Annotated in this window: 210 protein-coding genes, 1 other RNA gene and 1 riboswitch (2 of these 212 running past the window's edge); of the genes, 54 read left to right on the forward strand and 157 right to left on the reverse strand. The window is 40.4% G+C overall.

The window, feature by feature from the left end; genetic code table 11:
* The 7 genes from G476_RS0108205 to G476_RS0108240 form a co-directional block, all read left to right on the forward strand.
* Positions 1–1,340: the 3' portion of an alpha/beta fold hydrolase gene (locus tag G476_RS0108205; protein WP_026689675.1), read on the forward strand. Its footprint begins 196 nt before the window's first position; the window shows 1,340 of its 1,536 coding nt (coding positions 197–1,536); its start codon lies off the left edge, out of view; its stop codon occupies positions 1,338–1,340.
* A gap of 488 nt (positions 1,341–1,828) precedes the next feature.
* Positions 1,829–2,821 (forward strand): hypothetical protein, encoded by a 993-nt coding sequence (locus G476_RS0108215; protein ID WP_051314714.1) that lies wholly within the window; start codon positions 1,829–1,831, stop codon positions 2,819–2,821.
* Between the two features lie 236 nt (positions 2,822–3,057).
* Positions 3,058–3,882, forward strand: coding sequence for an adenosylmethionine decarboxylase (gene speD, locus G476_RS0108220; protein ID WP_026689678.1), 825 nt, complete (start codon positions 3,058–3,060; stop codon positions 3,880–3,882).
* Between the two features lie 378 nt (positions 3,883–4,260).
* Entirely contained in the window at positions 4,261–5,622 is a 1,362-nt protein-coding gene (locus G476_RS0108225) for a sodium-dependent transporter (RefSeq protein ID WP_026689679.1), read from the forward strand.
* 190 nt (positions 5,623–5,812) lie between these two features.
* Positions 5,813–6,760: a TRM11 family SAM-dependent methyltransferase gene (locus G476_RS0108230; RefSeq protein ID WP_084405670.1), complete on the forward strand. Its 948-nt coding sequence runs from the start codon at positions 5,813–5,815 to the stop codon at positions 6,758–6,760.
* A gap of 33 nt (positions 6,761–6,793) precedes the next feature.
* A complete protein-coding gene (locus tag G476_RS0108235; RefSeq protein ID WP_026689681.1) occupies positions 6,794–7,366 on the forward strand; it encodes a suppressor of fused domain protein in 573 nt (190 codons plus the stop codon).
* A 21-nt stretch (positions 7,367–7,387) separates the two neighbouring features.
* Positions 7,388–7,873, forward strand: coding sequence for a metallophosphoesterase family protein (locus G476_RS0108240; RefSeq protein WP_026689682.1), 486 nt, complete (start codon positions 7,388–7,390; stop codon positions 7,871–7,873).
* Here the strand turns inward: G476_RS0108240 and G476_RS0108245 are convergent.
* Positions 7,866–8,555 carry a hypothetical protein gene (locus G476_RS0108245; RefSeq protein WP_026689683.1) on the reverse strand — a complete coding sequence of 230 codons (690 nt, stop codon included), beginning with the start codon at positions 8,553–8,555 and terminating at the stop codon, positions 7,866–7,868. The genes G476_RS0108240 and G476_RS0108245 overlap by 8 nt on opposite strands.
* A 120-nt stretch (positions 8,556–8,675) precedes the next feature.
* On the opposite strand from G476_RS0108245, the gene G476_RS0108250 reads away from it, so the two are divergent.
* Positions 8,676–9,626 carry a ribose-phosphate diphosphokinase gene (locus G476_RS0108250; protein WP_026689684.1) on the forward strand — a complete coding sequence of 317 codons (951 nt, stop codon included), beginning with the start codon at positions 8,676–8,678 and terminating at the stop codon, positions 9,624–9,626.
* 196 nt (positions 9,627–9,822) lie between these two features.
* Entirely contained in the window at positions 9,823–10,464 is a 642-nt protein-coding gene (locus tag G476_RS0108255) for a DUF1349 domain-containing protein (RefSeq protein WP_245579645.1), read from the forward strand.
* 174 nt (positions 10,465–10,638) lie between these two features.
* On the opposite strand, the gene G476_RS0108260 is transcribed toward G476_RS0108255, so the two are convergent.
* Together G476_RS0108260 and rnz are read right to left on the reverse strand one after the other, a co-directional pair.
* The gene (locus tag G476_RS0108260; protein ID WP_026689686.1) at positions 10,639–12,570 is read right to left on the reverse strand and encodes an ATP-dependent DNA helicase; all 1,932 of its coding nucleotides are present in this window, start codon (positions 12,568–12,570) and stop codon (positions 10,639–10,641) included.
* A gap of 71 nt (positions 12,571–12,641) precedes the next feature.
* A complete protein-coding gene (gene rnz / locus G476_RS0108265) occupies positions 12,642–13,553 on the reverse strand; it encodes a ribonuclease Z (protein ID WP_026689687.1) in 912 nt (303 codons plus the stop codon).
* A gap of 299 nt (positions 13,554–13,852) precedes the next feature.
* Here rnz and G476_RS21540 point away from each other — a divergent pair, with 299 nt between their 5' ends.
* Entirely contained in the window at positions 13,853–14,500 is a 648-nt protein-coding gene (locus tag G476_RS21540; RefSeq protein WP_051314715.1) for a S1C family serine protease, read from the forward strand.
* 107 nt (positions 14,501–14,607) lie between these two features.
* Here the strand turns inward: G476_RS21540 and G476_RS0108280 are convergent, their stop codons facing one another.
* Positions 14,608–15,468 (reverse strand): YihY/virulence factor BrkB family protein, encoded by an 861-nt coding sequence (locus G476_RS0108280; RefSeq protein WP_026689688.1) that lies wholly within the window; start codon positions 15,466–15,468, stop codon positions 14,608–14,610.
* Between the two features lie 187 nt (positions 15,469–15,655).
* Between G476_RS0108280 and rlmN the strand changes: the two genes are divergently transcribed.
* Positions 15,656–16,738, forward strand: a complete 1,083-nt coding sequence (gene rlmN / locus G476_RS0108285) for a dual-specificity RNA methyltransferase RlmN (protein WP_026689689.1) — start codon at positions 15,656–15,658, stop codon at positions 16,736–16,738.
* Positions 16,739–16,916: 178 nt separating this feature from the next.
* On the opposite strand, the gene G476_RS23520 is transcribed toward rlmN, so the two are convergent.
* Both G476_RS23520 and G476_RS23260 read right to left on the reverse strand, forming a co-directional pair.
* The gene (locus G476_RS23520; protein ID WP_156906536.1) at positions 16,917–17,018 is read right to left on the reverse strand and encodes a YfhD family protein; all 102 of its coding nucleotides are present in this window, start codon (positions 17,016–17,018) and stop codon (positions 16,917–16,919) included.
* 16 nt (positions 17,019–17,034) lie between these two features.
* Positions 17,035–17,175, reverse strand: coding sequence for a DUF4023 family protein (locus tag G476_RS23260; protein ID WP_084405672.1), 141 nt, complete (start codon positions 17,173–17,175; stop codon positions 17,035–17,037).
* A 230-nt stretch (positions 17,176–17,405) separates the two neighbouring features.
* On the opposite strand from G476_RS23260, the gene G476_RS0108300 reads away from it, so the two are divergent.
* The 7 genes from G476_RS0108300 (at position 17,406) to G476_RS0108330 (ending at position 28,235) form a co-directional block, all read left to right on the forward strand.
* The gene (locus G476_RS0108300) at positions 17,406–18,611 is read left to right on the forward strand and encodes a M24 family metallopeptidase (protein WP_026689690.1); all 1,206 of its coding nucleotides are present in this window, start codon (positions 17,406–17,408) and stop codon (positions 18,609–18,611) included.
* 15 nt (positions 18,612–18,626) lie between these two features.
* Positions 18,627–19,832, forward strand: coding sequence for a cystathionine gamma-synthase family protein (locus G476_RS0108305; protein WP_425387217.1), 1,206 nt, complete (start codon positions 18,627–18,629; stop codon positions 19,830–19,832).
* Positions 19,833–20,067: 235 nt separating this feature from the next.
* Positions 20,068–21,030 (forward strand): oxygen-dependent tRNA uridine(34) hydroxylase TrhO, encoded by a 963-nt coding sequence (gene trhO, locus G476_RS0108310; protein WP_205620291.1) that lies wholly within the window; start codon positions 20,068–20,070, stop codon positions 21,028–21,030.
* Between the two features lie 215 nt (positions 21,031–21,245).
* Positions 21,246–22,523 (forward strand): metallophosphoesterase family protein, encoded by a 1,278-nt coding sequence (locus G476_RS0108315; protein ID WP_026689693.1) that lies wholly within the window; start codon positions 21,246–21,248, stop codon positions 22,521–22,523.
* On the forward strand, positions 22,520–26,047 hold the full coding sequence (locus G476_RS21545) for a YhaN family protein (RefSeq protein WP_051314716.1): 3,528 nt from the start codon (positions 22,520–22,522) through the stop codon (positions 26,045–26,047). The genes G476_RS0108315 and G476_RS21545 overlap by 4 nt, the downstream gene beginning before the upstream one ends.
* 137 nt (positions 26,048–26,184) lie before the next feature.
* Complete coding sequence (locus tag G476_RS21550) at positions 26,185–26,748, forward strand: DUF4269 domain-containing protein (protein WP_035186289.1); 564 nt, start codon at positions 26,185–26,187, stop codon at positions 26,746–26,748.
* Positions 26,745–28,235 carry an amidase gene (locus G476_RS0108330; protein WP_026689694.1) on the forward strand — a complete coding sequence of 497 codons (1,491 nt, stop codon included), beginning with the start codon at positions 26,745–26,747 and terminating at the stop codon, positions 28,233–28,235. Before G476_RS21550 ends, G476_RS0108330 begins: the two co-directional genes overlap by 4 nt.
* A 61-nt stretch (positions 28,236–28,296) precedes the next feature.
* Here the strand turns inward: G476_RS0108330 and G476_RS0108335 are convergent, their stop codons facing one another.
* Positions 28,297–29,874, reverse strand: coding sequence for a glutathione ABC transporter substrate-binding protein (locus tag G476_RS0108335; protein WP_035186291.1), 1,578 nt, complete (start codon positions 29,872–29,874; stop codon positions 28,297–28,299).
* Positions 29,875–30,171: 297 nt separating this feature from the next.
* Here G476_RS0108335 and G476_RS0108340 point away from each other — a divergent pair, with 297 nt between their 5' ends.
* Complete coding sequence (locus tag G476_RS0108340; protein WP_026689696.1) at positions 30,172–31,170, forward strand: LLM class flavin-dependent oxidoreductase; 999 nt, start codon at positions 30,172–30,174, stop codon at positions 31,168–31,170.
* Between the two features lie 325 nt (positions 31,171–31,495).
* Here the strand turns inward: G476_RS0108340 and G476_RS0108345 are convergent, their stop codons facing one another.
* From G476_RS0108345 to G476_RS0108355, 3 genes are read right to left on the reverse strand one after another with little or no spacing between them, the layout of a single operon-like run.
* Complete coding sequence (locus G476_RS0108345) at positions 31,496–32,584, reverse strand: Ger(x)C family spore germination protein (RefSeq protein WP_026689697.1); 1,089 nt, start codon at positions 32,582–32,584, stop codon at positions 31,496–31,498.
* Positions 32,562–33,668: a GerAB/ArcD/ProY family transporter gene (locus G476_RS0108350; protein ID WP_026689698.1), complete on the reverse strand. Its 1,107-nt coding sequence runs from the start codon at positions 33,666–33,668 to the stop codon at positions 32,562–32,564. Before G476_RS0108350 ends, G476_RS0108345 begins: the two co-directional genes overlap by 23 nt.
* Before the next feature lie 20 nt (positions 33,669–33,688).
* Positions 33,689–35,164 (reverse strand): spore germination protein, encoded by a 1,476-nt coding sequence (locus G476_RS0108355; RefSeq protein WP_026689699.1) that lies wholly within the window; start codon positions 35,162–35,164, stop codon positions 33,689–33,691.
* 101 nt (positions 35,165–35,265) lie between these two features.
* Between G476_RS0108355 and G476_RS0108360 the strand changes: the two genes are divergently transcribed.
* Together G476_RS0108360 and G476_RS23265 are read left to right on the forward strand one after the other, a co-directional pair.
* Positions 35,266–35,589: a hypothetical protein gene (locus G476_RS0108360; RefSeq protein WP_026689700.1), complete on the forward strand. Its 324-nt coding sequence runs from the start codon at positions 35,266–35,268 to the stop codon at positions 35,587–35,589.
* A 271-nt stretch (positions 35,590–35,860) separates the two neighbouring features.
* Positions 35,861–36,883 (forward strand): peptidoglycan-binding protein, encoded by a 1,023-nt coding sequence (locus G476_RS23265; protein ID WP_084405676.1) that lies wholly within the window; start codon positions 35,861–35,863, stop codon positions 36,881–36,883.
* 795 nt (positions 36,884–37,678) lie between these two features.
* Here G476_RS23265 and G476_RS0108370 read toward each other — a convergent pair.
* Together G476_RS0108370 and kapB are read right to left on the reverse strand one after the other, a co-directional pair.
* Complete coding sequence (locus G476_RS0108370) at positions 37,679–39,064, reverse strand: hypothetical protein (RefSeq protein ID WP_245579646.1); 1,386 nt, start codon at positions 39,062–39,064, stop codon at positions 37,679–37,681.
* 84 nt (positions 39,065–39,148) lie between these two features.
* The gene (gene kapB / locus G476_RS0108375) at positions 39,149–39,532 is read right to left on the reverse strand and encodes a kinase-associated lipoprotein KapB (protein WP_026689702.1); all 384 of its coding nucleotides are present in this window, start codon (positions 39,530–39,532) and stop codon (positions 39,149–39,151) included.
* Between the two features lie 137 nt (positions 39,533–39,669).
* On the opposite strand from kapB, the gene G476_RS21560 reads away from it, so the two are divergent.
* The 3 genes from G476_RS21560 (at position 39,670) to G476_RS0108390 (ending at position 42,797) form a co-directional block, all read left to right on the forward strand.
* Positions 39,670–39,936: an HPr family phosphocarrier protein gene (locus G476_RS21560; RefSeq protein ID WP_035186294.1), complete on the forward strand. Its 267-nt coding sequence runs from the start codon at positions 39,670–39,672 to the stop codon at positions 39,934–39,936.
* A gap of 120 nt (positions 39,937–40,056) precedes the next feature.
* Positions 40,057–41,445, forward strand: coding sequence for a TldD/PmbA family protein (locus G476_RS0108385; RefSeq protein WP_026689703.1), 1,389 nt, complete (start codon positions 40,057–40,059; stop codon positions 41,443–41,445).
* Complete coding sequence (locus G476_RS0108390; RefSeq protein ID WP_026689704.1) at positions 41,445–42,797, forward strand: TldD/PmbA family protein; 1,353 nt, start codon at positions 41,445–41,447, stop codon at positions 42,795–42,797. The genes G476_RS0108385 and G476_RS0108390 overlap by 1 nt, the downstream gene beginning before the upstream one ends.
* 100 nt (positions 42,798–42,897) lie before the next feature.
* On the opposite strand, the gene G476_RS0108395 is transcribed toward G476_RS0108390, so the two are convergent.
* The 4 genes from G476_RS0108395 to G476_RS0108410 form a co-directional block, all read right to left on the reverse strand.
* Positions 42,898–43,152: a hypothetical protein gene (locus tag G476_RS0108395; RefSeq protein ID WP_026689705.1), complete on the reverse strand. Its 255-nt coding sequence runs from the start codon at positions 43,150–43,152 to the stop codon at positions 42,898–42,900.
* A 74-nt stretch (positions 43,153–43,226) separates the two neighbouring features.
* Entirely contained in the window at positions 43,227–43,973 is a 747-nt protein-coding gene (locus G476_RS0108400) for a protein-glutamine gamma-glutamyltransferase (protein ID WP_084405678.1), read from the reverse strand.
* Positions 43,974–44,076: 103 nt separating this feature from the next.
* A complete protein-coding gene (locus G476_RS0108405) occupies positions 44,077–44,955 on the reverse strand; it encodes a DMT family transporter (protein WP_026689707.1) in 879 nt (292 codons plus the stop codon).
* Positions 44,956–45,022: 67 nt separating this feature from the next.
* The gene (locus G476_RS0108410) at positions 45,023–45,820 is read right to left on the reverse strand and encodes an SDR family NAD(P)-dependent oxidoreductase (protein WP_026689708.1); all 798 of its coding nucleotides are present in this window, start codon (positions 45,818–45,820) and stop codon (positions 45,023–45,025) included.
* A 190-nt stretch (positions 45,821–46,010) separates the two neighbouring features.
* Here G476_RS0108410 and G476_RS21565 point away from each other — a divergent pair, with 190 nt between their 5' ends.
* The 10 genes from G476_RS21565 (at position 46,011) to G476_RS0108465 (ending at position 60,735) form a co-directional block, all read left to right on the forward strand.
* Positions 46,011–46,760 (forward strand): HAD family hydrolase, encoded by a 750-nt coding sequence (locus tag G476_RS21565; protein WP_205620292.1) that lies wholly within the window; start codon positions 46,011–46,013, stop codon positions 46,758–46,760.
* The gene (locus G476_RS0108420; RefSeq protein ID WP_026689709.1) at positions 46,747–47,367 is read left to right on the forward strand and encodes a fumarylacetoacetate hydrolase family protein; all 621 of its coding nucleotides are present in this window, start codon (positions 46,747–46,749) and stop codon (positions 47,365–47,367) included. Before G476_RS21565 ends, G476_RS0108420 begins: the two co-directional genes overlap by 14 nt.
* A gap of 95 nt (positions 47,368–47,462) precedes the next feature.
* Positions 47,463–47,566: riboswitch (SAM riboswitch) on the forward strand.
* An 80-nt stretch (positions 47,567–47,646) separates the two neighbouring features.
* The gene (locus G476_RS0108425) at positions 47,647–48,765 is read left to right on the forward strand and encodes a methionine biosynthesis PLP-dependent protein (protein WP_026689710.1); all 1,119 of its coding nucleotides are present in this window, start codon (positions 47,647–47,649) and stop codon (positions 48,763–48,765) included.
* On the forward strand, positions 48,765–49,916 hold the full coding sequence (gene metC, locus G476_RS0108430) for a cystathionine beta-lyase (protein WP_035186297.1): 1,152 nt from the start codon (positions 48,765–48,767) through the stop codon (positions 49,914–49,916). The genes G476_RS0108425 and metC overlap by 1 nt, the downstream gene beginning before the upstream one ends.
* A 14-nt stretch (positions 49,917–49,930) precedes the next feature.
* Positions 49,931–51,778 (forward strand): bifunctional homocysteine S-methyltransferase/methylenetetrahydrofolate reductase, encoded by a 1,848-nt coding sequence (locus G476_RS0108435; RefSeq protein ID WP_156906537.1) that lies wholly within the window; start codon positions 49,931–49,933, stop codon positions 51,776–51,778.
* A 25-nt stretch (positions 51,779–51,803) separates the two neighbouring features.
* Positions 51,804–55,247: a methionine synthase gene (gene metH / locus G476_RS0108440; protein ID WP_026689713.1), complete on the forward strand. Its 3,444-nt coding sequence runs from the start codon at positions 51,804–51,806 to the stop codon at positions 55,245–55,247.
* A 308-nt stretch (positions 55,248–55,555) separates the two neighbouring features.
* Complete coding sequence (locus G476_RS0108450) at positions 55,556–56,218, forward strand: DUF429 domain-containing protein (protein WP_035186793.1); 663 nt, start codon at positions 55,556–55,558, stop codon at positions 56,216–56,218.
* Positions 56,219–56,402: 184 nt separating this feature from the next.
* Positions 56,403–57,572, forward strand: a complete 1,170-nt coding sequence (locus G476_RS0108455; protein WP_026689715.1) for an acyl-CoA dehydrogenase family protein — start codon at positions 56,403–56,405, stop codon at positions 57,570–57,572.
* Between the two features lie 35 nt (positions 57,573–57,607).
* Entirely contained in the window at positions 57,608–59,227 is a 1,620-nt protein-coding gene (locus G476_RS0108460; protein ID WP_026689716.1) for a long-chain-fatty-acid--CoA ligase, read from the forward strand.
* A gap of 179 nt (positions 59,228–59,406) precedes the next feature.
* Positions 59,407–60,735: an MFS transporter gene (locus tag G476_RS0108465; protein ID WP_245579647.1), complete on the forward strand. Its 1,329-nt coding sequence runs from the start codon at positions 59,407–59,409 to the stop codon at positions 60,733–60,735.
* Between the two features lie 565 nt (positions 60,736–61,300).
* Here G476_RS0108465 and G476_RS21570 read toward each other — a convergent pair.
* From G476_RS21570 to G476_RS0108525, 10 genes are all read right to left on the reverse strand, one after another.
* Positions 61,301–61,834 (reverse strand): GNAT family N-acetyltransferase, encoded by a 534-nt coding sequence (locus tag G476_RS21570; RefSeq protein ID WP_035186299.1) that lies wholly within the window; start codon positions 61,832–61,834, stop codon positions 61,301–61,303.
* A gap of 356 nt (positions 61,835–62,190) precedes the next feature.
* The gene (locus G476_RS0108475; protein WP_026689718.1) at positions 62,191–63,474 is read right to left on the reverse strand and encodes an ABC transporter permease; all 1,284 of its coding nucleotides are present in this window, start codon (positions 63,472–63,474) and stop codon (positions 62,191–62,193) included.
* Complete coding sequence (locus G476_RS0108480) at positions 63,461–64,165, reverse strand: ABC transporter ATP-binding protein (protein ID WP_026689719.1); 705 nt, start codon at positions 64,163–64,165, stop codon at positions 63,461–63,463. Before G476_RS0108480 ends, G476_RS0108475 begins: the two co-directional genes overlap by 14 nt.
* 790 nt (positions 64,166–64,955) lie before the next feature.
* Positions 64,956–67,427 carry a DNA topoisomerase IV subunit A gene (gene parC, locus G476_RS21575; protein WP_051314719.1) on the reverse strand — a complete coding sequence of 824 codons (2,472 nt, stop codon included), beginning with the start codon at positions 67,425–67,427 and terminating at the stop codon, positions 64,956–64,958.
* Positions 67,428–67,431: 4 nt separating this feature from the next.
* Positions 67,432–69,402, reverse strand: a complete 1,971-nt coding sequence (parE, locus tag G476_RS0108500; protein WP_026689721.1) for a DNA topoisomerase IV subunit B — start codon at positions 69,400–69,402, stop codon at positions 67,432–67,434.
* Positions 69,403–69,844: 442 nt separating this feature from the next.
* A complete protein-coding gene (locus tag G476_RS0108505; RefSeq protein ID WP_035186304.1) occupies positions 69,845–70,252 on the reverse strand; it encodes a CoA-binding protein in 408 nt (135 codons plus the stop codon).
* Between the two features lie 164 nt (positions 70,253–70,416).
* Positions 70,417–71,946, reverse strand: a complete 1,530-nt coding sequence (locus G476_RS0108510; RefSeq protein WP_051314720.1) for an ABC transporter permease/substrate-binding protein — start codon at positions 71,944–71,946, stop codon at positions 70,417–70,419.
* Positions 71,943–73,007, reverse strand: coding sequence for an ABC transporter ATP-binding protein (locus G476_RS0108515; protein WP_026689724.1), 1,065 nt, complete (start codon positions 73,005–73,007; stop codon positions 71,943–71,945). Before G476_RS0108515 ends, G476_RS0108510 begins: the two co-directional genes overlap by 4 nt.
* Positions 73,008–73,180: 173 nt before the next feature.
* Entirely contained in the window at positions 73,181–74,353 is a 1,173-nt protein-coding gene (locus G476_RS21580) for a CapA family protein (protein ID WP_035186306.1), read from the reverse strand.
* A 245-nt stretch (positions 74,354–74,598) separates the two neighbouring features.
* Positions 74,599–76,125 (reverse strand): carboxypeptidase M32, encoded by a 1,527-nt coding sequence (locus G476_RS0108525; protein WP_026689725.1) that lies wholly within the window; start codon positions 76,123–76,125, stop codon positions 74,599–74,601.
* Positions 76,126–76,267: 142 nt separating this feature from the next.
* Between G476_RS0108525 and G476_RS0108530 the strand changes: the two genes are divergently transcribed.
* A complete protein-coding gene (locus G476_RS0108530) occupies positions 76,268–76,576 on the forward strand; it encodes a HesB/YadR/YfhF family protein (protein ID WP_035186308.1) in 309 nt (102 codons plus the stop codon).
* Between the two features lie 85 nt (positions 76,577–76,661).
* Here G476_RS0108530 and G476_RS0108535 read toward each other — a convergent pair whose 3' ends face one another.
* From G476_RS0108535 to G476_RS23275, 10 genes are all read right to left on the reverse strand, one after another.
* The gene (locus tag G476_RS0108535; protein ID WP_026689727.1) at positions 76,662–76,910 is read right to left on the reverse strand and encodes a DUF2564 family protein; all 249 of its coding nucleotides are present in this window, start codon (positions 76,908–76,910) and stop codon (positions 76,662–76,664) included.
* A gap of 15 nt (positions 76,911–76,925) precedes the next feature.
* A complete protein-coding gene (locus G476_RS0108540) occupies positions 76,926–77,834 on the reverse strand; it encodes a glycine betaine ABC transporter substrate-binding protein (protein WP_026689728.1) in 909 nt (302 codons plus the stop codon).
* Between the two features lie 27 nt (positions 77,835–77,861).
* Positions 77,862–78,692: an ABC transporter permease gene (locus tag G476_RS0108545; protein WP_026689729.1), complete on the reverse strand. Its 831-nt coding sequence runs from the start codon at positions 78,690–78,692 to the stop codon at positions 77,862–77,864.
* On the reverse strand, positions 78,689–79,942 hold the full coding sequence (locus G476_RS21585; protein ID WP_051314721.1) for a quaternary amine ABC transporter ATP-binding protein: 1,254 nt from the start codon (positions 79,940–79,942) through the stop codon (positions 78,689–78,691). Before G476_RS21585 ends, G476_RS0108545 begins: the two co-directional genes overlap by 4 nt.
* Before the next feature lie 214 nt (positions 79,943–80,156).
* On the reverse strand, positions 80,157–81,299 hold the full coding sequence (locus tag G476_RS0108555) for a THUMP domain-containing class I SAM-dependent RNA methyltransferase (RefSeq protein ID WP_035186311.1): 1,143 nt from the start codon (positions 81,297–81,299) through the stop codon (positions 80,157–80,159).
* Between the two features lie 176 nt (positions 81,300–81,475).
* Positions 81,476–81,867, reverse strand: an RNA gene (gene rnpB / locus G476_RS23270) — RNase P RNA component class B.
* Positions 81,868–81,957: 90 nt separating this feature from the next.
* A complete protein-coding gene (locus G476_RS0108560; RefSeq protein ID WP_026689731.1) occupies positions 81,958–82,350 on the reverse strand; it encodes a reverse transcriptase-like protein in 393 nt (130 codons plus the stop codon).
* A gap of 13 nt (positions 82,351–82,363) precedes the next feature.
* Positions 82,364–82,699: a cell division regulator GpsB gene (gene gpsB, locus G476_RS0108565; RefSeq protein WP_026689732.1), complete on the reverse strand. Its 336-nt coding sequence runs from the start codon at positions 82,697–82,699 to the stop codon at positions 82,364–82,366.
* A gap of 107 nt (positions 82,700–82,806) precedes the next feature.
* Positions 82,807–83,364, reverse strand: a complete 558-nt coding sequence (locus G476_RS0108570; protein WP_026689733.1) for an SLOG family protein — start codon at positions 83,362–83,364, stop codon at positions 82,807–82,809.
* A 340-nt stretch (positions 83,365–83,704) separates the two neighbouring features.
* Positions 83,705–84,172 (reverse strand): spore coat protein, encoded by a 468-nt coding sequence (locus G476_RS23275; protein WP_035186313.1) that lies wholly within the window; start codon positions 84,170–84,172, stop codon positions 83,705–83,707.
* A gap of 620 nt (positions 84,173–84,792) precedes the next feature.
* Between G476_RS23275 and G476_RS0108585 the strand changes: the two genes are divergently transcribed.
* Positions 84,793–85,101, forward strand: coding sequence for a 2Fe-2S iron-sulfur cluster-binding protein (locus G476_RS0108585; RefSeq protein WP_026689734.1), 309 nt, complete (start codon positions 84,793–84,795; stop codon positions 85,099–85,101).
* A 3-nt stretch (positions 85,102–85,104) separates the two neighbouring features.
* On the opposite strand, the gene G476_RS22845 is transcribed toward G476_RS0108585, so the two are convergent.
* The 3 genes from G476_RS22845 to G476_RS0108600 are packed head-to-tail and all read right to left on the reverse strand — an operon-like array spanning position 85,105 to position 88,868.
* A complete protein-coding gene (locus G476_RS22845) occupies positions 85,105–85,857 on the reverse strand; it encodes a 3'-5' exonuclease (protein WP_051314722.1) in 753 nt (250 codons plus the stop codon).
* Position 85,858: 1 nt separating this feature from the next.
* Positions 85,859–87,769, reverse strand: coding sequence for a DUF294 nucleotidyltransferase-like domain-containing protein (locus tag G476_RS0108595; RefSeq protein ID WP_026689735.1), 1,911 nt, complete (start codon positions 87,767–87,769; stop codon positions 85,859–85,861).
* Positions 87,762–88,868 carry a ribonuclease H-like domain-containing protein gene (locus G476_RS0108600; RefSeq protein ID WP_169720882.1) on the reverse strand — a complete coding sequence of 369 codons (1,107 nt, stop codon included), beginning with the start codon at positions 88,866–88,868 and terminating at the stop codon, positions 87,762–87,764. Before G476_RS0108600 ends, G476_RS0108595 begins: the two co-directional genes overlap by 8 nt.
* Positions 88,869–89,160: 292 nt before the next feature.
* On the opposite strand from G476_RS0108600, the gene G476_RS21600 reads away from it, so the two are divergent.
* Genes G476_RS21600 through G476_RS0108615 form a run of 3 tightly spaced genes read left to right on the forward strand, consistent with a single transcriptional unit; the run spans position 89,161 to position 92,863 of the window.
* The gene (locus G476_RS21600) at positions 89,161–90,645 is read left to right on the forward strand and encodes a spore germination protein (RefSeq protein ID WP_051314724.1); all 1,485 of its coding nucleotides are present in this window, start codon (positions 89,161–89,163) and stop codon (positions 90,643–90,645) included.
* Between the two features lie 21 nt (positions 90,646–90,666).
* Positions 90,667–91,794, forward strand: coding sequence for a GerAB/ArcD/ProY family transporter (locus G476_RS21605; protein WP_035186315.1), 1,128 nt, complete (start codon positions 90,667–90,669; stop codon positions 91,792–91,794).
* Positions 91,757–92,863, forward strand: a complete 1,107-nt coding sequence (locus tag G476_RS0108615; RefSeq protein WP_026689737.1) for a Ger(x)C family spore germination protein — start codon at positions 91,757–91,759, stop codon at positions 92,861–92,863. Before G476_RS21605 ends, G476_RS0108615 begins: the two co-directional genes overlap by 38 nt.
* Before the next feature lie 117 nt (positions 92,864–92,980).
* On the opposite strand, the gene G476_RS0108620 is transcribed toward G476_RS0108615, so the two are convergent.
* The 6 genes from G476_RS0108620 to queD form a co-directional block, all read right to left on the reverse strand.
* Positions 92,981–95,269 carry a DEAD/DEAH box helicase gene (locus G476_RS0108620; RefSeq protein ID WP_026689738.1) on the reverse strand — a complete coding sequence of 763 codons (2,289 nt, stop codon included), beginning with the start codon at positions 95,267–95,269 and terminating at the stop codon, positions 92,981–92,983.
* A 132-nt stretch (positions 95,270–95,401) separates the two neighbouring features.
* Positions 95,402–96,868: a protein adenylyltransferase SelO gene (locus G476_RS0108625; RefSeq protein ID WP_026689739.1), complete on the reverse strand. Its 1,467-nt coding sequence runs from the start codon at positions 96,866–96,868 to the stop codon at positions 95,402–95,404.
* 126 nt (positions 96,869–96,994) lie between these two features.
* A complete protein-coding gene (locus tag G476_RS0108630; protein ID WP_026689740.1) occupies positions 96,995–97,843 on the reverse strand; it encodes a polysaccharide deacetylase family protein in 849 nt (282 codons plus the stop codon).
* Positions 97,844–97,946: 103 nt separating this feature from the next.
* Positions 97,947–98,576, reverse strand: coding sequence for a hypothetical protein (locus G476_RS0108635; protein ID WP_026689741.1), 630 nt, complete (start codon positions 98,574–98,576; stop codon positions 97,947–97,949).
* Between the two features lie 166 nt (positions 98,577–98,742).
* The gene (locus G476_RS0108640) at positions 98,743–99,471 is read right to left on the reverse strand and encodes a 7-carboxy-7-deazaguanine synthase QueE (protein WP_026689742.1); all 729 of its coding nucleotides are present in this window, start codon (positions 99,469–99,471) and stop codon (positions 98,743–98,745) included.
* Positions 99,464–99,940, reverse strand: coding sequence for a 6-carboxytetrahydropterin synthase QueD (queD, locus tag G476_RS0108645; protein ID WP_026689743.1), 477 nt, complete (start codon positions 99,938–99,940; stop codon positions 99,464–99,466). Before queD ends, G476_RS0108640 begins: the two co-directional genes overlap by 8 nt.
* A 302-nt stretch (positions 99,941–100,242) precedes the next feature.
* Here queD and G476_RS21610 point away from each other — a divergent pair, with 302 nt between their 5' ends.
* The gene (locus tag G476_RS21610) at positions 100,243–101,751 is read left to right on the forward strand and encodes a BCCT family transporter (RefSeq protein WP_425387228.1); all 1,509 of its coding nucleotides are present in this window, start codon (positions 100,243–100,245) and stop codon (positions 101,749–101,751) included.
* Positions 101,752–102,180: 429 nt separating this feature from the next.
* On the opposite strand, the gene G476_RS21615 is transcribed toward G476_RS21610, so the two are convergent.
* The 9 genes from G476_RS21615 to yhfH form a co-directional block, all read right to left on the reverse strand.
* Positions 102,181–103,113: a glycerophosphodiester phosphodiesterase family protein gene (locus G476_RS21615; protein WP_035186318.1), complete on the reverse strand. Its 933-nt coding sequence runs from the start codon at positions 103,111–103,113 to the stop codon at positions 102,181–102,183.
* Positions 103,100–103,270 carry a hypothetical protein gene (locus tag G476_RS23525; protein WP_156906538.1) on the reverse strand — a complete coding sequence of 57 codons (171 nt, stop codon included), beginning with the start codon at positions 103,268–103,270 and terminating at the stop codon, positions 103,100–103,102. The genes G476_RS21615 and G476_RS23525 overlap by 14 nt, the downstream gene beginning before the upstream one ends.
* A 70-nt stretch (positions 103,271–103,340) precedes the next feature.
* Positions 103,341–104,093, reverse strand: coding sequence for an STAS domain-containing protein (locus tag G476_RS0108665; RefSeq protein ID WP_026689744.1), 753 nt, complete (start codon positions 104,091–104,093; stop codon positions 103,341–103,343).
* On the reverse strand, positions 104,062–104,745 hold the full coding sequence (locus G476_RS21620) for a cobalamin B12-binding domain-containing protein (RefSeq protein WP_051314726.1): 684 nt from the start codon (positions 104,743–104,745) through the stop codon (positions 104,062–104,064). The genes G476_RS0108665 and G476_RS21620 overlap by 32 nt, the downstream gene beginning before the upstream one ends.
* A gap of 153 nt (positions 104,746–104,898) precedes the next feature.
* On the reverse strand, positions 104,899–105,864 hold the full coding sequence (locus G476_RS0108675) for an alpha/beta hydrolase (RefSeq protein WP_026689745.1): 966 nt from the start codon (positions 105,862–105,864) through the stop codon (positions 104,899–104,901).
* Between the two features lie 139 nt (positions 105,865–106,003).
* Entirely contained in the window at positions 106,004–106,528 is a 525-nt protein-coding gene (locus G476_RS0108680) for a type 1 glutamine amidotransferase domain-containing protein (RefSeq protein WP_026689746.1), read from the reverse strand.
* Positions 106,529–106,637: 109 nt separating this feature from the next.
* Positions 106,638–107,273 carry an HD domain-containing protein gene (locus tag G476_RS0108685; RefSeq protein WP_026689747.1) on the reverse strand — a complete coding sequence of 212 codons (636 nt, stop codon included), beginning with the start codon at positions 107,271–107,273 and terminating at the stop codon, positions 106,638–106,640.
* 1 nt (position 107,274) lies between these two features.
* Positions 107,275–108,054, reverse strand: a complete 780-nt coding sequence (locus G476_RS0108690) for a DUF3891 family protein (protein ID WP_026689748.1) — start codon at positions 108,052–108,054, stop codon at positions 107,275–107,277.
* 108 nt (positions 108,055–108,162) lie between these two features.
* Positions 108,163–108,357: a protein YhfH gene (yhfH, locus tag G476_RS23280; RefSeq protein ID WP_342664051.1), complete on the reverse strand. Its 195-nt coding sequence runs from the start codon at positions 108,355–108,357 to the stop codon at positions 108,163–108,165.
* Between the two features lie 258 nt (positions 108,358–108,615).
* Here yhfH and G476_RS21625 point away from each other — a divergent pair, with 258 nt between their 5' ends.
* Positions 108,616–108,816 (forward strand): hypothetical protein, encoded by a 201-nt coding sequence (locus tag G476_RS21625; protein ID WP_035186320.1) that lies wholly within the window; start codon positions 108,616–108,618, stop codon positions 108,814–108,816.
* 116 nt (positions 108,817–108,932) lie between these two features.
* Here the strand turns inward: G476_RS21625 and G476_RS0108705 are convergent, their stop codons facing one another.
* The 5 genes from G476_RS0108705 to G476_RS0108725 are packed head-to-tail and all read right to left on the reverse strand — an operon-like array spanning position 108,933 to position 112,705.
* Positions 108,933–109,721 (reverse strand): LTA synthase family protein, encoded by a 789-nt coding sequence (locus G476_RS0108705; protein ID WP_026689749.1) that lies wholly within the window; start codon positions 109,719–109,721, stop codon positions 108,933–108,935.
* On the reverse strand, positions 109,718–110,419 hold the full coding sequence (locus G476_RS0108710; RefSeq protein WP_026689750.1) for an ABC transporter ATP-binding protein: 702 nt from the start codon (positions 110,417–110,419) through the stop codon (positions 109,718–109,720). The genes G476_RS0108705 and G476_RS0108710 overlap by 4 nt, the downstream gene beginning before the upstream one ends.
* Positions 110,394–110,792, reverse strand: coding sequence for a GntR family transcriptional regulator (locus G476_RS0108715; RefSeq protein WP_026689751.1), 399 nt, complete (start codon positions 110,790–110,792; stop codon positions 110,394–110,396). Before G476_RS0108715 ends, G476_RS0108710 begins: the two co-directional genes overlap by 26 nt.
* 53 nt (positions 110,793–110,845) lie before the next feature.
* The gene (locus tag G476_RS0108720) at positions 110,846–111,796 is read right to left on the reverse strand and encodes an ABC transporter permease (RefSeq protein WP_026689752.1); all 951 of its coding nucleotides are present in this window, start codon (positions 111,794–111,796) and stop codon (positions 110,846–110,848) included.
* Positions 111,797–112,705, reverse strand: a complete 909-nt coding sequence (locus G476_RS0108725) for an ABC transporter ATP-binding protein (protein ID WP_026689753.1) — start codon at positions 112,703–112,705, stop codon at positions 111,797–111,799.
* Positions 112,706–112,901: 196 nt separating this feature from the next.
* On the opposite strand from G476_RS0108725, the gene G476_RS0108730 reads away from it, so the two are divergent.
* Positions 112,902–114,479 (forward strand): alpha-amylase family glycosyl hydrolase, encoded by a 1,578-nt coding sequence (locus G476_RS0108730; protein WP_026689754.1) that lies wholly within the window; start codon positions 112,902–112,904, stop codon positions 114,477–114,479.
* Between the two features lie 90 nt (positions 114,480–114,569).
* Here G476_RS0108730 and G476_RS0108735 read toward each other — a convergent pair whose 3' ends face one another.
* Positions 114,570–115,349: a peptidylprolyl isomerase gene (locus G476_RS0108735; protein ID WP_026689755.1), complete on the reverse strand. Its 780-nt coding sequence runs from the start codon at positions 115,347–115,349 to the stop codon at positions 114,570–114,572.
* Positions 115,350–115,512: 163 nt separating this feature from the next.
* On the opposite strand from G476_RS0108735, the gene G476_RS0108740 reads away from it, so the two are divergent.
* Entirely contained in the window at positions 115,513–115,905 is a 393-nt protein-coding gene (locus G476_RS0108740; protein ID WP_026689756.1) for a YhjD family protein, read from the forward strand.
* Positions 115,906–115,918: 13 nt separating this feature from the next.
* Here G476_RS0108740 and G476_RS0108745 read toward each other — a convergent pair whose 3' ends face one another.
* The 6 genes from G476_RS0108745 to G476_RS0108770 form a co-directional block, all read right to left on the reverse strand.
* Entirely contained in the window at positions 115,919–116,776 is an 858-nt protein-coding gene (locus tag G476_RS0108745; RefSeq protein ID WP_026689757.1) for an amidohydrolase family protein, read from the reverse strand.
* A 3-nt stretch (positions 116,777–116,779) separates the two neighbouring features.
* The gene (locus G476_RS0108750; RefSeq protein ID WP_026689758.1) at positions 116,780–119,893 is read right to left on the reverse strand and encodes a GNAT family N-acetyltransferase; all 3,114 of its coding nucleotides are present in this window, start codon (positions 119,891–119,893) and stop codon (positions 116,780–116,782) included.
* A 293-nt stretch (positions 119,894–120,186) separates the two neighbouring features.
* Positions 120,187–120,693 carry a YwpF-like family protein gene (locus G476_RS0108755; RefSeq protein WP_026689759.1) on the reverse strand — a complete coding sequence of 169 codons (507 nt, stop codon included), beginning with the start codon at positions 120,691–120,693 and terminating at the stop codon, positions 120,187–120,189.
* Between the two features lie 246 nt (positions 120,694–120,939).
* Positions 120,940–122,892 carry an ABC transporter permease gene (locus G476_RS0108760; RefSeq protein WP_026689760.1) on the reverse strand — a complete coding sequence of 651 codons (1,953 nt, stop codon included), beginning with the start codon at positions 122,890–122,892 and terminating at the stop codon, positions 120,940–120,942.
* Entirely contained in the window at positions 122,882–123,646 is a 765-nt protein-coding gene (locus tag G476_RS0108765; RefSeq protein WP_026689761.1) for an ABC transporter ATP-binding protein, read from the reverse strand. The genes G476_RS0108760 and G476_RS0108765 overlap by 11 nt, the downstream gene beginning before the upstream one ends.
* 231 nt (positions 123,647–123,877) lie before the next feature.
* A complete protein-coding gene (locus tag G476_RS0108770) occupies positions 123,878–124,531 on the reverse strand; it encodes a YhcN/YlaJ family sporulation lipoprotein (RefSeq protein WP_026689762.1) in 654 nt (217 codons plus the stop codon).
* Between the two features lie 69 nt (positions 124,532–124,600).
* On the opposite strand from G476_RS0108770, the gene G476_RS0108775 reads away from it, so the two are divergent.
* A complete protein-coding gene (locus G476_RS0108775; RefSeq protein ID WP_026689763.1) occupies positions 124,601–125,371 on the forward strand; it encodes a hypothetical protein in 771 nt (256 codons plus the stop codon).
* Between the two features lie 26 nt (positions 125,372–125,397).
* On the opposite strand, the gene G476_RS0108780 is transcribed toward G476_RS0108775, so the two are convergent.
* From G476_RS0108780 to G476_RS21635, 13 genes are all read right to left on the reverse strand, one after another.
* Entirely contained in the window at positions 125,398–126,351 is a 954-nt protein-coding gene (locus G476_RS0108780; RefSeq protein WP_026689764.1) for a DUF2207 family protein, read from the reverse strand.
* Between the two features lie 27 nt (positions 126,352–126,378).
* Entirely contained in the window at positions 126,379–127,080 is a 702-nt protein-coding gene (locus G476_RS0108785; RefSeq protein ID WP_026689765.1) for a TVP38/TMEM64 family protein, read from the reverse strand.
* A 208-nt stretch (positions 127,081–127,288) separates the two neighbouring features.
* Positions 127,289–128,974 (reverse strand): methyl-accepting chemotaxis protein, encoded by a 1,686-nt coding sequence (locus G476_RS21630; protein ID WP_026689766.1) that lies wholly within the window; start codon positions 128,972–128,974, stop codon positions 127,289–127,291.
* Between the two features lie 154 nt (positions 128,975–129,128).
* Positions 129,129–130,310: an MFS transporter gene (locus G476_RS0108795; RefSeq protein ID WP_026689767.1), complete on the reverse strand. Its 1,182-nt coding sequence runs from the start codon at positions 130,308–130,310 to the stop codon at positions 129,129–129,131.
* A gap of 26 nt (positions 130,311–130,336) precedes the next feature.
* Positions 130,337–131,560 carry an EAL domain-containing protein gene (locus G476_RS0108800; protein WP_026689768.1) on the reverse strand — a complete coding sequence of 408 codons (1,224 nt, stop codon included), beginning with the start codon at positions 131,558–131,560 and terminating at the stop codon, positions 130,337–130,339.
* Positions 131,561–131,894: 334 nt separating this feature from the next.
* Positions 131,895–132,038 carry a hypothetical protein gene (locus tag G476_RS23530; RefSeq protein ID WP_156906539.1) on the reverse strand — a complete coding sequence of 48 codons (144 nt, stop codon included), beginning with the start codon at positions 132,036–132,038 and terminating at the stop codon, positions 131,895–131,897.
* Between the two features lie 58 nt (positions 132,039–132,096).
* A complete protein-coding gene (locus tag G476_RS0108810) occupies positions 132,097–133,149 on the reverse strand; it encodes a hypothetical protein (protein WP_156906540.1) in 1,053 nt (350 codons plus the stop codon).
* A 61-nt stretch (positions 133,150–133,210) separates the two neighbouring features.
* Positions 133,211–134,053 carry a PHP domain-containing protein gene (locus G476_RS0108815; protein WP_035186323.1) on the reverse strand — a complete coding sequence of 281 codons (843 nt, stop codon included), beginning with the start codon at positions 134,051–134,053 and terminating at the stop codon, positions 133,211–133,213.
* The gene (gene nadE, locus G476_RS0108820) at positions 134,053–134,880 is read right to left on the reverse strand and encodes an ammonia-dependent NAD(+) synthetase (RefSeq protein ID WP_026689771.1); all 828 of its coding nucleotides are present in this window, start codon (positions 134,878–134,880) and stop codon (positions 134,053–134,055) included. The genes G476_RS0108815 and nadE overlap by 1 nt, the downstream gene beginning before the upstream one ends.
* 16 nt (positions 134,881–134,896) lie before the next feature.
* On the reverse strand, positions 134,897–135,196 hold the full coding sequence (locus G476_RS0108825) for a hypothetical protein (protein WP_026689772.1): 300 nt from the start codon (positions 135,194–135,196) through the stop codon (positions 134,897–134,899).
* 133 nt (positions 135,197–135,329) lie between these two features.
* A complete protein-coding gene (tlp, locus tag G476_RS0108830) occupies positions 135,330–135,560 on the reverse strand; it encodes a small acid-soluble spore protein Tlp (RefSeq protein WP_035186324.1) in 231 nt (76 codons plus the stop codon).
* A 55-nt stretch (positions 135,561–135,615) separates the two neighbouring features.
* Positions 135,616–136,041 carry an acyl-CoA thioesterase gene (locus G476_RS0108835; protein WP_026689774.1) on the reverse strand — a complete coding sequence of 142 codons (426 nt, stop codon included), beginning with the start codon at positions 136,039–136,041 and terminating at the stop codon, positions 135,616–135,618.
* A gap of 286 nt (positions 136,042–136,327) precedes the next feature.
* Entirely contained in the window at positions 136,328–138,682 is a 2,355-nt protein-coding gene (locus G476_RS21635) for an AAA family ATPase (RefSeq protein WP_035186325.1), read from the reverse strand.
* Positions 138,683–138,810: 128 nt separating this feature from the next.
* Here G476_RS21635 and G476_RS0108845 point away from each other — a divergent pair, with 128 nt between their 5' ends.
* Positions 138,811–139,017, forward strand: coding sequence for a hypothetical protein (locus G476_RS0108845; protein ID WP_051314727.1), 207 nt, complete (start codon positions 138,811–138,813; stop codon positions 139,015–139,017).
* A gap of 59 nt (positions 139,018–139,076) precedes the next feature.
* Here the strand turns inward: G476_RS0108845 and G476_RS0108850 are convergent, their stop codons facing one another.
* The 3 genes from G476_RS0108850 to G476_RS0108860 all read right to left on the reverse strand — a co-directional run bounded on the left by G476_RS0108850 (position 139,077) and on the right by G476_RS0108860 (position 141,712).
* On the reverse strand, positions 139,077–139,292 hold the full coding sequence (locus G476_RS0108850) for a hypothetical protein (RefSeq protein WP_156906541.1): 216 nt from the start codon (positions 139,290–139,292) through the stop codon (positions 139,077–139,079).
* Positions 139,293–139,359: 67 nt separating this feature from the next.
* Positions 139,360–140,310: a DMT family transporter gene (locus tag G476_RS21640; RefSeq protein WP_245579648.1), complete on the reverse strand. Its 951-nt coding sequence runs from the start codon at positions 140,308–140,310 to the stop codon at positions 139,360–139,362.
* Between the two features lie 115 nt (positions 140,311–140,425).
* Positions 140,426–141,712: a LysM peptidoglycan-binding domain-containing protein gene (locus tag G476_RS0108860; protein ID WP_026689777.1), complete on the reverse strand. Its 1,287-nt coding sequence runs from the start codon at positions 141,710–141,712 to the stop codon at positions 140,426–140,428.
* Between the two features lie 162 nt (positions 141,713–141,874).
* Here G476_RS0108860 and G476_RS0108865 point away from each other — a divergent pair, with 162 nt between their 5' ends.
* Positions 141,875–142,528 (forward strand): TVP38/TMEM64 family protein, encoded by a 654-nt coding sequence (locus tag G476_RS0108865; protein ID WP_026689778.1) that lies wholly within the window; start codon positions 141,875–141,877, stop codon positions 142,526–142,528.
* A 79-nt stretch (positions 142,529–142,607) separates the two neighbouring features.
* On the opposite strand, the gene G476_RS0108870 is transcribed toward G476_RS0108865, so the two are convergent.
* The 6 genes from G476_RS0108870 to acnA form a co-directional block, all read right to left on the reverse strand.
* Complete coding sequence (locus G476_RS0108870; protein ID WP_245579649.1) at positions 142,608–143,138, reverse strand: VanZ family protein; 531 nt, start codon at positions 143,136–143,138, stop codon at positions 142,608–142,610.
* A gap of 169 nt (positions 143,139–143,307) precedes the next feature.
* Positions 143,308–143,442, reverse strand: coding sequence for an acid-soluble spore protein N (locus G476_RS0108875; protein WP_026689780.1), 135 nt, complete (start codon positions 143,440–143,442; stop codon positions 143,308–143,310).
* 59 nt (positions 143,443–143,501) lie between these two features.
* Positions 143,502–143,642, reverse strand: a complete 141-nt coding sequence (locus tag G476_RS23285; protein ID WP_084405687.1) for an FbpB family small basic protein — start codon at positions 143,640–143,642, stop codon at positions 143,502–143,504.
* 56 nt (positions 143,643–143,698) lie between these two features.
* Positions 143,699–144,439 carry a DUF421 domain-containing protein gene (locus tag G476_RS0108885; RefSeq protein WP_026689781.1) on the reverse strand — a complete coding sequence of 247 codons (741 nt, stop codon included), beginning with the start codon at positions 144,437–144,439 and terminating at the stop codon, positions 143,699–143,701.
* Between the two features lie 69 nt (positions 144,440–144,508).
* On the reverse strand, positions 144,509–144,658 hold the full coding sequence (locus tag G476_RS23810; RefSeq protein WP_169720883.1) for a hypothetical protein: 150 nt from the start codon (positions 144,656–144,658) through the stop codon (positions 144,509–144,511).
* A 256-nt stretch (positions 144,659–144,914) separates the two neighbouring features.
* Positions 144,915–147,650 (reverse strand): aconitate hydratase AcnA, encoded by a 2,736-nt coding sequence (acnA, locus tag G476_RS0108895; protein WP_026689782.1) that lies wholly within the window; start codon positions 147,648–147,650, stop codon positions 144,915–144,917.
* Positions 147,651–147,875: 225 nt separating this feature from the next.
* Here acnA and sspO point away from each other — a divergent pair, with 225 nt between their 5' ends.
* A complete protein-coding gene (sspO, locus tag G476_RS0108900; RefSeq protein WP_026689783.1) occupies positions 147,876–148,025 on the forward strand; it encodes a small acid-soluble spore protein O in 150 nt (49 codons plus the stop codon).
* A gap of 539 nt (positions 148,026–148,564) precedes the next feature.
* On the opposite strand, the gene G476_RS0108905 is transcribed toward sspO, so the two are convergent.
* Positions 148,565–148,819, reverse strand: coding sequence for a hypothetical protein (locus G476_RS0108905; protein ID WP_026689784.1), 255 nt, complete (start codon positions 148,817–148,819; stop codon positions 148,565–148,567).
* A 151-nt stretch (positions 148,820–148,970) separates the two neighbouring features.
* On the opposite strand from G476_RS0108905, the gene G476_RS0108910 reads away from it, so the two are divergent.
* The gene (locus tag G476_RS0108910; RefSeq protein WP_026689785.1) at positions 148,971–149,105 is read left to right on the forward strand and encodes a small acid-soluble spore protein P; all 135 of its coding nucleotides are present in this window, start codon (positions 148,971–148,973) and stop codon (positions 149,103–149,105) included.
* Between the two features lie 641 nt (positions 149,106–149,746).
* Here the strand turns inward: G476_RS0108910 and G476_RS24035 are convergent.
* The 4 genes from G476_RS24035 to G476_RS0108925 all read right to left on the reverse strand — a co-directional run bounded on the left by G476_RS24035 (position 149,747) and on the right by G476_RS0108925 (position 152,947).
* Complete coding sequence (locus G476_RS24035) at positions 149,747–149,872, reverse strand: hypothetical protein (RefSeq protein WP_281170446.1); 126 nt, start codon at positions 149,870–149,872, stop codon at positions 149,747–149,749.
* A gap of 237 nt (positions 149,873–150,109) precedes the next feature.
* On the reverse strand, positions 150,110–150,358 hold the full coding sequence (locus tag G476_RS22850; protein ID WP_051314728.1) for a hypothetical protein: 249 nt from the start codon (positions 150,356–150,358) through the stop codon (positions 150,110–150,112).
* Positions 150,359–150,450: 92 nt separating this feature from the next.
* The gene (locus G476_RS21645; RefSeq protein WP_051314729.1) at positions 150,451–151,746 is read right to left on the reverse strand and encodes a PQQ-binding-like beta-propeller repeat protein; all 1,296 of its coding nucleotides are present in this window, start codon (positions 151,744–151,746) and stop codon (positions 150,451–150,453) included.
* A gap of 133 nt (positions 151,747–151,879) precedes the next feature.
* Positions 151,880–152,947 (reverse strand): SDR family oxidoreductase, encoded by a 1,068-nt coding sequence (locus G476_RS0108925; RefSeq protein ID WP_026689786.1) that lies wholly within the window; start codon positions 152,945–152,947, stop codon positions 151,880–151,882.
* 190 nt (positions 152,948–153,137) lie between these two features.
* Here G476_RS0108925 and G476_RS0108930 point away from each other — a divergent pair, with 190 nt between their 5' ends.
* Entirely contained in the window at positions 153,138–153,947 is an 810-nt protein-coding gene (locus G476_RS0108930; RefSeq protein ID WP_026689787.1) for an alpha/beta fold hydrolase, read from the forward strand.
* Between the two features lie 160 nt (positions 153,948–154,107).
* Here G476_RS0108930 and G476_RS0108935 read toward each other — a convergent pair whose 3' ends face one another.
* Positions 154,108–154,896, reverse strand: coding sequence for an alpha/beta fold hydrolase (locus tag G476_RS0108935; protein ID WP_026689788.1), 789 nt, complete (start codon positions 154,894–154,896; stop codon positions 154,108–154,110).
* A gap of 659 nt (positions 154,897–155,555) precedes the next feature.
* Between G476_RS0108935 and G476_RS0108945 the strand changes: the two genes are divergently transcribed.
* Together G476_RS0108945 and G476_RS0108950 are read left to right on the forward strand one after the other, a co-directional pair.
* Entirely contained in the window at positions 155,556–155,792 is a 237-nt protein-coding gene (locus G476_RS0108945; RefSeq protein ID WP_026689790.1) for a hypothetical protein, read from the forward strand.
* Positions 155,793–155,884: 92 nt separating this feature from the next.
* Positions 155,885–156,316, forward strand: coding sequence for a DUF2621 domain-containing protein (locus G476_RS0108950; RefSeq protein WP_026689791.1), 432 nt, complete (start codon positions 155,885–155,887; stop codon positions 156,314–156,316).
* Positions 156,317–156,483: 167 nt separating this feature from the next.
* Here G476_RS0108950 and G476_RS0108955 read toward each other — a convergent pair whose 3' ends face one another.
* The 15 genes from G476_RS0108955 to yneA form a co-directional block, all read right to left on the reverse strand.
* Entirely contained in the window at positions 156,484–156,996 is a 513-nt protein-coding gene (locus tag G476_RS0108955; RefSeq protein ID WP_026689792.1) for a CcdC family protein, read from the reverse strand.
* A 451-nt stretch (positions 156,997–157,447) separates the two neighbouring features.
* The gene (gene copZ / locus G476_RS0108960; RefSeq protein ID WP_026689793.1) at positions 157,448–157,657 is read right to left on the reverse strand and encodes a copper chaperone CopZ; all 210 of its coding nucleotides are present in this window, start codon (positions 157,655–157,657) and stop codon (positions 157,448–157,450) included.
* A 20-nt stretch (positions 157,658–157,677) separates the two neighbouring features.
* Positions 157,678–157,980 carry a metal-sensitive transcriptional regulator gene (locus G476_RS0108965; RefSeq protein WP_035186822.1) on the reverse strand — a complete coding sequence of 101 codons (303 nt, stop codon included), beginning with the start codon at positions 157,978–157,980 and terminating at the stop codon, positions 157,678–157,680.
* 82 nt (positions 157,981–158,062) lie between these two features.
* A complete protein-coding gene (locus G476_RS0108970) occupies positions 158,063–158,503 on the reverse strand; it encodes an SRPBCC family protein (RefSeq protein WP_026689795.1) in 441 nt (146 codons plus the stop codon).
* A 156-nt stretch (positions 158,504–158,659) separates the two neighbouring features.
* Entirely contained in the window at positions 158,660–160,456 is a 1,797-nt protein-coding gene (locus tag G476_RS0108975; RefSeq protein WP_026689796.1) for an ABC transporter ATP-binding protein, read from the reverse strand.
* On the reverse strand, positions 160,453–162,204 hold the full coding sequence (locus G476_RS0108980) for an ABC transporter transmembrane domain-containing protein (protein ID WP_026689797.1): 1,752 nt from the start codon (positions 162,202–162,204) through the stop codon (positions 160,453–160,455). Before G476_RS0108980 ends, G476_RS0108975 begins: the two co-directional genes overlap by 4 nt.
* 149 nt (positions 162,205–162,353) lie before the next feature.
* Entirely contained in the window at positions 162,354–163,868 is a 1,515-nt protein-coding gene (gene dacB / locus G476_RS0108985; RefSeq protein ID WP_051314730.1) for a D-alanyl-D-alanine carboxypeptidase/D-alanyl-D-alanine endopeptidase, read from the reverse strand.
* A 279-nt stretch (positions 163,869–164,147) separates the two neighbouring features.
* Positions 164,148–164,357: a YneF family protein gene (locus G476_RS0108990; protein ID WP_026689799.1), complete on the reverse strand. Its 210-nt coding sequence runs from the start codon at positions 164,355–164,357 to the stop codon at positions 164,148–164,150.
* A 132-nt stretch (positions 164,358–164,489) separates the two neighbouring features.
* Positions 164,490–164,939 (reverse strand): sporulation inhibitor of replication protein SirA, encoded by a 450-nt coding sequence (gene sirA, locus G476_RS0108995; RefSeq protein WP_026689800.1) that lies wholly within the window; start codon positions 164,937–164,939, stop codon positions 164,490–164,492.
* A 141-nt stretch (positions 164,940–165,080) separates the two neighbouring features.
* The gene (gene tkt / locus G476_RS0109000) at positions 165,081–167,078 is read right to left on the reverse strand and encodes a transketolase (protein ID WP_026689801.1); all 1,998 of its coding nucleotides are present in this window, start codon (positions 167,076–167,078) and stop codon (positions 165,081–165,083) included.
* Between the two features lie 300 nt (positions 167,079–167,378).
* On the reverse strand, positions 167,379–168,848 hold the full coding sequence (locus tag G476_RS0109005; RefSeq protein WP_026689802.1) for a flotillin family protein: 1,470 nt from the start codon (positions 168,846–168,848) through the stop codon (positions 167,379–167,381).
* The gene (locus G476_RS21650) at positions 168,841–169,398 is read right to left on the reverse strand and encodes an NfeD family membrane protein (protein WP_156906543.1); all 558 of its coding nucleotides are present in this window, start codon (positions 169,396–169,398) and stop codon (positions 168,841–168,843) included. The genes G476_RS0109005 and G476_RS21650 overlap by 8 nt, the downstream gene beginning before the upstream one ends.
* 480 nt (positions 169,399–169,878) lie before the next feature.
* Positions 169,879–170,115, reverse strand: a complete 237-nt coding sequence (locus G476_RS0109020) for a DUF896 domain-containing protein (RefSeq protein ID WP_026689803.1) — start codon at positions 170,113–170,115, stop codon at positions 169,879–169,881.
* A gap of 60 nt (positions 170,116–170,175) precedes the next feature.
* Positions 170,176–170,847 carry a YneB family resolvase-like protein gene (locus G476_RS21655; protein WP_035186329.1) on the reverse strand — a complete coding sequence of 224 codons (672 nt, stop codon included), beginning with the start codon at positions 170,845–170,847 and terminating at the stop codon, positions 170,176–170,178.
* Positions 170,848–171,144: a cell division suppressor protein YneA gene (gene yneA / locus G476_RS0109030; protein ID WP_026689804.1), complete on the reverse strand. Its 297-nt coding sequence runs from the start codon at positions 171,142–171,144 to the stop codon at positions 170,848–170,850. It lies immediately after the preceding gene.
* A 362-nt stretch (positions 171,145–171,506) separates the two neighbouring features.
* Between yneA and lexA the strand changes: the two genes are divergently transcribed.
* Positions 171,507–172,136 carry a transcriptional repressor LexA gene (gene lexA / locus G476_RS0109035; RefSeq protein WP_026689805.1) on the forward strand — a complete coding sequence of 210 codons (630 nt, stop codon included), beginning with the start codon at positions 171,507–171,509 and terminating at the stop codon, positions 172,134–172,136.
* Positions 172,137–172,239: 103 nt separating this feature from the next.
* Here the strand turns inward: lexA and G476_RS0109040 are convergent, their stop codons facing one another.
* The 6 genes from G476_RS0109040 to spoVK all read right to left on the reverse strand — a co-directional run bounded on the left by G476_RS0109040 (position 172,240) and on the right by spoVK (position 178,178).
* Positions 172,240–172,422, reverse strand: coding sequence for a YqaE/Pmp3 family membrane protein (locus tag G476_RS0109040; RefSeq protein WP_026689806.1), 183 nt, complete (start codon positions 172,420–172,422; stop codon positions 172,240–172,242).
* Between the two features lie 80 nt (positions 172,423–172,502).
* Complete coding sequence (locus tag G476_RS0109045; RefSeq protein ID WP_026689807.1) at positions 172,503–172,751, reverse strand: hypothetical protein; 249 nt, start codon at positions 172,749–172,751, stop codon at positions 172,503–172,505.
* A 223-nt stretch (positions 172,752–172,974) separates the two neighbouring features.
* Positions 172,975–174,309, reverse strand: a complete 1,335-nt coding sequence (gene glnA, locus G476_RS0109050; RefSeq protein WP_026689808.1) for a type I glutamate--ammonia ligase — start codon at positions 174,307–174,309, stop codon at positions 172,975–172,977.
* A gap of 338 nt (positions 174,310–174,647) precedes the next feature.
* Positions 174,648–175,937, reverse strand: coding sequence for a methionine gamma-lyase family protein (locus G476_RS0109055; protein ID WP_084405689.1), 1,290 nt, complete (start codon positions 175,935–175,937; stop codon positions 174,648–174,650).
* 9 nt (positions 175,938–175,946) lie between these two features.
* Complete coding sequence (gene hflX, locus G476_RS0109060) at positions 175,947–177,218, reverse strand: GTPase HflX (RefSeq protein WP_026689810.1); 1,272 nt, start codon at positions 177,216–177,218, stop codon at positions 175,947–175,949.
* A gap of 15 nt (positions 177,219–177,233) precedes the next feature.
* Positions 177,234–178,178, reverse strand: coding sequence for a stage V sporulation protein K (gene spoVK / locus G476_RS0109065; RefSeq protein WP_026689811.1), 945 nt, complete (start codon positions 178,176–178,178; stop codon positions 177,234–177,236).
* A 253-nt stretch (positions 178,179–178,431) separates the two neighbouring features.
* On the opposite strand from spoVK, the gene G476_RS21660 reads away from it, so the two are divergent.
* Entirely contained in the window at positions 178,432–179,445 is a 1,014-nt protein-coding gene (locus tag G476_RS21660) for a tyrosine-type recombinase/integrase (RefSeq protein ID WP_051314732.1), read from the forward strand.
* 84 nt (positions 179,446–179,529) lie between these two features.
* Here G476_RS21660 and hfq read toward each other — a convergent pair whose 3' ends face one another.
* The 9 genes from hfq to miaB all read right to left on the reverse strand — a co-directional run bounded on the left by hfq (position 179,530) and on the right by miaB (position 190,805).
* Entirely contained in the window at positions 179,530–179,760 is a 231-nt protein-coding gene (gene hfq / locus G476_RS0109075) for an RNA chaperone Hfq (RefSeq protein WP_026689812.1), read from the reverse strand.
* A 45-nt stretch (positions 179,761–179,805) separates the two neighbouring features.
* Positions 179,806–180,741 (reverse strand): tRNA (adenosine(37)-N6)-dimethylallyltransferase MiaA, encoded by a 936-nt coding sequence (gene miaA / locus G476_RS0109080; protein ID WP_156906544.1) that lies wholly within the window; start codon positions 180,739–180,741, stop codon positions 179,806–179,808.
* Between the two features lie 25 nt (positions 180,742–180,766).
* Entirely contained in the window at positions 180,767–181,555 is a 789-nt protein-coding gene (locus G476_RS0109085; protein WP_084405691.1) for a class I SAM-dependent methyltransferase, read from the reverse strand.
* Positions 181,556–181,576: 21 nt separating this feature from the next.
* Complete coding sequence (gene mutL, locus G476_RS0109090; protein ID WP_026689815.1) at positions 181,577–183,469, reverse strand: DNA mismatch repair endonuclease MutL; 1,893 nt, start codon at positions 183,467–183,469, stop codon at positions 181,577–181,579.
* A gap of 134 nt (positions 183,470–183,603) precedes the next feature.
* Complete coding sequence (mutS, locus tag G476_RS0109095; protein ID WP_026689816.1) at positions 183,604–186,234, reverse strand: DNA mismatch repair protein MutS; 2,631 nt, start codon at positions 186,232–186,234, stop codon at positions 183,604–183,606.
* Between the two features lie 52 nt (positions 186,235–186,286).
* On the reverse strand, positions 186,287–187,312 hold the full coding sequence (locus G476_RS0109100) for a putative amidoligase domain-containing protein (RefSeq protein WP_026689817.1): 1,026 nt from the start codon (positions 187,310–187,312) through the stop codon (positions 186,287–186,289).
* 57 nt (positions 187,313–187,369) lie between these two features.
* Positions 187,370–187,942 (reverse strand): outer spore coat protein CotE, encoded by a 573-nt coding sequence (locus G476_RS0109105; RefSeq protein WP_026689818.1) that lies wholly within the window; start codon positions 187,940–187,942, stop codon positions 187,370–187,372.
* A gap of 906 nt (positions 187,943–188,848) precedes the next feature.
* On the reverse strand, positions 188,849–189,265 hold the full coding sequence (locus tag G476_RS0109110; protein WP_026689819.1) for a YlbF/YmcA family competence regulator: 417 nt from the start codon (positions 189,263–189,265) through the stop codon (positions 188,849–188,851).
* Between the two features lies 1 nt (position 189,266).
* On the reverse strand, positions 189,267–190,805 hold the full coding sequence (gene miaB, locus G476_RS0109115; protein ID WP_026689820.1) for a tRNA (N6-isopentenyl adenosine(37)-C2)-methylthiotransferase MiaB: 1,539 nt from the start codon (positions 190,803–190,805) through the stop codon (positions 189,267–189,269).
* A gap of 180 nt (positions 190,806–190,985) precedes the next feature.
* On the opposite strand from miaB, the gene G476_RS0109120 reads away from it, so the two are divergent.
* A complete protein-coding gene (locus tag G476_RS0109120) occupies positions 190,986–192,305 on the forward strand; it encodes a C40 family peptidase (protein ID WP_026689821.1) in 1,320 nt (439 codons plus the stop codon).
* A 227-nt stretch (positions 192,306–192,532) separates the two neighbouring features.
* Here the strand turns inward: G476_RS0109120 and G476_RS0109125 are convergent, their stop codons facing one another.
* The 33 genes from G476_RS0109125 to rpsO form a co-directional block, all read right to left on the reverse strand.
* Entirely contained in the window at positions 192,533–193,708 is a 1,176-nt protein-coding gene (locus G476_RS0109125) for a glycine C-acetyltransferase (RefSeq protein WP_026689822.1), read from the reverse strand.
* Between the two features lie 29 nt (positions 193,709–193,737).
* Positions 193,738–194,778, reverse strand: a complete 1,041-nt coding sequence (gene tdh, locus G476_RS0109130) for an L-threonine 3-dehydrogenase (RefSeq protein WP_026689823.1) — start codon at positions 194,776–194,778, stop codon at positions 193,738–193,740.
* 224 nt (positions 194,779–195,002) lie between these two features.
* Positions 195,003–195,869, reverse strand: a complete 867-nt coding sequence (locus G476_RS0109135) for a 2-oxoacid:ferredoxin oxidoreductase subunit beta (RefSeq protein WP_026689824.1) — start codon at positions 195,867–195,869, stop codon at positions 195,003–195,005.
* A 1-nt stretch (position 195,870) separates the two neighbouring features.
* Positions 195,871–197,613 (reverse strand): 2-oxoacid:acceptor oxidoreductase subunit alpha, encoded by a 1,743-nt coding sequence (locus G476_RS0109140; protein WP_026689825.1) that lies wholly within the window; start codon positions 197,611–197,613, stop codon positions 195,871–195,873.
* A 529-nt stretch (positions 197,614–198,142) separates the two neighbouring features.
* Entirely contained in the window at positions 198,143–198,403 is a 261-nt protein-coding gene (locus G476_RS0109150; protein ID WP_026689826.1) for a stage V sporulation protein S, read from the reverse strand.
* A 218-nt stretch (positions 198,404–198,621) separates the two neighbouring features.
* Complete coding sequence (locus tag G476_RS0109155) at positions 198,622–199,416, reverse strand: TIGR00282 family metallophosphoesterase (protein WP_026689827.1); 795 nt, start codon at positions 199,414–199,416, stop codon at positions 198,622–198,624.
* A gap of 127 nt (positions 199,417–199,543) precedes the next feature.
* On the reverse strand, positions 199,544–201,112 hold the full coding sequence (gene rny / locus G476_RS0109160) for a ribonuclease Y (protein ID WP_035186336.1): 1,569 nt from the start codon (positions 201,110–201,112) through the stop codon (positions 199,544–199,546).
* 576 nt (positions 201,113–201,688) lie between these two features.
* On the reverse strand, positions 201,689–202,747 hold the full coding sequence (gene recA / locus G476_RS0109165; RefSeq protein WP_026689829.1) for a recombinase RecA: 1,059 nt from the start codon (positions 202,745–202,747) through the stop codon (positions 201,689–201,691).
* 190 nt (positions 202,748–202,937) lie between these two features.
* Positions 202,938–203,273 (reverse strand): YfjL-like protein, encoded by a 336-nt coding sequence (locus tag G476_RS0109175; RefSeq protein ID WP_026689830.1) that lies wholly within the window; start codon positions 203,271–203,273, stop codon positions 202,938–202,940.
* A gap of 219 nt (positions 203,274–203,492) precedes the next feature.
* Positions 203,493–205,070, reverse strand: coding sequence for a DEAD/DEAH box helicase (locus G476_RS0109180; protein WP_035186340.1), 1,578 nt, complete (start codon positions 205,068–205,070; stop codon positions 203,493–203,495).
* A 29-nt stretch (positions 205,071–205,099) separates the two neighbouring features.
* Complete coding sequence (locus G476_RS0109185) at positions 205,100–206,323, reverse strand: competence/damage-inducible protein A (RefSeq protein ID WP_026689832.1); 1,224 nt, start codon at positions 206,321–206,323, stop codon at positions 205,100–205,102.
* Positions 206,324–206,339: 16 nt separating this feature from the next.
* Complete coding sequence (gene pgsA / locus G476_RS0109190; protein WP_026689833.1) at positions 206,340–206,918, reverse strand: CDP-diacylglycerol--glycerol-3-phosphate 3-phosphatidyltransferase; 579 nt, start codon at positions 206,916–206,918, stop codon at positions 206,340–206,342.
* Positions 206,919–207,085: 167 nt separating this feature from the next.
* Positions 207,086–207,985, reverse strand: a complete 900-nt coding sequence (locus tag G476_RS0109195; protein WP_026689834.1) for a helix-turn-helix domain-containing protein — start codon at positions 207,983–207,985, stop codon at positions 207,086–207,088.
* 17 nt (positions 207,986–208,002) lie between these two features.
* Positions 208,003–208,776 carry a DUF3388 domain-containing protein gene (locus tag G476_RS0109200; RefSeq protein WP_026689835.1) on the reverse strand — a complete coding sequence of 258 codons (774 nt, stop codon included), beginning with the start codon at positions 208,774–208,776 and terminating at the stop codon, positions 208,003–208,005.
* Between the two features lie 216 nt (positions 208,777–208,992).
* Positions 208,993–209,241, reverse strand: a complete 249-nt coding sequence (locus G476_RS0109205; RefSeq protein ID WP_026689836.1) for a DUF3243 domain-containing protein — start codon at positions 209,239–209,241, stop codon at positions 208,993–208,995.
* A 67-nt stretch (positions 209,242–209,308) separates the two neighbouring features.
* Positions 209,309–210,034: an elongation factor P 5-aminopentanone reductase gene (gene ymfI, locus G476_RS0109210; protein WP_026689837.1), complete on the reverse strand. Its 726-nt coding sequence runs from the start codon at positions 210,032–210,034 to the stop codon at positions 209,309–209,311.
* A 1-nt stretch (position 210,035) separates the two neighbouring features.
* Positions 210,036–211,331 carry an EF-P 5-aminopentanol modification-associated protein YfmH gene (gene yfmH / locus G476_RS0109215; RefSeq protein WP_026689838.1) on the reverse strand — a complete coding sequence of 432 codons (1,296 nt, stop codon included), beginning with the start codon at positions 211,329–211,331 and terminating at the stop codon, positions 210,036–210,038.
* Positions 211,324–212,622 (reverse strand): EF-P 5-aminopentanol modification-associated protein YfmF, encoded by a 1,299-nt coding sequence (gene yfmF, locus G476_RS0109220; protein WP_245579650.1) that lies wholly within the window; start codon positions 212,620–212,622, stop codon positions 211,324–211,326. Before yfmF ends, yfmH begins: the two co-directional genes overlap by 8 nt.
* Before the next feature lie 448 nt (positions 212,623–213,070).
* The gene (locus G476_RS0109230; protein ID WP_026689841.1) at positions 213,071–213,790 is read right to left on the reverse strand and encodes a GntR family transcriptional regulator; all 720 of its coding nucleotides are present in this window, start codon (positions 213,788–213,790) and stop codon (positions 213,071–213,073) included.
* A gap of 228 nt (positions 213,791–214,018) precedes the next feature.
* Positions 214,019–216,415 (reverse strand): DNA translocase FtsK, encoded by a 2,397-nt coding sequence (locus G476_RS0109235; protein WP_026689842.1) that lies wholly within the window; start codon positions 216,413–216,415, stop codon positions 214,019–214,021.
* 195 nt (positions 216,416–216,610) lie between these two features.
* On the reverse strand, positions 216,611–216,859 hold the full coding sequence (locus tag G476_RS0109240) for a YlzJ-like family protein (protein WP_026689843.1): 249 nt from the start codon (positions 216,857–216,859) through the stop codon (positions 216,611–216,613).
* The gene (locus G476_RS0109245; RefSeq protein ID WP_026689844.1) at positions 216,856–217,608 is read right to left on the reverse strand and encodes a ClpP family protease; all 753 of its coding nucleotides are present in this window, start codon (positions 217,606–217,608) and stop codon (positions 216,856–216,858) included. Before G476_RS0109245 ends, G476_RS0109240 begins: the two co-directional genes overlap by 4 nt.
* A gap of 421 nt (positions 217,609–218,029) precedes the next feature.
* On the reverse strand, positions 218,030–219,697 hold the full coding sequence (locus tag G476_RS0109250) for a ribonuclease J (RefSeq protein ID WP_035186342.1): 1,668 nt from the start codon (positions 219,695–219,697) through the stop codon (positions 218,030–218,032).
* A 423-nt stretch (positions 219,698–220,120) separates the two neighbouring features.
* The gene (gene dapA, locus G476_RS0109255; RefSeq protein WP_026689846.1) at positions 220,121–220,990 is read right to left on the reverse strand and encodes a 4-hydroxy-tetrahydrodipicolinate synthase; all 870 of its coding nucleotides are present in this window, start codon (positions 220,988–220,990) and stop codon (positions 220,121–220,123) included.
* Between the two features lie 29 nt (positions 220,991–221,019).
* Positions 221,020–222,237, reverse strand: coding sequence for an aspartate kinase (gene dapG, locus G476_RS0109260; RefSeq protein WP_026689847.1), 1,218 nt, complete (start codon positions 222,235–222,237; stop codon positions 221,020–221,022).
* 16 nt (positions 222,238–222,253) lie between these two features.
* Positions 222,254–223,303 carry an aspartate-semialdehyde dehydrogenase gene (gene asd, locus G476_RS0109265; RefSeq protein ID WP_026689848.1) on the reverse strand — a complete coding sequence of 350 codons (1,050 nt, stop codon included), beginning with the start codon at positions 223,301–223,303 and terminating at the stop codon, positions 222,254–222,256.
* A 477-nt stretch (positions 223,304–223,780) separates the two neighbouring features.
* Entirely contained in the window at positions 223,781–224,374 is a 594-nt protein-coding gene (gene dpaB / locus G476_RS0109270) for a dipicolinate synthase subunit B (RefSeq protein ID WP_026689849.1), read from the reverse strand.
* Positions 224,375–225,277: a dipicolinic acid synthetase subunit A gene (gene dpaA, locus G476_RS0109275; protein ID WP_026689850.1), complete on the reverse strand. Its 903-nt coding sequence runs from the start codon at positions 225,275–225,277 to the stop codon at positions 224,375–224,377.
* A gap of 263 nt (positions 225,278–225,540) precedes the next feature.
* The gene (locus G476_RS0109280; protein ID WP_026689851.1) at positions 225,541–225,777 is read right to left on the reverse strand and encodes a YlmC/YmxH family sporulation protein; all 237 of its coding nucleotides are present in this window, start codon (positions 225,775–225,777) and stop codon (positions 225,541–225,543) included.
* 59 nt (positions 225,778–225,836) lie between these two features.
* Positions 225,837–227,075 (reverse strand): M16 family metallopeptidase, encoded by a 1,239-nt coding sequence (locus G476_RS0109285; protein WP_026689852.1) that lies wholly within the window; start codon positions 227,073–227,075, stop codon positions 225,837–225,839.
* Positions 227,076–227,087: 12 nt separating this feature from the next.
* Positions 227,088–228,074 (reverse strand): polysaccharide deacetylase family protein, encoded by a 987-nt coding sequence (locus G476_RS0109290; protein ID WP_026689853.1) that lies wholly within the window; start codon positions 228,072–228,074, stop codon positions 227,088–227,090.
* 170 nt (positions 228,075–228,244) lie between these two features.
* Positions 228,245–230,338: a polyribonucleotide nucleotidyltransferase gene (locus G476_RS0109295; protein WP_026689854.1), complete on the reverse strand. Its 2,094-nt coding sequence runs from the start codon at positions 230,336–230,338 to the stop codon at positions 228,245–228,247.
* Positions 230,339–230,564: 226 nt separating this feature from the next.
* Positions 230,565–230,686, reverse strand: the final stretch of a protein-coding gene (gene rpsO / locus G476_RS0109300) for a 30S ribosomal protein S15 (protein ID WP_026689855.1). 148 nt of this gene lie beyond the right edge of the window; the window shows 122 of its 270 coding nt (coding positions 149–270); the start codon falls outside the window, past its right edge; the stop codon is at positions 230,565–230,567.

Here is a 230,686-nt window from a genome sequence, read left to right on the forward strand (position 1 = left end):
CGTGGTATGAAGGGAATGACATGTATGCAAGAGCGGTTGTGGGAGGCTACGAAACCGCATTTGTTGAGTTGTATGATTCAGGTGGCGAACCGAGAAGCTATTGGGATAACGGGGCGATGCTTGCAAACCAAATTGAACAAATATCCTCTTACTACGGAGGAAAAGACATCGTAATTATTGGGTATAGCAAAGGCGGTGTCGATGCACAAGCAGCGTTGATTCATTACGGAAAGCACCATTTGGTTCGTGATGTTGTGACGATTGGTTCCCCTCACTATGGAAGTGAATTAGCAGATCTTGCACACAGTAAATGGGCAGGCTGGTTAGCAGCCCTCATTGGTGCACGAAGCGAAGGAACTGAAAGCTTGCAGACAGGGACCATGAATCATTTTAGGTCAATTACAGATAGTCGATGGGAAGCATTTGAAAATACGTATTACACGATAGCTGGAGACCGTGCTGGCCCATTGTTCAGTTCATATTTTACCGGAGGGTTATTTATTCCAGGACCGAGTGATGGGGTTGTATCCGTTGCCAGTGCACAACTTCCCTATGGTCATAATCTTGGCATTCGTCATTGGAATCACGGCGAAGTATTACAAGGACAGCGTTCATTTCCTTTATTTGAATCGATACTATCAAGTCCCCTAATATCTAAAGAAGGAAAAGCAACAGTTGAAGAACGGGATGACGTCGATGTTCTAATTCGAGGTGGTGAGCATGAAGGAGAGAAGGTAGAGATTATTCCAATAGAAGAAGATGTTCGAGAGGTAACATTGGATTGGATCAGTTCTGAAAAACTAATGTCTGTAACTCTAGAAGATCCTAATAACCAAGTTGTGAAAGGTTCCGTAACAGTGTCAGAAGGGGAAGGATACTTCGAAGGTGCGTGGCATCACACCATTACGATTGACAAGCCATTATCCGGTGAGTGGTCCTTTTCGGCCAATTCAAAAGGAAAGAGTGGATATCTTCTACTTGCATCTTTTGATTCACCATTAAACAAACAACTGGACGTTAAAAAGGGACAGGGACATAACGGATGGGAAATATCACCTGCGTTTACTGGGGCTTTGCCTTATGGAGCCCAACCATTCAACGTTTCGTCCTTTGTAGAATATTCACCCGCGTTAAATAAACAAGGGACGAAACATTCAAGGAGACAGAAACAGTCCTTAGAGCATCGTCATCATAATAACGGAAAAGTACCTCTGCCGTTTTTAGGGGAAGGCTCTTATAATACAACAATATCCATTGAAGGCACCACACCAAATGGACAACGGTTTGAACGGACCATCATCGACTCAGTCTACATTGACCATTCGGGTAAATCATATTAATTTTGGCCAAAGCACCTCTCAAATCTCTTGAGGGGTGCTTTAATCAAACTTTCTTCACATCGATTAAATGGTTCAAGGCATTAGTAGCTTATTTGTGGATTTTAGTATGAAAAACTATGGTTACTTGGACTGGTATTAATAGATCACCTCTAGTAGACTTATAACAGAAAACACAACTTTGGAGGAATCTTATGGTCAGTCAGTATTTACCAATTATAATAATAGGTGGCCTAACATGCATTGTTGCATTAATAAGCACGATTGTAATTGGGATTAATCCCGTAGATAAAACTTACAGCAACAAGAAATCCATGAGAAAGCGGATGATCTTGTTGTCTGTTCTATACGTCGTTGCATTTGTACCTGCGCTGATATGGACAGTTGTTTATTATTATTTTTTAAGATAACTGGATTCGCAGGATTTTAAATAGATTTGGCGAATGGGTATAGTGAAAGGCCCGCTTATCTCATTGAGGGAGGGGAATACCATGCCACATCTATCTAAAGAAGAACGAGAACATGTCCGTAATGTGAAGAACAAGAAAAACGAAAACGATATACTTAAGAAGCATAATGTTGTAGGTTTAGGTATTGGACTCAAGGTAAAAAATGGCCAGCAGACAAAGACACCAGCATTAATTACCTATGTAACTAAAAAAGAGTCTTTGGAGTCGCTTAAACAAGAAGATGTCGTTCCTAGTACGGTTGATGGTGTAGAAACGGATGTAATTGAAATTGGAATGCCTAAAGTACAGATTGAAACGAAGCAAAGTGATTTGTTTCGTGCATTACCATCTAATGAACTCTCGTCTAAAATCCGACCTGTTAAAGGAGGATGGAGTGTTGGACATCCGGGAATTACTGCCGGAACTGCTGGGGCCATCGTCTATAAGCAGGAGAACAACCAATCAAGAAAGTATTTTATCCTCTCAAACAACCATGTGCTTGCAAAAAGTAACGAAGCGAGTGTCGGGGATCCCATCTTGCAACCTGGGACCGTAGACGGTGGTGTGCAGCCTGATGACCAAGTGGCTTCTTTAAGTAACTTCATTCCCATCGACTTCACACCAGAAATACCCTTGGAGGAACAAGACAATCTTGTTGATGCGGCTATTGCCGAGGGGTCGCTCCAAGAACTCGATCGTGAAGTTTACTGGAGTGGGTACGTTAAAGGGTGGCTACCAAAAGAAGAAGTGGAAGTTGGCATGCAAATAAAAAAAACAGGGAGAACGACGGGTTATACAACAGGAGAAATTATTTCAGTTGATGCAACCATCGATGTGAATTTCGGTAGCAACCGTGTAGCGAGGTTTCATGACCAAATCCTAACGACAAATATGTCCGAAGGTGGAGACAGCGGTTCCCTTGTTACGGATCACGAAAATCGTGCTATCGGACTTTTATTTGCAGGCAGCCCCCAAGTCACGATCCTAAATCAAATTGAACACGTAAAAAATAAGTTGGAAATAGACTTTTTATAAAAATGAACAATAGTAAAGTGTAATAAACAGCAACCTTTCGTCATTGCGCGAAAGGTTTTCTTGTTTTTAGGGAATTATTTTTCCTAACATGTGTATCACTTTTTTAAGTTATTCTCATTTTTCATCCTACTCAAACGAGTATGACCAACGAAATGTTTTGTTTTCATAAAAATCCTGCTATGATAGGAAATGAATGTTTACATAAACACAAGAAGTGTAGTAAAGGAGAAATCATTTTGAAACTAACACCCGAACAACGAATTCAACTGCACGATTTCAATAACCTTACGAAGTCCATGAGCTTTAACATGTATGATATATGCTACACAAAAACAAAAGAAGAGCGTCAAGCTTATATTAATTACATCGACGAGCAATACAATGCGGATAGACTTACAAAAATTCTTACAGATGTCTCTGATATTATTGGTGCTCATGTTTTAAACATCGCCAAGCAAGATTATGAACCTCAAGGAGCGAGTGTAACCATTCTTGTGGCAGAAGGGCCTGTAGAGGAAGCGCCAAACGTGGCTTTCCAAGAATCACCGGGGCCATTGCCTGAATCTGCTGTATTTCACTTGGATAAGAGCCATATTACTGTTCATACTTATCCTGAATATCATCCTGATGAAGGAATTAGTACATTTAGAGCAGACATTGATGTTTCCACATGTGGTGAGATCTCGCCTTTAAAAGCACTTAATTACATGATTCATTCCTTTGATACCGACATTATGACAATGGATTATCGTGTAAGAGGCTTTACAAGGGATATTACAGGTCATAAGCTATTTATTGATCATGATATAAGTTCAATCCAGAATTACATTCCCGATGAAGTAAAAGAAGCCTATGACATGATTGATGTAAACATTTATCAAGAAAATATTTTCCACACCAAGTGCCGCTTAAAACAATTTGATTTGAATAACTATCTGTTTGGTTACAACAAGGATAAATTATCGAAGTCCGAACAAAATGAAATTACGGATAAACTGCAACTCGAAATGGACGAAATATATTACGGAAGAAACATTACAAGAGGTTCTATGGATGAATAATTGAGGAAAACCTTTGCCGAAGGGCAAAGGTTTTTTTGTATAGTGTACGATCTATTCATTTCCTTAGATCATTTAGCGTGTACTTTATTCACACCTATCGACATCGTCTACGTGCTTTAGGTTGTTATATCCTATAGATAAAGCTTAAGTAGCTTTCATTTAAAGACGTGAAATGATTCCTTTTTAAACAAGACACTTGTACCTTAGTTCTATAAATAATTTTAATATATGGGTAATTAGAACTAAGACCTTTTAATATAAAGTAGTCTGAAAGTTATTAATTTTTGAAATAATAGATGAATTTTCTAGTATAGTGTCGTATATTATTATAATACAACTTCATATTATAACTTTTTATTTTGGGGGAGGAAAATTGTCATGAGTCAAAGAGATTTGGGTCAAAACGGTCGTGAGCAGTGGGCTACAAAGATAGGGTTTATGCTTGCTGCTATGGGATCGGCTGTTGGATTAGGGAACATCTGGCGTTTCTCTTATGTGGCTGGGGAAAATGGGGGAGCAGCGTTCTTACTAATCTACATTGCTATGATCTTGCTGATCGGTATTCCAATCATGCTAGCAGAGTTTTCGATTGGGCGTCGTGCGCAGAGTGATGCTGTTGGGTCATTTGAAACACTTGCACCTAAAAAGCCTTGGGTCGTTGCCGGTTTCTTGGGTGTAGCTTCTGCTTTTATCATTTTGTCTTTTTACGGTGTTATTGCTGGTTGGACAATGAAGTATTTCACAGGTTATTTAACAGGGGGATTATGGTCTGAGCCTGGAGAAGGATATGTTGATTACTTTGTTAATTTCATCACTAGTCCACTACAACCACTTCTCTGGCAATTCATTTTCATGGCACTAACTGTGGGTATTGTTTTTGTTGGGGTTAAGAAAGGTATTGAGAAGGCAAATGTTATTTTAATGCCAACTCTTGCGATTCTATTAATTATTTTGGCTGGATACAGTCTTACACTAGGTGGCGCCAGTGAAGGTCTTGCTTTCCTATTCTCTCCTGACTGGAGTGTTTTAGCTGAACCTGGTATTTACCTAGCCGCATTAGGTCAAGCGTTTTTCTCTTTAAGCTTAGGGATGGGTGCTTTGATTACGTACGGTAGTTACCTTTCTAAAAAAGAACAATTACCAGGTGCTACGGCTGGAATCGCAACGATGGATACTCTTTTTGCCGTCATTGCAGGTATTATGATTTTCCCAGCAGTATTTGCCTTTGGTGGTGAGCCAAGTGATGGTGTAGGACTTGTATTCTTTACACTTCCAAACATCTTTGAAAGTATGCCTGGTGGGGTTATCGTCGGTTTAGCCTTCTTCTTCTTACTCGCAGCGGCTGCATTATCTTCTGCTATTTCGCTTCTTGAAGTAGCTGTAGCATACTTCATCCGTAAGTTTGGATGGACGCGTAAGAAGACGGCGTTAATCATTGGTGGTTTAATTTTCTTACTAGGGGTTCCTTCTTCTCTAGGTCAAGGACTTCTATCGGATATTTCCATCATTGGTGGCAGAGATATCTTGGACAGCTTAGATTTTATTGCTTCCAACATCTTCCTACCACTTGGCGGATTGATGATCGCATTGTTCGCCGGTTGGGGTTGGAAGAAAGCAGAAGTTTTGGAAGCATCCAATTTCGGCTCTTCAACTCTAGGTGCAATTTGGCTTTTCCTCTTGAAATTCGTCGCACCGGTCGCCATTTTACTCGTATTCTTGGCGTCGATCGGGATTCTTTAATAACACAACCTCTTCAATTTAAATACGTATCATTAGCCCGGTAGGAGAAAACACTCTTACCGGGCTTTTTAGATAGATTATGTATGTTGAGGTTAACGTGGTAAGTCCGTTAGATTAACCTTTTTTCATTTGCCTAAACGGACCATTCCATGTATGGTTATGTATAGCATAAAGTAAAAGGATGACCATCATGAACGATCAAAAAACATACCTCTATCTTTTTAGATATACGGAAGAGGAACAACCGCTCTGCAAAATGGAAATGCGGGCGTTCTTTGGATTTGACACAAACTCGCACAACATAAAAACACCAATAGAAGTAGATCCAAACCGAAGTCCGTTTATGAGTGAACGTATTGAGGTATGGTTTGAAGATAAGACAATCGAAGGCATTATTAATAAGGTTGCATGTTTAGGTGAAACAGGAAAAACCTTCAAACTCTCTTATGTTAAGAATCGCGATGAAAAAGGAGTGTCGTTTCAAGAAGCAAAAGTACTTGAACGAAAAGTCGGCTTGAATATAAAAGGTAAAGCTAATTTGTCAAACCCACACGATCATTATGGGTTGTATTATGATAAAGGGGTTTGGTATTTTGGTAAACTCGTTTACAGTAAACTAAACTCGGCTCAACACCAAAACAAACCTCACGAATATTCAACGGCACTAAGTACCCATATTGCTAGAAGCATAGTTAATATTGCGGTGCCCAAAACTGAAGGAATAAAAGTGATTGATCCATGCTGTGGGATAGGAACCGTCTTAATTGAAGCGTGTTCAATGGGCGTTTCAATTACTGGTAGTGATGTAAACCCGAAAGTCATGTATGGCTCAAGAAAGAATCTCGCGCATTTTGGATACGATTGTAAAGTGTCATTACAAGATATTAAAGATGTAACTGAAGAGTATGATGTTGCTATTATTGATATGCCTTACAATCTATGTTCTGTTTTAGATCCTAAAGATCAGTTGGAAATGTTAAAGAGCGCCCGGAGGTTTGCTCATCGGGTTGTTATTGTAACAATTGAACCGATTGATGAAGCTATTTCACAGGCTGGGCTTATTATCAATGATCGCTGTGTTTTTAGAAAGAACGGCCGATTTAAAAGAGAAGTGATGGTTTGTTCGTCAAAATACTAATATTTACTTAACTGTTTGACTAAGGAGGGCGGCATGAGTAAGTTTATCGATTTTTTAGAGTCTCATATTGGACCGATTGAACGAGGGTGGATAAAAGACCCCACAGGTAAACAACTTCCATTTCAAATTGTTAAATTTAGTGATGGGCCACTACCTGACACGACGACATATTGTACCCTCGGCTTGAGTAATGAATTGTTAGGGGATGCAGGTGAAAAGGAACATGTCCGCCAAGAGCTTGTGTTTGCTACATATGACCAATTTCAAGACGAAGCTATACCTTTCATCATGCAAAATGTTGGAGCAATGGCAATGAGAAACAAGGTACCTTTCAGAAGAGGGGATGTGATAGGCCCTTATGGACCTATGTTTAACGAATCTCATATGGAAGCTTTTTATGTTACACTACCTGTTTACTACCCCTCGCAGTTTGAAGTTTATGAAATTAATGAGAAAGTTTGCATTCAGTTACGATGGCTTGTTCCCATTACGGTCGACGAAGCTACATTTATTGAAGAAAAAGGGTGGGGACATTTTGAAGATTTATTAGAAGAGTCAGAACCAGACCTTATTGACATAAATAGACCTTGTTTGATAGGTAGGTAGATTAGAAATGGGATACCTAAAATGAAGGTAATCATTGTCGGAGACACACACATGCCAAAACGAGCCACTCATTTACCGATGAGACTTAAAGTTGAATTGGAGACTGCCGATCGTATTATTCATACTGGAGACTGGAATTCAATTTGTGTATATGATCAACTCAAGCAATTTGCACCAGTTGATGGGGTAGCGGGAAACACTGACGACAAAGAGATTCTTAAACGCTTTAAACATAAGGAACGTATTTCTATCAAGGGGTTTAAGATCGGGTTGGTTCACGGTCACGGCACAAAAAAAACAACAGAAAAAAGGGCGCTTGAATCGTTTGAACCTGACTTGGACCTCATTATCTTTGGACACTCCCATATTCCATATACAAGATACCATAATAAAACACTGCTTTTTAATCCTGGCTCTGTTACAGATAAACGAAAACTTCCTTATTACTCTTTTGGGGTGATGCATATAGAAGAACACATTTCATTGACACATGTGTTCTTTAATTAATCGTGTTTTTCATATGCTTGAGGAATATAGCTAATAGATTGGGGTATTTCTCTTTGAAGAGTTGTTCGTAGCTGTATGACAGATAATAATTTGAGAACGATATTAAATCAATGGCTGCTGGCTTACACATTGATTGGAGGCCGTGTAAAAAGTCAGCCGTTGTCGTATACAATCCATCACCGAAAGGGAGCATCATTCCTGTTACGATTGAGCCTTCTTGAGGAGGTGTGAACCTCTCTTTGTATACAACGACGGTCTTCGTCTCCACATCGAAAATATCGTCTACATCATAAATGCGGTTCGATTTCGAATCGTTTGCACCGAGATAAAAAAATCCAGGCGAGCAATATTGCCATTCATTAATCATAAAAAGGGTGTAGGGAGTTAGACTACTTTGGATGGTAGGAATTCTTCGTTCGAGGAAGGCTTGAAAAATCGTTTTATTTTTTCTGGCAGCAGGGACGCAATAGATCATCCATGTAGTCAGTTGGGGAAATGCCTGATCGGGCATTTCTTTAAAAATCGGATATTTGTTCTTTAATACTTCCCAATGCTTCATCATATATGACTTATAATGTGTTGTGGCGTATTCATGAAACAAATCCATTACATACAAAAGTTCTTCTCTTTCAACTTCTGTAAGAGGTTTTCTTTCTTCAAAAGAGGTGAATTGAAATATCATTAGCGCGCCTCACTTTCAATGATAGGGGATTTTTTTGGGGAACTTATGTTCTGTATTGTACACTAGCGAAGAATCAATTACCATACTTTTTTGGGAAAATAACATTTATGAGGTGGCATGATGACAGTGAATAAAGAGAATCAAGACATGCGAGTATTCAGCTTAAATTCTAACGATCCATTGGTTGATGAAATTGTTAAAGAGCTAAACATTGAAAAAGGCAAAAGTACGATCAAACGATTTAGTGATGGGGAAATACAGATGAATATAGAAGAGAGTATTCGTGGGTGTGATGTATATCTCGTTCAATCTACTTCTCAACCAGGAAATGAGTATTTAATGGAACTGTTGATCATGATCGACGCAATGAAACGAGCTTCAGCACGAACGATCAATTGTGTCATCCCTTATTTCGGGTACTCACGTCAGGATCGAAAAGCCAGATCAAGAGAACCGATTACAGCAAAATTGATTGCTAATCTCCTTGAAAAAGCTGGTGCTGATCGCATCATTACTGTTGATTTGCACGCACCGCAAGTACAAGGATTTTTTAATATTCCCGTCGATCAACTTCTTGCTTTTCCAATTCTGTCATCGTATTTTATCGAGAAAAACTTGGAGAATCCAGTCATTGTAGCTCCAGAGAATGGAGGAGTTATTAGGGCAAGAAAATTAGGGGATGCATTGGATTGTCCAATTGCTTTAATTGATCGCAATCGTAGTATGCCAGGCAGAGGTCATATGGATATTATGGGAGAAGTAGCAGGTAAGACCGCCATTATTATTGATGATATGATTGACACAGCGAGAACAATTAGAGCAGCATCAAGTGAGTTACTTGCACGAGGAGCTAAGGAAGTTTACGCTTGCTGTACTCACCCTGTTCTTTCCGAACCTGCTATAGACAGAATCAATGAGTCGGATATCGTGGAAGTGGTAACGACCAATTCCATATTCCTTCCGGAAGAAAAGAAGACTAACCGGCTAAAAGTACTTTCATTGGCACCTATTTTGGCAGAGGCCATTACAAAAGTTCAAAACGACGAATCGGTGAGTACACTTTTTGAATAAAAATCAAGTGCATTCTTAATAACATGGCGACTTGCGAGGTGCCAACCGTTTTCGTTCAATCCATGCAACCCACTAATGGTTTGCAGAGGAGAAGCGCAGCATTTCTACTGGTTCGTCGGCAATTGATGGGCTGAAGCAAAGCCTTATACAGTAAAGCAAGGCTACATTAATTTATAATTAAAGTAGAGGTGATTTTTTGAAAACAACAGCTATTATACTTAACGAACATTTCGAGGATAACAGACTTAGTGATGATTTAAAGTGGTTCTGTGAACCTAAGGAATGGTTTATTGAAAAAAATTCCTCTGAGCTTGTCATGCATACAGATGAGAACACCGATTATTGGAAGAAAACACATTATGGTTTCGAAGCAGATAATGGTCATTTTCTTTATAAAGAAACAAATAAAAATTTCAGATTAACTACAAAAGTGAAGACAAAACCAAAATCAAAGTATGACCAAGCGGGTTTAATGTTGAGATTCTCAGAAGACACTTGGATAAAAACATCATTGGAATACATGCCAAATGGATTAAGTAAATTGGGTGCGGTTGTAACAAATCATGGTTATTCCGATTGGTCAACACAACATGTAGAGTATGAGAATGAAGATCTCTTTTATAGAATATCAAGAATTGGTCAAAATGGTTATGTTGACTTTTCATTTGACGGGGTACAATGGTACCAAATACGTATTGCACACTTGGATATCCCAGAGAATTCTCCTGTTAAAGTGGGGTTATATGCTTGTAGTCCACAAGGAAAAGATCAAGAAGTAAGGTTTGATTTTTTGGAAATAGAAGAACTTTCCGACGATCCCCGGGAAGCTTATTTATAAAACTTCTTGTGATTCTTCACGAATGCTTCTCAGGTGAGGTTGATGTAAGAAAGGAAAAGTAGTGAAAGAAGTAAAGGTTAAAGGACTTAGAGAAAACCTCTAAGTCCTTTTCGTTTGTGTTTTGCTTACTTTAAACCTATTTATGGAACCCTTTATCTAATATGTTTTTTTATATCAATCATACTCGATCGGTACTGGTATAGCTGATTGAACATTTTCACTGTAAGCTTTCTTCTGGTGATCAGTTAAAAATAATCTGATTACACCTTTGTCATCCGATGAACGTATTAGTCTTCCCACACCTTGTCTTAATCTTAAGGTCATGTATGGGATATCAACATCTTCATGAGGGTGTTGAGTGTGTTGACGTTTTGCTTTAAAGACAGGATCAATTGGAGGAAACGGCAGGGATGCGATCATGACCTGGCTTAATGCGACACCCGGTATATCCAACCCTTCCCACAAATGATAGGCACAAAGAACATGGTTCTCGTTACCTTGGAATGTCTTAACAATTTCACTGATTTCTTGATCACCTTCAAATAAGTAAACCTTCTTTGTATCATGTGAACGAAGGGCTGATTTGAAGCGGTTCATCTCATCAGAGGATGAGAATAGTACCAGAGAACCGCCGCCGTGTTGCTCTGCTTGTTTGACAATTTGATTCCACTTATCAATTTCTGAATTTAATACATAACCATACGCTTGCATTTTTTCATTGTAGTCAAACGGAGAATCGACTGTAAACCCGTTGTATTGATCAATACCTAAGTTTTTAGAGAAGAATGAGAAGTCTCCTTCTTTTGATAGGGTTGCAGAAGAGAATACAAATGGAATGTTTTGTGAAAACACTTCACTTTTTAAAACATCTTCAACCAGTCGTGGCATAATGACTAAAGAAAAAGCTTCATTTGTTTCTTCGATCCAGTAGATTCCTTTATCTTCTTTAAGGAATACGTTGAGTCCATAATCATAAAATTCCAAGTATTCTTCAATCATCTTCAAATGGTATTCTTCAAGTACATACAACTCAGAGTCAAAAACAAGTTGATCGAGAAGGTTTTCAACTTTCTCTTTCAGAATGGACACAATGTGAAGCATTTCTTTAGAGCGCGGGACTTCTTTTCGGTTTGATGCCACTTGCATTTTAGCAGAGTCCCTAAGAATATCAAACCATTCATCATGTAAAGCAAGGATATCTTCAATCAATACAAGAGACTCTTCTCGGACATCCTGATTCATATATCCTGTTAATACGTTTATTAGTGTATTTGCGTTGAAACGGTACGTGAGACCTTTTTGAGCCGCATACTCTAATAGATGACCTTCATCAAAGACAACACAACTCGCTTCAGGGAGTAACGGTAATTGTCCTTCACGCGTTCTTGATTCCTTTGTCCATACGTGTTCCATGTAAAAGTCATGAGAGCAAATCACCAAGTCGCCAGCATCTCGATAGTGTTGGCGGTTTAAAGTTTGCCCACATCGATGGAAAAATTCGCAAGTGGAACATTGCTGAAGTGGATCCCACGCAATGGATTCCCACTTTTCATCAGCTACCCATGGATATTCTTTTCGGTCTCCAAATGGTGTAAATGAAGTCATGGAAACGCCTTGTTGATGAACAAATCCAGGGACTTGATCGTACACACGGTGAATATCGTCATCGTCAGTTTTATTAACTAAATCACTTAATTTTTTTACACAAACATACTGTTCCCGTGCTTTTGCAAGGCGCACGTCAATGGTGAGGCCTAATGCCTTTGTCAACTTATCAATGTCTCCACCTGGCTTAACCAATTGTTCAATTAATGTTTCATCTGCACAAGAAATAATAGCTGGTTTTCTCATATACCTTGCATAGCAAATGGTATAAATCAAATAAACAAGTGTTTTCCCAGTGCCGACTCCTGCCTCAGCGAAAACAATACTTTTATTTTTAAATGCTTGTTCTAATTGAAAAGCCATAAAGATCTGTTCATCTCTAAGCTCATATCCTTGTTCAGGTAGGATATCGTAAAAAACGTCTCCTACGAAGTTTCCTAACTCATCGAAAAAATGGCCGCTTTTTGTTTGTTGAAAAGGGAGGGCTGCTGTTTTTTTCATTTATTTCATTCCTTATATACGAAGTTTTACCAACACTACATGATATCAGAAACTCATCGCTTTGAATATGGCTAAACGGTAAATGTAACGAGATCATTCGCAATACATGTGTTGGGAAATATTTCTCTCCCTTCCTTTTCCAACATGAGCGGGTCTTGGTATCTTGGACTGATGTGAGTAAGGATAAGGTGATTCACTCGAGCTTTTAATGCAAGAGTGGCTGCTTGTTCTGTTGTACTATGGTAATACAGCTGTGCGTGTCTTTCTTCGGATTTTGAAAATGTTGCTTCGTGTACAAGAAGGTCAACTTTTTCAGCTAACCTTAATCCTTTCGTTGAGTATCTTGTATCACCTAAGATGCAAACGGACTTTCCTTCCTTAAGTGGGCCTATGAATGGACTGGTTTCAAATGTTCTTCCATCTGGTAACGTTACTTCTTTTTTATGTTTAAATTCCTTAAGGTGAGGGCCTAACGGGATGTTGGCTTCCTTTACTTTTTCCATTAATAACGAACCAGGCTGGTCGTGTTTTTGAATGCGAAACCCAAAAGAAGGGACGCCGTGATCAAGCTTTGCTACATTTACTGATGCCGTTTCATCCTTAAAGAGAAGACCTTCCTCGTTCATTTCAACGATCTCTAAAGGGTATAAGAGATGCGTTTGGCTTATCTGTAGAGAAGCATTTATGTATTCCTTTAGTCCTGAAGGGCCATAGATCGTTACCTTTGAAGTGGCTCCTTGATAGGACCGACTTGATAGTAATCCAGGAAGACCATAGATATGATCCCCGTGAATATGTGTAATAAAAATTTTATTAATTTTACTTGCTTTTACCGATGTATGTAACATTTGATGTTGGGTTCCTTCACCGCAATCAAAAAGCCATGTATCATTTTTTTCGTTCATTAAATGCAGGGCAATGGCAGTGACGTTTCTTTCTTTTGAAGGAACGCCTGCCCCTGTACCTAAAAATGTTACTTTCATACAAAATCACCTCTATTTTTATTATGAGGTAATTGTTCCAATGAATTCAAGGTGAGAGCTCCGAACCTTTCAACAAGCCTTACGTAGTGCTATGATGGTGAAAAAGGCGTAATTTCAGGGAGGGAAAGGTCATTAAAGAGAACGATGATAACAAAAACCATCCAGATAACGAAAATGAAATTGAAAGACCTTTCTTTGATGGAAAACGATATTATACTCGTGAGGAATTTTTCAATCCCGATGATGAGGATGAAGACAAAACCATAAAAGACACTAAAAAGGGAAGTGGATGGAGAATCGTGATCGCTTCCGTGCTTGTTTTGGCATTGCTCGGAAACGTTCTCGCTTTTGTACCGCGTCTCATTAACATCCCTGCAATCGAATTCGTCCAAACATCGAGGGAATTGTCCCAAAATGCAGAGATCCAGAAATATACTGAGTCTGTCGTTGTTGTCAGAGGTGGAGACAGTAAAGGCACCGGATTTCTTTTCTCCGATGAAGGGTATATTATGACAAATGAACACGTTGTTAGAAATGAGAGGTATGTTTCCGTATCTTTTGAAGACGGTGGAAGGTACCAAGCGGAGGTTGTTGATCGTGACACAGAAATGGATATTGCTGTTTTGAGCATTAATTTAGGATCCGAGAGGGCTGTGCTGCCTTTTACTTCTGAATGGGAAAAAGGTGAGGACGTGTATGTGATAGGAAACCCGCTATTTTTTAACTTCATCGCAAATGTTGGTCACCTTTTGGGTGAAAGGAATGATGGAATCTTGATGCTCGATGCACCTATTTATCGAGGCAACAGTGGCAGTCCTGCAATAAATAAAAGTGGGGAAGTCGTTGGCGTGGTCTATGCGACTACAAGAATCGATCATAATGGAGACTCAAAACGTGTAGGCTTGATTGTACCAACGGACACATTTATTGATACATATGTAAATTAAACAAAGCCGTCCAAAATCCGATTCTTCTGGACGGCTCATTTTCTTAGAAGGGGAGGGTATGGAATGAACGATTTCATTCCGTTCGATTTCGAATACTTTGTTGCTGCTTAATGATAGCGATTTTTGTTTTCGTCATGAACAAAACGGGATTGACCTTTTTTCCTGCGGTAGAGGATGGCGTTTATTTCTCCACCAACGACTAACAGAACACCCGTTACGAAAAACCAAAGCATCAAAATGATAACCCCGCCAAGACTTCCATATGTGGCTGTGAAATTACCAAAATTACTAACATAAAAGGAAAAACCAAAGGATACGAGTTGCCAGCTTAAAGTAGCAAAGGCAGCACCTGGAATGGCAAATCTAAAAGGCTTATGTTTGTTCGGGGCAAAGTGGTACAACACAGTTAAAATAAACCCAATTACGATAATGCTGACAACCCACCTCAAGATTCGAAGGAGTTGTTCGGTTTCGCTAGGTAAGTAGACGTAGGCACTAACAAAAGTAATGATTACATCTCCGAAAATAGGGAGTGCCAGTACAAGCACAAGGGCGAAGACTAAACAAATGGTTAACACAATGGAGAGTAAACGTTGCTTTAGGAATGGTCTCGTTTCTTTAACATTATACGCATTGTTTTGAGCTTGAATAAAAGCATTGACAGCAAGAGAGGCCGTCCAAATCGTGCCGATGATACCTAATGTTAGTAGCCCACCGCGTTCAGTGGAGACAACATCAACAACGGTTTCTTCAAATACCGTAGCCGTTTCATCAGGCATGATACTTTGCAATACCCCAATGGCCGTTTCCGGTTGAATGTTTAAATAAGGGATGATGGAGAGAAGTAATATCATCAACGGTACAGCAGATAAAAGGTAATAATAAGCTTGAGCTGCAGCGAGAAGAGGAACATCATCTTTTTGGAATTCGTGTATTAGTTCTTTAAAAAAGGATATCGTATTTTTCATCTAGGACCTCCACTCTTTAACAGGGATTCATTCATTATATCCCCTCTATCACGCACCGTTAACCTTTTTGTCTTTTCAGTGGATTTCATTGACAACGCAGTAAACGCCCCTTATAATTGAATATTTGTAAGCTTGTATTGAGATAATGGGTTAATATAGATAATTTGCTTTGAAATGAGGGTTTATAATGACAAAACCATCCATTTACGGATTAACATTTGAACAACTGACAGATTGGCTAGTAGACAAAGGACATAAAAAGTTCCGTGCACAACAAGTGTGGGATTGGCTATACAAAAAAAGAGTAAAATCATTCTCTGAGATGGTTAACGTGAATAAAGAGTGCCGATCCTTGCTGGACGAACACTTCGCTATTCAAACCTTGGAGATCCACTCCAAACAAGAATCTCGAGACGGTACGATGAAATTCTTATTTAAACTTCAAGATGGGAACCTAATTGAAACAGTACTTATGAAGTTTAGCTATGGACTTTCAGTCTGTGTTACGACTCAGGTCGGCTGTAACATTGGTTGTAGTTTCTGCGCCAGTGGACTTCTCTCAAAAAGTAGAGACTTGACGAGTGGTGAGATTGTAGAACAAATTATGAACGTTCAACACGCCCTTGATGACCGTGCAAATGAAGAAAGAGTAAGTCACATCGTTGTTATGGGTATTGGAGAGCCTTTCGATAATTTCGATAACCTTATGGATTTCCTACATGTTGTAAATGATGACAAAGGCCTTGCCATTGGTGCGCGTCACATTACGGTATCCACTAGTGGAATCATAAAGAAGATCTATGAGTTTGCTGATCAAAAATTGCAGGTGAATCTTGCTCTTTCCCTTCATGCACCAAATGATGAATTAAGAACCAAAATTATGAAGATCAATAAAGGACAGCCGATTAAACCTTTAATGGAAGCTGTTGATTATTACCTTGAAAAAACCAATCGCCGCATTACGTTTGAATATATCTTATTAAAAGGAATAAACGACACTCCTGAAATTGCGCAACAACTTGCAGATTTGATTCGTGATAAAAAGCGTTTGTCTTACGTCAACTTGATTCCTTACAACCCAGTTGACGAGCATATTCAATATGAACAGAGTGAGAAAAATGCTATTTTACGCTTTTACGATACACTAAAGAAAAACGGTGTACAGTGTGGGATTCGTCACGAACAAGGGTCAGATATTGATGCTGCGTGTGGACAATTGCGAAGTAAACAAATTAAAAAGGATAAAGAAAAAGCAAAAACGAAAGCTTAAATGAAACAGCCCGATGTGTGGATCCACTCATTCGGGCTGTTTTGTTTGTTATTACATTTGATATGAACAGTATCTCTAGGGAAGTTCTTTTCACTAACGCTTTCTTTGTAATTGATTGTACGTCTTGATCTTATTGATAATAGGTAAACAGTTATGTGCTTACATCATGAAACATGACCTATTGGTTGTCTGAAGTCGTTTGTTTGATATCTTTTTTAGGTGTCTGAGGCAAATTCTGTTTATTTTTATCACGTGCTTTTTGCTTTCTGGCTCTTCCCATGTTCAATCACTCTCCATTAATCCGCATTTTTGTTTGTCGGATGCTTTTTACTAGGTAAGCTATGACTGTGATCTCTGTGACTTTGACGCTTGTTATTTTGTTCTGTTTTGTTTTTTCGCTCGTTAAACTTTTCGACAAACTCATGTGTATTGTCCATCTTTTATCACCCCTTAATTGATTCATTATTAAGGTTCCACCTTACGCCTGTTCCATTCAGGGAGTTAGTGCTAATCCGTCAAAAGTAGTCATTGCTGTGCGTGCGTCTACGTGAGAAAATCAAAGGACAAGTTGTTTTTGGAATAATCAAACTACTCTGTTCTTTATTGTTTTTACCCAAGTATAATTAGATAATGAATATTTTTAGGTGTGAGAAAGGGGGAGGCGGCTTTGCTTCCTTTTGATATTACAGAATATCAAAGCCGGCTATTAAAAACTCGTAACCTTATGGAGAAAGCTGGACTGGATGTTCTGTTAATTACAGATCCTGCAAACATGAATTATTTGAGTGGTTATGATGCATGGTCTTTTTATGTTCATCAAATGATGATTGTGGACATTCACGAGTCACAACCTATTTGGATTGGAAGGTTTATGGACGCACCTGCTGCAAAGGTCACCACATGGATGACAGAAGATCATATCATTGGTTATCCCGATGTCTTCGTACATTCTAATACACTACACCCCATGCAGTTTATTGGTGATTTTCTGCATAAGAAGGGCATGCAGGCGAACCGTATAGGGGTAGAAATGGACCACTATTACTTCTCTGCAAAAGCATTTGAAGAGTTGAAGAGGTCATTACCTGATGCTCAATTCTTAAGTGGGGACCTCCTGGTCAATCAAGTACGTATGATTAAATCTGATCAAGAAATTACCTATATGCAAAGAGCGGCAAAGCTCGCAGAGATTGCTATGTATAATGGCGTACAAACCGTACGTTCGGGCAACAGGGAATGTGATGCTGCTGCTATGATTTATTACCATATGATCTCAGGGACCAAGGAGTATGGTGGCGACTATCCGGCTATTGTGCCTTTGTTACCTACGGGAGAACGGACGTCCATCCCTCACCTCACATGGTCGGATCGTACGTTTCAAGAAGGTGAGGGAGTCATTATTGAGTTAGCTGGTTGTTACAAACGGTACCATGTCCCAATGGCAAGAACGGTGTCCATTGGAACTCCTTCAACAGAGCTTCTTCGGATTTCTTCTATTGCTATTGAAGGAATCAATCGAGTGTTGCAGGAAGTGAAGCCAGGGATGACCTGTGGCGACGTAGAGTTGGTATGGCGTCACTCTTTAAAAGCACATGGTATCGAAAAAGAGTCGAGGCTTGGGTATTCTGTCGGGGTAAACTATCCTCCTGATTGGGGTGAGCATACAGCCAGTATACGGCGGGGCGATCAGACGGTCCTTGAACCAAATATGACATTTCATATTATTCCAGGACTATGGTTTGACAGAAGTGGTGTGGAGATTAGTGAAACGATTAGAGTAACCGAAACCGGTTGTGAAACATTTACGAACTTTCCGAGAGAACTCATCATAAACTCATCATTTACATTAGAAGATCAAGGGGAAATAAGTTAAGACGGATTGGGGGCGTTGAATGTGAAAGAAACAGGTATGAGTACTAGGGCTTTATGGGCTGGGGAAAAAGAATATCTTGCTTTTGGGGCCACGCAGGTTCCAGTTGTGCACAGTGTATCCTTTGGGTATGACGATATGGATGAGTGGTACCAAGTAGCAATCGGAAAAAAAGAAGGGCATATATACGGGCGAAACACAAACCCTACTGTGCGAGCTTTTGAGGAAAAAATCAGAATATTAGAAAATGCTGAAGCTTCAACCAGCTTCTCAACAGGAATGGCCGCCATCAGTAATACATTAGGAACCTTACTACAGCCGGGAGAACGAGTCGTTTCTATTAAGGATACCTATGGTGGAACCAATAAAATCTTCACGGAGTTTCTCCCAAAGCAACATATTGAGGTCGTATTATGCGAAACAGGTAACCATGATGAAATGGAAAAAGAAATTGAAAAAGGGTGCAGCGTTGTTTATTTGGAAACACCAACGAACCCTACAGTAAAAATAACAGACATAAAAAGGATCACAAGAGCAGCAAAGAGAGCAGGAGCAATTACGGTTGTTGATAATACATTTGCGACACCTGTCAATCAACAACCTCTAAGCCTTGGTGCTGACTTGGTCATTCATAGTGCTACAAAGTTCCTGGGAGGGCATGCTGACGCCTTAGGAGGAGCCGTTTGCGGCGCGAAGCATTTAGTTGAAGACATCTACCATTACCGAGAGATTAATGGAGCTACGCTTGACCCGATGGCCGCTTATTTACTACTCAGAGGGATGAAAACATTAAGCTTACGAATTGATCGCCAAAATGAAAATGCGTTAGCTGTTGCTTCCTTTTTAAAGACCATAGACCTTGTAGAAGATGTCTATTATCCGGGTCTCGCCAGTCATCCCGGACATGACATTGCAAAGAAACAAATGAGTGGATTTGGAGGCATGTTGAGTTTTTCGGTTAAAGGCGGTGTTGAAACGGTTCGTCACCTTCTCCCTAACTTAGCCTTTGCGAACAGAGCAGCCAACCTTGGATCCGTTGAAACGGTTGTAGGTCCGTCCCGCACAACAAGTCATGTTGAATGCACTCCTGAAGAAAGGGCAGCCATGGGGATCCCGGAAGGTCTTGTTCGATATTCAGCTGGTATAGAAGATATCGATGATTTGATTAATGACTTGAAGCATGCTTTTTACATGCTGCCAAACCATATTAAATCAACAAATTGAGAAGCTATAAATAAAGCGGAAAGCCCGTCACCTAAAAGAGGTGTGTCGGGCTTTTTTATGTCTGTGGAGGTGATTTACATTGCCTGATCTCCTTCTTTTTGGTATAATACGTAAGGCTAAATTTTCATCAACAAAAGACCAATGGTTGTTATAACCCATTCCGGCAGATATTTTATGCTGCTTTAATGGATGACATAAAAATAAATGGCAACAAATTAAAAAGGCGGGATCTATAATGAGTAACTATCGAGTATTACTATATTATAAATATGTTGATATTAAAAATGGTGAAGAGTTCACACAAGAACACCTAAAATTTTGTAAAGAGTTGGGGTTAAAAGGTCGAATTTTAATTGCTGATGAAGGTATTAATGGGACGTGTTCTGGAACTATTGAACAAACAGATCGTTACATGGAGAAAATGAAGGCTGATCCTCGTTTTTCAGACATGGTCTTTAAAATCGATGAAGTAGACGGTCACGCATTTAAAAAAATGCATGTCCGCTATCGTCCGGAACTTGTAACATTAAGGCTTGAGGATGATATTGATCCTCGCGAGCAAACAGGCCAATACTTGAGTCCCAAAGAATTTTTTGAACAGCTACAATCGGACGATACAGTTGTAATCGACGCTAGAAACGATTATGAATATGACCTTGGTCATTTTGAGGGAGCAATTAAACCAGATATTCACTCGTTTAAAGAGCTACCCGATTGGATTAAACAAAATCGCGAGGTTATGGAAAATAAAAAAATTCTCACTTACTGTACTGGTGGGGTTCGATGCGAGAAATTCTCCGGATGGTTAAAAGAGGAAGGGTTCGATGATGTTGCCCAGCTTCACGGGGGAATCGTGACTTACGGTAAAGACCCTGAAGTTAAAGGGGAGAAGTGGAACGGTCAATGCTACGTGTTCGACGAGCGCATTAGTGTCCCGATTAACCAGGTTGAACACGTCGTTGTAGGTCGAGATCATTTTGATGGTCAACCTTGTGAACGTTACGTTAACTGTGCCAATCCCGAATGTAACAAACAAATTCTTTGTTCTAAAGAAAATGAAGACATCTATATGAGAGGGTGCTGTGATGAGTGCCGCACTCATCCGAGAAACCGTTACATTAAAGAACACGAGTTAAGTGAAGAAGAAGTGAACAAGCGCTTAGAACGAATTGAAGCTAGTCGCGCAGCGAAAGCATAAACAGGAAAAGCCATGATCCGATAAAGGATTGTGGCTTTTCTCTGCTTATGAACAAAGGTAAAATTGAATCCATGTAATAGGGAAGTTTTTGCTTTTAAAAAACTACAATCTTTACAGATTCAGCCTTTTTAAAAAACAGACTGTCGATAAGTGTTGAAGTGTTTGGAAATAAAAAGGATAATAGATGAAAAGAACCGATTTTGGGAGGGATGAGAATGCAATTCAGTTTTATACATGCAGCAGATATACACCTTGATAGTCCATTAAAGGGATTGGAAAAGTATGAAGGAGCTCCTGTAGATCGGATCCGACATGCTACAAGGGATGCCTTAAGTAATCTAGTAAATGTAGCGATTGAAGAACAGGTGGCTTTTGTGGTCATAGCTGGTGATATCTATGACGGTGACTGGAAAGATTACAATACAGGGTTGTATTTCGCAAGCCAAATGAGCCGTCTTCAAAAGGAAGACATCCCTGTCTACCTTATACGTGGTAACCATGATGCACAGAGTTTGATTACGAAGGAACTGGCACTTCCGGATAATGTTTATGAATTTCCTGTAGACAAACCCGATACTGTGACCCTTGAACACTTGAATACAGCCATTCACGGTCAAGGCTTTTCAACAAGGTCAGTAACGGATAATTTGTCCAAAAACTACCCAGAAAAAGTAGAAGGTTACTTTAATATCGGGTTGTTACATACAAGTGCTACAGGTCGAGAAGGTCATGAAAACTACGCACCGTGCCAACTTTCAGATCTTATCGACTTAGGATACGATTATTGGGGCCTTGGTCATATTCATCTACGAGAAGTTTTGTATGAACGTAATCCTGTTATTCTTTTTCCCGGTAATATACAAGGTCGCCACATAAGGGAATCTGGAAACAAAGGGTGTACATTAGTCAAGGTAAAGGAGAATCAAGTGAAGCATTACGAACACCGTTCTCTCGATGTGTTAAGGTGGGCGTTATGCGAAATTGATGTTACCGGATCGGAAACGTTTGAGGATGTACTAGACCAGATTCGTATTCAATTGCAAGACATTCAAAGTCAACATAACGGCCTTTTCATAGCAGTTAGAGTGATTGTTAACGGAACAACAAATGTCCATCAAGAAATGGTGGCTGATAAAGATCATGTAATTAACAATATTCGATCACTGGCTTTGGAAACAGGATTTGGAGATGTTTGGATTGAAAAAGTGAAAATTGATACGAAAAGGGTCATCGATGTTGATGAACTAAAGGAACAATATACTCCAATTAATAGTATCTTACGTTTTCTCGACGAATTAGCTGAGGATGAAGAAGCCCTTCAGTCTCTAATGAGTGAATTAAAAGACATTCAAAAAGTCTTGCCACACGAATTGAAAGGAAAAAGCGCCGAACTTGATTTCTCCTCTTCTACAATCATAACGGAGCGCTTGGATGATATTGAAGATCTAATCTTACATCAACTTTCAAAAAAAGGGGAGGTGCGTTCATCGTGAGATTCCAATATATGACCTTAAGAGCCTTTGGTCATTTTACCGATTTTGAGCTGAATTTTGAAAAGGGCTCAAACTTCCATTTCATTTATGGTCCAAATGAAGCTGGGAAAAGTACGATTCTGCGCTCGATTAATCATTTTTTATATGGCTTTCCTCAACAAACGTCCGACTCTTTCTTGCATGACAATAAAAAGTTGCTTATTGAAGGCGCCATCATTAATGAAGAGGGTGAGAAACTTGCATTTTTGAGGAGAAAAGGTAGAAAGAATACCGTACTCGATCACAATCAAAAAGCAATGGACGAAAAGGTGGTCAGCCGTTTTTTAAACGGAGTATCCGAAGACCACTTCCTTAATATTTTTGCTCTAGACCACGTACGCCTTCGTGAAGGTGGCGAGAGCTTATTGCAAAGTGACGGAAACGTAGGGGAAAGTATTTTTTCTGCAGCGTCTGGTGTAAGTATGTTGCGAGACGTGCTTAAAGAGCTCGAGGACCAAGCCAAGAACCTTTATGTAAAAGGTGGTTCAACAAGAACGATTAATCAGCTGATTAAAGAAGAAAAAGAAGTCTCAAAACAAATTGCAACCAACCAGCTTAAGCTTCAAGATTGGAAAGAGCTCGAACAACGATATGAGAACGGTAAAAAAGACATCAAACGACTGACTGAACAAATTAACCTTCTGTCTAAAGATCAACAAAAGTTTTTACGTATTCAAAAGACATTGCCTAAAATTGCTCTTAGAAGCGAATGGATAGACAAAAAAGAGCGTCTCGGTTGTATTCCAAAACTACCGGAGAATGTTGAAGCGGATCGAAGAGAATTTGTACAACTTGCTGAATCGACTTCTAAACGGATTTCTGAAATAGAACGAGAGTTAGAGCAATGCAATGAAGAATTACATCAAATTCAAATTCCTGACAACCTCCTTTCTCAAGAAACTGAAATAAATTCACTTTACAGAGGGATAAACGGGTACATTGAAGATGTTAAAAACCTTCCCATTCTTGCAGGGGAATTAAAAAGCCTCGAAAGTTCGGTCTATGCCGCTTTAAAAACTATCGATCATTCTTACGATCGATTATCCGACGTGGAATCTCTACGCTTAACAGCTGAGAAAAGAAAGACAATTCTTGCTTTAGCTGATAAAAAGCCCGTATTGGACGAACAGGAGAAAAGGAATAAAGAGTCTTTAGATGAGCTAGAAAGAGATATTCATGAACTTGAAGTGAAATTAAATGAAGCAAATGACATTAACGATACTGAAGAGTTGGATTCTGTGTTAAATACCATACAAAAAAACGGAGATTTAGAGAATCGGACTCAACAGTTGTCGGTGGAGATTGAGAAACTCACAATACAATATAATCATGCTTTTCACACTCTTCCCTTTTGGAGTGGCACTTTAGAAGATCTCGTAACAATAAAGATCCCGGCCTCTAAGGAATCAATAAACTCCTTTGAAAGAAATCGTAGAGACTTAACCTCAACAAGAGAAAAACTTCAAGAAAGATTCTTGGAAGAAGAAGAGAATGCCACCAATATTAATCGTGCACTCGGGTCTTTGGAAGCTTTAGAAGACGTTCCGACAAATGAACAATTGTTGGAGGAACGGTTACTTCGCGATACTGGATGGATACTTATTCGAAATGAACTAAATAAACGAGAAAATAACGAAAGTGAACTTGCCAAGTTTAAAAATGGAAGACCTTTGGAACTGGCCTTTGAGCGTTCCTTGAAAAAAACAGATGATATTTCTGATGTCATGAGGCGAGAAGCCGAGAAGGTCGGTGAAAAAAATAAGCTTTTAGCTGACAGAAAAGCAACTAACGAGAAACGAACTACGTTACAAGCTGAGCTAAACGAGAACATGTTATCACTAGAACAATGGGAATCGGCTTGGAAAGAATATTGGTCCGTAGTACACCTCAATCCGGGAACTCCTGAAGAAATGAGGGAGTGGCTGAACAAGTATGAAGAGATCCTTCAGTTGAAAGAACAGCTGGACATTGCTCAAGCCCGGCGTAATGATCTTAATCAGACTCTTGAAAAATCAAAAAAATCTTTGATAAACGCGGTATCGACCTATGTAGAAGTAAATGATGATCAAACGTTGAGTCAGCTCCTTGAACAAGGGGAAAAAATAAAAAGGAAAGCAATTGAACAACGCACGAATAGACAAGGACTTGAAGATCAACTTAAAAAGCAAAAGAATAATATGGAACTCATAAAGAATAAAATGGACCTTATAAGAAGTGAGGTCAATGAATGGAGTGAAGAATGGGAAAATAACATTCAAGGCCTTCCCGTAACCAATACCACTTCCACTCAAGTAGTAAAAGAATTAATTGATCTTTATGATGACTGCACGAGAGATTACGACAGCTACTTAATGAAGGAATCGATGAAAAGAGATATTGAAACCAGGATTGAACAGTATGAACAACGCATCGGTCAATTAGAACAAACCGAAGTGACTAAGTTGACAACTCACGCCATGGATTCTGTTGTGAACATCGTGTATGATACATTACAAACTGCAAAGCAAGATGCAAGAACGGCAGAAGAGTTGCGTAAAAAGAAATCAACCTTGGAGAAAAACAAAGAAATTGCTATTCGGATTGAACATGAAGCTCATGAATCCATGAATGAACTTCTTTCTCAAACCGGCTGTGCTACGTTAGACGAACTTGTAGAGGTTGAAGAAAAGGTCAAAAAATCACATGAAATTACTGAACAAATCAAAGCAATAGAGGAGCAATTGATCGACCTCGGTGCGGGTCAACGTTTAGATGAGTTGATTGAGGAAGCAGAAGGTGCCAATGCTGATTCTCTTGCAGTGGAGCTACAGGAAGTAAAGGTTAAGTTAGCAGAACTTGATCAAGAAAAGACTTATATCCTCCAATCTCACGGCGCTGATAAAAAAGAATATTTAGAGAAGATCAAAGGGACCAACGAAGAAACGGCGAATGATGAATTAGAAAAGCAAAGTCTTCATTCAAGAATTACGAGAGAAACAGACGAATACATCACAAAAAAACTTGCAGCCATTTTGCTTAGAAAAGGCATCGAACATTATAGAGAACAAAATCAAAGCCCAATTGTAAAACGGGCAAGTGAGCTCTTCGGACGTTTAACTCTTGGTCATTTTGATGGTATCGTCGTAGAGTTTGATGAGAAAGATCAACCTGTACTTATGGGAAAGCGGAAAGCAGATACAGTTCCAGTTTCGGGTATGAGCGATGGTACGACCGATCAACTGTATTTAGCTCTCCGAATTGCGAGTATCGAGCGTTTTGCAAACGAACATGAACCACTTCCGTTTATCGTCGATGACATTTTAGTACATTTTGATGATGATCGAGCAAAAGAAACCCTTAGGGTATTAGTAGAATTGGCAAAAGTGACTCAAGTCATCTTCTTTACCCACCATTCAAGGCTAGGTACATTAATGAAAGAAGTTGAAAGTGAACAGAATTATCAAATGATCACTTTAAACACAACCGTATCTAGTAGCCTTTTTTAAGCAACTTTTAACATGAGCAGACTCCAGAAAGAATCAGCAATTCTTTCTGGAGTTGTTTTCTTCATTTACGGAAGAGTATATCCGGTTGCATTTACGTTAATCCCTGAAACCACCTCTTACACAAGGAGAATTTGAACATGTTTCATTCTATTGACTACTTGAAATCCGGTACCCACATACAACAAAGAGCTTACATAGTCCTTAAAGAATTAAATATCATGAATGATTTGTCGGAGTATCTGCCAACTTTATGCGGAACCATTCCTATAAACCTTAATGTCCAAGGATCGGATTTGGATATTATTATGGAGGTGTATGATTATCCTGATTGGATTAAAAGAGTAACTGCTCTTTACGGACACCTAGATGATTTCATACATAAAAACAAAGTCATTCGTAACACTCCAATCGTAAAGCTCAACTTTTATTTTAAGGAATTTGAGTTCGAGTTGTTCGCCCAGAACCAACCTGTGAAAAGGCAACATGCGTATTTACATATGATTACTGAACATGCCATTCTTAAAGAAGCTCCTCACTTAGGAGAGAAAATCAAATCATTGAAAAGATCGGGTGTGAAAACGGAGGAGGCTTTTTGTGAGGTGCTGAGGTTAAGAGGCAAAGACCCTTATTTGCGACTCCTTGAATACGGGAGGGAAAAAGGGTTCATAAATGATCGTACGACATTCGGGAGGAAAAGATGAAAACAGAAACATACATTACACTTGACGCAACCGATATCGCTGAACTTGTGGGTAATAATGAAGTGAGTCCAAAAGAGATGATTCAAGTTGCTTATAACCGCCTTTTAGAGGTTAATGGGCAGCTGAATGCGGTCGTTCATACCAGGTATGAACGTGCTTTAAAAGAAGCGGACGATACAAAAGGAATTAAAGAAGCATTTTCAGGTGCACCGATCCTATTGAAGAATCTGTCACAATCGTTAATAGGAGAGCCTTTGACTGCGAGCTCGCGATTGCTAAAAGACAACATCGCCCAAGTGAATTCAAATATCGTTTCAAAACTTTTAAAAGGCGGCACTGTTGTTTTGGGCTCTACAAACACACCGGAATTTGGACTAAAAAACATTAGTGAACCGGCCCTTTACGGCCCTACTAGAAACCCTTGTAACCATCATTATTCAGCGGGAGGTTCCAGTGGGGGCGCTGCTGCAGCCGTGGCAGGGGGGATTGTCCCGGTTGCAGGTGCCAGTGACGGTGGCGGTTCTATTCGAATACCGGCTTCCTTTACCGGACTTGTAGGTCTTAAGCCTACAAGAGGGCGAACCCCGGTTGGACCGGGAGTAGGTAGACAATGGCAAGGGGCTGCTATTGACTTTGTACTAACAAAAAGTGTCAGGGATTGTGCCGGCATGCTTGACTTGCTTCAAGTGGTTCAACCTGAGGCGGCATTTCAAACTCCTATATTTCAAAAGGGTTATCGAAATGTAATGGAAGAATCTTTTGATCAACCTCTGAAAATCGGGTATTCGTTACAATCTCCAGTCCATACTCCCGTATCAGAAGAAGCAAAAAGGGCCGTTACTCATGCCCTTAAGTTTCTTGAAAGTCTTGGTCACGAGGTTGAAGAAGTTGACATACCTATTGATGGGGTCGAATTAATGGAACAGTATTACTTAATGAATGCTGGAGAGATGGCTGGTCTTTTACAATCGATGGAAGAGGTCTTCAACCGTCCTTTCTCATCAAAAGATATGGAATTTGAATCGTGGATGCTTTATGAGGCCGGGAAAAATGTCAGAGCAGCTGACTTCACTAGAAGCTTAGCCACCTGGGACCTTGCAGCTACAAGGATGATGGAGTTCCATTTATCCCATGATTTCTTCATCACACCTACTACAGCATTCACAGCACCGAAAATAGGGGAGTTGACCCATTCAAGTGGTGCTCAAGAAAAATACATCGAGAACATGCGTTCCTCAAGTGGAAAAAAACAGCTTGATCTCATTTATGAAATGTTTCTACCCAGCTTGACGTATACACCGTTTACCCAACTCGCTAATTTAACTGGACAACCTGCGATCAGTTTACCATTGCACAAAGGAGAAAATGATCTACCGATAGGGGTACAGGCGATGGCCATGAAGGGAAGAGAAGATCAATTATTAAAATTGGCGAAGCTGTTTGAACAAAGCAACCTTTGGCAACCACAACGTTCAAAAAAAGCATAGAAGCAAAGAAAAAGCCAATCATAATTGGGCTACTCCCATTTATGATTGGCTTTTAGCTTCTTTAGTTGATTGTAACATTCTGTAACTGATAAATCCCGTTCGAATAGAGGTCAAACCCTTCAATTTGATCACTCACACCCGTGAGATATTCCTGGTGATAGAGGTAAAGCATTGGAGCTTCCTCGATTAAGATATCTGTAGCTTCGTGATAAAGAGAAAGTCGTTGTTCTTCATCCCCTTCACGACGAGCTTCCTCAATCAAACGATCCACATCTTCATTGTTAAACTGTGTTCGATTTCCTGCAGCACCGATATTATTGGAGTGATATAGCATAGAAAGGGGGTAATCAGCATCTGCAGTAGCTGCAGATAAGCCTAGGATAAACATGTCGTGCTCACCACCAGCAGTACGGTCAAGGTAAGCACCCCATTCAAACTGTTCAAGGCTAACATTAACATTAATGTCTTCAAGCTGGGCTTGAACAAGAACAGCGATGTCTTCTCGTTCCCGGCTATCATTGGTCCAAAGAGTTACATCAAAACCATCCTCATATCCTGCCTCGGCAAGTAATTCTTTTGCTTTTTCAGGGTCGTACTTTAATCCTGCTGCATCAGGGTTATGTCCAAAAATAGCTTCAGCTAATGGTCCGGCTGCTTCCACACCATGACCTTCCATAATGCCATTTAACACGTCTTGTTTGTTTACAGCTTTCGATATGGCTTGTCTTACTCTTTTGTCATCGAATGGTGCTTTTTGTGTGTTAAATCCGAGGTAAGCTATGCTTACACTGTCTCTTTCATGAACCTCCGCGTTTTCATTATTATTAACGCGGTTTACGTCACTCGGACTAACTGACGTGATATGGGAACTTCCTGATTCAAGTTCACCTACACGAGTTAAGTCTTCGGAACTGACTGTAAATGTAACGCGATCCACTTGAGCTGGCTCTCCCCAATAGTGATCGTTTTTTGTAAGAGTGACTTTCTCGCCTCTATTCCATTCTTTAAATTCAAAATATCCTGTTCCAATAGGATGTTGATTAATAATAGCTCCAAATTGATTGCCATCCTCTGCATAAGCATAATCTTCTTCGATTAGTTCTTTACTAATCATAGAACTTCCCATATGAGCAAGGTGAGCTGGTAAAGCAGCATATGGATACTCCGTGACGATTTCAACTGTATGGTCATCAACGGCATTTACTTCAGCAATAGAATCAAATAAAAAGGCATTAGGTGAAGCAACTTCCTCATCTAGGAGGCGATCGAAATTTACTTTTACAACTTCCGCATTAAATTCCGAACCATCATGAAACGTCACGCCTTCCTCAAGTTGAAACTCCCAAAGATTGTCCTCCACTTGCTCCCAATCCGTCGCCAAGTTCGGTTGAAGATCCATATTTTCGTCATGCTTTAAAAGTGTTTCATAGATATTAAAAGACACATTCCAAGATGGAACGTCGTTGGAATTATGAGGATCAAGATTTTGTGCATCAGATACAACGCTTATATTAAGATCGCCACCTTCACTTTCTTTTTCCTCAGTACCTGCTGCTTCATCAGGTTCACTAGCGCAACCAACCAGAATGGAAGAAAGAGCAAAAAAACCGATTCCCCATTTCAAACTGCTTCTTTTCATGTAAAAAACCTCCTGTTGTTCTATGTACTTCCATTTCAGACTAATCTGAAAGGAGTGAATCTTATTTTAACTTACGTTATTTTCGGACATTTGTAAAGGTTTGCATTTCGCTAGTCATTCAACAAACTCTTTAAACTCTTATAAAATAAGGTTTTATTCTTTTATCTATTTTTAAATATAGGACATTTTCCTAATTTATAATTTAAATAATGACGGATGTGAGCAGGGGCTTTGACCCGAGTATGTGTACAAGACTATACTTTCACTATCGTAAGTAAAGTGTAGGGGGATGTAAGTATGACTAAGACTTTAAAAGATGTAACGTTGTCTGTGTTAGACCTAGCACCTGTTCTTCAAGGGGGAACAGCTAAAGAAACATTTCAAAGGACAGTGGATTTGGCGCAGTACGCTGAAGAGCTGGGGTATTACCGCTACTGGATGGCAGAACATCATAATATGCCCGGGATCGCCAGTTCAGCCACAGCGGTCCTTATTGGTCACGTAGCAGGGGCGACAAACAAGATTCGAGTAGGATCAGGGGGGATCATGCTTCCTAATCATGCACCTCTTGTGATTGCAGAACAGTTCGGCACCCTTGAATCCCTTTATCCAGGACGGATCGACTTGGGATTAGGACGTGCCCCTGGAACCGATTATCAAACAAGCCGAGCATTAAGACGAGATGAAAAAGGGGGAGCGGAGTTTGAGGGGATGGTCCAAGAATTACGCTCATACTTTCAACCTTTCAATGGTGTAAATGTTCGAGCCGTACCAGGCGAAGGGCTTGATATTCCCATTTGGCTTTTAGGCTCGAGTGGTTTTAGTGCGAGGTTAGCAGGGGAGTTAGGTCTTCCATTTGCGTTTGCCAGTCATTTTGCTCCTGAGAATACACTTCCTGCATTAGATATATACAGAAGTTCGTTTACACCATCAACTGTTCTCGATAAACCATATGTGATAGTTGGTGCTAACGTTATTGCAGCTGACACAGATGATGAGGCCAAATGGCTCTCCACATCCCAACAGCAGCAATTTCTTGAACTCACAAGGGGAACGCCAGGGCCGCTTAAGCCACCAATTGAAAGTCTTGATTCGATATGCATGCCCCATGAAAAAGCAGCTGTTGAACGACAACTTGCTTCATCGATTGTAGGAAGCTCAGAAACAGTGAAGGGAAGGTTAGAAGAATTTGTCCTTAATACAGAGGCTGATGAGGTGATCGTTCATTCTCAAATCTACGATCATCACAAACGCTTGAAATCCTTTAAAATTGTAAAAGGTGTGCATGAACAGTAAATAAGGCATTGAAAAAGTTCGATCTTTAACTTTTTCAATGCCTTCGAAGCAATGAGCGTAACGGTTGCCTGTTTTGAAAGCCTGATACGAGTGGGTTTCTCGTATCAGGCGCGCAACCGAGTGGAGCCATTGCCATTCAAATAAAGGCACTAAAAAAGTTCGATCTTTAACTTTTTCAATGCCTTTGCCCTACGGGGTCTAACCTCCGCTTTCCCGAGGGAGTCTACGTATATTTCATTCGCTCTAACAGCGAATTGTTCGGATCCATATCTAAACACTTTTTTTATGTCCCAGCCGCTTATTGCTATAAGACGAACAGCACTTTCTACTCACTAATGCCTCCGTGTGTAATGGTAGTCTCCACTTCAACATTGACCTTTAAATCGGGATATAATGACGCCCACCTATCCATATCCCAATCACGTGTTCGTGTTTTAACTTGAAAACCAAGTCCAAGGGGATCGACATCTAACTCTTGGAATTTTTTCACTAATTGTTCAATTTCAGTTTTCAGTTCTTCTTTAAGCTTAACTTGGAATTCTTGAATTTTATTTTCATCGAGTGTTTTACCTGAATACTCACTTAAAGCACCTTCAGCCTTTACTTTAGCCGTCAGAACCGGTAATCCTACTTCATAATGAAGGCTGTATTTCGTTCTTGCTTTAAGGTTCATAAAGGTAGCATAGTCTTCTTTATCCAACTGAATTTCGTATGTACCTGTACTAAACGTTTCAACTAACGCCTTAAACAAGAATGACTCATCCATTGAGATAGTAGAGACCATTTTGTCTCCTTTAAAAATAGCCAAGCCCTTTACTTGTAATTTGTCTTCACTCATGCCTAAAAAGGGGAGAAAGGGGTCCATTCCTTCTTGGTGGTACCGATACAAAAAAACATGAATATTCGTTTTGGGTAAATCAGTGTATTCTGTGTTTTGTTCAACCAGCTCGGTTATATAGCGAGAAATTTCGGGTTCAATGGTTAAATGCGATTCCAATAAAGATCTGGTGTTTCCTTCATAAACTAACAGGAGCATTCTTTGTCCAACTGAAGGATCCCTCGAAAAGGTGTCGATGAGTTCAAATATTCCACCTTCGGACAGTTTTCTACTATAAAGAACGGATGCAAGCTTGCTATTTTCCAGCTTTTTAGGTGATTTACTATCCATCTGGGACCGTATGTCTTTTGATGTATTTCCGATGGCTGAAATGGTTTCGCTTTCAATCACCCCGGGATTTTTTTGATTCGCCCCTTTGTAGGAAGGCACACTTACTGTTGCTTCTACTTGCTCTCCGTCTATATAATCATACCCTGCAGCGTGAATAAGTTGAAGTTCATCAATTACCTCGGTAGGTACACACCCCATAAGAAAAAGCATTGAAAATAAGAAGCTAACCACTTTGATTCGTTTCATAGCTACCTCCTTTATGACGGAGCTTTTGTACGATCCATAAAATAGGGATGAACACATATGTAATGTAGAATCCGACTTCCGAAACAATCGTGTTTAACCGATCGATTAAATCGCGAGTATTAAACACAATGCTCAAACAAAAGATGACCAAAAGTAAAACGATGAGTGTTTGATGTTGGTTAATGGAAAATATCAATTTATATCCTCTGCTAGTCGCCCACAATCCAAGACAAATATTAGGCAAAATCACAAGAGCCCAAATTGGAATAGCCAAATACTCAAACCGTTCCAAAAAAGGCAATTCAATAATTTGCCACATGGTTAGTAATGGCCAAATTGTTGCGCTAAGTTGATTTGGACTAAAATAAATGAACGCAGCAAAAGAGACGAGAAGGTACATGAATATGGTTAGTGCATTACCTAACAATGCCCACTTCAAACTTGTTTCCGGCTTCTTAATAAATGGATAAAAAATAAATACCATCTTAATTCCCAAGTAGCTTAACACCATGGTCCTAATTGCCGGAAGGTACGTATCTGCTGGTTGATTAAAAACAGGGAGCAAGGCTCTCACTTCCATAAATTCAATAGGACCAATCAAACTAAGATAGGTAATGAGAGACAACAAAACTCCAAAGTAACAAACACCGACAACTACTCTAAACCCCTTTACGATACAATAGTAAGCTAACAAACAGTAAACGGCCGTAATGGCCCACGTACTAAGGTTTGGAAAGATCCACACTTGTATCACTTCGGTAAATGTCCGCAATACAACCATTGTGACACTCAATAAATAGGTAAGAAGGAGAAAGCTTAAAGTATGACCTAGCCATTTGCCGAAAAGTTCTTTGTTAATGGAGATGATATCTCCATTTCCTTTTTTTAAAATATCGTAGATTACCCAAATCATAACAGAGGTAATCAGACCGGAAACTATAACTGCGATCCAGCCATCATACTCCATATCTTCTGCCACATAACGGGGGAAGCCGAGAACACCAACACCTACTTGCATGGCATTAATTAAAAATAACACCATCACGGGAGAGACAAGGTTTCTTGCTGGTATAGGTTGCTGCATCTCTTGATCTCTCCTCTCATTTATTCGTCAATATCGTGATGTGCTTTTGCTTTCTTTTTGTTAAAACGTGTTGAATTCCCTGTTCGAAGCTGTTCTGGCCTCTTGTTTTGCATACTAAATGGCAATCGAATGACCGAGTCTTTAAAATCAGCTAGCCTTGGTGGAAAGATCGGCTCCAAGTAAGGTCTCCCAAGTGATGTGAGGCCAAGTAGATGAACCATTAAAAATCCGAACCCTATAAAAACGCCGATCAATCCCCAAAGCTGAGCAAGAAACAAAAAGGGGAAGCGTAAAAGTCTAATAGTATTACCAATGCGGTAAATCGGTGTCGTAAAAGAAGCAAGTGCAGCCAGAGCGACAATGATTAATAAGATATTACTTGTAAGTCCAGCCTCAACCGCAGCCGTACCAATAACAATTCCTCCAACGATACCAATCGTTTGACCAACTTTTGTAGGTAGGCGTGCTCCAGCCTCTCGAAGAAGCTCGATAGTAAGCTCCAAAAAGACCGCCTCAATAATCGGTGGAAATGGGATCGCTTCTCTAGACTGTATAAGGGTTGCAAGGAGATCTCTTGGAATGAGCTGAGAGTGATAAGTTAAAACAGCTACATAAATGGCTGTAGCGAAAATGGAAAAGGTAACGGCAAATAGCCTAATAATACGTATGATGGACGACACATGCCATCTCGAAAAATAGTCATCGAAAGCAGAAAAGAATTCAATGAACGTTGTAGGACCAGTAATGGCTGTAGGTGACCCGTCCACCAGGACAGCTACTTTCCCTTCCGAAAGGACAGCAGATACCCGGTCTGGCCTCTCTGTATCAATCAGTTGAGGAAAAGGGGACATTGAACTGTCTTCAATCATTTGGTTGATATAGGAACTATCATCAATGTGATCAAAGTCAATATCTTCAATACGCTGTTTCATCGTGTTGACATTTTCCATATCAGCGATTCCATCAAGATAGAGTAAAGCCACTTTTGTTTTGGTAAGTGTGCCCACTTGCAATTCAATGACTTTAAACTCTTTGATGGGTAGCCTTATTCTAATCAATTGTATATTCGTTCGTAGATGTTCAATAAAAGCTTGTTTAGGTCCTATAACACTAAACTCGACTTCCGGTACTGTAATGTCTCGTAAATTGTCATCTTCAAGAGGAACTATAATCGCTTCCACATTGCTATCATGTGTTTGGATGCACACACACCCCTGCAACAATTTTGTTTCGATCAGTTGAACGTCTGAAGAGACTTCAACCTGATTGAAAGGCAGGGTCATCTCCAAATCATAAAGTGAAGGAGATTCGGTTTTTTTTATGTTTGGAAGAAAATCTTTTTTCATCAGTGACAAATCAACGAGGGTTTTAAAATAATATAAATCGATTTTCCCTTTGTGCAATCGCATCGTTTCATGAATAAAGTCAGCAGACTTTCCAAGCTCTAACAGAAGAGAAGGAAGGTCCGTGACTTTTTTTTGCTGTTTTTGAGCCATGTACCCTCACTCCCCGAATGTCCATGGTGACTTATGGGTATTATGAGTGAAAACGGAAGAGAATATGCTTATCCTACCAACAATTAAGGGAAGTGATGATTATGATGAAGAAGACGTATTATATTTCTTTGAATCCGAGCAGTATGGATGCCGTAAGCGAGATGAAAGTTCCAGAATCTGGCTATCAATATGAAATTCAAGCCACTGAAGAAGAAATGGAAGCCCTTCAAGACTTGCTCACGGTAACTCAGGCACACGATGTAGACGAACGTAATTTACTTACATTCAGGCACTTCGATGATCGATATGCAATTGCAGACCGGAATGAATACCAAGAAGGGTTGTCCAATGTTTTTAAAGCATTATATGAGCTTGGAACGCCTGAGACAAAACAAGCCATTGAAGAAATTCATTTAAATGAATAATGATGTCGAAATGTAAAGAGATAGAGTAGCATTGATCAAAATACGACACGTTCTTGTGAGAAAAGTATTATGATATAACGTTTTAGGATGTAGAAAAAGCGAATACTGGAGATATTTAAAGGAAGAAGTCGTTTCGCGGAGAAATCTACGATCCTTGTCACATAAGGGTTACAGTATTGTTTCAGTTTGGTTAAACTCGTTCTAATGTGATTCTATTCGTCCCACTTTTATTATATTGTGATCTTATATAAAAGAAGGAGGACGAAATAACATGACTTCATTAACGAAAAAGTGTATCACATTGGCTGTTTTTTTGTTTGGAGCATTTTTTGTACTCAGTTCAGTTGAAGCAAAAGCAGATTCCACCTTTGGTGATAAGCTTTTGCAGCAAGGGAAAGACCATAACCATGTGGTCATTCTTCAGGAACTTTTATCTGAAAGAGGGTACATAGATGGTCAAGTGAATGAAGGTACTTATGATCAAACGACACGTTCAGCAGTATTAGCTTTTCAAAAAGATAGTAACATTCAACAAGATGGTGTTGCAGGTCCACAAACGTTAGGCGCTCTTCAAGTATTACAAATTGGTGATCAAGGAGAAGCTGTGATTTCTCTACAAAGAGATTTAACAATTCTCGGGTTCTATACTGGCCATTTAGATGGTGAATTCGGACCTGTAACACATCGTTCCGTAAAAGAATTTCAAAGAAACGAAGGGATCTCGGTGGATGGTTTAGCCGGTCCTCAAACCTTTGGAAAATTGCATCAAGCCATTCAGACTCGCTCTTCTGTTACCCTACCATCATCGACCACCACTACTTCCAATGAGGGTTCTTCATCGAGCTCAGCATCTTCATCTGAAAATGAAAATGCGTCAGCATCCAATTCATCCCCTGAAACGAAGAACAAAAATGAAACTCCAAATTCAAATAACGTAGCCACCGAGTCAACATCAAACACTTCCAATAATACAGACCGCTCAAGCAAACCAACTTCGAGTGGTGGACAAACAATGACTGTAGAAGCTACAGCTTATACAGCTTACTGTAACGGTTGTTCGGGAATTACGGCTACCGGTCTTGACTTGAGAAGCAACCCTGATAAAAAAGTGGTCGCAGTCGATCCTTCTGTGATTCCTTTAGGTAGCACCGTTCACGTTGAGGGATATGGAACATTTATTGCAGGAGATACAGGTGGAGCCATCAGAGGGAACAAAATCGATATCTTCATGCCAAATAGGGAAGAAGCCATTCAATTCGGTCGAAGAAACCTTACAATAACCGTTGAAAGATAATGCTGAATAGCATTACTAAACCCATTAAACATATAAGTTAAGTAGAGATAATGTATGTGTGGATAAGGTGAAGGTTTAGAAATGAGATCTGAGGCCACAAAATGAAATAATCGTCCTTTTGGGTAACGGGTTCTGTTAACTAATGCAAACATTAAAATAGTAAAGCAAATAGACCTTCAAATTGTATGGAAATTTGAAGGTCTATTTTTGTTGATATTTTTGGGGGATTTGTAATGCAATTTGTCTATAGCCAGTGTACCGCAACAAAAGACACTACATTTTTACTTACAAATGGATAAACAGCTAATATTGATTAAGCACTGTTATAAGTGGACGATCATTTCACTGTGTTTGAAAAATAAAGGGAGAAATTCCGACTAAATTGAGAAATGCCCATATTTCCTTAATAATAAGGGAAGTTTTTCCGCTTATATGATCCAAATCTTTATGTTTTGTCTTATTTAGAGTAGTTAACCGGAATATCTCCTCTTATCTCCTGCTTCTTAACCTCCTTAATCTACATTAGGAGGAAATTCTCCGCCTATTTCATACCTAAGCAAAAGGTGATATGAGCAGGCAGAGTTGGTATGCATACTTCGTCATAAGCAATCCGAATAATAAGAAATAAAAGCAAAATAGCAAGGGTAGAAACCCTTGCTATTTCTAATGTTTTTAATCCTCTAGTCTAATAAAGGGCTCTACATTTATTACGTTTTGATTTACATTTCCCTTGCAAATTGACGTTTTGTGATAGGAAACGAAACCCGTTACCTTTTAGAGCCTCTTTGTAAGGCTCTAAATCATTCCAAAACGAAGAATCATGTACAAAAGAGAGGTGAAGAGGAACGCTATGGTAAGGGAAAAGGAAGCATTTTCCTTAACGATTTGAATTGGTTTTTGATCCATTAATCGTGACGCCATTAAAACTTGACCGGAGAACGGAGACATCTGTGTTGAAGTTGTCCATGCTACGAGTAGAATCATAGCCATGTATTCAGGTGATACACCGAACTTTACAGGAGATAGAGAGCTCCCGATCCCGATAATAATAATAACCGGGTGGATACCTACTTGCGAAAGTAGAATCGTAAGACCAACGATAAACATACTTAACAAGTAAACCGAACCAAAAGAGGCGTCAAACAGCTGCTCGGAAACATAGGTTCCAAAGTCTGTTTGGGATAGGGCCATTCCAAAGTATCCTGCACTAATAAAGACGGCCAATTCATTTTTCAACCTTAAGAAGGTGTCTTGAACTTGAATCACGACATCTTGTACATACGAGCGAAAGATTCTACTTACCACTGCCCATAGAAACGGTAGAAAAAGAGCAACTAAGGATACCACTGTAAGCATGTTTACATGAAGCACCCAATCTAGCAGAAAAGACAAGCTAACTAAGACAATACTAAAGATATAAAAGGGAGTTAAGGACTGCGGTCGTGATGTGGATAACCCTTTGGTCTTGTGTTCAACTTGTTTCTCATCTTTAAAATGAATAAAGCAAAAGAATAGCCAAGAAACGAGTAAATAGATCACAGCGAGAAAAATCGCATATCCACCAATATCAGACCAAGATAATTGAAAGAGTACAAGCATTAATCCAACATTTACAAAGTATGGGGACCATAGCATACAAAACCCAAACGCTCGCATAATTGTTAATGTCAGCTTTTTATCCTGATAAGATGAAAAGCTTTCTTCTGCTATACGTTTAACAATGGCCATTGCTCCATAATTTAATAACACACCAATCGATGAGGTTAGAAAATAGCTTAAGCGATAAGGATGTTTAGCCCCTTTTCTTTCCTTTTCCTGCACTTTGACTTTGAGAGCGCTTAAATACCCTGCTGAGCTCATAAATGTTCCAATCAGAGGAATGAGCAAAAAGAGGCTAAGGAGGTTAAAGTTCTCTCCAAAACCACTGAAAGCGTGTGTCAAGTTGCTCTCTTCCATATAAATACAATAACTACCAATGAGTACAAGGGTCGTAACAACTATTCGACTAATAACGGAGATAAAGAAGAAGGCACTTAACAGAAGAATAACACCAATCATACTAATCACAATCATGATGATATCGTTTTGAACAAATTGATTGATTAAGTATAGGGTCGCTCCTATATATGCTAGAATTCCTAATGTAGTAAATAACGATTTCTTCGAGAACGTAGGACTCATCTCCTTTGGTCAGGTATATATAATTAACAAAAAGAAAAAGGGAGCTCTTGCAAAGAAGTTCTTTGCTCACACCCTTTCCCCCTATTAATCAAAATAATCCTTCTCAAGGCGTTTTAAGTTATTCAAAGCCATCTTAGACCATTCAGTAGATTCGTCTTCTAAGTGAGCCATTTCTTCATGTAATGCTTTTTTTAAAGATGCTTTATATTCAGGGACTTCTCCTTCAAAAGGCTTTACATACGCTTTTGGTACGTTGGTCTTTTCTCTCTCACTTAGAGCGCGTCTTTCATGAAAGAGAGGAACATCTACTTGGTTAGGGTTATGAAGATCTCCTTGTTTTGGATGCTTCAATACCGCTTTAATTTTTATAACATAGCGGTCTTGCTTGATATCTGTAATTTCACCAATGTATTTACCGGTTTTATAAATACCGGTTACCGTTTCGCCTACTTGATATGTTTCGTTCATCGAAAATCCCTCCTGTGACATGATCATAACATAACATCAAAAACATGAGGCAAATAATCTGACATCTTTGTAGAAACGTAAAGGAAAATCCTGCTATACTCCTACGATAGTCATCATCTTTTTATAAGGGGGGACGCATGGTGGAACAAATTACGAATGAATTTACGTTAGTAAGGCGGCTTTCTATTCAAAAAGTACTTGAATTTATCCAAGTGACCAGTTTGTTTGACAGTGAAATTTATATTATAAAACATGAAAAAGCCTATAATTTGAAAAGTGTTCTCGGTGTCATGAACCTTTTTTTTACGTCGACACGAAATCAAACATTCATCGTGCGAATCAAGGGAGAAGACGCAGAATATGCTAATAAAGAAATCAAAAAATTCATAAACACCCATTCATAATGGTGATTTCATCCTCATGTTTGTACATGAGGATTTATTTTAGTCCTCGAAATATCACGTTCCATCCTTTACAATTATGAGAAGACTCGTAATTTTCACCAAAAAAGTGGAGGCGATCCAATGATAGCAAAGTCATTGATAGAAAAGATCATGAATGCCGCTCTTGAAACGGGCGGAGATTTTGCAGAAGTGTTTGTAGAGGATAAAATGAATACAAGTATTGGGCTTGTAGGAGGAAAAGTAGAGAGAAGTATCTCAGGTAAGGATTTCGGCATCGGGATTCGGATTTTACAAGGAAATAACAGCGTATATGGTTATACGAACGACCATTCAGAAGAAGCGCTATTAAAGATTACACACCAAGTAGCTCAAGCGTTAAATGGTGAAGGGAACTCAACTATTCTACCATTAAGAGGGGAAACGTTTCACTCTGTTCATCCTATAAGATACGCGCCACTTGATGTGGCGAAAACGAAAAAGGTTGAACGAATGAGAGAAGTATATCATGTAGCAAAAGAATACCATTCATCCATTTCACAAGTCAGTGTGGGTTATCGTGATGAGGATCAGCGTGTTCTAATCGCAAATTCTGAAGGCACATTCATTGAAGATCGGCGAATAAGGACTAGGTTGTCTGCGCAAGCCGTTGCTTCAAACAATTCTGAAATGCAGACAGGTTCTTATTCTCCCGGTGCACATAAAGGGTTCGAATTAATGGATGAACTTGATCTATCCTTTTACGGTCGCGAAGCAGCGCGGATTGCGACCACGATGTTACATGCTCGTGAATGTCCCAGTGGTCAGTTTCCTGTGATTATTGATAATGAATTTGGCGGGGTTATTTTTCATGAGGCATGCGGACATGGATTGGAAGCGACTTCCGTTGCAAAAGGGAACTCTGTATTTTCAGATAAGTTGGGTGAGAGAGTGGCTCCGGATATTGTCACTTATATTGATGATGGGACGTTATCTAATGAATGGGGTTCTCAAAACATCGATGATGAAGGAGAAAGAACACGTAAGAACGTTTTAATCGAGAACGGGATATTAAAAGGTTACTTGATAGATAAGCTCGGGGGAAGGCGCATGGGGATGGATCCTACCGGTTCTAGTCGCAGAGAATCCTATAAGTATGCTCCAACTTCCCGAATGACAAATACGTTCATCGCTCCAGGTACATCTTCACGTGAAGAAATCATCGCCAATACTGAGTTTGGAATCTATGCCAAATATATGGGTGGAGGCTCTGTAAATCCTGCAACTGCAGATTATAACTTCGCTGTAAATGAAGGTTATATCATTAGGAACGGAAAAATTGCTGAACCCGTTCGAGGGGCAACATTAATCGGAAACGGAGCTAAAACATTACAGAAAGTAGATATGGTAGGGAATAACCTTGCTCACGGACAAGGGATGTGTGGATCTGTCAGTGGCTCCATTCCTGCAAACGTAGGGCAACCGACGATTCGCGTCAGTGAAATAACGGTAGGCGGAAGGGGGCAGTCGTAATGGAGCTTACTCAATTCAAGGAATTGCTGTTTCAAGCCGGGGAAAAAGCTGGCTTTGAAGAGATGGAACTTTATTACGCAAATGGAGAGAAATTCAGCACTAAGGTATACAATGGAGAGGTAGACAGCTATACTTTGGCTACTGATGCCGGTCTTTCTTTTCGCGGTCTTATAAACGGCCAAATGGGATATGCGTACACAGAAAAAATTGATCATTCATCTGTTCAACTTTTAGTAGACGGCGCAAAAGAGAATGCTTTCATTCTCGATACAGAAGACCATGAAGACCTTTATTCAGGAGCCGACTCTTATCCTGCATTGGATTTATTTGCAGATGAGCTTGAGAACGTTTCCCCATCTACGAAGATTGATTTTCTAAAAGAAGTAGAGAAAGCATGTTTTGCTAGAAGCAATAAAGTATCAAGTGTGAATTACTGCATGCTTCAATCCTTTTCATCAGATAAGAGAATTGCAAATTCAAAAGGATTAGACGTTATGGATCGTGGAAACGGAATTTTTGTGTTCGTCTCCGTCGTTGTAAAAGACAACGAAGACATTAAGAGCGCTCAAAAACTTGCGATTTCAAGGGATTTCTCTGCTTTTGAAGCAGAAAAAATTGCAAATGTTGCAGTGGATGAAGCATTGAGTTATCTTGGTGCCGAATCCGTGAAAAGTGGATATTATCCGGTTATTTTTAAGAATAAAGCTGCCGCCGCTCTCCTTCAAACGTTTGTTGGTTCCTTTTCTGCAGACAACGTGCATAAAGGCAAGTCTCGTTTAGCAAACAAGGTCGGAGAAAAAATAGCAGGCAAAAACATCACCATCATTGATAATCCGCACGATACTAAGGGCTTCTCAAGTCGGTCTTTTGATAGTGAAGGTGTGCCGACAAAACCCTTACACGTACTTGAAGAAGGCGTTTTAAAAACCTATTTGCATAATCGAAAAACAGCAAAGAAGGATGGTGTCTCTTCAACCGGTCACGCATCAAAAGCCTCTTACAAAGGAACGATTGGCATATCGCCATCTAATCTGTACATCAAAGCAGGGGAAGAATCGTTTGATCATATCGTATCCAACAGTAAAGAAGCTATTGTGATTACGAGTTTACAAGGTCTTCATTCTGGTGCAAACCCAATTTCAGGTGATTTCTCCTTGGCCGCTCACGGCTATCTTGTTAAAAACGGGAAGATCCTTCGTCCGGTAAACCAAATTACAGTCGCAGGAAATTTCTTTTCACTTTTAAATGACGTTGAATCTGTAGGAAATGATCTTGAAACAGAGCTACCAAGTGGGGGAGCGATTGGTTCACCGAGTTTAAAGGTTTCTAAGTTAAGTGTAGGTGGGAAATAATTAACCTGTCCTTCGGCTCATCATTCATGCTTAAGTAACAAGACTAACTTAAAAATAAAGTAAAACCCCTTGAAGACGAGTGACCTTCAAGGGGTTCCTTTTATACTTCTACTAATTCATGTGATAATTCCTGCTCTAAAAATCCCGCAATGCCGATGTTGTTCTCCAAGTCCACGATAAACAACGTTTTTCCTTTTCTTATCCAAGACATATATGTGTCATAAAAGGGGTGAGTCTCTTTTATATACTTTTCTAGGTCCTGTTCTTCTGTACACGTATCCATGACTGTCCCTTTACCTACATATTCCGTTCGGCCATGCTTATTCACGTAAACGGTTTCACCAGCTTGAAACATCCATCATCACCTCTTCGTAATCTCTACTTTTACTATAACATACCCTTATTTCATGCTACAAAAGAACGGTTCACTTATCTTCTATAAAACTGGCTCAAATAACGGAAGTTTGGGCGAACGATAAAGTTGTTTAAAAAGGCCGATCGCGTTGCAAAAGGTCTCCTTTTTGAGTTCAAGAAATCAAGAATTTCTTTTGCGGGAACAATTCCGATACCATGCCCAAAATACAAGTCTCCGTTCATAAGTATCGCATTCTCCCCACGCCATTCCGGTGTTGCACGGTTGTATTCGGGACTATCAAAGTAAACGCAGTCTCCTGGAATATAGTCTGTGCTCACATGTCCTGCCAACCCCAAATCTCGATCAGCTTCCCAAGAGAACAAATAAATGTGAGGAAATAAGCGATTAAACATCATCGGACCTAATGCGTCAAGTACAGCTTTATAATAAACAATAATAATAGCAACAGCGCATTCAAAAGCATAATAAGATCCATTTGCAAAAATATCGTTAATCCCCACATGGGGAGGGATTTCAGGACGTAGGTAAAAGCCGCCACGGCGTGTACGATACCAGACATATTCATTGCAAAATGACGTAGTAAAGGTGGCAAAAGACGCCCCACTACTATTCAATCCACTTGCTGCACGCATAATATGAACGCGTAAATAAAGTTCAAAATACAACTCATGTAATGAAGTGTAATCATATACATCTCTATAATCCACCATTAGATTCAAGATCTTGCGTTGCTCAGGTATGAGCTCAGCTGTATTCACGGTAGATAGATCGAGATTACGACCGTTAATCCTAATCATCATATCCGCTCCTTTGATGTAAGAGTCTACGAAGCGAGCAAAGAACCGTTGTGTACGTTAAAGGATATGACTGATATTCGAATACTTACCACTTAATTATGTTCTTTTATCCGAACAGTGAAATCAGCCCGGCACCAACAAACACAAATATCCCTACGATGAAAAGGATAGTGGGAATGTTCTCTTCTTTTTTTAGAAATAGCTTTCCAAGAATGACAGTAATTACAGGATCGACGGCTAATATGGCTACTGAATAGCTTACATAAATGAGTGAAGTAGACAGGTAAAAGAAAAGGAGAGCAAATCCGGTTAATATTCCTGCCCATATATAGTGAGGGTAGGAAAAAGCTACTTTGATAAAGATGTGAGGTGGTTCTCTGTTTATTTTCCATTCATATAGAGTTAAGACGATCAGAGCTACAATCGTACCGATAAAGGCACCCAACACAGGTTCCAACATGACGTTCATGGCTTCTTTTGTTAGGCCCTGACCAATTCCGTATCCAATCGCAGCAAGAAAGGCATACATATACCCATACCTTAGACCGCGCACTGAGGTTTCTCTGAAGGTGAAAAAACCCATAATAAAGAGGCCTGTAAAGATACACACAATTCCGATCATAGGCATTAAGGCAATTTGCTCTTGTAAAAATACAAGGGCAAACACCAAAGTGAATATTGGTGCAGAGTTCTTGATGGCTACTGCTTTAGAAGAACCGTTTATCCGAATGCTTTTATATAAAAGAGGCCTTCCAATGACGTTTATTAAAAACCCGGCTACGGCAAAAAGGACGATTCCACGCGCATTCATGTCGGGCAAATGGGTAACGAACATTGTAATAAGAGTAGCCATACCTAAAACCAAAACATTGATAAGCGTAATGACCCATAATCCGTTCGTAGGAGAATGGGTCATTCCTTTTTTCAAAACAATATTTGTACTTGAAAAGCAAAGTGCAGATATAAAAGCGAATAAAAAACCCATGGCTCTTCACCCTCAAATGTCAGTCGTATGATTAGCCTATGAAAGGATGATGTAACCAGTGACCACCTTATCTCATCACACTTCCTCCTGAGAGCTTTAGTGATTCTCCTACAATGTTTTCTGCTGCATCAGATAAAAGAAACAAGATTGAGTTGGCTACTTCTTCAGGTTCCGTTAATCGCCCTGAAGGCAAGTTTTGTTTCACCATCTCAAGCTCCTCCTCGTACGAGCGATTCGAACGTTTTCCTTTTCGTGTAATGGCGTTCCTAGCCATTTGAGTATTAACGAAACCGGGACAAACGGCATTTACGCGAACATTATGTTTGATTGCCTCCACTGCAATAGACTGAGTAAAACCAATTAGGGCAAATTTTGAAGCACTATAGGCACTATTACCGTAAGTTCCTCTCAGTCCAGATAGGGAGGAGACATTTACGATTGCACCGGATCCTTGGTTAATCATTTGCTTGTAAACCTTTTGAGTAAATAACACTGTTGAAGTAAAATTTAGTTCCATAATGTTGCGAAGGTCATCTTCTCTTAAATGTTCAATCACATCTCCACCGCCAATCCCTGCACAATTGACTAAGTCTGTAACCGGACCACACTCATGAATCGCATAGTCTAGTAGATGCTGACGGTCTTCCTCATTCGTCAAGTCCGAAGGGTGAACAAATACACGTGTCTGTGAAGAGGACTTTTGGATTTCTTTTTTTAATTCATGTAGCTTATCTTCGTTTCTCCCGGTAATCGTAACTGAGGCACCTGATCTAGCAGCCGCCAAGGCAGTTGCCCAACCTATGCCACCAGTGGCACCTGTAATAAGTATATGCTTTCCTTTACATCCTTGTTGGTCAAAGGTCATTGTATTTTCCTCCTCGTTGTTTATGCCACTGAAAAAGGATATATTCCTTTTTCAAATGCCTGTGTTTATACATGGTAAGTAACCTTTTTATGCAGGCTCCAAACAAAACAAAAGCCAAATTTAAACACCTCAAGTATGGACCATGGTATAATCTGGGTTGAATCAGCTCAATGAAAAGAGGCGTTTTATAATGGTGAACGTTATTTTATTTGATTTGGATGGAACCTTGCTTCCTATGGATACGGAAGCTTTTGTAGAGAACTACATAAAGGAACTGGCACCTCAAGTGGCTCATATTGTTGACCCAAACCTTTTTGTAAAATCCCTTTGGGCAGGCACACAAGCAATGGTGCAAAACAAAGATCGAACAAAAACGAATGAACAAGTGTTTGAAGAGACGTTTTTATCATTAATCCCGGTGGAGAAAGAACATATTTGGCCTACGTTGGATCTTTTTTATCGTGACGTGTTCCCAACATTTTCTCATCTAAGCACGCCCACACCTTTAGCCAAAGACGTGGTAGAACAAGCAATTGATCAAGGGTACCGTGTAGCAGTAGCTACAAATCCCGTTTTTCCTAAAGCCGCAATTGAACATAGAATAGAATGGGCAGGTTTATCCCACATTCCTTTTGAACTGGTAACGGTTTATGAAGAAAGTGTCTATACAAAACCTCATGTAGAATATTATGAGTCTATTTGCGAAGTATTAGGCGTTGATCCTAGAGATTGTGTGATGGTCGGAAATGATAAACAAGAAGATATGTCAGCAAGCGAGACAGGAATGAAAACATATCTTGTTGAGGGGAATGTCATTGACAGGGGAGAACCTTCTTTCCGCATTGATGACCAAGGAACACTTGAACAGTTTTATGATGACTTGAAAAATGAAAAGGGTATTTTTCAAGTGAAGGGGGTAGAAACAGGTGAACGATATTAAAAATATCTATTGTGTGGGGCGTAACTTTGTAAAGCATGCTGAGGAGCTAGGAAATGATATTCCGAGTAGGCCACTTCTTTTCTCAAAGCCGACCAGGTCGATTGTTCAAGCAAACGGAGGAACAATTGAACTTCCATTTGACCGAGGAGAGGTTCATTATGAAGCAGAAATCGTTCTTTTTATTGGACAAGATGTACCAAAATCATTCGCAGTAGAAGATGTAGTGGAGAAAATGGCTCTTGGAATTGATTTCACATTGCGAGAGGAACAACAACGATTAAAAGAAAAAGGCCATCCTTGGTTACGAGCTAAGGGGTTTAAAAATAGTGCAGCGATTACCGACTTTTGGTCATTCCCTGGCATGAACTCTTGTAAAGAGACGGATTTTACACTGCACATTAACGGAGAAGAAATTCAGCGAGGGAATATTCAAAACATGTTGTTTGATTTTAAGCGGATCATAGAAGAGTGTAACGACCTTTTCGGATTAGGTCCGGGAGATATCCTATTTACTGGTACTCCTGAAGGGGTTGGGAAAGTAAATGCACATGACGAATTCCTTCTTCGGTGGGGTGAAGAAGGAAAGGGACGATTTACGATTGCATGAATGATCTAAACAAGTCATAGATTTAAGTATTGTAATTTCTTTTTTACTAAGCTACAATAGGGAGCAACATAAAAGTTAATTGAATATTTTATTTTTTCTTATCACGAGAGACGGAGGGAAAGGCCCGATGAAGTCTCAGCAACCAACCAAAACGGTCAGGTGCTAATTCCTGCACGAAATGTTCGTGCAAAGATAAGAAGAGGCTGATCTTTATTTTTTAACCTTCTTCTTATCTCAATAAGGGGAAGGTTTTTTATTTTTCTCGTGGAGGGCTTTTAAATGAGTAGAAACGAATTAGAAACGTTATTTGTTCAAATCGGAAATCAACAAGATAAAAGAACCGGAGCTGTGAGTACACCGATTTACTGTTCCACAGCCTACCGCCACGAAGGAATCGGCCAATCTACCGGATACGATTATTCGAGAACAGGAAATCCAACTAGACAAGTGCTGGAAGAGGCCATCGCCGATTTAGAAGGGGGAGAGCGGGGATTTGCCTGTTCATCAGGCATGGCTGCAATTCAAGTTGTTTTGTCTCTGTTTGAAAGTGGAGATGAGATTATTGCTTCCAGTGACCTGTATGGAGGTACGTACCGTCTCTTTGAAGAAGGCTGGAGAAGATGGGGGTTATCGTTTCATTATGCAGATGGTCGACACCCGGACTCTTTTCGTAATCTTATTAACGAGAATACAAAAGCATTGTTCATTGAAACGCCAACAAATCCCCTTATGCATGAAGCAGATCTTGAAGCATTTAGCAGCTTGGCGGAAGAAAACAATTTGCTATTAATCGTTGATAATACGTTTTACACCCCCCTCATTCAAAGACCAATTGAAAAAGGAGCTCATATTGTCATTCATAGTGCTTCTAAGTATTTGGCTGGACATAATGACGTGATTGCTGGATTAGTCGTAACTAAGGGGGAAGAGCTGTCAGAACGACTCTTTTACTATTTCAACAGCATAGGTCCAATTCTTTCTCCACTTGATTCTTGGCTTGTGATGCGAGGAATGAAGACCTTACCTTTACGAATGGAAAAGCACCAAGAAAATGCTCGTACTGTAGCTCAATACTTAAAAGAGCACGAACATATCAGTGATGTTATCTACCCTGGTCATGGAGGGATGTTATCTTTTCGAGTGGCAGAGGAACGGTTGGTCAATCCCCTCCTTCAAAACCTTAAATTGATTACTTTTGCCGAGAGTCTCGGTGGTGTTGAGAGTTTAATGACTTACCCTGCGACACAAACACACGGTGACATTCCTGAATCCATTCGCCATGAGCTTGGCGTGTGTAATCGTCTGCTTCGTTTTTCTGTAGGAATTGAATCGGCAAAAGATCTGATTCATGACTTGGATCAAGCGTTAAGCGCTGCTTTTATAAAGGAGGATTGTTGATGCTTACAAAAAAAGAGGACCTGAGCATACAGACAAGGCTGCTACATCACTCCCATAAGCACGATCGTCACACAGGTGCTGTCAGTGTTCCTATTCAGCATGCATCAACGTTTCATCAAACGAACCTGGACGAATTCGGAAAATATGACTATGCAAGGTCCGGTAACCCAACCAGAGAAGCACTGGAAGAAATCATAGCGGGACTTGAAAATGGATCGGAAGGCTTTGCATTCGCTTCCGGTATGGCCGCCATATCTACAACCTTTATGCTTTTATCTGCTGGAGATCACCTTCTTATTACAGAAGATGTATACGGAGGCAGCTATCGAATGACAACGGAAGTACTCACTCGCTTAGGCGTTGAACATACTTTCGTTGACATGACCGACATCTCGAGTGTGGAAGATGCCATACGACCGAACACAAAAATGATTTACATGGAGACACCATCTAATCCGACGATGAAGATTACGCCAGTGAAGGAGATAGCAGAAATCTCTAAGGCTCACGGTTGCATCAGTGTCGTGGACAATACGTTTTTGACACCGGTTTTACAACGCCCTCTCGATTTAGGCGCAGATATCGTCGTTCACAGTGCTACCAAGTTTATCGGTGGTCATAGTGATGTGGTTGCCGGGCTCGCGGTGGTCAACGATCATTCCCTTGCAAATCAACTTCGCTTTTTACAAAACAGTTTCGGTGCCATTTTAGGGCCTCAGGATTGTTGGTTGATTATGAGAGGCATGAAGACAATGCATACCAGAATGGAAGCTTCGTCAACATCCGCTCTTAAGCTAGCAAAATGGTTAAGGAAACACCCAGATGTAAAACGAGTGTATTACCCAGGGTTAGACGATCACCCAGGATACGAAAAACAACGGTTACAAGCGGACGGCCCTGGAGCGGTTCTTTCGTTTGAATTAAAAGACAGATCTCATGTGAAAAAAGTAGTTGAATCGGTTCAAATACCGGTTTTTGCAGTCAGTCTCGGTGCCGTGGAGTCCATCTTGTCTTATCCTGCTCAAATGTCTCACGCCGCTATGCCGGCTGCTGAGAGAAACAAGCGTGGAATCACAGATGGCTTGCTTCGTCTATCCGTGGGGCTGGAGAAGACGGATGATTTAATCCAAGACTTAGAACAAGCATTATAGGAAGGAGTATGACAGTGAATTTCATAGAACGAATCAAAGAAGGGCTTTTAGTTGGAGACGGGGCTATGGGAACGCTTCTTTATCAAGATGGATATGACGGATGTTTTGAAAAGTTGAACATCACGTCTCCTGAAAAAATTGGAGCGATTCATGAACAGTACTTAGATTCAGGTGCAGATCTCATTCAAACGAATACGTATGCGGCGAATTCCATAAAGCTTGCAAGGTACAATCTTGAAAATCGAGTAGATGAAATTAATGAAAAAGCGGTGTCAATCGCTAAAGATAAAGCCGGTAATAACGCTTATGTATTCGGTACGATCGGTGGCATAGGCTATATTCACCCACAGGAATTTGAGCCGGAAGACATTCACCGGAGCTTGGAAGAACAAGCGCTAGTTCTTCTAAAAAACGAAGTTGACGGTTTTCTGCTTGAAACCTTTTATCACTTTGATGAACTGTGCTCATTGGTGAGCACGATTCGCACCCATACAGATAGACCAATTATCGCTCAAGTTACTTTAGGTGACATTGGTGTCTTACAAGGAGGCATTTCACTTAAAGAGGCACTCCTTAAATTAGAAGAGCTTGGGGCAGATGTGGTGGGATTAAACTGTAGGATGGGACCTTACCATATGCTACGGTCATTGGAGGAAGTACCGCTATTGGAGAGAGCTGCTCTGTGTGTTTACCCGAATGCCAGTCTTCCCAATGTCCGAGACGGGAAGTATTTTTATCAATCCAATCCGTCCTATTTCGGGGATATGACAGAAGCAATCATCGACCAAGGTGTTCGATTAATTGGCGGGTGTTGTGGAACAACACCTGCACACGTGAGAGAGATTCGCAAAGCCATTGTGGAAAAACAGCTTAGTCCTAGAACAGAGAAGGTTGTCAAAGGGAAAGAAAAAGCGGTTGTATCCACTGTTCCGAGTTTAAACACAGAAAGAATACCGGATCAAACAAAAACGAGAACAAGTATCATTGTTGAGTTAGACCCACCAAAAGCCCTTTCTCAAGCAGGAACGTTTATGGACGGGGCACAAGCACTTACAGATGCAGGTGTGGATGCGGTCACATTGGCAGACAACTCACTAGCTTCTTCACGTATTGATAACTTGGCATTAGGTTCACTTATAAAACAACAAACGAGCGGCAACCCCCTCTTGCATGTTGCTTGTCGAGATCGAAACATGATTGGGTTACAATCTCACTTACTTGGATTACACACCCTAGGTATTCATAATGTATTGGCGATTACAGGTGACCCCGCTAAAGTAGGGGATTTTCCCGGAGCGACAAGTGTGTATGACATGTCGTCGATGGATTTAATCAGGCTCATGAAACAGTTAAATGAAGGCATATCCTTTTCCGGTAAAGATCTTGGTGCGAAAACCTCTTTTACTGTAGCGGCTGCTTTTAATGCAAACGCACGCCATTTGGATCGTGAAGTAAAACGATTGGAAAAAAAGATTGAGGCAGGTGCCGATTACTTTATGAGTCAACCTGTTTATAGCGAAAAACAATTTAAAGAGGTATATGAAGCGACTAAACATTTACCCGTTCCTGTTTATATTGGCATTATGCCTTTAGTTAGTAGTAGAAATGCAGAGTTCCTTCATCATGAGGTACCAGGAATTACACTATCAGATGAAGTACGAAACCATATGGCTGCATTTTCTTCCGATCCTGTGGCTAGCGAACGGGAAGGCCTACGTATTGCCCAATCATTAGTGGATACTGCAATAGAGTACTTCTCAGGTATCTACTTGATTACACCATTTTTACGCTATGAAATGACGGTTCAGCTAACCAAACACATCAAAGAAAAAGAAGCCTTAAAAATTGGGGCTCTCCGGTAACATGGATTGAAAGGACGATTGGACCATGACGAAAACGACATTTGAACAAGCTTTGGAAGAACGAATTCTCGTCCTCGACGGTGCAATGGGAACGATGCTTCAAGAGGCTAATCTTACGGCTGAAGATTTTGGTGGGGAGCTTTATGAGGGATGTAACGAATATCTAAATCTTACAGCGCCTCATGTAATTAAGAACATCTATCACATCTATTTGGATGCTGGTGCTGACATTATCGAAACAAACACATTTGGAGCGACCGACCTTGTACTGGCCGATTACGACCTTGGTCATCTTGCCTATGACATTAATAAACGTGCGGCAGAGCTTGCTAAGGAAGAAGCGAATACTTTTTCTACTTCTGAGGCGAGGCGATTTGTTGCCGGTGCTATGGGGCCGACTACTAAATCGTTATCCGTAACAGGTGGAACAACTTTTGAAGAGCTGATTCATAGTTACAAAGAGCAAGTAGAAGGTCTATTGGATGGCGGTGTGGACCTTTTATTGCTTGAAACGAGCCAAGATATGCGTAATGTAAAAGCAGCCTATGTAGCCATTGAAGAGGTTTTTACTAAAAGGAATACATCTTTACCGTTAATGGTTTCCGGAACGATTGAACCAATGGGAACGACTCTTGCTGGTCAAAATATTGAGGCTTTTTACATTTCCTTAGAGCACATGAACCCAACCGTAGTAGGCTTGAATTGTGCGACAGGTCCTGAATTTATGCAAGATCACTTACGTTCCTTATCTGAGCTGGCTACGTCTTATGTTCATTGTTATCCAAACGCTGGGTTGCCCGATGAGGAAGGACATTATCACGAGACCCCCCAATCATTAGGTAAAAAGCTTCAAGATTTCGCAGAGAAGGGATGGCTTAATATTGCAGGAGGGTGTTGCGGAACCACGCCTGATCATATAAGAGCAATTAAGAATGCAGTTGCCCCTTATAAACCTAGAAGAAGAACGGAAAATCATCCTCATGTTGTTTCGGGAATTGAGCCACTTGTCTATGATGATACAATGCGACCGCTCATGGTGGGTGAACGTACGAACGTAATTGGCTCCAAAAAATTTAAAACCCTCATTGCAGAAGGCAAATACGAAGAAGCCTCTGAAGTGGCGAGAGCACAAGTAAAACGCGGGGCACATGTGATTGATATTTGTTTAGCAGACCCTGATCGGGAAGAATTAGAGGATATGGAACGCTTTTTGGAACATGTGATCAACAAAGTAAAAGTTCCTTTAATGATTGATTCTACTGATGAATTAGTGATTGAAAAAGCGTTAACCTACTCTCAAGGAAAAGCAATCATCAATTCCATAAACCTAGAGGACGGTGAAGAGCGTTTTGAAGCAGTGGCACCACTTGTAAAACGATTCGGAGCAGCCGTTGTAGTAGGAACCATTGACGAAGAGGGGATGGGCGTATCTGCCCAAAGAAAACTGGAGATTGCATCACGCTCCTACGACCTCCTCGTTCATAAATATAACATCCCTGCAAGTGACATCATTTTTGATCCACTCGTTTTCCCAGTGGGGACAGGAGATGAGCAATATCTTGGCTCTGCAGAAGCTACAGTCGAAGGAATTAAACTCATTAAAGAAGCCTTTCCGGAGTGCTTAACCATCTTAGGTGTAAGTAATGTATCATTCGGACTGCCACCATTGGGGCGGGAAGTTTTAAATGCTGCTTACGTTTATCACTGTACAAAGGCAGGCTTGGATTATGCAATTGTAAATACGGAAAAACTGGAACGTTATGCTTCCATCTCTGAAGAGGAAAAAAAGCTAGCAGATGAACTGTTATTTCACACAAATGATGAAACACTCGCCACATTTACAGCCTTTTACAGAAAAAAGAAGGTAGAAAAGAAAGTAGAAGTGTCCACGTTAACATTGGAAGAGCGGCTCGCAAGCTATATCGTGGAAGGAACGAAAGAGGGCTTATTCAAGGATTTGGACGAAGCATTAGAAAAATTCGATACCCCTCTTGATATTATTAACGGTCCATTAATGGACGGAATGGATGAAGTGGGGCGCCTCTTTAATGACAACGAATTGATCGTAGCAGAAGTTCTTCAATCAGCTGAAGCTATGAAAGCGGCAGTGGCGCATTTGGAACCGTTTATGGAAAAAAAGAAAGATGATCGAGGCAAAGGAAAAATCCTTCTTGCAACAGTAAAAGGTGACGTCCACGATATCGGAAAAAACTTAGTGGAAATTATTCTTAAGAACAACGGATTTCAAATTGTTAATTTGGGTATTAAAGTAACGGCAAACGAATTGATTGAAGCTGTTGAACGAGAGAAGCCTGATGCAATCGGGTTATCAGGACTACTTGTAAAGTCCACTCAACAAATGGTACTCACAGCGAACGATCTTCGAGAAAGAGGGATCTCAATTCCCATTCTTGTTGGAGGGGCAGCCCTTACTCGAAGGTTTACAGATAATAAAATATCAAAGGAATATGAGGGACTTGTTCTTTACGCAAAAGATGCGATGAACGGACTTGAACTTGCAAACAAACTGGCAAAACCAGAGGAGAAAGAGCAATTATTTATTGCGCACAAAGAAAAGCAGGCTCAAATTCAAGCAACAGAGGAAAAAACAATACACTCAGAACAAGCATCAACAGCAACGGCTACTTTAGAACGGCCTGTGTCAACCATATCTAGGACGGCGCACCTATACAAGCCGGAAGATTACAAGAAGCACATCTTAAGAGACTATCGTTTGTCTCATCTTTATCCGTATATTAATATGCAGACATTGATTGGACATCACCTCGGTGTGAAGGGAAAAATTGAGCGTCAGCTAGAACGAGGGGATAAGAAGACGATTGAACTGAAAGAGAGAGTGGATGAGTTACTTAATCGCAAACGATTAAACGTAAGTGGCATGTATCAATTTTATCCTGCTCAATCTGACGGAGATGACATTCTTATTTATGATCCAAACGATCATAAGCGTATTTTGGAACGATTTTCGTTTCCACGTCAAAAGAAAAGTCCGTACCTATGTCTAGCCGACTTTTTACGTCCTGTAAATAGTGGTGAAATAGACCATGTTGGATTTCTAACGGTCACTGCGGGAAAAGGTGTTAGACTGCTGGCTGAAGAAGCGAAAGAGGCCGGCGATTACCTGGAAAGCCATTTAATACAAGCAACGGCATTGGAGCTTGCAGAAGGGTTCGCCGAACGCATCCATCAATTGATGAGAGATAAATGGGGCTTCCCAGACAGTGTGGACTTTACAATGAAAGAGCGGTTTGCAGCTCGTTATCAAGGTGTGAGGGTTTCTTTTGGTTATCCTGCTTGTCCAAATCTGGACGATCAGCAAAAGCTGTTTAAACTATTAAATCCCGAGCAAATAGGCGTAACATTAACCGACGAGTGCATGATGGAGCCGGAAGCCAGTGTATCTGCAATGGTTTTTGCCCACCCTGAAGGCAGATATTTTAGTGTATAACTCTAAAAAAGTGATGGATGATTTCCATCACTTTTTTTCAATTTCAAGGACAATATATAACAGGTCTTAGTTACCTAATACAAGTATCCCGTTCCTGCTCCATAAGCAATGTTATGTGAATCAAAAAGAATACATCCTAGAATCACCAGTAAAATAAATAGGACCAAAACGAGGATAAATTCCTCACTTTTCATTTGAATCAGACCTCCAGGCCGAACATTGGTTTTACTGGTAGCCTATGTGGATAGAAAAATCCTGTGCATGTATCCATGTGTAGGTATAATGAAACTATGAAATTCGCAGAAAGGATGGTTGAGGTGAAGATCATTGGAATTGATTTGGCAGGTCCGAGTAACTTGAAAGATACAAGCATGGCTATTTTTGAACATAAAGGGGGGTCACTTGAATTGGTAAGCCTCGATCGTCATTTAAGTGACCATATGATTTTAAGTAAAATGAAGGACCTAAGTCTAATAGAACCAATCGTAATCGGTTTTGATGCTCCGTTATCCTATGCAGATGGAGGAGGGGATCGGAAAGGGGATAAAGAGCTTAGAAAATACATAACATCTCTCGGGATGAAGTCTGGTTCGATTATGGCCCCTACATTTAACCGGATGGCTTACCTCACGTTAAGGGGGATAAGGTTGACCAGGGAAATAGAACGGCTAAAGTCGAACATATCGGTCGTTGAGGTACATCCTGGTGCCGCTATAGGCTCAAGATTACTTCCTAAGGATTTTCATCACGTACTTTTATATAAAAAAGAGTTAGATTCGCGCCGATTTCTGGGGGAATGGTTTTATGATCACCGTGTTTTTGGCCTCCATGACACGGTTATTGAAGACAGTCACCACATTGACGCATGTGCAGCAGCCTTAGCTTCGTGGCATTGGGCTGATCCAGATTATGAATGTAAGTGGCTATATAGGGCTCAGCCACCACTAGATCCATATGATTTCTGTTGTTAGAAGAAAGTGAAAGATCCAAAAATGTATTTTAATTCATTTTTGGATCTTTTTTAATTCTCTCATGAATTGCCAAAATAAGAAAACGCTTACATTTAACCGGCGTTTAAGTTGGCATGATATTTGCAATATATGTAATTGAGAGTGTCTATTCCAAAAACCAAAACAAGGGAGTTGGTCATGTATGATCGATTTTACATTAACAGATGAACAAAAAGAATTTCAAAAGTTAGCAAGAGATTTTGCGAGAAATGAGATTAGACCTGTAGCACACATCTATGATGAAACGGAAGAAATGCCTTGGGAAGTGATAAAGAAAGCTTCGAAATTAGGGTTAACTTCTTATCGTTATCCAGAAGAGTATGGAGGCCTTGGGGTTACAGATCCTATTACTTCTTTAATTATGACAGAAGAGTTGTACTGGGGGTGCGCAGGAATAGGTACAGCCATTAACGGAACAGGTTTAGCAGCAACAGGTATTATGGTTGCAGGAACGGAAGAGCAAAAAAAGAAGTATATCCCTTTATTCTGCGATTCCGACAATCCTCGTTTAGGTGCAATGGGTTTAACCGAGCCAGGGTCCGGTTCTGATGTATCGGCAATGGCAACAACAGCGGTGAGAGATGGAGAAGAATACGTTCTAAATGGGACGAAACAGTTCATAACAAATGGGGGAATTGCAGATGTGCACGTCATTTTCGCCCAAACGGATAAAGAAAAAGGATGGGACGGGATCGCTGCATTTATCGTTGATAAAGGTACACCAGGCTTATCTATGGGACGAAAAGAAGTAAAGCTCGGTGTACGTGCTTCTCATACCGCGCAAGTTATTTTAGAAGAGTGTAGAATTCCACTTGAGAACCGATTAGGCGGAGAGCCTGGTGATGAGTCTCATATCAGTGGATTGGCAGCTCTAAAAATGCTTGAGGCTACAAGACCGGCTGTTGGAGCAGCTGCATTAGGAATTGCCCGAGCTGCTTATGAGTATGCTCTGGACTATGCAAAGGAGCGTAAGCAGTTTGGAAAACCAATCATCAAGAATCAAGCGATTGCTTTTAAATTGGCTGATATGGCTACAGAAATCGAAGCTTCTCGACTGCTATTGTGGAAAGCTGGGTGGCTAGTTAAAAATAAACAACCGTTTTCACGGGGAGAAGGAAGTATGGCAAAACTTTATGCCGGTGATACAGCCGTAAAAACAACAATGGAAGCTGTTCAAATTTTAGGTGGTTACGGATACATTAGGGAATATCCCGTAGAAAAATGGTTAAGAGATGCAAAGATTTATCAGATTTGGGAAGGTACAGCCGAGATCCAAAGATTGGTCATTTCAAGACTGATTGAAAAGAACGGATGATTAAAGGGGTCAAAAACATGTTAGGAGGGATTGAGATGAACGACCGCCCATGGTTAAGATTCTACCCGGAAAATGTACCTGAAACGGTTGATATACCGGTCATGCCCTTATATAAGTTGCTAGAGGATTCAGCTACTCATTATCCTGAGCAAGTAGCCGTAATTGATGGGGGAAGAACGCTCACTTATCGAGAGTTAAAGGGAAAATCCGATCGTTTAGCATCAGCTCTTAGTAAAAAGGGATTCCAATGTAAAGACAGGTTGGCTATTATGCTTCCAAACTCGATCGAATATATCATTACTTACTATGCTACATTGCGATTAGGCGGCATCCTTGTCCAAGTAAATCCTTTATATCAATCACATGAACTGGAGCATTTATTCACCGATTCTAGACCTAAATGGTTTGTCGGCAACAATATTCAACGAGAGAAAGTAAGAAATCTACCATTACTGGATGCTCTCACTATCATTTATGTTGAATCAAAAGAATTCAATGTAACTACAAATGAGATCGGTTTTTATTCACTATTGAGCAAATCGCCTGATATGAAAGTACCAGAAGTTGAGATCCTCCCGAGAGAAGATGTAGCGGTTATTCAATATACTGGTGGAACGACAGGAAAAAGCAAGGGAGTTATGTTGACACACTATAATCTCATCGCCAACATTCATCAAAGCTTTGCATTTTCTGATGGCTTTTTTGAGAAGCCAGGTGAACGAATATTAAGTATTACTCCTTTTTTTCACGTTTATGGAATGACCGGAGCATTAAATCTAACGATCTATGCAGGAGGTACCGTGATTTGCATGAAACGGTTTCAGGTAGAGGACGTGTTAAATACGATAAAAACGTACAAACCAACCTTCTTCCCTGGTGTTCCGACCATGTATATTGCTCTATTAACACACCCTGATTCATCACCTGAATTACTATCATCTTTAAAGGTGTGTAACAGTGGTTCTGCCCCGATGCCTGTAGGTGTCATGAATGAATTTGAAAAAAGAACGGAGTCTTCTATTGTAGAAGGGTATGGACTTTCGGAAGCCTCTCCTATCACGCACAGAAACCCGGTAACAGGCTTAAAAAAACCTGGAAGCATTGGAATGCCGATCCCCAATACAGAAAGTAAAGTGGTAGATAAAGAAACGGGGACAAAAGAAATGCCTTATGGCGAGATTGGTGAATTGATAATAAAAGGTCCCCAGGTGATGAAAGGGTATTGGAATAATGAAGAAGAAACTAAACAAACCTTACGAGATGGGTGGCTATATACAGGTGATTTAGCAACAATGGATGAAGACGGTTATTTTTACATTGCAGGAAGAAAAAAAGACATGATTATTGCTAGTGGATACAACATCTTCCCAAGCGAGATAGAAGAGGTGTTGTATAAGCATCCGGAAGTAGAAGAAGCGTGTGTTTTCGGTGTACCTGATACTTATCGTGGTGAAACCGTAAAAGCAGCAGTAGTAAGGAAAGAGGATTCCCTTGTTACTAGTGAAGAGCTTGCTGAATGGTGCAAAAGCCAACTTGCCTCATTTAAAGTACCAAAGGATATTACAATACGAAAGTCTCTTCCTAAAACTATTGTGGGTAAAGTACTCAGATACAAACTAACGGAAGAGGAAGAAGAAGTAAAGTCAAGAAAGTAAGGTAAGTATAACAACATTTAACTGAAAATTCAGACATAAACACCAAGAAACTGATGAATTAAAATATTAATGACTCCTTCGTTGCATGAAAAGTTCATCATTAAAAAGGTAACAACACTAAAGAAAGTAGGTGGAGCACATTGTTACTAAACAAAATAGCGAATCAAAAATTGCCTGAAGTGGAAAGGCCCAGAAAAAAAGAAATGTGGGCATATGGATTGGGAAGCTTCGGAATTTTTGCAGTATGGAGCATGATGAGCTCATTTTTAACTTATTACTACACGGATGTAGCAGGAATTACAGCTGGAGCAGTGGGAACATTAATGCTAGTATCCCGGTTGCTTGACGGTTTTACGGACATCGGAATGGGATCGGTAGTCGATAAAACCAAAACAAAGTACGGCAAAGCACGGCCGTGGATTCTTTGGATGGCCATCCCACTTGCCATTACTACGGTCTTGCTATTTTCGGTTCCGGACATCGGTGACACAGGTAAACTTTTGTATGCTTATGGAACGTATTTGTTGTTTGTACTCATTTATACTGCTGTTTCAATTCCTTATAAAAGCTTGCTCGGTATCATGACTCAGCATCAATTCAGTCGTTCGCAGTCAAATATCTATTCTGCTATTTTTATTCTAATAGGTAACTTGTTAGTTGTAACACTTACACAGCCTTTAGCTAGTTCCTTGGGATGGACGACACTTGCTGCCTTGTACGGCGTTATGATCGTTGTTTCACTTTATGTCACATTCTTTACTGTCAAAGAGCGAGTGCCTGTGTCTTCTATGAGTATCGTGAGAGACAAAGTTCCTTTTAAGGAGGGTTTTAAAGCCCTCATTACTAATAAATACTGGCTTATTATAACTATGTACTGTGTCGCTTTCTATACGACCATTGGATTAACTCAAGGTGCAGCTATTTATTATGCTCAAACGGTAATAGGTAATGTGAATATATTTCCTTTAATTGGCTTGGCATCAGCGTTACCAATGTTACTTGGCGTATTTTTGGTATCACCATACGTAAAACGTTTCGGTAAGCGTAATGTAGCCATGACCGGTGCATTTATCTTCATTACAGGACAATTAGTAAAATTAATCGATCCTACAAGTTTAACGATTTTTTTATCAGGTCATGTATTAGTAGGGTTTGGAATTATGCCTGCCATTGCACTTACTTTTGCAATGATTAATGATACGATCGAATACGGTGAATTAAAATCAGGTTATCGTACCGAAGGATTAGTAAACAGCGGTGCAAGTTTTGGCATTAAGGTAGGAACTGGGATAGGATTGGCTTTAATTGGGTGGCTGTTAGGTTTTAGTGGATACGTTGGTGGAAGTGTCGAGCAAACAGATTTAGCAACTACAATGATCTTAGCATTGAATATCTATATACCACTAGGACTTGGTGTAGTGTTAGCTATCTTAATGTGGATGTTTAAAGTGGATAAAGATTATCCTGAGATTCTGGCTAAATTGCAGGAAAGAAGAAATGGTGCATAATCGTTAAGGAAAAACCCTCAACAAGTTTTGAGCGCTTGTTGAGGGTTTTCATATTTGTGTTCATTCATGCTGTTACGAACAAATGTTTCATTTAAATAAATTGGTTGCATAATGAATGAGGCTTACGTGATGGATTATTATCACATGAAAAACATTTTCAACTCATAGGAATTATCCTAATTAGAAAAATAAAAGAGAGGAAGGATGATATGGAGTGAATATAACTTAAAGGATAATATCATTTTACTAGTTTACATAATCTTAATTATCGAACCCAAAATCGATTAAAAAAAGATTGTATCATATTGAAGAGTTTACTTAGGTATTGAGACAGAAAATGAAATTTTAAGTTATTATAACTAAGTGTTCTTTGTCGATTGATTCTTAGCTCAAAAATGTTTAGTTATATTTGTTGCTATACATGATCTTTAGACCAATTTGCTATGAATGACTAGTCCGAGGCATTTAAATATTCGACGTTTTAAACAATGCACGCCCCTTTACGTTTTTATTCAATAAAGAATTAGTTTACATAATTCCTTTAAAAAAACTCCTGATTTTAGTCTCAGGAGTTTTTCTCAAATGTTTGTTCTTTAAGATCTTTTATAAAATACAGTAATAATTGATCATCAACCGTTACTTTTGTTCCTGGTTCTACAGGTTTATTCTCGTAAGTAATCCCTTGGTTATCAGGTAAGTAACCTCGTTTTAAATATATGTGCATTGCTGTACTATAATCTTTGTAAAGGCCGACACCTAAACCAACATAATGATGATGCTTTGACGCGATTCTTTCCAACTCATCCATTATTGTTGTTGCAATTCCATTTCTTCGGAATTCAGAAAATACAACCAGGTCACTAATTTCAGGAACATGTTTTTCTTGAAACTTAGGATATTCTGAATGACATTTCATTTGGCAACAACCAGCCAATTTGTTGTTGTAAAAAGCTAATAGGGTAATTCTTTCGTTGTATTTATTTTCTTCTAAACAACGTTCGAAATAATCTTTATCCCGTATAATTCCACGTGTAATAAATGCTGCTTTTAGCATGGATAGGTCTTCAGGTTCAATTGTCCGTATGATAGTTCGGTGCATGTTACCCCTCTACTTCTCTTGAGTAATTGTTTTCTTACACAAATGTATCATACGGTGATTATTACGTATGCCTTGTCATCACTCTGTAATTAAGTTGTAAGGTCTCAGTTACTTTAGTGTGAAAAATAATGGAAAAAACTTCTGAAAACTATGAGTAAAGTCCCTGTTTATCACTATTCACAATATCTATACTCTATTTACGTACAGCTGTGTACCTAGTCCCTTCAATCGTTAATTTCTTCTGGCTTATATATCCACCAATGTTATTCGAAAATACTTTAGTACACTACTATTTAATATTAGTAAGAAAAACGCTACGACGACCGTCTTAGCGTTTTTTCAGCTCTCTCCTATTCTTACGCTTCTCTTCGTAATGCTGAAAGAACGTTTACATTAGTTGCTTTTGCTGCTGGTCTGAACCCGGAAATACAAGCAACAGTTACACTAATTCCGGTTGCGATCAACACCAGTTGCAATGGAATGTAGGAAAATGTAATGTCGATTCCTTCAGAATTCGTTGTCGCCTCAAGAATTAAAGGAATAAAAAAGTTCGCAGCTATACTGACCCCATAAGCAATCGCTACACCAAATAAAGATCCCAATAATCCAATCGATGCACTTTCAAATAAGAACATACGTTTGATCACTGATGGATTAGCACCTAAAGCTTTCATAATACCTATTTCATGCGTTCGTTCTGTCACTGCCATTGTCATCGTATTAAAGATTCCAATTGATGCAATAAGTACTGCAATTGTTCCCACGAAAATTAGACCCGCTTTAAAAGCAGTAAAGAAGACGTTTATCCCGCGCAATTCTTCAGAGATGGAATAAACCATAAATCCTTCCTCTTTTAATGCATTAGTCACGCCTTCCGTTTGATCAACACTTGCTACATGAGCCGTAACGTTGTTATAGAAGTCCTCCTGCCCTGCAAGAGACAACAGGTCTTCCCTTCTTTCATCACCGATATATACACTTCTGTCTTGAACCCAATCTCTTGCTGGTTCATCGGCAATGCCAACAATTTTGTATTCATCTGTGAATACTGTTTCACTTGAATCATCCATAAACGAGAACGTGACTATTTTGCCTAGGAGATTGCTGTCATAAGAAACGAGCTCTTCGTTTGAATCGCCTGTTGTAATATACTCCAGCGTAGTTCGATCAAATTTATTCAACACTTCATGTAAGTGATATCCTACGATGATTTCATTTTCGTTTTCAGGAAATTCCCCTTCTGACAATCGAAAATTACTGTTTTTTTCTGCTTCAAAGTTTGTAATGATTCCTTCCACAGATGCACGGAATTCGTCTTCTAAAGTAACTTCAGAATGAGAGTAGATTCGTGACTGTGGCACAACCGCCGAGACATTCTCTGTAGCTCCTATCGTGGCTAAATCCTCTTCTGTTACTTCATGGTACGTCTCGTCTATCATTTTACCGTTGACAGTGATTTGAGTAAGAGGCTGATGGCTTGAAGCCTCTTCCATGAGACTGTTTTGTAAGCCAAATCCTATAGAAGCAAGAACAATTAAGAAGGAACATCCCATTGTAGTGGCTAATACAGTCATAAAGATTCTCAACTTGTTTTTTTTCATGTTTCTTTTAACAAATCCCAGCTGATCAACGAGCTTCAAAATAAACGCCTCTTTCCTGGTTCATTTTTCCATCATGAATTTTCAAAGTACGATCGGCAATAGCAGCCACTTCTTGATCATGAGTAATCATTAAAAATGTAATATTTCTATTCTTGTTAAGATCTTTAATTAATTTTAGTACATCTTCTTCCGTTTCTGAATCAAGACTACCAGTCGGCTCATCAGCAAAGATAATGTCAGGTTCGGTTATGAGTGCTCTAGCGATAGAAACTCTCTGTTGTTGACCTCCTGAAAGCTCATTCGGATAATGGTCTTCGTGTGCTGACAGCCCAATACTTTCAAGCAATATTTGCGTTCTTTCCTCTCTTTGTTTTCGAGGAACTCCCTTTAATGTTAGAGGTAGTTCTACATTTTCAAAAGCAGTAAGACTAGGAATGAGTTCATAATTCTGAAAGATAAACCCGAAGTGTTCTAAACGAAACTTAGCCCATTCTTTTTCTGAGAGATTCGTTACATCCCTATCATTAATCGTAATCTTTCCGGAATCGGCTGTGATGTATCCAGATAAAAGGTTTAATAACGTAGACTTGCCGGACCCACTTCGGCCAACAATAGAAACGATCTCCCCTTTTCCAACTTCCAAATTAACATCCTTTAAAACAGGTACAGTGGATTTCTTTCCCTTCTTCCCGATTTTGTAAGAATAATGTAAGTGCTCCACATTAATCATGCTTATCGTCCCTCTCACATGTAGTTTTATATACAAAGTGTACTTTGTGTATTGTGTGTATTACACTTTATAGTACACTTATAATAATATGATGGAAACGATTGGGTGTCAACCCTTTTTCCATAAATTGTACGGGGACAGATCCCAAAGCCGTCAACTTAAGGGTTAAGTGTAGTAATAAGTAGAAAAAAGGTGTAGCAGGAATGTTCTTCGCTTTCCGCGGCGGTGCCGGCGAGCCTCCTCGGGCAAAGCCCTTGCAGGGTGTATCCTGGCTCCCACGGCCGCAGGAGTCTGCGAACATTCCAGCTACACCTATTCACATGGTCAGAGTCAAATTGTCTGTGACAGTTAAATAGATGTTGGTGATATACCAAATAATTTAAGTAACCTAGTTTGTCAATACACAGAAGCCACTCTGAGTTGATGTAGGAAGTTCAAAAAGTAGTAACGTGAGACACCTTTTCGAGAAAGAAAAGCTGATACTCTTCTAGGTTTAATAAGCTGTTTATTCTATAGAGATTATCCTTTTTAAAAAGTGGAAAATGGAGTTAAAGGTGGCGACTCCAACGACGAGCATATAGAACACGAGTATGCTATGAATTGCTTCGACGCAGGACGCTACAAAGCAATACTAGTAGAGGAGGAAGCACAGTTCCGGTGTAAAGTAAGGCGATGCCCACGGAAAGTGTCCAAGGGAATTTGCACTAACAGTGATACTCTCTTAGGATTTGTCTTCATACAAACGCAACCCCCTGGTCAAAATGACGAGGGGGTTCCTGTAGTGTTCCTATTAAAGTAGAGTATGATCTTTTTGGTCTGCTTTATTGGGAGTAATACTATCCAACGGTGTAATCCATGCATCCTTAACATCGCCGACTTGGGATACATCAAAGATAAACGAGCCGTTTGTATATCGATCACTTGCTCGAACTTTCTTCGGTTCTACAGTAGCTATCGTCCCATCCTTTGCTTGAATATGGGCTGTTACAGGATCAGTTGTAGCGAAGAATTTTACTACTCGGTGAGGTTGTCTTTTCAATTCTTTTAGCATGACAACCCCTCGTTTTGCACGAGTCGTCTTTTCAAAGGCCGAGAGGTTCATCCGTTTATAGGCCCCTCGTTGCGTAATTAAGAATAACGATGGTGTGGCATCCTTGTGAAATGATTGCCCACTCACAACCACATCACCTTCTTTGAGGTTGATTGCTTTGACTCCGGCAGTACGTTGACCGGTTATACTTACCTCTTCTTCATCGTACCAAAGTCCATATCCAAATGACGTAGCAAAGAACAGTTGTGAGTCTCCTTGTGTTAGGTGAACGTCGATGAGTTCATCGCCTTTTTTCACTTTTACAGCCATAAGGGCACGTGAATAGCGCTGGGCTTTGTAGTCTAACAATGATGTTCGTTTGACCATTCCGTTTTTTGTAATGAAAAGAAGATAATCCGCTTCTGTAAATTCCGAGATCGGAATAGCTTTTAAAATTTCGTCGTCGCTAGCCATTTGTACAATGTTTGCCACATGCTGACCGCTGTCTTTCCATCTAATGTCAGGCAACTGGTGAACGGGAACAAATAAATACGAGCCTTTCTTAGTAAAAAGAAGAAGTGTTTCCGTCGTGTTCATTGCATATTCGCCAATCACTCGGTCTGTTTCCTTCATGCCTGGGGGCTCGCCTTTCGATGATGCATGAGACCTTAAACTGGAACGCTTTACGTAACCCTCTTTTGTCACAGCGACAATAACATCTTCTGAAGGTACCACGACTTCAAGATTGATTTTCAAGTCTTCGATCTTTTCCTCAACAACAGAGCGGCGATTCTCTGCGTATTCCTTACGAATGGAACGAAGCTCACGTTTAATTTCACTTATTAACTTTTTCTCGCTAGCCAAAATAGCAGCAAGTTTCTCGATTTGCTTTTTCAATTCGTCTGCTTCATTTTGAAGCGTTGTAATATCTGTATTTGTTAAACGGTAAAGTTGGAGAGTGACAATCGCTTCAGCTTGAGGTTCTGTAAATCCATATGTGTCTTGGAGAGCTCTTTTGGCATCTGCTTTATCTTTACTAGCACGAATGGTCGCAATCACTTCGTCTAAAATACTTACCGCTTTAATAAGACCTTCTACAATATGTTGACGGTCTTGTGCTTTTCTAAGGTCAAATTTCGTGCGTCTTGTAACAACTTCCTTTTGGTGTTGGATGTAAGCATCAAGAAGTTTCTTAAGACCTAATTGCTGCGGGGTCTTTTTGTAAATGGCAACCATATTAAAATTGTAGCTGATTTGCAAATCCGTATTTTTAAAAAGGAAGTTTAAAATTCCTTTGGCATCTGCATCTTTTCTTAGTTCAACCACGACTCTAAGGCCGGTGCGATCTGTATCATCGCGTACTTCTGCAATGCCATCTACTTTTTTATCCAAGCGCAGTTCGTCCATTTTCTTCACGAGGTTCGCCTTATTAATTTCATAGGGGATCTCGTGAATGATGATTTGCTCTCGTCCTCCTCGCATCGTTTCAATTTCGGTCTTCCCGCGAAGAACAATTTTTCCTTTTCCTGTTTCATAAGCCTTCTTTAGACCTTCGACCCCTTGGATAATGCCTCCTGTTGGAAAATCAGGACCTTTGATATGCTCCATTAAATCGTCTATGGTGCACTGCGGATTCTCCATTTGCATAATAGCAGCATCAATGACCTCTCCCAGGTTATGGGGAGGAAGATCGGTTGCATATCCACTTGAAATGCCTGTGGATCCGTTCACGAGCAAGTTAGGAAAACGCGAAGGTAACACAACCGGTTCTGAATCAGAGTCATCAAAGTTAGGCATGAATTCAACCGTATCTTTTTCAATGTCTTTTAGCATTTCAGACGATATCTTCGATAAACGTGCTTCAGTATAACGCATAGCAGCAGGCGGATCGCCGTCAATTGATCCATTGTTACCGTGCATTTCGACGAGTAGATGTCGCATCTTCCAATCTTGACTCAAGCGAATCATTGCGTCATACACAGACGTATCTCCGTGTGGATGATAGTTGCCGATTACATTACCAACTGTTTTTGCGGATTTTCTAAAGGGCTTATCGGCTGTATTTCGTTCGTGGTGCATAGCGTACAAAATACGTCTTTGTACTGGCTTTAACCCATCTCTTGCATCAGGTAATGCCCGGTCTTGAATAATATATTTACTGTAACGTCCGAACCTGTCTCCGATCACATCTTCTAGAGGCAAGTCCAGGTAACGATCCTTTTCTTGTTGCACTTGACTATTCCTCCTCTGTGACCATCAAATTCTCGCTGTCTAAAATGTTTGTTTCTTCTTCAAGACTAAAGGCCACATTGTTCTCAATCCATTTACGTCTTGGCTCGACTTTGTCTCCCATTAATGTGGAGATCCGTCTTTCCGCTCTGGCAATGTCGTCGATACGAACACGAACGAGCGTTCTTGAATCAGGGTTCATTGTTGTCTCCCAAAGCTGAGTCGCATCCATCTCTCCAAGACCTTTGTATCTCTGAATCGTGTATCCTTTTCCAATTTTTTTCATCGCTTCTTTCATTCCGTCTTCATCCCAAGCATATTCCACTTTTTCTTTCTTTCCGCTTCCCTTACTCACTTTGTAGAGCGGTGGTAAAGCAATGTAGATTTTGCCCGCTTCAATCAACGGTTTCATGTAGCGATAAAAAAACGTTAATAGTAACACTTGAATATGTGCACCATCTGTATCGGCATCTGTCATAATAATAATTTTGTCATAGTTAATGTTTTCTATCTCGAAATCTGGTCCTACGTCACCGCCAATGGCATAGATGATTGTCCTGATTTCTTCATTTTTCATAATGTCGGCAAGCTTAGCTTTTTCCGTGTTAATGACTTTACCACGGAGAGGGAGAACAGCTTGGAATTTACGATCTCGTCCTTGCTTTGCAGATCCGCCGGCTGAATCTCCCTCAACCAAATAAAGTTCGTTCTTCTCTCTGTTTTTCGATTGCGCAGGCGTTAATTTGCCACTGAGCATAGCGTCTTTTCGTTTATTCTTTTTACCATTTCGAGCATCTTCTCGCGCTTTTCGTGCAGCTTCTCGCGCTTGAGCAGCTTTAATGGCTTTTCGAATTAACGTGTTACTTACCTCCGGGTTTTCTTCTAGAAAGAAACTTAACTTCTCACTAACGATGGAATCAACCGCAGAACGTGCTTCCGTTGTACCGAGTTTTCCTTTTGTCTGACCTTCAAACTGCAATTTATCCTCAGGAACACGGATCGACACAATAGCAGTAAACCCTTCCCGAATATCGTTGCCATCTAAATTTTTGTCTTTTTCTTTTAATAATTGAAGTTTTCGAGCGTGTTCGTTAAAGACTCTGGTTACGCCAGCCTTTGCTCCAAGCTCGTGTGTCCCTCCGTCTTTTGTACGGACGTTGTTGACAAAAGAGAGCATGTTTTCCGTATAGGCATCGCTATATTGAAAAGCAAAATCAACTTCAATCCCTTGTTGCTCACCTTGAAAAGACACAACAGGGTGAAGCGTTTCCTTTTCTTCATTCAGGTAGTCAACAAATGCTTCGATACCCGTTTCGAATTGAAACACGTCGCGGACGACTTCGCCCTTAGGCCGTTCATCCACAAGTTCAATTCTCATGCCTTTTATGAGAAAGGCTGCTTCTCTCAAGCGCTCTGATAGGGTTTCGTAGTTGTAATGAACGGTACTGAAAATGGTCGGATCAGGTTTGAAATGAACGACTGTCCCTGTTTTTCTTGTCGTACCTTTTTTTTCTAAGGTTGTGACCGGTTTCCCGCCATGTTCAAATCGCTGTTGATGGACTTGGCCATCTCTATAAATGGTTACTTCCAAAAATTCCGATAAGGCGTTAACCACAGAGGAACCGACACCGTGAAGGCCACCACTTGTCTTATATCCCCCTTGTCCAAACTTTCCACCTGCATGGAGTATTGTAAAAATGACCTCAGGTGTAGGCTTTCCTGTAGCATGCATTCCTGTAGGCATACCCCGTCCTTCATCTTTAACGCTAATGCTTTCGTCTTTATGTATAGTTACTTTAATATCGTTACCAAAACCGGCCAATGCTTCATCGACAGCATTGTCCACGATTTCAAATACGAGGTGATGCAGCCCTCGGTGGTCCGTACTGCCAATATACATCCCTGGACGTTTTCTAACAGCATCCAAACCTTCTAACACTTGAATTGCATCATCGTTGTAATTAAAATTCTGTTGCAATCTTGTTACTCCTTTCTTTCTGTTCAAGCCGCTTCATATTCCACTTTATAAATTGGATGAGTGCTTTTTCGTTATGTTGGTTCCTCTATCATATCACACGAACGAACGTTCTTGTCAGTTTGTTGTTTCAGAGTGGTATTTAGTGGAAAGCGCCTTTTGCACTATGTTTAATGTAGCGATTAACGTTCCATTTTTCAAGGAGTTTCGGCAATAATTGTTGAATTCATAGGATTTCACTGTCTAATTTGACCTAATAAACAAGAAAAGTCCCGCTTTTCTTCTCTCTTTTTTTCCTTTTTGTTCTTCCTATCTTACCCTTATTTGCCGGTATATTAAAACATGCTTTATTTTCAGAGTGAATACTGGATAAGTTGTAGTAAACGTCATTGGGAGAGTAACTAGAAATGCCCTCGACACAATAAAGGCCGAGGGCAGCACCAGATTATTTTGTTAACGCATGTTCGACTTTTATACACCTGTCCATTATAACTCTCATTCCTGCATCTTTAGCAATTGAATATGCTTCTTCACTTTCTAATCCAAGCTGTGTCCAAAACACATCCGCTTCTACCTGTGCTGCTTCTTTAGCAACCTCTGGTAAATGTTCGCTTCTTCTGAAAACATTTATAATATCCACCGGTCCACTAAGTTCACTTAGTGAGTCTAATGAACGCTCTCCTAACACCTCTTGGCAATTCGGATTTACAGGAATAATTTTGTATCCTGCATCTTGCATCGCTTTAGACACTTGATATGATGTTCGTTCGGGGTTATCGGACAAACCGACAACAGCGATTGTTTTGGCTTTCTTTAGAATATCTCTTGTTTCTTCTCGTGTAGGATTATGCATGACTACAATCTCTCCTTATAGTTTGCCTATTTTTATCTTACCTTATCTTACCTTCTATTACCCTATGTTAACCGAGATACACTCACTTCACACGATCAAACCTTCTCACACTATTGAAAGCACATCTTTTGTGTAAAGAGTTAAAACACTCAAGAAGCACTTTTCTATTCAGATAAAAGCCCTTGTGATTGTAAAAATTCTCTGGCGATGTCTTCTGCATTTTCATCGCCTACTTCCACACGATGATTCATTTCCTGCATTTCTTCATCAGTAATTTGTCCACCTAGAACGTTTAACACATCCGCGATTTCAGGATACTGTTCTAAAATGTCCCGCCTAACTAAAGGTGCTCCTTGGTAAGGGGGAAACAGTGTCTCATCATCCTCCAAGACTGTCATATCATATTCAACGATATACCAGTCAGTTGCGTAAGCATCCATTAAATCAATATCACCAGATTCCAAAGCATGAGGTCTAAGACCCGCTTCCATTGTCACAACATCAAAATTTACACCGTACACGTCTTGAATTCCTAAGTATCCATCTTGCCGATCTGCAAATTCATGCGTGAATCCTGCTGTAAGCTCATTGTTGTAGCTTCTTAAGTCACTGATGGTTTCAACATCAAGTTCCTCTGCCAGCTCTGTCATCATCGCAATCGCATAGGTATTGTTAAAAGCCATAGGCTGAAGGAAGACCAAACCATATTCCTCTTCCATTCCATCACGTGCTATTTCAAACACTTCTTGTTCATCATTTTTTTCCAAATCCTCATCTAAAAAGGTCATAATCGCAGTACCGGCAAACTCAAGATAAATATCAATGTTACCAGACTGAATCGCGTTAAATACAAAATCTGTTTGCCCTAAGTTAGGTTCGAGGTCAACAACCAAATCTGTTTGATCCTCAATCAATAATTTGTGCATGTTAATGATAATTTCCGGCTCCGAACCGAGTTTCCCGCCTATTGTGATATCCGCTTGTTGCGGCCTGATCGCAAGAGGTACTGTAACGATCAGAATAGCTACAATCACGACCGATACAATTGGCATAATGGAGCGCCCACCTGACCTTTTTTCTGTAAATCGCAGGATGGCATCAAAAAAGAGGGCCAATAAAGCTGCAGGAATGGCTCCAAGAAGAATATACTCGTTATTCGACCTCGCGATACCAAGCATGATCAAATCTCCAAGTCCCCCTGCACCAATCAAGGCAGCAAGTGTAGCTGTTCCAACAATTAAAACCATTGAAGTGCGAATCCCAGCCATAATGACAGGCATTGCAATGGGTAATTCTACTTTATGAAGCCGCTTAAACGAGCTCATTCCCATTCCTCTTGCCGCTTCCACCAAAGAAGGATCTACCTCTCGTATTCCTGTATACGTATTACGAAGGATTGGAAGCAAAGCATAAGCGGTTAACGCAACAATCGCAGGCGTTGTCCCTATTCCGATTAGCGGTATCATAAAACCAAGTAAGGCTAAGCTCGGAATCGTTTGTAGCACGGCTGACGCACCGATAATCGGCTCAGCGACTTTTGTTTTCCTAGTCAGAATAATCCCAAGTGGCAAAGCAATGAAAACACTAAGCAATAAAGAGATGATGGATAGCTGGAGATGTTCCCATGTAGCTGTCCAAAGCATATCTTGCCTTGTTTGAAGAAGGGTCATGAAACTTTGAAAAGCTAAGATCATCCTCGTCTCCTCCCATCGTTACGGGAGTCATTTAAATAAACCATCACATCTTTAATGGTTACTGTACCAATCAAGGCGTTATTTTGATCCACTACGGGGAGAATCTCCCCCTCACATTTCCGGAATACGTCTACGACCTCGGCTATGGTGTAACTTTCCGGAATCGTATTCTCAAAATCAACCAAACGCCCACTTTTTGATCGCTTACCAAGAAATGTTTTTTCAGAGCCTGAATATACAAATTGAGTTTCGCCGACATTTGTATCCATTTTGCTTTTTTCAATTATGTAAGTTGAATTTTCCTTCATAACCTTCCTTACAGAATCAGACCAAGCGTCTTTGTATCCACTCAAGAATTCTTCTACAAAGGAATCTGCAGGATGATTCATGATGTTTTCAGGCGTGTCGATTTGGACAGAAGTACCATCTTTCATGACACAAATACGATTCCCGAGCATCAAGGCCTCATCCATATCATGGGTTACAAAAACGATTGTCTTTTTAATTTCTTTTTGGAGCTTCCCTATATCTCGTCGAAGCTGCTCTCGACTTAATGGGTCTAGCGCACTAAAAGGTTCATCCATGAGAATAATATCAGGGTCTCCCGCTAAAGCTCGAATAACACCAATTCGTTGTTGTTGGCCCCCAGAGAGTTCTTTTGGTTTTCGGTTTCGATACGTGGCTGGTTCCAATCCAACCATAGAAAGCAACTCATCAATTCTCTTATCGATGTCTTGCTTTTTCCACTTTTTCATTTCAGGAACAATCGCAATGTTTTCAGCTATTGTCATATGAGGGAAAAGAGCGATTTGCTGAAGAACATATCCAATGTTCCACCGAAGCTCTTGAATATCTTGAGATTCAATGTTTTTTCCGTTAATTTTAATGTTTCCTTCTGAAGGATCAATCAAGCGGTTAATCATTTTCATCGTCGTGGTTTTCCCACAACCACTTGGACCAATCAACACAAAAAATTCTCCCTTTTCAATAGTGAAATCAAGAGAATTGACAGCTTTCGTGCCGTCTTCAAACACTTTTGAAACAGCTGAGAACTCAATCATAGGCACACTTCCTTCTTCAATTAGTACGACAATTAGGCATAATATATTGTTAAAAAAGGCCATACTTAGTATTATATTTCACATCTTTATGTTTTTAAAACCTTAACTTACTAGTACGGTACGTGAAATATAACAAAAAACGTGCACCTCCATTGGGTACACGGCTTTGAGTCTTATTTATTGTTTTCAATTTTAACATCGTCCATCCATCGTCCAACATGCTCACTAGCTTCATTAAAGTGGGCTTGCCAGTTTGGAAGTATACCATTTGTCATTTCTGAAGCGGGGAGAACGCGATATTCTCTCCACCACTCTGTTCGATCAGTATAAACGGGAATAAAGACAGGGTCATCTACGATCGTAAATGAGGCTGGTCCTGCGACAACTTCTTTCACTGTTACTTGCGCCATTCCTCCTATTCGCCGTTCAACACCTTCTTGACCAGAAATAAAGTTTCCTAGTGAATAAGCGACAAAGACATCTCGTCCGTCACTTGTACGAAGCCATTCAAAGGGTTGTAGAACATGAGGATGGTGACCAAAAATGATATCAGCACCTGCTTCTGCAGCAATTGATGTAATGTTCGTTTGATATTCATTAGGAAAATCCGTGTATTCCTCTCCATAGTGAAGGTTAAGTACCACCACATCAGCCACCTCTTTTGCAGCTTTAATGTCAGACTCCATTTTGTTTTCATCAATTAATGAAATAAGATACTCTTTTCCATCAGGTACAGGCATACCATTTGTTCCATATGAGTATGACAAAAATGCAAACGAAATATTGTTTATGTCCACTTTTCGTAACGTAGCTTTGTCTTCCGAGGAACGATATGCTCCAACATAAGGCATATCAATATGATCTAAATGATCGAGCGTATTCATAACACCTTCTTCACCATAATCTAGTGTGTGATTATTCGCGAGGGTTAACATATCAAATCCCGCTTCTTTTAAGGCATTACCAACTTCTTTAGGGCTGTTAAATATTGGGTATCCAGATAGTCCTAAGCTCTCGCCTCCAAGCATTGTTTCTTGATTAGCTAGAGCATAATCAGCCTGTTGAATGATTGGACTTACATGCTCAAACATGGAGGTAAAATCAAATCCGCTGTCCGTTCTGGCATCACTGTAGATACTTCCCGAAATAAGCACATCACCGACACCTAATATGGTCACTTCATTTTTCACTGTAATTTCTCTATGTATTTTAATTTCGTCTCTAGTAAGTTGACTTTCATTTATCGTCACAAGGGATTCATTGCTTCCTTCAGCAGCTAGCTTAAAACCGAAAACGGTTGTAAGGATAACGACTCCTGAAATCAATGATGTTACTATTTTTTTCATTTTATAAACCTCTCATTCTACTCAATCATGTATATCATAACAAATTTATGTCTGTTTTGTAACGGTCTGTGACAATTTGATTACACCACAGGCCATTAAAGGCTTTTTTTTTCACAAATTTGCCATAGATGAGAACATATGATTTAAAATAAAAAGGAAGTGAAATTGTAAAAGAACATGTCTGAACACAAAAAGTCAAAGGCATTATATCGCCTTTGACTTTTTGTGATCCTCGTTATATGAACTTATTTACTTAGAGCGTATACATCGGAATACTTTTCCGTTAAATAATCAACTAAATACTGTCCATTGATTTCTTCCCCTGTGGTTTCTCTTAAAATATCTAGAGGAAGCTTGCTTTTACCATACTGGTGAACATTTTTAGTCATCCATTCTTTTATTGGTGAAAGATCTCCGTTTCTAAGGAGAACGTCAAAATCATCTTTCAAGTCCTTTTCAAGGGCACTCATCATTTGCGCTGCGTAGACATATCCAAGAGCGTATGAAGGGAAATAACCAAAAGCTCCACCGGACCAGTGTACGTCTTGAAGAACCCCTTCCCCGTCATGAGATGGTCTTACGCCTAAATATTCCTCCATCTTATCGTTCCATGCATGTGGTAAGTCTTTCACTTCCAGTTCACTATTAATTAATGCTTTTTCCAACTCATAACGCACGATGATGTGCAAAGCATACGTCATTTCATCAGCCTCAATACGGATTAATGAAGGTCCAGCTACATTAATCCCCTTGTAAAACGTGGCTAAATCTACATTGTCGAATTGACCGGATGAATATTCTTTTAAGAGGTCGTAGTTCTTTTCCCAGAACGCATAATGACGTCCTACGAAGTTTTCCCAAAATAAGGACTGAGATTCGTGAATGCCCATAGAAGTACCCGAGCATAGTGGTGTGCCAATTAGTTCTTCACTAATGTTTTGTTCATACAAAGCATGTCCACCTTCATGGATTGTGCCGAAGACCGCTGTTCTGAAATCAGCTTCGTCATATTTCGTTGTTACACGAACATCATTAGGGTTTAATCCTATAGCAAATGGATGAACTGTAGAGTCAAGACGTCCTGCATCAAAATCATACTTCATCTGATTTAAAACTGCTTTACTGAAACCCTCTTGTTTTTCCTTAGGGAAATGATGGAATAAAAAGTCGGTTTTAGGCTGATTCGTACTTTCCGTTACCGCTTTAACGAGAGGAACCAACTTCTCTCTTAGCTCTCCAAACACACGATCAAGGGTTTCTACTGTAAGGCCGGGCTCATAATCATCCAGAAGGGCATTGTATTTGTTCCCTTCATATCCAACCCACTCTACGTACTTTCTGTTGAAATTCACAATTTTTTCAAGATAAGGCTGGAACATGGAAAAGTCGGCCTTATCTTTTGCTTCTGGCCAAATGGACTCGGCATTTGATGTTAGAACGACATACTCTTGGTACTCATTTTCAGGTATATTCTTTTGTTTGTTGTAAGCTTTCTCGCATTCTTTAATTGAAGCGATGGTGACCTCATCAAGTGCAGTAAGGACCTGTTCATCGGATAATATATGTATGAACGTTTTCATTTCTTCAGATACAGACATTTGAAACACTTGTGAAGACAAAGTCCCTATCACTTCAGCTCGTTGCGATGCACCTTTTCTGGGGGCACCTGTTCGTAGGTCCCAAGCCAATAAACCAATGGCTTCATTATAATTCGACATCTTTTTAACGTAGTCTAAAAAGGCTTTTTCCGTTTCTTTAATGGATGTACTCAAGATGACTCAACTCCTTTTGATATAGCAATCCCTATACATTTCTATATAAGCAGTCATAGTCCTTCTTTTTTTTGCAAAAAAGGCTTTTGATCCTTATAATGGGGTAACGTTAGTCTATAAAAGATAGCAAGGGGGAAACCTGATGGACATGACGATTTCACCACGTGCAGCTTTATTATACAAACAGGAGATGAACTTAGAGGATTCCGACGCTCTAAGGCTATATGTTCGGGTAGGTGGCATTGGCTCTGGTGGATTTTCTGTTGGAGTTACAAAGGAACTACCCGAATCCCAAGAATACTCATTAGAAGTAGAAGGGATTACTTTTTACGTATCCCAAGATGACGAATGGTATTTTGACGGGATGGAAATTGATTTTAATGAAGATCGAGGAGAAGTACAGTTTTCCAATCCTAACATTGAGGATGTGACCAATCCCCATGCACAATAAAACGAGGCTGGGACAGAAGTGTTAACTTTGAATGAAAATCGCTTCAACTCTAAACACATTCTTTATGTCCCAGCCTCGTTCGTTTTTATTCCTCGTCTTTTGCTTTTTCCAATTGACTCTCCAACTTGTCAATTAAATCATGAGAATAATCGCCAAGCTCTCCACTCATCTCATAATTAACAGCTTGTTGTAGCTGGTTCTTTGCATCGTTCAGTGCTTGAGTGGCTGTTTCTAGCTGTTCAGGATTCATACTCATTGTTGCTTGTCCAACCATTTTTTGAGCAGCTTTAATTGCCATTTCAACTTGTTGGATATCGTTAAACGGTTCTGACATTATCAACACTCCCTTTTATTGTCCCATCATTTCACTTACTAAGTCTTCGTTCTCTTCAACCCATTCACGTGCAATTTCTTCTTCGTCTCCACCTTCTTCAATTTCGACGATCATTTCTTCAACATCTTGAATATCAATCGACCAATTTTCCAGGAATTCGTATGCTTCAGGCGCTTTTTCGGCTAAATCCTTGTTTACAACCACGTGCACTTCCGACGTGGCAAAGTAATCTTCATCACCTTCAAGAACTCTAAGGTCATAATCTACAAACATTGGATGCGGACGCCAGCCAAGAAACAGAATCGGTTCTTCAGATGATATATGACGTTGCACTTCTGTTAACATCCCCGATTCGCTTGAAGCCACATAATCCAAGTCCAAATCAAAGGACTGAATCATTTCTCTTGACGTTTCAGTCATTCCAGCCCCTTCTTCAATACCGAAGATACGATTGTCGAAAAGGTCTTCTTGGCCTTTCAAATCCTCGACTGTATTGATGTCATCAACGTACTCCGGTACAACCCAACCAAGTTCACCTTCTTCATAGCTCACTGAGATGCTCTCAATTGAATCCTCATATTGTTCCATGTAATCTTTGTGCATGTCAGGTAGCCAGGCATCCATAAATACATCTAGGTCGCCTCGAGATAAGCCTGTATAAACCGCGCCAGCGTCTGCCTCTTGTAATTCTACGGTGTATCCCATATCTTCTAGGATTTCCTTTGCAATGTACGTAGGTGGTATCGTGGATGTCCAATTGGTTACGCCTAACCTGATCGTTTCATCCCGGTCTTCTGCGACTTCTCCTTCGTCTTCTCCAGGGGAACTTTCTTCTGTTTCATCAAATTCTTCGTCAACTCCACAAGCAGCTATAGCCAACAGTACCGCTAAAACACTCATCCCAACTTTTTGGTATCTTTTCAATCTTATTCACTCCTTTTCCATAATAGACTACCTCTCAGGCTTTAATCCTTGTGTGATCCTGTCGAGAATGATGGCGAGAACAACAATTCCTAAACCACCAACAAGTCCTAGTCCCACATTCACACTTGAGATTCCCGAAAGAACGATCGATCCAAGGCCCGGTGCCCCAATCATTGCCGCAATAACCGCCATGGAAAGGGCAAGCATAATCGTTTGATTCACTCCTGCCATAATGGTTGGTAATGCGAGGGGAAGCTGAACTTTTACAAGCATTTGGCCAGATGTTGATCCAAATGCTCTAGCTGCTTCAACTACATCTCCCGGCACTTGACGAATACCTAGATTCGTTAACCTTACGCAAGGGGGAGTGGCAAAGACAAATGTTGAGATAACAGCGGGAACCCCACCTAAACCGAACAACAATATTGCCGGAATTAAATAAACAAAACTAGGTAATGTTTGCATGAAGTCGAGAACAGGCCTGACAATGCGTTGTACACTTTCTGATTTCGCACTCCATATTCCGATTGGTATGCCAATGACGATGGACAAAAAGGTAGCAACAAATATAATCGCAAGGGTTTGCATACCTTCCGCCCACAAATCAACCGATCCAAGGTATAGTAATCCAATCAAACTAAACAAGGCTACTCCTTTTCCTGCAACGTACCATGCCAAGGCTACTACAATGATCGTAAGAATTTCAGGTGGGATAACGGTTAATATCCAGTTTATCCACTCAAGAAGACTTCCAATCATGCCACCTATAGCATCAAAAAAAGGGCCAAGAGTAGGTATGAGCCAATCGTTAACAAAATCATTGGTCCACTCTTCAAGTGGCAAGTAAAAATAATTCATGTTTCATCCCCCCCAAGTTTAGGGTCTTCTATTGGAGTTGCCTCATCTAATTGCTTGTCGGAGTGATTCGTGACCTCTTTTCCTAGTCCCAGACCCGATAGTATGGAAACTCGTACGATGATACCTCTTAAACGTTCATTTTCTACCACTGCAATAGGATAGTTTGTTTCAGCAGCAACAGGAATCAACTCCTCAAGGGGAGTGTCTTTTTTTGCTATTCGATAATCTTGCCGTAAGTATTTGTCTAACGTGAGATCAAGATCTACCGCTTTAACGGCATCTTCAATTGTAAGCAAGCCTTTTAAAACGTTGCCTCGATCCACAACAAAAATACTAGAGATTCCTTTTTCTTTCATCCTCCGAACAGCGACTCGAGGACCATCCTTTGATGAAGTAACCACATCCGGTTTTTTCATAACGTTCTCTGCTACAAGTACTTTTGATCGATCAACATCTTGAACAAAGCTTGCCACGTAATCATTGGCAGGCTCTCTCATAATCTCTTCAGAAGTACCTATTTGCACGATAGCCCCGTCTTTCATAATGGCAATACGATCTCCCAATTTAAGGGCTTCATCAAGGTCATGGGTAATAAACAAAATCGTCTTATTAAGTTTATCCTGTAACTCCAATAGTTCATCTTGCATATCTTTTCGAATAAGTGGATCAAGAGCACTAAACGCTTCATCCATTAGAAGAATATCCGAGTCTGTGGCCAACGCTCTCGCAAGACCGACTCGTTGTTGCATACCTCCGCTCAACTCTTCGGGATAACTATTTTCATAACCGGCTAGCCCTACTGCATGAATCGCTTCTTTAGCTTTTTCTTCTCGTTCTTTTGTATCAATCCCTTGAATCTCCAATCCATACTCGACATTTTTTTGAATGGTACGGTGAGGCAGGAGTGCGAAACGTTGAAAAACCATTCCTAATTTTGCTCTTCTCGTTTCAATTAACGATTTTGTATTCATTTTTGTTATGTCTTCTCCGTCAATCAAAACAGAGCCTGAAGTTGGGTCGATGAGCCGGTTTACTAGCCTGATTAAAGTCGATTTCCCGCTTCCAGAGAGACCCATGATGACGAAAAATTCCCCTGCATTCACATCAAATGTGGCTTGGTTCACTCCGACAGTGTTGCCGGACTCTTTTAGGATTGCATCTTTTGATTTACCTTCCTTTAGAAGGGACACACCTTTTTTCGGGCTTGGTCCAAAAACCTTCGTTAAGTTTCGTACCTCGATTTTTTTCATAGATGTACTCCTTTACCAAATTACAAATCACCTTCCTTTACTGTTTACCATTTTCTGTTTTTCATTCATCATTAACCAATAAGGGATAGGGCAACACGACTCATACAAATACTTGTTCTGGCTCTTGGTTAGCTTGAAACATTTCTAGCCAAAGAGTATTAAACGTCATAAAACATAAAAAACCGCCACTTCATTGAAGTGGCGGCATCATTGGTTATCGTTTTGGTGGACGAGGTCCCCAGAATTGATAGAAATCCGTTTTTATATTCCCATTGTATAACTTTCGTTTTTTCGTTGCCTTTTTACCGTAGAAAAGCTCAAATTTCTCATGTGAAGTAATCATATAAACCGACCATGTTGGCAAGTACTCTCGATAAACTTCACCGATATCTTTATAGAGCTTTTCAACTTCTTTTAACTCATTCATTCTTTCTCCGTACGGAGGGTTTCCTAGGATCACACCGTACTCCTGCTTTGAGCGAAGGTCCTTTGCTTGCATTTGCTTGAATTTGATTTGGTCCGGGAAACCTGCCTCCATCGCATTGTTGGTGGCAAGGTCTATCATTTTGTGATCGATATCTGTTCCGAATATCTGAAGGGGTTGATCATACTTTGCTAAATCTTCCGCTTCTTCGTGGGCTTTTGCAACCCATTTCTTCTCATACCAATCCCAGCCTTCAAAAGCAAATTCACGGTTAATACCAGGAGCGATGTTCTGACCAATCATAGCTGCTTCGATGGGAATGGTTCCTGATCCACAAAAAGGATCAATAAAGGGTTTGTCAGGATGCCAATTCGTTAGATAAATTAAAGCGGCTGCGAGTGTTTCTTTTAAAGGCGCTTCATTATGTAGATACCTATATCCCCGTTTGTGAAGCCCTGTTCCACTTGTATCAATCGTTAACGTAGCAACATCTTTTAGCAAGGCCACCTCAATACGATGAAACCCACCTGTTTCATCGAACCAATCTTTTTTATATGCCTGCTTCATTTTCTCAACTACAGCTTTTTTCACAATAGCTTGACAGTCAGGTACGCTATACAACCCTGACTTGACAGAACGTCCTATAACAGGGAATTCTGCTGTTTCAGGAAGAAAGTCTGGCCAAGGCAACGCTTTTGTTTTTTCGAATAACTCTTCAAAACTGGTTGCTTTAAATTGCCCGACCTGAATTTTAACTCGATCGGCTGTGCGAAGCCATAGATTAGCTCTTGCAATGCCCTGCATATCCGATGTAAACATCACTTTTCCGTTTTCTACAGTTACATCTTCAAATCCAAGATCTCGCACTTCTTTTGCAACAATGGCTTCTAGTCCCATAGCTGCAGTTGCAATAAGGGTTAGTTTTCCACTCATGCTTATCCGCCCTTCCTTATGTATCGTTATTGTTTCTCATCATCTTGATTAAAATTATTGGCACATTCTCATGTTAAAAACCATGTACTACAATTAAAATATCGGATACCTATACAAAAAACCCCGCGAACACGAAGCTCGAGGAGTTATCATTTCATAACAATGCGCCCAATGCGCTCTGTAAGCCATGTTCTGTTCCATCGTACTGCAAACGGGCCAAAGCCCTCGTACTCCGGTGGTAACCATCTGTCTCCAAATGAGTCAAGCTCATCTGGCCCCTTCTCCGTTCAATTCCTTCAAAGGGATGCCCCTACCATATTTTTGGGTTTCTCGCTCGTGGGGTTTACCGCGTTCCACTCTGATCATTTCTAATCAGACTTCGTCACTGTGGCACTTTCAAGGGTACTAAACCATATCTAAAAGACGTAGGTCGTTTCCCTGCCGTTAGCCTTCAATGAGGCTACCTTGACTTATGAATTGGTCAAGCACGATCACTACAGTCATCGCAGACTGTGCGAGCATGGACTTTCCTCTGCACGTTCAAGACGCACAGCGATTACCCGAGGCAACAAACACATTGTTATGTTAATCATTTTTTAACGCAAAAAATAGTATAACATGGATTCATACCGGATATCAATAGGCGTTAATCATTTGCTTAATCATTCATTTTTATCGCTCGTTTTGACAATACATCTGCTTCTTTGTTTTGTTTACTTGGAATCCATTTCACAAAGCAGTAGTCAAAGTGATCGTTAATGATGGCCAATGCTTTCGCTAGATATACATTGAATTCATCTCGTTTGACGTACTGCTTATCAACGGCATCCGCAACAATTTGTGAATCCGTTCGCAGAGAAACAATAGAAAATCCATGAGCGGCGCATATTTTTAAAGCTTCAACTAACGCACAGAATTCGGCATGGTGATTTGTAAGATTCCCCAATGGAATCGACTTTTTTATCACATAGCCTTCCCCTTTGATATACACACCAGCGCCAGACGGGCCAGGATTTCCCGCACTCGCTCCGTCAATATACACTTCGACCAACAGTCATTCTCCTTTACTCTTCGTTTAACTTGCTTCCGAAGACGTGCTTTTCCAAGTTTGAGAGGCGTCTTAAGATATCATAATTGGTATGACCACCTGTATTTGACTGGACTGGCTGTGGAGTAACAGGCTGATGGCGCTTCGTTTGTTCATCTACGACCGACGGTTCTTTTTTCGTTCTTTCCATCTCTTTTTCAAGGAACTGAATACGCTTTTCATACGCATCATAATCTTTAATGATCTGATCCAAAAATTGATCAACTTCATCTTGACTGTATCCTCGAATGCTTGTCTTAAAATCCTTTTCGAGAATTTCCTTTGGTGTTAAACGGGCAACCTTCTTTTGCATTGCGTTCACCTCATATTTACTGTACGAATAATGTACTTATTTTTACAAAAAGTTGTGCTCTTGTCAATTCAAAGTTTTAAATATCATAAACCGCGGGTACCAAATAGTCAGCTCCACTCGTCTTGCTGGTCTCTGACAGACTCTTCAATGTCATCTGGTGTTAGAAAGAAGAGTGGGTAATCGGTCGCTTCATGCTTTTTGTTTGCATACGATAAATAATAGTCGGGAGAACCGGGAGTGAATTCATCATATAAAACAAGAAAAGCATGGCTTTTTTCAATAATAAACTGGTTCTTCATCCTGAGTTGTGCAGGGTTTTCGTATGGCCGTTTTGTAATGTATTCTGTAAAATCACTGCTACCCCAAATCATTTCGTATGAACGTTTCCAAACATCTTTCCACCGCTCTTCTTGTTCATAAAAAGGAGCAAGAGTGGCGAGTTTCAAGTCAGGGTAGTCAGCCTTTAATTCAAGGAGGGCTTCCGCCATCCAGAGTTCTACTCCCGGTTGACCACTTTGGATAAGCCATTTAAAGTCGATCTCTTCTTTTAAAGCTCGGAGCTTTTGCTTGATCGCTTCTTTTAGGTAAGGAAGATGAGGGTGTTTCTCATCAAAAATTCCCAATTCATTTGGTTTGTATCCGGTCACAGCTAATACTTCATACATACTATTGCACGTCCCTTTCACTGTCTAGTCTATCATAGCTTTCACGATGGAAATACGTGAAATTATAAAAAGAAATGACTTCATCATCATTCTTTTAGTGTAGGGCTACTGGATAACAGGATGATACCAATCCATTTCATTATTTCAGGGCTTGTCCATTATTGTCATTAGAATGAGTTGATATTTATAAACAAATAAATTCCACTATTGCTACGCTTATTTTAAAATGGACGAAAAAGGTTGGAGAGATGATGAAAACAAGATTTACTTTTTAACGATTCAAATCAATAAAAAGCCCGACACGAATTTCTTCGTGTCGGTAACATCATAAAACGTAAACTTAACGCCCGCATTTTCCGCCTTTGCCGTAACCATTCATCTGAGCGCCCGCTACTTGACCAGGAAAGCCCATGTTTGGCTGTGCTTGAGCGCCCGCTACTTGACCAGGAAAGCCCATGTTCGGCTGCGCTTGAGCACCCGCTACTTGACCGTTAAAGCCCATATTTGGCTGCGCTTGAGCGCCCGCTACTTGACCTGGGAATCCCATGTTTGGTCCCATTTGTGCCCCTGCTACTTGCTGGCCTGGACCACCTTGGAAGTGTTGATGAGATACTTGATCCACCTGAGAAAACGTTTGTGGGTACGTGTGGATATGCTTATATAAGTGGTGTGCTACATTAGTCGTGTGAGTTGGGTGCACCTCTGGAACAATGTACTCACAACACTGGTGTGTCATTTGTTGCTTCGTTGGGTGAATTTGAGCTGGCATCACTTGACAATGACGACGTGGTCTTTGTTGCTTAAACATAAGTTGTATTCCTCCTTTTTGATTCGGTACACTATCAACCTATGTCAAACAAGGTGTACATGTACTAGTTATAAGACCTAATTTTATGATATTTATCCTTGAACAGGGGCCCTGTTTGAACAAAATCAGAAGTGGCTTAATCCCGAACACTTTATTTGCAAGTCACCTGTGATGCAGATCAGTAACAATTTATCGTTTTTCAAAAACAAAAAAGCCGATTCAGAAAAGGCCCGACGCCCTTTCTGAATCAGCTTTTAAAGTGTCAAAAACGGAAACTGAACAGCTCCGTCTTTTGCTTCTGTCATAAACCAAACCGTCATCCCAATTACAGCAAAAAACATTAACAAAATCATCGTTCTCATTCACTTACTCCCTCACTTTAAAACGGATACATTAGTTATTGTAAAAATATTCTTAAGTAATTTCAACTACTTTTTTGCAGAAATTTTCTTTTTTCGTCGAAATTAGACATATTTGCAAATAAAATTATGGACATAATGAAAAATAACTCTAAAAAAAGGGTTTTTTGCGCTCTCCCGGGAAATAGTTAACCAGGTTTATTTCCCGATTTTTAAGGGAACTGATAGTAAAATAAAACACAATCAAGGGGGCTCTTATCAATGCCAAAAGTAGAAGTTCCAGGTTACGAACCTTTTGAAACACCGGAAGGTACGAAGCTTGTATTAGCACTTGAAGACAACGGAATCGATGTTCTCCATCGTTGTGGCGGGAAAGCCAAATGCACGACATGTCGAGTTGAAGTACATGTTGGTGATTTCCCTCCTCCCGAAGAAGCTGAGCTTGCAAAGTCTCTCGAAGAAGGATGCCGGTTATCTTGTCAAATTCGAGTTGCATCCGATGTTAAAGTAACCCCGAAGATGACAGTCTCCTCTACAGGAATGGATCCGGGCCCACGGCCGGAAAAATAAGAGTCAGGACCGTAGAACAGGGTTTCTACGGTCCTTTGTTATCTCCTGTAACTGACCGTATGTCGTAATACCTCGCTTTTTCAATTCTTCAACCAAGATCATGAATACTTCAGCCGTCATATGAGCGTCGTTAAGAGCGTGGTGTCTTTCCCTCACTTCAACACCTAACCTCTTAATAACACGATCAAGGTTATTTTTTTGATTAGGAAAGACATAATTGGCAATTTCATAAGCATCAATGTAGTATGGGGAAAACTTTTTAATTCCCCATTTTCTTGAAAGCTCTTGCAAAAACGTGATATCAAAACTCGCAGGATAAGCCACCAGAACAGTATTGGACATAAATTGCACAAACCTGAAAAAGCCAATTAAGAAAGGTTCACCTGCCTTTATCTCCTTTGATGTTAGTCCCGTCAGTTTCATTACATCATCAGATACAGGTTTAAAAGGGCGTACGACTTCGTAAAAGTGTTCAGGGAAGCGAATGTGATTGACATTCACCTTCATCGCTCCAATTGAGATCACTTCATCACCCATACGAGGAAAGAAGCCGGTTGTTTCCAGATCGAATACTGTATATGTGAGATCTTCTAGAGAGACATCATCAATATTTCCTTCCGGTTCAATGTCATGGAGCTCTTCAACCAAAGCCTCATATAAGGCCCGGTTCTTCATAATCCACCCTCTCTTCATGGAGTGAAAGAGATGAACATCCAGCATAATGTATCTTAAATAATGGAGAACAGATACTTGCATATTACAACCCTCTGTTCCTTGCAAAGCTCAGTTCGCTCATTTGTTGCATACGCTTCGCTACCATTAATGCTTCTTTTAGCTGTCTTCGTTGGTCTTTGGTCAACGTATGAGGAGCCAATTCATTCGTAAGAGGCTTGTCCAGCCTTAGTTGAATCAAGTTTTCTTGGATTCTTAATTGATACAAATAGTCGAGAGCCAACTTCGCATTTTTCGCATCTCTCGGGTGAAACACTTCGTCTTTACTCAAAACATGCAACCTCTTGAGTGTACTCACTTCATCGACGCCATAACGTATTGCAAAGATTCGGATCCCGTTTACAATCTGCATAATGGCCGCCTTTTTCAAATCTATGGTCCGAGCTTTTCCTTTAGTACTAATTCGCCCGAATGCTTGTATTGGAACACGAAAGCGTATCGTGTCTTTCATTAACATAGCATGAAGGATTTTCGCTTTTTGGATCGGTTCCGTGATGCGTTCACGCAGCTTCTCAGATAAAGAGAAATCACCGAATAAGGGTCTGTAGTCAATAAAAATGGTAAAATCCCTTACTTCTTGTGAATCCGTTTCCCGAAGCCAGCGGAAAACCTCCCGCTCCCATTGATCAATACTTCTTCGCCATTTTGATTCTTTCGCCATTATTCCCCCTGTACATTCAGGAAACCCACAGGAAACGAGACCTTCATTTATCTTTTCAGCAAAACGCTTGAAGTACGATTCTACATGTTCGCGATTTTGTAAATGCTCATAGTTATCAAGAATAAAACCGTTGTCTTGATCTGTACTAAAGGCTTGCTCTCCCCTACCTTGACTTCCCATTACGATAAAGCAATAGTTGACCGGTGGAGAGCCTAACCCTTCCCTTTTCATGCCTTTTAAAGCTGAACGTATCACTTGGATATGAATTTGATCATTGTATTTGGATATAAATTCGCTCATTTCGGTCCCATACGTATGCTCACTTAAAAGCTCTTCTGTAAAGGATAGGAATGATTCATTTTGTTTAGGTGACAGTTTTGCTAATTCATCCATGTTTTTAGCATGGTTCACATTGTAGTAAAGGTTTAAGTATTCGGATTCGTGAAGACGCAAAAAAGATTCAGCCGTTAAGATGCCTACTACTTTTTCTCCATTCAAAACGGGAACCAAATGGATCCGGTCGTCTTTAAAATATGTAAGTACTTCATAACTAAACGCGTCCGCTTGCGTTGACACGGGGTCACTAATCATCCATTTAGCTACACGATCTTCCGGCTTCCCGTGGCTTAAACCTTTTAACAGCTCCGTTTGTGTGATTGTCCCTTTTAAATGGTGATCGTGATCAACAACGGTTAACCCTTGCCCCCCCCAATCACCAAGTGTTTTAGCCGCTTGTAGAATGGATTGATCTTTATAAATAAATCTAGGCTTATCCATAATGGTATGAACCCTTGTTTTATATAGGGCAATGTTTTCCGTACTCGTTGATTCGGCACCTTTCTTCATTTCATCATAAAGAGATTTCATACGTTGGCCGATCCCACTAAGAATCGTATCAGAAAACGCCGTGTTTTCAGTCATCACCTTAAGTAAAGCACTCTTCTTTAGTTTGACCGATTCGCAATCTTCTAAAGCCTGGACAGAAAAGTTCATTTCTCCACCTGACAAGAGGATCATTAATCCAATCAAGTCTCCTGGATAATAGAAACGTACCGAAAACTGCTTTCCGTCTTCGCGATGAAGAACGTTCTTAGCCAATCCCTTTAATAAGAAGTATACTTCTACTTCTTCTTCATCTTCATGGAAAATAAACTCGTTTTCCTGGAAGGATTGACGAGTCGATTCGGTCACAACCGTTTCAAATTGCTCATCTGTTAACAATTGAAAAGGAAATGCTTTACGCATAATTTCTATATAAGAACGTTCTTCAATCACGGAACCCACTCCTTTTATCAAGCTTTGTTTCAAGCCGTGTTTTTCTTTTTACAAGCGTATCAATTTTAGGCTTAGCTGTCCGTAGCATTCTAGCTACTCGTTTTTCAACTTCAATTGCACGAGCCGTATAGTAGAGTGCCTTTTGATAGTCTTTCTCTACGTGTTCTGTTAATTTTGCCAATTCTTCATACGCTTCTCTCATTGCTCTTGTTTCATCATTGAACTTAATGCTCTCTTCATAATACCTCTTTGCGTTTTGAAGGTCTTTTTGCTTTTTGTAAAGGTGGCCAAGTTTCACAGAAGCTTCTTGTTCTTTTGTTTTCAACGCCTCTTTATAGTGCACGAAAGCATGATCGTGGTTTTTCGCCTGTTCAAACCACCTACCCATCTGCAAATGTTCTTCCCCATGGGACAGACCTGGTTCCATATGCAATAGCCTTTTGGAAATCTGGGTAAACAAAACGATGAGACTAAGGACGTCCCATTCGTGGTGCTTAACAATCCCTTCTAGCTCTTCTGGGTCTTGATGATTCAAATACTCAAAATAAAGGATTGGGGCCAAGCTTCCTGGCGTCTCGTTTACTCGCTTAACAGAAAGTTTTTCTTCTTCAACAATGGAAAGACGACAAGATGGAAGCTCATTTTTCCAAAGGCGACGAGCTGCATGTAAAAGATCGAAATGTCCAAAAAGTGGAAGATTCGGAACCTCATTTCTCACGAAGGCGTGGCGTGATTTCACGTGCGGCCAATCAAAAGCTTTCCCGTTGTAACTAACAAGTTGATTATCTTTTTCAAAATCAGTTAAGAAACCATGGAAAAATGACGCTTCACTTTCGGGCCCTGGCATAAAATGCTGAACGACTTCAACACGATCTTCTTTTATCCTTGAATACCCCATCAGAAAGATCGATGTACCCGCGCCGCTAGAAAGTCCTGTAGTCTCTGTATCAAAGAATAAAAGATCACCAACATCAATTCCCTTTAATGATAGAGGATGTTCTCCTTTTATACGTTGCCATTCTTCATGCACATCAAAGATCTCAGAAAATGCACTGCTCCCATGCTTGTAGGCAAGTGGGTATGTACGTTTTCGAATCAATGAATATTCCCCTTCGAAAGAGTGGAGACGAAACCCCATCCTGTTCCATTTATCTTCGTGAGGAAAAGGAAAAGTTGAGTCGGAATGAACCTTTGGGCGCTCCAAGGATGGTAACTCTCTATTAGAGGTTTCCGTATTCATATACCCTTTCATACGTTGTAACTTTCCTTTTACACTCACATCATTCACGCTCCTCATCCTATCTCGTTCTATTGTAAATCAAAACAGATGAATAGAAAACCACCATCACTTTTCATACTAATAGGAGGTCGAATCTGGAGGAGGGCTTTAGGTGTCACAAAAACAGTCACAAAACAAACATTTCCAAAAAGTCCTCGATTTGTGTTTCCACTCTGATGATTTTGTTTCTGAAACGGTTGAGAGTTTAGGTAATAACCAATATTACTTGAATTTTTATGATTCTCTAGTCGATTTAAACACGTTGAACGAACACGTTATCGGACCTCTTCAAAAACATGACGTCTCCACACTTGATGACCTGAAAAGAATCATTTCATTAAAAGAACTGACCGTCGTTACAACCGGGGATGAGCTAGAGGAGGGTCTAAATAGAGGTAAAGTACTGATCCGCTTCGATCATTCGACTCCTTATGGACTTCTCGTTCCGATCAAAAATCTGGAAAATAGAGAAGTAAGTATTCCGGAAGTGGAATACAGCGTAATCGGACCTAAAGAAGGTTTAGTTGAAGACCTGGCTATTAACTTGAACTTGATTCGAAAGAGACTTCCTGTTTCCACGTTATGTATAAAGAAAATGAAAGTAGGAAGCATATCACAGACTGAAGTGGCGGTCCTTTATCTATCTGATATTGCAAACGATGAAAATGTAAATACGATGATTCAACGGATTAAAGACATTGATTACGATGAAATCAGTGATAGTTCTTATATAAACCAGTTTATTGAGGATAACAGCAATTCTCCGTTTCCTCAGTTAATTGATACAGAGCGACCGGATCGCGTGGCAGCTCAGCTTATAGAAGGAAAAGTGGCAGTATTAGTAGCTGGATCACCTTCTGCCATTACAGCTCCAACGACGTTGATTGAATTTTTTTCTGCTTTTGAAGACTATTTTATTCCTTGGCATTTGGCTTCTGCCTTTCGAATGATTCGATTATTCGCTGTTTTATTTTCTGTATTTTCAACACCACTGTATGTTGCGGTTATTACATACCATACTGAGCTCATTCCGCAAGATTTACTCGCTACATTAATATTGTCCAGAAGCATCATTCCGTTTCCACCTATTATTGAAGCCATTTTCTTAGAACTCACCATTGAATTGTTAAGAGAGGCAGGAGCAAGACTCCCAACCAAGGTCGGTCAAACGATCGGAATTGTAGGCGGGATTGTAATTGGGACAGCAGCTGTAGAAGCTGGCCTCACAAGCAACGTCCTTCTTATCATAGTTGCACTTGCTGCACTCGCCTCCTTTACAACGCCAATCTATAGAATTGGTAATACCATTCGTCTCATTCGATTTCCTTTTTTACTAATGGCGCAGCTGTGGGGCTTATTAGGCATTTCACTTTTAGGGACGTTCTTTCTTGTTCACTTAATTACGCTCAAATCTATAGGGAGACCTTACCTAGAGCCGATCTATCCTTTTCGTTTTAAGGACCTTAGAGACTCGTTTTTCAGATTACCTTTCAAGTTTCAATACGACAGACCGGTTGCTTTGCAAACGAAAAAGAAGAAGCGTTTCTCCAAACATGAAAGTAAAAAAACAGCTGATATTGATGACCACATTCACTAATACAACCAAGGAGGGCTTTATTTGACCGCTAGTAATCAGCAAAGTTATTCCCATATCGCCCCTTTCCTTGTTTTTTTTCTCGTTCACTCTATGCAGATTGGTGTAGGTATTTTTGGATTTCAACGTTATATTGCAATGGATGCAGGTTATAATGCTTGGATTGCGGTTATTCTGGTCGGGGGCCTATTGCATATACCGATTTGGATGATTTATAAGATGATGATGCGCGATCAAGGTGTTACAGACATTATCGAACTCCATCGTCACTATTTCGGAAAGTGGATTGGCAATCTCTTAAGTTATGGACTCCTCGTTTATTTTTTGTTTATGGGGATTACTGTCCTTAGAACGTATGTGGAAGTGATTCAGATTTGGATGTTTCCAACCATGATGACTTGGCCCGTCACTCTGGTGATTCTCTCCATCATAGTGTACGCCATTTATCACGGTTTCAGGGTGGTTGCCGGAATGGCTTTTTTAGGAGTCGTTCTACCTTTCGTATTGATCTTTACGGCCATTTCACCACTGGAATTCGCCAATTATCACCGATTCCTACCTATCGAGTTTGTTTTTAAAGATCAGGTATCAGCAATGAAAACAATGACATTAAGTTATATTGGTTTTGAAGCTCTAGCTTTTTATTTTCCCTTTATTCAAAACCCAAAACAAAGTCAAAAGTGGGCACATATGGGGAACGGGTTAACAGTCCTGATTTATTTAATGGTAACAATCGTCACGTTCCTCTTTTACAGCAGACTCCATTTGGAACGTGTTGTTTATCCGACACTGAGCTCATGGAAAGTGCTTGAACTACCATTTATTGAACGATTTGAGTATATCGGTATTGCCTTCTGGCTACTCGTCGTTGTGCCAAATATCATGATCAGTTTATGGACAGTGAGCCGCGGTATGAAAAAACTCCTTCGTGCAAGGCAAAAACATACTCTTTTCTTTGCAGCCGGGACTATGTTTTTGTTTTCCATCTCATATCAAACACGTGAATCCATTGATAACTTGAATACATATGTTTCAGAAGCTGGCTTTTATATCATCTTCTGTTACATACCTATCCTATTTATCGTAACAAGTTTCATAAGGAGGTTTAAAAAGAATGGGCAGTCAGAAAAAGACAATAGTATCCACATGTAAATTGGCTTACTTCCCATTTTTGTTCCTCTTGTTAACCGGATGTGTTGAACCTTATATCCTTGATGAAGTTCAAATTATCCATGCGATTGGTTATGATTATGTAGACGATCATCATATTGAAGGTACCATCAGTCTTCCTGTATATGGAGGATCTGAAGACATTCGAAGTGAGACCATCAGTGCCGTTTCAAGGACAACAAAAGACATTAGGCTTTACTTGGATGCGCAATCTTCAAAGCCTCTTCATACAGGGAAAGTAAGCTCCGTTTTATTTGACCATAAGTTGACGGAAATGGGGCTAATGAGAATTATCGACACCTACGTGAGGGATCCAAGGATCGGCATGAGAATACAGCTTGCAGTAGTAGAAGACATTACAACAAAGGAGCTTCTTGAAACTACGTACCCTATGGAAGTTGACGTAGCCTTATACGTGTCGGACTTAATCGAACAAAACATCCAACAGCAGAACCTTCCAAGGATGAATTTCCATATCTTTTTAACGAATTTTTACGGTCAAGGTCGTGATCCTTTTTTACCTATCTTGAAAAGGGAAGGAAATGCGATAAAAGTAACTGGATTGGCATTGTTGGATGATGACGTGTTTGCGGGCGAACTCGACTTGAAGGATTGCTTCTTACTGAAAATACTCGTCGAGGATTTCGGGGACGGTTCGTATGAAGTTATGTTAAATCCGGATGAAAATGAATATGCTATGCTACGAAACATTGATTCGAGTACAACCTATGAGGTAACAGATGCCACAACCGCTCCAAGAATTAAGGCAAAAGTGAACTTGTCTGGAAAAATCAGCGAATACTCCGGTAGCAAACTCGACCAAAAAAAAGTGAAAGAAATTTATGCTCAAACGACCAAACAGTTAAAAAGAGACATTGAGCAAATGTTAAAGCGGATGCAAGAGTTAAACGTCGATCCAATGGGAGTCGGTGACCAAGTCCGCAGACATGATCCAAACTTCTCTGATGAACGTTGGGATGAGCTATTCCCAAAGTCCACGATAGATGTTGAAGTGGAAGTATTGATTAAGGAAACAGGTGTTGAAGAATAAACAATAAGAGGCATCACCATAGCCGTCACCGATCCATAATGGTATCTTCTTTTTACAAGTGATAAAGCCCCAAAGGTTACTGAATACCTTTGGGGCCAACGAGCAAAGCGAGCTGTATCAAGAAGGCGATGAATCCCTGTTGCTCCCTATTAGCTTTAATACGAGTTTTTTTGTATTTTCCGTACCCGCATCTCCTAATTGGGCACCTGCAGTTCCAATACAAGATGGACAACCTTCTTCACACGGGCAACCTCTAATAAAGGTTGCCGCTTCAACCAGAGTCTCGTTAAGGTTTTTGTAAACTTGTTCCGATAACCCAATTCCTCCAGGGTACCTATCATATAAAAACACAGTCGGTTTTTCCGAGTGAATCGCTTTTACTTGTGGAACAGCATGAAGGTCATTTCGATCACACATGACTTTCACGCAGGCCACATGCTGCCATACGTGAGCAAGTCCCCCCAAGGCCTCTTCAAGTGTCTTTTCTCCCCAATCTTTTACTAGTGATTTAGGAAAGGATAAAGCGACTGCTTGAGAATGGAGTTCTTGTTCTGGTAAATGAATGGGACCTGACCCGATGTTTTCAAACGTTTCAAGCTTGATCTTTTTGAAAATCGTTGCCATCGCTGTTACCATCACGTCTCCAAATTCTGCAATACCGAATTCCGTTGTTTTTGTTTCATCAACTTCTAGCACTTTAAGATTAACAGCCAAATTGGCGTCGGTGAAATACTCTACGTCTACTTCTCTGACAAACGCTTTCTTTTCATCCCAATCCAAGTACTCCACTTGATATTGAGTCCCCTCATGGAGGTAAATTGCCTCATCATGAAGCAAAGTAAGAGCACTGAACGTATCCATTTCTCCAATTACACGATGGTTGGCTACATCACTTTGATCGATAATGACGACGTTTTCTTGAGCCGCTGAACGTAAACTAATGTTATGTGCCGGAAATGCATCGTTCATCCAATAAAATTTGTTTCTTTGAGTATGGAGGACACGTTCGTCGACTAAAAATTCAAGCATCTCATCTACATCAACGCCATCAAATGTCTCTCCTCTTTCAAAAGGTAACTCATAGGCTGCGCACTTAAGATGATCGATTAGAATGATCAAATTATCTTTGTTTATCCGTGCGGTTTCCGGCGAACCACCAAAAAAGAAATCAGGGTTCGAGAAGATATACTGATCAATTGGCGTAGACGATGCCACCATGATGACCACTGACTCGTCTTGTCTTCTTCCCGCACGTCCCGCTTGCTGCCAACTCGAGGCAACAGACCCTGGATAACCAGTCATAATACACACTTGTAGCTGACCGATGTCTACTCCAAGCTCTAGAGCGTTCGTACTTACAACTCCAATCGTATCGCCGCGTCTTAAGCTCTTCTCTATTTCCCTGCGTTGATTCGGCAAATACCCTCCCCGATAGCCGCGGATCTTATTTTTATCCAAATCATATTTAACGAGCTCTTGAAGGTGGCTCAAAATAATTTCCACTCTGACCCGACTTCTGGCAAATACAATCGTTTGAATGTTTTGCTTTAAAAAGGAGGCACCGAGTTCATTAACAACCTTTGTGGCACCAGCACGGATATTTAGCTGTTTGTTTACAATTGGGGGGTTGTAGAAAACAAAGTGTTTTTTCCCTCTTGGAGCCCCGTTGTTGTTTATTAAGGTCACACCTTCTCCTATCAACTCTTCGCACAGCTCTTCAGGGTTGGCAATGGTTGCTGATGTGCAAATAAACGTCGGTTTACTACCATAATAGGCACAGATTCTCTTTAACCTGCGAATCACATTCGCCACATGAGAACCAAACACACCACGATACGTATGAAGTTCATCAATCACGACAGTTTCGAGATTCTCAAACAAGGAAATCCACTTCGTATGATGAGGTAAAATAGCAGCGTGAAGCATATCAGGGTTTGTTATGACAATGTGTCCCGCCTTTCTTACTACCTGACGAATGTTTGCAGGAGTGTCACCGTCATATGTATAGCTGTTCACATTGACATCAATATCATCAATAAGCTCGTTAATCTCGCTTTTTTGGTCTTGTGCAAGTGCTTTAGTAGGAAATAGGTAAAGGGCTCGGCTATCAGGATTATCTAACTGCTTTTGAAGAACGGGTAAGTTGTAACAAAGGGTTTTTCCGGACGCGGTTGGCGTCACAGCAACTACGTTCTCTCTTTTCTTTACAGCCTCGAATGCACTTGACTGATGTGTGTACAATTCATGTATGCCTTTTCTAATCAATCCTTCTTTTAAACGATGATCGATTGTTTCTGGAAAAGGTACAGTACGAGCTTCTTTCTCTTCTATTACATGCCAATGGGTGACATTTTCATCTTGTCTCAACTCTTTTAACAACGTATGCAAATCTTTCTTTCCAAACATGGGTTTCCCCCTTTCTCTCTCCATTATAGCGAATGTACGTTTGCATGGTAAAGAAAAATAGAGACTGACTCGTCTAGTTATCCTCCTTTCGAGTCAACCTCTATGGTTTTATGTGATCCTTTCATTAGCTTCTTACGTCCCGCAATAGGTTTGGTAAGGCGGGGCTGACGTGTCCGGAGGAGAATTGAAAGCCTTCTGCTCACCTTTATGAGCATATGGGTCTTCCAGTACTAAAAGGAGTTTTTCAATTTTCCCCATATCCCCCTCAGTTACAGCAGCCTCAAGCGCTTCCTCGACTTGATGATTACGAGGAATAACAGCAGGATTGCTCCTTTTCATCAACTCAAAAGTAGCAGAAGAATCTTCGTTTTGCCTTTTTAGCCTGCTGTTCCATAAAGACTCCCACTCGGAGAATCGTTCAATCTTTTTGGTTTCATTACTTTGTCCGAACGTAAGATCTAAGAATGTATTTGTAAAATCCGATTCGGATTTTTCCATCATTCCTAATAATCGATCGATCAATGTTTTATCCTCATCTTCTTCGTCGAAAAGTCCAAGCTTCGCTCTCATTCCTGAATACCACTCGCGATGGTATTCTTTACTGAAGTTAGAAATGGCCTCTTGAGCACGGGAAACGGCTTCTTCTTTATCCTCAGATAGAAGGGGGAGCAACGATTCTGCAAACCTAGAAAGATTCCAAGCACCCATATAAGGCTGATTTCCATATGCATAACGCCCTTGCACGTCAATGGAGCTAAAAACCGTGGCAGGGTCGTAGGTGTTCATGAATGCGCACGGTCCATAATCAATCGTTTCACCGCTAATGGTCATATTGTCTGTATTCATGACCCCATGAACAAATCCAACCAGTTGCCATTTGGCAATTTGCTTCGCATGGACCTTGATCACTTCATTTAGCAAGGATAAATAAGGATGACTTTCCTTTTTTATTTGCGGATAGTGTCTATTGATTGCGTATTCCGCTAAGGCCTTTAAATCATCCTCCGTTCCCCATCTGAACACGTACTCGAACGTCCCGAAACGCAGGTGACTCTTGGCCACACGAGTAAGAACTGCCCCCGGTAGAGGTGTTTCCCTATAGACAAACTCACCTGTGGAAACCACTCCCAAACTTCGGTTCGTATCTACACCAAGGCCATGCATAGCCTCACTAATTAAATACTCCCTTAACATAGGACCGAGTGCCGCGCGACCGTCTCCGCCTCTTGAGTATGGTGTTTTCCCTGATCCTTTGAGTTGAATATCATAAAGCTTTCCATTTGGTGTCATTTGTTCTCCAAGAAGGATGGCTCTTCCGTCTCCCAACATGGTAAAATTGCCGAATTGATGGCCGGCATATGCTTGAGCAAGAGGCTGTGCCCCTGGTGGACAAGCGTTACCTGAAAGGGTATTTATCCCTTCAGTACTTGTTAGTTCACCAACATCCAACCCTAAAGACGTTGCAAGCTTTTCATTAAAAAGTAGAAGCTTCGGTGAAGAAACCGGTGTGGGCATTTGTTTTGTATATAGGAGTTCTGGAAGTTCAGTGTAACTGTATTCGAAATTCCAACCAGCTCCTGTACTGCTTTGATCAGACATATCATTTCCCTCCTGTATTCCATTCATCTATTTAGTAAAAATGTAATCACCTTTTTGGTATTCCATTCAGTTTACCATGTTTAGATACATGAAAAAAACCAGCCCCTTCGAAGAGGCTGGTTTTCATTATCTCGTTGCAGGTATATTCAACAATTCGGAAACAGGAACGAATTCAAATCCTTGCTCCAATAAATCAGGAATAATGATCCTAAGTGAATCCACAGTCTCCGTTCGGTCAGCTCCTGGCCCTCCACCATCATGCATTAAAATAATTGAACCTGGCTGAACTTGACTTAACACGTTATTAGCAATTTCTTCTTCGGTAATCTTTTGCCAGTCCAAAGAATCGACGTCCCATGCAATCACATTATAATTTAAATTCCCCAGTTCTTCTACAAGCTCCTCATACAAAAAGCCGTATGGAGCACGAAATAGAGACGTTCGAAAACCGAGAATCTCAGCTAACCTATCTTCGGTCCGATTGACTTCTTCTACTAATATGTCTACATCTGCTTCCTCTACAAGATCAGGATGCCAATATGTGTGGTTCCCGACTTCGTGACCTTCTTCAGCCACCCGCCGTACAAGATCCGGGTACGCGGTAGCTCTTGCTCCCATTAAGAAAAATGTACCCGGAACATTATATTCCTTTAGTACGTCTAGTATTTGAGGCGTAAATTCTGGATCAGGCCCATCGTCGAAAGTAAGGGCAACGCGGTTCACATTATCTGGTCCTTTAAGAAAGACAAGATCCGGATACTGTTGCTGTAGAATAACGTTTGAAACAGGACTTAACTCCCGAACTTCACTTTCATCTCCTCCTTTTAACGGTGGAAGTTGTTCGTTTACTTTTTCTTTTTTCCACCACCATAAAGGTGAAGACTCTTCTGCTTGGGCTTGAATAAACCCTGCTGTTTGTAAAATAAACAATACAGTAAAACTTAATAGAATTCGTCTAATCATTTTCTTTTTCACGAGGTCATCTCCTAATAAACGTTCTTTTATTAGTTTTAAGAAAAAGCCGCAATTCTATACAAAAATGCCTTGGACCAAACGCAAGGTCCAAGGCATTTTTGCATTAATACAAGTATTCTTCTATTTCATCACTTACAGAGAGGAGTTTTTCATTTATTCTTTCTACACCTCTACCAGTGCCACCATAGAGAGTTGCTCCGAAAGTCGACTCGCTATAATTATTGTAATGGATGTCCAAGTCATGGAAAAGGCGATGGAGGTCTCTTACCACGTCTGTTTCACGAATTTCTCGTTTGGCATAAATACCGGCTTTTATTCGCCTTAAATCATGCTTCATACGGTCTGTTTGCACGGATTCTTTTATGTTCTTTATTTCATTCAAAATGTTGTTGTTTACATCTCTTGTTCTTGACCAATTTAACTGGTTAATATTATCATGACCCACAAGACGGTTATATTCACTATGATAATTACGAATAAAAGCACTTAATTCATCGTTTTCCGGCTCTGTTTCATCAGGAAAAACCATCCCGTGACCAATATACTCTTCAAAACCTTCGATTGGAGTAGACGAAGGCTCGTCTTGAATTCCTTCATCATCCTCTACTTGCGTTTCAACCTCTTCTTCAACTTGTTCGAGTTCTTCGATGCTTTCTTCATTTGCTTGAATGAACCCTATGTAAACAACGCCGGCTACGACAAGAACCAACATACTAAAGATGATCCACTTCACTTTAGCTCCCCCTCTTATTTTTCTAATTACTCCTCTACTTTAGACGTAGGAAATACTGATTAGGGTGCGCCAAATGCAAAAACATTGATTATGAGTGGGAATAAGAATTAAAATTAATCAATTAATAAAACCACCTTAAAAGGCAGCTCCTTTTAAGGTGGTTTTATTATACGCCCCTTTGATCGGGGTCCCAAATGATTTTATGGAGTTGCAGGCTGACTTTTACTTGTGAAAGTTTTGATGCCAATACCTTTTCTACAAGTCGCCTCGGAGGCATCGTTTCCCAAACAGGACTGAACAATACTTGTCCTTTTTGATGGCACGCTTCAACAACCTCTTTAGCCTCCATGAAATCTGTTTCGTTTGCGATTACAAACTTTATTTCATCCTGTTTTTTCAATAGTTCAAAATTGGATTCAATCATTCGACCTTTCTCTCCTGAAGCTGTGAGCTTGTAATCCATTACATAACGAGCTTTTTCCTTAATAGTAGAATCTGTTTGTCGCAGGTTTTCAAACGGTGTGAGATCAATACCGCCATTTGTTTCAATATGAATATCCACAATGTGATCAAGGTCTGCCATCGCCTTTAATAGCGCTGCTGACTTCTTTCCGTGAATAAGCGGTTCGCCACCTGTAAAACAAATATAACGACTGTTGAACTCACTGATTTTCTCTATAATTTCATCGATCGTGGCCTCAAATTCCGGCTTAGCAGGAGCGTAGCTATACGGTGTATCGCACCAATGGCAACGTAGGTTGCAGTGAAAGACTCTTACAAACACAGTTGGAAACCCAGCTGCCGACCCTTCCCCTTCGACGGTTTCAAAGATTTCAACCATAGGTAGCTTCCAATTTCCGTACTCTTCTTTATTTGGAAGGGAGAATTTATTCATCTTCTTCCATCCATTCACGCTTTAAAGTGGCATAACTTGTTGGTGTTTCGTATAAAACAAGTTCTTCTAATCGTTGCCCAGCTGCTTTTAATCCTTCTTTATCCAATGAGTCATCCAGCTGCTCCCAAATCCAGACAATCATGTTTTCAGCGGTAGTATTCATGTTTGGCAACACTTCGTTTAGGTACCTATGATCGAGCTTATCTTTTATGGTGTATTCATAGATACGCTTTACATCCCCGAAGTCTACACTAATCCCCACATGATCTACATATCCACTAATGGTAATGATCAGCTTGTACGTATGGCCGTGGAGGTTTTTACATTTTCCTTCATAACAGTGGAGGTGGTGTGCTGAATCAAATGTAAATTCTTTTGTGATCCCTACACGTTTATGATGATATTTAAGTTCATGTGGGTGGATATCTTCACCCAGTTTTTCTACTTTGCTCGGTATTTTAAATTCCATTTTAAAACACTCCCTAGTTTTTTTATCACATGAGGGGTGGGAATCTCGAACCCTCTAATTGACTTGTACTATTTTAACATGGAATTGATTTTCATCAAGTTCTCTATTATAAATGGCTCTTTTAATTAGACCCTACGAAAGAAACTATAAGTGAAAAGTGTATCCTCATATAAACCTATATGGTACGATAGCCGTTCGCGATTTTACATAGTTATCAAGCTTCAACAAATACTAATCACATTAAGAGTCGCGTAGGAGGAATTGATTTGAAAAATAAAAACACATTCGATTGGCCCGTGATTATGATCAGTGGGGGGTTACTGTTATCCTTTGTAATAGCCGCATTAATTGATGTTGACTTTGTGTCCGGTTTGGTTGACACCGGTTTTGGTTATTCAGCTGATTATTTCGGGGCCTTTTGGCAACTTCTGATGCTCGCTGTCTTTTTCGTAGCCATTGGACTTGCCTTTAGTTCATACGGGAACGTTCTTTTAGGAAAAAGAGAACAACCCGAAATGAGTACATTTAAGTGGATTTCCATTATTATGTGTACTTTATTGGCCGGTGGTGGCGTCTTTTGGGCTGCCGCAGAACCGATGTATCACTTCATTGACGTCCCGCCCATGTTTCAAGGTATTGAAGCAGGCACCCAAGAAGCCGTTGCACCGGCTCTTGCCGTATCATTTCTAGACTGGGGCTTTCTAGCTTGGGCGATCCTCGGTACTTTAGGAGCCATTGTACTTATGTATGGCCATTATCATAAAGGGATGCCTTTGAAGCCAAGAACGCTCCTATATCCTATTTTCGGTGAAAAAATTATGAAGAACAGTGTTTTAGGCACTTTGGTTGATGCTTTTTCGATTATTGCAGTTGCAGCAGGAACGATTGGTCCAATTGGCTTCTTAGGACTTCAGGTAGCATATGGATTGGACGCTTTGTTTGGCATACCAAATGTATTCTTAACTCAGCTTCTTATTGTGATTGCCTTAGTTAGTATTGCCGGAATCTCTGCTGTAACAGGGATATACAAAGGGATCCAAGTGCTGAGCCGCTTCAACATCATTTTTACCTTTATCCTCATAGTGGCCATACTTCTTTTAGGACCTGGCGGCTTTGTTATTGATCAATTTATCGGATCATATGGGGTCTATTTGCGTGAATTTTTGCCCATGAGCCTTTATCGTGACGACACAGGGTGGCTTGCCTTTTGGACAGTGTTCTTTTGGGGATGGTTTATCGGATATGGACCGATGATGGCTATTTTTATTAGTCGGATATCAAGAGGAAGAACGATCCGAGAACTTGTTGTGGCAGTTGCTATTATCGCTCCATTAGTAACCAACTTCTGGTTCACCGTTGTCGGGGGAACGGGCATCCATTTAGAATTGCTGAACCCTGGTTCCGTATCAGATTCTCTTAATGAAGGAGGCCTTCCAGCCTCGATGATTGCTATTGTTACGCAGTTGCCTTTAGGATGGCTCTTGGCTGTAAGTTTTCTCCTAGTGACCGTTGTATTTGTAGCAACAACGAGTGATTCTATGAGTTATACAATCTCAATGGCTGTAACGGGTGAAGGAAACCCTCCCAGTGTGTTACGAGTATTCTGGGCTGCGGTTATGGGGGCTGTAGCTTCCGTTCTCCTATATATTGGAGAAGGAAGTATAGATGCCTTACAATCCTTCATTGTTGTATCCGCTGTGCCCGTTTCCTTTATCCTTTTGCCCATTATTTGGACGGCTCCAAAAATTGCAGCCGATCTGGCGATTGAGCAAGGGTTCAAAAATCCGCGAAAACGCTCAATGGACCAATAGTATAAATCTTAATTAAAGGCTGTTTTCGGATATATTGTTGCTTTTTTATTATTTTCTTTATCATTTATAATTGATGTTGAAGCATACAGGCCCTTCGCTTTCCGTGGCGGTGCTAGCAAGCCTCCACAGGCAAACCCGTGCTTCTTCCTCTTCTAACCTTGTGCCCTTCTGATTCAACTTTTTCTTGTATAAAAGCAACAACACTTCCGAAAACAGCGTAATTAAATGATAATTAGAATGGCCCAAAGGGTATTTCCTACCTTTTAGGCCATTCTTTTTTAATATAAGTATACCCTTGCGTCAGTGCGTAAGGGTGCTTCACGCCACTCCCCCCTTCCCGCGGCGATGCCGGGGCGATCCTTCTCGAGCAAGAACCTCTCCTGTCTCACTGGCTGACTCTGCCTGTTGCTTAACGTGACGGCTTTGCCGCTACTCTCCCCTCCCTAAAACGGATAAGAGAAGGTCAGGTCGGTCAGTAATGATGCCATCCGCACCAATGGCAATTAATTCTCTCATCGTCTCCTCGTCGTTTATCGTCCAATAGTGAACGTCCATCCCTCTACGGTGAGCACCTCTAATTAAATTAGCATCATCCAGGTTAAACACGCTTTCCTTTACAGGAATTTGAACAGCGTCTACCGATGGCGAATAAACATTTCTTAAAAATAACTTATGTAACAAAACAAAGCGGGTTACCTCTTGTCTTCCTCCGCTAATGGCAAGCTGCCCGTTTGAGATTTCCTCCATTTGCTCCACTAACTCATGTTCAAAGCTTACCATTAAAACTTGTTCTTCCATTCCGTACATTTGGATAAGCGACCACATTTCTTCAACCATGTCGCCGTATCGATCTTCGTCATTTGTTGCTTTCAACTCAATGTTTAGTCTCATGTCACCAATCGACTTGAAAATCTCTTCTACTAACGGAATTGTAATTCCTTGTGACCGGTAACTGTACACCCCATTCAAGTCTTGGAAATAATGAGCCGCATCCAGCTCTTTTATTTCTTCTAATAGAAGGTCATTCACTCTTCCTGTACCATCGGTCGTACGGTCAACCGTTGAATCGTGAATGGCCACTAGATGATTGTCCTTCGTGATATGTACGTCAAATTCAATCACATCTACTCCTAAATCCCTTGCCTTCTCAAAAGCAACTAACGTATTAGAAGGAGCAAGGTGTTCTCCCCCTTGGTGAGCAATGACAAGTACATCATCTGATTCTTGAAAGAAAGGGTGTGGTTCCCGCTCACTTACAGGGATAACGTTTATTCCAATCCAACAGATAATAATTACGCTAAGTAAGAGGCTGCCCCTTTTGTGTATAGGCTTCTTCTTTTCCACTTTTTCAATAGTCGGCATGCTTCTCCTCCTTTTGTTTTAATAAAAAGGCTGTTTTCGTATAGATTGTTGCACCTTCATCACGAGAAGGGTGGTTAAAGAACGGGCCCTTCGCTTTCCGTAGCGCCGCTAGCAAGCCTCCTCGGACTGCGCCTGCGGGGTCTTGCATTACCCCCACGTTCACAGGACCCTTCCGAAAATAGGGAATAAAAAAGATCACCCTACTTATGCAAGAGTGATCGTTGGTGTCAGGATTCTATTAAAAAGCGTCTTATCGCTTCTTTTGCAGATTGAATGTATGTCATATTCATTTCACTTTTGAACGCCTTCATTTGTTGAGCGTGTTGAGGTTGTATACCGATGATAATGACTTGAACTCCCATGTATTCAAGGCTTAAGAAGATTTCTTTAATCCCATTCAGTCCATTTTCCTTTATGATTCCAACACCAGTAAAGTCTATTAATACCTTCTCGAACTCTCCTCCATAAACGGCATCATAAATATTTTTTCTTACAGCCATAAGTTTGTCTTCAAAAAGGTCGCCGAATATAGGTACAAGTGCCACTTCATTACTTAACGTGATAAATGGCCCTGAAAGGCTGTTAGTACGGTAAATGGACTCTTCAAGCTCTTCATTTTTTTCATAGAGTTCGAAATTTGTATTTCTCAACTGCTTTTGTAGAGTCATCAATTGTCCTTCTACTCGTTGAAGTCGTTCATCTTTAGAAACAACAATAATATTTGCTTCTTCATCGTTTGTCCACTTTCCGTAAACATCAAACAATGCTAAAGGATGTTTTTTTGTAAGTAAGTTTAACTCCAAGTTAAATGTCCGGTGCTTAGGGCTGATCATGTGCTTTGCCTTTTCCCTACTGTCCCTGTCTATTAAATCTAAAAATGACGTGACTGATGGAAACTCTACCTTCGCTCGGTCAGAAGCATCCACAACCTCGTAATTTGATTTTATCCTAATGAATGGAAGTGGTATTTGATTGAGCATCGAATCCATCCCGCCTGTTCTTTTTAATTGTTTCCAGCCAATCATCAAGCTCGTACAAATCCACAATAACTTTTGTATTAGGAGAGACAAGAGTTGTATAGTCATAAGATGACATCACCCTTCCCCCAATTAACACTTTCGGTTTTGAAGGGAGTTTCTCAAACGCTGTAATATAGTCGGGAATTTCCGGGATGCGGTGAGCCAATGCTAAGCTCATCCCAATGACTTCTGGCTTCCAAACCTTTGCGTTGTTGAGTGCATGATCGAGAGGTAGATTCGCATTTAAATATCGGACATTCCAACCTTTTTCCTTAAACAGAATAGAAACCATCCTAATGCCTAATTGATGCCACTCGTCTTGCACGGAGAAGAACATGGCTTTTGGTTGTGCATCATTTTTTTCTGTATTCACAAGGTCGTATTCCGTTTGAGATAGGACAAAATCGCAAACACCAGTGGCTAAATGTTCGTCAGCGACCGTAATGCGGTTCTCCTCCCATAAGCGCCCAATTTGATACATAGCAGGTGTAACTAATTGCATATATACATCTAAACGAGAATGAGACTCTCTTAAATCTTTTACTATTTTCAATGCTTTACCTTGATTTCCATCAAGGAGTGCTTCTACAAATGCATCCAATTTATTTTCCAAGTTATCACCTTCTAGTAATCTTGCGTTATTATCGTCATTTAAGACATGTTTCCCTTTGAGATAAGTGTTATTTTACCATAATCACAGGGTCGTGGCTAAGAAAAAAGGCACCATTTTTTTACAAGGCGCCTCATATCACATAATACTATTTGTCTAACTTTTGTCTTTGACTCCCTTTTGTTGTTCTAGGAAGGTGACCATCCTATCAAATACCAGCTCTCGAATGGCCTCTTTTTCATTTAGTATCTGGTGTCCTGCCCCTTCGAAAAGAGCGACTTGGAGATCCTTGCACTTATCATTGAAGAATTCCACGTTTTCCTGCCATTGAACGGTAGTATCTTTCGTACCTTGCAAAAGGTAAACGGGAACTTGAACTTTGGAACAAGAAAAAATGTCTTTTTGCCACTCCGTTAATGCCATTAACCAAGAGGTGGGTAGCTCTCTTACTTGCAAGGGATCGTGCTTCAAGAACATATGATACCGCTCATCTTTGGAGTTTTGTTTGAACCTTCTTTTTTTCTTCGTTACCCATCTACTGGCTACAGGTAGTAAAAGACGAACCCACTTCCATTGATAGGGGTGGTACAAAGGACCAGCCATCATTAGAGAATCGAGAGGTAGCTCCTCCTCTGAGACGCCGTGAAACAATACGGCTCCCCCAGTACTGTGTCCTAGTCCATAAACAGGGCCTTCTGAGCGAAACTCGTTTATTCTTTCCCAACCTGACTTAACTGCGTCAACATAATGGGAAAAGTCCCTAATGGCTCCGCGGTCTCCGTTTGAAAGGCCATGACCCGGCAGATCGACAGCTGCAACTTCGTACGATTCTTTTAAAAAACCATTCACAGTAGCGCTAAGTCCCCCTGAGTGGTCCATGTAGCCATGAACAAGAAGAATCGTGCCTTTTGGGGATTCGGGAGTAAAAAGTTGTACGTGTACATCTGCCCGCTCGGTTTTCACCAACTCACAGCGGTAGGTATTCAATGCTTTTAAGTTGTAATGATAAAACTGTAAATAATCCATGATAGGAGAATGACTTTCCTGAGGGTTTGCCTCGGATAAATCCATGGACTTGAGGGGGATTTGTTCAGTCCAGCTAATATCCCGTTCCCACGACATCGTATGAACCCCTTTCTTTCAAGTATCTTTATTATAGGTTATGTAGTAAATTCACAATTGATAAACTCAGTTAAAGGTTAGCCGACATGCGATTTCCCTAGTTCATGTCGGCTAATCATTTCAAAGGTTCTATGGAGATTTATGAGCCTGCCAAGGCATCTGCGAAAGCTTTTGCATAAGCAGGTAGATCGGGAGGCCTTCTACTTGAAATTAAATGACCATCTGTAATGACCGGTTCGTTATACCACTCTGCACCTGCATTCATCATGTCATGCTTAATACCAGGTGTACTCGTCACCTTTTTTCCTTTTAGTATATCTGCAGAAATTAGCACCCACCCTGCATGACAAATTTGACCGATTGGACGTTTTTTCTCATCCATGTACTTTACCATATCTAAAACCTCATCGTAACGGCGCAACTTATCCGGTGCCCAGCCGCCAGGAACGAGAATTCCGTCGTATTCTTCAATTTGTATTGAATCAAAGCTATAATCACTTTTGGCAGGTACACCATACTTTCCCGTATACGTGTGTTCTCCTTCTTTTCCAGCCAAGTGAACAATAGCCCCTTCTTCCTGGAGCCTGTAGATGGGATACCACAATTCCAAATCTTCGAACTCGTCATCAAGAACAGTGAGTATTTTTTTATCTTTTAATCGCATTTTTTCAACACCTCATATACATATGAATTACAGCATTCCATCGTTAATATGGAACAATTAAGCCTTAAGTATGTATCTCCCCTGTTATGTTAGGAATTAAACCTTTGGGTTACGAGCCTATTTTAGAATCCCATTCCCGATGAAACTGATCGAGAAATCCCTTCATATATTCATCCCGTTCTTCAGCAAGCAAACGTCCTGTCTTTGTGTTCATTTTTTCTTTTAGCTTCAAGAGCTTTTCATAAAAATGGTTAATGGCTGTGGACTGCCCTTTTCTATATTCCGATTTCGTCATGTTTTCTCGTACAGGAATATCCGGGTTATACATCGCATCCCCATGAGCTCCCGCATACATGAATGTACGCGCGATTCCTATTGCTCCTAAAGCCTCCAACCTGTCCGCATCTTGAACGATTTTCCCTTCTAGGGTATCAGGTGTTTTTCCACTACTAAAGCCAATTGAAGATATCATATCAATTAGCTTTTGCCACTCTTCTACACCATGACTTTTCAGCCAACTTGCAACCTCATTTAGGCCTTGGTTTTCCTGTTTATAAAATTTATCATCTGCTACGTCATGAAGTAAAGCTACCAACTCGATAACATAAAGATCAGCCCTTTCTTTCTCGCCGATCATCAAGGCTGTATTTCGAACACGATGGGTGTGGAACCAATCATGACCTGTAGCATCATCAGAAAAGAAAGACCTTGCCCATGACTCTGCATTTTGTATCGTTCGATCCACTTTACATGTCCCCCTCTTGTACAAATGTAACCATATGATACCGAAAAGGAATGGTGTTGTATATCTTTTGGGCTTCACCAATTTCTATTAACTCTTTTTTAAGGTACTTGTATGGAACAACAACCGTCAAATTCGATTTGTAAAAAGGATACGGCCATAAACACACTTTACTCGGTGACAACCACCTTGCCTGGATTCGTTCGTTAATAAGTGGATCGAATTGTTGAGGGAATCCATCCATAAACCAAGATACTTCACGCTCTTTTTCTATTCCCCATTCATTCATGCATACGTATAAGGATAAATTGTCAGTAAACTGCAACAAGTCGTAATGGAAATCCAACTCATTGGTTTCTCTAGGTGAAAGCAAGAGCTTCTTTTTCATTCGATCTTGCCTGTTCTCTTCTTTGGACCGGTAATCACACCCTAGTCGATCGAGCTTTCCTTTGAAGAAACTCGTATAGTGCATACTCATCAAGAGCGCACTGTAGACATCTATTTCTTCCATTTCGTCTACACCTTTTTCGTATGCGGTTATTTTTTTCTTCAACGGATAATCAATAAAAGATAACGGGCTCAACTTACGATGATGCAACATCATTTCTTTATCCAAGGCCGCCCAACCACGATCATGGTGAGTGATAGCAAGGCTCACGCTTCGCTTTTTTGAGAGCCCTTTAAAGAAACGATCCTCCCACGCTTCACAAAAAACGCCTGACAAATGAGCATGCCTGTCCTGCTCAAATAAGTAATATCCTTCCTTATCTTCTCGTACAATCATTTTTCTCCCCCCATTCTCTTCTTTCTTATTTCAATTCTTGATCATCCCTCATATCCCTTCCAAAAGATGGCACAAAAAAATCTCCCGAATGTCCGGGAGATTTTCACCTTATCGAATTTCTGAGATGCACTTGTCACATTGATGGTAATAACAATCAGCCATTTCTTCGAACACTTCGCCGCACTTTGTACATTCTTTTGGTGGAAGATTCTGAAAAAACTCTTTACTAGACTGGATCATGTTTTTCCCCTCCAAATTGTTTGTTAGGATCATTGTATTACAACAAAGATAATAAATCAACATCTATTATAAAACAGTTATACTTTTTTTGTACCTCTTTAATTGATTAATCAAATCTTTTATAAGGTGATTATACAACTTCATTTTAATACAGCTTCCTTTGTTACTATTGTTATATGACAGAAATGATAAATGTTGACGAAAAACAGACGAAAACCCACATGAAATAGAAACAACCTTTTGCCTTTCCTCTTCATGAAGTCTATAATAAAATTGATCGTTTTTTAATTTACTGCCACGTTCGACAAGGAGGTATGACAAATGACATTAAAAAAATGGCTATCATCCATGTTTTTATTCACTGCTTTTTTCTTCACTCCCATTGCCATGACTTATGCTGCAGGCGGAGAGAATGGAGGAAACGGAGAAGAAGAAGCCGTTTCATGGGTAACACAACTACCCTTAACTGTCATGGCTTTTGCCACAGTAATTGCGATGATTTACTACGCGTTCCGTGACTAATACTTACCGATGAAGAAAATGAATTACTTAACAAAATGAAAAAAGCGGGGCGAAATATCGCCCCGCTTTTTTCATATCCTTTTCGTACGTCCTCCCCCAATGACCAGCTAATTCATTCAAACCTCTACCTTTTTATCAAACAACCAACAAATCCCTATAAAAATAGCCACCATGAGCCCCACTTCAATTAACATATGGCCAAGGTGAAGAATTTCTAACCCCTCTAGATGATCTAAAGGACTTCCCTCAATATCCATGTTCAACCCTTCTGCAATTTGGTCAAATGTTAGTAAAGTCTCCCAATGCGCAATGGTCTCATATGCAGCTGTATTCGTTATCCATGACCACAGAAAGTTTAAACCTACAGTAATTCCGATTGCGATCAGCCATCCTAAAGGTTTGATCACTTTTGATACTACAAATATAAATAATCCAGTTAATCCAAGCCACAGTGCTCCATTAACAATAAACAAAAATAGCCAGCCAGAGTACTCCAAGAAGAGAGATGAGAAATCGGGAATACCCATTTGGAAATATATCTCTCGTGAATAGTAAAGCAATCCGTAAAAGGAAGCCATCGTTATTATTAAAGAAATAATGAAGTAGATGAAGCTGGCTGTTACCTTCGCTGATAACAGGTTCCATCCTCTAAGAGGTATGTTAAGCCAAAGAATAACCGTTCCTTCTTTCCACTCTCTTCTCATTGAGGCAAGAATCATAAGAAACATATAGAAGAAATGAAGAAGAATTATAGGGATCAACATGAAAATAAATATGGTATTACCCGGGTTTGTGTTCACTTGATAAATGAGAAAGACAAGAATGATAAAGAAGAGGACTCCACCTAAACCGGCTAAAGAACCATTCTGCCTCAATTCTTTTCTTACAAGCATGAGCCAGCTCATGAAAGCACCTCCCTCATCATTTCTACGACACTTTTTCCTTTCAATTCGCGAAGTGACTCAACATTTTCCGAGAGTAGCACACGTCCATTTTTAATAAACACAATGTGGTCAAGAAATGGTTCCACCTCAGCCACTTCATGAGTGGAAAGGAATGTAAGCTGACGTTCTATATCTGTATACCGTATGATCAAGTTTAGACTTTCCTCCCTTACTAAAGGGTCGAGACCTGATAGTGGTTCATCTAAAAGTAAGATCGGAACGTCCCTTGCAAGTGTTAAAGCCAGCTTGACTCTTGCCCTGTTTCCTTTTGAAAGGTTTTTGATTTTATCATTTAGGTGTATTTCTAATTCATGCAACATCTCTTTTGCTTTTTTCGGTGAAAAATCAGTGAACACAGTGTCAAAGAACGTTACAGCTTCTTCAACACGCTGATAACCGTATAATGAATCCACTTCTGAGAGATAGGCTACTTTTCTGGATATACGTCGATCTGGTTTTTGATTGAGTACGTGTACAGTACCTCCAGAAGGTCTAAGGAGACCAGCAATCATTTTCAAAACCGTTGATTTTCCACTACCGTTTGGTCCCACAAGCCCCACTAATCCCGGTCTATTTAATACAAGATCAATTCCGTTCAGTGCTTCTTTATTCATATATTTTTTCGTGAGATTGTTAAGACTGATTAGTTGATCGGTCATTTCCTTCACCTCTTTTGCTCAGATAATCACTTAACAGCAGTTCCATTTCTTTTTCCGTATACCCGTATTGTGAGAGAGCCCCTACAAATCTTTCGGTCTCTTTTTTAGCAGCAGACACTTTTAGTTCGTCAATAACAGATTGGTTGTTTGTAACAAATGTTCCTTGTCCCCGCTTGGATTCAACGACTTTTTCTCTTTCCATTTCCATATACGTTCGTGAAATTGTGTTTGGATTGACACCTGCACTCACAGCCATTTCTCTAACCGACGGCAGTTTATCGCCTGGGTTTAATTCTCCTCGACAAACCTGACCGTACACGTGTTCCATTACTTGTATATAGATTGGACGATTATGATCAAATGATAAAGTCACTATCGCAAGCCTCCTTTTCAGAGGTTTTCATACGCTTTATTGTATCAAACCGATTAGTCCGCTACATCCCTTTTTGTGAACACCCAAAATGTGAGGATATGAAAAAGGCTAAAGTACATCAAAAGCATCGCAACTGAGAATCCGACGGAAAGAGACGGGACAATCGGTGCCCCTTCAAAAAATTGAATAACGCTTGTATTTGCAAAAAGAAGATATTTAGCCCACTCATAGCTTCTTAGAAGGTAAACCATTTGTCCCCCCATAAACATAGCTACTAATGAAATCCCTACTGCAAGAGCTTGGTTTCTAAAGGTTGTGCCAATCATAAAGGAGAGTGTTGCAAACATAATTAATTCAACAAAGTGAAGACTGTAAATACTCAATACATAGGAAAAGATATGCCAATCTCTCAACTCGCCGTTGACCACTTCCACTACACGAACCGGAGCAAAGTCAAAACCGAACACAATGAAACCTATAAGTAAAGTAAATATCATTAGTGCGCCTGTCATAAGCAGAGCAAAAAGGATCGTCGTAACCCATTTCGCCATCAAAATACGCCATCGGCTTACAGGGCGAACAAGCAACAGCTTTATCGTGCCCGTAGAGTGTTCACCGGAAACAATGCCTGCTCCAATAATCACGACGAACATTGTAACGATCGATAGTAGCATCCCATGGTCAATCAAAAGGGAATACGCATGAGTACGAGGGAGAGGTTCAATATTTTGCTCTAAATGGTACTCGTTTACCATCGTTCTCTCATGAAGATGAGTTGTTGCCTCATATGGTAGGTCATTATCTTGTAATTGGTCTTCAATCAAGCTGTTTTCATGCATAAGTTGTCCTTGCCAATCGGTTGCAACCTCTTCAAGGTTGTCTGGGTTTAAAATCGTGGTCATGGCCGCCCCCACACACACAATGAGGAACAATAATACGATCATCACTGTTGTCCCGTTCCTACGGATTATTTTCATCCATTCGTTTTGTATTAATTTTCCCATTTATTGAACCCCTCCTGTAAGCATCAGAAATTCCTCTTCCAAGCTAGCTTTTTTCACCGGAGAAATTTCATAAATGTTGCACCCTTCATTTACAAGCGCGTGAACGACAAATGGAATGTCTTCTCTTTTCGCCTTTAGCGTAATGGAAGAATCATCACTAGTGTGAATAAACGTGTTCTCGTTAAGGATACGTTCCGCTTTTTTAACATCATCTATATAGATCAACCACTTTTGTTCCTTTCCCCTTACGATCCCCTCCACAGATTCAACACCAACAAGGCAACCTTTGTTCATGATGGCGATGCGGTCACACATTTTTTCCATTTCCGATAATAGATGGCTTGATACAATAACAGCAATGTTCTCCTCGTGGGCCAGGTGATTTAAATAATCTCTCATTTCACGAATGCCTGCTGGGTCCAAGCCATTTGTAGGTTCATCAAGAATGAGTACCTTAGGCTTATGAAGAAGGGCTTGGGCAAGCCCCAGTCGTTGCCTCATGCCAAGGGAATACGTCTTTACTTTATCGTGAATCCTTTCTTCTAATCCTACAAGTTGAATCACTTCTAGCATTCTTTTTTTCTTAATCCCCTTATGCATTCGAGAAAAATGAACAAGGTTTTCGTAACCTGTCAAATAGCTGTACATTTCGGGGTTTTCAACTACCGCACCAATATTTTCAATTGCTTTTTCAAAAGATTTTTTAACCGAATAACCCGCAATTTGAACATCTCCTTGAGAAGGCTTAATCAAACCTACCATCATACGAATGGTTGTTGTTTTTCCCGCTCCGTTAGGACCAAGAAGTCCGAACACCTCCCCTTCTTTAATAGAAAGATGGATATCATCCACTATTGTGCGGCCGTTAATTTTTTTCGTTAATCCCCTCAGTTCAATGATTGTTTTCACGTTTGTTCCCCTTCCCCTCGCGTTCTAGTGTACTAACAAGATAGTACACTAGAACAGAGGAGTGGTCAAGATTAAAAACAATGTTCTAGAAAGGGAGATCCTTGATTGAATACGCTTACACATTCAGGTAAACTAAATCTATAAGAGAAAGCGCAATCGATTGCGCAATCAAACCACTCGAGAGTGAGGAACCACATTGAAAAAATACACTTTATTAAGTTTATCTGTTTTGACTCTTCTTTTTGCATGTGATCAAAATGAAGAAGTAGCAACCGAAAATGGAGACTACTTCACACCTACACAATTACAAGAGGAAGATCAAATAAATCATCCCAGCACGTTTCCAGAAACCGTATTCTATGAAATCTTTCCTCGAGCATTTTATGATACAACTGGAGATGGCATTGGGGATATTCAAGGGATGATTGAAAAGCTGGATTATTTAGAGGAAATGGGCATTGAAGGACTTTGGCTTATGCCCATCCACCCAACTCCTACCTACCACGGGTACGACGTGATTGATTATTACGACATTAACCCTGATTACGGAACGATGGACGATTTCCGCGAGTTTGTAAGTGAGGCTCATGACCGAGACATAAAAATTCTTGTCGATTATGTAGTCAATCACACGAGCATTGAGCACCCTTGGTTCGTAGATGCTATTTCTTCCGAGGACAGTGAATACCGAGACTGGTACATTTGGGCCGATGAGAACACCCGTCTCTCAGAACGAGGCGAATGGGGACAACCCTATTGGCACGGAGAAGAGCCCAATCAATATATGAGTGTGTTTTGGTCAGGGATGCCTGATTTGAATATGGACAATCCCGATGTAAGAGAAAAACTGATTGAAATCGGAACGTTCTGGCTTGAGGATGTAGGGGTTGACGGATTTCGTTTAGATGCTGCAAAGCACATTTATCCAGGGGAACACGAAAAAAACCTCGAGTGGTGGGCTGAGTTTCGTACAGCTATGGAAAGTGTCAAAGAAGACGTCTTTTTAGTCGGAGAGGTGTGGGATATTCCTTCTGTTACAGCACCTTACTTGGAAGAAGGTCTTCACTCTGTATTCAACTTTGATTTAGGGGAATCTATGGTTCAAGCAGCAAGAAGTGAAAACGGCAACCGTCTCGTTTCGGGTTTAATCCGGGATCTTGAACGATTTGATCAATACGCTGATGATTATGTGCTATCCACGTTTTTAACCAATCACGACATGAACCGTGTGATGAGCGAACTTCGAGGTCACGAGGAACGGGCACGAATGGCCGCTTCCCTTCTTTTTACCCTGCCAGGAAGCCCCTTCGTTTATTACGGAGAAGAGATTGGCATGGAAGGGCAAAAACCCGATGAGCATATTCGAGAACCCATGCTTTGGTACAAAGACCGAGAACAAATGGGCATGACGAGTTGGATCGATCCTCGTCACGATAATGAAGAGACAAGCTCTTCAGTGGAAGAACAGTGGGAAGATCCCGACTCTCTTCTCCGCCATTACCAAACCATGATCCATTTAAGGCGTTCAACGCCCGCACTCCTTCACGGAAAAATAGAAGATGTTCAAACAGACGAACGAAGTGTTGTGGCGTTTTATAGAGAGGATGAACATCGCGTACTTGTCGCGCACAATCTCGGTAGTGAAGAGGTGATCGTACCTCTTCCTGAAAACGACGCTTATTCATGGCATTTCCGTCAGTCGGACGAGCAGTTGCTTACTCAAGGTGAACTCACTCTTCCGGCGTATTCTACAGCGGTTCTATCAGTCGACTAGTGAGTTCTATATTTTCTGGACAAAAGCAAAAGAAAGAACAGCGCGAGGTGGCCCTTAAGGAAACCTCACACTGTTCTTCTTTTTATTCAATTAGTCGATGACTTCAATCTCTTCAATAACGACATCTTCTTCAGGACGATCGGGATTGTGAGGGTTATCCGGATCCGGACCTACTTCCGTTGTAGCAATGGCATTCACAACGTCCATTCCTTCAATGACATGTCCAAATACCGTATGGCGCCCATCTAGGTGAGGCGTGCCTCCGCGTTCAATGTATGCCTCGCCTGCCTGTTCATCCAACTGCCCTTCTTCTACTCCATTTTCAATCGCTTCAACGAGGCTTGCGTCCAATTCGCTATTATGAACGATAAAAAACTGACTGGAGTTGGTGTTCGGACCTGAGTTTGCCATGGACAAGGCACCGTTAAAGTGCATGAGCTCGGGAGCAAATTCGTCCTCAAACGGCTCACCGTAAACACTTTCGCCACCTGCACCTGTTCCTTCAGGGTCCCCGCCTTGAATCATGAAGTCTTCGATGACCCTGTGAAACACAACACCTTCGTAATAACCATCCTCTGCATGAGTAACAAAATTCTCTACCGCTTTAGGTGCATATTCCGGAAACAGCTTTAAGTGGATATCACCCATAGACGTTTTCATAACCACTTCCTGTTCCTCACTTGCAACCTCATTGTTAAGCTGCGGAAGGTCCAATGCTTCACCGTCATTTCCCGCTTCCTCTTCTACAGTACCTTCCTCGTTCTGTTCGCCTTCGTCTACACTGTTTTCCCCTTCATCCCCGCATGCAGCAAGGATAAGAGTAGCGCCCAACAGGAGGCTACCTACTTTTAAACTCGTTACTTTTTTCATACTTTCGTCGATCCCTTCTATGTAAGCTATTCCTTTATTATGTAAGACCTGACTTTAAAAAAGCAAGCTAGAATTTTTTTCTTCTTGACTACTTTTTTTGAAACAGGGTAATATAAAATAAGAACATCTGTTCGTAATATCGTTTTGAAGGAGCGAACGAACCATGGCTAAACTCACAGTTGAAGAAGAACGTTTAAGCGAATCCTATATTTTATATGAGCTTATGCGCAGGGTATTGGAGAAGGATTTAGTCAAAATGAACCAATCTCCGTTGAAATTGAAAGGTCCCTACATCCACCTCGTAGAGCACACATTACAAGACTTGAGTAAGGAATTGTTCGAAACAAAAGCCAGGATGAAGCACTTAAACATAAAAGTGGAACTGAACGACTACGACGATACCTTCTCTGAGTATACGATCTTTTACAGGGGATACGCCCTGACTGCCAAATACTTGAATGCCCATTTAAAGAACCAAGTCGCCGAAACGATCGAATCATGGTTTCTCCACCGAAAAAACGACGGACAAACCAAAAGAGACAGCTCCATCCACTGATGGAGCCACTCTACTACAATAATGTTTTCACCTTCGGAAACACCCGAAGGGCCGTGTTGTAAAACACATCTTCCCAAGAATGCTCAGGCATATGACTTTGAATGAATCCGATATAAGGTTCGACTCTCACAAGAGGCCAATCCGTTCCAAACATAAACTTTTCATAATGATCACAAAAAGCGGTTGCGTGCTTAAAATGATCAAAAAAGTGAGGCGTGTTGACAATTCGATTCACTGCCTTCTCTTCTCCGACGATGAGTCCGGACAAATCAGCAAATACGTTACGGTTTTTATATACCACTTCAGCAGCATCTAGCATCCACGGATCACCAAAATGAGCCATTACAAACGTGACGTCGCGGTTTTGTACCGCCGTTTCATCAATCGTAAGAGGATGAGCATACTTAAGTAACCCTCGCTCAGAGTACGTATCTCCCGTATGAAGAACAACCGGAACTCGGTAGGCTTTTGCAAGCTCATAAACAGGACCGTACACCGGATCATACGCATAAAACGGATAATAACCTAAGTAGATTTTGATCCCTACCGTTTGAGGATCCAGAAGGGATCGCTCAAGGTCTTGCAATTCTTTTTTACCAAGGCGATAAGGATTGATACCCATACACACACCCATGTTAGATGGCATTTTAGGCGCAAGGTCAAGCCCCATAGGTGTTGGAGGAGCGGAGTCCGGGAACCCCTCTCCACCCTCAATCTCGCTCAGTCCCATGGCAATGGAGAAAACAACATTCGCATCTCTAAATTCCTTTTCGTACCCTTGTAAGGAATAATCAATAGAGGACAACGTTTTGGCTGTATGATGAAAGCTTTGAATGTGAGAAAAATGAATGTGAGCATCAATGATTTTCATTACCTAGTCCTTTCTAAGCGTACTGTAGTCAAACCGAATAGACCTAAGGTCGGTGGCCGCTTCCGGCGTAACCTGTTCTTCACTGAATAAAAAGAACATCGGATCCGAGTAGAACGTCCCTTTGTCTTTTAACTCAACCGCACGTCTTGAGTCGCCTGCAATGACATGTTGGTTCGTATATAGTTCCATATTGTCATTCGTTTGTTCAGGAAAAACATGCAATTTTTCATTACGACCTTTCATGGAAGTAACGAGGTGAGTGAACTGGTCAAGCTGGTGCTCACTAGTATGATGTCGGTACGTACAAGAATCCTCCCCTGCCTGAATGACAACATCTCCAACAGTCGACCCAGTAAAAATGTTAAACATGATAGCCGCCATTTCATCTTTCCATAACTTCCCAGTTTCCTGTTTGATTGTGTACATGGTGCAGACAACAGGAGCACCAGGCATGATGAAAGTATAAAATGTGGCGGTAACCCCTTTGTATCGAGGTTGATTCTTGACTGTGAATTGTTGTGCTACACCTGTCCAATCGTTATCGAGTTCATCCTTTATTCGAACAAATTGCGCCTCAACACGTTCTTTTAGGACGCTTCTAGAAGAGAGGTTGAAAAGCTCAAAACGGATTCCGCCAATCCAAGGATTCCACCAAGACCTTGGCTCAGGTGTCGGGAAAGTCGAGTCCAGCCATTCTTTACCTTTATATGTGAGAGAATACACGGCCGGATAGAAATCCGGTGCTATTTTAATGGAGACACTCTCATTACGTAGGATAAGCGTTTTCCTTTCACTGATTGTATCCACCAGTGTTGATACCTCTTTTCCACTAACAGGAAATAACGCAGTCGTCTTTTTAAAGAGCTGTCCGGACAGGTCAATAGAGATATCCGCTAAGGTCGGTTGTGAAACGGATAAGATCGGCAGTGTGGTTTCCCATGAACGTCGATCTTCCTCACTTGTCCATTGATCCTCACTGATCTTTCCTTCATGTCGAATACCCGCCTTTAGAACGGCGTCAGCAGATCGGTTTAACCGCTGGTTGAACAGTAAATGAGCGGTGTGCTTCACAAAAGGGTTTTTGTTTTTGGTTCCCCAGCTCATCACCGATGCTGAAACAACGGGAGTCGGTTCAACCTGTTGTTTTGCAAACTGCCTTGCTTCTTCAACCGTCAATAACGCACCTAATGAAAGCGTCGTAACAGGGGTATAAACCGTTTCATCGGGGCTTATTTCTTCAACATCATGTTCAAAATACATTATATGCCACGTATGAAAATGAAGTTTAGTCTTCTCGTCCCATATAAGAGCTGCAGGCAGATTTTTTCGCGTTGTAAACAGCCAGTTTTCAGTCAGCTTATCACTGTCCCATCCATTTACTTCATGAAAATAAGTTCCTTTATGTTGAACAAACTTGTTATCGTAAGGAAGAACAGTATCACTCAAATCAAACTTCAGAGGTTCGTTGAGTTTAATCCCGGATATAGGGTTTTCACTTTTGTTTATCAGCCCAAAGCGCTGAGTCATGATTCCGTCCGCAGTCAAGGAAATGATTCTTTCAAGAGTTAGCCCTGGGAAATCACGAGAAGGATAGACAAGCGTAGCTCCAATGGTTTGTCCTTTTTCAAAAAAGGTCACTTCCTTCGGTTCCATTTTTGAAAATTCTTCTGAATAAGGCAGTCCCACTTTAGGGTAATGAAACGTAAAGTCTCCTTTATTTGATCTGCCCCTTTCGATAAAGACACTGTTGTTTTCTTTTTTAACGCCCACATGAGACAGACCTTGGAATAAGTGTACATACTCTGTTGTTTCTCCATAACAACTCTGTCCCGTCACATTAAACAAGAACGTTAAAGGCTGTTTGAAATCAATTTCAGCATTTTCCATTGTGACTTTGGCGTTCAAAAATTCATGATAAAACAAAGCTTCAGTTAAGTGATACAAAACAGGAATGGAACGCTTTTCAGCCTTTTTTAATCTAACGCTAAACGTATACTGCTCGAATGTCACCACTTTTGATGCGGGAAGTTCGAAAGTAATCACAACTTCACTATTGCTGTTATTTTCAAGTTGGATATAGGCTTCACTTTTCTGGTGTGAGAAAGACCTAGACCCACGGACGCTCCCAGTAATCGTTACCGGTGCTTTTGTGAGGACTCCTTTTTTCATCACGACCGATTGGCCATTCACTAGGACCACTGCCTCAACAACAGGGTGAGTCTGCATCGTTTTTTGTTCACCTGAGCGCTCCATCACGAAGAACTCACTCGTAAAACGCTGTTCTTCCCCAGGCATGACAGTCCCTTCCCCTTGATCGGAGAAGCGAATATTTTTATTATCACGACCTGAGTAAGAAAATGCGAGAGGCTCTGAAGATGTATTTTTAGCTATAAACGTAACCGGATACTCTTTTCCAAACACGCAATCATGACTGTCAATACTCATCGTCACTTCTAACGTACTTGTTTTAAAACAGCCAATGCCACGACCGGTTTTTTCAATATCAACAGAAAGGCGGTGTTCATCTTTTCGCCACTCGTAGGTGTAATAATCAAATCCGTCCACTTTCTCTCCATCAGGCTCTGTTTTTATTTCTCTTACACTATCTTCATACCAATCGACCTCTTGGAAAAAAGGAGCGAAAAGCTCTGTCGAGAGAACCGTAGGCAGAAAGTTCATAAGATGAACAGTGTCATCACGATTTTCCCAAAAAAAGCCGCACTTTTTATAAAGAGGTACAGCCTTTGTATTCCCGGGCCATGTGTATAAATCAAGCCTTGGCCATTGCCGTCTGATGGTCTCATCAAGAGCAGTTAAAAGGAGCTTCTTTCCGATCTTTTTTCCGTGGTAGTCCGTTCTTACATTTAATAGTGGAATATATAGTGCACCTTCATCCTCTCTGTACTCGGAAAGTCCACAATAGCCTACTACCTCTTGTCCATCCATCGCTAAGTAAGTACGAAGGTTTGAAGAATTGGCCTGTTGATCTCGAACGTGCTCTTTTGACTTTACATCTGAGTGGCCACCCCAACCCTCCCTGCTCATGTTCCACATTTTTGCAACATGCTGTGCGTGAATCGGCTCATACTCCAAAACTTTAATTTGGTTTACTTCCATCTGAATCCTCCCCCTCAACGAAGCGAAAGAGGCTGTCCCTGCAAGTATATCGAGGGACAGCTTCTTTTGGTTGCAAGGACTATTTTTTAATGAGTATCCTTACGTCAGCGCGTTAGGCTCAGCTTCCTGCCATCCACTCCCTTTCCGCGGAGGTGCCGGCGAGCCTCCTCGGCCAAAGTCCTTGCGTGGTCTCTCCTGGCTCCCATGGCCGCAGGAGTGTCGCTGCTAGCCATAACAAAAGGACACGGCATTTCACATAAAATAAAAGGGTTACTGACTAAGAGGCATACTCATTATTTATTTTTTGTATCTTGAAAGCGGTTTTCTTTAACTTGTTCGTACGCGGTTGTAAGAACGCCTTGAATCGCCTGGCCCCGGTCTTTTTTTCTCTTTTTAAATTCTTCATAAAGGGCTTCCCCACTAAAACCTTCTTTTACGAGGTTTTTAAGGAGCATATCGGATAAATCATCTTTTTTGGCCACGATAACCCCGTCTAAATGAACGCATAAATGCTCACTTAATTCATTGACCGACTTTACGGAACAGACAAGGGTTGCAGGATCATTTGTCTTTTTAGTAATCGTTACTTCAGCCATGAATTGATGATTTTTACTAGCATAATCTTCAAAAAACGAGCGCCATTTTTTATCTACTATGGCTTCAACAAGCCAATTTTTCTTTGCTTCTTCTTTGTTAATGATTAATCCATCAGCAAGAGGAATCTGTTTACCTTTCAATTCCTCTTTCTTATGATCATCATCAAATAAAACAGCCAACGAACATAATTTAAATGTCTTCATCGCGGCATCCTCCCCTTTCATGGACATCCCTTCCCCATATTCGCCACGGAGTAGAAAAACCCTTCTTCATTCATAATTTTACACAAAATTGTGCGGGGTCAGACCCCAACAACTAGCTAAGTACGTTGAGCTGAAAAAATAATTAAAGTACAGATTTTTTCACTCTTCATTAAACAAAAAAACATAGACGATGAAAACATCTGCGTTTATTGTTTAAGTTCATATCGGAGATTATTCTTGCAGTACTTAAAGGATTACTTTTGAAACCATTTTCTTTCTGGAGTATAGATAAAATCCAACTTGCATAAGCAGGTAGATACCAGCTACAACGATGAAATTCACCATTATTTCAGGGTTTTGTACAACACCACCTACATCCGTTGCCATTGCAACAATAAACAAAAATGAAAGTACAACTCCAGTTATGACAGGGGTAAAAAATAGAGGAGCCAGCTCTTTGGCAATCATTCGTTTTGTTTCATGCCCAGTCAGGCCAATTTTGGTTAGTTTACTGTACTTCACTCTCTCTTTGTCTATCGTTGAAAAGATGTTTAAGTATAAGATTACAAACGACCCGAATAAGAATAATATACTTAAAAATGAAAAGACAAAGAACGATAGACCGTTTATATTCATATTCATTTGATATGCATCTGCTTTGGACTCTACTTGAAAAAGAAACTTTTCGGGACTCTCTTCTCCATTAATTCCACTTATTGACGGGGAACTTTCATTTGCAGTCGTGAAAATCTCTTTTAACTCATCCACTACCCCTGCAGTCTCATCCCAATGGACTACATTGATTAAGTGAATGGTCGATTCAAAGCCATCTTCCCGGTTTTCCTTTATCCTCTCGAATTCCGCTTGGTTTACAATCACAAAATCATTACTTAAATGATTGAGGTTTCTTTCGACAATGGTGTCAACGTGGATGTAGTTTCCCTCATTTTCATTTTCGGCAGGGAAATGAAAGCCAAAAACATAACCTTCAGTATTATGGTGTGCTTCGTGATTTAGGTAGTAGATAAATTCCTTATCCTCAAGTGCAATCGTGGTTGAACGCAACTTACTGAATTCACGATCTGACATCACGTGGTAAAATTGCCCCCAGTTCATATCATGGTATTTTTCAAAGAACGTATAAACCGGTAAAGTTATATGCTGTTCAATCGGATTTTCATCCTGGTCAACGATGGCATACAGTTCTTCCTCTGTAAGATTGTTATGATGTTCAGACTGAATAAAAGCGATATCATACGGATTCATATTCATCAATCGTTCTTTTTCATCCGTGTATGTAAACAAAAGAATGGTATTGTAAAGAACTGTAACCATGATCATCACGCTGACAAGCATAAGAGTAGAGGTAAGTTGTTTGAATTTGTAATCCAGATTGCTTAACGGCACCATCCTGGGATAGTAATGAGCATCATCTTTCTTAATAAAATTGATAACCGAACTGGTAAATTGATTTAAAGCTAAATACAAACCCATGAATATAAACACTGTCCAAATAATAAGATAATCACCACCGTTAGGGCCTGTATAGGTAATAAACACACCTAAGATAGAACTAATGATGATAAGAACCCCAACCATACCTAATACCGGATTTTTCATTTTTATCGTTTCAGAAACTCTGTCACTTTTCAGAGTCAAATTGATATCTTGATTAAATAGGAGAAAAAGCGTTCTTCCAACGGCGATAAGAAAGACAACTAAAAAGATGGTGATGGTGGATAGGAACATATCAGCGCTCAATTGATAGGAAACCCCGCTTAACCCCATATAATTTAATAGGAGAAAGAAAGCAAGTCTGGATGACAATGTGCCACATAATAAACCAAGAGTTATAGAAATAGCAGCAATGATCCCATTTTCCAGAAGGAGAAGCTTACCTAAATCTCGATTGGTCATTCCTAAAATCATAAATAAGCCAAATTCACTTTTTCTTTTTTTTATGAATATGCCGTGTGCTTGACTAATAAAGAACACCGTAAATAAAACCAAGGTTATTGATGGGATTCCTAACGCATATTTAATTGAATCAGCTTCTTCTCCTTGAACGATATCTGCGTTAAAGTACAAGGTTGAAAATATGAAGAATAACATCACTGCTAAACTATTACATAATACATAGAAGGTGTACTTTTTATAATTGGCCTTTGCCATTTTCATAACAATTAGGTTAAAAGACACTATTCCTACCTCCCAAAACAGCTTGGCAATCGATGATTTGCTCTAAAAAGGCTTTCCTACGTCCACTTCTAGTAATGGACGAGTGAACAGAGCCGTCTTTTAAGAACACGACCTTATGACAATAACTGGCTGCAAATACGTCATGTGTAACAAGAAGGACAGTAGTCGATAGTTCATTAACCACCTTTTCAAAACATTCCATAATGATCTCGGATGATTTGGAGTCAAGGTTTCCAGTTGGTTCATCTGCCAAAATGATATTCGGTTCATTCACCAGTGCACGACTTACAGCCGTACGTTGCTGTTGTCCGCCTGAGATCGTATAGGGGTATTTTTGCAAGATGGTTTCAATTCCAAATAAACTGGCTAGTTCTTCAACTCTCTCATTTATGATGTTTCCTGATTTTTTCTCCAGAACCATTGGCAGAATAATGTTTTCTTTAACTGTTAAACTATCTAAAAGGTTAAAATCTTGGAATACGAAACCCAATTGTTTGCGGCGGAACAAAGCTAAGTCATCTCCAGATAAATCATTTAATTTCTCCCCGGCAATGGTAACTTCACCAGAGGTTGGTTTATCAATCCCGCTTAATACATTGAGTAGAGTCGATTTCCCACTTCCAGATGGACCCATAATTGCAATAAAATCACCCTTATTAATCGTTAGGTCTACTTTATCTAAGGCAATGGTATAGCTGTCATTCTCTAATTCCCCGTAAATTTTCCTGATTTTATTGGTAGCTAATATGACCAAGGTGATTCCCCTTTCAGTATTGAAGTGAAGATTTTTTGAAAAGATACGACAACATTCGCTTTTTCACTTTTTCACCTAATTTTAGCACAAAATACCATATATACTTGGATTACTTAAAGAAGAGAACTCTAGCCCTTTGTGGTTGTGTTATCTTACGAAAAAAGAGCATGGCGAATGTTCGCCATGCTTAGTTTTGCTTTTTTTAGGTGAATTTGATTGTGAAATGTGAATTTAATTTTTGCCTTTTAAGGACTGCAACTCCTCATCGTGAACATGAACAGACGTTCCTTTATTAAGGTCTTCTTTCATTACCGAAAGCTTTTGGACTGTTTTCTCCTCTGTGAAGACATAAATATGTCTTTGACTATTGATCTGATTAAGCTTCTTTTCAATTTGAGTTTTTGTAAGGTTTTCTTTTGAACGAACACCTACAAAACAGTTCTCTCCACTCTCAATAATAGCCACACCCGCCAATGGATCGAGGGTCTGTACAGCTTCTTCTATACGGTTTTCGATGGAGTGAATCGCACGTTCGTCATTAAACTGCGCATCCATGTCTCGCTCCATCATATCCTTATCCCACCTTTTGTTCTGATACGGATGAGTGTGGTCACGGCTGTACATCGATTGAGGTGAACTGTCGGCAAACCCATTCATTCCTCTTCCCGGTCGGTCATCTCTAGTGATCATAGAGGAGATAGGATTGTTTCTGTATTTCTGCTGGTTCCAAAATCCGTATCCTTCCCCTTTACGATGTTCATGAGCATCAAATGCGTAGTTTGGCTGATTTTCCATTCCTTGATCGATAGGCTCACCTTGACATGCTGCACTTGTTATAAGCAAAATGATAGTAGTGAATTGTAACACGTGTTTTCTTGAAATCATCACGAACCCTCCTTTTCCTTTAGTTTTTGCTAAAGAAAAAAGAAACATGCTGACAAGGGGAGAATTCTTATGACAATTCGTGAAGCTCTCTTCACACACCTTCCATCACACTATTTTCCTAATGAAATCGATACGTATGCCGTTGTAACAGAAAATACATTTCAAACCCTGTTAGAAGAAGAAAAGAAGCAGGCCATCACGTTTTGCATCCCTACCTTAAAAAACCTTTTTATGAAGTACGATCGCCTGTTTATTCACACGGTCCCGGTTCCTCAAACAGAGCTTTTTCAAGGTGTAGACACCCGGTACATTTTTTGTAAAGAACTAATGTTGATCCTTGCAAACAGTTGCAATTGCGAGCTCATTTTTTTAGATATCGCCTGTGTAATAAAAGAACAAAAGGCTTTATCCAAACGGGCCAGTTCAATACAATTGATCCCAATAAAGCAAAACAAACGAGCAAAAGATTTCGCGAAAAAATATGCAACTTGGCTTCAAGTGATGTCGAAACACTTCATACAAACACAGATCAATGATCGAACTTTTTCAATTTATTTATTTGGGGTTCCTGTTTTAAGGATGAATACTTTTCTTATGCATAACGATCGCATGATAATTTTTGTACTTACAAGCGGTCTCCTATACAAGAAAAGGTCTCTTCCTTCTACATTTACTTTTTTAATAAATGAAAGAAAGACGATTCTCTATACAGGACTTTTACATTTCTCTACCCGTTTACCTTGGATCTTTTACACATTTACTCAGGCCGTTATCCACGAGATAGTGATGATACGTTTTTCTAAACACATACAAAAAACCACCTACAAACCGAAATCATAATCGATTGTAGGTGGGGGGCCTTCATACTATCCATTTTCAAGTCCTGTACTGGAATCCACATCTTCATAAACCATTGGAGGATGTTCAACCCGGTAAAAGCCTTGTTCCATATCCCGATATAGTTTGACTCCTTCCATAGAGAGAAAAGCCGTACCCGTTGGAGCAAAATAGTAAAGAGGAAAAGGCTCTTGAGAGACTTTAACCTCTCCTGCTTCCTGAATTGGAAAAGCGGTAAGAAAACGATCTACTACATTAAATGCGATAGCGTAAATAAAAGCTTTCGTCAGATCCCTCTCACCTTTTTCTTTATTTTCGATAGTTTTAAGACTCTCATAATATCCGAGCAACTTTTTCTGTTCCACTCGTCCTTTTGCAGTTAAAGGTGAAATGACAGGGATCATAGAAAAGCTCACTAATGCCAAGCAGAGCAATCCTATGCCGATAAACGGTTGAAAGAACAAATAGGCACTTCCTGTAACGACCCCCAGTAACCCACATCCTATAAGGATCATTCTTCGTTTGATAAGTGGGTGATAAAGATGTAAGGCTTTCATTCTCTCAACTATTCGCCTCTCCCACTCCTCCAAATGTTGCAAATACGCTTCCATCTTTTGTTTATCATTTGTAAATGACTCCAAATCCGTTACAGAAAAATGGCCATTTTTCCCAATCTCATAACAAATCCATTCAATAAGAAAACGCTCATCTTCAGCTTGTGCTTTTGATGACCGACTAGCTTTAAATACAGGTGTGCCACCTTCATTTGATAAGGTCAGAACGTTTTCGTTTGCAAGAAAAAGAAGCCCTGATGTTATGTCATTCGCTGAAAGACTCCTATTAAACAACAATTTTGCTGCCATTGCTGGATTCAAAGAAACCCTTTTGTTTGCTACCGTTTCAACTACATCTCGATTTCGTTTTTCATTCATCAGAACCAAGGCAATCGTGATGAGCATCATAATTCCAATCATTATTCCCATCAACGTAAAACCCCTTTCTCTTTAGGCTTATGAGATGTCTTTTTGGAAAGATGATTGTCCTTTATTCGAAGAAGAAAAAACCTTCCGAAGGTAAAAAGAGATAATCACCAAGCTGAAAAGAATGTAACCGGTAAACATCGTCATATATACATTCTCATTTGAAATGGTATGCAGCCATAAAGGTGCGGACAAAAGAGAAAGTAACCAAATCATCGACATATTCCCTACTAAACATGACCACAAATAAGCACGTAACCGAATCGGTGTAAAAGCAGCCGCAATGGAAATCAGGTTGCTAGGGAAGATCGGAATACTTCGCAAGATAACAATCATAAATACCCCGTACTCATTAATCCACCTATAATAGCGTTCCATACGATCTTGTCTCTTTTCCCACAAACGATCGACCCAATTAAAGTTGACATACTTAACTAATAAAAAACATGTTAACGCCCCAAGTACTGTTCCGGTTAAGCTATAGAATCCCCCTTCAAAGATCCCAAAGGCCATGATATGGACGATTATTACCAGCAGGATAGGAAAAAGTGTTAGAACGTTCTGCACGATCATTAACGGAATGGTAATAAAAAGAAGAGCGTAGCCCATCTCTTCAAACAATGTATCAATAAAATATTCAACGTTATTGTTTCTTGCTTCGCTAATAAAATCACTTTGCCAAAGGGCTATTGCGGCTACAAGAACAAGAACGGGAATCAACCATTTTTTCAAACATGCACCGCCTTCACTTAAAGTTCCTTTCTTAAATTATACCGCAGAAATAGTGAAGTCACAATGAATGCCCTTTTATTGGTTCTACTCTTAGGCAAAAAACCTACACTCAATAAAGTGCAGGCTTTTCAAGTTCTTCAAAAGAGGTTAAGTTTTTGAATAAAAAGGAAATGACGGTTTATTCAATGATCACATCAAGTTGCTTAGGCTATATTCTAAATCGATTTACCCTGCTCTTTAATTCTTCGGCCATATGATTGAGTTGCTCGGATGAAGCGGCAATTTGCTGAATAGAAGCAAGCTGTTCGTCCGTCCCCGCTTTTACTTCATGAAAGCGAACAGATGTCACTCCAGCAAGCTCTGACATTTCTGCTACAGACGCGGCAACTTGTTGAGAGCTTGCTGACATTTCTTCAGAGACAGCGGACACTTCTTGAATTTGTATGTTTACATTACCAATTGACCGTTGTATTCTTCCAAAGGCATGTCCTGCATTTGATACAAGAGTAATGCCATTATGAACTTCAGCCGTTCCCTCTTCCATTTGAGCAACTGCTTGCCTTGTTTCATCTTGAATTTGTTCAATCACAAGCCCAATTTCTTGAGCAGACTTTCGTGATTCTTCAGCAAGTTTTCTCACTTCATCAGCCACTACAGCAAAACCTCTTCCATGATCGCCCGCCCTTGCAGCTTCAATGGCTGCGTTTAAGGCTAGGAGGTTCGTCTGTTCGGAAATAGATGTAATCATCTCAATAATTGTACCAATCTGAACAGAACGTTCTCCAAGTTGATCCATAACTTTTGCTGTCTCAGTTACAGCCCCTGAAATGAGGTGCATTTGGTTGATTGCTGATTTAATTTCATTGTTACCATCATTGGCTTCACTTGTAGCTAAGTGTGTTGATTCTGCTACCGACATGGTTGATTCAGCAATTCGTTGTATGCCTGTATTCATTTCCTCCATTGCTTTGGAACTTTCTTTTGAACTTTCTACAGTATGGGAGGCACTTGAAGCCACTTGATCAGTAGTGGTTGCAATCTGAGTAGTGGCAGCCGTAGTAAGCTGTGAGTAGCCCGATAGCTCGGAAGAAGCCGAAGCCACGGATTCGGCTGTTTCTTTTGCTTGTTTCATTAGATTCCTAAGCTCCACTACCATCCTATTAACCGAGGTCGTTAGTCGACCAATTTCATCTTTGGACTGTGTATGAATAGCTTCACCTGTTAAATCTCCTTGAGCGACTGTTTCAATTTTACGGACGACTCGTAAAATCGGATTCACAACTTGCTTCGCTACAAATAAAGCCACTAGAATAGCTACAACAATACCAATTCCAGTCGCAATGATTGTAAACAGAGCAACCGACTCTCCTTGTGCACTAATCCCTTCCCCTCTTGTCATAATTCCACGTTGCTCATCAGAAGCAAGGACTGTAAAACCCTCCATCACTTCCTCAGCTATTGGGTCAAGCTGGTGACGTACAGGAATCATCGCCGTTTGCATCCCATGCTCTTCATACATTGGAAAAACCTGCCTAATGGTGATGTCATTCCAATATTCGCTTCGATCTAGCAGGTATGCGATGTGTTCATTTTCACCTGAATAGGTTAATAACGCATCTCCCAACTCATTGCTTTGCTCTGCCAAAGAGATATATTGAGCTTGGTATTCCTCATCTCCAGTCAGTATGTATCCTCGTATCGTAGCCATTCGCTCTGCCATATTCAACGCCATATTGTTGCTAGTCGTTAAATGTGGTAATTCTTCTCTGATAATCTGTTCCACATTCTGATTGACCGTGTACAAATTCGTAATCGAGAAGCCTGAAATTCCAATTAAAATGAAAAGAATGAATCCAAATCCCAGTAAAATCTTCGCTCTCAAACTTTTTCTCATACCTTTCCTCCTTTCAAGAAATTTCAGTATATTTAAAAAACATAAAATAACTATATCATAGTGTTCATGACTTTTGGCTCATATTCTAGATAAACAAATACAAATAAAAAAATATAGACGAGAGTCCTATTCTCGTCTATATCTCAAATCGATATCAGCTTTGTGACTGTACCCTTTTCTTATCCGCTTGTCCTTGAGCCGTTTTAAAGTAGATCGTTCTGTAAATAAATGAACCCGCAAGGCCAATTAATGCAAATCCAAACATCCAGTAGTACAATGTTCGTACCATAAATGCGTCAATGACAGCTCCTCCTAAAAGAGAGCCAACCACACCGGACATACCAAAAAAGACACTTATAAACAAAAGATGCCCTGTAGATGTAAGCTCTTCAGGTACTAAACGCGCTACAAATTGAAATGCAGTCAGATAAAAAATTCCAAATGTAAGGCCATGGAGTACTTGTAAAACCAAGATTTCGTTCGGACTTGGTACCATGCCCATAAAGAGCCATCTTATAACATACAAGAAAGCGGCAAATGCAATAAACGTTAATGGATGAAATCTTCGGAACCAAAAGGCGCTTGTTGCAAATACAAGGGCCTCTGTAATGACACCGATAAACCAAGCTGTGCCAATGACCGTTTCATTTCCACCAAGCTCAACAATATATAATCCTAAAAAGGTGTCATTCATCCTATGGGTTAAACTTATTAGAAAGATCATTGTTAAAAACAAAGCAAGCGTTGGATCTTTTCCAAGGCTTAACGCTTTTTTCAAACTTGCTTTTTTCTTTGATGGTTTACTATCGGGGGCTTGTGTACAAAAAAGAATAGCAATGATTAACAAGAAAGCATAGACGTAATAAATATTACCGATTCCAATTTCAGCCAAGATGAATCCTGAAACGAGTGAGGAGGTTCCAAAGCCAAGAGAGCCCCACATCCTAATACTGCCGAAAGAAACCCCTCTTTCATAGGATACCTTTTGTGCTAAGCTATCACCTAAAGCACCCGCTGGAGACATAAAAGTAAAAAAAGCATATAACAAAAAAATAAGCCATACGAATTCATTCATTTGGAAAACGGCAAAACCGATAATCAACGCTCCTGAAAGACATGCGATCAAAATATATTTAACTGTCTTCCAGCGATCACTCATATATCCCCAAAAAGGTTGGGATAAAATCGCAGCAAAAGGTCCCACGGCAAGTAAAATGCCAATCTGGGACCCAGATAACCCTAGTGCCTGAAAGTAAACAGGCATGTAACTGATAATAATGGTCATTGCGGAATGGAAGAAAAAAAGCATTCCCTTAAGCTTCCATGTTTGATGCATTATACAATTCCTTTCTCTTGCACTCCTTATAGAAGCCAGTCTCTTTCATATAAAAACGCAGGATCAATATCCAAAAATACAAACCGGTTGTGGGACAATGGATACGAATATGTGCGAATAAGCTCGTTTGTATGAATATCACGATAAACATCCGATAAAATGCCTACTTGACGTCCTTCCATTTGTGCCACATTTTCGAGAAAATAAGATCGCCAACTCCAGTTCTTCCCTCTAGCCGACTGCTCCTCTTCCCAACCTGTGGACCCATGTTTGATCCAGTTTGACGTAAGCTGATAGCCAAACCGTTCACACATATACACCCGAAAAGCCATCTCGTTTAGTTCTTCTGCAATCGCTTTTACTCTTTCATCATCCGTTTTGCACTTTACAAGAGATTTCATTGCAAGCTGCGCAAGATGTTGATCCAAATCAAGAACAAAAGCAATCTGTTCTTGTAATCGTCCATTTTCTCTCAAAATAAAGGATCGTACTTTATCATCCAATTCACTTTTCACAGCTACTGTATCGGTCCACCCCATATCCGGTTTTAGAAGGTAACCACCTTCAATAAAGCGTCCTCCATGTCCCCATGCAATGTGGAGGTGGTGGAGGTCTTCAATTCCTTTAAATAAAAGTGTAGCCCCAATCTTTCTAGAAAAAATAGCAAGAGCTTCAAGTACATTTTGATAATCATACGCCGATTCATGGTTACCGATTCCCTGCAAATCCACCTTCATCATATTCGGTTCGAGTTTTGAAAGACGGTCCAAATCGCTACCAAACTTCCCTAGATCGTCTACCGCTACTTGAATTCCGTTCGTTGCAAAAAATTTCATCAAATGACTTAAGCTCTCGATGTCTCCGTTAAAATCATGCTCTCTAAATTCAAGCACCAATTTATTCATAGGAAATCCCTGGTTTTCATATCGCTGGAGCTTTGTTAAGAACGTTTCGTGTGCATTAAGTTCATCTAAGACGTTGGCGTCTACATTTAAAAACAAAAAAGGCTCTTTTTCTTCACTTAAGTAATAGCTAAGAGCCTGGTCATGAATCCACTCATCCACTTCCCATTTATATTCTGCCGGTACAGACATATCTCGGAAAAAGGATCCAAGAGATATGAAGCCTTGCTCCGTTTCCACGTGCCCCAGTACTTCATACCCTACAACCGTATGCTCATCACAACTGATAATCGGTTGGTAAAGTGGCACGATCTTGTTTTTATGTAAAATGATATCTAAAGGATCCATACGTCATTTCCCCTTTTACTCCATTTACAACTGTTGTCTTTTTATTATTTTAGTATAATGTGTTGCGATAATGATTTAAACTAGAAACTCAATCAATATATTACCAGACCAATACAAACGAATATCTTGAAAGGCTTACAATGTATTCAATAAAGATATTATATTTATCTTAAAATAGCTATCAACTTATTGTATTTTTATTATTACATGTATGATAATTGTAAGCTTCTTTATCCATTATAACACGATTTTTAAATCGGAGCTCTGGGTAACTCCTTCTGTATAGAGTCTTGGCTATAAAAAAACGTGCCTCCTTTTAGATAAGGACGCACGTTCACTTCTTTTTTTGTCGCTGAAACAAGCCTGCCGTTTTCGTTTTTTTCGGACGGTTAGGATCTGTAGGGTCATAAAGCCATTTGTTTCGTACCGTCAACCAAGTTAAAAGAAGAACGACAATGACGGCGATGATCCCACTCATCAAACCACCTCCATTAATAGTGTTTCCTATTGGACCATTATCAAGGAAGTAACTGTTGTTAGTTGTGGGAAATCTTTTCATTTACTTCATTTACAAATTGGGTAAAAGCACCTTCATTGATGTGTCTTTGACAGTATTCATCAAGTTGGCTCTCCAACTTGTTCATCAATTTAAGTCCCTCTGTTCCTGATTTCATTTTCTTTATATACTCTGAAGAAAGATCTTCAAGCTCGTTTTCGTACGTTTTTTCTACTTCAGGGTCCATGCACCTCTCGAACATGTCGATCACATGGTCTCCTTTACGAGTAGGGTTGATGACATGAGGAGCGGTACCATCCAAAATTGCATATCCGAGCTCGGGGAGGACAACCATATCCAGGCTATCGGGATCTAACCCGCATGGAAAAGAGCGAACATGAAGACCGAGGCTTTTTCCGTGCTTCACGATTTTTCTCATTAATGTCGATTTCCCACTACCGGATCGGCCCTTAATGATAATTCGATTAGCCAGAGGTTGTGTGATGGAATGGATGAAGTTTACGGCACCAAATGCTGTAGCCCCTCCAAAGAAACGTTTGTCTGACAGACTATTGCCTACAGAATTCGTATGATAACCATCAAACATAAGTGCAATAACATCCTCAGCAGCTTTGTCTGCTTTAGCAAAATCCATTCCTTTCAAATAATACTCTTCCTTTATTTCGTGTATCTCTTTTCCTTTACGAAAGGATTGATGAACGCCTGCTTCTATTTGACTCATCTCTTCAATCATTTCGTTTATCTTTTCCGAGCTTACAGAAGAAAGACACTCGTTTAAATCAAAGGAAGAGACTTTATCCTTTATAGGGTGTAATGGATCCTCAGACATGACTAACAATCGATGTTGATCCGATATTCCTTCTATGGTTTTACCATCAACAGGGTGAACATACCTTGTAAAGTGTGCCCTTTGTTGGACTTGTTTATTTAAAAGGAGGTTCATCACGTTTTCCCGAAGCGTCCTGCTGCCTCCCTTGATAAAATGAATCTCCTTGAATGAAGGGATGGCCTCGTCTAGTAAAGAAACATAACCATGACTTGTGTGGGCACGCCAAAAATAATTGCTCATCATTCACACTCCCGTCCGTTTAGTGACGTTAGTATGATATTCACCCAAACAAAAAACCGTGCGCTTACAGCTTGGCCAGAAACCGCTCGGCGTGTTCGTACGGAAGTTTTGTCAGACCTAATTCTTCACCTTCTCGGCCAAACGATTCATGATGAAAATCGGATCCTCCCGTTTGAAGCATTTTTTTACCCGACGCCTGTTCTATCTCCTCACACAAGGATGAAAAGCGTTTGATCGCTTCTTTTGAATGGTCCCGATGAAAGACTTCAATGCCGTCTAACCCATCATGAATCGCCCATTCTTTGATTTGGTCGTCTAGATCATAAAAAACAGGGTGAGCAACAATAGCTAGCCCTCCTGCCTCTTGTATCACTTTGATCGCCTGACTTGGGGTAAGCTCTTCTTTTTTTGGAACATAAATGGGCTTACCATAACCAATATAACGATCAAAGGCACCTTTAACTGATGTAGCGTATCCTTTTTCTACGAGTGCTTTTGCCATGTGTGGACGAGAGTATGTATGTCCAGTAACATGTGGCAAGACATCGGACCAGTCAATGTCAAGATTCATCTCCTTACATTTCTCAATCATTTCTTCCATTCGTTCTTTACGCATTCCTCTGTAATAGGCAATTGTATCTTGAAATGCCGGATCTTCGGAACGAAAATTAAACCCAAGAATATCAACACTTCGTCCACCTTTAGCACGAGTACTTAATTCAATGCCCGCAATAAACCGAATACCATGCTTTTTAGCTTGGTCTTTCGCTTCCTTTAGCCCTCCAGTTGTGTCGTGGTCTGTTAATGAAATCACGGTCAGACCACCTTTGGCGCATTTTTCTACTAATTCCGATGGGGCATACCCCCCATCGGAATAAGTCGAATGCATGTGCAGGTCGGCTTTCATTATTGCCACCACTTATCAAAGACAGTAACAGGAAGCTGACGTTTATGTTCGGTCATGTCGTAACGATTTTCCAAATTCTCTTTTGATTTTGTATCGATTTCTTTGCCTTCCAGATAATCATCAATTTCATCATACGTAATCCCGAGCGCTTCCTCATCAGCAAGAAGTGGCTGATCGTCTTCCAAGTCCGCAGTAGGTTGTTTTGTATATAATCTTTCGGGAGATCCGAGCTCTTTTAAAAGCGCTTGTCCTTGTCGCTTGTTTAAGCCGAATAAAGGTGCAACATCACAAGCACCGTCACCATATTTTGTGTAGAAGCCTGTTACAGCTTCTGCGGCGTGATCCGTGCCAGCAACAAGACAACCATAGTGTGCAGCTAAATCGAATTGTACTTTCATACGCTCACGAGCCTTTGTATTTCCTTTAACGAAGTCCGACATCGCTTCTCCAGTCGCTTCTTTAAATTGAGCATATGAAGCATCCACTGCAGGTTTAATGTCTACTCTCACTTTTTTATAAGGTTGAATAAACTCCAGTGCTAGCTGTGCATCATCTTCATCCTTTTGAACTCCATGTGGAAGCCTTACAGCATAAAACGTATATTTGTCCGTGCTTTCTTCTGTGTTGAGCTCTTCCATTGCCATCTGTATCAACTTTCCTAAAAGAGAAGAGTCTTGTCCCCCACTAATGCCTAACACATAACCGTTTGTTTTGCTTTTTTTAACATAGGCCTTTAAAAAGTCCAATCTTTTTCTAATCTCATCTTCTACGTCAATTTCCGGCTTGACTGACAATGCGGAAATAATCTCATCTTGCTTGTTAATCAATGAAAACCCCTCCGTTTTATTGTTTAAATTTTTCAAGTTGGGATAAAAGACCCTCTTTCTTCAACACACGTTTTGCATGTTCTCCTAGAAGATCAAAGTGAGGAAGTCCTTTTTGGTGATGAATCCATTCCCGTTTTAAACCGTGTTTCTTTCCCCAATTAACGAGTGTATCAATGTTCGTACAGGCTGCTTTTGTGACGGTTTTGTACTCAGGGAATCGTTCATCGTACCAATAATGAGTAATAATTGCGATTTGCCCTTTTTGTGCTTTTTCTTTAAACACATTCAATTCAGAGCGAGTGATCCCAAAGGCCATTTACTAGCCTCCTTTTGTGCTAGGTATCCTTATTTTAGCACTTCAACTATGAATTTAACCAATCGTATGGATACGAAATGTGAAAAAGGTAAGGACCTGAGTCCTTACCTTAACCGTTACCCCATTTGAGAATTTAGTATTCGCCTCGTTCGCGATCCCCTTGCTCATCTGCAATTTCTGCCTTAAAGCTTTCAATACTTGCTTGACGACGCTGGTTTTTTTCCTGAATAGCTTGGCGGTCTTCCTCTTTAAGATCCAGATTGTTCGCTGTTTCTTCTGCAGCTTCCATGTTTTCTTGAGTGTCTTCAACCATCTTTTGTAGCTTTTCCACATTGTCTTGGCGTTTATCTGGTTTTGCTTCCATTTCAAACGATTCCTCCTTTAAAATTACCTTCATATTTTGGCGGAACCGATAGAAATTATGCATGAGTTTTCTTATGTTTTTCGTATGCTTCATGCCAATCGGGGAATTGCTTCTTGATGTTGATTGGACGAAATGTTTCTTTTTTTACACACACATGTTCACTGAACCCCGAAACACACATGTCTCCTTTTCCGTTTGTAATTTCGTATCCGTAAGTCACGCGTATTCCCGAATAGCTTTCAATCCATGTTCGTACGGTTACTTTATCACCATAGGTTGCAGGAGATTTATATGACAGGTTAATGTTCGTTACAGGCGACAGTATACCTGATTTCTCCATGTCGGCATAACGAAATCCTAAGGCTTCAATTAACTCAGTTCGTCCAATTTCACACCAAATGAGATAATTGGCGTGATAGACGACGCCCATTTGATCTGTTTCCGCATATCGGACAGTTATTTCAGATTCAGTAGTTAGCATGATTAACTCCTTTATATTAGAGTATTTTAGTAGAGATTGTTGCTTTTTTACTATGATCTTTCTCACTAGAATTGTTGTTGAAGCATACGGTTCCATCGCTTTTCGTGGCGGTGCTGGCAAGCCGTTAGGAACACCCTGCTTCTTTGTCTGCTAGTAACGATTTTTAGTTTCTAAATCGAGGCACCTCGGAGAACTTTTACAAAGCAAACGCTCGTCATTGCCTCAGTATCTGGCCCTTTTGCTTCAACTTTTCATAATAAAAGTAACAACCTATCCATAACAGCCGTTATTTTATGATGCTTTTAAAATCAGCTAAATTTAAGGTTGAAAGATCATGATTGGTCCTTTCAAAATCATAACCCTTTCGGACAATACGGTAAGAATGGTGCTGAATCGCATCCTCTACTGCATCTTTCATCGCCCGACCATTGCCACTAGGCTTGTCTCGTTCGATATCGCTTTGGAGTTCCTGAGCCGTTTTTTCATCCACTCGATATCCGAACCGTTCAACATAATATAATAAAATGTCAATCATTTCTTCCGAAGAGTAATCGGGAAAAGGTATGGTTTTTTTAAATCGTGATGACAAACCGGGGTTACTGTTTAGAAGTGCTTTCATCGGCTCCGGGTACCCTGCCAATATGACCACAAGATTTTCTTCGTGGCGTGTCATTTCTTCTACGAGAGTATCAATGGCTTCCTTTCCGTAATCTTGTTGTCCGCCGGATAATAAACTGTATGCTTCATCAATAAAGAGCACACCACCGAGAGCTTCCCTGATTTTTTTCTTGGTTTTCTCCGCAGTCTGCCCCACATAGCCGCTAACCAAATCACTTCTCCCAGTCACAACGAGATGACCTCGTTTTAACAAACCAAGTTCGTGGAGTATGCGAGAGAAGAGCTTTGCTACGGTTGTCTTACCAGTACCGGGATTGCCGGTGAACAAACTATGAAGTTGAACCGGAACCTCAGGTAAGCCTTGTTCCCTTCGTAACGCTTGTATTTTTACAAAGGAGGCGAGTGTTTTCACTTCTTTTTTTACTCCCTTAAGTCCAATAAGTTCATGTAGCTGCTCTTCAGCCCCTATTTGTTCCATTTTCTCCGTGTCTTCTTCTAGGAAATCGTCTTTCTCAAGCACGGTAAAATCGTTTCTTGTAAACGTTCCCCGCTCGCCGGCTTTAGATCCTTTTTTGAATATCGCGTTTAGAACAATGTTTTTGGCTGTCCGGGCATTTCCGAATGATTCATCCACTTGTTCTTGTTCGATTCGCTTTTTAAATGACGGCAGGGCTTCTTCAGTAATGGAAAAGTCGTTATCCAAAGCCACATGTTCTCCAATTTCCAACAGCTCATCCTCACTGTAATCAGGAAGGTGGATGTGATTGTTTTCTGGGAAGCGGCTCCGAAGGCCTGGATTTGTCCAGAGAAAGCGTCGCATTTCTTCAGGATAGCCCGCCAAGATTACAGCGAATTTACCAGCGTATTCTCCGCTCGTCATAGCTGATACGAGAGTGTCAACAGCTGTTTGTCCATAATCGTTACCACCTGCACCCTCACGCTTAAGACTATATGCTTCGTCTATAAAAAGAACTCCTCCAATAGCATCTTTTATAACCGCCATTGTTTTTTCTTCTGTTTGACCAACATACGACCCAACTAAGTGAGATCGATCAACCTCAATGACATCTTTACTTGGGAGCACACCAAGTTCATGGTATATTCTTGCCAAAAGCCTGGCTATTGTAGTTTTACCAGTACCCGGATTACCGGTTAAAATCATATTCAAGCTTTGTTCGTCTTGAAAATGAAACCCTTGAAGCTTCCTTTCTTTTTGATAAACGAGGTAGCGGTAATAGTTGCGAACACGCTCTTTTACTTGCTCCAAACCAACCATCGTATGCAGATCTTTTAAGGCAGATATTTCTTCTCCTTTATTTAGGGCTTCCTCTTGAATGGCTTGCCATTCTTTCAGAAGAGATTCAAGCTCCGCAACAGCTTCTTTCACTTGTTTGAGAAGCTCTTTAGAATGATAAATTCCGGAGATACTTCCTTTGAAAAGCAGCGATACGTTTTGTAGTTCCTCTGCAGCATTCTTCCCTTTTTCAAGTACACTCACAACTTTGCCACTAAAGGCATACGCATCATAGTCACTTACTCGTTGAGCACTATCATCCAGTCTAGTTACCCGCTTTGATAACTCTTTTTCTTTTAACAGAAATGCACTTGCCATTGTCAGATATTCCTCTACAACGGCTTTTTTTGCATGACTGTGATCCGTTTCACGAATTTTCGGGAAAGGTTTGTCAAAAAGCTCAGTTAGGAGAGCTGCATAGTCAATATCTCGCAAAAGTGAAGCGGGATGTTTATCATCCGGTAATAATTGATAAGCTCTCTCGGCCCAATCCGTAACTTTTTCATCTTCTGCTTGTTTACGGTGGAAACGTGCTTTGCCCGCTAGAGTATATAAATACGCAAGGCGTGTGTTTTTTGTATATAACGTTCCATGATCGTCGTTTTCATTTTCAACAACGGTTTGTATAAGACGCACGATTTCCGTTTCTTTTAACTGTGATTCAGGTTTATGTAAAAGATATTCAATGGTTTCATCGATGGTAGGGCGGTTCGTTCGTTCGCGTTCCATAAGATAGGTCCCCTCACTTTCTTCTCTCATATTGTATCACTGTTTTTTCGTCATTTCTAAATGGACGAGTCGCCATTCTTTTCTCTGGGCATATGATGAAGAAAATCAACAGAGGGATGGGATGTACGATGCCTCCAAAAAAGAAAAAGAAATACGCAGCGCCAGACGTGAATTCAAAATTCAAGCACACATGGAAGATTGTGATGAGTGACAAATGCGAGGCTTGTTCACAACAATGTGCTCGTGGAATTGCTTATATGGAAAAAATGCGTGTGCCAGGTTCAAGTGGTAAAGGTGTTCCTTGCCACTTGACTAAAGGAAAAGGTGCTAAATAGCATTTTAAAGCTTCCTACATTCCGAAAAACCGATACGAGATTAACCTCGTATCGGTTTTTTAGTGGCGTAAAAGCCTAATATAATGTTTCACTTCTTTTTCGAGAGTATGATGGTCGAGAGCAATGCCCTCTTCTTCTGCTTTTCGTTTTAGAGAAGATAAAATAAGCTCTAATTCTTCTTTCAATCCATCAACGCGAAAGCCGTCATCAACATACTTTTTTACTCGATCGTAGTAAGTCATTAGTTCCTTAAATGATAATAATTGATTGTACATCTTCCTCACGCTTTCATCGGTTTTTTTCAGTCTATTCCAATGAAAAAAGAAAGGTGTCGCCTAGGCTTTACGAAGCTTGTTTCTTCATTAATCTGTTTCGTTTGGAGGACCAAAGTGGTCTTGTTCTTGTACCTACGGTAACACCGGTTATGACAAATAAAGCGCCTAAAACATGTGATAAATGAAGGGGCTCTCCTAGGAAAATGACAGCCAATACAACGGCAGATAGGGGCATGAAATTGATGAAAAGGGATGCTTTTGCAGCTCCTATTCTTTTAATGCCTTCATAATACATAATAAAGCTTACGACTGTTACAATCACACTCATGTGAAGAATGGATGTCCAAACAAGCCAGTTTGCCCCCATCATATCGGTCCAATTCGTTTCGTAAATCGCAAATGGCATTAACATGATGGTTCCAATTGTGACCGCATAAGTCGTTGACGTAAGTGTTGAGAATTTTGCCAATGCCACTTTCCCCAGGACACTATACAACGCCCAACACACAACTGCAAATAACAAGACAATATCAATGGGTTGAAGACCATTTTGAATGGTTACTAATACTTGTCCATTTGTAATAATAATAACAGCACCGGTTAATGCGAGAACCAGCCCCGTTACATTCCGCTTCGTAATGGTTTCCTTTAAAAATAATCCTGAAAGTAAGATGATCAAAACCGGATTCACCGCAATAAATAAAGAGCTTTTTACTATTGGAGCGTACTTTGCAGCAGTGAAAAAGGCTATATTGTATATGGCTATTCCTGTTAACCCCAGTGAGCATAAAAGGAGCCAATCCTTTTTGTTTAATTTAGGTCTGTCTTTTTCTTTCAAGATCATAATAGGAATGAGAATGAGTGAAGCAAAGAAAAACCTAAGAAATGCTACCGTTATTGGATCAAACGACTCTGTTGCAAAGCGACCTGCAATAAACGCACTTCCCCATGTACTCGTAGCAAAAGCAAGCATTAAGTAAACAGGCCATAATCGTTTTGGTTCATTAGTCAAAGCCATCAGTCCGTTTCGTCAAATGTTATTCGTTACCCGAAATATACACTAAAAAACCCTATTTGCATAGCCTAAAATCATGAAAAGGCCCGATACAGAGGTCTCGTATCGGGCCTTGTGTCTATACTTTTATAATATCGTAACGGTCACTAAGAATTAACCAATTTTGAGGAAAGGGCAAGCCTAGTTTCCAATAACTGATACCCCTTAACCCTAATTCATCAATAAGATTGAATTTTTGTTCAATACTCCTCGCGTCCTCAAACCAAACCTCATGCTCATTTCCTTCTTCATCTATATAAGTGAAGGTAGGTGCTTGAGATTCTTCATCATATTGAATATCAACATTATATTGATATGCTCTTCTTACCGCTTCATTTGGGCTTACTGCTTCTGCCATATCTTCCCCCGGAGTGAATGGCAATGTCCAATCATAACCGTAAAGGTTTTGCCCTAACATGATTTTTTCAGCTGGCATTTCCGTTAATGCATACTCAACGACTTCCCTCACTGGTCCAATAGGTGATACTGCCATCGGCGGACCACCACTATACCCCCACTCGTAAGTCATTAAGACGACAAAATCGACAATCTCCCCATGGGCTCCATAATCATGAGCTTCGTACCATTTCCCTTCTTGATCGGCACTCGTTTTTGGAGCTAAAGCTGTAGATATGAGAAGTCCTTCTTGCCTTAGTCGATCCGCAGCTTTTCTTAAAAAATCATTATAACGTTCTTTATCTTCCGGTCTTAAATATTCTAAGTCAAAATGAACATCCCGATAGCCAATCTCACCTGCTATTCGGACAATCTCCTCTAACAACGTATTTTGAGCTTCTTCACTCGTTAAGATAGCAGCTCCAACCTCATCACTAAATGCCCCGTCCTCCAAATTCGTTATGACCATCATAAGTGCAGCGTTGTTTTCATTTGCAATGGCAGGAAAACCGTTGAGAAGCGGCGGATTTAAGGTTCCATCTCTATTCACTTCATAACTAAAAGGAGCCAAATAAGTTAAAAATGGCGACCTGGACCTTGCTGATTCAATGAGGTTATCAGAGACCTGATTACCCATCGGTTCAATATAAGCATTGGTTTCAATCGACTGTTTCGGAGCAGGTGGAATATAAAGTCTTAGTCCTACATTTAATGGTTCATTCATAGATACTTGATTAATATCAGCTAATTCATCAACGTTCATATTGAATTTTTCTGCTATTTCAAAGAGACTATCCCCTTCTTCTACCTCATAAAAAGAGCCGGTAATCGGAATGACAATGCTTTGTCCTACGACTAATCGGTCAGGTTCTGGTAGCTCATTGGCCTCTGCAATTTCAACAGCTGAACTGTTATACTTTTGTGCAAGGCTAAATAACGAATCTCCTTGTTCAACAATGTGAATCTGCACATCGTGTTCCCCCTATCCCTAATACCCACGTTTAAGGTCCTGTCAATCACCTCTATATATACGCACATAGGACTTGGTTGATGAATGAATGCAGGGATTTTCTTTTCACTCCCATTCTTTTTCTAGTATACTTACATGTAGTCAGTTAAAAGGAGACCTATCATGTTACGAAAAATCATTGTTACCTTGTTCTATGTAAGCATTGCCGTTTTCATTTATGTGATTCATGAGCCCCTTCTTCAATGGATCCACTCAACCGATCGTGAATATGCTGTTATAACGGCTCTTGTGGCTACGTTAATGTCTTTATTTCCAGTTATTCCTTATCCCATCGTAGGTGGTGTGATTGGGGCAGCCTATGGCCCTGTTCTCGGTGGTTTTCTCATTTGGTTTGGGTCAAGTATGGCTTCTATTATCATGTTTGCCATTGTTCGTTATGGCTATCAAGACTGGGGCATGAAGATTCTTCACAAATATAAGTACTTGGGAAAACTAACAGTCTTATTTGAAAGGAATGCCTTTCTAACCATAACATTGCTTAGAATGATTCCTATCATCCCATCCATCATCATAAATGTGTATGCTGCTTTAAGCCGTGTTCGCTTTGTGTCTTATGCCCTTGCGTCGTCACTCGGTAAGATTCCTTCCATGATTCTATTCGCCATGATTGGGCATACCATCGTGACAGATCCACGTGAAATCATCTATATGGTTATTGTGTACGGCACATTTTTAGCCATTGTTTACTCAGGTTATCGCTATTTTAAAAAGCGGGCAGAAATAAAATTTCAACTTCAACATGAAGATGCAAAATAGCAGGATCTTTTAATAGAGAGCGTAACAAGAACAAATAAGGCCACTGGAAAAGTATTTCGTACTTTCTCAGTGGCCTTGACTATTTCTTTGCTATTTTCACATATAAAAAATGAAGTTTCCCTATCAAAAAATAAAATGTTGCTCCCACAATGCCACCCATTGTGTTTAAAATGACATCATCAATGTTAGCAACCCTGTACGTAAAAAAGTACTGATTCACTTCAATAAATGTGGATAAAAGAAGTGCGAAAAAGCCTACAGGTAGGATGCCCAAGATTGATCGCCGCCACCTTCTATAGACAAGGGGAAATAAAAAACCAAATGGGATAAACATAATGACATTGCCTAAGAGGATTCTGATTGGTACCCAGATATCCGTGCTGTAATAGTAGATATTATGAATACTAAGGAATGGAACAACATTTAAATTACGCCCATCTTCTCCAACAGGTCCATACGAAGAACCATAGTTCCACGCGAAAAACACGACGTAAAAAAGGCTCGCCATATACAACAAGAAGAACATTGTTACAAACGCTCTTGGCTTTGTTTGCCCATTACCCGGTTTTGTTTCTTTCTCTACGGCTTTCTCTTTTTTCATAGCATTCATGCCTCTCCCTACCTTCTTGCCTCTTAACTTGGTCACGTCTCTCTATTATCATATGAACGCTTGTACCATGGCAACCCTCATTCAGTTAAATCCATAATACAAAATGGTAACAAATTAAAAAATACAACAGTAAAAAAACCCGGCCTCATGAGGACAGGTTTTGTGGATGTTATTTCCCTTTAGAGGGAGCATAATCAGGTTGAGCGTTACTTTTGTTGTTCATTTGCTTGCCTTTGTTTGAATCACTTTTACGCGGCTGTGTTCCTAAATGGTTAGGTCTGTATTGATCAAACTTATGGCTCATCGTATAACCCTCCTTCCCTTGTCTTAATATGCCCTTACAGAAGGAGGTTTACACGAGGATTAAAGAGCACTGTCCAGTCGATCTTGATGTTTCTTATCAAGCCGAAGTTCAATACGTTCCATTTCTTTTGGATCATTCAATAGTGCTTGTTTGTTCTCATGAATCAAGTCTTCAAAGCGTCTTTTTTTCGTTTTTTTCATTCTATTCACCTCTACATCCAGTATTAACGTAAAAAGATGTAGTTCATACCTGCGGATTATGAGTTGCCCAAGATATGACTTTGATCTTCGTCTGACAATCGTTTGCTTACGTATACGTTTTCAGCTTCATCCAGGGTCATGAGGAAGCATTCTTTCGGTTCTTTTAGGCCATGTTTTAAAAGTTGTTCTTGTAACCAAGATCTTGATTTTAATTTACTTAAATTAGCGTCGATCACGTGACCGTCCTGAATTAATACAGTAGGATAGCCCTTTGATATGGGCATTTTTCCTAAATCATCGGGTGTGGCAGCATCGAACTGTGTCTTTTTTATCACGCTTATTTGACCATTCGATTCTAAAACTGCATAATCCACTTCTGAGAGATCAATGGCATTTTGTAAACGGAGATCCATCATAAGAGACTCAACAGTAATCTTCATTCTGTTTAACTCTTTATGAAGAATTTTCCCTTTATTTATTAGCACAATTGGTTCATCTTCAATTACACGTCGAAATCTCGGCATTTTTAAAGCAATCCATGATAAAAAAAGGTGAATAGCAGATATAAAAGCTGCAGCTGCCAATGGACCTGGTAATGGAATTTCCCCATCAGCTAAAGGCTCACCTACAATATCACCAATGATGACACCAAAGATAAAATCCAGAGGATTAATTGTACCGATTGAACGTTGACCCAATACTTTAATTAATAAAAAAATATATATGTACACAATAATTGCTCTTATTAAATAATTATAAACCGGTAATTCACTAGCCCCTTGCCAAAAATCAAACATTCTTCTCACCCTCTGGCTATGGATATTGAAAAACCCAAGTATCAACTTGATCTTGGGTTTCCCTTCAATTTATTGACCCGTTTGCGGCTGATCATTCCTCATCTTCTTTACTTCATAATCAGCAAAGGTTTCTAATTCTGATGCATGGTTTTCCTTCCCTTGCATTTTTGCGTTTTTGTTTCTTTCAGCGTTTGCATTGCCTTTCTTTTGACGGCCCATTCTTCTCCCCCCTTTAAGTCTTGTTAGTATGTGTTCGATAAAAGGTGGTTATGTAGTTTTTCCATTTTAATTATGGTATGTGAAATATTTTTTATTTGCAGGGTGGTTGAGTGGTTAGTGGAGCTTGGGGCTATTGGCTTAATCTGGAGGTCTTGTAAAACGAATGTTACCTACGTTCCTGTTCATTTTTAAGTAATACAGATATTTTACCAAAAAACAGGTCCCGCACATGTGGCAGGACCTGTTCTCAATTCTATTATGATTTTGCTTTTTTTGTTTCTTTTAACGCTCTGCGAAGTACCATTGGTAGAATACCACCGTGGCGGTAGTAATCAATTTCTACTTCACTGTCGAAACGAGCAAGTACATCAAACGAAGTTTCTTTACCGGTATCAGGGTGCTTTGCAACAACCGTTACCATTTCGCGAGGCTGGATCTCGTTCGTCACTTTAACATCAAAGTGCTCTTCACCAGTAAGCCCTAGGGATTCTGCACTGTCCCCTTCTTTAAACTGAAGTGGAAGTACGCCCATAAGAACGAGGTTACTACGGTGAATACGCTCAAAGCTTTGAGCAATAACCGTTTTTATTCCTAGTAAATTCGTTCCTTTGGCAGCCCAGTCACGGGAGCTTCCCATTCCGTAATCGTTACCGGCAAGAACAACAAGACCAGTGTCTTGTTCTTTATATTTCATACACGCATCATAAATCGCCATTACTTCACCAGTTGGCCAGTAAGTGGTGTATCCACCTTCAGTACCCGGTGCAAGTTGGTTTTTAATACGAATATTTGCAAACGTTCCGCGCATCATCACTTCGTGGTTACCACGACGGGATCCGTATGAATTGAATTGTGCAGGTGTTAACCCTTTTTCAATCAAGTACTTTCCTGCAGGGCTGTCTTTAGCGATCGAACCTGCTGGAGAAATGTGGTCAGTTGTAACACTATCACCAAGCTTCGCTACTGCACGCAGGCTGTTAAGCTCTTTTACGTCTTCAGGATCTTCACTCATATCTTCAAAGAATGGTGGGTTTTGAATATAAGTTGATTCGTTATCCCACTTGTAAAGGTCCCCTTCAGAAGTTTGAAGCTTATTCCAACGCTCGTTATTATCGAATACTTTTTCGTATTCACGCTTAAATAACTCCGGAGCTACTGCTTCATCCATATATTTCTTGATTTCAGCGTGACTTGGCCAAATATCTTTGAAATAAACATCTTTGCCGTCTTTATCTTGACCGATCGCTTCAGTATGAAGGTCAATGTCAACGGTCCCTGCAAGGGCATATGCAACCACAAGCGGTGGAGATGCTAAGTAATTTGCCTTCACAAGCGGGTGAATACGTCCTTCAAAGTTACGGTTACCACTTAAAACAGAAGAGACAGTCAAGTCATTGTCAGCGATTGCTTTTTCAATTTCCATTGGCAATGGTCCACTGTTTCCGATACATGTTGTACAACCGTACCCTACAAGATTAAAGCCCAGTTTGTCCATGTACGGCATGAGGCCTGCATCTTCAAGGTAACCTGTTACAACTTTAGATCCAGGTGCAAGACTTGTTTTTACGTATTCCGGAACTTCAAGGCCTGCTTCAACCGCTTTTTTAGCTACCAATCCTGCACCAATCATAACGTGAGGGTTGGATGTATTTGTACAGCTAGTAATCGCCGCGATTGTCACTGCACCCGTTTTTAATGTTGATGTTTTTCCGTTTGGATGGTCTACATCCACTGATTTATTTATCTCATCAGGTTCTAGACCGAAACCTTGGTTTCCTACTGGAGCCGTAAGAGACTTATTCCACTCTTGTTTCATCTGGGAAAGAGGGATTAAATCTTGTGGGCGTTTAGGTCCCGAAAGGTTTGATTCAATTGTTGAAAGGTTGATTTCTACAACATCCGTAAAACGAGGCTCGTCTTTGCCTGGCTCATAGAAAAGGTCGTTGGCTTTACAGTATGCTTCAACAAGTTGAACTTGTTCTTCAGATCGACCAGTAAAGCGCATGTAGTTTAGCGCTTCTTCGTCAACCGGGAAGAAACCGCAAGTAGCACCATATTCAGGCGCCATGTTGGATATCGTCGCACGGTCAGCCAATGGCATTTCAGCAAGACCCGGGCCGAAGAATTCAACAAATTTACCTACAACTTTCTTTTCACGAAGGACTTGCGTTACTTTTAATGCAAGGTCCGTTGCAGTCGCCCCTTCCGGAAGAGCTCCTGTAAATTTAACACCAATAACTTCCGGAACTGGGAAATATGAAGGTTGCTGAAGCATTCCTGCTTCGGCTTCAATTCCACCAACACCCCATCCGAGTACACCAATACCATTGATCATTGTTGTATGAGAATCCGTACCTACAAGTGTATCAGGGAAAGCTACGCGCTCTCCGTTATCGTTTTCATTTTCTTGTACTACATTAGCAAGATACTCTAGGTTTACTTGGTGAACGATTCCTGTTGCCGGGGGTACCGCTCTGTAGTTATCCAATGAGTTCTGTGCCCAGCTAAGGAACTTGTAACGCTCTTCATTACGTTGGAACTCAAGCTCCATGTTTTTAAGTAAGGAATCTGCCTCTCCAAAATCATCCACCTGTACAGAGTGGTCAACTACGAGGTCAACCGGGATAGCAGGATTGATTTCGTTAGGGTCTCCACCTAAATCAGCCATTGCTTTACGCAAGGAAGCGAGGTCTACTACCGCAGGTACCCCGGTGAAGTCTTGAAGGATAACTCGGGAAGGCTTAAATGGCACATCGATTGCTTTTTGCTCGTCTGTACCCCATTTAGCCAGGTTTTCTACATGTTCTTCTGTAATGACTCTGCCATCATGCTGACGGAGAACACTCTCTAAAAGCACCTTTACAGAGTATGGGAGGTTGGAAACGGTTCCAACTCCGGCATTTTCAATTGCTTTTAAATCATAGTAATAATAGGTTTTTCCATTAACTTCAAAAGATTTTTTAGAATTGTATAATGTTTTACTATTCGACATATGTATTCCCTCCTCCATGTACTATCATATAACAGATTGTCTAAATTGTCTAAATCATTGTGAAAAAAGTGACAAGTTCACTTTAGTACAATACCATGATTCGACGTTTTTGGGAATGGAAACGCTTCATTTTACACACATACAATAATTTCCCTGCTTTCAATAACTTTAAACCGGCATTTTCAACAGCTATTCTGTGAACGCTAATGAATGGAGGTGACAACGATGACGAAAGATAAAGCCAATCATGTACGTCCCGGAATGAATGATGCGAAAGCTCAAGGAAAAGGTGCTGGCTTAAACGAACGATGGAGTGATGAGCCATTGAGTGCTGCTGAGCGCCAGTTTAATAAAAAGACTAAAAAACGTCAGTAATTTTTTAATCGGCTGTTTTCGTATAAATTGTTGCTTTTTATTATTTTCTTCATTACTTAGAATGGTTGTTGAAGCATAAGGGCCCTTCGCTTTCCATGGCGGTGCTAGCAAGCCAGTAGAAACACCTGCTTCTTCCTCTGTAAGTAACGCTTCGTAGTTTGCTGTGTCGAAGCAACTCGTAGAAAGCTCTCAAGGTGGAACGCTCTTCACTGCCACAGAAGTCTCGTGCCCTTCTGCTTCAACTCATCTTGTATAAAAGCAACAATCCTTTTGAAAACAGCGTTTTAATAAAACAAAGTTCAGTCACTTATACACAAAAAACAAGTATGCAAGCGCCTTAATGGACAAGATAGGTAAAGTAATCCACATTAAAATATAAAAGAAGGCCACTGAAATCGTTGTACTTTTCCAGTGGCCTTCTTTTAAACCATAGAACAATATAAAGAAGAGACTGAGAAAATAGAGTGCAGAAGAAGATCCGAATGTTTTTTGTTCGGATCTTTATTCCTATAAACACTTTTGTCCCTGTCTGTTTTATTCTATTCCATTAGCTGTTGTTCAAATTGCTTTAATTCCGTCTCATATTGTTTAAGCTGTTGCTTTTGATGCTCTGAAGCAGTGATGTGAGCCTTTTGTATGACTTGAATGGCTTCGTTTAATTCTTGTTCTGCACGTTTGTGGTGATGACCATAGTCAACATCTCCGGAATGCAGATCATTCATGGCATCTTGTAATTGAACAAAAGCCTGTTGCGCTGCTTGAAATGCTTGCTGTTTATTTTTATCGTATGGCATTTACGAACATCTCCTTTTTCAACTAAGACTGTTCTTAGTTTGAAACATAAAGGTTCTTTTATCCATACAAGTTAAGGAAATATTAACGACCTTTGCTTTCTTTTTTACTCTAAGAAGTGGACAGACTAAACAAAGAAAGGAGGCGATCGTCATGGAAAACAACACATTTAAAAGTCAGCGAAGAAACCAACCTAAAAACAATCGTACAAACCAGCCACAACCAAAAAGTGGTTCTCATAAAACGAAAAAAGCGAATCATTATGGTCAAACAGACGGAGAGAGTTAAACCACAATTTCCTATAAATAATATTGTTAGTTTGGCCCATACTATATGTTGAAGAGAGAGCCAAACGCTTTCTTTTCAGAGAGATGATACAGAAATATGCACCATCGAAGTGAAGTGTGGAACCTTTTAAGTCTTCTTGAGGGGTGGTTAGCTTGTACCATTAACAAGCTGTGACGCACAGTCTGAATGAACACTACATGATTACAAATGAGGTGTCTCCGAAGGACAAACATCGATAGTACCCCATACTGTATCGACTCATAAAAAGAGTGGTCACATTGCTGACCACTCTTTTTTCAATTCATCCGATCTGTTGAATTTCGCATCCCGCTTGTCCTTTTAATTGAGTGAAATTTTTCCATGTATTCCATAGCTCTCGCAAGCCATACTATTTATGAAAAGAAAGTCATACACTTTCTTTTCATTAGGTCCGGTACTTGGCACCATCGAAGTGAAGTGTGAAAGATAGGCAAACCTTAAGATTACTTGAGGGGTGGTTACCTTGAACCAGTACGCGCACATCTGTCTGAAGCAAAAGACTACGTCGTTAATGAGGTGGTTGTGAAGGACAAACATCGATAGTACCCCATATGTATCGTTCCTATAAAGAAAAAGGTGACCGCAACCCGGTCACCTTTTTCTTATTTCATCTTTGTTTTCAACAATCTTTCCCGGTCGATTTGTTTACCAACAACAAAGTCTGTTAAAACGCCTAAAGCGTAAACGGAAGCTGTAAGTCCCACTCCGGCTATCATCACTTTCTTCACGATGCTTCCTCCTTTCTTTGATGCGTTTGGATCCTTTTTTGAATATTACCTTACATTTACCCTTAATTCATCTTTTTTCTGCAACTACTAACGCCAATGTAGCAATGGGTCCTAATAGAAGAGATAGTAAAAACCAGTTTAACCCACTTCTGTTTTTTTCTTTGTGCAATACCTGCATTGATTAAAGATAGGTTCCCCCATCCTAATTAGTAATTTTCCATATAATCCTCCAAACGCCTAGTCAATCGTCATCCCATAAATAAAGCCATTACGACTTCCCACAACAACCTTATCATTAAACACTGCGGGTGAAGCCTCTATGTTTACATCGATTGAGATCTGATCAATCGTTTCACCGGTTTTTCCATTTATAAGAGTGACATCACCGTTGGAATCTCCTTGGACAATGTAAGCGTTCCCTTTTTTATCGTAAACATCTACAGGTGAACTCCAGGCATAACTGCATATCCTTTGTCCATACTTCATCTCCAGTTTCCTTATTCAAAGCCACCATGATCCCGCTATATCTACTTCCATGTCTTGCAATTGTATAAATAACGAGATCATCAATAGCTTCATTACCAATAACCGGAGTAGCAAGCACCCCGCCTACAACTCCTGGGTAGTAAAGCAGCGTAACTTTTCTGCCAAATTACGTCTCCCGTTAAACCGTTGATTTTTCGTAAGTGGCAGTCTCCGTCTCGTCCAATGTTATCTACCTCTGTAGCCGTATACAAATAAGGAACATCATCGATTACTTCTACAACGATTGTGGAATCTGTATCGTCTAGTGCAGGGAAGGACCACACCGGGGTCATTGTTTGCATATTCACGGCAATAATAGAGCCACCATTGTTTGCAAAAAATGCGAGATTTTTATATACTGCAACGGAATTTTCAATTCCTTGATAATGATTCCCCTCTACTTTATATCTCATTTTCCATTCGTGTGGCTCCACAGTAATGCACTTTTTTTCACGATCAAATGTTGTATTAAGTGGTACTTGATAGAACATTCCGTTCTCCCCGCCAACAACAAAAGTGTCCGTTTCTCTGTTCACAAGAGCCGAACTGTCAAAGGCTCCCCACTCCCGATATGCATCATCGTCTCTTCCAGGTATAAGGTAAAGGAGAGACCCGTCTATGAGATTATAAATATAAAAGCCGAACGATTCAGCGTAAGGAACACCGTCACCAACATACAAAAGTGGGTAACCTCGACTGTCAACAGAGACACTACCTTTAATTGGATTCTTCACATGAATAGGTGGTCTAGTTTGTTCGCCTGATTCAAGATCAAGAAAATAGACGTTGCCGTCAAGGGATCCTTGAATCACTTCAACAAAAGATGCTTCTCCTTTAAATGAGTCATAAATATTCATCATTTCTCTGACGTCGTCATCCCAATGAACAATAGCTGGTTGCCCTGTCCACCCGGAACCACCACCCCAATCGGGATTAAAGCTTGTTTGAAATTGCCATGATAACGATAATGCTGCCGCTTCTTTTTCAAGAGTTCCATATGATGGCCGATCCCTGAAGTGGCCTCCTCTGAAAGTCAGCACTCCTGGAACCTCAGAATAGGTATAGGGAAATGTTTGGTTCGTATTTATGTATCGTTTTGATTCGTGATTACTTATATTATCAAAATCTATATTTTGGTGGTTATAGGACTCGATTGAGATCGGCGTAAATATATTATCATAATGAATGCCAACTTGTGCCTCTTCACCTCGATCATTTCCTTCTAATCCTTCCTTCTTCTCCATTAACACAATCTCAGTTGTTCGCTCTTGAGCTGGCAAGATTGTTAAGTCTTCTTGCCCGATCGCAACATGGAAGTTACAGCCGCTCAACAAAAATAAGAATGACATTATAAGTATCCTTTTTTCATCTACCAATCTCCCTCCCAGCCCTTCCAATATATCACAATTCGCAGCACCTTTTGAACATTTTTTCCTATTTATTCCATGATAAAAGCTGCCCCAAAGGAGCAGCTAGTCATGCTTATACTTTTATTGGTGGGCCGAAACAATAGGATTTGACCATGTGATATAGGAGGTTCTCATCCACATAAACCGGCTTTTCTTTGACACGATCAAGCATTTCTCTCGTATTTGAATCATCGAAAGCCACTTGCTTGCTCAAGTACGTTTGAAATACGCTCAATGGTTCGTTAAAGCGGACCTCTTCTTTCGTTAGTTCATTGAAACTACTGGTCGGTTTCAAGTGAACGTTATTTAGATCAAGTACGTCCTTGACGATCTTGAAGATGGCTCCATTTGTTAAGTGGTAGCTGTTTGTAATGTGGTAGATTTCACCCTTTTCAGCACGCTCTGCACCTATTGATAAAACGTTAACGACATAGTCAACAGGAACAAAGTTAGACGGCATCTCCTGGTCGCAAAGGAATGTGAAATTCTTTTCCCTTTCTTCCATGCGTCTATCCATTCTCTTTTTAAACAACTGAAAGCTTCTTAAAATACCATATAAAGCAAACGTGGTGTCCGCTTGACCCGTTTGGGAGTCTCCTATAATAATAGATGGTCGGAAAATACTAATGTCCATTTTATCATTATATGAATAAACCAAGTGTTCTGCATGACATTTACTTTCTTCATAACTGTTCACAAAAGCGCCATCACATTGATGAAGCTCCTCCGTTCCAAACTCTTTCATACCGAGCGTATATGCCGTACTTACATGGAAAAACTTCTCAACGCCAATACGCAATGAAAAATCGAGAATGTTTCTCGTACCTTCCACGTTAATATCAAAAGACTTTTCTCTTTCACGATCATCAAAAGAGAGGTATGCGGCACTATGATAAACAATATCAATGTGTTCCCTCTTCAATTCTTCTATTTTTTCTTCTTCCAAACCAAGTGTAGCATCAGAAAGACTTCCAAACACGACATGAAAACGGTCCATTAGAGAGTGGGGAATACGATCCATCAACGCTTTCTTTTTCCGTTCGCTCCTGACTAATGCATAAACCTCATGTCCTTTTTCCAGTAAACGTTCTGTTAATTTTGAGCCCACAAAGCCTGTAGCTCCAGTCACAAAGATTTTCATGTGACCACTCCTTTGTAATTAGATAGTTAACAATATATTGAAATATCAGTTAGTCCTTGGAAATTGTCTCGTAAGTGCCACGTTTTTTTCTATAAAAATCAAGACTTCTTTTATAATAACATTGTTTTCCCACGAACAATAAGGTATATTGTTCAATATATTAAAATAGCCTTTAAATGAGGGTACTACAATGTTACTAAACTTTCAAAGACATTATTGCAAATCGAGTGATGAATGGATGGTTCTGTTCCATGGTTTAGGAGGAAACTATTCCATTTTTTATAAGCAAATTGAGGCTTTTAAACAACATTATAATCTTTTATGCGTAGACTTCCCCGGTCACGGTGAGTCTGCCTCCTATGAGGAATCGGACTATTTGAGACTGACAAGTGATAAAGTGATCGAATTAATGAACCACTTAAAAATTGATTCAGCTCATTTTGTCGGCGTTTCTCTTGGTACGATCGTTATGCAAGATATCTCTCTTCGCCATCGTCACCGTATAAAGTCAATGGTTCTTGCTGGAGCTGCAAACAGGTTCTTGAAATGGGGAACTGTTCTCTGCAAGTTGACATTGGCCAAGCCAGTAAGGAAGTTACTTCCTTATATGGTCCCTTATTCTATTTTCGCTTTTTTGCTCATGCCAAAAAAGAACCACCGAAAAGCGCGTGCAATATTTATTAGAGAAGCATTCAAGTTAGGTAAAAGTGATTATCTTAAGTGGGCAAAAGTTGGACAATACGCTTATAAAACGTATGATAAGCTTTCTCTCACAAAAAATGTGATTCCTAAACTATACGTTTCCGGAGCGGAAGACCACATGTTTATTAAAGGAATTAAGAAGTTTGTAAAAACAGAAGAGGCTTCATCCTTAACGGTGATTCCCAACTGTGGTCATGTATGTAATATCGAAAAAGCAGAAACATTTAACAAAAAAGCCTTATCTTTCTTAGAAAGCTTAAAAAAGTTAGAAAAGCATAAAAAGCAAAACATTGTGTAGAAAAACGACTAAAGGGCTGTAGAGAAGTGATCTCTACAGCCTTTGTTTTGCGTTTCACCCTTTTAGCATTTTAAGATTAATGAATAATGGTGATTGCAGCCCCCACTGGAGACGCCACCCTTCGGATTCTTCCTAAATGTCCAAGCCTCTTGAATGTCCATTAACCCAAACGTTTTTCTGTGTTCATTTGTAAATACTCTTCTATTAATTCGTTCACTCGTTTAGGATTGTCTCGGTTTGTTGCATGGCCAGCTTTTGGGATCACTTCTAAACGTGAACCAGGAATAGCCCTAGAAATATGCTTTTGTTGATGACGAATAATAAGATCATGCTCACCAATGAGGACCAGTGTATCACAGCCAATGCTTTCTAGCCCATCTCTGCAATCCATTTGGGTTAACGCCAACCAAATACGTGTCCAGTCTTTTAACGTTAGGGATTGCACGGCCTCTTCAATAAAATATTTGTTTGATGGATTAAATTGAGAAAAATATACCCCTTGGGCTTTTGCAAAAGCATTGATCGGAAGGTAAGAGAATACAAATCTGTGCATGGGCATAATCAGTTGTTCATAACGATTAAACCGAAATGTGCAAGGGGCACCTATTACAATAAGACCACGGACACGTGTTGGATATTTAATTGCGGTTTGCATGCTAATCATTCCGCCCATGGAAAGACCACATAACACGATCGATTCAATACTTAAATGATCGAGGAGGTCTATAAGGTCTTGAACAAACACTTCTCCATGTACTTCACCATTGCTTTTCGTTTTACCATGACCCCTCACATCCCAAACAATGACTTTATATCTGTCTTTTAGTTGCTCTATTTGAGGGTCCCACAGACGGTGATTCCACGATGCACCGTGAGTAAAAAGAATGGGCATTCCCTCACCGTGCACTTCATAGTAAACCGGTCCGTATTTAGCATCGAAAAAAGGCACCGTTTTACCCTCCTTTCACAACCATCACTTCCCTTTATTTTACATTATTTAGAACTTTTAGACAACCGTTTCCTTGTTTACATAATTATTTTATTGTCTATTAAAGTGAGGAGGCTATACCCTTACTTCATTGTAAGGCTTTGCTGCACGTCATCCTCTACTACATTCATCGCATTCACTTCATTCTCATAATCAAAAACAATCCCTTTTTTATCTGAAGGGACACAATTTAAGGAATGATTCTGAACTTAAAGACTATAAATCAATGTAGAATGGTATGACCATATGAGGTGAAAAGATGAACGTAATCGTGACGTGCACGTTGCTACTCTTGTTTTTGTTAGCCTTAAAATTGACTCAAGGTTATTCCAAGCCTTCTAAACAACATTGGTGGAGAAAATACTTACCCTCCTTCATCACATTGAATGCTTCACTCGTGTTTTTCATAAAGGCTCATTTTTTTTCCACTCTATATCAACCGATTATTGATATGACTTTTTTTATTCTCTTTTTAGTAGTAAGTATCGTTTCTTTTTTAACCGTGTTGGTTTCTCATCGCATTTCAAATATCGGACAGTAATTATTTCCATTAAAACAGATCTTTTGTCCCCTACAATTATACGAACACCTGTTTTATGCTTTTAGTAGGTGATGAGAAAATGGAAATAATAGACTACTCTTATTTAAAGCGCAGAGCGATGAAAGCGTGGTTTGATGAGTTTCCGAATAGCCCCGTTATTTTTAGAGTGATTGGTCACTACTACTTTGTTTATCGGGTCATGTGGTCTGATGAAGATCCGATTGTAAAACGGGATGCATTAATAGAGATGGAACGATTACTTAATCGGGAACTTGGCTCAGAAGAAGCCTACTTGACACGAAAGCGAATGGTCTAGAACCGTTGGCTTTTTTCTTTTCGGCAACAAGACTTTTCACCGACCCAAGATTATCGTAGAATAGAGTTAGATTAACGAAGAGGTGAATATTCGTGGGTAACGACCTGTTTATATGGTTTATCTTTCTATGGACCATTTTATTAATTACACTAGTTTCCATCGGTGGCTACTTTATGTTCCGTAAATTCTTAAAAAAATTACCTAAAGAAGATGGGAAATCCATCTTGGATTGGCAAGACCACTATATTCAAGAAACATTACATTTATGGTCAGAAAGAGACAAAGCTTTTTTAAACGAACTTGTAGAACCAGTTCCTGAAATCTTTCGTGACGTAGCAAAAGGTAAAATTGCCGGTAAAATTGGAGAGTACGCATTGGAAGAAAATGCGGATCGGATGACTGAAGAGCTAATTATTAAAGGATATATCGCTGCAACCCCTAAGCGAGATCACAAGTTTTTAGTAAAAAAACTGCGAGAGAAAAAAGTCGACATCAGTCAGTATGAAAGCTATTTCCAGCAATAGACGTAAAGGTGACTCAACCGTTATTTCCCAAGTTGAGACACCTTTTTGTTTTGCACTGAAGAATGAAACATGTGAGAAGCGTTTGTGAATTACCATTAAACACAAGGAAACGCGATCGAATTACAGTGGCCTTCTTACCCATAAGCATAAAAAAAGCCCGCTTCCCTTTAAGGTAGCGGGTTTTCCGTCTGCAATTGCATAGCGTTTGTGTTGTTTTGGCTGCTAAGGGTTTTCTCTACTTTTCTAAATTTCATCAGCATAGCGATACGCCAAGGAAGAATCATTCCGAACGCGAGAACGAAAAACATGCCTGCAAGCTCTTCCACTTGAATTTGGTGTCCTAAAGTAAGCTTAAAGATTACCCTTAAAAGAAGTAGCCCCACCAAGATAAAAGCAAATGCCTTTGAACGCTTTAAGTAAATGTCATCATTTCGGATTTCAAACTTACTCGTTTTAATCAAAAGGATGGAGAAAAGTAAGCCGACCGCAAATGCCTCAAAAAACTGTAAGGCAGTAAGACGGGCAGGCTCGTAAACAAACATTAAAAAGCCGGTGCTCATAGCAATCGGCGGTATGATTATTTTTCGGGCATTTGCCGGTTTTTTCATCGCTCTCATTCGTACAACAAGTGCTATCATACCCATTATCACCGCTAACACGGTAAACACAATACCAAGCAAGGGTTCATCCCCTCCAAACTGTAAAAACTAAGATGCTATCACTAAGTATATCACCTAGCCTAGCCCCTTACCAGTTCCTTTCTGAGGGACTGCAAAAGTTCGAACATACTCTTTTTCAATGCCTTAGAAGCCATGATTGTAATGGTTGCAGTTTCAAAACCCTAACGTGTAGGTTTCTCATAACAGTAGCGCAAAAGAATAGAACCATTGCCATTTAAATAACGGCAATGAAAAAGTAATTCTGTAAGTTTTCAGTGGCCTCTTTCTTTCTAGCATACAAAATGACCATGCGCCTAAGACCTCGAGCTCACAGATGCTGAAGCTTGGTGTGGAATAATTACACTGAAAGAAAGTTCTTATGAAATAAAAAAAATTGGCTTTCCCTCTATATGAGGTGAAAGCCAAGTGGTTAAGGATAAACATGTTTGTGGTGTATCGTCTCTTGCAATTGTTATGCTTTTACGTCGTAACCTTGGTCATCAATTTCTTCTTTTAATTGCTCAACTGTAACTTTCGATTCTTCGTATTGTACTAAAACATTCTTGTTGCTTAAATCCACTTCAGCAGCCACAACCCCTGCTAGGTTCTTTAAAGCTCCTTCTACTGCAGCTTTACAATGGTTACAAGTCATTCCATCTACATAAATGGTTTCTTTTTTCATACATTCATTCCCCCTATTAATTATGAGCGTGAAAATTGTTGAATCACTTTCATTAGCTCATCGATCGCTTCATCTTCATTCCCTTTTTCTACAGCATTCATCACACAGCCTCTAGTATGATCTTCAAGCATCGTATAACCGACTTTTTTCAAGGCTGCATTGATCGCGGAAAGCTGAACAAGAACATCCACACAGTATCTGTCATCTTCTATCATCCTCTGAATCCCGCGCACTTGTCCTTCAATACGCTTAATTCTGTTGATCAAACGCTCTTTTTCATCTGAAGAACGTTTCGTAACAGCTGGGGAATTCTCTTGAATCAATTCGATATCTAATTTCTTTGACAACATTCTCACCTCAATTTCTCTACCTTCACCATACCCCCGAGAGGTATCAAATGTCAAATCATCTTTCTTCAATAATTCTCTTTAAGCTAACCAAATGTTCTCCATCCTCTTTTTTTAGCATCTTAACCATCATGGGTCTCATGATTTTCATTAAGAATTTTGTAGCACTTACATACCCTTCAAAGAATACTTTAGTGGTTGTTTCATCCTCTTTTTTTAACGAATAGTGATAGACCACTACAAGACCATTGTTCTCACTTTTAATGGAAATCTTATTATTTGGTACATACTTGACTACTTCAAGGATTGTTCCTACTTTACGGTTACGAAACTGTCTAATTTCTTCAAATTGCGTCCCTTCCCTTGTGGGTCCCTCCGTCAGTTTGTTCACTTCGACTACATTTGCCAAGACATCGGTATTGTTTTCGATGTTTGATAAAAAATCGAAAACGTCCTCACAAGGTTTTTGTATGATCACTTCTTCTTTCAAATCAGACACTTTTATACGCTCCTTTGAAAAACTCGTTTTTGATTTACTTCTTGCAGATCGTGGAGTAGCCTTTAACACCCTGGCTTTTTTAATCGGGATACGTGGTGTCTCACAGCTTCTAGGAAACGCTCCGATAGGTCATTAGATGAAAAGGATTGGCTTCTACTAGATTAAAGGTTCTTCTAATTGTTTTGCGCCTTGCTGCAATTGATACATCTTGTGGTATAGGCCGTCCTGTAAAAGAAGCTCATCGTGAGTACCTCTTTCAATAATCTCCCCATGATGCAACACTAAAATTTGATCTGCATTTTTAATTGTAGACAGCCTGTGAGCAATGGCAATTGTCGTTCTGCCTTTTTGCATCCGCTCAAGAGCTTCTTGAATCTTCGTTTCCGTCTCCGTGTCTACACTTGCCGTTGCCTCATCCAAAATCAAAACTTTAGGCTTTTTTGCCATTGTACGAGCAAACGATAAGAGTTGCCTTTGTCCACTAGAAAACGTAGCTCCTCTTTCCACTACAGGCGATTGAAATTTCCTCGGCATCTCTTCAATAAATGAATCAGCATTTACAAACCGAGCGGCTTCCACAACATCTGCATCTGAGATCCTCTCATCATAAAGGCGGATATTGTGGGAAAGGTCACCAACAAATAAGAAAGGATCTTGTAGCACTAATCCGGTATTTTCTCTAATCTCTTTGTTGTCGAAGCTTTTTAATGAATGACCATCAATCAGGATCTCACCACGTTCAACCGAATAAAACCTCATTAATAAATTGATGATAGAGCTCTTCCCACTTCCCGTATGACCAACAAGAGCTAGTGTTTCCCCTTCTTTTACTGTAAAGCTGATGTTTTTTAGCACATCCTGTTTTCCGTCATAAGAAAAAGTCACGTTTTTAAACTCTATTTCACCTTTTGAAAGCTTAGGAGAAGCGCTTCCCTCTTTATCAGGAGCTAACTCGTCATGATCCATTAAACGAAAGACCCTACCTGCTGAAATAAGAGCCTGTTGAAAAATGGACAGTCGTTGTATCATTTGATTGACAGGTTCAAAAAAACGGTCCAAATAGTTGACAAACGCATAAAGGACACCGATCTCAACGGGACTATTCAAGCTCATGATACCAAAATAGCTAAGGACCATGACAAGTGCCAAAATGGAAATCACATCCACTGCTGGTCGTAATAAAAGGCCGTCAAGCTTCATGCTTTTATACCAAGCTTCATGATGCTGTTGATTAATTTCTTTAAACTCCTTATTCATCCTTCTTTCTTGACGAAATACTTGGATAATCGCCATTCCTTGGATCGACTCATTTAAACGAGCGTTTAATTGACTTAATTTTTCGCTCATTTCAGCGTAATACTTTGAACTTAGTTTACGATAAAGCTGCATGATGACAATTAAAAACGGAAGAATAAACAAACAAAACAAGGCAAGTTGAATATTCAAATAAAACATGGCAATAAAAACGCCAATTAAAAAGACAATGTTTTGAACGAATATTGCCATGACGCTCACATAAAGTTCTTTCACTTGCTCAGTATCATTTGTAATTCTTGAAACAAGTCCCCCAGCAGGAAACTGATCAAAAAAAGAAAGGCCCAATTTCTCAACTTTTTCAAACACATCAATTCGAAGCTCTTGAATAATGCGAAGGGCGATTTTTTGAAATAGGAGAAGCTGCGTATAGTTCATCACAGCTGCCGAGAGATGAAGCCCTATATACCCACTTGCAAGCCAAACGAGGGCTTGAGTATCAAATATTCCTGGTGTTAAATAATCATCAATAAATATTTTCACAAGGATCGGCCCTAGAATTTCTGCCCCCGTTCCACCTATAAGGAGGATGAAAGCGACGATCAACCACCTCCAATGAGGCTTCGCATATGTGAGTAGGCGTTTAAACACGAGTCGCTGATTTAGCGGTTCAAGGAGATGCTTATGTTTTTCACTCACGATGAACGCCCTCCTTTTTTAACAAGGGACTCCAGCTGCTGATGCTCGTACATCTTTTTATACCAGCCGTTTTGATTCATTAGCTCATCATGCGTTCCCCTCTCAGAGATTCGTCCTTTATCCATGACGATAATGAGATCACCATGGTGAATAGCACTTAAACGATGAGCAGTGATAAATGTGGTCTTACCTCTTCTCACTCGTCTAAGAGATTCCAAAATGGCTTCCTCTGTTTTAGCATCTACAGCTGAAAGACTATCGTCCAAAATGAGAACTTCAGGATCCTTAATTAGTGCTCGCGCGATACTAATTCGCTGTTTTTGCCCTCCGGATAACGTGACACCTCTTTCACCCACCACCGTTTCATAACCTTCAGAAAATGAAATAATGTCTTCATGGATATTGGCAAGTTTGGCCGCATCCATAATTTCTTTATAAGATGCATCAGGTCTTGCGAAGCTGATGTTATCGGCAATGGTTGCTGAGAAAAGAAAATGATCTTGTGGTACGTACCCAATTGATGACCTTAAAGCGTCAAGAGTATAGGACTGTAGTGGTTTTACTCCAAAAAAGATCGTCTTAGCGTCAAATTCTCTCATGAGGGCCTTAACAAGAGTTGTTTTTCCGCTTCCCGTTTTCCCAGCAATACCAATGGTTTGACCTGGTAAAACGTTAAACCGGACATTATCCAAACTCTTTTGATCAGCGTTCTTGTATGAAAATTGAACAACATCAAATGAAATCTCTCCCGTGGGTGGTGTATTCAAAGCCCCGGGATCATCTTTCACATCTTGTTTCTCTTTTAACAGTCCAGACACTCTATCATAAGACGCTCTTCCTCTTTCAACAATATTAAACAACCACCCAAAGGCAAGCATAGGCCAAATTAATAAACCTAAATACACAGTAAAGCTGGTAAGTTGTCCAATGGAAATATCACCGTTCACTACAAAGCGGGCACCGAAGGCGATGGAGAGGAAAAAAGACATTCCAACAATCAACGAAATGGTAGGGTCAAATAAAGCATCCACCTTTGCCACCGATATGTTTTTTTCTACAACATCATCGGACTTTTTCTTAAATGCTTCCACCTCTTCTTTTTCATAGCCAAACGCTTTTGTCACTCTGATTCCGGACATGCTTTCTTGGACTTTATCATTTAAAGAAGAAAATGCTGCCTGGGCCTTGCCGAATCTCTTGTGGAGCATAGATCCGTACTTGCTTGTTGCAAAAGCCATTAATGGCATTGGCAAAAGAGCAATCAACGTTAATTCCCAGCTAATGGTCACAGCCATCGTGACAATGACAAATCCACCCATCGTCAAGGAGTCCACAAGAGTTAACACACCTGCTCCCGCCGTTTGTTCTATCGCCCGGATGTCATTGGTGGAATGAGCCATCAAGTCTCCTGTCCTTTTTCGGTGGTAAAAGGACGAAGCCATTCGTGTGAAATGCTCGTACAACTGATTTCGGAGCAACCTCGCTAATTTAATAGCCGACCCAAAAATAAAGATTCTCCATAAGTAACGTAATATGTAGATAATGACTGCCAACCCGCAAAGAAGAAGCATCCAGTTCCTTAACACTTGCTCATTTAATGTGTTGTTATGAATATGGTCTACAATGACTCCTACTACATAAGGCGGGATCAAGCTTAACACGGAAACAACAGCTAAAATAGCAATACCCCCGAGGTAGTACCACTTTTCTTTTTTAAAGTACCACATCAAATCCAAAAATACTTTCAATTGATACACCCCGACTTAAACGATTCAGATTTTTCTTACGATACATATCATACCAAAAATGAAATAAGTGGAAAAGAACGAAATGTTTTATTTTAATAGTCACAAAAATGAAACACCTCATTATGAAGTGTTTCTCCTTTACTGCCAAGTTAGTCTCTAGAGAATTCCGCTAACCTTACAACGATGTCATCTTGAACGGAGGTAGGGCTTCCTCCGGTGAAATTGTTAAGTAGGATCGAAAAAGCCAACTCTTCCCCATCTTGCGTTGTCACGTACCCTGATAAGGTCGATTTGGAAGTAATCGTTCCGGTTTTACCATGTGCGTTACCCTCGGCCGCTGTATCCCTCATCCTTAAACGTAACGTTCCTCCTTGCATATGATCATCCATACCAGCAATCGGGATGGAGTCATAGAAAAGGTCAAACCATTCTTCACCTTGAACCCCGTATAAGAGCTGGGTCATTTCTCTGGCGGGAATCTTATTTAAATGGCTCATCCCCGAACCATCACGGAGCTGGACTACGGAAACATCAACCCCAATCGACGCAAGGTAATCTTCTACAACTGTTAATCCCGCATCCCAAGAACCTTCTCCTAACACTTCTTTTCCGAGAGTTTTGGTAAGGTGTTCAGCATGATTGTTTTGACTAAGTTTCATAAATGGATACATAAGCTCCTCTAGTTCCATTGAGTAATGACTTGCGAGCTTTGTTGCTTCAATAGGTGTTTCTCCTCGGTGAAGCTCCCCATTTACACGAACACCGTGATTGGCTAACGATTGGTAAAACAAATCAAGAACGATATCGGTAGGCTCCCATACAGCTACATATTGATTAATACTTGCCCCACCTACTGGGATCGTTCCTTCAAAAAAGATTTCATTTGTTCCATGATCTCTTCCCCAATCAAAATTTCTAGGTCCTCCAGTGTTAACTGTTTCAACATCGTTTCTTATGGTGATCTGATTTGTTTCTGGAGTCACCTTAACTTCTGGTGTGTCCCCTCCTTGTTCACCTGGGTGAATCTCAATATAGACAGATGCCGTGTTAAAGCGATCAAGTGCCAGTGGTGAAATCAAGGAAGCATCTGGGGCAAAGCTTAATGCAGATACCTGAGCTCCTGTGTGCCTTCTTTGGTTAAACCATGATAAATCGAGGCTAAGCCTCATATCATCAAAATACGAATCATCTGCAACCAAATCGCCTTGTACATTCTTGATACCTGTTTCAGCTATTGTTTTTGCCAACTCTTCAATATCCGATTTTAATAAAGTAGGATCACCTTCTCCTTTAAGAAATAAATCCCCTTGTAATGTAGCTCCCCGTTGGACGCCATTCGTATAAACTCCTGTTTCAAAGGTATGATCAGCCCCCAGGTGCTCAAGTGCGGCAGCGCCAATCAATAATTTTTGACCAGAAGCAGGAACAAGCTTCGTCCCGCCATTATAAGATACTAACTCATCACCCGTTTCTGCTGACCTGACATGAACGCCTGAAACTGCATTGGCTAGACGATCATCCTCCAAGATCTCATGGAGGTCTTTTGCCAATTCTTCTGTAGCCGTAAGATCCCCTTCAACATCGGCAGTTGTAAACTGCGCAGTACCAAACACAACCATAACAATCATTAACCCAAATAGACTTTTCTGCAAATATCCTTTCATCCAATACCCCTTTTCACTATCTATTTCGATACACGTATTATATTAGAGTAACTAACACTTATATTTCAACAATATTCAGAAAAGTAGGAATAAAGACAAGTGGAAATCCTCCGATAGGCTTCCTTTAATTGTTTATAAAATGGTTCTTATGTTGTACGCATTGAGAAAACTGTTTTATGACATAAATTTGCATCCTTTTCGAGATTCCCTAACAAAACAAAAAAACCACGCCTTAAATAAAAAGACAGTGGTTTCGTTCATTTTATATAAAATGGTTGGTTACTTTTGGTTTTGCATCGCTTTCATCATCTGATTAATTTTCTTTTGCGACGGGTTCATCCCCATTTGCATCATCATGACACGAAGCATTTTTTCATTGATTGGCGGATTCTTTTTCATATAGCTCATCATGTATTGTCTGGCAATAAAGAAGCCAATTGCAATTCCGCCCACTAAGCTTAATACACCGATTAGAATATTTAACCACATAACACGGTGATCCTCCTTCTCTCTATGTTGTCTTCCAAACACGTTTCGTATGGAACCTCATTTATTATAACGCAAGAAGGTAGACAATGAAAGAGAATGTAAAAGAAATCCTTTACATTACTAGAATTCCTTTTACCCTTGCTCTACAATCCGGAGGCTTTTTAAAGGTCTTAACCAACCGTATTTTTCCCGATCATAGTCGACTGCAAGAAAGAAATCGTCGTATTTTTTTAGCGTATCAAAAAGTAACATCTCTGCTTCAAACGTTCCACTTGATTGAATAACGAGCCTGTCTGCTTTTACTTCAATGGTGGCTTGACTCTTCTTATCGTTAAATTGTAACGCATGATAAAAGAGGCTTGAAGAATACGATTTATTATCTTTCAATTTATCGTGGAGCCATTCATTTAGATCTTTGTGGTCAAAGGGCTTGAGAATATAGTGCACTTGACGACCCGTGATTTCCTTTAATGGCTTGGTTGCCTGCTGGTGCTCTTTGAACAGATGAAATAATTTACTCTCAAAGCCATAATAAATATAGGCTACCTCTTCATTGATTAAAAAAACTTCATACGTTCTCACCGCGCACTCACCCCTCACCTTAAAAAAGGTCTTTTTCCTATACTACACGAAAGAAAATACAACCTTTGTCAGTTCTTGGAGAAAACAAGCACTTCTTTTGTCGAAAAAAACCTGCGGCACAAGATGCCGCAGGTCCGAGTATTATTTTTCAAGAAGTTGTTTGAAACGAGAAACAACATTATCAACAGTAAAGCCATACTCTTCCATGATACGCTCACCAGGTGCTGAAGCTCCAAATTGATTAATTCCAAGGACTGATCCACCGTCACCAGTATATCGTTCCCATCCTAGTGGTTGAGCCATTTCAATACCTAAACGTGGCTTAACACTTGTAGGAATAACCGACTCTTTGTAGTCAGCAGATTGCTTTTCAAAGCGATCCCAGCTAGGCATACTTACAACGGAAACAAATAGACCTTCTTTTTCAAGTGCTTGTTGCGCTTGAACAGCGAGAGATACTTCAGACCCCGTTGCGAGTAAAAGACCATCTACGTCGCCGTTTGCTTCTGCTACAACGTAAGCACCTTTTTTCACACCATCGTATGCATTCTGGTCCGTACCTTCAAGTGTCGGCAATCCTTGACGTGTAAGAACAAGTGCCGTTGGCTCATTTTTACTTTCCATTGCAAGTTTGTATGCAGCTGCTGTTTCATTTCCGTCAGCAGGGCGGATGACAGAAAGTCCAGGGATTGCTCTCATGGCCGGAAGCTGTTCTACAGGCTCGTGCGTTGGTCCGTCTTCACCGACTGCGATACTATCGTGAGTAAACACATACGTAACTGGTACTTGCATAAGTGCACTTAAACGAACGGCAGGACGCAAGTAGTCAGAGAAAACAAAGAACGTTGCAGAATACGGTTTAACTCCGCCGTGAAGCGCCATTCCATTTACTGCAGCTGCCATTGCAAATTCACGCACGCCAAACCAAATGTTTCTTCCACTGTAATTTTCTTTTGTGAAGTCTTCCACATCTTTAAGCATTGTTTTGTTAGATGAAGCCAAGTCTGCGGAACCCCCGAATAATGAAGGAAGGTTCTTTCCAATTGCATTCAGTACTTCGCCCCCGGAAGCACGGGTTGCAAGGCTTTTACCTGTTTCGTATACAGGTACATCTTTGTCCCATCCTTCTGGAAGTTCATTATTGATCGCAAGCTCAAGACTTTTCCCTAACTCAGGGTATGCTTCTTTGTACCCTTCAAAAAGATCAATCCATTGTTTCTCTTTTTCTGCACCAGCTTCTTGAAGCTTAGCATAATGATCACGGACTTCGTCGGGTACGTGGAAGTCACTCTCGAATGTCCACTTGTAGTAATCTTTAGTAAGTTTCGCTTCGTCAGCACCAAGAGGAGCTCCATGAGACGCTGACTTCCCACTTTTATTTGGTGAACCGTATCCGATTGTCGTTTTCACTTCAATCATTGTTGGACGCTCGTCTTCTTTAGCAGACTCAATCGCTCGGTTAACTTCATCGAGGTCATTTCCATCCTCTACACGAATCACTTGCCAGCCATAGGCTTTATAACGATCTTCAACACTCTCAGAGAATGACTTGTCCAAATCTCCATCAAGAGAAATGTCGTTCGAGTCATAAAGAACGATCATACGTCCGAGTTTTAAATGACCTGCTAGAGAAGCTGACTCTGCAGATACACCTTCCATCAAATCACCGTCGCCGCAGATCGCATATGTATAATGATCAACTACATTGTAGTTATCACGGTTATAAGTAGCAGCTAGGTGTCTTTCTGCCATAGCCATCCCAACAGCCATAGCAAGACCTTGGCCTAATGGTCCAGTCGTTGCATCAACTCCAGGAGTGTGCCCGAATTCAGGGTGACCAGGTGTTTTTGATCCCCACTGACGGAATTCTTTCAAGTCTTCCATGGATACGTCATATCCATGAAGGTGAAGAAGGCTGTATAAAAGCATAGAGCCGTGACCTGCAGATAATACAAAACGGTCTCTGTTAAACCATTCAGGGTTTTTAGGGTTGTGATTTAAGTAATTTGAAAATAGCGTATACGCCATCGGAGCAGCACCCATCGGCATTCCCGGGTGTCCGGAATTGGCCTTTTCGATACTGTCGATTGCGAGTGTACGAATCGTACTAATGGATAGGCTTTCCACGTTCGTAGACATGCACGATCATCCTCTCTTTATCAATTCTTGTCGACTTCATTTCTCATGATATACCTTCTAACTCGAATAAACAACCGTTAAGTAGGGAGAAAAACGCATTTAAATCCTCTGTTAGTGTCTTAAAGAGGACTGATTTTTATACATAAAATAAGAGGCTGGACAGAAGTGTGTTTATAAATGGATATCCGAACAATGGGATGCGGTGTGCAAATAAACCGCTACTGAATTGTTCGTATTTTCATCTAAACACTCTTTATATGTCTCAGCCTCTATTTTAAAATGATCAAACGCTAAATGGATTTATTGTTTAGGTTCACTTGCTGTACTTTCTTTTTCTTTCTTTGAAGAAGCAACTTCTTCTGTTAACTGATCAAGACTGTTTTTCACATTACCTTTACCTGCATAGCTTTCTAAAAGCTCCTTGATATCAAGGCCTGATGATGCTTTTAAAGACTCCTGAAGTCCTGCCATCAAGTTTGTCGCATAACCTGTTACTTTGTTAGCACCACCGTTTTCACCACTGCCACCAGTGTCTACAACCGTAATTTTATCAATGTTACCCAGTGGTTGTGCCGCTTGTTTGGCGTACTCCGGAAGCATTTCGGTAATCATGTTGAGCATTGCAGCTTGGCCATACTTACTGTACGCTTCGGCGATTTTTTCTTTCGCTTCCGCTTCTGCAAGCCCTTTTGACAGTATAACGTCGGCTTCTGCTTTCCCTCGTTCACGCTCCGCTTCAGCAGCACGAAGCTCACGGGCTTTTTGTGCTTCTGCTTCTTGTTCTACTGCATAACGTTCTGCATCGGCTTTTTTCTTCACTTCTGCATCATACTGCTTTTCACGACGAAGAATCTCTTTTTCTTCTAATTCAATTTGTTTTTGTCTTTCAATAATATTAACTTTCATACGCTCTTCCGTTACTTTTTGTTGAGCTCTTGCTTCTTGAAGGGAGTATGCTTGGTCAGCTTGTGCTTTTGCCTCTTCTTGCTGACGACGATACTCGGCTACTTTTAACTCTTTTTCTTTTTGGGAGTTAGCAATTTCAGCATCTCTTGTATACTCAGCTGCTTTTGCTTCTTGCTCCGCACGAGCGTTTTCAATTCGCGCTTCTTTTTCACGCTCTGCTCGAGCAATCGCTGCGTCACGCTTTACTGCAGCAATTTGCGGCTGACCAAGGGCATCCAAGTACCCGTTTTTATCACTAACTTCATTAGTAGTAAAAGACAGAATACGAAGACCCATCTTACTAAGGTCTGTCGCAGCCACTTTTTGAACTTCTTTTGCGAACACTTCCCGATCAGAGTTAATTTCTTCCACTGTCATCGAACTTAGAATGGCACGCAAATGTCCCTCTAGAACTTGTCGTGCTTCTGTTTTCAAATCTTCATATTTACCAATATATTGCTCAGCCGCAGTTGAGATTTCTTGGACACTCGACCCGATTTTAATTATGGCGTTACCATTTACCGAAACTGGAACCCCTTGTTTTGAATAAACGTTGTTAGCCCCAACTTCAAGCTTATGGTTTTCAAGACTGATTCGTCGGGCTTGTTGTAAAACAGGGATAATGAAAGCCCCGCCACCGTGAATGATTTTCACCTTTTTTCCTTCATCATCTGATACAACGCTCTTCCCGCCGCCCAATACACTACCAGTAACAATCAAGGCTTCGTTTTTTCCTACTGTCGTATACTTGGTTACAAATAATAAGATTAAGACAAGTACAATGGCAACAACTACGCCACCAACAATTAAACTCACATCATTCATGGTTTTTTTCCTCCGTTATCATCTTTTTCTCCTCCACACTCACAAGTAACACCTGGTTTTCCTTGTCAACATCTACAATTTGCACTTCTTCACCACTTCGGATAGGTAATCCATTCATAGACTTGGCCGGAAACCCTCTAATTGAAAAGGTGGTCTTTACAATGATTTCTCCGTAATCCTCACCTTCTCCTATGGACGTCGTTACCGTAGCGTAGTCCCCGATAAGGTCCGTCATATGAAAGCCGATGCTTGACTCGGCTTTTGACAAGGGGGCAAGAACAAGCATATGTAGCAAGACCACTAAACAAAGTGCGATTACTACTGATATAAGAAAACCTGTAAGACTATCAAACGTCGTACTATTCTCGAAGATAAATCCCGATCCACATAATACAGCAATAAAACTCAAAACCACTGTCGGGTTAATGAAGGCCCCTGGTACAGATTCAAATAAAAAATCCAGTATATCCCCGAGAAGAGCATTAATAAGGGTTAGTGAACCAGCAATAATTAAGCCCGTTAAATAAATGGTTGTCAATTCAATACCCATGATCATTTCAACTTACCGAAAGTCTTCACTTCGGCTTCACCCTCCTCTCCATAGAAATTAATTACCTACCACTTCTACCTGATTTTAGCAAATCTTTCCCCTTCTTGTCTAAAATTCTTACACTTCTTTTACGAATAAATGACAAGAAGGTTTCAAAATGAATCTACATGGGTCGATTTAAATTCATTTAGAAAGATTGGCTAATAGCCACAAAAGGCGAAAACCAAAGATACGCTTGTACTTTAGAGTACAGAAAATGAAAGAAAATTATTTGTTGAAACCACTAACTAATCGCATGAGAGGCCTTATGATCATAAAAGCTGGAGCCGGATGGAAGATCTCTGCATTTATGTGGACTTACGCTGTGTAGTATTTAGTTCACTATGAATATTTGAATAGTTTGTTTACTTAGTATAAAAAGAAAAGGCTGTTGAGAAAAGACTTTCTCAACAGCCTGAAGCTCCCAGATAAGGTGCTTTTTTAATGAAGTATATCGTTATTCTTCTTACTTTCTTTTAACTTTTTGGGAGTCACATCATTTCCCTTATCATCCACCACTTTAACGGAATGAAGCTGGTTTTTGAATGATTGACGCATACTTTGCAGGTATTCTTGCCTTAAGTCCTGTTGCTCTTTTGATTCTTTAGAAGTAAGCCCTTCACTCTTGGCCTTTTTGGCTAGAGTGTTAATTCTCGCTATTTTATCTTTACTTAACATAAGATCAATCCTCCACCATATTTCGATGTATCCTTATGCTACATGAGAAAATGATGCCTTTCAAGTTTTATCTTTTTCACTAACGTTCTCCGTTTGTTTCTTTATGAACTCTTGGTATCTACGATTGGCTGTTGCTTTTGATATGTCATAGCCAAACCCTCGTAACGTTGCAGCAAGGTCGTGAAAGGTCAGTCCACTATTTCTCAACCTTACGATTTCATCGATGGGGACGTCTTTTCTTTTCCTTCCACCTGCACCTGTAGAGCCGAGGTTTCGCTGTGGTCTATACCCTTTTTCAACAGCGGATTTCATCCCTCTTTTTATCTTTAGATTATGTAGTTTTCTTTGGTATTCTTCGACAATCGATACAATATCCAAAACCATCGTATCCGTTTCAGAAAGTTTTAGAGCTCCTTGATCTTCCACCGTATAAACGGTACAGCCCAACTTGTGAAGTTGATGCAGCAATGCCATTTTTGCGTTACCTCTACCAAGTCTGGTGTCATCTTGCACAAGTAAAGCTTCAGCTTGCTTGTCTTTCAAAAGATCAAGCAACTCAAAAATGCCGGGTCTGTCAATATCAAATCCACTTGCTTGTTCTTCTATGGTCCGAATAATGGAGAAGTCGTTTCGTTCAGCAAGTCTATGCAATTCTCTTTTTTGTCTTTCTAAAGAAGATTCTTGACTTTCTTTTTTCGTGCTGACTCTGACATAGATAATCCCCTTTTTCAACTAGTCGTTCTCTCCTTTTACAGGAACCGTCAATGTTTGACCGGCAATGATAACAGCTCCTTCAATCTCATTATATTCTGCGATCCAGCTTACGATCGATTCTTTGTTCGCATTTAATTCCTCTTGTAGCTCTGAAGCAATCGTCCATAGTGTATCTCCCTTAGAAACAACAATTGTATCATACTCATATGCTTCGATTTGTTTGCCATCAACAGGAATCGTAGTTACTAAAACAAAAACAGCGAGAATAAGTGCAGTTATCATCATTGACCCTCTTCGTTTAACGTATGTATGCATCGTAAACACCCCTTTAGTAGAATGTATGTTCGTATACAGTATAACCAGAACACCCGTTCGAGTCAACAGAAAAAGAGAACGAATGTTTGCACCTCTGTTCCCCTCATGGTATAATGTTCCTAACCAATCGTGAAGGCACTGAAAAAGTTCGATATTTAACTTTTTCAGTGCCTTCGAAGCAATGAGCGTAATGGTTGCCTGTTTTGAAAGCCTAATACGAGTGGGTTTCTCGTATCAGGCGCGCAACCAAGTGGAGCCATTGCCATTCAAATAAAGGCAGTGAAAAAGTTGGGCTGTACTTTTTCAGTGGCTACAATCGTAAGCTAAGGTATTTATACATACATTCTAAAAGAGGTGTTATCATGACAAAGTTATCTCGGCGTCAACAGGACATATTGGAATACATTAAAGAGGAAGTAAAACAAAAAGGCTATCCACCTTCCGTTCGTGAAATTGGAGAAGCTGTCGGGCTAGCTTCTAGTTCAACGGTGCACGGCCATCTATCACGCTTGGAAAAAAAGGGACTTATTCGCCGTGATCCAACTAAGCCTCGTGCCATTGAAGTAATTGAACTTGAAGATTCGAATGAGAGTTTGCGAATTTCTGAGAGTCCCTCGGTATATGTCCCATTCATAGGTAAAGTAACAGCTGGACAACCTATTACGGCGATTGAAAACATTGAAGAATATGTACCTTTACCTTCCAGAATGGTACAAGACGAAAAATCATTTATTTTGGAGATACAAGGTGACTCCATGATCGAGGCGGGGATTTTTGATGGAGATATGGTTGTCGTTCGTCAACAACAAAGCGCTAATAACGGCGACATCGTTGTAGCTATGACAGAAGAAGATGAAGCAACTGTAAAGCGCTTCTTTAAAGAGAAAGATCATATCCGTCTGCAGCCGGAAAATTCGTCCCTTGAACCCATTTTATTAAAACATGTGTCCATTCTCGGTAAAGTAGTCGGCGTGTTCCGCACTGTTCATTAATAAAAAAACAAAGCAGATCCATTGGGTCTGCTTTGTTCCGTGATTATTTAATAAAACGTCAAGCCCTGAAGCAATGTATGCTTCAGGGCTTTTGTATGATCCTTTATTCTTTTGAGTAACGCCGCATTCTTTTGTCTTGCTTTTGATCTGCTACAATAAAGCAAGCGTGAATAGCTCCTGGCAACCAAAAGAAAAGCGTTAAAATAAGATTTAAGAGAGCTTGAAATGGCCTTCCCACAAGCAAAACCGCTACAGGCGGAAGGAGAATAGCTACTAAATACATCATGAATGGCATTACCCCTTTCTAATTGAGCCTACATTAGTATAGCCCCAATCTCATTTAACAAAACCACTTATTATGTAATCTTAATTCTTTTTATAACTAACATCACCAGCATCGTCCACAAAACCCCAACCGCCAATGATGGTTTCATTCACTTCAATAACATAACCCACCTGCTCTTTTGCTAAACGAAAAGCCTCATCACGGTCGTCAATTGGTGTACCATAGCCTTGGCGATATTCAGGAATCATATTAGACCCGCTCTCACCTCTTAACACGAGTTCTTTTTCTGCATTTTGTGCTGATTTCACTTTAAAATACGTCTTATTCATTGAATGTCTCCTTCTAAGCAATTTTTTTCTACACTTCATCATTCGAAGCTTCTAGCCATTGTTTGACTGTGCAAGAAACATTCTTTAAACCAAATGCTACTCCTATATGAAATTGTAGTCACTTGATCTGTGAAAAAAAAATGAATAATCGTGTTTAGAAATTTAAACAGTTAAACCGCATGAGATCAAAGTCTCATGCGGTTTAACTAAAAGTTGTTTAATTTTAGTACAAGCTCATGTACTGTTCGCGCTCCCATGGGTGCACTTGAGTACGGAACATATCCCACTCGATTTCCTTCGCTTCAATGAAGTGCTCAAGGGCATGACCACCAAGAGCTGCTTGCATTACTTCGCTAGACTCAAGTGTATTGAGAGCTTCTTTAAGTGTTGCTGGTAGGGAGTCGATCCCTTCTTTTTCACGCTCTGGCTTATCCATAGCATAAATGTTGCTGTCAGTTGCTGCTGGTGGCGTCATCTTATGACGGATACCGTCAAGACCTGCAGCAAGCATTGCTGCAATCGCTAGATAAGGGTTAGCAGCCGGGTCCGGGCTACGTACTTCAATACGAGTACTTAGACCACGTGAAGATGGAATACGTACAAGCGGTGAACGGTTACGCATGGACCATGCTACGTAACATGGCGCTTCGTATCCAGGTACAAGACGCTTATAAGAGTTTACCGTAGGGTTTGTTAATGCCGTGAACGCCGTAGCGTGCTTAAGGATTCCACCCAAGAATTGCATAGCTGTTTCACTTAGCTGACCTTCAGCACTCTCATCAAAGAACGCATTTTCTTTTCCTTTAAACAAGCTCATGTTAGCGTGCATTCCGTTACCGTTAACACCAAACAATGGTTTTGGCATGAACGTTGCGTGCAAGCCATGTTTACGAGCGATTGTTTTTACAACAAGCTTAAATGTTTGGATGTTATCACAAGTTGTGATCGCATCGGCATATTTAAAGTCGATTTCATGTTGTCCTGGTGCTACTTCGTGGTGAGAAGCTTCGATTTCAAAGCCCATGTCCATTAGTTCAAGGACGATATCACGACGGCAGTTTTCACCCAAGTCTGTTGGGGCTAAATCAAAATATCCACCTTTATCGTTAAGCTCTAACGTAGGTTCTCCTTTTTCATCGTTCTTGAATAGGAAGAATTCAGGTTCTGGTCCGATGTTAAAGTCAGAGAATCCTAGGTCTTCAGCTTCTTTTAATACTTTTTTAAGAACGCCACGAGGATCTCCTTCGAATGGTGTGCCATCCGGATTGTAAATATCACAAATCAAGCGAGCAACTTTACCTTTTTCCGGAGTCCATGGGAAGATTACCCACGTATCCAAGTCTGGAAACAAGTACATATCAGACTCTTCAATTCGTACGAAGCCTTCAATTGAAGATCCGTCGAACATCATTTGGTTATCCAATGCTTTTGTAAGCTGGTCAACCGGAATTTCAACGTTTTTGATGATACCTAGTAAGTCAGTAAATTGTAGTCGGATAAATCGTACATTCTCTTCATCAGCCATTTTCATAATGTCTTCTCTAGAAAAGCTTCCCATGTTAATCAATCTCCTCCTTGAAATTTCCCGTCTCAAACGGGGGTTATACTAAGTAATGGTGCAATTGTCCCTTTTAAGGATGAGCAAGATTTTGTTTTTCTATGCTACTCATGTTCTTAGCGGCCAAATATTCCTTAAATTAGACACCGTTCGGAACATCTCGCTCTCCTTTGATAGTTTTATCCTATACAAATTTTATCGCGATGTGTGAGATGTTGTCATATTATCTGACAAACAAATTCAAATAGGTAACCCGGACTATTGACCGGGCCAGTATGTATAACTGTATTCACACAAAACAAAAAGAATAGGGACATTTATATCCCTACCCTTTTCATTTATGAGTTAATCTTATTTTCTTCTATTTTTAATAAATCTTTGTCTATTAATGATAACAAGGCATCTGTGACGCCGATCTTAACATGCTCGAATGTGAGCCCTCCTTGAACATATGCTCGGTAGGGTGCTCTAAGTGGACCGTCAGCGGTAAGCTCAATACTAGCACCTTGTATAAACGTACCTGCCGCCATGATTACATCGTCAGCATAACCAGGCATATAGCTTGGCTGTGGTGTGACATGCGCATCTACTGGGGAAGCGCCTTGGATCGCTTGGCAAAAAGCTATCATCATTTCTTTTGAAGGAAACGTTACGCTCTGTATCAAATCCGTGCGCTCCTCCTGCCACTGAGGCGTTGTTTTCAACCCTACTTCCTCCAATAAGCGCGAGGTAAACATGGCTCCTTTAACAGCTTGACCTACAACATGAGGCGCGAGGAAAAAGCCCTGGTACATTTCCAGAAGGCTGTATAATGATGCGCCTCCTTCGCTCCCAATGCCCGGTGCTGCTAGGCGATTAGCACATTTATCAATTAATTCTTCTCGTCCGACTATATATCCACCTGTTTTAACAATTCCTCCACCTGGATTTTTGATAAGAGAGCCCGCCATTAAATCAGCACCCACTTCGCACGGCTCTTGTGTTTCAACGAATTCTCCGTAGCAATTATCTACGAATACAATTACATCAGGCTTTATTGTTTTTACGTGATCAATCATCTCTTTAATTTCATTTACAAAAAACGAAGGACGATCAGCATAGCCACATGAACGTTGAATACCGATCACTTTCGTTTTGGAAGTGATTGTAGCTGCAATATTCTCAAAGTCGGCTTTTCCATCCTTTAAGGGAACAGACTGATAGCCAATTCCAAAATCCTTTAAAGATCCACTCGACTCCCCTCGTAAGCCGATCACTTCTTCCAAAGTGTCATAAGGGTCTCCTGTAATGTACAGTAATTCATCTCCAGGTCTTAACACCCCGAATAAAGCTGTACTAATCGCATGAGTTCCGGATATTATCTGCGGTCGAACCAGGCCAGCCTCCGCACCGAACACATCTGCATAGACACGCTCTAATGTATCACGCCCTGTATCATCGTAACCATATCCAGTGGAACCATTGAAATGAAAGTCTGATATTTGATGTTTCTTAAAGCTCCTCATCACTTTTCGTTGGTTCTCTTCACTAATTTCATCTCTTTTTACAAAGGGCTTAGACAAATCTTTCAATGCATGGGCTGAAACTTTATTAATGATCGTTTGATTATCTTGGTTGTATGTAGTCATTTCTTTCTCCTAACTGCTCGTACTTTTTTTCTTTAATTCATGATAAATCGCGGAAGTTGGTGATGCGTAACCACGGACTGTGTAATGTTCACGTTCTTCATCAAATGTTCGCTCCACAAGAATGGTTTCTTCCTTTAATCGGTGTAACCATTTCCCTTCCCATGCCTCTATATGGACATAGTACGGAGCAAACTCTTTCTCCATCGTTGCTTCAATCTTAACTCTAAGATTGCTTAAATCTTGTTCATTATGAGCAGAAATAAGAGCAGATGGAGAGTCACCTGCAGGGAAAAAATCACCTGTAAGCCGGTCTCGTTTATTGTACACTTTTAAAACTGGAATGCGCTCAGCATCGAGTTCCGACAATAAGTCGTTAACGGTTTTTTCATGGTTTACAAAGTCAGGATGCGCGGCATCTACAACGTGCAAAATCAAATCAGCTTCCTTTACTTCTTCTAATGTAGATCGAAAGGCTGCTACAAGCGTGGTAGGAAGTTGCTGAATAAATCCTACTGTATCAGTTAATAAAACATTGATTCCACTAGGTAGTTTGATTTGCTTTGTTGTTGGATCGAGCGTTGCAAATAACTGATCTTCTACTAAGGTTTCTGCTTTACTTAAGGCTCTTAACAACGTTGATTTTCCTGCATTCGTATAGCCTACCAAAGCAATTTGAAAGGTCTGATTGTGTTTTCTTCTTTCACGGTATCGAGCACGGTGGGCAACGACTTGCTCTAACTGTCTTCGTATATCCGTCATCCGGTCACGAATATGCCTTTGGTCAATCTCTAATTGTGTTTCACCTGGGCCTCTTGTCCCAATCCCACCACCGAGTCTTGATAACACATGTCCTTGACCGCGAAGACGAGGAAGGAGATAACTCAGTTGAGCTAATTCCACTTGTAATTTCCCTTCTTTTGACTGCGCCCGCTTTGCAAAGATATCCAAAATAAGCTGTGTGCGATCGATGATTTTGACATCAAGTTCTTTTGTTAAGTTTCTCACTTGTGAAGAGCTTAGCTCATCGTTAATCATCACAAGCTCTGATTCTGTCTCTTCTATAATGGCTTTTAGCTCTTCAACTTTTCCTTTTCCGATATATGTCGCTCGGTCTGGCCTTTCTCTATTTTGTGCTAGAGTCATTAGGACTTGTCCACCAGCCGTTTTCGTAAGTGCTTTTAACTCATCCAATCGATATTCAAAATCTTCTTCAGTCATGTCGTTGGTTTTTACACCAACGACAATGACTTCTTCAGATTCTATTCTTGCTCTTTCACTCACATAATCCCCTCATTTCTATTCGTCTTCAATGGTCTTTTTATAAGCCAGTTTCATATCCTTAGCCGTTAACGTCATGAGCGCTTCCTTCCCATAGTCCTCTTCTTCCAAAATCCTGACTGCCTGAGAACGAATGGCCCTCTCAATTAAATTTCTAATAAACCTTCCATTGCTGAAGTGTTCTTCGTCCCTACTTTTAGCATGAATAAGTATATGATTTAGTTCTTCTTTTGCCAAGGGATGGAGGCGATATTGTCTTTTGGAAAGCATTTTTTCTCCAATGGTCATCAGTTCATCTGCGTCGTAGTTCGGAAAGGTGACTTTTAACGGAAAGCGTGATGGTAATCCGGGATTTAATGATAAGAAACGATCCATTTCCTTTGGGTAACCGGCAAGAATTAATACAAAGTCATGCTGAGAATCTTCCATTGCTTTTACAAGGGTATCAATCGCTTCTTTTCCGAAGTCCTTTTCTCCTCCACGGGCGAGGGAGTATGCTTCGTCCACAAACAGTATCCCACCCATGGCCTTTTTAATCAACTCACGGGTTTTTTGAGCAGTATGACCGATATATTCCCCTACAAGGTCTGCTCTTTCCGCCTCAATTAAATGACCTTTCTCAAGTACACCCATTTCTCTAAACAATGTTGCGACAAGTCTAGCCACCGTCGTTTTTCCTGTTCCGGGATTTCCTTTGAACACCATATGAAGCGTTTGCTGGTTCGGCAAAAGACCGCACTCTTCACGTCGTTTGTTTAAGTAGAGCCATGCATACACTTCTTTCAAAAAAGACTTCATATTGTGCAGCCCGACAAGTTCCCCAAGGGCTCTCTCCACATGTTGATAAGGGGTGTGTTCCACTTTTTCAAAGGTTTTCGACTGAACAGGATTTGCATCCTGCTGTTGTTTTTTGAGCACGATGTTGATTTGCCCTTTTTTTCTCATGCTGTCTGCTTGATTCAAAGGGGGCACCACCCTTACGTAAATGGTTGAATCATTCTCTTACCACTACTATACGCAAGTACTTGGAAATCGTGACAGTTGCCTATATTTCTCCAAAAGTCAATGTATCCTTATGAAAAGAATCTTGCACTATAAGGTAGCTATTGGACGACCGTTATTTTTTCAATCAACACTAAAAAGTTGAGAGTGTAAACTGCTTAATACACGTGTATTTGTTATAATAATGGGAACATCATCCAAAGGAGGAAAATCCATGACCTCTATTCACGTCATTGAGCCCTTTTTAACGATTCAATGTTCAGAAAAGCAAGAAAGTACTGTAAAGCGTTATCGTTATGATCTTATCCAGTTCTACGAATGGTGTAAGGATAAAGGAATCAAAGATCAAGAGGTCTTCGGTTCTGATGCGATCCATGCTTATTATCTGCACTTATATGATACAAAACGATACTCCGTTCTAACGATTAAAAGAATTATGAGTGTATTAAAACAACACTATCTTTTCGTTCATCCAAGTCCAAAGAAATCAACACCACTTGATGCTTATTTAAAAAAAGAAACGGTTGAGCATAAAAAGTCCACTGAAGACTTTTTACAAACAAAACACATCAAAAAGCTTTTAGTTCTTCTTCCAAGTAACGTAGGATTAACGGACCACCAGCAAAAGTATAGACATTATTACTCACACCGAAACCAAGGGATCATCCACCTTATGCTCTTCTACGGTTTAACGGTCCAAGAAGTGTGTGGTCTTACAATGAAAGAAGTCCATTTCCCTACTGGCATTATCCGATTATTTAGTCGTAAGCGTAAACCCCGTACAGTAACTCTCGAAGCTTTTGATCGGCGTTTGCTTCATCACTATTACAAAACCATTCCGATCTCTGTCAGGCCCAGATGGCAAACAAATGACCCTTTCTTCGTCAGCTTTGATTTTCAGAGGGGAACATATCGTTGGGATTATGATAACGACAAGCCGAAACAGCTAACGGGAGTATCTGTACAAAAGATGATTCGTCAAGAAGTGAGAAGAACAGGAATTGGGAAAGGAATCTCGGGAAGAATTCTCCGGAATACTTATATCCTTCATAAACTCGTTCAAGGTAAGCTACCTGAAGAATTAAAGGATGATTTGGTTTTTGCAACAACCCAACCTTTTGAAAGCTTTACTCGCTTTATTGATGAATCACCGCACTTAGAAGATATCAATCCCCTTACAGTCCATGAACGAAAAGGACTGTTGGATGCCCATACATTTCGTTTATAAAAAAGGTTGACTTTAAAGGTGAATGCCCCTTTAAAGTCAACCTTTTTTTGAATCGCAACCTACATAGAAGGTACGAGACTTGCTTCAGCTTTCTTGATTCAACTGCACATTTCGTTGTGGAGAGAAAGTGGAAATGGCATGTTTATAAACAAGCTGTTGTTTTCCATCTGTGTCCAGAATGACGGTGAAATTATCAAAACTTTTTACAAATCCTCTAAGTTGAAATCCGTTTAGTAAAAAAACCGTCACCGGAATGTTCTCTTTTCGCAGCTGGTTTAAAAACTGATCCTGAATATTTACAGATTGTTGCTTCATAGTCTCGTGACCTCCCTGAATTGACATTATTATCTTATTCGCTATTTAGTACAGCTTTCCTTCTACAAATTCATGAATTTCTTGAACCTTTTGTTCAACATGATCCGTTACGTCAAACCAGGTAATATCCATCTTGTTACGAAACCACGTAAGCTGTCGTTTAGCATACCTTCGAGAGTTTTGTTTCAGTTGTACGATGGCTTCTTCCAAAGAAGCATGTCCTTCAAGATAGTCATACAGTTCTTTGTATCCAATTGCTAGAACGGATTGACAATCCTTAATCCCTTGTTTGTAAAGCCCTTTAACCTCGTCTATTAACCCTTGATCCAACATCACGTCAACACGTCGGTCAATTCGATCATAGAGTTTTTGCCTTTCCATCGTAAGGCCAATTAATGTGACATTGTACGGTGATTCTTTTTTTACTGTTCCTTGCTCACTAAAAGGAATACCTGTACGTTCATATACTTCCAAAGCCCTGATCACGCGCCTTACGTTGTTCGGGTGAATAGCTTCATAACTTTTACGATCATTTTCTTTTAGCATTGCATGGAGTTCATGAGCACCATGTTTTTCAACAAATGTTTCCATCCGACTCCTAAAACTCGTATCTTCTTTTACTTCGGAAAATTCATAACCATAAATAACCGCACTTACATACAAACCTGTGCCCCCGACAATAATGGGCACCTTTCCACGGTTATGGATCTCTTGAATGCAAGAAGTTGCTAGCCTTTGAAACTCTTGTACTGAAAAAGAGTCTTCCGGGTTTTTAATGTTAATCAAATGATGAGGAATGCCATCTTGTTCGTGCGGAAGGACTTTCGCTGTTCCAATGTCCATTCCCTTATACACTTGCATTGAATCCCCACTGATGATTTCACCGTTCACTTTTTTTGCAAGGGAGATGCTTGTTGCCGTTTTTCCAACAGCTGTTGGCCCCACGATGACAATAAGATCTTTTTTATCCATATTTTTCACCTGTCTATCCATCCATTATGCCTAATCACTCTTTTTCCCATACCCCAAAATGATAAGTTGCTGAAGGTCTTATCTGTTTAGTAAATCCAAGTTCTTTGAAACGCTCGGATCGAAAGTGGTCCTTGAGAACTACTCGATGCTTGGCCACTCGTTTTGCTTCTTTAATCGAACGAGAAAGGACGTCTCTTTTTTCGCTCTTATTTAGTAATTGTTTTAATGGGATCATGCCGGATGACCCGGCAACTTCCGCTTCAAACATGGGATCGAAGTAAATCACATCGATACTTTCATCCTTCAGCTCCATAAGCCAATTCAAATTCGTATCACCGATGACCTCAATACGTCTCATCGCTCTCGTTAACTCAATTCGATTTGTTTCGTAAGTACCAAGTCCCTCCCTTACGATGTAGCTTACAATGGGATGCGCTTCTGTACCGAAAACCTTCCCCGTTTCACCTACGGCTAAACTCGCTAAGACAGCGTCCGACGCTAGACCTAATGTCATATCAGCTACTTTCATTCCTTCTTCCAACCTTAAAGCATTGACTAAGGGATCTTTTCGTGTATTCATAAACCCTTTCCCACGAAACATAGCCGAATTTGGATGAAAGAAAAATGGGTTATTTTGATGACCATCATAATAGAGTAGGCGTTTGCTTTCACATATTAGAAGAGGTTCATTGTAGGTGTCCATCATTTGTCGAACAGAAGCACCTTCTCTTGAAATATAGGTTGCCGAAAAATGTTGTACTGCTTTTTTTGCTTTATTCATCATCGTTTCAGTTGCTTTTGGTGCTGTTGTTACAATCATCATGTTCACTCTTTCTTGTGAAACCTACATTATTCTTTTAAACATCTTTTCCATTTCATATGTTGAAAAGTGCAACACAATCGGCCTACCATGTGGACAGGTATAAGGCTCTTCACACGTTCTCAGCGTCTCTAACAATCGATACATTTCATCTTGTCTAAGGTGACGATTCGCTTTTATTGCCGCTTTACAAGACATAAGGATAGCAGCTTCTTCCATCATTTTAGCTACGTCAATTCTCTTACCCTCAATGACTAGGTCAATCATTTCCCTAATCAAGGCTTCTTCTTCACCTTTTGGGAGCCAAGCTGGGTGGGAACGAACAAGATATGTCCTCTGGCCAAAGGGCTCCATCTTGATTCCCACAGCTGTCAACGCTTCTTCGTTTTCCAAAAGAGACGTTTCTTCTTTTTGAGAGAATTCCAGTGTAAGTGGAATGAGCAAATCTTGTAATCGCTTGTCCACAAGACCTACTTTTTCACGAAAATATTCGTATTTAATTCTCTCTTGCGCTGCATGCTGGTCGATAATATACATCCCTTGCTCATTTTGGGCCAAAATATACGTACCATGGAGCTGGCCAATGGGATACAACGTGGGCATCAACCCAGAATCTTCTATCTCTTTTGTTTCGTCTTCTTTTCTTTCTACAATACGCTCTTCGGGAGCTGACTCACCGGTTTGTTCATTGGATACATGTTCAACTTCCCCCTCTGGCTTGGGGTCTATCATGACCTTTTCAGCAGACGGCTCGTTTACTTTCATAGTCCGTTTATATGAATCACGCTCGTCTTCCCGGTCGTTCGGTGCACTATTTCCTTTAGGCTCCCCAACATGTGAAGACTCCCTTTTCGTTGAGGTTCCTGAAAAGCGAAGGGGCACTTGCTCACTTTTCGGTTTTACAACCGGTTGCTTTTTTACGTCGGGAATCAAGGTCGTTTTTTTGAACGTATTTTTAATCATGCTTGTAATAAGCTCTGTTAATTCTTGTTCTTTGCTTAGTCTTACTTCAAGTTTAGAAGGATGAACATTCACATCAATTAATATCGGATCCATCGTAATATTAAGAACCACAATCGGATGGCGACCGATCGGTAATAACGTGTGATAGCCCTCATGAATCGCTCTTGAAATAGCAAAGTTCTTTACAAATCTCCCGTTAATTAGAAGAGATATATAAGACCGGTTGGAACGAGTAATCTCCGGTTTTGCAACAAACCCGTCAATGGAAAAATCCAATGATGTAGCAGAAACAGGCACCATTGCTTTGGCGACTTCATGTCCATAAATAGACGCGATTACACGTAAGCGATCACCATTCCCCTTTGTGCTTAACAAAGCTTTTTCGTTATGAAAGAGTTCAAAACGAATCTTTGGGTGGGCAAGGGAAAGTCGGTTAATGACGTCTGTTACATGACCAAGTTCTGTATGGATTGTGCGTAAATATTTCAGTCTGGCAGGCGTGTTGAAGAAAAGGTTCTCTACCCTTACTTCTGTTCCTTTCCTTGCCGCCGAGGTTCCTTTTTCTTGCTTTTTGCCCCCTTTGTACGTGATAAAACGCCCTTCATCCCCTGTACTTGTTGTTAGGGTCAATTCACTAACAGACGCAATACTAGGAAGTGCCTCTCCTCGAAATCCCAGAGTGGATATATGGAAGAGATCACGATCATTTTTTATTTTGCTTGTTGCATGTCGAAAGAAAGCCGTTTCAAGGTCATCTTCTTCAATTCCTTTGCCATTGTCCAATACACGTATGGAAGCGAGGCCTCCTTCCGCAAGATCCACTCGTATGTGAGTGCTATCGGCATCAATGGCATTTTCGACTAGCTCCTTAACTACAGATGCCGGCCTTTCAACAACTTCCCCTGCAGCTATTTTATTTGAGAGTTGATCGTCTAATTTACGTATGATTCCCAAAGGCGATTCCCTCCGTTTTTACTTTAGCTATTTCGAGAATAGCATTGTGCTTTATTCCATCATAGTCCAAAGGTCTTTAAGCTTCGTTAAAAGAATTGTTTTCTTTTTCTAACCTAAGAAAGCTACTATAGGAATTATTTTTTAAGTTTTTGTTGGAGCTTATGAATCGATTGAATGGCTTCAAATGGTGTAATGTGAAGCAAGTCCATTGATTGTAGCTCTTTTAGCACGCTTTTTTCTTTTTTAGAAAGAGCAGGTGATGACTGTTTTTGTTGACCGTATACTGTATCATCAAACAAAGCAAGCTGCCCGGGCTCTCTTTCCCTTTCTACCTCTTGATAACTTTCCTCAAGTACTCCTTGAGTTACTGGTACCTTAACTTCTTCTTTAGAGTTGTTTTCGAGCTTGTCCAATATGACTTTTGCTCTCTCGATTAATGGTTTAGGCAATTCTGCTAGTTGAGCAACATAGATACCGTAACTTCGATCCGCAGACCCGTCGATCACTTTGTGCAAAAATACTACTTCTCCGTTTTCCTCAGCAGCGGAAACGTGAACGTTCTTTAACTTTGCCAAGTCACTTTCAAGGGCAGTTAGCTCGTGGTAGTGAGTAGAAAACAAAGTCTTGGCTCCTATTTCATCGTGAATGTATTCCATGATCGCTTGAGCTAGCGCCATTCCATCATACGTTGAAGTTCCACGACCGATCTCATCGAGAAGGATTAAACTATTATGGGTAGCTTTTGATACTGCATGTTTTGTTTCCATCATTTCAACCATAAACGTACTTTGTCCTTGGGCAAGATCATCAGCGGCCCCAATTCTCGTGAAAATCTGGTCAAAGATCGGTATACTCGCTTCCGATGCGGGAACATAACAACCCACTTGCATCATAACGGAACACAAAGCAAGCTGGCGCATGTACGTGCTCTTACCGGCCATATTAGGTCCGGTAATAAGAAGCATTTCACTACTTGGATCAAGAAGAATATCATTTGGTACATAGTCTCCTTGGTCAATCATCTTTTCAACTACTGGATGTCGCCCATCTTTAATAGAGACACTTCGGTCCTCATTTATATAAGGCTTTGTGAATTGGTTATCTTCACTTACTTCGGCAAAGCTTTGTAGCACATCAAACGTACTAATCACTTTAGCAAGCTTTTGGAGTTTTCCGATGTACACTTTTACGTCTTCTCTTAATTGTAAAAACAACTCGTGCTCCAGCTTCCCGCTTTTTTCTTCCGCTTCCAAGATAAGTGATTCCTTCTCTTTTAGCTCAGGCGTAATAAATCGTTCCGCATTTGAGAGTGTTTGTTTTCTCTCGTACCTTCCCTCAGGGAGCGATGGCACGTTTGAGCGAGTAACTTCAATGTAGTACCCGAACACTTTGTTAAAGCCAATTTTTAATGATTTTATGCCCGTAGCCGCTCTCTCTTTTTGTTCAAGTGCGGCAATCCACGACTTCCCATTTTTCATCGCATCTCGGTATTCATCTAGCTTGCTGTTAAAGCCGTCACGGATCATGCCCCCTTCCGTAATGGATACAGCAGGCTCATCAAGGAGGCTATCTTCAAGAAGCTTTTGTAAATCGGTACACCGATCCACATTTTCCATGAGTCGATCAGAATACGGGTACTCCAACCGATTCACGGTTTCAAAGATTGAAGGTACTCTTTCAAGAGACTTTTTTAACTGAATGAAGTCTCTTGCATTTGCATTTCCAAAAGCTACTTTCCCCGAAAGTCTTTCAAGGTCATACACTTGACGCAAGTTTTCTTTTAGTTCTTCCCGTTCAAAAAATCGGTCCATTAAGATCTCGACCATTCCCAGTCGATCCTGTATTTTCTTAGGATCTAGTAAAGGTCGCTCAATCCACTGCTTCAAGAGTCTACCTCCCATCGCAGTGACGGTATGGTCAAGAAGCCACAGTAACGAACCGTACTTCTTTTTTTCACGAATCGTTTCTATTAGCTCAAGGTTTCGTTTGGAATGAACATCTAGTTTCATATAGTCTTTAGAATAGTAAAAGGTCGCCGGCTGTAGATGATCGAGTGAGCGCTTCTTCGTTAGATAAAGGTAGTTTAGCAAGAGGGTTACCGTTGTTTTTTCAAGGTGTTCATCAAGATTTTTGACCAGTTCTATCATTTCTTTAGGGAGTGAGGCAGCCTCTTCCTCTGAAAACGTCACATTTAACACCTGTTGAATGCTAGTTCTATATTCATCTGAGAATGCTTTTGATACGACAATTTCTTTCGGTGTATATGCAGCTGCTTCTTGAATGACGTCTTCAATGGACTCGTCCAATTTAGTAACACGGATTTCTCCAGTTGTAAGATCAGCAGCCGAGAGACCAAAATGCCCATCCTCTTCAAAAAGTGCCAGCAAGTAATTATTTTCTTTTTCATGTATCGTCGTGCCATCCATCACTGTTCCCGGCGTAATTAGTTGGACAACCTCTCTTTTAACTACACCTTTAGCTGTTGCAGGATCTTCCGTTTGTTCACAAATGGCTACTTTATATCCTTTTTCAATAAGTTGATTAATGTAGCCAGAGCATGCGTGGTAGGGAACACCGCACATGGGAATGCGATCCTCTCCTTTACCTCTAGCTGTAAGTGTAATTTCAAGTTCTTTCGCAGCTTTAATGGCATCTTCAAAAAAGAGCTCATAAAAATCCCCTAAACGAAAAAATAAAAAGGCATCTTTGTAGTCTGCCTTTATTTTTAAATATTGCTTTATCATTGGTGTTTGTTGTTTCGACATAATCTTCCTCCAGCTCGCATCATTCGTGGTCTAATTATAACATAGCCATCCCTTATGTTGAGAGAGGAAAACGTTGAGATTGTATCCAACTGTGAAAGCGATCTATCACATCACGATCACTAGAACTGCAATCTGTTTTCAAGGAAGTAAACATCTCGTCAACAACATCAGTGATCACCTTTTTGTCTCCTTCCTCGTAAGCACGCCGGACAACGGTTGGTAGGGGGTACCAAGGAAGAGTATGATTGTTCATAATCCAGTCAATCCATTCAAAAAGCGGCTCACTATACGGAATGTGGTGGTACCACGATGACAGGGTACGGTACTCGAAGCCCCTATACGAATTATGTCTAACGTTTCCCAGCCCTCCAACAAGTGTCTTTCTCCTCCGAGAAGAAGAGTGACTGTCGTTTATCATGAGAGGAAGGGCTAATAAAGCGTCTAGCTGGCTTGTTTTCTTGAAAGTGGGAGACACATTACCAAAATGAAGGTGACCACCTAAAAAAAAGCGATCGATAGGGTTGGCAACTGAAATGGTTTCAAGCGAGGTATTCTTAAGCTTTTCCTCTTGTTGTTCATAAAGATGGTGTACATGTTCGAACAGCTGTTTTCCAGAATCAGCAGGTTTCGGATGAAGTTCAAAGATTGGTTTGTAAAAGGTGTATCCTTGTCTAATCATGGCGCCATCAGTCAGTCTCTCAAGTTCGCTTTGATTTAGTTTTAAACTTTGAAACTTACCACTCTCTTTATTAGCAATCATATATTCCACGTCTGCTCCAAAGGTGATGGGTTGAGTCTCATTTACTATTTTTTTAACACAATTGTGTTTAGCCGTGAAATCTTCAACCACCGTCGTCTTCCCTATCCGAACGATTGTACAACAAAAATCAGAGCATTGTTTCAAGTAAGCTGTTCGAAAAGCTAAGTCTATCATGTCTTGTAAAAGGTAATGTTTTTTACCTTCTAGGACATGAAGATAAGTAGGTTTTTCATCTTTTGCATGGCACACCGAAATCGAGTGTGCATTGTATTCGGTAGCGATCATCTTCAACTTGAACAGCGCCAGTTTTTGTTCCACTTCTCTACCCTCCTAAAAAAAGAATAAGGAAGAAGATTGCTCTTCTCCCCAGTTTCTTTATTCTTCTAAATCTCCCATTAGGAAGTTCGGATCCAGGTCCTCAAAGGCTTCATCTTCTACATCATAATCCCACACTTTTTCATCCCAGTCGTCTCCTGAGAAGTCAGGATTTACGTAAACACAAACCTTTGTTTCACCGATAACTTCCACCATGAACTCCCGCTCTACTTGCACATTGACATCCGTTGCATTAGTGGCAATGGTAGCTTCCAATGTATTTGGTTGTTGAATCGCGCGAGCCAACACTTCCATCTCGTCGGAGAGAACGTTTTTATCTTGAAGGGCCAAAGGTACAATATCTGTATAGGCAACGGTTTCTGTTGCTACATTGGTTTTCGTATTATTATCATACGAGAACCAAATGTTAATATCGTACTTTCCGTTTACTTCAATGGCGTCTCCCTTTTTCTCTGCATCGTACTTGTGATTAATGATCCAGCACCCTAAAATGCTAGTCGGCTTATGTGCAGGAGTAATATTGTGACTTGCTTGAGAAAACTTTCTCCCTTTACCGCACACAGCCTTTGTAATAATCTCTCTGTAATTTAGGTTTTTGTCGCTAAGTGACATGCAATTCCCTCCTCAAACAATTTTACTCATAGCCATTCAAAACTTAGGAATCATGACAGTTTCATATGCATCCTATGCAGGACATTTGACCAGTGTGATTAAAAGTTTTCTGCTACGTTACTTCAGCCTATGTGAGCGTACGCAATTTGTTACACCGTTCAGCCTTTATAGTAAGTTCAATTATGTATATGAGATCTTTTGATTGTTCATGCCTTCATAGATTTTTTTTTTGACGCGAGGGTGCTTTCTTTACATTAACTTTGATGAGCATCCCCTCGCGTCAGTTTATAAAGCTCCGCTTCACGCCACCCGTTCCCTTTTCGCGGCGGTGCCTTCGATCCTCCTCGGGCAAAGAGAATGTACTGAAAAAGTTCGATCTTTAACTTTTTCAGTACATTCGAAGCAATGAGCGTAACGGTTGACTGTTCTGAAAGCCTGATACGAGTTGGTTTCTTGTAACAGACGCGTAACCGAGTGAAGCCATTGCCATTCAAATAAAGCCACTGAAAAAGTTGGGGTTTACTTTTTCAGTGGCTTCCAAAGTCCTTGCGTGGTCGCTCCTGGCCTCCACGGCTACAGGAGTGTCGCTACTTGCGTTCCGCTACGCATAACATGAGGGCACAGTACTTCACGTAAAATTAAGTTTACTGACTAAGGGGTATACTCTTTTTAACTATTTAATACGGTATGTGAAATATGTATACGATCATTCAAAATATCAATAGTGATACTGCTCTCATTTCAATAGAAGATAACAGCATGATCATTTATATGTATCAGCCTCATATTTGGAGGATCGCTCTTTAACACTTAAATCAAGAGTCCTGATGTATGAATAAAATTTCTATTATAAAGGAAACCTTAAAACGCAAAAAAAACCGCCAGTTAAGGCGGTTTTTTTTAAAATTAACAACCGGAGTTGAATGGGTTTTTCGTTGTGGTGCCTTGTAGCACATCGCCACCGGTAGATTTAATAATTTCATCTGTAACGGTGTTCGAAATGGTTGTTGAGACAAGCTGTAAAAGACCGTTCACTTCAGTTTGGGATTGCTTGAATTCCTTTACGATCGGGATCTGATCGAGCTCATCTTGAAGGGCGTCAATCTTCGCTTCCACTTCTTTTAGCCCTTCCGTTTTATTGTAGTGTTGCAAGTTTACTGCTTCTTTTTGAAGCTTTTTTATTTGGCCAATAATTTCCTGTACGCGGAGATTTTCATTGATTTGGAGTTCTGCACGTTTGAAGAAATCCACTTCTTCCGTTTCCGCCATGACTTTGGCTAATTGCTTCGCTTTTTCAATGACTTCTTTTTTTGTATGTGCCATATTATTTCACCTCTGCTGTTTCGACTACTTGCCCGTTTAATGACCAAGTTTTCGCTTCTGTTATTTTAACTTGAATAAGCTTCCCAACGCAAGATTTAGGAGCCTTAAAGTTTACAAGACGGTTCGTTCGAGTACGGCCTGCTAACACTTCAGGATCCTTTTTACTTTCACCTTCAACAAGAACTTCAACGACTTCCCCTTCAACTGCTTTATTTTTTTTCGCTGAAAGTTCGTTAACAAGTTCGTTTAATCGCCGTAGACGATCACGTTTAACTTCATGAGGAACATTGTCCTGCATATTTGCAGCAGGCGTGCCATCACGAGGGGAGTAAATATACGTAAAGCAGCTATCGTATTCCATTTCTCTTACAAGGCTCATTGTATCTTCGAACTGCTCTTCTGTCTCATTAGGGAATCCAACAATAATATCTGTTGTAAAGGATGCATGAGGCATTGCTTTTTTGATTTTCCCTGCTAATTCAATATAGCTTTCACGGGTATATTTTCTTGCCATGAGTTTTAACACGTCATTGTTTCCGCTTTGAACTGGGAGGTGTATATGCTCCACCAGGTTTCCTCCCTTAGCCAAAACTTCAATAAGGTGATCGTCAAAGTCTCTTGGATGACTGGTTGTAAAGCGGACACGCGGGATATCGATTTTTCGGATTTCATCCATTAAATCACCCAGTCCATAATCTATACCAACGAGATCTTTCCCATAAGCATTAACGTTTTGTCCAAGAAGTGTAATTTCTTTATATCCGTTTCGCGCGAGATGACGAACTTCTTCAATAATATCTTCTGGCCTTCTGCTTCGTTCTTTTCCTCGTGTATAAGGAACGATGCAATACGTACAAAACTTGTCACAGCCGTACATAATGTTGACCCAGCCATGAATTTGACCTTTTCTGGCCCGAGGCATACTTTCAATTATGTCTCCCTCTTTTGACCATACTTCAATAACCATTTCTTTTGACAGAATCGCATCTCTCATCAAGTGAGGAAGACGATGAATGTTATGCGTCCCAAAAATCAAATCCACTTGCTGATGCTTTTGCATAATCTTGTTTACAACCGATTCTTCTTGAGACATACAACCACAAACGCCAATGATTAATTCAGGACGTTCTCGCTTCATCGTTTTTAAATGACCGATTTCTCCGAACACTTTGTTTTCTGCATTCTCTCGGATGGCGCACGTGTTTAAAAGGATCACATCAGCGTCTTCAGTACTTGCTGTCGATTCAAATCCCATATTCAAAAGGATACCTGCCATGTTTTCCGAATCGTGTTCATTCATTTGACATCCGTATGTACGGATGAGAAACTTTTTCCCTTTTCCGATTTCTTGCATCGTTTCAGGCACTTCAAAATCATAATGAATCTCGACATTTTCTTTTCCACGTTTTTTCGCTTGCTTCAAATTAGGAGGTACATAGGTTGTTTGAAAGTATTGAGAATAGTCTTTTTTCTGATCGGATTTTTTGTCCGCAGAATCAGACTCCACAATTGTTTGAGATTTTCGTTGTTCTTCATTCATCGATTGCTCGACCCCTTTATATAACAGTAGTCTTCCAACCTATAAGTATAAAGGGTTTTTTTATGTTTCACAATACTCTATCCGTTTTCAGTACTCACTTGCACACATGTTTTTGCATAATATTGGTATCGCTGTTACACTACAGGGAGTTTCTAGAGATTGACCGAAAGGGGCTTTTGGATGGACCAATGGATTCAACAGTATAAATGGGCGCTCTTATTATGGACAAGCTTCCTTCTCCTTTTGGTGCTCTTGTTCAAACCTTGGGAGACGTCTACATTTGACACGGACGTATCGTTCGAAAAAGAGCACATTGAAAAAGACTATGGAGAACTCAACCCGGATGTTGAAGAGATTATTGAACTGGGCAAAGGTCTTATGGGTACTCCCTTCCATTCAGGAGGTAATAACCCTGAGAAAGGGTTTAATTCCTCAGGCTTTGTTCAGTACATATATAAAGAGGCTACTGGGATACGTATGCCAAGATTAGCCGCTCATCAGTATGATCTTGGAAAGAAGTTAAGCAAGGAAGAGCTTTATCCTGGTGATCTCGTTTTCTTTGAAGGCGATACAATCATGAGCGGGGTTTATACAGGGCACGGCGAGTTTCTCGTTGTATCTCAAAGTAACGGCGTAGAACAACGGTCACTATTCGCAGATGGGTTTTGGAGTGAGCATTTTATTGGCGGAAAGCGCATGACGGATGAAGACATGCGTGACCTTCACCCTAGCACATACACCGATCACCCACACCCGATCATAAGGGAGGCCATTATGTATCTTGATACTCCTTATGTATTTGGGGGAAATACTACGAATGGATTTGACTGTTCCTTTTTTATTCAACAAGTACTTAGAGAAAGTTCTGAGATCTATTTGCCACGTGTAACGAAGGATCAGTTCCAGCTCGGTGAAGAAATAGACAAAGACGATATAAAACCTGGTGACGTTCTTTTCTTTTCAGGGGTAGATACCCAAGGAAATGGTAATGAAAACGACCCTAGAATGGACTGGGATGTGAATCATGTTGGTATTTATGTAGGAGGAGAGTATATGATCCATGCAAGCCGCACAGAGAAAATGACACAACTCTCCTTTATTAACGACTACTGGGGTGATGCTTTTGTTGAAGCGAGACGTTATGACCATATGAGTCTTAACGATGAATTCGCTGTTGTCCAAGAAGCGTCGACTCACTTATTTAGCAAAGACTTTACTACTCCAGGGTTTGTAAAACATGTGTACGAAAAAAGCATGGGAATTACCATTCCAACAACGGCAGAAGAACAATGGAACTCCGGTTCCCCTGTAAACCGTGATCATCTGGAGATTGGTGATATCCTTTTCTTTCAAGGGTCTAATAGTTACCTCTCTGCATTATACATCGGTCATGATTTGGCCATGTTTGCTAGTAGCTCAGCTGGTGTTACGATTCGTCATCTTGATTACGATGAATTCTTCAAAGAGAATTATCTTGGAGCAAGACGAGGTTGGGTTTAAAGTGCGTTAACAAATGAAGATGTGACCAAGGAATAGGCGGTGCAGATCATCCGCTCCTAAAATACGCTTCCCTATGTAGGAATTATAGTTTTGATCTAAAGTAAAATACTTCTCTGTCCCAACAGAACTTTCTCTCCTAATATGTTTACATAATAAAAATACAGTAAATATGACGTCACTAAAAAAAATACCCCAAACCAAACATTTGTTTGGCTTGGGGTTACTCTTTAAATAATATTTAATTCTTTTCCTGCTTTTTCAAAGGCGTCAAGAGCTTCTTGAAGCACTTCCTTTGAATGCTCAGCCGTAACAATTGTTCGAACTCTCGCTTGTCCTTTCGCTACGGTTGGGAATGCGATCCCTTGTGCAAAAACACCATACTCCAGAAGTTTATCAGAAAGTTGGTGAGCTTTCGCTTCATCCCCTACTACCACAGGAGTTACAGGGGTGTCACTTCTTCCTGTATCAAACCCAAGGTCTTGTAGGCCTTTTTTAAAGAACTTCGTATTGTCCCAAAGGCGCTCAATGAGCTCAGGCTCTTCTAAGAGCACGTCAATTGCAGCAGAACAAGCAGCTGTTACTGCAGGAGGATGAGATGTACTAAATAAGAATGGACGCCCTTTATGAATGAGGTAATCCCTTACCGATTGAGTGCTCGCTACGTAGCCACCCAGTACACCTATTGCTTTACTTAGAGTACCTACTTGAATGTGTACCCGACCGTTTAAGTCAAAGTGGTCTACTGTTCCTCGACCGTTTCGACCGAGAACACCACTTGCATGAGCATCATCGACCATAATAAGGGCATCGTACTTTTCACAAAGCTCCACGATTTCAGGTAGCGGCGCAATGTTGCCATCCATACTGAATACTCCGTCCGTTACAACAAGACGTTTGCGGAAGTCGCCACTTTCTTTTAGTGCTTCTTCCAAGCTTTCCATATCAACATGTTTATAAATCTTACGAGCTGCTTTTGTTAGACGGATCCCATCAATGATGGATGCATGATTTAATGCATCTGAGATCACGACGTCGTCTTTTGTCAAGATGGAACTAAGAATGGCTTGGTTTGCAGTAAAGCCGGACTGTAGAACAAGTGTTGCTTCTGTATGTTTAAATTCTGCAAGCTTTTTTTCAAACTCTTCATGAAGCGTAAATGTACCAGCAATGGTACGAACGGACCCAGTACCCGCTCCGTACTTCTCAACTGCTTCAATTGCCGCTTGTTTCATTTTCGGGTGCGTGGTAAGACCCAAGTAGTTGTTTGACGAAAGCTGAATGACTTCTTTTCCATTAATAACAACTTTAGCACCTTGGTCCGATTCAAGTGGAACGAGGGAGCGAAATACGCCTTCCCCTTTCATTGAATCGAGCTCTTCTTGTAAATATTCAAATCCTTTCACAAAAACCCCTCCATTTATCATCATTTGGTCTACGGATGAAGCACGACCTTACCGCATTTACCTTCCAACATGAGATTGAAACCTTTTTCGAAGTCTTCTAGAGGAAAATGGTGCGTAATCATAGGCTTTACATCCACTTGCCCCGAACTTAAAAGACCTGAAACTTGTTGCCATGTTTCATACATCTTACGACCTGTAATCCCTTGGACTGTAATGCCTTTAAATACAATATCATTCGTAACATCGATTTCAACGGGACGCACAGGCAAACTTAAAATGGAGACTCTTCCGCCATTTGTGACCATCTTGAATCCTTGATTCATGGCTATTGGATGACCGCTCATCTCGCATACAACGTCTACCCCTTCCCCGTTAGTTAATGCACGAACAACTTCCAACGGGTCTTCATTGATCGAATTTACAACCGTTGTAGCACCCATCTTTGTAGCCAAGTCAAGTCGATAGTCGTTCAAATCAAAAGCGATTACTTGAGAGGCACCACACGCTTTAGCAACACCTACTGCCATAATGCCGATCGGGCCACACCCGATAACAGCAACGGTTTTACCGGCAACATCTCCAGCTAACACGGTATGTACACCGTTCCCGAATGGTTCTTGCACACTCGCCACATCAAAGGGGAGTTCAGGATCATTTTTCCATAGGTTAACTGCCGGTAAAGCTACATACTCGGCAAAACATCCATCCCGATCTACACCGATGATTTGCGTATTTGCACAAATGTGAGCTTGACCTGTAAGACATTGCTTGCATTCTCCGCAAACAATATGTGTTTCAGCACTAACATGATCCCCAATATCAACATTCGTAACGTTTTTACCTTTTTCAACAACTACGCCTGCAAACTCGTGTCCAAATACATATGGTGGGTTGACTCTGCTTTGAGACCATTCATCCCACGCATAAATGTGAACATCCGTTCCACAGATTGATGTTGCTTTCACTTGTATAAGTACTTCTTGATCACTAATTTGTGGAATAGGAACCTCGTCCAATTTCGCCCCCGGGGCTCTTTCCGGCTTAACGATTGCTTTCATTGTTCCTTGCATCAATCAAAACACCCCTCGAATACTCTTAATATCCCGTTCATTTTATCATGGGGAGAATAGACACGTAAACAGAACTGTCCGCCTCTCATGGACACATGAGCGCGCTGAAAAATTTCTGGCGTTTTTTTTCTCATACAAATTAGATTTCGTAAAAAGAACCGAAATTATCCACGCTTCCCCCAAAGAATACTCGTAAAAAAAGCGTCCCAAAAGGACGCTTTTCGTTACATAAATTCAGATACCAGCTGATCAAATTTATCTTTCTTCATTTCGAGAGGCTGCTTTACCAACCCTTCGTCTTTGAACCCTTCAACGAGCTGTTCATAAGAAGGCTTTTCTTTATTCTGATAAATCAAACCAGTTACAAGACCATTATGTTTCATAAGTGTATTCATAGCCATTGCTCGATCAGTTGGATCATACCCTTCAATCGAAGAGAGCTTTGTAATATTTTCTTTAAACCAATCGTACGTATTAACTTTATTAAACGTGACACATGGGCTAAATACATTGATTAAAGAAAAGCCTTTATGCTCAATTCCTTGTTCAATGATTGACGTAAGCTCCTTGAGGTCGCTTGAAAAGCTTTGGGCAACAAAAGTACCTCCAGCTGATAAGGCCATTTCCATAACATTCAGTGCTGATTCAATCGATCCACCAGGTGTACTTTTCGTTTTAAAGCCCATATCACTTCGTGGAGAGGTTTGCCCTTTGGTTAAACCGTAAATTTGATTGTCCATTACAATATAAGTAACGTCGATATTTCGACGGATTGCATGTATTGTATGACCCATCCCGATTGCAAAGCCATCCCCATCACCACCAGAAGCAATAACAGTCAATTCACGGTTCGCCATTTTTACCCCTTGTGCGATCGGTAAAGACCTGCCGTGTATGCCGTGAAAACCATACGAATTAATATAACCGCTAATTCGACCGGAACAGCCGATACCGCTAACGACAGCCATTTTTTCAGGTGTCAAACCCGCACTAGCAGCTGCTCGTTGAATGGCTGCTTGTACAGAGAAATCCCCACATCCGGGACACCAGTTTGGTTTCACATTATTTCTGAAATCTTTAAATGTGGCCATTCTATAACAACTCCTTGCATGATTGATAGACTTCTGCGGGCAAGAATGGGTTACCGTCATATTTATTCAACGTTTTAAGCTTTTCTGAGCCTACTTCCATTTTAATAAGCTGAGCCAACTGGCCAGTGGCATTGTTTTCAATCACTACAACTCTTTTTGCACGGTCAATCATGTCTTTCAACTCATTTTTTGGAAACGGATGTAAGAGCCGAACATGACCGTGGTTTACCTTTATGCCATCGTTTTCAAGACGAGGCATCACTTCTTGAATTGTCCCTCGTGTCGAGTTAAAGCCTACGATTAAAAGGTCTGCGTCTTCATGACGTTCATCTTTAAAAACAGGTGTTTTAAAACGGTCTGTCAAATCTGAGAGTTTTCTTAATCTCTTATCCATCTGGATATTCCGGTTATCGGGACTCTCAGAAGGCTTGCCTTGTTCATTATGTTCCACACCAGTAACGTGATGAATGGCGTTTTTCATTCCTGGAATCACCCGCTTGGAAATACCGTCTTCTGCGTTTTCGTAACGCTTGAAGTAGACGTTTTTCTCAAGTTCTGGTAACTCTTCTGAGAGGTCGAACTTTCCACGTCTGATTTCAATTTTTTCAAAGTCCAAAGGTTCCACGGTCTGCTTCCCCAAAGAAAGTGCAAGATCAGAAACGATGATAACCGGGCATTGATACTCTTCTGCAAGATTGAAAGCTTCAATCGTATCATAAAACGCTTCTTCTACGGTTGAAGGTGCCATTACAATTTTAGGAATCTCTCCATGTGTTCCGTAAATCATCGCCATTATATCCGATTGCTCTTGTTTGGTCGGTAACCCTGTACTTGGACCTCCACGTTGTGTATCCACAATGACAAGAGGTGTTTCTGTAATCCCCGATAAACCAATCGCTTCCATCATCAACGAAAGTCCCGGTCCTGCCGAAGCTGTAAGAGAACGGACACCTGCATAGTTGGCTCCAATGGCCATTGTACATGCAGCAATTTCGTCCTCTGTCTGAATAACTGTTCCACCATATTCAGGAAGTTTCTTAATTAGGTATTCCATGATCTCCGATGCCGGTGTGATTGGATAAGCCGGCATGAACCTTGCACCACCGGCTAAAGCACCCAAAGCAATCGCATCATTGCCAATCATAAACATACGCCCTTTTGTTTCGACAGGCTCTAGGTGGAAATCGACTAATTCGTTCCCTGCTTCTTTTTTGAAATAAGCCATTCCTTCACGAATAGCTTCCATGTTTTTTTGAACGACCGAATTCCCTTTTCTTGAAAAGATCTGTTCAACTACACTGGTGAAGTCTTCTGGCTTAACTCCTAATAGAGTACTTGACGCACCTACAGCCACCATGTTCTTCATGAGAGAGGTACCTAGCTCATTTGCGATCTCAGTAAATGGTATCGAATATAAACTTGCAGAGGTCCCTTCTGGTTTTTCCGGTTTAAACTTACTATCAGCTATAATGATCCCGCCATCTACCAGCTCGTGGTGGTTCAGGTCAATGGTTTCTTGATCAAAAGCAACAAGGATGTTCAAGTCGTCACTTATTGCATTCATAGGTGTAGTACTCACTCGAATCTTATTGTTCGTGTGCCCCCCTTTAATTCGTGAGGAAAAGTGTCTGTATCCATACAAATAATAACCAAGGCGATTTAATGCCATGGAAAAGATTTCTCCAGTACTTTCGATTCCCTCACCTTGCTGTCCGCCTACCTTCCAAGACAATTGTTTAATCATCTTCTGCACCCCTTTACAAACGGTCCGTCTTTATTCGCTAAACTGTGCGGATCATGTTTTGTTTCTATTATTCTTATATTGCCCAACTAGTAATATATAGTCGAATTCCACGTATGTATGTCCACATAAGAGGATGTAAAATAGTGGAATACCTCATAAATCTCTTATATTGTAACACACTTTCTTTTTTCATAAATGAAAAACTCTGCCTGTTTCATGCCAAGAATTCTAACATAAACCCCTTTGTTTAGTGCTCATTCTACTTTCATTGCCGGTTTGAGTCGAATCTTAGTCAACGATTTCCGTTACTAAGAAAGCAATGAGTATCTCCTCGTGCGAGTATTTAAAGCTCCTCACCCTTTTCTTGTCATCACTAGAGTGGTGGTTGAAGCATACGGGCCCTTCAGCTTCAACTTTTCTTCTGTAAAAGCAACAAACCTTCCGCAAACAGAGTTTATAAAAGAACCAATAAATACACTGGACAAAGAAAAAACTGCCTGACATTGACATGTCAGGCAGCGGGCAACCCTTATCTTGGCTCAATAATTAATTTAATAGCCGTACGTTCTTCACCATCAATTAATATATCGGTAAATGCAGGAATACAAATTAAATCGATACCGCTCGGAGCGACAAAGCCTCGTGCAATGGCTATAGCTTTGACGGATTGATTTAATGCACCTGCACCGATTGCTTGGATCTCGGCTGCTCCCCGTTCCCGGATCACACCTGCTAATGCACCGGCTACAGAATTAGGATTGGATTTTGCTGAAACTTTTAATACCTCCACTTTAGGACCTCCTTAGGATGATTTATAGGACTGATTGGTAGAAGATGAAATAACGAAATTCTTCAGTCTAACTTATGAACTCCCTCGTCTCCAAGTTATGCTGATCGTTATTTGCGTAGCAAGAGACAGTTACTATATTCTTTCATTTACCTCATTTGGTATATATTCGAAACCTATAAATATATGCCCTTAGGAATTTTTTCCACAGTGCAGGGTACCTAGTCGAAAAAAGGTATATCTTCGTTAATAATAATTCTTTTTATCGAATCGGTTTTACCCGAGTCTTTATTTAGGGAGACGAAGACTCCGTTTAACTGTTCCCGTCCCTTCGTCACTTCAAACCTCGTAGGAAGATTTGTAGTGAACTTATGCAATACAGCTTCTTTTTCAACACCGAGTATGCCATCATAAGGTCCGGTCATTCCTACATCGGTAATAAAGCCTGTACCACCGGGAAGAACGCGATTATCAGCTGTTTGAACATGTGTATGGGTCCCTACTACAGTTGATACTTGTCCGTCTAAATACCACCCCATCGCTTGCTTTTCGCTAGTAGCTTCTGCGTGAAAATCAACAAATATAAAACGAGTATGAGAGGCTGCTTCACGAACAAGCTCGTCCGCTTCATTAAACGGACAATCAATAGGTGGCATAAATGTACGTCCTTGAAGACTAATGACAGCTAGCGTATGCCCTCCGATTTTCTTATATGTAATCCCTTTTCCAGGATTGCCTTTTGGGAAATTACCGGGTCTTATTAAGTCTTCTTTATCATCAATAAAGTCAAAGATTTCTTTTTTGTCCCACGTATGGTTCCCTAAAGTAACAATATCGGCACCGGCTTCTTTGATCTCATGATATACTTTTTCAGTTATCCCTTTACCAGCCGCTGCATTCTCTCCATTTACAATCGTCACATCCGGACGATACTTGGCCTTTAATTTTTTCAAGTATTCCTTTAACATGTTTCTACCTGGAGAACCTACTACATCTCCGATAAACAAAACTTTCATTATTAAAACTCCTTTTACTTCTTGTTCCATTTTACGATTAGAATAACCATACCAAAAGCATCCTACTACAGTGCTCCCCTAACGCAAAAACAGCTTGTATAATAAAAATAAAGTGGCAAATGCCACTTTATTTTGCATACTCAACTGCCCTTGTTTCACGAATAACGGTCACCTTAATGTGGCCAGGATAATCGAGTTCGTCTTCGATTTTTTTAGTAATCTCTCGGGCTAACCTGTACGAATCGTCATCATTGATCGAATCAGGTCGAACCATAATACGAACTTCCCGTCCAGCTTGAATGGCAAAAGTCTTCTCAACGCCATCAAAGGATTCAGAGATCTCTTCGAGTTTCTCCAGTCGCTTGATATACGTTTCGAGCGTTTCCCTTCTTGCTCCTGGTCTTGCAGCTGATAAAGCATCAGCAGCTGCAACAAGTGAAGCGATAACAGAAGTAGGTTCCGTGTCTCCGTGGTGTGAAGCAATACTGTTAATGACAACTGGATGTTCCTTGTATTTCGTGCCGAGTTCAACCCCGATTTCAACGTGGCTTCCTTCGACCTCGTGGTCAATCGCTTTTCCGATATCGTGTAACAAACCAGCTCTCTTGGCGAGGGTAACGTCTTCTCCGAGCTCACTTGCCATCAGGCCTGTAAGGTAAGAGACCTCCATAGAATGCTTAAGGACGTTTTGTCCGTAACTCGTACGGAATTTCAGTCGTCCAAGAATCTTAATAAGGTCCGGATGAAGACCGTGAATTCCTACTTCAAAAGTCGTTTGTTCACCATATTCTCGAATCAGTTCGTCGACTTCACGACGGGATTTTTCAACCATCTCTTCAATACGAGCTGGGTGAATTCTACCGTCTTGGACGAGTTTTTCAAGGGTTGTTTTTGCGATTTCGCGACGTATTGGATCAAATCCCGATAAGATTACCGCTTCCGGAGTATCATCAATAATCAAGTCAATACCGGTAAGAGTTTCAAGCGCACGGATGTTACGCCCCTCACGACCGATTATTCGACCTTTCATTTCATCATTCGGCAGTGATACCACGCTTACCGTTGTTTCGGCAACATGATCTGCTGCGCATCGTTGAATCGCCATTGATAATATCTCTTTTGCTTTCTTATCAGCTTCATTTTTAGCATTTGTTACTGCATCTTTGATCATAATCGCTTTTTCATGTGTTAATTCATCTTCAACGGATTTCATGATAATATCTCTCGCTTCATCTTTTGTAAAGCCTGAAATCCGTGCCAGTTCTTCTTGTTGCTTTTGAAGCAACTCCTCAACTTTGCTATTCATCTCGTCGATGTGTTGCTGACGTCTTGTCAGCTCTTCTTCGCGTTTTTCCAAAGAATCTTCTTTTTTGTCCAAGGTTTCACTTTTACGGTCTAATACTTCTTCTCTTTGTACCAAGCGGTTTTCCGTTTTCGAAATATCATTTCGTCGTTCACGAGCTTCACGCTCGGACTCAATACGGAGTTTATGAGCTTCATCTTTCGCTTCCAGAATTGCTTCTTTCTTGCTTGATTCAGCTTCACGCTTTGCTTCTTCGATAGTCTGTTTTGCCAGTTGTTCCGCACTGGAAATCTTGGCTTCTGCAATGGATTTACGTACGAAGTATCCGATGACGACACTAATTACTGCAGTGATTAGCAAAATGAGGATGAGAACAAAAATGTTGTCAATCATGACTGATTCACCTCCTCATGCTATTCTTGTTGTGTTTCGTTTTTTGATGTTGATACGTGTCATTTTTTAATGGTTCGGTATTAGCGCACATCCAGCACAGGTAATACAAAACAAATTGAGTATGTGGTAAGGCAGTATTCTTTTTAATTGTATGTCCCAATTCCCCCATTGTCAAGCTTTGGTAGAGTTGGATGGCAAAGAATTCAGTCGAATTTTTTATGGTTTCCATAATAGCGAAGAAGTTTGGGAAATATCGATTGGGACTACCATCACCGTAATATTAAATAAACAAAATATATCTTTACATCAGAAGGTAATACTCAGCTGATTATCATTCGGTTCCTTTCTTCGACGGTGGGGGTGAACCGATAGAAACACCATGATTATTACCTGTGGGTCAAAAGAACTCTCGGCACATTCGGTGCCGCACCAGTGTCAATTTTAGCGTTCAGCTGCCTATTGGAAGAAATTCGAACATTTTTCAATAGTAAAAGACAAAAAAGAGTGGCACCTCCCAAATCTGAGGTACCACTCTTTTATGACTGTCTTTTCCTAGACTCTTATTCCATCATTTAATTACTTCAAGTCTAGTGGGAGGTCTTCATTTTCACCTTCAAAATCCGCCTCTCCTGGTGGGACTTCTTGAGGTTCAATGAGGCTATAGTATTCACGAATCTTGGTTTCAATTGTTTCTGTTATATCTTGGTTTTCTTTCAAGAATTGCTTCGCATTTTCACGCCCTTGGCCTAAACGGTCTTCGTTAAAGGAATACCACGCACCACTTTTTTGAACGATATCCAAATCGGACCCGATATCAAGAATGGATCCTTCTCTAGAAATCCCTTCACCATACATAATATCCACTTCTGCCGTTCTAAAAGGAGGAGCAACTTTATTTTTTACAACCTTAATCTTTGTTTTGTTTCCGACCATTTCGTTCCCTTGTTTCAAGGCTTCTGCACGACGGACTTCAAGTCTAACAGAGGAATAGAACTTAAGGGCTCGTCCACCTGGTGTTGTTTCAGGATTCCCGAACATTACACCAACTTTTTCTCTAATTTGGTTAATAAATACGGCAATGGTCTTGGATTTATTAACAGCTCCCGAGAGTTTACGGAGAGCTTGAGACATAAGACGAGCTTGTAAACCTACGTGGCTATCCCCCATCTCCCCTTCAATTTCCGCTTTTGGTACCAAAGCTGCAACTGAATCGACTACAATCATGTCAACAGCGCCACTTCGTACGAGTGCTTCAGCAATTTCAAGAGCTTGCTCACCTGTATCCGGCTGTGAAAGGAGCAACTCATCAATATTAACTCCGAGCTTTTGAGCATAAATCGGATCAAGGGCATGCTCCGCGTCAATAAACGCAGCTTGTCCCCCTTGACGCTGTATTTCTGCAATCGCGTGAAGTGAAACGGTAGTTTTACCTGAAGATTCCGGTCCGTAGATCTCTACTACTCTACCTTTTGGGTATCCACCAACCCCAAGAGCTATATCTAAAGCAAGCGCCCCACTGGAAACAGTTGATACACGTTGCTCGGCTTGTTCTCCCAACTTCATAATCGAACCTTTACCAAACTGCTTTTCAATTTGGCGCAGAGCCATATCTAACGCTTGTTTGCGATCTGACATTCAAACCTCTCCTTTTTCAGCCCTTTACAAATAACGAGCTGTTTCAATTCATAAACCTATTTTAACTTCTTTTGAGACATTTGCCAAGCTTTTTGCAAACATTCGTTCCCCTTTTTTATTTCGTCCACAATCCTCAATCATTTACAAAATCCTAAGGGCTCTTTTAAGGGCGTGTATTACTCACCTTTCTCTAATGACAATAAGCCGTTCCAAAAGAATCATATTGGCCCGTAACATCGAAAGTTAGTCCTGCTTCTCTTTGGCCTTCCATTCGTATTGCAACCTCGTACGTACTCTGATCCTCTTTATGTTTTACTTTCACCGCGTAACGATCTTGACTGCGGGAATATTGGGAAGATACAGTCTCAAGGTCCTCTTTGTCCACACTATATTCAAAAGCGATAAAAGACTTCGCATGATCCTTTGCAGCTGTATGTGTCCAAGGGGCTCCATTCAAATAAAAATATCCGAACACAATTGATAGCGGCACTAAAATAGAGAAAAAAATTAATAACCTACGAAGCATCGTATCCCTCCTACACATCCTTATTATGTACAGTATAAGTGAGAAGGTTTTGTTTTGGAACTATTTCCGACTATTTTTATCAGAAAAGTAAATTTGAAATGTTGGCTTGTGGTGAAGGTGAACATACTCGGGCTAGATGAAAAAGAGATGTACAGGAACTTTTATCACGACAAAACGGCATGAGTTCAAGCACTCATGCCGTTTTATTTTTCCTAACACTTACCGTCTTTTGGGTCTCGGTTTAGCTGGTTCAAGATTAACTCTTGCACCATTTAAGCGGGAGTATTTAATTGCTTCATAAACAAATGGAGCTGATTCTTCCGGAACCTCTATAAACGTGAAGTTTTCAAAAATGTCAATCTTTCCGATTGTACGGCCAGGGATACCGGCTAATTCAGCTACTTCTTCAACCAATTTTTTCGGTGTTAAGTCCACGTTGCGTCCAACGTTAATAAAGAAGCGAGTCATTCCTTTTTGTGCACCTGTATCTCCAAAGTTGTACGTTTCATCCGCAAGATTATCATGTCCGTAGAATGAAAGTTTCAATAGAGAAGTAACAACCTTTTCAGGAGGATATTCCTTGAGCAGGTCCGTTACGATTCCTTCATACAAATCAGTCTCATCATGTTGTTCCATTAGATCGATGATTTGTTTCTTCCATGATTCCTGTTGTTTTTCAACAACCTCTTCTATAGAAGGAAGGTTTTGAGAAGGGATTGACATTTTGATTTCAATTTCAATTGAACGCAAATGCTTCATTTCTCTAGGAGTAACAAGGGTAAGAGCAAGCCCTTCTCTTCCTGCACGTCCTGTTCTACCGATACGGTGAACGTAGCTTTCTGGATCTTGCGGGATATCATAGTTAATAACATGAGACACATTTTCCACGTCAAGTCCGCGGGCAGCCACATCGGTTGCAACGAGGAACTCAATGTTAGAGTCTCTGAATTTACGCATAACGCCGTCACGCTGGGACTGTGTTAAGTCTCCATGAAGACCATCAGCCATATATCCCCTAGCCTGAAGCGCCTCAGTAAGCTCGGCTACACCCTTTTTTGTACGGCAAAAAATAATTCCGAGTTCAATATGTTCACTGTCAATAACTCGACAAAGGGAGTCCAGCTTATTTTTCTCAAGTACCTTATAATACACTTGGGATATTGATGGTGCTGTTACTTCACCTTTACTAATTGTGACATGCTTTGGTGTGTTCATATATTTATTGGATAGCTTTCGAATAGGTGGTGGCATGGTTGCAGAAAACAACATCATTTGACGATCTCGGTTGACCATCTTCAATACTTTTTCAATGTCCTCAATGAAACCCATGTCCAACATTTCGTCAGCTTCATCCAAGATAAATGTATGAATTTTTGATAGGTTCAACGTTTTACGGTTGATATGATCCAACACACGCCCTGGTGTACCAACAACCACATGCACGCCTCTTTTTAAAGCTTTAATCTGATGACCAATAGATTGACCACCATAAATTGGTAATGTAATGACATTTTTATGCTTGGAAAGCTTCTGCAACTCTCCTGCCACTTGGATCGCAAGTTCTCTTGTAGGTGTTAATATCATGGCTTGAATATGATTGTCATTTGTAATTTTTTCAATTAATGGAATTCCAAAAGCCGCTGTCTTTCCTGTACCCGTCTGGGCTTGGCCGATTACATCGTTTCCATCCAAAATTACAGGAATGACCTTTTCTTGTATCGGTGAAGGGGCTTCAAATCCCATATCTGTGATTGCTTTTTTAATCGGTTCCGATATTTGAAAATCATCAAATTTCATAAACTTCTCATCCACCTTTAACTCTTTCGTTATTCATTTAATAAGTAAAAGCACCCATATTTGACTGCACGTTCCCTGATTTGATCACGGCTGCCCGCTAAATGCAATGGGAAGCTTTTCGTACCGGACTTTTTGGCGATGCCGATATAGACCGTTCCAGGTTCTTTTCCTTCTAATGAATCAGGACCTGCTACACCGGTAAAACTGATCCCAATATCTGCATTAAGGATCTTTCTTGCATTTTGGGCAAGCTCTTCGGCGCATTCCATACTCACAGTTCCCGCATTTTTAATGGTCTTCTCTTCTACTCCTAGAAGGTTTTGTTTCACCTTTGCATCATAACAAATGACGCCCCCTTTATAAAAGGAAGAAGCCCCTACCAATCCGGTCATCCATTCTCCGAACATGCCTCCTGTCAAACTCTCGGCTGAAGCAAGCGTGAGTTTCTCTTGCTTTAACTTGTTACCAAGTACAGTCGGTAACGTATCTTTTCCATATCCATAAAAATAAGAACGGGTTGATTCAAGAATGGTCTTTTCAAGCTTGTCTAGCGCAAGACTATTTTCATCCGTGTCCCCTTTTGCAGTGAGGCGAAGGGTAACTTCTCCCGAAGATGCCAAAGGAGCAATCGTAGGGTTTGTTTGATTTTCTATCAGATCATCCAACATATCTGCTAACGTTGATTCACCAATTCCGAAAAACCGAAGAACTCGCGACGAAATTTCAACGTCTGAGGCTCCTTGCTTTTTCGCCAAATAGGGGATTACCTGTTCTTCCACCATTGGGTACATTTCTTTTGGCGGGCCGGGCAAAAGGAGAAAGGCGGGTTTTGTATTAGTCTTTAAGCCGCAAGCTAGACCATAATGGTTAACGAACACATGAGACCCTTCAAGCACTTGAGCTTGCTTTTTATTGTTTGGTGTCATTGTCTGCTTCCGTTGTTTAAAGAACAAGGTTATGGTGTTTAATGTTTCTTCGTCAATCACAAGCGCTTTACCCAAGTAATCGGCTAAAGTTTCTTTCGTCAGATCATCTTTTGTCGGTCCAAGTCCCCCGGTTAAGACAATGAAGTCCGCACGCTTCTCAGCTATGCGGATCGCCTCTGTAAGTCGTCCTTTATTATCGCCAACTGTCGTGTGAAAATAGACATTGATCCCTAGATTTGTCATTTTTTCAGACAGGAAGCGGGCATTGGAATTTGTAATTTGACCGAGTAACAGTTCAGAGCCTACAGCAATAATTTCTGCGTTCATCCCGTTCCCCCTGGGTCTAATTTGATTTTGATAGCACATGTTTGTTTTTTACAAAGTAATCCCATCCTGAAAATACCGTTAAAACGACGGCAACATAAATCATAATGGTATCGAATGGAATACTAAAAGCTTCAAAGATCACGTTATGTAGCATTAAAGCAGCTGCTGCAACAATTTGACTCACCGTTTTCCACTTGCCCCATGAGCTAGCAGCTATCACATCACCATCAGCTGCTGCAACAAGGCGTAAACCTGTTACCGCAAACTCCCTGCTTAAAATAACGATCGCAGCCCAAGCCGGGAACATGCCTAGTTCCACAAGGCATACAAAAGCGGCTGTTATTAATAACTTGTCAGCCAACGGATCAAGGAATTTCCCCATATTTGTTACCAAGTTGTATTTTCTGGCATAGTATCCATCTAGCCAATCCGTTGAAGCAGCGATAATAAAGACGACCGCAGCCACAAAGTGGGAGATCGGGATACTAGCCCCGAGGATAGACCATTCCCCCCAATTAAAAGGAATGAGAAGGAAAATCATGAATAACGGAATAAGGAAAATTCTGGAGATTGTAATTTGATTTGGTACGTTCATGTTGAGCCTCCTTTTATACGGGCAGTCCACACACTTTATCCGTTTATTCCTATAGAATCTTTTTCAATTTTACCAAACTAAACCAAGGATTGCGAATAATAAACGATAAACAAGTAAATGAAAACAAAACGCTGCCCACTTAGGAGCAGCATTTTAACACTATCGCATTAATCTTGCTCAAAATTGATGATTAGGTTTTGAACATCGTTCTCACTTGCGTCCAAAGGAAAGTCAAAGGATTCTCCATTGATGAACAAGCTAACTCCCGGAGCGTTCCCTGTTCGTATGAAGATACTTTCAGCATCTGTCAAATCGTATGTGAGATCAACAGAGTTTTGAAACGTAGTATCTTCTTCAACCTCTCCATCGATTTCGATCCTCATATAGTTTGCCCCTGTTGTAACAATCTGAAGCTCGAACGCATCTGTCCCTGACAGGGTAACTTCCGTGTTTCTATCTTCAATAGAATCAACAGTAATCTCTTGTTCTTGCTCATCAATTTCCGGCTCTTCTACGTTCTCTTCAGTAATTTCCTCTTCATCAATCTCATCGGAAGTTGATTCATCCATTGCCTCAACCTCATCTTCCTCTATAGGGGCACCACTATCATCGAAATCCCCTGGTGTTTCACTTTCCCGTGGCACAGCATTTGAATCCGGTCTTTCAAGATTAAAGGCCCATATAACCACAATGAGAAGAATAATGATAAGTGCCACAATAAATGTGGGAAGAAGGGACGCGAATCTTGAATTTTTTGTCACTTTTTTTACATTTGATTCGTTGTTTTTTTTCCTACTTGTTCTAGGTGGGAGCTGTGATGACTCTTTTTTCGGTTGAGGTAGTTCATCCTTGTGTTCTACAAATAAGAGTTCAGGGTCAAGTCCTACCGCATCTGCGTAATTCTTAACAAAAGCTCTTACGTAAAACTCACCCGGTAGCCTATCAAAAGCCCCTTCTTCAATAGCAAGTAAGTACCGTTTTTGTATTTTTGTTTTGATTTGCAATTCTTCTAACGACAGACCTCGTTCTTCTCGGGCTGTTTTCAAACGCAATCCTAATTCTGACAATGCAAACACCTTCCATGCTAACTAATATCAAAGGATGAAAAACCTGAATCTACAGCTTCATATGTAATTTCCTCTGATTCATCGCTTCTTAGTTCAATAATATAATCAAAGTCCTCTAGCGTGTATTCTGTTTCTCTTACGAAAATATCGGGGTGCTCTACTACTTTTGTTGCCGGGAGTCGCATGATATCAGATACAAGCATGCGGTGTTTTTCTGAAGCACGCATGGTTGAAACAATCCCGTCAATAATATAAATGTGATTTTCTGAAAATTCATCATCTGCCAATTGACTTCGAATCGTTTGTCTTAAAAGAGTAGAACTTAAAAACGACCAACGTTTGCTTGCACAGACGCTTGCAGCAACAACCGATTCCGTTTTTCCTACACGTGGCATACCTCTAATTCCAACGAGTCGGTGACCGTCTTTTTTAAACAACTCGGCCATAAAATCGACTAATAACCCCAGTTCGTCCCGTACGAATCGAAATGTCTTCTTCTCATCCTCATCTCTTTCTATGTAACGCCCATGTCTAACAGCCAGACGGTCCCGGAGCTTCGGTTCCCGAATTTTTCTCAACGTAATAATATCCATTGTTTCTAGAATGAATTTAAGACGTTCAATTGCTTCATCACTTTCGCTTCGAAGCAACATTCCTCTTCGTTGATGTTCGACTCCGTTAATCGTGACAATATTAATTCTAAGCATCCCGAGTAAAGAAGCAATTTCACCCAATAGACCAGGGCGGTTTTCATGTATTTGATATTCGAGGTACCACTCTTTTTTTTCCATTATGTGCTCCTCTCATCTGCACAATTGTACAGGCTTTGTTCATTCTATTATCATAATGTATTTTTTTCACCATTGAAAGAGTTTCGTTAGTGAATTCATACTTTTTTTAATTCTAAGAGATGTTACGACCGACTTGTTCACTAAATTGTGTTTAGCCAGAATCTGTAGTTAACGACAAAAGGTATCGCCTGGGAGGCGACACCTTTTATACTGACGTTATTTCTGCTGCACTAATTTTACCATCATATTAGCGATCGCGTGTTGCTCTTCTTCAGAAGCCACTCGCCAAAGATCGGCTAAAACCGCTTCCTGCTCATTCTTAGGTTCAACTTGTTCAGCCAAGTATTCCCCAACTTGATAAGCAACTTCAGAAACAACTTGGTTGTTCATGCCTTCATGCTTACCTTGCTCTAAACGATCACCTAAAAAGTGTTTCCATTGATCCCAATTGTCTAAGACACTCATGGTGTACCCTCCCTTTATTTAATTCTCCTTTAGTTTTTCAAAAGACAAGAAGAACTATGCATGGAAGTTAACAGTACCAAGCGCCATTTACACTAAGAATCTGACCTGAAACATAAGACGCAAAAGGAGAAGCAAGATAACACACCGCCTCAGCCACTTCTTCAGGCGTTCCCGGTCTTCCAGCAGGTATGTCTGAAACTACTTCCTCGATTTCCTCGTTACTGAAGACGTTGTTCATGTTGGATTGAATGAATCCTGGGGCAACGGCATTCACTTGTATACCAGAAGGGCCCAGCTCCTTTGCAAGAGCCTTTACATAAGCATTCAATCCTCCTTTGACCATGGAGTACAACACTTCACAAGAAGCCCCGGTCAAACCCCATACGGAAGAAATGACAATAATTTTTCCGGACTTTCTTTTTATCATATCGGGCAAAAAATGATTTGTGATTTGATACGGAGCAATCAAGCCCAATTGCAATGCTCCTTCCAAATCAGTCTGTTGAAAATCCTGAACGAGACCTGTATAACTTTTACCGCTGTTATGAACGAGCACATCTGGGACTACTTTAATCTTGTCACATAGCTCTGAAACACTTGTCGGATCGCTCAAGTCTCCTTGAACAATGTTTGGCTCTTCACCACTTGCTGTAAGGATTCTATTTGAGGTCTCCAGAACCGCTTCTTTATTATTGTTGTAGTGAAGAATCAGGGAATATCCTTTTTGTGCCAACGAAACGGCTATGGATTGGCCAATCGTTCCACTGGCACCTGTCACAAAGGCTACAGGCACATTACCGGTCTCCTTTAGGCTTTACTAGACATTTTGTGAACTGCGTATCCGTCTTAAAATGCTCCCCCATTGCATCAGTAAGGTCATCAATAGTCAAGGATTCCAATACTGGAATCACATCAAACAAATTCATCTCGTTAAATTGATAACGGGTAAATTGATTCGCAATGTACTCTGGGGAATTGAGCGACTTTAGGAAAAATCCGATTTTCTTTTTTCGAATACTCTCAACGGTTCCTTGATCTAGATCACCTTTTACAAATTCTTCGACCATGGATTTTATCCGGTCAGAAAGCTCATCGGGTTTTGATGTATCACCGCCTATGACAGAAAAACCAAAGCCTAATTCTCCAGAATAATCAAAGGAAAATGTATCGTCAATTAAACCTTCTTCATAAAGTGCCTCATAATTTTTCGAACTTTGACCAAACATCATTTCCAACAGGACATTAATGGAAAGTTCGTGTCTTAACAACTCTTCTCCTTGACGATCAGGGCTTCGGTCTTTAAATCCAACAAGACACTTACCGGTTTTCACGTTCATTTTTAACTCTTCAGAGGCTTTAAACACCTCAGGTGGCTCAGCTTCGAAAAAGCGCTCGATTTTTTCAGGCTGAGGAAAGTCTTTATTAGCTTGATTTTCTTTCACCAAGGTCATGATTTCTTCCGGCTTCACATTTCCTACAATGAATAAAAGCATATTGTTTGGGTGATAGAACGTTTCATAACAGGTGTAAAGCAAGTCTTTAGTCACTTCATTAATTGATTCAATCGTTCCCGCAATATCAAGCTTTACAGGGTGATATTCATACAAATTGCTAATCAAACCGAAGTATCCGCGCCAGTCAGGGTTATCGTCGTACATTTTAATTTCTTGACCGATAATCCCTTTTTCTTTTTCAACACTTTCTTCTGTAAAATAAGGCTTTTGCACAAAATCGATGAGTGTTTTCAAATTTTTTTCCACTTTAGACGTACTTGAGAACAAATAAGCCGTTCTTGTAAAGCTTGTAAAAGCGTTAGCAGAAGCTCCTTGCTTACTGAAGAGTTGAAAAACATCCCCTTCTTCATCCTCAAACAGCTTGTGCTCAAGAAAGTGAGCAATTCCATCCGGGACTTTTAGTGCCTCTTTTTCACCTAAGGGAATGAAATTATTATCAATTGAACCGTATTTCGTAGTAAAAGTAGCAAATGTTTTATTGAACCCTGCTTTAGGAAGGATATAAACGTCCAATCCATTTTCAAGCTGCTCATAATAAAGGGTTTCGTTTAGCTGATCAAAGGACTGTTTATTCATTAGAGTCACCCTCCGTTCCTTTAAGAAAGTAAATCGTATCCAGCTCTATTTTTTCCGCTACTCGTACAACGTCTTCTTTTGTCACCTTTTCGATATTTGGAATCCAATCATCGAGTTCTCGCTTTTTACTTCCCAACTCATTATGATACATCAGTTCTACAAGACCTCTTGGTGCATCCATCGTCTCAAGGAGCTGATTTTTCAAGACGGCTTTCGTCTGTTCAAGTTGCTCTTCTTCAAAGTCACCGTTTTTCATCGCTTCCATTTGTTCACGAATAATCGTTAACGCTTTTTCATAATTGGAAGTCTCAATTCCGCTCATCACCATTAATAGCCCTTTATGACTTTCTACTCTAGACGCGGCATAATAAGCAAGGCTCGCTTTTTCTCGGACGTTTATAAAGAGCTTCGAGTGTGAAAATCCACCGAACAACCCGTTAAAAAGCTGAAGGGCGAAGTAATCATCATCTTGGTACGTAATATTCGTTCGGTAGCCAAGGTGCAACTTCCCTTGTTTAAGCTCCTGTTCTTCAACAACTTCATTCTCTTCAACCATTTTCTTTTGTTCTTGCTTTTTTTCCTGGACACGTTTCGAATCGTTGCTTCTCGCCGGTAATGTAAGATGGTTTTTAACAAGTGTCTTTACTTGATCCACATCAACATCACCTACAACAAACAAGTCAAGATCGTCCTCTTGAACAACTTTTTGATAATATTCGTAAAGTGATTCCCGGCTAATGCCGTCCAACTCTTCTGCATCACCATATACGAATAGACCATATGCTTCGTCTTGACACATTTCCTCGTTAAGTCTCATATTCGCATAGCGAATTTTATCATCATAAACGCTTTCTATACGCTGTTTTAAGTTTCTTTTCTCACTCTTTAAAATGGATTCCTTAAAACCGTCTCCATCAAGCAACGGGTTTGCCACCACAGATGTCATCATCTTAAAAGCTTCTTCCAACAAGGGGGTATCATCTTTTAGATACCGCTCATTGGCAACCTCCAATTTAAAAGAAACAAGATGGTTTTCTCCCTTTTTATTCACATCTCCCGTCAGAGACGCTCCATATAAGCCATCAAGAGTTTGACGAATTTTTTGACGGGTAGGAAAGTCTTTTGAACCGCTTTGCAAAACTAGCGGTAACAGAGCCCGTTTTGTATGATCTTCTTTTGTAAGTGGTGCCCGCATATGTAGAACGAGCGTATTTGTTTTATACGTTTTCGACTGTATGACGTGGACACGGACAGGACCTTCTGTAAATTGATTTACATTCACTGATTCCAAATCATTACCCTCCTTGAGTTTCGAGAATTAAGGCAAAATCCAGTTAGGTTCAACACTTAGGATACCTTTCTTTTGTGTTTATACACTGATTGTAGCGAAAAAGGTGTAAAGAATGCAAAATATTCCTCTGTTTACTAAAATTTTTATTTACTTCGTCATCTTTCCTTCCTTTGTGATGTTTTCCCCGAGGATCTCAGCTTTTTGGCATATGGAATCAGTAAATGATGTTACAAGATCTGTTTGAAAAGAAAACAAAAAAAACGAGGGTGGGACAGCAGTGTTTATTATGAATGGAATTCCGAACAATAGGAAGCGGTGCAAAAAAACCGCTACAAAAATATACTTCCCTTTTGATCCCTCACAGAAGGCAACGTATATTTCATTCGCTCTCATAGCGAATTGTTCGGACTCTACTCTAAACACTCGATGTCTAAGCCTCGTCCTTTAATTAAACTCTTTTTCTTATTACATGGAACTTGAACTTATCTGCTCTAAAGTAATTGATAGAATATAATACCGGTGTTTCTTGCAAGCTAAAGTGCATTTGCTTCAACGTCAAAAGAGAGGTTTCCGGTTCACAGTCCAAAATTTCAGAAACTTTATCGTGAAAACCAATCGGTTCGATCTGTGTGTGGGCATAACTGATGGAAGTACCTGATGATTCAAGCTGATTAAAAATGGATTCTTCTTTATGGGAGACATACTCCGGCAATAGTCGTTTCGGAAGTTTATCAAGACAGTAGACAACCGGTTGCCCGTTTGCCGTACGAACTCGCTCGATGATAATAATCTCCTTTAAGTTTAAATCGTTGAATCGAATACAGTCATCTTCTGACGCCGGCTGAACTGTTGAAGATAAAAAGATCGTTCCAGGCTCCATGTTACTTGTTTTTATCATGTCCGTCACACTATTCAATTCTTCTATTCCGGAAGAAAAAAGTGGCTTTGAATTAACAAATGTTCCTACTCCATGCCGTCTGATGATAATACTTTCATCTTCAAGCATCCGAAGAGCTTCCCTTAACGTTGCACGACTCACACCTAGTTGCTTGGATAAGCCGAACTCTGAAGGTAATCTCTCACCAGGTTCATAATGGCCCTTTTCAATATCTTCTTTAATCCGGTCAATGACCTGCAAATAAAGCGGCCGATGGTCGGACTTAATCATAAATCCACTCCCCTTACACCCTTTTATATCTCTACAATAAATAGCTAAATTAACTTTATCACGAAACCCGAATGAAGACTAGCATTTTTACAAGCGCTTTCTTAAGGTAGACTGGTTCAACTGGTTCAACTGGTTCAACCATTTCCCCAAAGCTATATCCTTTAAACTCCGTTCGGTGTCTAACATAATAAATCCCGGTACGAGCTAAATCGTACCGGGAACAGATCTTTATCCATTTGAGACTTGGTCGTCTTGTGATTTTGCGACAAGGACTTCCCTTGGTTTACTTCCTTCATAGGGTCCAACTATGCCTCTTACTTCCATCTCATCAATCAATCTGGCGGCACGAGTATAGCCAATACGAAAACGGCGCTGAAGCATGGAAACAGAAGCCGTTTGCATTTCAGTAATAAGTTGAACAGCTTCATCATACAAATCGTCTTCTACTGCACCATGTGATTCTTGATCTCCTTCTTCAGGAATCATCTCTTCTGCATACTGTGCTTTTTGTTGTTCAATACAGAAATTCACAATTCGTTCTACTTCTTCATCACTTAAGAAAGCACCTTGAATCCTTGTTGGCTTGGAAGCACCAACAGGAATAAACAACATATCCCCTCTACCGAGGAGCTTTTCTGCCCCGTTCATATCAAGAATGGTTCTTGAGTCTGTGGAACTCGATACACCAAAAGCAATTCTAGACGGAATATTTGCTTTAATAACACCCGTAATCACGTCAACAGACGGCCTTTGAGTTGCAATAATTAAATGAATGCCTGCCGCTCGGGCCATCTGTGCAAGGCGTGTAATCGAGTCTTCTACATCTGACGAGGCGACCATCATTAAGTCAGCAAGCTCGTCCACGATCACGACAATGAACGGTAAATAAGGATGGTGGTCTTCTTCCGGCCTCTTTTGGTTCTCCCTTTTCACATAAGCGTTGTAGCCTTCGATATTCCTAGTGCCTGAGTCCGCAAACAGCTCGTAGCGACGCTCCATCTCGGATACCACTTTCTTGAGCGCTTGAGAAGCCTTTTTAGGGTCGGTAACTACGGGCGATAAAAGGTGAGGGATGCCATTATAAACGTTTAACTCAACCATCTTAGGATCGATCATCATAAGCTTCACTTCATGAGGCTTACTTCTCATAAGGATACTTACGACAATGCCATTGATACACACACTTTTTCCGCTCCCTGTTGCACCGGCGACGAGAAGGTGAGGCATTTTGTTTAGCTCCGCAATAACAGCTTCACCTGAAATGTTACGCCCCAAACCAATCGATAGGGGGTTGTCTGAGTCGAGCATTGTTTTTGCCTCTAGTACCTCTTTTAGAGTAACAAGGGAAACTTCTTGGTTTGGTACTTCGATTCCAATAGCGGATTTACCCGGGATTGGTGCTTCAATACGAATGTCTTTTGCAGCCAAAGCCAAGGCAAGGTCATCGCTAAGATTTACAATTTTACTCACTTTCACTCCAGCAGAAGGATAAACTTCATACTTTGTAACGGATGGGCCGAGATGAACTTCCGTCACTTTCGCTTTTACCCCAAAGCTCTCCAAAGTCTGTTCAAGTTTCCTTGCATTTTTTGATAATAAATGATGTTCTTTTGTTTGATTTGTTTTCTTCGGATTATTCAAGAGACCAGCATCAGGAAGCTCATAATTTTCATTCTCCCTTGAAATAACAGCCAAAGAAGCAGTCGGAACAGGAATAACCTCTTCTTCCTCATCAGGAATGGGTTTGATTTCTTCTCTATCTGAGCTCTGATTTACCGAAGATGACATCGGTGCAGTCTCTTCCGCTTGGTCAATTTCGTTTGTTTTTCCTTCATATGCTTTCGTAGAAAAATCGTAAATGATCGGTTCTTCTTCAGGCTCGATGATTCCCGCAGGTTTTTCTTCTGTTTTTACAGATGGTGAAGTTGGTGTTTTTTTCCGTTCTTTCGCTTCTTCTTTCAACGCTTTTCTCTTTTCATCAATCGCTTCTTTCATCGACTGAACACTTTCAATGACCCAAGCTCCAATAGATGCAAACATCTTTTTAACATAGGCAAGGATACGGTCAAGACCCTTCTTCAACACATCGGTTACAGAGCGCCCTGTAATTAAAATAATTGCCGCAAAGATAAGTCCGATTGCAAAGGCAATGGTTCCTCCTGATGCAAATAAAAAGTGGGTCATACTAAAGCCAAGAGCACCAACCATTCCCCCTCCTAAACTTTCAATCCCTGTTTCTCCGCTCAATTGCATCATAAAAAGATAATAGGTGTTCATAATTACGGATCGATCCGTGAATGCTTCTGCTTCAGAAAGGGCCTCAAACAATCGAACATGAGTAAGGAGGGCGATGGCGAAAATCAATACATAACCACCCGTCATTTTTCTCGTCCAAAAGGTTGGCCATTTTCGTTTTATCATAAAATAAAAGGAAAGAAGTAAAAGACCGATCGTCATAAGGATATGCCAATCCCCTAATACAAATCTGAAAAGTTGGACGATTCCCTCTCCAGCAAACCCTAATCTAGCAAAAGCTACAGTCGAGATTACAAGTAAAAATACACCTGCCAGCTCGTAGGTAAGTTGGGATTTCCACTTTTGTTTTTTTCGTCTTCTTTTTGTCATTACTGTCACCTCAACTTATGTAAAGGCTCTGCCTTCATATATGTATTATTCTAGAGCCTACTCAAAATGCCTTTGTCTTGTTTTGTCACAAAAACAAGCAGCCATAGTCTTTGGCTGCTTGCAGACTCGAACGCTTGTTTTCATTTTAGCATACGATCATTGGTGAAGGAAGGGAGCATTGGTCCTACCTTCCTCTTATTCCATACCACCGGTAATAAACTTAGGATCGAGGAGACTACCTGGCTGATAGTTACTATTTAAGTACATATTCGGATCCGTACTCATAAGCCTCACTACTCTATATTTATTGGCACCGCTTTGAACATCATTTGTAGCTTCGACTACGAGGGAACCGCCAGGAATCGGTAAGGTTTGTTGTTTACTATACTCATCATCATTTGTTGGAAATACAAGGTTTTGCGGTTGGTATGTGTAAAGAATCATTGAACCACGTCCCCCCCGGACTGAGATTTCTGTTTTTCAATCAGTTCATTCAATTTCTTAATTGCGCTACCGATTCCTCCAACTTCATTGATCATGCCGTATTTTACTGCATCATCACCAATCACGTTCGTTCCAATATCACGAGTAAGGTTGCCTTTTGATAGCATTAGATCTTTGAACTTCTCTTCTGATATATTAGAATTTCTTGTAACAAAGCTGATCACCCGATCCTGCATTTTATCCAAGTATTCAAACGTTTGTGGGACTCCAATCACAAGTCCAGTAAGACGAACAGGATGGATTGTCATAGTAGCGGTTTCAGCAATAAAACTATAGTCGGCTGAGACAGCGATTGGAACACCAATGGAGTGACCTCCACCTAACACAAGTGTAACCGTGGGCTTTGATAATGAAGATATCATTTCTGCCAGTGCTAGTCCTGCCTCTACATCTCCACCAACGGTGTTCAATATGACAAGGAGACCTTCAATCTTTTTATTTTGTTCAGCAGCAACAAGCTGTGGAATGACATGTTCGTATTTGGTAGTTTTATTTTGGGGTGGGAGTTGCATATGACCTTCAATCTGACCGATGATGGTGAGTACGTGTATGTTCGACTCTTCCATCTTAGGAACATTCGTTGCTCCGAGCTGTTGGATTTTATCCAGTATTCCTTCTTTCCCTTTGCCTCCATCTTGAGGCTGATTAGGGGCCGGTGTAGGCTCTTCATTATGATAAAACGTGTTCATGGCAATTTCCTCCTCATTATGACTCTAATGGTAGTATGGAATGATCTTACCTGTTTCATTCCGGGTACATTAAAAAGAAGAGGCTGAGACAGAAGTGTTTTTTAAGAAGGAAGTCCGAACAATCGTATGCGGGCAGGTGAACTGCTACTGAAATATACTAAAGTTGAAGAAAGGTGTAGCCGGAATGTTCTTCGCTTTCCGCGGCGGTGCCGGCGAACCTCTTCGGGCAAAGAGAAGAAGGCACTGAAAAAGTTCGATTTTAAACTTTTTCAATGCCTTCAAAGCCCTTCTGGGGTCTCTCCTGGCTCCCACGGCCGCAGGAGTCGTTGAACATTTCGGCTACACCTAATCACATGTCCAAGTTTAAATCGTTTGTGATAAATAATAGCTTACCGGTTCATCCTATCGGGTATCTTGGGAATTAAGATTCCATAATAATCGGCATGACCATTGGTCTTCTTTTTGTTTTTTCAAACAGAAATTTCCCAAGAACATCACGAACATGACTCTTGATTTGCGACCACTCCATAATATGTTGTTCGTTACAATGGGCGATCGTCTTCGTAACCAACGCTTCTGCCTCTTTAATTAATTCTTCGGATTCGCGCACATATACAAACCCACGAGAGATAATATTCGGTCCCGAGACACATTCATTTCCTTTGGTTAATCCGATGACAACGACCAGCACCCCGTCTTTTGAGAGAAGACGACGATCACGTAATACAATGTTTCCTACATCTCCAACCCCAAGTCCGTCTATAAGTACATTTCCAGCAGGTACCTTTTTGCCTCTTTTTCCTTGTCTATTTTCAAATTCAACGGTCTCACCTTTTTCAAGTAGGAAGATGTTCTCCTTATCAACATTACAACTCTCTGCAAGTCCACCATGGGCATATTGCATAGAAAACTCACCATGGACAGGGATAAAATGACGAGGTTGAATCAGGTTTAACATAAGCTTTAGCTCTTCTTGATACCCGTGTCCACTTGCGTGAATATTTCCCTTTCCATAAACTACTTCAGCACCGGAACGGTATAAAAGGTCAATCGTTTGGCTCATTGATTTTTCACTACCCGGAGTAGTAGCGCCTGAAATGATAATCCTATCCGTATTTTTTATTTTTACTTGCTTGTGTGTTTTTCTCGCCATTTGTGATAGTGCGCTTAAAGGTTCATTTTTACTTCCAGTTGTCAATATAACAAGAGATTGATCGTTACGTTTATCAATTTGATCTGGCTCCACAATAAGGTCTAAAGAATAAGAAAGGTAGTCTAGCTCGGACGCGATTTGAATCACTTGCTTCATCATTCGACCTACAGGTACGACTTTTCGATTGGTTCGCTCTGCTGCATCCAATGCCTGTTGAATGCGATCAAGGTTGGTCGAAAACGTAGCGATAATCACTCTACCTGGGGCATCATAAAAGGCGTCGTTCAGTTTTTCTTTTACGTTCTTTTCGCTTAAACTAACACCGGGCTTTTCTGCATTCATACTGTCAGACATCAGGCACAACACGCCTTTGTCACCTAAAGCAGCGATCTTGGAAAGTTCTGTTTCCCTTCCATTCACTGGGGTAGGGTCAAGCTTAAAGTCGCCTGTATAAACAATCGGCCCTTGTGAAGTATGAATACAAACCCCTACAGCACCCGGGATACTGTGTGTAACGTGGAAAAAGCTTAGAGGCGTACTGCCGACCTTGACTTTCGAGTCTTCGTCAATTTCTTTTACCAACGGTTTAGGGCACCCATTTAGTTCTTTACACATTTGTTCTACAAAAGCGAGTGTTAATCTTGTTCCATAAATAGGCGCATTCACTTCTTTTAATAAATAAGGAATCGCTCCAATATGGTCCTCATGTCCGTGAGAAAGAACAATTCCTTTTACTTTATCTTTGTTCTCAACTAAGTAGGTGAAATCCGGAATGACTAAGTCAACACCGAACATATCATCTTCTGGGAACATGAGGCCCCCATCAAGGATCACTATTTCATCATCAAGTTCTACGACGTACATGTTTTTTCCTAGTTCCCCAATGCCTCCAAGGGCAAAAACACGAATCTTTTCTGTAAGTTTAGACAATGCCATTTCCTCCTGTATGAGATTCACTTCTATGTAAAACCACTACGTCCTTAATTCATCAATAAGTGGTTGATCACGTCCAACTCTCTATCTGTAGTATAACGCACTTTAATTTTCAATGACAGGAATTGTATGAATATATAGAAATTAATACTGGTATGAGTAGAGAAAAACAAACATTGAAAAGCGATAAAAACCTTCCGACGATAATAAAACATTTTTAATTGCAACAACGGCCAACAGGTTGTGACAGCGACATTTAGATGACCATAGGCCATGGAACTGGACGTGGTAGGGATTTATCCAGCAGAAATGATGATCTTGCTTTATGGAGCGGATGGCGTGCAGGAAAGCTGAACCTTACACTCACCCAGAGATATACTTATAAAAATAAAAAGCCCTCGGAATTGTTACCAAGGGCTTTCCTTCTTATTTTGATTGGAGCGTGGCTGCCAATGTTTGTCGTTCTTCAGATGTTAATGGAACAAGAGGAAGGCGTACGCCTCCTACGTCTAATCCTTGGAGTTGAAGTGCTGTTTTTACTGGGACTGGACTTGGAGCCGCAAAAAGGCCGTTCATAATTGGAAGAAGCTTTTGATGAAGGAGACTTGCTGTTTTGTAATCTCCATTTACATGCGCATGAATCATTTCTTGCATCTCATTTCCGAGAATATGGGATGCCACACTTACAACACCGTTACCACCGATACTCATGATTGGTAATGTAAGGCCGTCATCACCTGAATACACTGTAAAAGGCTCAGGTGTGTTTGCAATAATGTCTGTAATTTGATCAAGGTCTCCGCTTGCTTCTTTCACACTCACAATGTTCTCGATTTTGGAAAGTTCCACTACTGTTTCAGTGCTCATACTCGTTCCGGTCCTACCCGGAACGTTGTATAGCATGATCGGGAGCTTTGTGTTTTGAGCTATAGCTTTAAAATGCTCGTAGATCCCTTTTTGAGATGGCTTATTGTAGTAAGGTGTAACAAGCATAATTGCATCTACACCTGTTTTTTCTGCCTTTTTCGTAAAGTCAATCGTTTGAAATGTATTGTTTGATCCTGTACCTGCAATAATTTTTACTCGTCCGTTTGCTACTTTTACCGCATGCTCGAACAACGCAAGCTTCTCTTCTTGTGACAAGGTCGGAGACTCCCCTGTCGTGCCTGCTACTACAAGGCCGTCTGAACCGTTACTGATCAAGTGTTCAATCACTTTTGTTGTTTTTGTAAAATCAATGTTGCCCTTTGAGTCGAAAGGGGTAACCATTGCAGTAATGATATGTCCAAAATTCATGTATTGTTCAACTCCTAGCTATAGATGATCTATTTTTCGTTCAAGAACATGTCATGCAGAGCGTTTACGGCATGGTTCATGTCTTCTTCCTTAACTAACACCCATATTGTAGTATGGGAATCTGCAGATTGCAAAATTTGAATGTTTTTCTCAGATAAAGCACCGACAATTTTGGATGTAACCCCTGGAACGCCTGTCATCCCAGCTCCAACAGCACTTACCTTCGCGCAGTTTCTTACGGCTTCAGGTTTAAATCCCATCGCTTCTAACACGCTGATCGCCTGGTCTGCTACTTCATCTTTCACTGTGTAGGCAACGCCCATAGGATGAATGCTTATAAAGTCCACACTAATGTTTTCATTGGCCATTGCTTTAAACACTTTCGCTTGAAGGTCATACTCCCCTTCGTTAGCTACTACTTTTATCTGCGTCACATTACTCACATGGGCAATCCCCGTTATCGGACGCTCTTCAACATCTTGACCTAGCGCTTTGGCAGTCGTCGTCGTAATGAGTGTCCCTTCTCCATCAGTAAACGTGGAGCGAATACGAATAGGAACTTTTGCTTGCATGGCAATCTCTACTGCTCTTGGATGAATGACCTTTGCTCCTTGATAAGCCATGTTGCAAATTTCATTATACGTGACAACGCTCAATGACTGAGCTTTGTCAACGATTCGCGGATCTGCTGTCATCACTCCGTCAACATCAGTAAAGATATCAACCACTTCAGCATTTAAAGCTGCACCTAGTGCCGTTGCCGATGTATCAGAACCGCCTCGGCCAAGGGTTGCTGTTGTTCCCTTCGGCGTTTGTCCTTGAAAACCGGTGACCACTGCAACGTCTACTTCGGTTAACGTAGCTTTTAGCTCATCCACTTTCATTTCCGTAATCTTTGCATTCGTGTAATCTTCCGTCGTTCGAAAGCCTGCTTGGGCTCCCGTGAGAGCCATCGCTTTGACTCCTTTTTCATTTAGAAGCTGTGAAAACACAACAGCTGATATCACTTCACCGCACGAAGCGAGTAGATCTAGCTCTCGTTTTGTTACGTGGGATTTTACACTTCCTCCAACCAAATTTAGTAATGTATCTGTAGCGTAAGGATCTCCCGTACGCCCAATTGCAGAGACTACAACTACAATTTTATTTCCTGGAGTAAGTGCCTTTATTACATGGTTGGCAGCCAGCTCCCTCATCTCAGGAGTTTTAAGTGAAGAACCGCCAAATTTTTGTACGATCATGTTCATAGCCCACCTCTGATTTTTACTTAAGTAAACCTTTTTTTACAAGAGTTTGGGCAATTTGAACACTGTTGAGTGCAGCCCCTTTTAACAAGTTATCGGAGACGATCCAGCAGTGGAAACCTTTATCGTTATCCAAGTCTTTACGGATACGTCCGACGAATACGTCATCCTTGCCCGCAGCATCAACCGCCATTGGATAGAGCTGTTCCTTTGGATTGTCCATCACGGTAACCCCATCAGCTTTTTCTAGCACAGAGAATAGCTCTTCTGTTGTAACGCCTTCTTGGGTTACTTCAAAGAACACACTCTCACTATGTCCTGTTTCAATTGGGAGACGTACGCATGTGGCAGCAACCTGCAAATCAGCGTCTCCAGTAATTTTTTTCGTTTCGTTTATCATTTTCATTTCTTCAAACGTATAGCCATTATCTTGGAACAAATCAATTTGAGGAATGGCATTGTACGCAATTTGGTAATGTTTCTTATCACCTGATACTGGTAGAAGGTTTGCTTCTGTTGCTTTTCCTTCGATTACATCTTTTGATTGAGCATACATTTCGTCGATTGCATCAGCCCCTGCGCCACTTACAGCTTGGTACGTGCTGACAATAATCTTCTTTAAGCCGAATGCTTTTCTCACTGGTTCAAGTGCGGCAACCATTTGAATGGTTGAGCAATTAGGATTACTGATAATGCCATTATGATCTTCCAAATGGTCAGGATTTACTTCAGGGACTACTAGAGGTACATCTGGGTCCATTCTGAATGCACTAGTATTATCAACAACAATAGCTCCTCGCTTGACCGCTTCAGGTGCCAAAGCTTTCGAAACTGAACCGCCTGCACTGAATAAAGCAAGATCAATTCCTTCAAAAGCTTCCGGAGTCGCTTCTTTTACCTCTACTTCTTCACCTTGGAATATAATTTTGGATCCTGCAGAACGTTTTGAAGAAAGGGGAAGGATTGATTTCACCGGAAATTGTAGTCGCTCCAACGTTTTTAACATTTCTTTCCCTACTGCACCTGTTGCACCGACGACTGCTAAGTTAAATGTTTTTTGCGTTTCCATTTCTATTTCTCCTCTCTCTATACATGGCTTTAAGTATTGAACATAACGGTTATGGCTATGTATTATTACATACCCAAAACCTTCATTTCAACACCGGGTTATTCTATATATACGCTCTTCTCAGCCCTGTTGCTTTTAGGCGATTCCATTCACTTTACGTGAATAAGAAGAAGGATCTCCACTTTGTGGCAGAACTCCCTTTAACCAAGGCTGTTTTTAAATTGTTAATGACTACATCCCCTTTCCATGTCCGTAAATAGCAACAGGAATCCCGGTCAAAAAGGTTAGCGATAAAGGGGCCTAATATTCATTCAACAACCAACTAGTTGATCACAGCCTACCAAAAACAACAATATTTACTAAAAACAGCGAATATAAACAACATAACGTAGTTAAGGGCAAGCCTTAACTACGTTGTACTTCGCAAGTCATATACCTGCACTATTTCTATTCTAGCAATTGTTGAGGATTTTTTCATCATTGATTATATCTTTGTACTAAAACTGGCTGAATTTGTTCTCCCGCCATTGCTGCCTCAACAGTGTCTAAGAGTCTGCTCATATCCGCTACAAGTGAATTGGGCTTTAAATATGGATGGTCTTGCCCGAAAGGAATAAAGAAAATATTTTTAGTGCCCATCAGCCTCATAATATTTACTCCATTTAACCCTAAGGCATCATTCGTTGAAATCCCTAAAACGACAGGGTTTCCGTTTCTCAAGGTTGCTTTTGCGCCCATTAGCACAGGTGAATCCGTCAATGCATTAGCAAACTTGCTTGTGGAATTGCCCGTAATAGGCGCAATTACCATGCAATCTAGAGGAGTCTTTGGACCAAACGGTTCAGCTAACGGAATGGAATTGACAATAGGCTCACTCGTAATGCTTTTAATTCTCTCTATCCAATCTGCACTTTCCCCAAACTTTGTGTCGGTTTTCTCAACCGTATATGTGACAAACGGAGTCACTTTCGCCCCTAACTTTACTAACTTTTCCATTTCTGGCATAACTTCTTCATACGTACAATGCGACCCGGTCAATCCAAAGCCGATATGTTTTCCTTCTAACCCCATCTAAGAAGTGCCTCCCCTCATTTTCTCCCATTGCTCTGCCAATAATAACGACAATACGTTTGCAATGATTCTACCAGCTGTTTTTGGTGCAACAATCCCCGGAAGCCCCGGAGCCAACAATGCTTTTATTCCTCGTTTTTCCGCATAGCGAAAGTCTGTTCCGCCTGGCTTACTTGCCAAGTCTACAATCAATGAATGAGTAGGCATTTTAGAAATAACATTGGCCTTTAGTACTTGTGCAGGAATGGTATTTATGATGATATCCGTGTTCTGTGCATGACCTTCGAGGTCATTTAGGTTAATTGGTGTGAAACCTTGTTCAAATGCTCGAGCTAATAATTCCGTTTGCTCTGCTGCTACTTTCACTTTTGCTCCAAGATGTTTGAAAGTCTTAGCCACCGTCATCCCTACACGCCCAAACCCAAGAACGATCATCTCAGAAGAGTGAATGGTCGTATCGGTGTGTTGAATGACCATCATTACTGTTCCTTCAGCAGTTGGAATTGAATTATAAATCGCTACATCATCACGACTGAATAACTCCACAAAGGGCCGTTTGCTTTTATGAAGCAATGCTTTCAATGAGTCTGTTGATATTCCTGAGTAAATGGTAGTTGCCTTATCAGTATTGTTTAACCACTTGGCATCTATCGTAATTGGTTCACCAGAGAAAATTGACTCTACTTCACCTTTAACATTCATTCCACTAACCGGAAGGATGATTGCATCAACACTTGCCGGATCGAGTGTACTCATTGACTGTTTTTTTGCTCCGGCAAATCCGTCATCCAATTGATCGAATCCGACTAACGACAGTTTGGCATCCATCTGCGAAAGTTTCCTTATGATTTCCAATTGCCTTGCATCACCACCAATAATGGCAACATGCATATCCGTTAACACTCGTTTTTCTCCCCTTTCTCCCATATGTCTTTATGAAGGGGACCTTCTTTTGCGATGTTTCTCATCCACATATTATGTATTGGGAGAATTGAACGTGCGAAAGTGAACGATGTCTTTTTCAAAAACTTCGATCATTTCTTTATATCGATTAAGGTAAATGAAAGGAGTTTGACTTCGTAGACGCTTCTCTTAGACGCGAACAGGGGTTACTTCAAAAAAATAATTGTTTGCGAAAAAACAAAAAAAGCCTCACTTGGAGGCTTCTACGGTTGGACTTCAATAATAATCATATCGGTTCCAATTTTTTTTATTTGGTGCCAATAAACCGTAACTTCTTTATCTCTTTTCGCAAGGCCGAACCACTTTAATGTAGGAATAACAAACGCTTGAATTTGACCCGTTCGTTCATCTATTACCAAGTCTGTTTGACCAAGAACGCCTAAACGCTCTCCTTTGTGAAAATCAATGATTTCTTTATTGCTGATTTCACTTAAACGCATAAGCCCCCTCCTTCATAGCCTCTATACTTGATTCTATGAAGAAAGAGGGGCGTCCATACCTAACTGATGGAACTTGGAAGTTTGCCGTTGGGACTCACCAGTGTCATGGCATAATCTTTGGAAAAGAGGTCACTACTCACAGATGATACATCCCTTAACGTCACCTTTTCAATCTCTGTTACAATTTCATCGAGGTTTCTATGACGGCCGAGCAGTAGTTCGTTCTTTCCGTTTCTACTCATTCTGCTATTGGTACTTTCAAGACCAAGCATTAGGCTACCCTTTAATTGTTCTTTTGCATTTTTTAATTCTCGTTCCGTGATTCCATCTTCTTTCACGCGGTTAATCACATTCGTTAAACATTCGAACATGTCGTCAAGGTGCTTTACAGCTGTTCCTGCATATAGCGTAACCATTCCCGTATCGTGAAAGGCAGAATGATAAGAAAACACCGAGTAAGCAAGGCCTCTGTTCTCGCGAATCTCTTGGAACAAACGGCTGCTCATGGAACCTCCAAGAACGTTATTTAAAAGAATTAAGCTGTACATGTCTTCGTGACCGATCGGAAGCCCCTCAAACCCTAAACAAAGGTGTGCCTGCTCCGTTTCTTTTTTGCGTGCGAGTTTGTCATATTTAAAAGTAGGACTTGAAAGTGATTTGTCCGACTTGAATTGACGCATACCGCTGAAGGTCTTTTGAATAAATTCGATAAACGATTCGTCAACATTTCCGCATACCGAAATAACTACATTGTCTGCATTATAGAACTGATCCATATACGTGACCAATGAGTCCGTTGAGAACGTATCCAACGTTTCTTCAGTGCCTAAGATCGGGTAACCAAGTGGATGATCACCAAAGCCTGCTTGACTTAACAAATCATGCACAATGTCGTCCGGTGTATCTTCATACATCTTGATTTCTTCTAAGACGACGCTTTTTTCTTTAGCCATATCTTTTTGATCAAAAGTTGAGTTAAAGTACATGTCAGCTAAAACTTCAAGGGCATGTTCTGCATGTTCATCCAGTACTTTTGCATAGTAGCAAGTATACTCTTTTGATGTAAATGCGTTCACTTGTCCTCCGATGGAGTCAAATGATTCAGCAATTTGTTGTGCGTTACGAGATTTTGTCCCCTTAAAAAACATGTGCTCCAAAAAATGAGACACACCATTTTGCACTTTCGTCTCAAATCTTGAACCCGTTCCAATCCACACTCCAATAGATACGGACCTTACTGTATTATTTGGTTCAAACATAATTCTCAGTCCATTGTCACACTTTACTCTTTTTATCAAAATTGAATCCCCCTAGTACCACGTCTGTTGTTGTTTTCCAATGATGCGCTCTTCACTAAGTGTCTTGGACACGGTGCCGAGTTGTAACCCTTTTTCTTTTAGCCCTTCAATCATATCCTCTAATCCTTGTACTGCAGATGAGGTTGGATGCATCAAAACAAGTGAACCCGGTTCTGATTTATCGATAATTTTTCTTGCCATCTGGTCTGGTGCTGGGTTTTGCCAGTCGATTGTATCAACGGTCCACATGACGGTATGCATGGACAGTTCACTAGCAATATCCACAACGTCTTGCCGAAAGCTGCCGCTTGGTGGAGCAAACCAATGAGGATTTAAACCAAGGGTCGCGCTAATAATGTCGTTTGTTTTGACTAGTTCTTCCCTAATACGATCATTTGATAATTGCTTCATATCTGGATGAGAATAGGCGTGGTTTCCAATCTCATGTCCCTCTTCCACTATCATTTTAGCAAGTTTTGGATTATTTTTCACCCATGAACCGTCTAAAAAGAATGTTGACTTTACATCATGTTCCTTTAGTGTCTTTAACATTCCAGGTAAAAATTCATTTCCCCAGGCTACATTAATCATAAGAGCCACCATTGGTTTCTCGGAATTACCTCTGAAGATCGGACTAGGTGGTAAATCATCAAGCGTTACTTCTGGGCTCGTTTGATCATAAACAAGTTTGTTCTTTTGAAAAACCCCTTCTTTTCTCATTTTATCATAAGAAGCAGCCTCATTTACTGATAGACCGTTCAAACCAGGAATCCCTTTCCAAACTTTGTCAACCCGTGCATCTATAGGAGCAACCTCAAATTCTGCTTTGCGATTTACGATTTCTTCATACAATGGATTTTTACTCGTCATTGCCGGGACTGACGCCTCATGCTTTAACATTTCAATATAATTCGATGTAATTGGGTTATGTGTGCTAATAAAAGTAAGAAGAAGGATAAATAAAAACGTTGACCATTGGATTAAAAACTTCTTTATCATAGGCTGTCCCTCCTTATGACTACACTATGCACCGAAGGGACAAGGTAGAACGATAACGAAGACGATAATGGCCTACACCGCAAATGTCGAACAGAGCCATAGCGAAAGCATGTTAAATCTTAAAACACCGCAAAAAAAGACCGGTGGACCGGTCTTTTTTTGCGGTGTTATTATTTTGTTTCTTCGCCGAGAAGAACTTTTCTTGATAAGTTTACGCGACCTTGGTTATCGATTTCTGTTACTTTAACCATGATCTCGTCTCCGATAGCAACAACATCTTCCACTTTTCCAACACGCTCTTTAGCCAATTGGGAAATGTGAACGAGTCCGTCTTTGCCTTTGAATAGTTCAACGAATGCACCGAACTTCTCAATGCGTTTGACTTTCCCTAGGTATGTTTCACCTACTTCAACTTCTCGAACGATATCTTCGATGATCGCTTTTGCTTTGTTATTCATTTCCGACTCAGTAGAAGAGATATACACTTTACCGTCTTGCTCAATGTCGATTTTAACACCGGTATCTTCAATGATTTGGTTAATGATCTTCCCACTCGGTCCAATTACATCACGGATCTTGTCAGGGTTAATGCTCATTGTAAGAATCTTCGGAGCGTAATCGGAAAGTTCCGTTCTTGGGCTTTCAATGGCGCTAAGCATGTTATCGAGAATTTTCATGCGACCAGTTTGAGCTTGAGATAATGCTTGCTCAAGGATCTCGCGGTTAATTCCGTCAATTTTAATGTCCATTTGAAGAGCTGTAATTCCTTTTTTCGTACCTGCTACTTTAAAGTCCATGTCACCAAGGAAGTCTTCCATACCTTGAATGTCTGTAAGAACGGATACGTCTTCCTCGTCTTTTACAAGGCCCATCGCAATTCCTGCTACAGGAGCTTTTAATGGGACTCCGGCTGCCATCATGGCAAGAGTAGAAGCACAAATACTTGCTTGTGATGTCGAACCGTTCGATTCAAGAACCTCGGATACGAGACGAATCGTGTACGGGAAGTCCTCTTCAGAAGGAATCACTTGCTCAAGGGCGCGTTCCCCAAGGGCACCGTGACCGATTTCACGACGACCTGGTCCTCTGATTGGGCCGGTTTCACCTACACTGAAGCTCGGGAAATTATAATGATGCATGAATCGCTTCGTTTCTTCGATACCAAGGCCATCTAGGATTTGTACATCTCCTAGCGCACCTAACGTACATACACTTAATGCTTGAGTTTGCCCACGTGTAAACAATCCGGATCCATGAACACGAGCAAGGATATCAACTTGCGAATCGAGTGGACGAATTTGATCGATTTGACGTCCGTCCGGACGCACTTTGTCTTTCGTAATTAAACGGCGAACGATCCCTTTAAGAATCTTGTCCAAAATGGCTTTTGCTTCACCGCTGCGATCCTCTTCTTCTGTAGCATACTCAGCTGAAATACGATCAACCACTTCTTTGATTGCTGTTTCACGGGCATGCTTCTCAAATACAGTAGCTGCTTCTTTCAAGTCAGCTTCCGACTTTTCACGAAGTTCTGCTTCTAGCTCTGGATCGTCGGTAGCAAGTTTTACTTCCATTTTTTCTTTGCCAATTTTTGACACGATGTCTTCTTGGAAAGCAACGATACGCTTAATTTCTTCATGACCGAACATGATGGCTTCAAGCATCACGTCTTCCGGTACTTCTTCAGCTCCTGCTTCAACCATGTTAATCGCATCTTTTGTTCCTGCAACAACGAGGTGAATATCACTTTTCTCCAACTGTTCTGTAGTTGGGTTAATCACAAATTCATTGTCTACACGACCGACGATCACACCTGCAATCGGACCACTAAAAGGAATGTCCGAAATGGATAGAGCAAGTGAAGAGCCAATCATTGCAGCCATCTCTGGAGAACAGTTTTGATCGTTACTCATAACAATACTGATCACTTGAACATCGTTACGGAATCCATCCGGGAAAAGAGGGCGGATTGGGCGGTCAATTAAACGGCTCGTTAGTACGGCATTCTCACTCGGACGTCCTTCTCGCTTAATAAACCCACCAGGAATCTTTCCTGCTGCGTAAAGACGTTCCTCATAGTTACATGTAAGAGGGAAGAAAGGAAGATCCTTTGGCTCTTTTGATGCAGTCGCTGTACATAGCACTGCCGTATCACCATATCGTACCATTACTGCGCCGTTTGCTTGTTTGGCAAACTTTCCAGTTTCAAAGGTCATTGTACGACCGGCAAAATCCATTGAAAATAATTGTTTTTCTTGTTCCATAAGTACAAGTACTCCTCTCATTCACATGTGATGTGAATTATACTACTCATTATTTTTGACTTAAATTTATGTAGTAAACCTGTCTGACAAAAATCCTTAGCCTTTTTTATCATATCAGATGGGCAGTCCAGGGGCAATGTTCATTTAAACAGCTACCATCACAGTAAAATTTTTCCTCTTATTATAACAAAAAAGCGGGATGAGTCCCGCTTTTTCTTGAGTGTTCTTATCGACGAAGACCAAGTTTGTCAACGAGTTGACGGTAACGAGCAACGTCTTTGTTACGTAGGTAAGTCAACAAGTTACGACGCTGACCAACCATTTTCAGTAGACCACGACGAGAGTGGT

Source organism: Alteribacter aurantiacus DSM 18675 (assembly GCF_000429705.1).
In the GTDB taxonomy this organism is placed as follows: Bacteria; Bacillota; Bacilli; order Bacillales; family Salisediminibacteriaceae; genus Alteribacter; species Alteribacter aurantiacus.

Excerpts from the sequence above, each read along its gene's own strand:
- lexA (WP_026689805.1), top strand. The coding sequence starts at position 171,507 with ATGACAAAGTTATCTCGGCGTCAACAGGACATATTGGAATACATTAAA.
- G476_RS0108835 (WP_026689774.1), bottom strand. The coding sequence starts at position 136,041 with ATGCTAACTACTGAATCTGAAATAACTGTCCGATATGCGGAAACAGAT.
- G476_RS0108750 (WP_026689758.1), bottom strand. The coding sequence starts at position 119,893 with ATGGAAGTAAACCAAATTAAAGTTTTGGAGTATGAGCCGATTCACGCA.
- G476_RS0108845 (WP_051314727.1), top strand. The coding sequence starts at position 138,811 with ATGCCTCCAAAAAAGAAAAAGAAATACGCAGCGCCAGACGTGAATTCA.
- sspO (WP_026689783.1), top strand. The coding sequence starts at position 147,876 with ATGACGAAAGATAAAGCCAATCATGTACGTCCCGGAATGAATGATGCG.
- G476_RS0108870 (WP_245579649.1), bottom strand. The coding sequence starts at position 143,138 with ATGAATGCTATGAAAAAAGAGAAAGCCGTAGAGAAAGAAACAAAACCG.
- rlmN (WP_026689689.1), top strand. The coding sequence starts at position 15,656 with ATGACAAAACCATCCATTTACGGATTAACATTTGAACAACTGACAGAT.
- G476_RS0108395 (WP_026689705.1), bottom strand. The coding sequence starts at position 43,152 with ATGTTTCAAGCTGGTGAAACCGTTTACGTGAATAAGCATGGCCGAACG.
- G476_RS0108875 (WP_026689780.1), bottom strand. The coding sequence starts at position 143,442 with ATGAGCCATAAGTTTGATCAATACAGACCTAACCATTTAGGAACACAG.
- G476_RS0108680 (WP_026689746.1), bottom strand. The coding sequence starts at position 106,528 with ATGCGATTAAAAGATAAAAAAATACTCACTGTTCTTGATGACGAGTTC.
- G476_RS0108450 (WP_035186793.1), top strand. The coding sequence starts at position 55,556 with ATGGTTGAGGTGAAGATCATTGGAATTGATTTGGCAGGTCCGAGTAAC.
- G476_RS0109140 (WP_026689825.1), bottom strand. The coding sequence starts at position 197,613 with ATGATTAAACAATTGTCTTGGAAGGTAGGCGGACAGCAAGGTGAGGGA.
- metH (WP_026689713.1), top strand. The coding sequence starts at position 51,804 with ATGACGAAAACGACATTTGAACAAGCTTTGGAAGAACGAATTCTCGTC.
- G476_RS0108340 (WP_026689696.1), top strand. The coding sequence starts at position 30,172 with ATGACTAAGACTTTAAAAGATGTAACGTTGTCTGTGTTAGACCTAGCA.
- pgsA (WP_026689833.1), bottom strand. The coding sequence starts at position 206,918 with ATGAACGTACCAAATCAAATTACAATCTCCAGAATTTTCCTTATTCCG.
- hfq (WP_026689812.1), bottom strand. The coding sequence starts at position 179,760 with ATGAAGCAACAATCTGTAAATATTCAGGATCAGTTTTTAAACCAGCTG.
- G476_RS21570 (WP_035186299.1), bottom strand. The coding sequence starts at position 61,834 with ATGCACCGAACTATCATACGGACAATTGAACCTGAAGACCTATCCATG.
- G476_RS22845 (WP_051314722.1), bottom strand. The coding sequence starts at position 85,857 with ATGCAAGTATCTGTTCTCCATTATTTAAGATACATTATGCTGGATGTT.
- metC (WP_035186297.1), top strand. The coding sequence starts at position 48,765 with ATGCTTACAAAAAAAGAGGACCTGAGCATACAGACAAGGCTGCTACAT.
- G476_RS0109295 (WP_026689854.1), bottom strand. The coding sequence starts at position 230,338 with ATGGAACAAGAAAAACAATTATTTTCAATGGATTTTGCCGGTCGTACA.
- G476_RS21615 (WP_035186318.1), bottom strand. The coding sequence starts at position 103,113 with ATGCCGACTATTGAAAAAGTGGAAAAGAAGAAGCCTATACACAAAAGG.
- G476_RS0108770 (WP_026689762.1), bottom strand. The coding sequence starts at position 124,531 with ATGATTTCAAGAAAACACGTGTTACAATTCACTACTATCATTTTGCTT.
- G476_RS0109245 (WP_026689844.1), bottom strand. The coding sequence starts at position 217,608 with ATGAACACGTTTTATCATAATGAAGAGCCTACACCGGCCCCTAATCAG.
- G476_RS21640 (WP_245579648.1), bottom strand. The coding sequence starts at position 140,310 with ATGGCTTTGACTAATGAACCAAAACGATTATGGCCTGTTTACTTAATG.
- G476_RS0108530 (WP_035186308.1), top strand. The coding sequence starts at position 76,268 with ATGGACATGACGATTTCACCACGTGCAGCTTTATTATACAAACAGGAG.
- G476_RS21580 (WP_035186306.1), bottom strand. The coding sequence starts at position 74,353 with ATGAAAAAAATAGTAACATCATTGATTTCAGGAGTCGTTATCCTTACA.
- G476_RS0108515 (WP_026689724.1), bottom strand. The coding sequence starts at position 73,007 with ATGATTGAGTTCTCAGCTGTTTCAAAAGTGTTTGAAGACGGCACGAAA.
- G476_RS23520 (WP_156906536.1), bottom strand. The coding sequence starts at position 17,018 with ATGGGAAGAGCCAGAAAGCAAAAAGCACGTGATAAAAATAAACAGAAT.
- G476_RS0108315 (WP_026689693.1), top strand. The coding sequence starts at position 21,246 with ATGCAATTCAGTTTTATACATGCAGCAGATATACACCTTGATAGTCCA.
- G476_RS21565 (WP_205620292.1), top strand. The coding sequence starts at position 46,011 with ATGGTGAACGTTATTTTATTTGATTTGGATGGAACCTTGCTTCCTATG.
- G476_RS0108780 (WP_026689764.1), bottom strand. The coding sequence starts at position 126,351 with ATGGGAATAATGATTGGAATTATGATGCTCATCACGATTGCCTTGGTT.
- G476_RS0109155 (WP_026689827.1), bottom strand. The coding sequence starts at position 199,416 with ATGAAAGTTTTGTTTATCGGAGATGTAGTAGGTTCTCCAGGTAGAAAC.
- G476_RS0108850 (WP_156906541.1), bottom strand. The coding sequence starts at position 139,292 with ATGTACAATCAATTATTATCATTTAAGGAACTAATGACTTACTACGAT.
- G476_RS0108740 (WP_026689756.1), top strand. The coding sequence starts at position 115,513 with ATGGCTAAACTCACAGTTGAAGAAGAACGTTTAAGCGAATCCTATATT.
- G476_RS0109105 (WP_026689818.1), bottom strand. The coding sequence starts at position 187,942 with ATGTCACTTAGCGACAAAAACCTAAATTACAGAGAGATTATTACAAAG.
- G476_RS21560 (WP_035186294.1), top strand. The coding sequence starts at position 39,670 with ATGGTGGAACAAATTACGAATGAATTTACGTTAGTAAGGCGGCTTTCT.
- G476_RS0108535 (WP_026689727.1), bottom strand. The coding sequence starts at position 76,910 with ATGTCAGAACCGTTTAACGATATCCAACAAGTTGAAATGGCAATTAAA.
- G476_RS0108620 (WP_026689738.1), bottom strand. The coding sequence starts at position 95,269 with ATGTTTGGAAAGAAAGATTTGCATACGTTGTTAAAAGAGTTGAGACAA.
- G476_RS0108990 (WP_026689799.1), bottom strand. The coding sequence starts at position 164,357 with ATGTGGTTAAATATTCTAATCGGTGTATTAAGCTTAGTGGGCGGAATT.
- miaB (WP_026689820.1), bottom strand. The coding sequence starts at position 190,805 with ATGAATGAAGAACAACGAAAATCTCAAACAATTGTGGAGTCTGATTCT.
- G476_RS0109110 (WP_026689819.1), bottom strand. The coding sequence starts at position 189,265 with ATGGCACATACAAAAAAAGAAGTCATTGAAAAAGCGAAGCAATTAGCC.
- G476_RS0109235 (WP_026689842.1), bottom strand. The coding sequence starts at position 216,415 with ATGACAAAAAGAAGACGAAAAAAACAAAAGTGGAAATCCCAACTTACC.
- queD (WP_026689743.1), bottom strand. The coding sequence starts at position 99,940 with ATGGAATTTAAAATACCGAGCAAAGTAGAAAAACTGGGTGAAGATATC.
- G476_RS0108585 (WP_026689734.1), top strand. The coding sequence starts at position 84,793 with ATGCCAAAAGTAGAAGTTCCAGGTTACGAACCTTTTGAAACACCGGAA.
- acnA (WP_026689782.1), bottom strand. The coding sequence starts at position 147,650 with ATGTCGAATAGTAAAACATTATACAATTCTAAAAAATCTTTTGAAGTT.
- G476_RS0108910 (WP_026689785.1), top strand. The coding sequence starts at position 148,971 with ATGGAAAACAACACATTTAAAAGTCAGCGAAGAAACCAACCTAAAAAC.
- G476_RS0108665 (WP_026689744.1), bottom strand. The coding sequence starts at position 104,093 with ATGCTCAATCAAATACCACTTCCATTCATTAGGATAAAATCAAATTAC.
- G476_RS21630 (WP_026689766.1), bottom strand. The coding sequence starts at position 128,974 with ATGAGAAAAAGTTTGAGAGCGAAGATTTTACTGGGATTTGGATTCATT.
- G476_RS0108250 (WP_026689684.1), top strand. The coding sequence starts at position 8,676 with ATGACAGTGAATAAAGAGAATCAAGACATGCGAGTATTCAGCTTAAAT.
- G476_RS0108280 (WP_026689688.1), bottom strand. The coding sequence starts at position 15,468 with ATGAAAAATACGATATCCTTTTTTAAAGAACTAATACACGAATTCCAA.
- G476_RS0108735 (WP_026689755.1), bottom strand. The coding sequence starts at position 115,349 with ATGAAAAAAGTAACGAGTTTAAAAGTAGGTAGCCTCCTGTTGGGCGCT.
- G476_RS0108245 (WP_026689683.1), bottom strand. The coding sequence starts at position 8,555 with ATGATATTTCAATTCACCTCTTTTGAAGAAAGAAAACCTCTTACAGAA.
- G476_RS0109205 (WP_026689836.1), bottom strand. The coding sequence starts at position 209,241 with ATGAGTGTCTTAGACAATTGGGATCAATGGAAACACTTTTTAGGTGAT.
- G476_RS0108745 (WP_026689757.1), bottom strand. The coding sequence starts at position 116,776 with ATGAAAATCATTGATGCTCACATTCATTTTTCTCACATTCAAAGCTTT.
- G476_RS0109040 (WP_026689806.1), bottom strand. The coding sequence starts at position 172,422 with ATGATGTATTTAGTAGCTATTCTCCTTCCGCCTGTAGCGGTTTTGCTT.
- glnA (WP_026689808.1), bottom strand. The coding sequence starts at position 174,309 with ATGGGAAGCTTTTCTAGAGAAGACATTATGAAAATGGCTGATGAAGAG.
- G476_RS0109005 (WP_026689802.1), bottom strand. The coding sequence starts at position 168,848 with ATGAATGATGTGAGTTTAATTGTTGGTGGCGTAGTTGTTGCCATTGTA.
- G476_RS0109250 (WP_035186342.1), bottom strand. The coding sequence starts at position 219,697 with ATGGCATTGTCTAAACTTACAGAAAAGATTCGTGTTTTTGCCCTTGGA.
- G476_RS0108705 (WP_026689749.1), bottom strand. The coding sequence starts at position 109,721 with ATGAGCTGGCTCATGCTTGTAAGAAAAGAATTGAGGCAGAATGGTTCT.
- G476_RS0109180 (WP_035186340.1), bottom strand. The coding sequence starts at position 205,070 with ATGAAATTTGATGATTTTCAAATATCGGAACCGATTAAAAAAGCAATC.
- G476_RS0108230 (WP_084405670.1), top strand. The coding sequence starts at position 5,813 with ATGAACGATCAAAAAACATACCTCTATCTTTTTAGATATACGGAAGAG.
- G476_RS0108390 (WP_026689704.1), top strand. The coding sequence starts at position 41,445 with ATGGAGCTTACTCAATTCAAGGAATTGCTGTTTCAAGCCGGGGAAAAA.
- G476_RS21635 (WP_035186325.1), bottom strand. The coding sequence starts at position 138,682 with ATGGAACGCGAACGAACGAACCGCCCTACCATCGATGAAACCATTGAA.
- G476_RS0108370 (WP_245579646.1), bottom strand. The coding sequence starts at position 39,064 with ATGAGTCCTACGTTCTCGAAGAAATCGTTATTTACTACATTAGGAATT.
- G476_RS0108240 (WP_026689682.1), top strand. The coding sequence starts at position 7,388 with ATGAAGGTAATCATTGTCGGAGACACACACATGCCAAAACGAGCCACT.
- G476_RS0108570 (WP_026689733.1), bottom strand. The coding sequence starts at position 83,364 with ATGTATGAAGTATTAGCTGTGACCGGATACAAACCAAATGAATTGGGA.
- G476_RS0108460 (WP_026689716.1), top strand. The coding sequence starts at position 57,608 with ATGAACGACCGCCCATGGTTAAGATTCTACCCGGAAAATGTACCTGAA.
- G476_RS0109200 (WP_026689835.1), bottom strand. The coding sequence starts at position 208,776 with ATGGAAAAAAAAGAGTGGTACCTCGAATATCAAATACATGAAAACCGC.
- G476_RS23260 (WP_084405672.1), bottom strand. The coding sequence starts at position 17,175 with ATGGACAATACACATGAGTTTGTCGAAAAGTTTAACGAGCGAAAAAAC.
- G476_RS0108930 (WP_026689787.1), top strand. The coding sequence starts at position 153,138 with ATGTTACTAAACTTTCAAAGACATTATTGCAAATCGAGTGATGAATGG.
- G476_RS0108215 (WP_051314714.1), top strand. The coding sequence starts at position 1,829 with ATGCCACATCTATCTAAAGAAGAACGAGAACATGTCCGTAATGTGAAG.
- G476_RS0108555 (WP_035186311.1), bottom strand. The coding sequence starts at position 81,299 with ATGAGTGGAAAACTAACCCTTATTGCAACTGCAGCTATGGGACTAGAA.
- kapB (WP_026689702.1), bottom strand. The coding sequence starts at position 39,532 with ATGAACGAAACATATCAAGTAGGCGAAACGGTAACCGGTATTTATAAA.
- G476_RS21550 (WP_035186289.1), top strand. The coding sequence starts at position 26,185 with ATGTTTCATTCTATTGACTACTTGAAATCCGGTACCCACATACAACAA.
- G476_RS0108720 (WP_026689752.1), bottom strand. The coding sequence starts at position 111,796 with ATGGGAAAATTAATACAAAACGAATGGATGAAAATAATCCGTAGGAAC.
- G476_RS0108625 (WP_026689739.1), bottom strand. The coding sequence starts at position 96,868 with ATGTCTGATCAAAGCAGTACAGGAGCTGGTTGGAATTTCGAATACAGT.
- G476_RS23530 (WP_156906539.1), bottom strand. The coding sequence starts at position 132,038 with ATGAGTGGGATCATCGCCGTCATTGTCGTTCTTCTTTTAACTTGGTTG.
- G476_RS0108755 (WP_026689759.1), bottom strand. The coding sequence starts at position 120,693 with ATGAAGACATTTAAATTATGTTCGTTGGCTGTTTTATTTGATGATGAT.
- G476_RS0108640 (WP_026689742.1), bottom strand. The coding sequence starts at position 99,471 with ATGAATAAATTCTCCCTTCCAAATAAAGAAGAGTACGGAAATTGGAAG.
- G476_RS0108225 (WP_026689679.1), top strand. The coding sequence starts at position 4,261 with ATGAGTCAAAGAGATTTGGGTCAAAACGGTCGTGAGCAGTGGGCTACA.
- G476_RS0108410 (WP_026689708.1), bottom strand. The coding sequence starts at position 45,820 with ATGACCTTTGACCAACAAGGATGTAAAGGAAAGCATATACTTATTACA.
- dpaB (WP_026689849.1), bottom strand. The coding sequence starts at position 224,374 with ATGGGGTTAGAAGGAAAACATATCGGCTTTGGATTGACCGGGTCGCAT.
- G476_RS0108675 (WP_026689745.1), bottom strand. The coding sequence starts at position 105,864 with ATGTCGTGGGAACGGGATATTAGCTGGACTGAACAAATCCCCCTCAAG.
- dapG (WP_026689847.1), bottom strand. The coding sequence starts at position 222,237 with ATGAACATGATCGTACAAAAATTTGGCGGTTCTTCACTTAAAACTCCT.
- G476_RS0108480 (WP_026689719.1), bottom strand. The coding sequence starts at position 64,165 with ATGATTAATGTGGAGCACTTACATTATTCTTACAAAATCGGGAAGAAG.
- G476_RS22850 (WP_051314728.1), bottom strand. The coding sequence starts at position 150,358 with ATGAAGTATGGACAAAGGATATGCAGTTATGCCTGGAGTTCACCTGTA.
- G476_RS0108905 (WP_026689784.1), bottom strand. The coding sequence starts at position 148,819 with ATGCCATACGATAAAAATAAACAGCAAGCATTTCAAGCAGCGCAACAG.
- yfmH (WP_026689838.1), bottom strand. The coding sequence starts at position 211,331 with ATGAATAAACAGTCCTTTGATCAGCTAAACGAAACCCTTTATTATGAG.
- G476_RS0108385 (WP_026689703.1), top strand. The coding sequence starts at position 40,057 with ATGATAGCAAAGTCATTGATAGAAAAGATCATGAATGCCGCTCTTGAA.
- G476_RS0108615 (WP_026689737.1), top strand. The coding sequence starts at position 91,757 with ATGGGCAGTCAGAAAAAGACAATAGTATCCACATGTAAATTGGCTTAC.
- rny (WP_035186336.1), bottom strand. The coding sequence starts at position 201,112 with ATGATTGACAACATTTTTGTTCTCATCCTCATTTTGCTAATCACTGCA.
- G476_RS0109135 (WP_026689824.1), bottom strand. The coding sequence starts at position 195,869 with ATGGCCACATTTAAAGATTTCAGAAATAATGTGAAACCAAACTGGTGT.
- G476_RS0108795 (WP_026689767.1), bottom strand. The coding sequence starts at position 130,310 with ATGCATCAAACATGGAAGCTTAAGGGAATGCTTTTTTTCTTCCATTCC.
- G476_RS0109020 (WP_026689803.1), bottom strand. The coding sequence starts at position 170,115 with ATGTTAAGTAAAGATAAAATAGCGAGAATTAACACTCTAGCCAAAAAG.
- G476_RS0109045 (WP_026689807.1), bottom strand. The coding sequence starts at position 172,751 with ATGAATAAGACGTATTTTAAAGTGAAATCAGCACAAAATGCAGAAAAA.
- G476_RS0109290 (WP_026689853.1), bottom strand. The coding sequence starts at position 228,074 with ATGATAAAGAAGTTTTTAATCCAATGGTCAACGTTTTTATTTATCCTT.
- G476_RS0108815 (WP_035186323.1), bottom strand. The coding sequence starts at position 134,053 with ATGAAAGCCGACCTGCACATGCATTCGACTTATTCCGATGGGGGGTAT.
- rnz (WP_026689687.1), bottom strand. The coding sequence starts at position 13,553 with ATGAAAGTAACATTTTTAGGTACAGGGGCAGGCGTTCCTTCAAAAGAA.
- trhO (WP_205620291.1), top strand. The coding sequence starts at position 20,068 with ATGAGTAACTATCGAGTATTACTATATTATAAATATGTTGATATTAAA.
- G476_RS0109055 (WP_084405689.1), bottom strand. The coding sequence starts at position 175,937 with ATGACTACATACAACCAAGATAATCAAACGATCATTAATAAAGTTTCA.
- G476_RS21610 (WP_425387228.1), top strand. The coding sequence starts at position 100,243 with ATGATCAGTGGGGGGTTACTGTTATCCTTTGTAATAGCCGCATTAATT.
- G476_RS0108505 (WP_035186304.1), bottom strand. The coding sequence starts at position 70,252 with ATGCATAATCCTACACGAGAAGAAACAAGAGATATTCTAAAGAAAGCC.
- yhfH (WP_342664051.1), bottom strand. The coding sequence starts at position 108,357 with ATGTTGATTTATTATCTTTGTTGTAATACAATGATCCTAACAAACAAT.
- G476_RS0108810 (WP_156906540.1), bottom strand. The coding sequence starts at position 133,149 with ATGATGAGCAATTATTTTTGGCGTGCCCACACAAGTCATGGTTATGTT.
- G476_RS0108925 (WP_026689786.1), bottom strand. The coding sequence starts at position 152,947 with ATGAAAATCTTTGTGACTGGAGCTACAGGCTTTGTGGGCTCAAAATTA.
- G476_RS0109230 (WP_026689841.1), bottom strand. The coding sequence starts at position 213,790 with ATGATTAAGTCCGACCATCGGCCGCTTTATTTGCAGGTCATTGACCGG.
- dapA (WP_026689846.1), bottom strand. The coding sequence starts at position 220,990 with ATGAATTTTGGACATATCATTACTGCAATGGTTACCCCTTTCGACTCA.
- G476_RS0108825 (WP_026689772.1), bottom strand. The coding sequence starts at position 135,196 with ATGGCCTTTGGGATCACTCGCTCTGAATTGAATGTGTTTAAAGAAAAA.
- yneA (WP_026689804.1), bottom strand. The coding sequence starts at position 171,144 with ATGCATACATACGTTAAACGAAGAGGGTCAATGATGATAACTGCACTT.
- G476_RS0109175 (WP_026689830.1), bottom strand. The coding sequence starts at position 203,273 with ATGCTTCGTAGGTTATTAATTTTTTTCTCTATTTTAGTGCCGCTATCA.
- recA (WP_026689829.1), bottom strand. The coding sequence starts at position 202,747 with ATGTCAGATCGCAAACAAGCGTTAGATATGGCTCTGCGCCAAATTGAA.
- G476_RS23810 (WP_169720883.1), bottom strand. The coding sequence starts at position 144,658 with ATGGGCCGTCAAAAGAAAGGCAATGCAAACGCTGAAAGAAACAAAAAC.
- G476_RS0108885 (WP_026689781.1), bottom strand. The coding sequence starts at position 144,439 with ATGTTTGATTTTTGGCAAGGGGCTAGTGAATTACCGGTTTATAATTAT.
- tdh (WP_026689823.1), bottom strand. The coding sequence starts at position 194,778 with ATGCAAGGAACAATGAAAGCAATCGTTAAGCCGGAAAGAGCCCCGGGG.
- tlp (WP_035186324.1), bottom strand. The coding sequence starts at position 135,560 with ATGGAAGCAAAACCAGATAAACGCCAAGACAATGTGGAAAAGCTACAA.
- G476_RS0109120 (WP_026689821.1), top strand. The coding sequence starts at position 190,986 with ATGGACCAATGGATTCAACAGTATAAATGGGCGCTCTTATTATGGACA.
- G476_RS0108545 (WP_026689729.1), bottom strand. The coding sequence starts at position 78,692 with ATGAATTATTTTTACTTGCCACTTGAAGAGTGGACCAATGATTTTGTT.
- copZ (WP_026689793.1), bottom strand. The coding sequence starts at position 157,657 with ATGAAAAAAGAAACCATTTATGTAGATGGAATGACTTGTAACCATTGT.
- asd (WP_026689848.1), bottom strand. The coding sequence starts at position 223,303 with ATGGAAACGCAAAAAACATTTAACTTAGCAGTCGTCGGTGCAACAGGT.
- G476_RS0108355 (WP_026689699.1), bottom strand. The coding sequence starts at position 35,164 with ATGGCTCAAAAACAGCAAAAAAAAGTCACGGACCTTCCTTCTCTTCTG.
- G476_RS23285 (WP_084405687.1), bottom strand. The coding sequence starts at position 143,642 with ATGAAAAAAACGAAAAAAAGACGCTTTGAAGACTTGATTCATGAGAAC.
- mutS (WP_026689816.1), bottom strand. The coding sequence starts at position 186,234 with ATGTCGAAACAACAAACACCAATGATAAAGCAATATTTAAAAATAAAG.
- dacB (WP_051314730.1), bottom strand. The coding sequence starts at position 163,868 with ATGAAAGGATATTTGCAGAAAAGTCTATTTGGGTTAATGATTGTTATG.
- G476_RS0108800 (WP_026689768.1), bottom strand. The coding sequence starts at position 131,560 with ATGGATCCTTTAGATATCATTTTACATAAAAACAAGATCGTGCCACTT.
- G476_RS0108360 (WP_026689700.1), top strand. The coding sequence starts at position 35,266 with ATGATGAAGAAGACGTATTATATTTCTTTGAATCCGAGCAGTATGGAT.
- tkt (WP_026689801.1), bottom strand. The coding sequence starts at position 167,078 with ATGTCTACGAACGTGGAAAGCCTATCCATTAGTACGATTCGTACACTC.
- G476_RS0108400 (WP_084405678.1), bottom strand. The coding sequence starts at position 43,973 with ATGATGATTAGGATTAACGGTCGTAATCTCGATCTATCTACCGTGAAT.
- G476_RS0109240 (WP_026689843.1), bottom strand. The coding sequence starts at position 216,859 with ATGATTCTTTACACATACCAACCGCAAAACCTTGTATTTCCAACAAAT.
- G476_RS0108405 (WP_026689707.1), bottom strand. The coding sequence starts at position 44,955 with ATGGGTTTTTTATTCGCTTTTATATCTGCACTTTGCTTTTCAAGTACA.
- G476_RS23275 (WP_035186313.1), bottom strand. The coding sequence starts at position 84,172 with ATGTTTAAGCAACAAAGACCACGTCGTCATTGTCAAGTGATGCCAGCT.
- G476_RS21585 (WP_051314721.1), bottom strand. The coding sequence starts at position 79,942 with ATGAAAAAAATCGAGGTACGAAACTTAACGAAGGTTTTTGGACCAAGC.
- G476_RS0108335 (WP_035186291.1), bottom strand. The coding sequence starts at position 29,874 with ATGAAAAGAAGCAGTTTGAAATGGGGAATCGGTTTTTTTGCTCTTTCT.
- G476_RS0108775 (WP_026689763.1), top strand. The coding sequence starts at position 124,601 with ATGACAATTCGTGAAGCTCTCTTCACACACCTTCCATCACACTATTTT.
- G476_RS21645 (WP_051314729.1), bottom strand. The coding sequence starts at position 151,746 with ATGTCATTCTTATTTTTGTTGAGCGGCTGTAACTTCCATGTTGCGATC.
- G476_RS0108945 (WP_026689790.1), top strand. The coding sequence starts at position 155,556 with ATGGAAATAATAGACTACTCTTATTTAAAGCGCAGAGCGATGAAAGCG.
- G476_RS0108425 (WP_026689710.1), top strand. The coding sequence starts at position 47,647 with ATGAGTAGAAACGAATTAGAAACGTTATTTGTTCAAATCGGAAATCAA.
- G476_RS0108260 (WP_026689686.1), bottom strand. The coding sequence starts at position 12,570 with ATGAAAAAAACAGCAGCCCTCCCTTTTCAACAAACAAAAAGCGGCCAT.
- G476_RS21625 (WP_035186320.1), top strand. The coding sequence starts at position 108,616 with ATGACATTAAAAAAATGGCTATCATCCATGTTTTTATTCACTGCTTTT.
- G476_RS0108510 (WP_051314720.1), bottom strand. The coding sequence starts at position 71,946 with ATGATCTTAGCTTTTCAAAGTTTCATGACCCTTCTTCAAACAAGGCAA.
- G476_RS0109085 (WP_084405691.1), bottom strand. The coding sequence starts at position 181,555 with ATGATGATTGTAACAACAGCACCAAAAGCAACTGAAACGATGATGAAT.
- G476_RS0109185 (WP_026689832.1), bottom strand. The coding sequence starts at position 206,323 with ATGAACGCAGAAATTATTGCTGTAGGCTCTGAACTGTTACTCGGTCAA.
- G476_RS0108710 (WP_026689750.1), bottom strand. The coding sequence starts at position 110,419 with ATGACCGATCAACTAATCAGTCTTAACAATCTCACGAAAAAATATATG.
- G476_RS23265 (WP_084405676.1), top strand. The coding sequence starts at position 35,861 with ATGACTTCATTAACGAAAAAGTGTATCACATTGGCTGTTTTTTTGTTT.
- G476_RS0108330 (WP_026689694.1), top strand. The coding sequence starts at position 26,745 with ATGAAAACAGAAACATACATTACACTTGACGCAACCGATATCGCTGAA.
- G476_RS21660 (WP_051314732.1), top strand. The coding sequence starts at position 178,432 with ATGACCTCTATTCACGTCATTGAGCCCTTTTTAACGATTCAATGTTCA.
- G476_RS0108690 (WP_026689748.1), bottom strand. The coding sequence starts at position 108,054 with ATGATTGTACGAGAAGATAAGGAAGGATATTACTTATTTGAGCAGGAC.
- G476_RS0108345 (WP_026689697.1), bottom strand. The coding sequence starts at position 32,584 with ATGAAACGAATCAAAGTGGTTAGCTTCTTATTTTCAATGCTTTTTCTT.
- G476_RS0108865 (WP_026689778.1), top strand. The coding sequence starts at position 141,875 with ATGTTACGAAAAATCATTGTTACCTTGTTCTATGTAAGCATTGCCGTT.
- G476_RS0108350 (WP_026689698.1), bottom strand. The coding sequence starts at position 33,668 with ATGCAGCAACCTATACCAGCAAGAAACCTTGTCTCTCCCGTGATGGTG.
- G476_RS21650 (WP_156906543.1), bottom strand. The coding sequence starts at position 169,398 with ATGGGTATTGAATTGACAACCATTTATTTAACGGGCTTAATTATTGCT.
- G476_RS0108235 (WP_026689681.1), top strand. The coding sequence starts at position 6,794 with ATGAGTAAGTTTATCGATTTTTTAGAGTCTCATATTGGACCGATTGAA.
- G476_RS0109280 (WP_026689851.1), bottom strand. The coding sequence starts at position 225,777 with ATGCGTTTAAGTGAAATCAGCAATAAAGAAATCATTGATTTTCACAAA.
- gpsB (WP_026689732.1), bottom strand. The coding sequence starts at position 82,699 with ATGCAAAAGAAGGTTGCCCGTTTAACACCAAAGGAAATTCTCGAAAAG.